Below are 230,686 nucleotides of genomic sequence, written 5' to 3'. Positions count from 1 at the left end.
AGGGTAGAAATCAGGATGGGTTTCAGGCATGGCAAGATAACCGAAACGCAGAACGGACTGTTTGGCATCGGGCACATCGTAGAAATAGACTGTGGAAGATTCGGGTGCATCAGGAAGATCGAATTCGGGAATCTCGACAGCTTTATTATCCCAGTTCTCTTCAATGCTGGAAAGAGAAGCAACTACATCATTTTCGCTTATTGCACCAACGACATGCATATCAGCAACTGATGGGGAGAAGTAGGCATTATAGTACTCTTTCAGATCATCAAGTGTGATATTCTCAACGGTGTTGGTGGTTCCAATGGAGTTGTAGGAAAGTATATGTTCTTCACCGTAAAGCAGCTTGTTGAAGGTATTTGAAGCAATGCTGTTTGGGTTGGCACTTTGCTGTGCGATCTGACTTAGGGTACTCTGTTTGGCCAACTCAAATTCTCGTGCATCCCAGCGGGGTTGCAGCATGATCTCTTCCACCAGTGTAATGGTTTCATTATAATTTCTAGCCAGAGAGTTACCGCGGATAGTCAAAGATTGTTGGCCGGCATATACATTGATACTGGCACCTAACAGGTCGATGGCTTCTTCCAGTTCTTCCGGTGTTTTGTTAGCCGTACCCTTGGTCATCAGGGTTGCCATGAGATTAGAAACGCCCACTTTTTCCGGATCTTCAAGCATTAATCCTCCGTCTAAAGTGATCTCAAATTCAACAAGAGGCAACTCATTTGTTTCAATTCCATAGATATTCAATCCGTTGGCAAGTTCAGTTTCCCAAACTTCAGGAATAGCCGGGGTCGGGGTCTCACCGAAAGGGGGTTCAACAGAACGGTCAAAGCTAGAGGGAGTACGTTCGTAATCTGTTTCTTCAGGAATTTCAAACTCCTCACCCCGACCCGCAGCCACAATCTGCTCCTCTTCAACTTCTGCCTGAACAGAGTTGTCTAAAATAAGATCGGTTTGTCCCTGAGGCACAAAACTTGTGGCAACAAAGGGTTTATACATTATGTACTGCTCGTATACTCTCATTACATCTTCCTTGGTCACAGCAAGGGTTTTCTGAATGTCTTCGTTGATGTAGCCAGGATCATCCGCAAAGATATTGTACTGCGCCAGTTGAAATGCTTTTCCGAGAACGCTTGAGAGTCCGTTATAAAAATTTGTCTCTATGCCGGCCTTGATGCGATTCAGGTCATCGTCAGAAAAACCTTCTTCTTCAAATCGAGTGAAGGCATCATATACAGCAGATTCAACTTCATTGAGATCGGTGCCAGGATAAGCTCGGGTTATCAGCGATATTTCTCCGGCTATTTCTGAATTACCATTTCGCATAAACACATTTGAGGTGAGTTCTTCTTCCTCTACCAATACCTGATAAAGCGGAGCTTTTTTTCCGTCAGAAAGAAGCTGAGTGAGGATATCAAGGGCATAGGCATCTTCATGATACAGATCCACTCCAGGCCACACCATCCTTAGCTCGGGCAGGCGGGCAAAATTATCCTCGTAATACAGTTTTTTAGTTTCATCCAGGGAAGCAGGACGGTCGGCAAGTGGTTCAATTTCCTCACCGCGAGGGATCTCATCAAAATATTTTTGAACCCATTCTTTAGCTTGCTCAGAATCAAAATCACCGGCAATGACCAGTGTAGCATTGTTTGGCACATACCAGCGATTATAGAAATCCTTTACATCCTGAAGAGTAGCATTTTGCAGATCCTCCAGGGAGCCGATCACCTGCCAGCTGTAGGGGTGATCTTCAGAGTATAGATTTTTACCGATCACATAACTGGCATGCCCGTAAGGCTGATTGTCAACACCCTGACGTTTTTCATTCTTTACGACCTGCTTCTCCTTGGCCAGCACATCTTCAGTAACCGTGTTGATAAAATAACCGAGCTTATCGGCTTCAGCCCATATCATTTTCTCCAGGGCATCCTTCGGAACCGTTTGGAAGTAATTGGTACGATCACGGCTCGTAGAACCGTTGGCTCCTGAACCCCCAATGCGTGAACTCATTTCATCAAGTCCGCCTTTCCCGAGGTTTTCTGACTCAAGAAATAACAGGTGCTCAAATAAATGGGCAAAACCGGTTCTTCCCTCAATTTCTCGGGCAGAACCTACATGGAAAGTCAAAGCCACAGCGGTAACGGGATCAGAATTATCTTTATGGAAAATAACCTCGAGTCCATTATCTAGCGTGAATTTCTCATAATCGACTGAGAACTCAGTTTGTTCTTGCTGAGAGCAGGAAGTGCTTACAAAAGCTAGGAGGAGAATAGAAGAAAGGATTGAGAAAATGCGTGATTTCATACGAGATTGATTAAGGATCATTTTTGCCAAATATAACAGCACAGGCTGTACGTGTTTGTAAATGTTTTGTTGTATTCCCAATCCGAATATTTCAGCATAAAATTAAATGGTAGCTGCCTGTTTTAAAGATCAGGATGAACAAAAATCTTTAAACTCCTCTCAATTTAACCCGTGTATTTAAAATTTCCTGCCAATATTTGGTTTTAGGGGTCATCAGGTTAGAAATGATACTACCTGATCCATTGAAAGTACATTAGACTTATTATATTTTTAGTCTTAACTAAAAAATAAGTTATAATTAAATACTTTTCTATTACTATAAGCTTACTACTTTATTTCAATAGCAGCCTGCAAGCGCAAAAAAATGCTAGAGTCTCCGGTTATATTACTTCGAACGGTGACCCTATGGCAGGGATAAGTATTGGATTTGTTGATATCGGCAAAGGCACAAGCTCAGATAGTTCAGGTTATTATTTGATTGAGGGTATTACACCCGGTAAATATGAGTTGCAAGCCTCGGGAATTAGTCATAAGTCATTTAAAAAACAGATACAGTTAGAAGCAGGGCAAGCTCTTGAACTTAATATTGAATTGAGGGAAAGACTGGTCGAGATGGATCAAGTGGTGGTAACGGGTACAATGAGGGAGACGTTTGTCAGTGACTCACCGGTGAAAGTAAACGTGGTTTCGAATCGATATTTGCGTAAGAACCCTGGTAATAATCTCATGGAATCGGTCAGTTACATTAATGGCCTATTCAATCAGGTAGATTGTGGCGTATGCAGTACCAGTAACATTCGAATAAATGGGATGAATGGCGCTTATACAGCAGTTCTTATAGATGGAATGCCGATCATGGGATCACTTGCTTCAGTATATGGGTTGAATGGGATCAATACGAGTGTCATAGAAAGTGTGGAGATTATAAAAGGCCCTAATTCAACCCTGTATGGTTCAGAAGCAATGGGAGGAGTTATCAATATTCGCACCAAAGATCCTGAAACAACGTCCAAGTTAAATCTGGAAGCGTATACTACCAGTCACCGGGAAAATAACATAGACCTTGCCTACTCACCGGATACAGAAGGATTTTCAACATTATTCAGTGGGAATGGCTTCTACTTCGATAAATTCCTTGATCAGAATGGAGATAACTTTGCAGATGCCACCAAAAGAGATCGTATCTCCTTATTTAATAAATGGAGTTTTGACAGGCCAAATGGAAGAAAAATGAATGTGGCCTGGAAGTACAACTACGAAAACAGAGTAGGAGGTACTTCTGAATTTAATGAATCTTTGAAAGGAAGCGACAGTATTTACGGGGAGGCGATCGAGACCAACAGATTTGAATTGCTCGGCACTTATGAACTTCCGGTAAATGAAGTTGTTAGGGTAGACTACTCTTACAGTTATCATGATCAGGACAGTTACTATGGCGATTATCGTTATGAAGCCAATCAGCAGTTTTACTTTGCGAACCTGATTTGGGATAAACAGTTTCGTTATGATCAAAATGTGTTGTTAGGGGCTGCTTTAAGATTTGATAAGCTTGACCAAACCTTTAATGAACAGCGGTTAGAAAATGGGTCAGTTGATGAGCGATTCATACCGGGATTATTCGCACAGTATGAACAGATCTTTAGCCCAACTTTCACAGGCCTTCTTGGAGCACGGGTCGACCATTTTGAAGATCATGGGTTAATCTATTCCCCACGCATCAATCTTAAGCTATCGCCAACTGATCATACAACTCTCCGATTTAATGCGGGAACGGGATTCAGAGTTGTTAACCTTTTTACTGAAGAGCATGAAGCTTTGTCAGGGTCCAGAGAGGTTATTGTGACTGAAGATCTGGAACCGGAAAGATCTTATAATATGGCGGTAAACCTGAATCAGATAGTGGATATCGGAGTTTCAGTACTGAATATGGATGTTGATGCATTCTATACTTATTTCACAAATCAAATCATACCAACTTATGAAGTTGAAAATGAGATCAGATACGGCAATTTAGATAGATACTCTGTGAGTCGTGGAGTTTCTTTGAGTATAGCACATAATTTTCCAGGTCCTTTGATGTATTCTGCAGGGATAACATTTCAGGATGTATTCAAGAACAGTACCGGAATACGGAGAGATCTTCCTTTTGCCCCTAACTTCAATAGTGTATTCACGCTGTCATACGGGTGGGATTCAATTGAAACCTACATCGATTATACCGGGAGAGTGGTTGGCAGAATGAACCTCCCGAAATATCCTAATGCACCCTCTGTATCTGAGGTTTACACAGAGCAGAATATAAAGATAAGCAAGAAGTTCAGGCAAGGTTTTGATATTTATGGAGCTGTAAAAAACATGTTTAATTATACTCAGGAAGATCCATTAATCGCTCCAGAAAGGCCTTTTAGTGATGATTTTGCAACCGATCACGTGTATGGGCCACTTCAGGGGCGGCGATTTCTTTTAGGAGTCAGATACCGAATCAATTAAGAGAGGATCAGCATAGATGTTCACATTCAGAACAGGTATTATATTATTAATAACACTGCTGTTGGTAGAGCTAAATGATGTTACCGCTCAGGGGCTCTCTAATGAACTTCAGTGGTATTCCATGGAAATGGCACAGGAAAAAGCTAAATCAGAACAAAAAGATATCCTGATCTTTGCGGTTGCAGAATGGTGCGTTTATTGTAAAAAAATGGATCGGAATGTATTTAAAGAACAGGAAATAATTGAAGCGATAAATAAGTATTTCTATCCGGTCAGGATCAATATCGAATCTGATAAAGCTATTAGATTCAATGGCGATATAATAACGGAGGCACAGTTTGCTGAGTCGTATAACCTTGAAGTACCGCCAAAAACCCTATTTCTGACACCTGGTGGTAACGAAATGTTCAGCTACAAAGGATTCATATCAAAAGAAGGGTACAGTCACGTATTAAAGCTGTGGTCTCAAAGTAGACCTAGCTGATCAACGCTCGAATTGCCCTGCCGGAAAAGCTTACTACACATTATTCCCCGGGCACCAATCGCATGGTTTGTATTTCAGCTTCATCAAAAAGAGCCGTTGAATCCTGATACAGCCACCGGTATTCTCCATTCAGCCACCTGTCAGTTTGGTCGCCGAAGTGTTTGGAAAGCGGATTGCCGGACTGACCGGTTGGCAACACACTTTTGCTTCTGCTCACATCGGAAAGGTCAGATATTCGACGAATAGAAGGTCCCAGAACCATTTCAAATGGTTGATCCCAGTGATACTGACCATTATTAACGCTCATACCATGACTTTCAACCTCGTAAGGTCCCTTGCTCAATACATTATTTACGATCAGCTTCAGGGCCGTTGATGCGCCAGGTGCATCAGCAGCCTGAGCAAACAGGGGCGGTTCAAAAGTGATGGTATGAAGTTGCTCCCAGCGCCACTCGTACGGCTCACTTCCTAGGGAATCACTGAGGAAAAGAACAGCGTCCTGCATACTTTTGACTACGATATCCTCCTTGGTTTCTACCTCACCCGTATTGATATTATCAAACAGGGAGCTTTCCGTTTCGATAAGAGAGGTCATAGTTCGAACCGGGATCGTTTCGTGATGGATAAAATTCTCGTAAGCTTCATTCCCGAAATCATCCTGGAGGGAATTTTTGGTGAAATTGAGAAAGAATACATCAAAAATTGAAGCAGCTGTGGAACTCATACTGTATTCAAAATTCCAGTTTTCCAGGTAGGAAATGGGAAGATCAAAATTGTAAGCCTCTTGATCACGAAGGATCTCAAGTATGAGAGGGGTGAGTTTGGCCGCAAAGTTTGAGTACGAATCATTCTGTAGCGACTCAAATTCTTTATATGTGAAACTATCATTATTCAGGAGTGTCTGCTCAATGCGCTCGATCCGGCTTGGCGGCTCCCAGAATGTGGCTATGTAAAATGGATAACTATCCGTTGTGAGCTTGTTGTTAGCGTTAGCGATCCACCCATCTTCAGGGTTGATGACCCGTGGCAATTGATCGAATGGAATAAATCCCTGCCAGTTTTGATCGGGATCCCAACCACGGCGGAGTGTTATGGGGTCACCGGAGCGGATCGGGAGTTTAGCCACCGAGTACATGGCAATATTGCCCTCTGTGTCACCATACATAAAGTTTAAACCCGGAACGCCAAACGTGGGTAGTGCATCCTTGAACTGCTGAAAATTTTCGGCCCAATTTATATTATACAGTGTTTTCATTTCGTTGGTAAGTTCAAAGCCTGTCCATCGCATGGAGATGATCTTATCTTCAGTAAGCTCCGGCACCGGATATATATCAGAAATAACAGGGCCGTGTTGTGTGTATCGGATCTCAAGAGAACGGTCATCCCCGTCTTTTACTTTGATGATCTCCCGAACACGCTCAAAGGACTCGAAAGCTATCTCCCCATTTGAAAGGGAATCAACCACGTAGCGACCCCGATCTTTAGGATCTTGCTGTTCCAGGTAGAAATCGGTGTCGTCACTCATAATACTGGTAAAGCTCCAGGCCATGTGATCGTTCTGACCGATGATAACAGCAGGAACTCCTGCCAGTGTTGCACCGGAAACATTACGTCCACTTAAATTAAGATGGACCTCATACCACTTTCCGGGCATATCCAGACCAAGGTGCGGATCTCCCGCCAGTAAAGGGTACCCGGATTCAGTCAGTGAGCCATCAACCACCCAGGCATTACTGCCGACGTGAGTTCCTTCCATTTCCAATAACCTTCTCTTGTACATTTCCTGTTTCAGTAAAGGCATAAGTGCAGAGGAATAACCCATTGATTCTGAATCATCCAGAGAGGTTGGTGCTTCATCCGGAAAACGTAGCTGAAGCTGATCGAACTGCCGGGCAGGCAGATTTTCTTTGAGGTATTGATAAGTGACTTCACTCCACCACCCCATATTCAATTCCCATCCCATAAGTCGACTTACGGCAAGGGAGCGAACGGGAGTCCATTCCAATGGATCAATTTCAGCCAATGAAAATTCCACCGGCAGTCTATTCGAATTATTGTCGATAAAGGCATTCACTCCGTTTGAATAAGCATTCAATACCCGTCTTTCATCCTGACCAAGAGTATCCACCAACTGTTGAGCAATTTTCCAGAACCCGAGCGTACGCTGATATTTATCAAGCTCGATCAGTTCCTCATCGTCTCCGAAAAACTCTGCAAAGCGACCTTCAGCCATGATCTGTGTGAGCGTCATCTGCCATAGTCTGTCCTGGGCATGAACATATCCAAGTGCGTAATACAGATCCTGCTCGTTGCCGGCGTAGATATGGGGCACTCCGAAGTCATCCCAATGGATATCCACCGATTCATTCAATCCATTCAGGGTGATGGTTTCCTCATAATCGGGCAGGGGTTTGTAGAAGGTCCAGTAAAAGGCAATTCCCGCAAAACCGATGATCAGTATCAAAAAGAAAAGCAGCAGTTTGAATATGGTATTCATAAGACATATTGATGAAAATTAAACACTACGGAAATTAAACATTCTGTATGGTTTATATATCAATTTTTTAGTGGGGTGGTTTGGGGTTTATGGTGAAGGATTTAAACCCTTTGCAGTTGTACCGGATAGGAGCGAATGCTCAGTGATGATGTATGGTTTGAATTATGACGCTTTCAGGTATACAAGCGAGGTCATTTATGTCCTTGCTAAAAATGAAATATTGGAATTTAGTTGCAGTTGTAGAAGGGATTAATCCCTTCACTTGTGTACTGGAAGAGCTGTTTAGTCGATGTTTATATTAGATCAACATGAAAAATATTCCAGTACGCAAGAAAGGTCATTTATGTCCTTGGGAATAAGAATAATGGCAAGTAGCATTAAGATGGAGTCTTCTCAAAATTAAAAATACATGTTTTTTCTTTGTGATGTTTTTCTTGGTTATAGATGTAATTCCGAACCGTTCTGATATCGTTAAGACTTACTGAGAAAACACCATATCCTTCCTGCCATTTAAAACCATCAGACCATTTGTATTTTTCATTAAGGTAATGAGATGACGCTCCTTTTATCCATTGTACCGATTCTGCAACAGTCTGTGTTGTATTAATTCGAAGTAAGACATGTAAATGATCTTTTACACCATTGACAGTATCTATGGCATATCCCTTTCTGTTGCCAATTGTTTTGATGAATTGACATACCTCATTTCTTATTTCCCAAGTCAAGTAAGGAACATTGTTTTTCGTTCTAAAAATGACGTGAACCCAAATTGAATTAAAAGTTTTTGGCATAGATCTAAAGCTTAAAGAGTTTCAGAGTAAGAGCGGTTAAATCCATATTCCTTACAATTTTATTTATGGGTATTGGATATGTTGATAAGGAAGGCGTGAAACCCAACCTTATGTACTTGATTGGATCAGTTTTTAGGTGAGTAAATATATTTGGAGCATTAAGATGTCAAGTACATCAGAGAGGTCATTAATGTCCTCTGATAAAAACGATGTATTGAATGATTCTCCCACAACCCGCATTAATAGAATAAACAATCACCAAAAAATTATATGGAAGTAAATTCACATCGTATTACAAGAGAGCAGATCGTACAGCAACTGGAAGGTGGACAAGCTTTCTTAAAAATTGAGGAGCTTCTGGAAGAGATCGACTATGAAGATCTTGGTAAACGTCCGGCAGATCTGCCTTATTCATTTTATGAGCAGTTTTTTCATATGCGTGTGGCTCAATTTGATATACTGGACTTCACCCGTAACACTTATTATGAACCTATGGAATGGCCGGAAGAATACTGGCCGGTGGAACCAGCCCCCGAGTCAGAAGAGGAGTGGGAGAAGTTAAAAAAGTCTTTTCTAAAAGAACGGGATGAAATGATGAATCTGATCCTGGATGAGTCGAACGCGTTGAATAAACCTTTGGATCATGGCGATGGCCAAACTTTATTGCGAGAAGCCTTACTGGTTCTTCAGCATAACGCATATCATACCGGACAGTTGGCCATTATTTATCGATTGCTTGGAAAATGAACTATGAGCCTAGAATCTAAGAGAAAGGCAGCTTAAACCACCATCCAGTTTTTTGAATTCGGTCATTTCCAGTTCAATAATGTCATAACCGGCTACTTTGATCTTCTGTTTTGTGACCGGATATCCTGCAGGAATAATTACCGTGCCATTGATCCATATACAATTGGCCGCATAGGCTTCTTCAGGTGGTACAACGATCTTATTGAACGATTGAAAATATTCGATCTCAATCATTTCAGGTATAATAACCAGCGTGTTATTCTCAAGATATGAGACGCCGGTCTTTAGGTGCAGGATATCACCAAGAGTAACCTGATGTACCGAAAACCCATGCTTATCCATGATATCCCGAAACTGCTTTATCCCTGCCTCATTGGTACGATCAGAAAGTCCGACATAGAATGTGTCATCAATCATCATGACGTCCCCACCCTCTAACGTACCTGTTTCTTTGATGGATTCGACGTGGTCAAAATGAGAATGTATCTTGTCTTCAATGATCGTGATCTCATCCCTTCTGGATTTTGCACCGGGCCGGGTTATTACACCACATTTTTCAGTACAGATGGCTACATCTTCAACGAATACAGAATCCGGAAATCTATTGTCGGCTTCCAGAACTGTTACGTCTAAACCAAGTTTCTTAAGAGCATCAACATATTGAGAATGTTGAAGAAGCGCTTTGTGATAGTCTGGTTTTCCGAGATCGGCTGTGGTAATTCCCGATACCAAATTTGGGCAAGGTTTACGTACGATAACATTTTTGAACATAGGGTGTCAGCTAATATTTATCGGAAAATGTAGGTACCTTATTCCTCTATTTTGAAAAGGTCTGATCATAATTATTAATTTAAATGGTAATGATATTTGATGCAAAAGTATAAGCTATCCATAGAATTTGACGGAACTGATTTTTCAGGGTGGCAGATCCAGCCAACAGACCGAACGGTGGAAGGTGTTCTTGAGCAGGTTTTCTCAAAAGTACTACAGCAGGATATAGATCTGATCGGACAGGGGAGAACTGATGCAGGTGTGCATGCGAGGGGGCAGATAGCTCATATGGACTTACCTGAGGGTACAGATATAGAAAGGGTCTTGCAGGGTGTTAATGGTTTAGTGGGTGATGAGGTACAGGTTATTGAATATGAAGAAGTACATGAATCCTTTCACGCCCGTTTTGATGCCATTTCCAGGGAATATGAATATACCATCACAACCAGGCCGATTCCTTTGATGCGACATCACAGCTGGGCATTACGACAGACTGTAGATCTAAAATTGTTGGAGGATTGCGCAGCATTGTTGAACGGGGAGTTCGACTTTGCAGGATTTTCAAAATTCAATGAGGATAACTATACCACATTGTGTAAAATTCAAAGATCCTTATTTGATACAGACGGTGATGTCATTCGATACCGGATCAGGGCAAACCGCTTTCTCAGAAATATGGTACGCCGATTGGTGGGAACAATGGTACGTGTCGCACAGGGGAAAATGTCGATCGAAGACTTCAAAAGAGTGCTTCAGGAACCCGATGCTGAGATTCCTACTTTTACAGCACCGGCACGTGGATTAGTGCTGGAAAAAGTTTTCTATAAAAAGTGAAGAAAAGTGTTGAAAGTAGGTGATGAATGTCTTTATATTTGTCGCCCCTTCAACAAGGGAATTCACTGATATTCCTCGGTAGCTCAGTGGCAGAGCAGTTGACTGTTAATCAATTGGTCGTAGGTTCGAATCCTACCCGGGGAGCCAGGCCCAAATGAAGTGCGAACTTTGATACCTTTATCAGAGTTCGCATTTTTTATTTCGTTCCATTCTGAAATAAGATAATGATCACAGACATAGTTGATTTTTATCTCTCCGCTACTACCCTTATCTGTTTTCTTGACCACTGTAGATTCTACGTTTCTGATCAAGGTCTTTATTATGTCCTTTTTTTCATTAGGATCCTTTTCCTGGAATATGAAATTGAACTCTTCAATGATCTGAATGTACTGTTCATCTTCCAGCTGAATAGAATTTTCCAGTGATCTAATTTCTTCTTCTTTTTCTGAAATAATGCCTTTAATCTCACTGATCTTGTCAAGCATCTTTGCTATACTCAAAGGTCTCCCAAAACCCTTCACTCTTCCAGCAATAATTGATAGTCTATACTTGATCTCATTTTAAGGTAGCCAAGCTAAGAGAGGTTAGTCTAAATCGAATTTTTTAGTATACAAACACAGAAAACGCTTCTTAAATGGGCAATAACTTATCTTCATTAAGAAAACACATATTAATAGTATGTTCATAATTGAAAAATACTACTAAGCATTAGCTTGTTGTTAACTACTAAAATATTCCGAGGCTAATATATGGATTGGTAATCTTGCTGAAAATCGTTGCAAAAATTAGGGACACATGGGTAGTAAAATCAAAAGTAATTACTTAAAAAAAGAACTCTACGAGTTAATTAAAACCGATGAGAGTATATTTGATTTTATTCAGGAAGGGCCATTAGACGGATTATGGTACCGGGATTTAGAGAGCCCAGAAAATATGTGGATGAATAACAGATTCTGGGAGGTATTAGGGTATGATCCGGAAGATATGCCACATAAGTCAGCAGCCTGGCAGGATATAATCCATGAGGATGATCTGGCTATTACTAATGAAAATTTCCGCAAACATAGTGAAAACCCTAAACATCTTTATAATCAGTTAGTCAGATATACACATAAAAATGGCTCAACGGTTTGGATTCGTTGTCGGGGCATGATAATTCGGGATGAAACCGGTAAACCCGTTAGATTGTTGGGAGCACACCATGATATTACAGAGACAAAAAATAAAGAATTAGGGGCAGAAAAAGCTAGTTTACGAGACAAATCCTATCATTTGGCGAATATTGGTCACTGGGAACTAGACTTGGTTCATGATGTACTATATTGGTCAACTGAGGTAAAAAACCTTCATGAGGTAGACCAGGATTATCAGCCTGATGTGGAAACAGCCATCGACTTTTATCCAGAAGGCAAATATCGAACGGCTATTCAGCAGGCGGTACATGAGGCTATAGAAAATGGTAAGGCATACGATCTTGAGCTAAAAATTACTACCGCCAAAGGAAATGAGAAATGGATACGTACGACAGGGGATGCCATTCAGGAAAGGGGAACATGCATTAAGCTATATGGAAGTACGCAAGATATAAGTAAGCGCAAACAGGCGGAAATGGCACTAGAGAAAAGTGAAGAGCAATTTAGAATTGCGCAGGAACTGTCTCCGGATGGATTTACGATACTTCATCCATTACGAAATGAGCAAAACGAAATCATTGATTTTGTCTGGGTTTATCAGAATCAGACTATTGCACGTATTAACGGTACCCAAGATCAGGATGTAATTGGTAAACGCTTACTTGACGTATTTCCAACTCATAAGGGAACAGAAATATTTGACTCGTATGTAGAAGTTTCTAGTACAGGGAAACCAAAAGTTTTACAGGATGTATATGCTGGGGAAGTATTGTCAGAACCAACCTGGCTCCGGCTTGTAATTACCTCGATGGGAGAGGAAATTGCTATTTTAGCGCAAGATGTGAGTGAGCGCAAACAGGCAGAGCAAGAATTACAATTTCAAAGCAAAATTACAGAAAATTTAGCTGAAGGTGTCTATTTAATTCGAAGCAGTGATGGAGCGATTGTCTATACAAATCCAACTTTTGACCACATGTTTGGTTATGACTCTGGAGAGCTTATTGGTAAACATGTGAGTATTCTTAATGCGCCAACAAATAAAAATCCAGAGGAAAAGGCCGAAGAAGTTATTCAAGCTCTGACGGAAAAAGGAACTTGGAGCGGTGAGATTCACAATATCAAAAAAAATGGAACCGAATTTTGGTGCATAGCTAATGTTTCGACATTCAAGCATATCGAATATGGTGAGGTATGGGTATCGGTGCATAACGACATTACCGAGCGAAAGAAAGCAGAAGAGGAATTAAAACGGATAACCCGAATTATGAGTAATTCTCAGGAAATTGCTCACCTTGGAAGTTTTGAATATATCGCAGCCACTCAATCTACTATCTGGTCAGATGAAGAATACCGCATTTATGGGCTCGACCCCAGCGAACCCTCTCCGGAATATGATGAAATGCTGGAAAAATATATTCATCCTGAAGATGCGAAGTTATTTGATGATACTTTTAAAGCGGCCATGCAAAACCGGGAAGTATATGAACTGGAACACCGTATAGTGCGACCAGAGGGTGACGTTAGATGGGTATATGACAAAGCGCATCCTTATTTTGATCAGGATGGCAATCTTTTGCGATATGTGGGAGCAACTCTAGATATTACTGAACAAAAAAAGATTGAACTGGCACTTCGGGAAAGTGAAGCGCGCTTTCGTCGGGCTGTAATAGGTGCGCCCTTTCCGATTATGATCCACGCCGAAGACGGCGAGGTGGTTACCGTTAATACGCCTTGGACTTGCCTGACCGGTTACGAACACAGCGATATTCCAACCATTGCCGACTGGACCCTTAAAGCCTATGGTACAAAAATGGAACCGGTGCGGTCCTACATCGACAGCTTGTATGCTCTGGATGAGTCCAAGGCGGAGGGTGAATTTAAAATCACCACCAGCTCTGGGAACTCGCGGATCTGGGATTTTAGCTCTGCCCCCATCGGAGAATTGCCAGACGGCCGCCGACTAGTGATCAGCATGGCCATGGATATCACCGAGCGCAAAAAAACAGAAGAAAAGCTTAAACTTTTTAACCGAGCCATTGAAGCCAGTTCTGTCTCGGTTGTTATTACAGATTCTGAGGGAAGCATTGATTACGTAAACCCATATTTTACAGAAATTACCGGATATTCATTTGAAGAAGTGTATGGGAGAAATCCGCGAATCTTAAAATCAGGAAAGCAGTCTGAAGCATTTTATGAAGACCTTTGGCATACAATAAAGTCAGGAAAGATATGGACCGGTGAATTCCAAAACGTTAAGAAAAATGGGGAGTTATATTGGGAGAAGGCGATCATCTCACCTATCCTGGACGAAGATACAGGCGAGATCACCCATTTTGTAGCTATCAAAGAAGACATAACGAAACTTTTGGAAAAAGAAGATGAGCTGAAGCAATCACTAAAAGAAAAAGAAATCATGCTGGCTGAAATTCATCATCGCGTTAAAAACAACCTGGCGGTTGTCTCAGCAATGCTGCAACTACAGTCTTTCGATGAGGAAAACCCTGAAGTCTTGGAAAGGCTCTCGGCCAGCACCTCCAGAATCAAAACCATAGCTAATATCCATGAGAGCCTGTATCAAAACGAAACTTTCTCCAGAATCGATATTTCAGAAAATATCCGGAAACTTACCCATAACATTGCGAGGGTTTTTAATATTGGGAAAAATATAAAAATAGATTTTTCATTAGAACAGGTTCAATTAAATATTAATCAGGCCGTCCCGTGTTCTTTAATTGTAAATGAAGTACTTATAAATGCATTTAGACACGCATTTACCAAAGAAAAAGGCGGTAACATTTCTGTTCATTTATCCGAGCAGGATAACCAGGTTCAACTAAAAATAAAGGATAACGGTATTGGCCTGCCCGATGATTTCGGGAAAAAGAGTCATTCTAGTGGAACGATGATCATTCAGGTGCTTACAGAACAACTAGATGGCGAACATCAGTATAAGCGTGTGGATACGGGCACTGAATTTACACTGACTTTTGGAAAAAAAGAGATAAAAGGCAGCTCAAGCACAATTTTAAAAGGCGAAATTGGAAACTAATATAGATTAGATAATTCCGAAAGTAATTGATTTAAAATCACTCTCTTCTGGATAACAGTTCAATCACGAATTTATATCTTCAGGGATCGGGATTTCAACTTTGATCTTAGTCCCTTCACCTGCTTCTGAGTCTATCCACATATCCCCGTTTAGCTCATTCACCACATAGTAAGCTTTTGTCAGACCAAAGCCACCACCCATGGTACGAACAGTCTCTTTTACATTGCTGCCGCGATATCCATAGTCAACCACTTTCTCCAGTTCATCTTTTAGGATTCCATATCCACTGTCTTCTACCACAAACCTGAAAATCCTATCTTTTTGTGAGATACCAACGGTAATTTCACCACCGGGAGAGGTGTATTTCCGGGCATTAGCAATGAGATCTCTGATCACATCCTTCAGGATCAGTGGCATGTAAATAATCTCCTCTCCCTCGCTATTGATGGCAAAATTTACCAGATAATCCTTCTCATCCTGTTCAGCAATATTGTAGATGATCTTATACCGACCTTTGCTATTCTTTTCCATAGCATAGAAGAACTCCTTGAAATCATCCACGAAATTCTTAACCCGAATCGGGATCCAGGTATTTGGATCCTCCCAACGCTGAATGATCTCTTTTAAACGAACCTCAAATACATCAAAGACATTTTTAAGGATCTTTGAGTATTCATCAACATGAGAATCATCATTTAAAACAGGTTGTTTTGTTTTGAGATCGTTAAGCGTTTCATTGATATGCTCCTCAAAGTTCCTGAGGGACTCTACATTAAAAACGGACTTATCCTTAGAATGACTGGCATCGGCAAATTCCAAAGCTCTATTAATGGGCGGATCAAGTAGCTCAGGATAACTAGTGTCCATTTGTATGAGCTGCAGCTGACTGCTGATCACGGAAATAATATTTACGACCGAGTGCATTTCAAGGCCCTCGATCTCCTCTTCAGTGGCTTGTATATCTTTAGTTATTTTCATTTGCTGGGTAGATTAAGAATGTGTCTTATGGTATCTGAATTACTGCTTAAACTCAAAGATTTTTATGCAATTGATCGTCTACAAAAAAAGCAGAACCATGGTACATTAGAGGGCAAAATGATAAGGGTCAATTCTGACAAACAAATTTATGGCTTTCCTCCGATTTACTCAATCAATGGAGAAGTAAAATCATCACTTATTATTGATTAAAGAGCATTGAAGCGCAACTTCAAAATAAACATTCTTTATCACCGTAGATTGTATGCTTTCGTCATATTGATTAAGCTCAGTACAGCTAAATTCTCTTTTAATTGGGTGGCAGCATTCTTACTATTGTACCTGTTAAAGCACTATTAAATAGTTTTCCTTCATTTATTGGTATAAGAACAGTGTTAATAAAACACTAATTCTTAATCCAAGACCAATGAACCTACAACCATTCTGCTTTCCCGTTGTGGAAAGAGCCGTTGCCGTCGACAACGCAAAATTTTTTCATATCGACATCGAAGACCAAGTTTCCCTGCATTTTGAATTTAATTCCGGAGAGGTCTTTGAGGCGGAAGCAGACCAAGTGGAATTTCTGGAAGAAAGCGTGGCAACGACTCAAATCACCTTCGACCCTGTATTCTGGTTTTCTGATGTTACATCGGAAATGCTAGACAATGCCAGTCGAGACGCAAACGGTGTTATTGTTATCAGTGAAACCTCAAACGCTGAAATATTCAGTAATGTAGCCGACAAGTTGGATGTCGCTACGCAAGCAACTTTTCAGTAAGTTCATATAAAATTCGACGCAAGGGCATTCGTAATATCACCCGGGTGCCTTTTTTATTAAGCCAAGCTGACCCATAGGTTTTAAAGCTATTACCGGTTGACACTACCTTTAACATCATTTTTTTACAATCTATGGGGTCCAATAAGATTCTGTTTTTTTACTTAAGCTGTTCATTCCTGACTTCTTTTTCATGCGCTTGTATTTTAAAATAAAAGGTTTATTGGGAAAACAATATTTACAGCATTGAAAAAAAACTGAAAAGATATGAGAACTCATTTGGAAGAGGCAGTTGATGCACGTTGTAACTTTTTTACAGATTCGTCAATAAGTGTTTGAGTCACTTTCAATTCTTCATCACTTTGTTCATTATTCTTTTGGATCTTAAACGCTTCTTTTAAAAGAGGCTGTGCCTTTTCATAGTTTTGCCTGCTCATTTCCATTTTTGCGTAACTTATAAGCATTTGTGTTACCTGAGGGTGATTTTCTCCCAGGCCTTCTTTAAAAAATGAAATTGAACTGGAATAGTACTCTGCGGCCTTATCCAGGTCCTCTAACCCCTTATATATACCTGTATAAGTTGCACTGAAAAGAGCTTTAAAAGTCATATTTGATGCATAATTGGTATTAATTATTTCAATAGCTTTATCAGCCTTCTTCTTAGCGTTTAGAAACTCTTCCATTTTTATCAAAACTTCAGCTTGTCCACGAATAGTGGTTGCATACCTCCAATGATCTGCTCCAAGAGTTTCTTTTAATATTGTGCCGGCTTCATCTGCATATCTTAATGCTTCTTCATAATTATTAAGATTTCTGTGGATTACAGAAAGAGACCAAAGCGGTGTGGCTGTTAAACTATGGGAGGGTCCCAGGGTGTTCTTTCTGATCTTGTAAGCCATTTCAGCATACTCGAGCGCTTCTTCATACTGATCTAAAGAGATATACAAACTACTGATATTGTTATATATGGTTCCTACTTCGGGGTTGTTTGGGCCATAGGCTTCCAGTCTGTACTCGAGAGCCTTTTTATATATCGACAGTGCTTCTGTTTGTCGTCCCAGATTTTTTAAAGCAATGGCTTTGTAATTATAAAAATCACTTTTTTCTATAATGGCCTCTCTATCATCACCGTAGGTTTCAGGATCTAAAAGACCAAGAACCTGTAAAGCTTCTTGGTATTTTTTTTGTTCAGTGTATAGGTTAACCAAATTGTATTTTAAGGTACGGTATTCATATGTATTAGTGAGATCATTAGCCTTATACAAAGAATCACCTATTTTGAATGCCTGATATGCTTCTTCAAAATCTCCGGATTGATATGCAACTTGTCCATAAATGGTAGGTACATCCACGGTACCGAGGTTATGATTATCCACAGAATCTATTACCAGGTTAAAAGCTTGGGTGCTGAGTTTTTTTGCTGATTCAATGTCAGATAGTTTTACCTGTACTTGAGCAATAACTCCAAGAATGGTTGCTCGATTAACCGGACTCATTTCCTGTTTACTTAAGTTTTCTATGCCTGCATTAATAACAGAGCTTACAGGAATGTCTTCACCAAGTGTATTTTCAGGATAATTACTCTTAAAGAGGCTGATCATAAATTCGGAAACTTGTTTAGCACGCTCTGCCTGTAATTCGGCCCGTTGAGCCTGTACCTGAGCCTGGTCTCGTTCTTGAGCAATCCGGAAGGTGTAGAAACTAGTAAGTCCAATGAGGAACAGGAGAATCCCTGCAGTGACGGCGATACCCTGTTTATGGCGCTTAAAAAACTTTTGACTCCGATAACGAAAAGAGTCTTCACGTGCAGTAACCGGATTGCCTTTCTGAAAATTCTTTAGGTCCTCAAGAAACTCATTGGCCATTCGATAGCGATGTTCAGACTCCTTACGGATGGCTTTTAAAGCTATGGCATCTAGATCCCCTTGTAGCTGTTTCTTAACCTTAGGATCAGAAACTTTGGTGCTGGGTTTACAGGCTTCCTGTTTTATGATGGCCTGTTCCATCTCGTGCCTTGAAAGCTCTTTAAAATCAAATGGATAATGACCGGAAGTAAGCTGGTAAAATATAATCCCAAGGGCATAAAGATCGGTAGCAGTGGTAATATTTTCTTGAAGAACTTGTTCTGGGGCTGCATAACGAGGGGTAAGAAGGTGAGCTCCTGTTTTTGTCAGCGAGTTGTCTTCCTCATCTTCAATTAATTTTGAAATTCCGAAATCGAGAATCTTAATATGACCTGATCTATCAACCAATATATTGCCGGGTTTCAGATCACGGTGAATGACCAGGTTTTCGTGAGCATGACGAAGGGCCTGAAGTACATCAATAAATAGATCCAGTCTTTTACCTAGGGTGCATTCATTTTTTTCACAATAATCATTGATGGGTATTCCATCTATATACTCCATAATGAGATATGGGTAACCATCACTTGTGGTCCCTGCATCATACATTCTAGCAATACCTGGATGATGGAGGCCGGCCAGGATCTTTTGCTCACGTTTAAATCGCTTGATATTATCCGAAGTTGCTTTTTCTGATCGAATGATCTTTATGGCAACGCTATGTTTTATATCACCGCTGGAATGTTTTGCCAGATAAACTGATCCCATTCCTCCTTCACCGATTTTTTCTTCGATTTGGTATGACCCTACTTTGGATCCGATCAGGGATTTTTCAGAAGAGAGCAGCTCTATATTATCAGCCAACTCATCGTACATATCGCGTTTATATTTTTCCAGATTTTCCAGCCAACCCTCTGAATTACTTATAGAGTCCAGCAATTGGGTAACTTCACCTTCAAGTTTTGGTTTACCCTTGCATTCTGTTTTAATGAACCTCAGCCGTTGTTCTTTAGGAAGATCTAAAGCTTGATCAACAATGGTTTCAATTTGCTTCCAATTTATTTCATTCATCCTGCTGACGATTAATGTAGTAATTAAGAATTACCTGTCTTATATATTTGTACATGGATAAATACCTGGAATTATGTCCTGTTATGCTTTACTTAAGATGTTGAGGATGAGTTAAATTTTTAATTTCAAATCATTCATATTGGTGGTCTTCGGAAAATGAAAAGAGTGGTTTAAAGCGGTTCGCAATTTCTTAAGTATGATACGTATACTCAAAGTAAAAGGATAAAAGACGCCTTGAATACTTCTGAAACTTTTAGATTATACGTAATGCTATAATATATAAATGCAGCATAAATGTAATGGAAATTTAAAAAGAAAGTCAGTGATCAATTATGAGTAAGATAGTATATGTGGATCTGGATGGAGTCATTGCTGACTTCCACAAAGCGTGGGATGAACATCCTCTTGCAAAAAATAAAGACTATAAAGGACGTCCGGATAAATTACCTGGCATTTACAAAGACCTTGAAACGATTGAAGACGGCGTTGAAGCCGTTAAGAAATTATTGGATGATGATAGATTTGAGATCTTTATACTTTCATCAGCACCCTGGGATAACCCAGAAGCCTGGACTCATAAGCGTTTATGGGTTGAAAGACATTTTGGTAAGCCGATCCGGAATAAGCTTATTCTAACCAAAAGGAAGGATCTGATGCTTGGTGAGTATCTTATCGATGATATGGGCTACAACGGGGCGGATGAATTTAAAGGAAAATGGATACAGTTTGGAAGCCATGAATTTCCAAACTGGAGATCTGTTTTAGACTTTCTGGAAATGGATCATTAGATATCATCAGTTAAATATAAAAACTAATTTTAAGCGTATGAGCCATTTTGAAGTGTAGCGGGAATACTGAGTATTTTGCAATTGGTCTCAGAATTGTAGTGTTGGATTGCATAATACATTGAGATCCATCGCGTTCGTTAGACACTTTCAATGGGTTTTTTTAAGTACTTTGGTTGACAATCTATTTGGAATTTTGTGGATCCTAAAAGGCCTAAAAGATGATAGGCTAAGATAAGATCTCGGTTGTATTCCATATCTTAGAATGAAACGAGCTGAAAGGTGGTTAAAATAGTGAGATTTAATTTATGAACAGCATTATTGGATAGAGATCATATGTATGATTTAAAACCATTTTTAGAATACGTAAAGGAAGTTAATCCCGGAGAAGAAAAATTCCATCAAGCAGTAAAAGAGGTCTTCGGAGATATTATTCCATATATAAAAGACAAGCCGGAATATGAGAACGCCGCTATTCTTGAACGCCTTTCGGAGCCGGATCGGATGATCAGATTTCGGGTGACCTGGCAGGATGATGATAAAAATATACATGTCAACAGGGCATGGAGAGTACAATTCAATAACAGTATTGGTCCGTACAAAGGAGGGTTGAGATTTCATCCAACCGTAAATGAAGATGTGCTAAAATTTTTGGGATTTGAACAGATCTTCAAAAATGCACTCACAAATTTGCCTATAGGTGGAGCAAAAGGCGGATCTGATTTTGATCCAAAAGGCAAAAGTGATGATGAGATATTCCGCTTCTGTAAAAACCTGATGATGGAACTGCATCGCTACATTGGTGATGATACCGATATACCTGCCGGTGATATCGGTGTGGGAAAACGTGAGATCAGCTATCTATTCGGGCAATACAAAAAATTAACGAACCGTTTTACAGGTACTATAACCGGAAAAGATATCGATTTCGGAGGGAGCCTTATTCGTACTGAAGCTACCGGGTATGGCTTGATTTATTTTGTAAGCAATATGCTGGAAGAAAAAAATGAAGTGCTCAAAGGAAAGAAGGTTTTAATATCAGGCAGTGGAAATGTGGCTATATATGCTTGTGAAAAAGCCATAGAATTGGGAGCTAAGGTGATCACGCTATCTGACTCAGATGGGATGATTTATGATAAAGAGGGAGTTGATGAAGAAAAACTGGCTTTTGTTAAAGAACTGAAAGAAGTAAGACGAGGCAGAATTCGGGAATATGCCGAAGAATTTGATTGTGAATACCGTGAAGGAGAAAACCCCTGGAGTGTGAAATGTGACATTGCCTTGCCCTGCGCTACAGAGAATGAGATATCAGACGAAGACGCTCAAAAGCTTCTAGATAATGGTGTTAAATTGGTGGCAGAGGGAGCGAATATGCCCTGTATGGATAAAGCAAGTCAGTTATTTAGAAAATCAGACATCCAATATGCCCCCGGTAAAGCTTCAAACGCGGGGGGAGTAGCAGTATCCGGACTAGAGATCGCCCAAAATAAGATACGCTTACAATGGACTGCAGAAAGAGTAGATGATAAGTTGCGTGAGATCATGAAAGATATCCATGACCAGTGTAAGAATTACGGAACCAATGGTGAAGATAGTATCGATTATGTTAAAGGAGCCAACATCGCAGGTTTTGAAAAAGTAGCTAATGCGATGCTGGCATTTGGTCCGATTTGATATAGCCCTATTTATTCCTTTTCGCCTTTCCACTCACCTTGAAAGGCAATTTCATCAATGTCTTTTCGCGTGCGTTCGGAAACTTCTGTCTTTTTGAGGTCACCTTCCAGATCGTCCGGATCACCTATATAGCCGACAGCCGCCATGGTCAGGGCTTTATAGCCGTCAGGAATATCAAATATTTCTCTCGCTTTTTCCTGATCGATGCCTGCCATCTGATGCACATATAGATCGTGGCGTGTGGCTTCGAAAGTTAGGTATGACATAGCAGCCCCGACGTCAAATTTTGCTACCCTGTTTGGGTTACCATTGTTACTGAATTTTTTCTTGGCAATGGTGAGTATAAGTACCGGCGCTTCTCCTGCCCAGTTTTGATTAAACTCACCCATTACACGATATAATCTGTCGAACTGTCCCGGTTCTTCTTTTCGGGCATAAATGAATCTCCATGGTTGTTCATTAAATGACGAAGGGGCCCATCTTGCAGCATCAAAAAGTTTTCGAATAAGTTCAGGTTTTACCTCACGGTCAGAGAAAGACCGGGGACTCCAGCGCTCTTGAATGATTTCATGTATATCATATTTAGTGTTAGCTTTCTTTTTCTCCTTAGTCGCCATAGTAATTTTATCTGTATTCTGTATTGATTGTAATTAGGTACTTAACAGGGTACTAGAACGCGTAATTCCATGTTCTGCTGTAATCCTAAGACTAAGATGGAATGAGTTAGGCCATAAAATGGAATTCGCATATAAAGTGGTACACTTATTGATGACTATCTTTACCCATCAACATATCAATAAAGGTTTTTCTAACCTCGGGGTTTGCATCACGGTAAGTTCCAAATTCCACATGCTGATTAGGCCGGGTCGTATCAACTGAAATGCCCCATAACGGTGAGAGGGTCGTAGGAAGCATGGAATACCGACCATCACCAATTACATTTTCATGATCGGGATGCATGATCAAATACCCGTCAGATAGGTCTGAAAACCTCTGAATGTCTTTGTATAAAGTAGTTCCTTTCAATGAAGAGAACTCAGATCGCCAGTTGAGAAGAGAATCTGATTCACCTTTATAGATCACAGGATCGGCAAAAGGATTCATATGGATGCCATAGGAATATATTCTCTGCTGGCTAACATAACGTGCACTCCAAAGCAGCTGATTGGCAATGGTTGGTTTAACTACCATTTGCTCTATATAATGACCATTTCGAATGGCAATTTGTTCTGCAGTATTTAAAGCTTTGCGGTGTTGACTAAATCCAAATAAAAGATATCCTGTGATCCAGATCATAGCCAGACCGGAATACAGTTTTTGTCGTTTATAAAATGCCAGTACTGTCAGTATTAACACGCCAGTCGAGAATAAAGGGTCAAAAACGGAGATGATATCCATTGCATATCTTTTATCAATGAACGGCCAGAGCAGATGGACACCATAACTGGTAAAATAATCCATAATTCCTGCTGTGGCATAGCCGGCCAGGCTAAAGAGATAGATTTCTTTAAATGTGAGATGCTTTCTTACGAACCACCAAAGTAATACAGTGACAATAAGTGCTCCAAACGGTATGATGACAAAAGAGTGAGTAAACTGCCGGTGTATTTCTAAATTGAGAAGTGGATCGGAAGCACTTGAAATAAAAACATCCGCATCTGCAAAAATGGCTGCAACAAAGCCTGTTAATGAAGCAACACGAAATTTACTGTGATCTGCAAAGGACTGTGAGAGGCTGGCGCCAACAAGGCCATGTGTGACTGGATCCATATATACTTTTGAACTAAATCAGTTACGCAGGTAAATCAACTGAATATCGAATCTTTCTTTAGACACTGATTTTTAAAGGACAGTGTAAGGTCCACCTTTCTTGGATATCAGAATATCTCCTTTCAATATTTCCTGTTTAAAAGTTAATCCAAACTCCTTTTCCCACAGTTTGGATACTTTCTTTTCACCCTTGCGGCACGAATCATCAAGAATAACGATGTATTCCTCATCCAGCCGGGATCTGAAATAAGAAAGGGCAGGATAGCGCGATAGATCACAGGACCTCTTTTTTGCGGGAGGCCCATCAATAAATAATAGGTCAATAGGGGCTTCACTTACCTGTTTATCTAAAACGGAAGTATCATACCATTCATATGATGTATCTTTACAGTGTTTGCAGTGTGCTAGAGGTGCATGTATCAGTTCAACCTGATCCTGAAGGTCATGTTTCTCCAAGTGATCTCTCATGATCGATATCCAGTGTTCATCGTGATCTATAGATTGAAACTTTATATCTCTGTTTGAGTTTTGAATCAAACTTGCGATATAAATGGTGGATATTCCACTACCGCATTCGACTATATGTTTTCTTTGATGAATGGTGATATCATTTAACATATAAAGCAGGGCAGTGGGGTGTATGGAGGCCCCGGTCCATGGTAAATATTCAGCATGAATATTTTTTAGTAATTCCAGACTGCGTATATCTTTGACCTCAAGAACCAGGTCTTTGAGGACAAACTTTTTTAAGGAATTCAGCATTTGTTAATTTTTAGGGTAATCCTACAGGATGTATTTCTATTTAAGTTTCAAAATGAAAGTTGCCATGGTATTTAAAGCATGAGGAAGACAAGAATCAATAATAAAGAGTGTGTTAGCTTAAATATTGCTCAGTAAGATCCAAGGTAAATGAGATTACGAAAACAAAAAAGTTTTATTATTTGGTTAGTGATCTAAAAAAATTTGGGCTACTCCAAAGTGATGTATTTCATGCCAGTAAGGTAAAATTGACCGATGCTGATAGGCCCGTATTCCTATATAAAATATGTAGAAAGTAGAATCACGATCACATATAAAAATTTTATACTGATAAAATAAATAACGGGAAGATCTTTCGAACTCTGAAATTAACTATACAGTAAAGCCTAAAGCAGAGGATAGCATCAACGATGAGTCAGTGGGTAGCTGTTTTATTTTAATATCTGTGATGGTACCGTGCTTCAGGCTCTTTTTTTATCTAACCATTGCAGATGCAAAAAAAAGGAATAACGATTACCAAAAGATTACTACCGGATTAAGAAAATAAAATTATTCAAATATTTGCCTGAAATAAATTAGTAATAAGGATCAAAAATTGGATCTAATGGCCCTCAATTAGTGCCTTATTTATAGCCTCATAAAATACCGTTCCCATGATCGAATACCCTTCCCCATTTAAATGTACTCCATCACCGGCTAAATGTTGACTTGCTTCTAAAGCAGCTTCCATATCCGCTAGAATAATTTTTTCACCCCGCGATCGGCGATTTTTAACGTAAATGCGCAGGGCAGCATTATAGTGTTGCACTAACACGGCCCGATCGCGTGTAGCCATATTTGATTTGCCTACGTTCTTGGAACTGACGGGGGGTATAGTAGCAGCAAGAATGTAAGTATTAGGATCAGAAGCTGAATATATCTTGTCGATCAGTTCATTCCATCGGTTAGCTATTTCTTGACCTGTCTCGTCGAAATACCAGGCTATATCGTTGGTTCCAACCATTAATGTTATAAATTTAGGTTGATGAGTCTGCATAAGTGATTCGGCTTTGTCCATTATACCCTGAATCTTTATTCCTCCAACACCTTCATGGTCAGGATCTGGAATTGAACTGCTCTGTTGTTGATTGCCAACATAATCTAAGGTATGCCCGTCACCCTCCAGCAGGTTCCACAACTTAACTCTTGAACGTGAATCATTCGTCATACTATCACCCAAGGGCATTATGACCAACGTCTCATCAGAAACCGAATCAGGTGATTTACTTGTGACCTGTTCACAACCTAAAAACAGTAACGAATGTAACGTCCAGATAATTAATATATAAGTCTGCATTCCAAAAAGATTTCAGTTAGTAATTTATTTTTAACGAAAAGAAAAAATGTACTCAAATAGGTTACATGATGTTTATCTAAAAATGAAACAAAATTCTTTATCAATTGTTCCTCGGTGGTGGAAGGGTAAATGAATATATTTATTAGTTTGGTATTGGATAGTGAATCTCGACATTTTATCCTGTTCTATATATTAAGATCGGGTTAATCAAACCTTTATATAAGCTTTGTATCTATTCAAATATTCTGTCTGAAATATGATAGTTTGGAACCGTATGAACTCAATTAAATTTCGTTATGTATGTCTGATCCGTTTTTTGCTCCAAAGGGTGTAGCTGTAATCGGTGCGTCACAAGATGCCCACAAACTGGGGCACGGTGTTCTCAGGAATCTTATTCAATATCGCTATAAAGGCGGGATCTATCCGGTGAACCCAAAGGCCTACGAGATTCTGGATATGACATGCTTTCCTTCGGTAAGTGAAGTGCCTGATCCGGTCGACCTGGCTATTATCGTAGTGCCGGCTAAGGTCGTTGCTGACGCGCTGAGAGAGTGCGGAGAGCGGGGGATCGGCCATGCAGTGATCGTAACCGGAGGATTCAGTGAGACAGGTCAAGAGGGTAAAGAACTTGAGGATGAGCTTCTTGATATTGCCGGATCCCATGGTATGAGTATCATCGGGCCAAACTGCATTGGGACCATAGATACACATACACCGGTGAATACCACATTTGTGGTTGGAATGCCTGAACCGGGAGAGATCGGTTTCATTTCTCACTCCGGAGCCATGGTAGCGGCGATCATTGACTGGGCCAGTGGAAGCGGGATCGGATTCTCAAGGATCGTGAGTCTCGGAAATCAGATCGACGTAAATGAGACAGACATGATGAGAACCATAGCCGCTGATCCAAACACAAAGGTAATTACAGGATATATTGAAGGAGTGGCTGACGGTATGAAATTCATGGAACAGGCCAAAATGACTGCCAAGGAAAAACCTTTTTTAATGCTGAAAGGTGGAAAGGGAAAAAGCGGGGCGAAAGCAGTGGCTTCTCATACCGGTGCTTTGGCGGGTAGCACCGAAGCTTTCCGAACGGCCTTTCGTCACAGTGGTATTCAGGAGGCAGAGACCATCGAGGAGATGTTTGAATGGGCCCGCGCTATGGCCTGGCAACCTCTACCGAAAGGAAAGAGGGTGGCTGTTCTGACGAATGCCGGCGGACCGGCCATATTAGCTGTGGACGCTCTTGAAAAATACGGCTTAGAGATTGCATCACTGTCTGACGATACGAAAGCATTTCTCAGGAAAAGACTCCCAAAAGCAGCCAGTATCAATAATCCGGTGGATGTTCTGGCCGGATCGGGTCCCGGTACCTATACACTGGCCCTGGAAGCTTTACTTTCTGATGATAACATAGATGCTGTTGTAGTTATTCAGGCCCCTCAGGATTGGTTTCTGCCGGTGAGCTTGGCCGAGGTAGTTGGTGAAGTGGCCGGATCGCATGATAAAACTGTGATAACATCTATCATGGGGAAAGCTTCTGTGGAAGATGCGCTTAAGATCCTGCAAAAACGGCGTATTCCAAACGTCGCATTTCCTGAACGTTCTGCTTCAGTACTGTCCGCTATGATAGAACGCCGGAACTGGTTGGCGAATGCCGAAAAACGAAGCAAAGCCCCTATAAATGTGGATAAGCAAGAAGCGGAAAAGCTGGTTGAGGATAGAAATTGGGAAAAATTGCTAAAACTTTATGGAATCGAATTTCCTAAGCAATTTATTTCCAAAACAGTGGATGAAGCGGTGGAATACTTTGGTCAGGTTGATGGGTCGGTAGCCATAAAACTGATCTCGGATGATATTTCACACAAATCTGACATCGGAGGGGTGGTATTGAACGTTAGCTCGGAAGATGAGGTCAGGTTAGCATGGGAAAAGATCGAATCGGCTGTGAGTAAACAGAAGGCGACTATGGATGGAGTGATCGTTCAGGAAATGATCATTGATGCGCCGGAGGTGATCGCAGGATTTGTCAGGGATGATCAATTTGGGCCGATGGTGTTATTCGGCTCCGGAGGTACAGATGTGGAACTGTACAAAGATGTGGACATGGCTATAGCTCCTTTGTCTGAAACGGCAGCACTTGACCTGATCAAGCGAACTCTGATCTATAAAAAGCTTAAGGGCTGGAGGCAGTACCCTGAAGGGGATATTCAAAGCGTAATAAAAGTGTTGGTTGCATTGGGACAGATCGCAGCAGATCATCCGAATATAAAAGAATTGGAGATAAACCCGCTGAATGTCTTGGCAAGATCTAAGGGGAGTAAGGCTCTGGATGTAAGAGGAAGCTTAACGGTTAGTAATGGAATGTAAATAAATGGAAGAAAGCCTGTCAGACTTTCCTCCATGTCTTTATGGACCTAGTATGTGTCTTACGACTCACTGGTTTTTTCGTTTAATGCGTTACCTTTAAAAGTGTAGAGTAGAGAAACGGCAATGATCAGTACCTGAAATTCCATTCCACGTCCACCGTTATCTCCCATGTTGATGGAGTTCCATCCAAACTGGGCGTGTACCATCGCAATAGCACCTATCATAACTGCTGTAAACATTAGGCCAGCAATTCGCGTTGCCCATTCGGGACCAAATCCACCCCACAGCAACAGTAGCGCACCACCGATCTCAACCAAACCAAGCATAAGTACCATGATCGTTGGCATTCCCATCATGGCAGCAACATCGGCGGCCATAGCTATTTTTGGAAAGCCATGGTAGATAAAGGTAGCAGCTAAGGAAAGTCTCGGTAGCCAATGGGCTATCCCGTTGAGTCTATTTAATTGATACATTGTTGTAATCAATTAAATAGATTAGTGATATACTATTCAAATGGAGTCAGTTTGAAATGTATTAGTAAATTTTGTGCCGTTTTAAAATCTAATGAATCCTTAGAGTTCATAGTTCCTGTCATTGTATACGCTTTTGTCTCAAATTAGGAAAAGAATCAATAAGCTAAGATGAATTAAAGTAATGCCTTAGCATGCATATCATCGTGATCTGATCATAGAAATGGAATTATTCTGAACTGCTTGATATTAATCTAGTAATAAGGTGTTCAGATAAGGCGTCAATTTGAAAAGAAACCAATACAGGTATTATGGATACTACATTGACTCACAAAGAACAAAATTCAGAAGTTTTAAAAAGTGATGTTTTTCGTTATACCAGAGAAGAACTCATGTCAAAATTCAAAAAGGTCAGGGCTTTCACAGAAACCATAACTGAACCACTTGAAATAGAAGATTATGTGGTTCAGGTAACTGAAAATGCCAGTCCGGCTAAATGGCATCTGGCTCACACCACTTGGTTTTTCGAAACATTTTTGCTGGAAAAGGAACTTGAGGATTATGACCCAATACATCCTCAGTATAGTTACCTTTTCAATTCATACTATCTGCAAACCGGAGTACCCCACTGTCGGGCTCGTCGTGGCAACATTTCAAGGCCTACTGTCAAACAGGTATTTGAGTACAGAAACAGTATTAACGATCATGTTGAAAAACTGATCAATAATGCCTCAGATGAACAGTATAAAAAATGGGGTCCCATCATTGAAATTGGAATACATCATGAACAGCAGCATCAGGAACTGTTAATGACGGATCTTAAGTATATGTTTTCTCAAAATCCGTTGAACGTAGCATATAAAACAGTAGAAAGACCCAAGGTCGAGTCAGTACCTAAGCTAAGTTGGAGCTCCTTTTCAGAAGGGGTATACCAAGTGGGGCATAAGGGTGAGAAATTCGGATACGATAATGAGTTTCCTAGACACAAGACCTACATCCATGATTTTGAATTGGCTAACCGCTTGGTAACCAATGCTGAATTTGTTGAATTCTTAGAATCCGGAGCCTATCAGGAGCCAAAATGGTGGTTGGATGAAGGTTATTCAACCGTCCGTGATGAAGGCTGGGAAGCACCGCTCTATTGGCAGAATAAGGACGGAGAGTGGTGGTATTTTACTTTAAGTGGAATGCAGAAAGTAGATATGAACGAACCGGTTACTCATGTGAGTTATTTTGAAGCCGATGCCTATGCTCGCTGGAAAGGATACAGACTGCCTACTGAACAAGAGTGGGAGATTGCAGCTGAAAAAATGCCGATCGAGGGAAACTTTGCTGATGCAGGCAATTTGCATCCTGTAGCTTTGCAAAGTGCGGAAACCGGACTCCAGCAAATGTTTGGTGATGTCTGGCAATGGACACAAAGTTCCTATGCACCTTATCCCGGATATAAACCTCTTCCGGGTGCCCTAGGGGAGTACAATGGAAAGTTCATGTGTAATCAATACGTGCTACGCGGCGGATCTTGCGCAACATCAAGATCACATTTTAGAAAGACCTACAGAAACTTTTTCCATGCGAACGAGCGCTGGCAGTTTACCGGTATCAGACTGGCAAAATAATTCAATTAAATCTTTACGATGAAAAATACAGCGGTAAAAGAAAAAGATAAGTCTGTCTGCCAAAGCATGCTGAGTGAGGTTTTAGAAGGATTAAGTAAACCTCAGAAATCACTACCCAGTAAATACTTTTACGATAAAAAAGGCTCTGAGCTATTTGAGCAGATCTGTCAATTGGAAGAGTATTATCCGACACGCACTGAACTTTCTATATTGGAACAGAATGTTGATGAAATAAGTGACAAGATCGGTAAGCATGTAAGGTTGATAGAACTCGGAAGTGGAAGCAGTTTAAAGACTAGACTTATTTTAGATAATATTGATAGCATAGATTCATATGTGCCGGTTGATATTTCGAAGGATTTTTTGGCTGATATAGTTCAAGATCTACAAGAAGAATATCCCGGTTTAAAGATCCAACCGGTTGCCGCGGATTATACCGAGCCTTTTGATATACCCGGAAGCGGTGATTCCGGAAAGCGCAGAATAGCTTATTATCCGGGTTCTACAATTGGCAATTTCACCAAAGATCGGGCGGAAGGTTTTATAGGACTGATCTCTAAATTAGTGGATAAGCAAGGTGGATTGTTAGTTGGTTTTGACTTGATCAAAGACCGTACTACTCTCATAAATGCATATGACGACTCCAAAGGAATTACAGCGGCATTCAATAAAAATATTTTAAAGAGAATTAACAGGGAACTTTCTGCTGATTTTGATGTCGATCTCTTTGAACACAAAGCTTTGTTCAACGATGCTAAGAGCAGAATTGAAATGCATCTCGTAAGTAAAAAAGACCAAAAGATAACAATTGCAGGGAGAGAGTTTGCTTTTGATGAAGGGGAGTCAATTCATACAGAAAATTCTCATAAATATTCTCTCGAGTCATTTAGAAATATGACGAAGCCTTATTTCGAGCACGTAACATCGTGGACAGATTCTGAAAACAAATTCTGTGTTCAGTTTCTTACAAATACATCAGTAAAGAGTTTAAGGTAAGAAAAAGCCTGAGCGTGGCGTCTAGTACCTGATTACACTAAAGATAAGATCTTAATGGTATTGGATAATGCGATCATGCTTAAGCTAAATTCATTAATGGGAATACGTTAAAATTCGGAACCGGACTGCTATCAGGGTTAATTGTAACCGTTATAGCTTTAAAAATCTCACCGCTCCAGGCGCAAATCTGCAGTTGTTCCGGTACCCCTTTGATCAGTAGTCAATCTCTTGGATATCGGAATTAGCTGAGGAGAAAGCACGACGCAAAACCTCTATATAAGGCTGTAAAGGGAAGTATTCGCGGAGTCTTAAATTCTTCTCTAAAGCTTTTGGAGTGATCAACGAAGTCAAAACGAAGGTAGAATTGCTTGATGACTAGGATGACCACCCGAGTTAACATTCTTTTATAGTAGACGGATATCAGGTGGTTATGTCTTGAAAACTTTTGTTCAATCAAAAAATATTAATCTCAAAGGAGCACGCATATGTCAAAAGACAATAAAGACTTTTCAGGTCTCAAAGCACTGTTTATAAATTGTACACTCAAACAATCACCCCAAAAAAGCCATACTCGCATATTGATCGATGTATCGATGGACATCATGAGAAAAGAGGGCGTGCAAGCAGAATGTATTCGTTTGGTTGATCATAATGTGGCGCATGGTGTTTATCCTGATATGACGGAGTATTGGGTAGATAAAGATGAATGGCCGGAGTTATGGAAAAAAGTGTATGAAACCGATATTCTGGTAGTCGGAACACCAATATGGCTTGGGGAAAAATCGTCAGTTGCCACTAAACTTATCGAAAGACTGTATGCAATGAGTGGACTTCAGAATGTAAAAGGTCAGTATATTTTTTACGGTAAAGCAGGCGGCTGTCTGATTACAGGTAATGAAGATGGGATCAAGCATTGTGCAATGGGAATATTATATGCATTACAGCATGTAGGATATAGTATCCCCCCTCAGGCAGATGCTGGCTGGATCGGGGAGGCCGGTCCGGGACCAAGTTATGGAGATGAGGGAGAAGATGGACCCGTTGGCTTTGATAATGAATTTACTCAGCGTAACACAACTTTCATGACCTATAATTTGCTCCATTTAGCACGTATGCTAAAAGATCAAAATGGATACCCCAAGCAGGGAAATTCGAGAGAAGCCTGGGATACAGGCACACGCTGGAATTTTGAAAATCCTGAATATCGCTAGATCGCGGAATTAGAATCCGAGTTATCCTGTCCTTATTTTGATAATTATTTGATTGGCTAAATACCCGAATAAGCTTGACAGTTATTTTGGAAATGTCATTCAGGAGGACAAATACTTAATCATAAAGTAGTTGATCAAGTGTCTTATTAGCTATGGCCCAATTCTTTGACTAGCGATACAAAAATTGAAAAGTAATCATGTTGAAAAAATTGTTACTAAAAATGAATAAAACCAAAGTTCAGAATGTGAAAAATTGGAATGTAATTCCAGGAAAAGAAACATTAAACTCACTTTTGGATAGATCTAAGATGCATCCTCAGGTGATTTATAAACACAGTAGCAGGTGCAGCGTCAGCTACCTCACAAAAGAGGAGTTGGAACACCATATGGACCTGCTTTCTAACAGAGCGAATATGCATTTTATTAATGTGATCGAGCAAAGAGAACTTTCTAACTATTTGGCAGAAAGACTTAACATCAGGCATGAATCACCTCAAGTACTTCTACTTAAAGACGGTCGAGTAACTTGGAATGCATCTCACTGGAACATTAAAGGGAAAGAGATCCTTTCAAATCTTGTGTGACCCTACGAAATGTATCGTTTTCGATCTCATGCCAATCCATGACCTGATGAGGATAAAGTATGACCACATCATCTATCTTGGATACCAAGGACCAGGCGCTTGCCATCAAGAAAGCCAGCTTAATACATGTGAATGAATTCAGGCTCACCTACAGATGGTATCCCATCCTGACCAGGACCACCGTCAATAATCTCTTTAGCTGGTATCAGGCAGTCGCTCCTATCGAATTGAGGGCGGTTTTTACTAAATTGGCTTTTATTTGAGTCTACGTTATTAAAGGATAAAATAATAAGAACACACAATGGAAGTATGAGTCAGTACAGTGTTGAAATTTTTATATGACACGTTCAAATATTTGGATATAATAGGTTTATAGCAAATTATGGACAGTGTGACGTTAATGTCATACAGTTTTTTCAGATAAGCCTATAATTCAATTTTGATTAGTTCATTTACCAAATTATAATAGAGGCGCCGATATAATTGATAATTAAATGGGTAGCTCAGGTCTTAATTCCTGAAAAGACATGAAATTTAATAAAGACGTACTTAAAAAATTAATTAGTAAAATTCCTCACACTCATGAAGGTGAGATAGGTTGTGATGATTGTTTTGAAGATTTACACACCTTTGCAGAAATGGAGCTTGAAGGAAAGTCTCCCGAAAAAGCCATGCCGTTGATCAGAGAACATCTGGACAATTGTGGAGAGTGCAGGCAAGAATATCAGGCACTGCTTGATGCCATGAAAGTTTTAAATTGATCTTTGATGAACAGCAGGAAAATTAAATTTAAGGGAAGTCAGGGAGATAAGCTGTCTGCCAGGATAGATGAACCGGATGATGGCATTAGTAAAGGCACTATATTATTTGCCCACTGCTTTACCTGCAGTAAAAATTTGAGAGCGGTAGGACACATTAGCAGCGCTCTAACTGAAGAAGGCATTGGAGTATTTCGGTTTGATTTTACCGGACTGGGAGAAAGTGAGGGTGATTTTTCTGACACTAACTTTTCGTCCAACATCGAAGATCTCGTCGCGGCTGCAGAGTATATGAAAGAAGAATGGGAGGCCCCAAGAATGCTTATGGGACACTCCTTGGGTGGAGCTGCCGTCTTACAAGCTGCTCACCTGATCGAATCTGTTGAGGCTGTAACTACAGTGGCTGCGCCATGTAATCCAAAGCATGTTACAAGACACCTTCTGGATGAAAGAGAGGAGATCGACAGAAAAGGAGAGGCCACAGTTGTTCTTGCCGGCAGGCCATTTACGATCAAGAAACAGTTTTTGGATGACCTGGAAGAACAGAATATGGATAACATCATCAAAAGCCTGGATAAACCACTTCTGATCTTTCACTCACCGATCGATAAAACGGTAGGCATTGACAATGCGGCTCATATCTATAAAATGGCCAAACATCCAAAAAGCTTTATCTCAATGGATGACGCAGACCATTTACTTAGTAATGAAGAAGATGCACTCTATGTAGGCTCTGTTACAGCTGCTTGGGTTCATCGATATTTTGAGTGATTTTGTAACCTGTTTTATTCCTATAGTAATTAAAATCTTTTCCTATTAAGTAAGACATTCAATTCAAAGCCACTCTGAATGATCAATGGGTTACTATTTTCATAGTGACCAAATTTGAAATGAAAGAAAATAACTGTGAGAGCACTAACCTTCTTTGTGGTAATTTGTTTGAATGTATTCACGTACGCATGCACTTCAGTTAACAGCGAATCAAATAACAATGGTGAAGCAGATCGTGTAGAATGCAAAGGTGGCAATTGGTTAGTTCCCTGTCAGCAAGTAGTGGACGGTGGGCCAGGAGTAGATGGGATCCCTTCAATTGACGATCCAAATTTTAGTGTGGTTCAAGATATTAATTTTCTTGAAGATTGGGGGTTGGTATTAGGTGTAAAAAAAGGCAATGAAGTTAAAGCCTATCCACATGTTATTTTGTATTACCATGAGATCGTAAATGATCATGTAATTGAGTTACCAATAGCTGTTACCTTTTGCCCACTTACAGGTTCTGGAATAGGTTGGTATAGAGAGATAAATGGGAAGGTGACAGAGTTTGGTGTGTCTGGATTAATACATAAAAACAACCTGATTCCGTACGATAGAGAAACTGGAAGCCGTTGGTCACAAATGCTTGGAAAAAGGTGAATGGAGCACTTATCGGAGATGATATCAAAAAAATTCAGGTCGTTGAAATAACCTGGGGGCCGTGGAAGCAAGCTTTCCTAAATTCTTTAGTATTGAATACAAATACAGGTTTTGAGAGAAACTATGAGAAATATTTATATGGAGAAGACTACTCAGACGATGACTCCAGAATTTTATTCCCAGTATATCACCCTGATGAAAGGCTTGATGCAAAAACATTAGTGCATGGAATACAGGTTGAACCAAATTCAAAAGTTTATCCAGTTGATGGATTTGATGCTGGTATTGAAGTGTTGAATGATGAGTTTGAGGGTGTAAAATTATTAGTGGCAGGAAGTTCACAAAATAAAGTGGCAGTATCCTATGATAGGACCCTGAGTGATGGGACAGTTTTGGAATTCGAAGGTTCACAAAAGGGTCTGCCGGTTATTGCTTCAGGTCAAGAGGGTAATGTATGGAATATTTGGGGTGAGGCAGTAGAAGGTCCCAGAAAAGGTGAAGAGTTATCCTCTACAGATGGCTACAATGCTTATTGGTTTGCTTGGGCAGATTTTTTCAATTTTCCTCAAATACATCGTTTTGAATGAAGGTATGTTTAAACCGATGCATATAAACTTATCCCTGATATATTTCACAGTAAATTAATAAAATTGCAAACGACATGGATATCACTATTTACAACATTGAGAATGCACCTGAAGACGCCAAGCCTTTGCTCAGCGCAGCTGAGGACAACTACGGGTTTATACCTAATCTGCTTGGTGAATTTGCTGAAGCGCCTTCTGTACTGGAAGGGTACCTCAAACTGAATGAGATCATAGGTAAATCAAGTTTCACACAACAGGAACAGCAGGCAGCGATTCTGGCAGTCAGTATTGAAAATGAATGCCATTACTGTTCAGCTGTTCATTCTACTATATTAAAAAATCAGCTGAATATGGATGAGAAAATCGTGAATGCCATTCGTGATCAGAAAACTTTACCGGATAATAAGTTAAACGCTTTAGTGGAATACACTCAAAAAGCCGTCGAAAAAAGAGGGCATGTCACAGATGTTGACATACAGAAATTCCTGGATGCCGGTTATACTGAAGAGAATGTACTTGAGGTAACCCTGATAATTACCTTAAAAACGATCAGTAACTATACAAACCATATTGCTGATACTCCGTTAGATGAGGCCTTTCAAGCTGAAAACATCGAATTTGCACCCGCTTAAAATAGATCTTTCAGTTGAAAGCGTCAGAAGGCCTGATTCATTTGGATCAGGCCTTTTTTATAGATTTAATTTTATGCCGGTTCCGTGACCGTCACCAGGTTGTATATGTATTTTGATTAATCACGGCATAATTAGATTCAATGTAAAATTGGTTAAGAGATGATCTACCCGTTTTATGGTAGATCGTCCTCTTTTTTCTTCATAGGCTGAAGCACCTTTTGCAGGACACCGATAATTTTGGCAAGCAACACTTTATAACTCATAGCATTTTTCTGAATTATAGCATCGGCGAGAGTTTCCAGCTCATTTTCCTCATGTTGAGTAATGTTTTTACCGGAATAGATGATAACCGGAATCGAGCGTAACTTATCATTACTCTTAATCTTTTTTAAAACCTCATGTCCATTGGCATCCGGTAAATACATATCCAGGACGATACAATCTATTATTTCCTTATTTAATATTTCAAAGGCATCGGTTGCAGTACCTACAGCAAATGTATTATCTATTTTAAAGCTTAAAAACTCACTTAGAGCCATATTGTGAGTTTCACTGTCATCAATTAAAAGGACTGTGCCATTTATTTTACTACTTGAAGCCATATTATCTATTGGTTTGATACGATCACCTAAAGCTGGATCGGTGGTAAGCTTGATCTTACCGGATCTTGCATTTTTGAGTATGGCTTCGCTACTGTCAGTGGGTAGAATAACCGTAAAGGTACTTCCTTTGCCAAGTTTACTTTCTACTTCAATCTTACCGCCAAGCAATTCAGTTATTTCCTTAGAAATAGATAATCCTAAACCGGTTCCGCTGTAAGTATGTTGGCTATCAAAAGCTTCAGCCTGTTCATATTCTTTAAATATAAGGTCAAGATTGTTACTGGCGATCCCTTTCCCTGTATCAATCACCTGGAAAGCTATCATATCCGTGCTGTTGTCATGTGGGCAGCTATCTTTTTTATTACAGCTCGGTTGGTATAATCTTAATTTCACAGAACCTTCGTTAGTGAACTTAAGAGCATTTGAAATAAGATTTTTTAATACTTGTTCTAAACGCAGCTTATCTGTTTTAAATGTAATTTCGTCTACCAGCTCATTGGTAAATGCAAAGTTAATTCCCTTTTCGCTGGCTACGGGCTGAAAGAGACATTCAAGTTCCTTACAAAATTCCTGAATTTCTAAATATTCAGGTCTAATACTCATTTTACCTGACTCTATTTTGGATAAATCGAGTACCTCATTGAGCAATGTAAGTAAACTCGTGGTTGAATTATATATGGTTTTAATATAGGTAAGTTGATTTTCATCAAGGTTATGAGGCCTGTTCTCGGACAATATTTCACTAAGTAAAAGAGTAGAGTTTAGTGTCGTTCTCATCTCATGACTCAAGTTAGCAAAAAATGTAGATTTGTATTTATTGCTAAGCTGTAGTTCCCTGGTTTTCTGTTTTTCTTTTTCGAGAAGTAAATTATTTCTTTTTTGCTGCCCTAAATCCTCAGAGATCCCAAGGATAAAAGATTTACCCTCGTGTTGAAGCATTTTTAAATTTACTTTAGCAGTATAGTAACTACAGTCGTCTCTTTGAATGTCAATTTGGAAGCTTATGGATTCTCTTTTTTTAACTAAGATTGTATTAACCATATCCGAACCAAAACTTCTTTGCTCATTAGTCAAGATATCTTCGAAACTTGAATTCAAAAGGTCTTCTTGGGAGTACTCCAGTGATTGAATAAACTTTTTATTCGCATACACAAATTTGAGTGTATCAGGTTCGATTAGGAAAATGTCATTAATACTATTCTCAATGACAGAGCGAAAAAGTCCGTTAGCAGAAGATAGAGTTTGTTTATTCTGAGCCATATAAATAATTATCTATCAATCAATTTAACATAAAAAATCAAGCCCTTAAAGTGTATCCATGATGTTTAGATGTGATTAAGGGAATTTGGTTAATTCTTTTATTTATATATACCTCTTCGAGCAGCTCTATTTCATATATATCGCAAATTGCTACGAAACATGAAATGTTAAGTTACATGAAGAGGGCAATTATAGTAATGAATGTTTATGCCAATGAAATGATTCAAATTATTTGTGCTTACCACCAGTAAAATTCGCCAGTATCAAAATGATAACGATCATGAATTATTTAATACTCCTAATGTTGATTTTATTTAACATAAAAAGTGCTCCGATTGGAATTGGACAGAGTTAACTAGAAGTATATTAGATAAATATCATGTTAGTATTTATATCATTGTTGTATTGTGCGAACGAAGAATCAATTTGAACTGTAAAATCATAATTTAAATTCTTAACCCTATGAAAGTCATTGCGATTATTAAAATGAGTAGGTTTCTTTTATTAAGAATTTTTAATATTAAATTAATTTTATTATTGTGCATACGAATTATTACAGTTAGGCGGTTGTTTAGTGGGGCAAAAATTAAAAATAACGTTGGCTTTAATTAGGTGGTTATGATAGAAAAGGCAGAGAACGAAATATGTTTTGTCAATAATATGTTGGTTATGAATAGTGGCGAAAAACATGATAGTATCGGAGAACTACGGCAAAAGTTCAGGCATCTACTATGCATGCAACAGCTTAGAAAAAGTATTGTCAAAGAAAATATGCATAACGCCATGTCCCCTATAAGTTCTATTTCGGGTTATTTAGAACTGATTAATATGGCGCTTAAAGAGGATGCTAATGTGCATCAGATTGAACAATATCGTAAAAGGATCGAAATTGGAATTACAGAAGTAAATGAAATCCTTCAGCAACTCAACAAATTGTATGAAGAAGTACAGCACGAAGAAACAGAAGAGGAAGCGTTAGAAGTTGACCTGAATTGGGCAGTAAGAGATGTATGTAATCAGCTTGATCCATCTTCACTGAAAATCAAATACGGACTGTCTCAAAAACCTCTTTATTTAAAGGTCGCTTTATATACTATGAAACTTATAATTTATAAGTTAATCTCCTACGCGATGAAATGTTCCAGTAGTAAGAGTTCAGTACGGGTTGAAACTTACGAACGCGAAGGTTTGGTGGATTTATTTATTTCGTTTAATGTTTCAAAACACAAGGCCGATGATATAAGAAAAGTACTGTCCTGTTCAAATGAGAAAGATGAGTACGAATACACTAAACAAAATCCTATGAATGAAGGATTACTTGCGAGTCGTAAATTGGTTGATCAAATAGGTGGTCGTTTAATATTTAACCATACAAATGACACAAGCGGAAAGCTCTCTCTTTCGTTGCCTACATATTGATCTGATCACATTATCCTATACACAGAAATCCAATAATAAGCCCTTCTTCTTTGTAGTACCGGATCGTAAATAGGTGTGTATTCTTTTCGACCTTAAAACATTCGTTTTTTCATTGACCAATTTCTCCATGACATCAAGACCAAATTTGTAGTTTGACCAATTACTGCCTGATATCCTATCGTTAGTTTCAGTATCGACATGCAAATCCAATAAATTCGATTCAGATAATCCAGTGTGGTATGATTCTGATGTTCTAAGATGAGACAGTAGATGTTTTTGGAAACTGATTCCAGAATCAGATATAGTTTCTTTATGATAGCTGAAAGTTTCCTTTCGAAATGAAAGGTAAGCGACTGAAGATTTGCTACTTATCTTATATTCTGTCTCAAGTCCAAAGAATGTTCTGTATAACCTTTCTACATCCATTGCATTTATTAAAGCTCCCCAAATTTCGTCTCCATAATAGTGAGCGAAAAAAATATAGCATATTAGAATAAGCTAATATATGTCTTTAAAGTGACGCCCGAATCGGTCCATACATGATAAACTTTGGTGTAATTGAAGTTTAACTGATAAAAGGCCTTAAGGATTTCCTATTTGAACCGATAATTATTGAGAGTGAAGAAGCAGTACCGGTTTTTACGGTCTGTTTGATTTTAAAACCTAATTACTAATATCAATTAGAGGTAGAGATACCATTACGAAGGTAAATCGGAGCAAAAAATGAGTAAAATAAAAGCACTTGTTGTAGATGATTCTAAGATCATGAGAAGTCAGGTGAAGAGGGCCTTAGACCAACTTATGTTGGCTGAATTTGAATATGAAGAGGCTATGGATGGTGAGGATGCCTTGGATAAATTTAACGACGATATCGACATCCTTTTTGTGGATTGGAATATGCCTAAGATGACGGGGGTTGAGTTTGCAAGGGCAATCAGGGATAAAGGTTATAGCGATATTCCAATTATTATGGTTACGGCTGAGAAGTCTATGGGCAAGGTTGATAAGGCTCTAAATGAAGGCGGTGCCAATGAGTATATAACCAAGCCATTTACAGCTGATAAAATGCACAAAGCCATCAGTAGCTACTTTGATGATGAGGGTAATATTATCGGTAATAATGAAGAAGAAGATGAGCAAAAAAGCTTCTTTAGCAGCATTCTAAACTCTTAAATTTATAGATCATGATTATAGAAAAACTAAAGAAAGCAGATCAAATACCTGAAGAAATTAGCGATATCGTTAAAGACTCTGTAATTAATACATTTTCGTCTATTTGTGGTGAGGCACCTCGATACGTAGAAATTAGTGATGATAATAAAGAACCTTTAAATGGCATCATCGGGAACATAGCGGTATTTAATCCTGATCTCACTTTTTCATTGATGATGGCCATTCCGAAAGAAACAGCTTTTAAAATATCAGAGTCCTTTCTTGGGGTTGAACTTCCCTTTGACAGTGATGATATGGGTGACTTGGTAGGTGAAATAGCTAATATTTTAGCTGGCGACGTGGCCGCTAATATTGAAAAGGTTGGTTTTAGGGGGCAGTCATCTTTACCTACGGCTACACGTGGAAGTGATCTGACATTATTTATGCCTAATAAACCACCCACAGTAAAAATGAAATTTTCCGGTAACTGCGGTGATTTTCTGCTGAACATGGCAATGAGCGAATCTAGATAATAACAGAATTATGTTTGATAAAAATCAAAAATTAGTCCAGGAATTAGAAGATATCATTCGGTTAATGGCTGATTTATGGCCAACTGATAGAGAAAATCTCCCTGAAGCAGGTGCCAAATTCGAGAAAGTGATCAAGGAATTTGATCAGAATTTTGGACAGCTTCAGAAATTGATTAACCTTTCCTGGGATGGTCTGAAGCACCTGTACGAAAAAGATGAATACTTTATGATGGTTAAGTCTGCGACAATGCAGGCGGTAAATACTATCAGAGAGTATATTCTACAGAATGGTGACATTAAAGTTGAAGAATTTGAAAAGGCCTACGAAGACCTTGAGAAGTCACTAAAAGGTGGATCAGAATCAGCTGATACAGTAATAAATGATGAAGAGCTTGGGAAGGTTTCACAGGATAAGAATCCGGAAAATGGAAAACCTGCAGAGAAATCTGTCGGTGAACCTGAGCATGAAAAGTTGCTTAGCGAATTAGCGGCTTTCATTATGACCTTATCGGAAGACTCCGCTACGGGAAAAAATAAAAACGACTTAAAAAAGGTGTTGCAGCATGTTAGAGGCCAAGTTTCTGAGGCTGTATGTGTGCCTTTGAATGATGCAATATCTATTTTAGAGAAAGCGATCGACGATAGTGACGTGAGCGGCTGGTTAGGAGAGATCTCCGAAAAGACGGAGACAGCCATTGAGATTCAGTCTAATATTGAATGGGATAATTCACCTGAATCTAATGAGCAGGATTTAGATTCTGTTGATAAAAAAGACAAAACTAATGACATAAAGAATGAAAAAGATTTTATAATTCCTGAAGATATTGAAATGGCAATGGTCGGGGAGTTTGTAACTGAATGTTCAGATCTTCTTCAAATGGCGGAAGGAGCTTTATTGGATCTGGAGGAATCACCCGGTGATGAAGAGCTCATTAATACTATATTTCGTTCATTTCATACCATAAAAGGCACTTCCGCTTTCATGGGACTTGATCCTATATCAGAATTTACACATTGGGTTGAGACATTCTTGAGTATGGTGCGGGAGGGAGAGTTAGAGTTTGACCAAGCTTGTGCTGATATTTCACTGGAATCCATTGATATTATTAATAAAATGTTGGCTGTTGTAGAACATGCTAAAGGTGGAGATCCACTGTCTAAACCACTTCGTTTCGATGGAATGATGCAAGCATTGTTAGAAGTAACGGAAGAATCGACCAGCCCGGAAGAAGCCTTTCATAAAGCTCAGGAAGCCTTTGATGAACTCACAGAACCTGATCTTATCGATCAGGAGGTGAATGAAAATGCAAATGGTATAGCTTCAAAAAGTGAGTCGACAGGTTCGGGAGATCTAAACGGAACCGCAGATAAGAACTCAAAAAAACCTGAAACTGAATCCTCAGTCAGGGTGAGTGTTAACCGACTTGACCGACTTATAGACATGGTTGGAGAGTTAGTCATCGCCCACTCTGTAGTTGCACAAGATAAGACCATACCAAAAGATTCTGAGCTGCAGAAAAAGGTAAATCATGCAACAAAGATCTTAAGGGAGCTGCAGGATACGAGTTTGTCTTTACGTATGGTTCCGATGAAAGCTACTTTCCATAAAATGAACCGGCTTGTGCGAGATCTCTCAAGGAAGGCTGGAAAGCAGGTTAAATTTACAATTCAGGGAGAAGATACCGAGATAGACCGTAACATGGTCGATGTAATCAATGAGCCGTTAATACATATGATTCGAAATGCATTGGATCATGGTATTGAAACTTCAGATGAACGCTCTAAAACAGGTAAAGACGAAACTGCCCATATTCAACTCTCAGCTTCACAGGAAGGTGGTAAAGTAGTAATCAAAATTGAAGATGATGGCAGGGGTATCGACAAGGATAAAATATTAAATAAAGCTGTCGAGAAAGGCTTGATCGATCCCGAAAATAAACTTTCAGAAGAAGAGATCTATAATCTGATTTTCTTGCCCGGTTTTTCTTCGGCGGAAAAAGTGACCGACCTTTCAGGTCGTGGTGTAGGTATGGATGTGGTACGCCGCTCCATAGAACAACTACAGGGAAAAATAGATGTAGCTTCAGAATTGGGCAGTGGTACAACGATTACGATTGAACTTCCTTTTACTCTTGCTATTACAGACGGAATGGTGGTACGTATCGGTAATCAAAGATTTATTATACCAACCTTAAATATTGATATGACCTTTCGTGCTGAGGACAATGATGTATTTACCGTGATGGGTAATTCTGAACAGGTTTCTTTCCGTGGAAAATCAGTGCCCGTGGTGAGGCTACACCGTTTATTTAGTATAAATGGTGCTGTAGAAAGTCTACTAGAAGGTACACTGATAGTTATAAAAAATAACAAGAAAAGGTATGCATTGCTGGTTGATGAAGTAGTCGGACAGCAACAATTGGTAGGTAAATCCATAAATATGATGGCAAAGATGGATCATATTTCGGGAGGAGCCATTATGGGAGACGGTCGTGTGGGCTTGATCCTAGATACCGTAGCATTAATGGATTAAAGGTTTGATCATGAGTTCACAAGTTTCTTTTAAGAAAACAGTTTCAGGATTGAAATTAACCAATCAGGAATTCCAAAAAGTCCGGGCGATGGTTCACAAATATTGTGGAATTGCGATCAATGAAGGTAAAGAAGCATTGGTGCAAAGCAGGCTAATGAAAAGAGTAAGGAAAACAGGAGTCAGAAGCTTTGGAGAATATTTTGCCTACCTGGAACAGGATAGCTCGGGAGCCGAATTTCTAGCACTGATTGATGTAATTACTACGAATAAAACCAGCTTCTTTCGCGAAAGTAAGCATTTTGAATTTATCGAGAATCAGGTACTACCTAAGATGGCTGGTCGTGATGTAAAATGGTGGTCTGCAGGCTGTTCTTCAGGAGAAGAACCTATAACAACTGCTATTACTCTATTGGAAGGAAAGAAGCAGAACCAATGGTCTTCTGTGAAAATACTAGCAACAGATATTTCACGCGATGTCATAAAAATTGCGAAGCAGGGTATTTATCCTGAAACAAGGATGGGAGATGTTCCCGATCTGATTAAGAAGAATTATTTCAATACCAACGGGAAGGGAGAATATCAGATTTCCAAAGAAATAAGAAATATGATCACTTATGGAAGGCTCAATCTGAGTACTGACTGGCCAATGAAGGGACCCTTTCATGTAATTATGTGCCGAAATGTGATGATCTATTTTAATCGCCAGTCACAAATTGAGATTGTAGAAAGATTCTACCGGCTTTTGGAGCCTGGAGGCTACTTGTTTCTTGGGCATTCGGAGGGTGTACCTAAAGAAGTAAATGGATTCAAAGGTCTAGCTCCTGCCGTTTATCAAAAGGTTGGATAATTAAATATGAGAAAAGTTGTAGGTGTAAGTGATATAAAGGTTTCCAATAAACAAGGTGAAATAATTATTACCCATGCTTTAGGAAGTTGTCTTGGCATTACAGCCTATGATAAAAATAGCAGTGTTGGCGGCATGGTACATGTAATGTTACCGCTTTCAAAAGCAGATCCTGAGAAATCAAGAATTAAACCCGCTATGTATGTTGATACCGGTTTTCAATGGTTACTTCAGGAAGTTTACGCCCTGGGAGCAAAGAAACAGAATCTAGAAATAATTGTAGCGGGCGGCGCCAGTATGAATAAGAAAAGTGGAGCAGATGATTATTTCAAAATTGGAAAGCGTAATTTCACAACCCTTAGAAAGCTGCTTTGGAAAAATGGTTTTATGATCTCTAAACAAGATGTTGGAGGACATATCTCACGAACTATGACTCTCGAAATTGGAACTGGGATTGTAACTATCAATAAAGAACCAATTAATGAACAATTTGCTACAAAAAATAATATGGCAAAGTTTCCTCTAGATTATTAAATGCAACAAACTAATGAAAGATTCTTTAGATATACTGATCGTAGATGACTGCAAAATAATGAGGCAAATGATTTGCCGAACAATCGAAATTTGTCCGTTTGAAACAGATAAGGTCATTGAAGCTGCAGATGGAAAAATTGGACTTTATTGGGCAAATAATCTGGAGTTCGACTTGATTATTGCAGATCTGAATATGCCGGTAATAAGAGGCTCAGAAATGATCGCAAAAATGAGAACAGATCCAAAATTTGATGAAACTATAATAATAATAGTATCAGCTGAAAGTAACGGCAGTCGAATAAATATCATTAAAAATATGACTGATGGCTTTGTTCACAAACCTTTTACTCCTGAAGAACTTCGTGACGAGATAGTAAAAGCTATTCAAAAGAGCCAACGAGAAGTCAACCAGTTAAAATTTAATCAGACGATTTTATAATTATAAATGAACATGTCAAAAAGATTGAGCGGTTCATCATAACGATTAAAATTCTACCAGAATAAGCACAAGCAAATAAGATATGAGCACTAGAGTCACAAAAACGATTAAGGATATTGCATATCAAACATTTGAAGTTACCTGTTATATGTTTCCTTTAGATGAATGGGAGATTGAAGAATCCGGAAATATCGAAAGACCGGATGGCACATTTCGGTCAATCGTTCAATTCGACGGCGCTGTTAAAGGCGGGATGGTGATCTCACCATCTGAGTCTCTTCTGGGTGCCATAGCGGCAAATATGCTTGGTGTTGAAGAAGCGTCAGATGACGAAAAAGAAGGGGCTCTTTGTGAAATTGCAAATATCATCTGTGGCAATACAGTACCCATTTTTGCGAACAATAATGAAATCTGCTATATCAGGCCTCCAAGAATGGCAAAAGGAGATGAAAATACAGATGAAATATTTGATGGAATGAAATGCGACAAAGCTGAAGTGTTACTAGATGAAGGGATTGCCGACATAACCCTTTTTCACAGTTGAGGTAAATTATGATCAAAGTTTTAATAGTAGATGATTCAGCCTTTATCCGGAAGTATCTTGCAGATGAACTTAATAAACAACCTGACATTGAAGTGGTTGGCACTGCAATGGATCCCTATGTAGCAAGAGAAAAGATATTAGATTTAAAACCGGACGTTCTCACCCTGGATCTTGAGATGCCTAGGATGGATGGCCTTTCATTTCTTTCAAAATTAATGAAACATCACCCTTTGCCTGTGGTTGTAGTGAGCTCATTAACGCCCAAGAATAGCCAAAACGCCCTAAATGCCTTACAATTGGGAGCTGTTGATGTGATATGTAAACCAGGGTCAGCATACTCCACACAAAATATCTCAAAAGATATTATTAAAGCGGTAAGAACTGCTTCGATGGCAAAACTGCAAAAGCAACAATCTGCTTCTCATAAAAAGAAAGGAAATGAAATAAATCAATCTCTTCAACAAAATAACTTAAGCTTGGTACACACTACCAATAAGGTTATAGCGATTGGCTCCTCTACCGGGGGGACCCGTGCACTTGAAATGATTTTACCTACATTGCCAGCTAATTTACCCGGAATAGTCATTGTACAACATATGCCTCCGGTATTTACCAAAAGTTTTGCAGACCGGTTAAACACAATTTCAAATATGAATATCAAGGAAGCTGAAGATGGTGATCTTGTTGAAACCGGTAAGGTTCTGATAGCTCCCGGTAATTTCCATATGTTAGTTGAAAAAAACGGGGCTAAATATTTTACGAGAATTAAATCCGGACCTCCTGTACACCATCAGCGTCCAAGTGTAGATGTTATGTTCAATTCTGTGGCAGAAGCAGTTGGGTTAAACGCAATGGGGGTGATTTTGACCGGAATGGGGGCAGATGGCGCGAAGGGGCTTTTACATATGAAAGAAAAAGGAGCATATACCATTTCACAAGATGAAAATACTTCTGTGGTATATGGAATGCCCAGGGAAGCAAATAAACTTGGTGCAGCAGTGGATATTTTGCCATTAGATCAGATAGCAGATCGTATAATAAGCTATATGAAAAAACAAATTCAACAACCAACTATATAAAGGACGAAAATATGTCTATAAATATACTCATTGTAGATGACAGTGCCATAATGCGCAGTATGATAAAGAAAACTATCTACAGAAGTAATGTAGAAGTAGGTGAAATATATGAAGCGGGTAATGGCAGAGAGGGTCTAGAAATGCTGGAAAAAAGCAAACCAGACCTCCTGTTTATTGATGTAAATATGCCTGTAATGGATGGCATGGAAATGCTGGAAATTATTCGAAATAAACCGGAAACCAGTGATTTACCCGTATTGATTGTATCAACAGAGAGTAACAAACAGCGCATATCAAGGATCAATGAACATAATGCAGGATTTGTACATAAACCTTTTACACCAGAGAAACTAAGGGAGAAAATATTATCGGTTTTAGGCGTTCTGGACTAATTCAATCAATCAAGAATAGTTACCAGGTTACAGCTACCTTATTGAAATTTGTATGGTCTAAAAGAAACAGAAATATTCTTTTGATCTATAGGCAAGGTGACACATTCACATATAATTTGTCTAATAATAGTTTGTGTATATAATTTTTGGGGTAAATAAATCTACTGAGTGGTTTTTAATGTAGTTTTACCAGCTTTTCTTTTGCAACTATCCCGGCATGGGGCAACTCTTGAATAAGAGTTAATATCCGCTGCAAACACTTGATAATAGTAAGGGTTAAAATTTAAGGACTTATGCAGAATAATCACTTCCTGCCTTACGAATATGTATAGCTCCTATTTGTTATTGCTAGCCTAGATCTGAAAGGTGCAATATTTAGGCATTTTTAGGCTAAATAGTAATGTTAGAAAGGTCTGGTATGTCCGGCGCAAATTCTTTTAGGATGCTACTCAGTCAGGCTTCAATACTTGTCTTGTTATTAAAGAAACTGGTCTATTCTAAATGCTAATACGTTTGTGGTACGTCAATTCGGTTATTCTATGCATCAGCTTGTACTGAAAGGTAATAGTGATAAGTAAATGGTTAAATGGATAAAACGATGACTCCATAGTCAAAAAGTATGAGTTTTTAACTTTGGCCGAATCTAATTGATCTAACACTCTAAACTCGTGTACGTAATAAACCCCAGCCAAAACGTGATGACTACCTGATCAGATTAAAATACTTATCAAGATAAAATTTAAGAATTTGATATAAGCACCGATAATTAAACCAGACTCGAACTTTAGTTTTAGCTGTTAATAATAAGGCAGTGTAAAATTTAGTGAAAGTTGCAGGTAACAGGTAAAGCTCCTGATAATGCTTAACTGTCGAGAATTTAGTACTGAGTTAAACAGCTTCAGCGTTCTCCAGTTTCAGAATGATATGGGTATTAGAAGTATGTATACACCCTATTTCAAAAATTTGATTTGCATTAAAGGCTGCTTTGTTTTCAGTAAGTGTAAGGTATACGAATTCAAAATTTGGACAATGAGTACGAAAAAAGATATCTGAAAAATAGTTTTATGGCAGTTTTAAATGCTAAGTAATTCGATATCCGGGTATTCAAGTTTGATCATCTAAACTCTAGCTAAACATTATTAATCATGAGACACAATAATAACGGTAATTTCAATAATGAAGATCGGTCCCGGAATGGGAAACGGACAATTGGGCAGCGCATAGTTATCTTGACAATGGTGACTTCTGCTATAACTCTGATATTAGGAGCAGTGGCTATTTTCTCACTCAATATAGTTAATAACAATACTGAAAAGCTGAGTAATGTACATCTAACCGAATGGAGTGTAGCTTCTGCTTTTGCAACAGAAGTAAGAAATGCAGGTTATGATCATCTCTCATATAGTATTTCCGGGGATAAAGAAGACATTGAATCCGCTCTATCTCGATTTGAAAATATTTACAATAACTACGGCAGGCTAGTTGACCTTGTAGATAAATATGAACTACCACTGGTGGAGGAGAAATTAGTAGGGTTAAATGAGGAGATTGATCTCTATGAAAGTTATCTGCGACAATATAGTGAAGTATCATCAGAGCTTAAAGCTAATCAAGATGACAGCCAAATAGGTGATCTAAGGCAGGTATTGGCAGAAACAAGAAAAAATGCAAGGGAAGAATACGAGTCACTATTATCTAAATCTGCAGAGGTCTATAAAGGAGCTGAGAAATCAGCCCGTGAGGTAGCCACAAATACAGAAGAAACAGCAAGCAGTTATATTTGGATTATAAGTATAGTATCCCTTATTGCTGTGATTATAGGAATTGTTGTTGGATTAATAGCAGGAAGAAACATTAGCAATATTCTTCAGGACATCATTGATAAACTTAAAGGTGGATCTGAGCAAGTAACAGCCTCATCCAACCAGTTATCGGGTTCCAGCCAGTCTCTTGCAGAAAGTTCCAGCGAACAGGCGGCAAGTTTACAAGAAACATCGTCTTCATTAGAGGAAATGTCTTCACAAATTAAATCTACCGCTGAAAATTCATCTCAAGCGGAGCATGCAATGAAAGAATCTAAACCGTTGGTGGAAAATGGGGTGAAAGCTATGTCTCGAATGAGTGAGGCAATGGATGAAATTAAAAATTCTTCCCAAGAAACGTCTAAAATCATTAAAACGATCGATGATATTGCATTCCAGACCAACTTGTTAGCGTTGAATGCAGCAGTTGAAGCTGCCCGTGCCGGAGAAGCTGGTAAAGGCTTTGCTGTTGTTGCCGAAGAAGTTCGGAACCTGGCCCAAAGAAGTGCAGAAGCTGCTAAAAATACGTCTGAATTAATACAGAGATCGCAAGAAAGTTCAGATCGTGGTTCAAATGTAGCAGAGGAGGTTTCTGAAAACCTTCAAAAGATAGAGAAAAGTATTGGTAGTGTAAGCACCCTGGTTGTTGAAATATCTGCTGCTTCAAAAGAACAAGCAGATGGTATCCAACAAATGAACTCAGTCATGTCTGAGATGGATAATGTAGTACAAGGTAATGCATCTGCATCTGAGGAATCGGCCAGTGCGGCAGAAGAGCTTTCTTCACAGGCTAAGGAATTGGATGGTATTGTAACTGAACTAATGGGCCTGGTGGGCAGTAAGAATTCATCATACCAAGGATCAGAGAAAGATTCTACGCTAATTGATCGCTTTAAAAAGGTCGATTTAAATATACCAGGATTTGGAAAAGAAAAAGCTGACAGTATTTCATCATATAACGGTAATGAAAATGGAAATGGTCACGTCGGCAACGGTGCCAATGGGCATGCTAACGGTCATAGTGCAAATGGTCATGGAAGTAAAAACGGTTCCTCGAAAAAAGAAGAGGTTCATGAACTCATACCTTTTGATGATGATGATAACTTAAATGGATTTTAGTAGGTGGTAAAATGAATGCTGCTAAAAGTATAACAGCATTCATTTTTATTTCATCTTTAAGAATTCTTTAAAAGAACTCAGCAAATAAATCACTAAAAATTAAAGTTATGAAAACGATAAAGACTATACTTTCATTAATAATTGTGCTTCCTGGCCTTCTAGTTCTTTCGTTGTTTGAAGCACAGGCTCAAGACACTGATTTGTATAAAGATCAAAATGCAGATCAATATGAGAATAAATTTAGCTATAACGTTCTGTCAGAACTCCATTACAACAATGTAGTTTACGATAAAAATGGCTCTACAGAAGTTGGTAAGTTTGATTTGCATGAACTTCACTTTAAAGCAGGTTACAAGGTAAATAAATACCTCAAGTTTAAAACTGCACTAGAAATTGAACATGCATTTGATAGCTACTACAATGGAGGTGATGTATTTTTCAAGCAAGCTTATTTTGATTATCACAAATCAGATAGAGTTGGTTTAAAAGTAGGGCTTGTAAATTTGCCGGTAACCGGTTCTAAATCAAAGATTTATTCAGGTGTAGAAATAGCGCCTGTTGAAAAGTACTTATCCTATGCATGGAGGGAATTGGGTGTAGTTGCATATGGCGATCTGACTTCTAAACTAAGTTACCAAACAAGTTTAACTACTGGTTTGGAAGCCACGGAAATATCAAGTAAGTCTGGTATTTATTCTGCCCGAAATAATAGCCTGTTATCATCTATAAATAACCTTGCTGCAGCAGCTCAGGTAAAATATAAATTGAATTACAATTTTACATTAGGTACTTCAGCGTTGTTTTCGGGCCTGCAAAGCAATCAAGAATTTGGAGGAAGTCTTGAAGGCGCTGCCTACACATTAATGGAAGGTTTCGCTGCTTATAAATCAGGTGCAATAACTTCAAGGCTGGTTGGTGTTTACAGTACAATACAGGAGTCAGATAAAATTAATCAAATTTTGGGCAAGCATATAGGATCCAGTCAATACGGAAGTTTGATAGAAGTCACTTATAATTTTTTATATGATCCAAATACAGGCAGTAAAACCAAGCATTTTATAGTATACAGTCGGGTTGAAGCTTATAATACACAACTTACAACTATAGGTTTTGAAGCCGACCCGAAATATGAACGTTTCGAATATACACTCGGGGTACTTTATAAGCCATTTAAGCAAATTGAGTTTAAAACAGATTATCAATGGCTGAACTCATCAGGTAAAAAAAACCTGGGGCAATTAAATCTTGCTGTAGCGTATAGTTTTTAGACATTAAAAGCTTGGTTAAAGCAAGAGGGATAACTTCATATATTCATCCCAATTTTTTATATAGAATATATAATTAACAATAGCATAAGCTTATAATGGGCGCCTCCTATAACCGCTAATTAAAAAAAGATAAATCAAGACTCTAGGTTGTATAAAATTCTTGTTTTAGCAATTCTCAGTCATTTTGATTCTTCCAGTTCGATCAGAGATTAGTATAAGCAGCTCTCCCTAAGTCTAAATTTTGAATTATACCGACTATATTCAATAAAATGAAAGCCAACGATTGAAGTATGAGTATCAGGGTGTTTGTATAGCCTCATGGATTAGTAACTGCGTGCAACCGCTTACAATATTGGTACACCTGCTGAATTAGTCCCTTATCTTCTCAAAACGTTACAGAAAAGGACATAAATCCTAATTCTAAGCATCAAAGGGCAACGTAATTATTTGTTCCGGGCTAAGATGAGGAATCATGTGTTGTAAGCTGCGAATCTTTCCTAATCCAAATACAGCTATGAGTAAGCTGGTAAATCTGAAAACCGGATCATCGATATTCTTCCTGAGTTTTTTGGATATGAAATCGAGGAATTGGTAGTCAAAATTAAGGATAGATAAAATCAGAATTTGGTTTATATGTATCTGTATTAACTACAGGAAAAATAAAGGAGCATCATCTCTTTGTATCTGGAGAGTTACATCAGGTATTGAATTTTAACTTTACAAATGATCTACTGACTAAATAATGTTTAAGAAAACTCATTAAGGTCCGATAATAATAGCACCGAACTATACAGTTCAGCTAATCCGGGTTCAAGATTCGGATCAGTATAATTCCTTAATTAAATTAGATTTAAATAAAAACATTATGGAAGAGGCAGTTGTAAAAGAAAAAGAAGCAGAGTTAAATGAAGTCAGTATCAAAGGAGGTAAATTTCTAAGCTTTTTTCTTGGAGGGGAAGAGTATGCTATTGAAATCCTTAAAGTGCAGGAAATAATTGGTCTTATACCCATAACACCTGTGCCAAAGATGCCTTCGTATATCCGTGGAGTATTAAATCTTAGAGGTAAGATTGTACCCGTAATGAATCTGAGATTACGCTTTGGTTTAGAGCCTATAGAAGACACAGACGAGACCTGTGTAGTGGTAGTACAGGATGAAAAATATCTCATGGGTGTTTTGGTAGATAAAGTTTCCGAAGTATCTGAAATTAAAAACAGTCAAATCGAAGATGTTCCTTCATTTGGTATCGAAGCGAATTCAGAATACCTGGCAGGTATTGGAAAAGTGAAAGAATCTGTAAAGATGATTTTAGATGTGCATAAAGTAGTATTTGACGTAGCTAAGGAAGTTGATTCTCTAAAACAAAAAGAGGAGAATTATAAAGCTTAACAAATGGCATCAGTGCAAGTTAAGATAACCATGATCTTTCGACCTAGGTCCTGCTATGGGGAAATCAATTTTAGCTTGTACACAGATTGAAAAAAGCATTAGCTGTAATGTATTAGTATTCTATACTTATTTAAGTGCCGTATCCGCAACGGGTAAAAACCTAGGGAAGATTACCTTAATCAATATTAAATCAATTTAAGTAAATATAACCGGTGTGCAAGCACGAGCAATGAGTACACACCACAAAAGCTTACTTAATCAAGTAATAATACAATGAGCAGAATTCCAACGGATTTTGAAATTATGGAGGAATTATATGAGCGTTATTACGACTCATTTCGGAAATATGCAAAAGAAGAGCCGGACAGGATTGCGAGAAGCCGGGTGCCTATAAACGTTCAAGAAATTGCCAGTGCCTGTGGAGTTGAAGAAGATATGATTTTTGGACGCATATTTTATCATTTCAATAAAAAATACAGCTACAAAGATGAAAAAGGCAGGGTCACTACTTTTTTTGTAACGGATAAGTTTGAAGGATTGAGTGTAAATTTTCCATTGGTTGCTTCTGTTTTAGCTGACCTTAAACACGAAAAAAAACAGAATGATACTTTATTTATTATCTCATCGTGTGCCTTGGCATGTTCAATATTCGCACTTATTGTGGCCATTTTGTTTTAATGGAAATTATTTTGATCTAAAAATTGAGCCGTAATGAAGATTAATATTTTGATAGTCGAAGATAATGCTGCTATGAGAGTCATACTTAGAAGTACAGTTTTATCTCCGGAAACTGATTTTGAAGTAGGTGAAATTTTTGAAGCTGAAAATGGTAAAGAGGGAATAAAAGTCCTTGAAAACGAAAAAGTAGATATCATGTTGGTAGACATCTATATGCCGGTAATGGATGGAATGGAAATGCTGGACTATACTTATGATCATCCCGATTTTAAAAATATACCCGCAATAGTAGTATCAACAGATAATAATGAAGATCGAGTGGATGCTATTATGCGAAAAGGGATGGGCTTTGTTCATAAGCCATTGACTCATCTTTTACTTAATAAACAGATAAGAAAATTAATAAATGATAACTGACAAAGGGAACTCAGTGATTAAGGGGCAATAAAAATAATTTAAGTTATCTAATTATTATCCGATAACAGCTATAACTGACTTTTTCAAGAATATTCAGGAAAGGTTTGAAATTCAATAGCTACATGGAGAACGCAGACATTCTTATTAAAGGGCAGCCAGGATTTTATAATAGCAAAGGCCTGACATGATTAAAATTGTAGATGAGATTATAAACAAGGAAGGGCCTTTGCGTGCTGATAAGAGTAGGCGGAGCCAGAAGTACAGCTTTTTTATACTCGCGGTTGGCTTCTTGGTTACCTTAGCAGTGTTTCTAGCAGCCTATAACTCACTTTATAATGTTATTGGGCATAGACATCATTTTGAAAAAGAAAGATTATCGGGGAGATATGTAGCAGTAAGTTCGAAAACTGATAATAATAGCTTTGAATTCTATTCCACTAAAGATGAAAAAATCTATCAGCGTATAAAAAATAGTTTTGGTGCAACGGATGAGAGCAGCAAAATACGCTTGAAATCAAATAGCCTAAACAAAATTCAAGAGTTGGGTTCTTTATGGCATGATATATATATCTCATGCAATTCGACGGAAGAAGTTATTGGTACTCATTCTGAGATTAACAGTGATCTGTATTTGGATAAGAGTAGTTACTATAAAATTCTCCAAAATTATAACATAGAAGGGAGTTGATATCATGGAAAACTTATTTCCCAGAGAAAAGCCTGAAAACATTCGGGGTTTGAAGAAATTGAAAGAAAATATGGTTAAAAGAGAATCCCGGCTACGGAAACTTGGGAATTCTAAACCAACTGCAGCAAAAAATTCAAAATCACTTAATAATCCAGCAGAATGGAATGACTTTCATGAAACATCAATACCAATAAACGTAACAAATTCATTATTTGAAGGTGCGTGGCAATGCAAACGTGATGATGAGACAGAATGTTTAAACAGCAAAAAGTTATCTAAGTTATTGGAACTTAGCCCTGCTATGGTAATAATTACAGATCGTTGGGGGGAATTTGAGTACGCAAACCCAACTTTTTTGACTACAGTTGGTTACACCCTTAGCGAGGTAGAAGGACGCGGGCCGGGTTTTTTAAGTTCGGATATTGCTTCAAGTGATAAATTTTATGAACTACAGGAAGCTATTGCAAAAGGTAATCCCTGGAAAGGTGAGCTGATCAAAAGAAAAAAAAATGGGGAGATGTTTATATTTTCAGCTACGCTCTCACCCATAGAAAATAGCACAGGTTTTATATCCAATTATATTATAGTTGGTCAGGATGTGACTCCTTTTAGGGAAACTCAGGACAAGCTTAAAAAAGCTTTAGAAGAAAAAAATGTATTGTTATCGGAATTACATCATAGAGTTAAAAACAATCTTGCAGTGGTTTCCGGTATGATGCAATTACAAGCCTTTAATGAAACAGATGAGGAGGTTCAGGATAAACTTTTTTCAAGTGCCGGTCGCATTAAGGCCATGTCATCGATGCATGAACTTTTATATGAGTCAGAAAGTCTAAATAGAATACGTTTTGATAAAGTAGTTGAAAAAGTTGTGCACTATGTTTCAGGTGTGTATAAAAAGAAAATCAACATTTCTTTAAAATGGAATTTAGAGTTTATCGAATTGAATATAAACCAAGCTCATCCATGTACCCTTATTATGTTTGAAGTAGTATCAAATGCGTACAAACATGCGTTTGAAAATTATGAAAGTGGAGAGATTGATATAAAAGTGTATTCTAGAGGTGAAAATATTTGTTTTTCAGTGAAAGATAATGGGATAGGAATGGCCAAGGAATACCATGAGTTGGGAAAACAGAATAGTACAACAGGTTATCAGTTACTCAGTTCATTATTAAAACAAATAGAGGGTGACTTTAAATATGAGTCTGATAAGACCGGGACAAGTTTCTTTGTTACGTTCAAAAAAGAAGATAAAAAAGGTATTTCGAATGCTAATCTTCCGCATTAATTAAATGGGAATTTAAGTGTGAATTTAACACAGTTATCTTCTTCATTAAATAAAATGATACTGCCAATTTGAAAGGCATACATTAGAGCGGATGTTAATCCAATACCAAGATTAGTTGCCCGTGTTGTTACAAACGGATTAAAAATATGTGTGTTTATAGATTTAGTATTTGAAGACACCTCATTTATAACGCTGATGCTGCCATTGTTAATTGACGAATATGATATTTGGACCTGGTTATCGGTGGAATGCACTAAAGCATTTTGAAAAAGGTGGGCCATGATCTTTGTCAATACTTCACCATTGGTTTCTAAAGGCCCTGCATGTTTAATACTCTCATCTATCTTGAATCTTTTTCTATCCTTATCATTAAAGCTCAAGAGAACCTTATGAATTAAGGCGTTTATCGAAATTGATGAAAAATCGGAATCATCGTACTCAGGAGATATATTATACAGCATTTCCAATTCATCCATTATATCGTAAATATTGTTCATCCCTTTATGAATGGAATCAAATCTGTGCTGGAAACTTTCCACTTTAACTTCGTCTTCCAGCATCTGAATATATCCATTTACCCCGGTTAAAGGAGAACGGAGCCTGTGCAGCATTACTGAGATAAGGTTTTTCCAGTTAAAAATAACCTCTTTATTAGGTATTCCTTCAATATCAAGTAGTTCTAAAATCTGAAAAGAGGCTTTTGGAAGGTCAAACTTTTGTTTTTTAGTCTTATACCAAATTCCATTTAGCTGTGTGATCTGATGACCGGGTGAATCTTCATAGAAACGTAGCTTATCATTAACCAAGACTCTGGAATTATTTGTTAGATTCAGCTCATTGGAAGCAACGTCATTTGAAAATAGAATGTACTCAGAGGAGGAATCAAGCAAAAATACAGGGTTAGGAAGGCCTTTTATGTAATTTTTTAAAGCTGTCATAGACTGATATTATGCAATTCCATTAAATATAAGATAATAATAAATAACGGCACTTTATATTTAACCGGAGAACTTTAGGTTAGAACTTTTCTCTATTATCAACAGAATACTCTTCTTCTTAAATCAAAAGTATAGATATCCCTTAGAGAGGAAAAATTTACCGCCAAACGGATATTTATACACTTGCTTCCTGATAGATGTTCCCAGTTTATTTAATCTGAGAGCAAATAAATTGCAAAAATTGCCGATGGCATAGCAATTGCATTTAGCCCGTCACACACACTGAAATTGAATCTTAGATTAGAATGAAATTAATTGACAGTAACCACAGTCAGATGTTAGGGAAGGCAATGGATGCATATGCTCTACGTCAGAAAATGACTGCTTCCAATATTGCTAACGCAGACACCCCTGGTTATAAGCGTCATGAAGTGCAGTTTGAGCAGGAATTACAAAAAGCTCAAAAAGAACAAGGCGTGGACGGGATGAAGAACGTAAACGCTTCCATTCTTGAGACCAGCAATAATGTGCTGCTTGAAGATGAAATGATTGAAATGGCTGATACTCAAATTAGAGTACAAGTAGTAACTCGGTCTCTTCGCCATCATTTCAGCATGCTTAAAAATGGTATAACCGGTGTTAACCGATAATCAATAATTATAAGATTATGCTTCCAGATAGGATTTCATCAACTTTTCAGACAGCATCACAAGGTTTGGCCGTACAGCGTGAGCGACTTGCTGTCGCTTCTCGAAATATCGCTAATGCACAGACCACGGCACCGCAAGGTTCCAATAACGTTTATCGGCCACAATCGGTTAGAACTCAAGGACCAGTCCAACAAAATTTTACTCAGGTATTAGGAGAAACACTTGGTGTGGTTAAAAAAACTAATTCTCGGCATATAGAGCCATACCAAGGTCCACTTAATAATTTTAACGGCCAGAAGATGCAAGGGTTGGGTCCTCAGTTCAATGTTGAAGAAAAGGAAAGCTTCAGGTTTGAATTTGATCCGGACCATCCGGATGCCGATGAGAACGGAATGGTTCGATATCCTGATATTGATCTTATAAGGGAAATGGCGACAATGGTTAGTGCCAACAGGTTGTATGAAGCCAATCTGAGCAGCATTGAAGCTGAAAAAGAAATTATTAAACGATCTATGGAAATTTAAAATGAACAGTATTCAATCTCTGCAAAACCAGCAAATCACTCAGCTTTTAAAACCAAGCGCTCTGCGAAAAGCAGCTGAAGCTCCGGAACTTCCGAAATTAACCAAAGACGAATCTTCACTTATCGAAGAAAAGTTTACAGGACGGTCTGCCTTGGAAATTTATTCTATGGATGGGAACCTGAGTCAACAGCAGGTTATGCGTGGAACGAACATCGATACGAGAATTTAAATGAAGGTTTAAATAATAAGCTACTATGACAGATCCGATACAATTACAAGGAATACAGCTTCCCAAAAGCACTGAGCTAAGCCCTCGGCATTTTGAAATTGAATCCCCAGATAACGGTGATTCCTTTGCAGATATGCTTACAAAGGCAGTTAATGGTGTAGATGAATCTATGAAAACAGCCGAGCAAAACATGCAGGATTATGTTGCGGGTAAAACGGATAACGTTCACGATGTGATGATTTCAATGCAGCGGTCTCAGCTCAGTTTTCAGCTGATGGTTGAGGTTAGAAATAAGGGCATTGAAGCATATCAAGAACTAAGCAGAATGCAAATATAAGGCGGTCTGATTAATGAATAAATATACAGAAGCATTTCAAAATTTTTTTGGGCCTTTAAGTAACGCACAACGCGTCATGTTTGTGGGATTGATGGTTATTATCATTGCCGTTGTCGGCTCAATATTTTATTGGTCTCAAAAAACAGACTATTCTTTATTGTTTGGAGGGTTACAACCAGAAGCCGCCCAGGAGATAGTCGCAGAACTTAACAACCAGGGTATAAGCTATGAGTTAAGAGAAGGTGGCACCCTTTATGTGCCGGACGATAAAGTTTATGAGTTGCGAATGCAGCTTGCCACTTTAGGCGGTAGTGCAGCAACTGATGTAAAGGGATACGAACTGTTTGATTCCAACTCGCTTGGGATGACTGATTTTATGCAACAGGTGAATAAAAAGAGAGCTCTTGAGGGAGAGCTTGCTCGATCGATCAATAGTTTGCAGCAGGTTGAATTTTCAAGAATTCATTTGGTATTGCCGGAAAGATCTCCCTTTGAACAAGCTTCTGTAGAGGCATCTGCCTCGGTGATCTTAAACCTGCAAAAAGGAAACAAATTAAAAGAAGAACAAATTGATGGAATCACAGCACTTATAGCTGGAAGTGTGGAATCACTGGAAGCTGCCAATGTTACGGTATTAGATCAAGCCGGAAACAGATTAACAGATGAAATTGATTACGAAGGTGAATTTGGTTTCGGATCATCCCAAATGCAGCTCCGTCAAAAAACGGAAGCATACCTTACCGACCGTGGCCAAACAATGTTAGATCGGGTTCTTGGAGCAGGTAACAGTATTCTAAGAGTTTCTGTACAGCATAATTTCGACCGACTTCTGAGAGAATCTGATCTTATAGAGCCTGATAGCCGTACAATAATATCAGAAGAAAGGCGAGAGCAGACCGATGCGAATGAAGCATCTGAACCACAGCCTATTGATGCCAGGTTGCCTCCTGAACAACGTGGAAACCCGGTGGTTGTATCAAGCAATGAGGCGACTTCAAGTTCGGAAACAAGAAATTATGAAGTAAATCGGACCCGTGAAGTTTTCGAAAAAACTCAGGGTGAACTTGTAAATGTGACGGCATCCGTATTGCTTAACTATAAAAAAGAAATGGGAGAAGGGCCTGAAGGAGAACAAATAGCGACTTACGAGCCTTACCCAGAAGAGGCAGTAGAGGAATTTCGGGAAGTAGTGATGCTAGCCTTGGGAATGAAAGAAGAACGCGGAGATCAACTTAGCATAAAACAGATAGAATTTTTTGATAAGGAGTTAATAGGCGTCGATGAATACTATAATAATCAACCCATGTTTAACAATAATATTTTAAGATGGTCACTGATAGGACTCACTTTTATTGCTGTAATACTTCTACTGAACAACATTCGCAAGAAAATGGGAGATGGTGACTTGAATGTGATGAGTGAGTTTAAAGCGGATGATCAGTTAGAAAGGGCTGTACAGAAAGATGTCTTGGAAGGAAATAAAGAAGAGGGGGCACTGCGAGAAGGTGAGAATGCACAGACTGCATTATCTGATCAGCAAAAACAAAAACAATTACCTCAAAAGAATTACAGTAAAGAAGAAATCGTGAATTTTGTAGAGTTAAAACCTGCCGAGGCTGCTCAGGTAGTTCGTGCTATGTTAACCTCAGACTAATAATATCGTAAAATGGCTGTAGCAACTAAGAAAAAGAAAAAAATTGAAAGCATCGAAGACCTGAGTGGAGTTCAAAAGGCAGCGGTACTTGTTATGAGTGTTGGAATGCAATCGGCTTCTGCCATGATGAAAACCATGAGTGATACTGAGCTTGAAAAAATCACCATGGAAATAGCAAAACTACAGGATGTCCCGTCCGCAATTGTTGACGAAATACTCAGTGAATTTTATCAGCTGATGGAAGTTAAACAACACATGGTTAAAGGCGGTCTTGATTATGCTAAAGAACTTCTATCTCATTTAGGAGATGGAGAGGAAGCTGAAAATATCATGAAAAAACTTAAAGCCCAGTCAGGCAGCAGCGTTTTTGATGAGTTTCAGGAAACTAAGATCTCACAGATTGCTAATTTCATCTCAAATGAGCATCCGCAGGTTGCAGCTTTAATATTTTCTCAGCTTGATATCGAAAAATCAGCTGAGATATTAGGCCTTCTTGACCAAGATATGCAAACAGAGATCATATTTCGACTTGCATCCATGGACAAAATATCTGCAGAAGTGATCGAAGAAATTGAAGAGGTTATTAAAGAACACATGGGCGGAATGGATACAATTGGCGATCGTGTCAAAAGCGGTACCAACATTGTAGCACAAATCCTTAACGGAGCCGAAATCACTGTTGAACGACATGTGCTTGATCAGATTAAGAAAAAGGATGAACAAATGGCCAGCGATATTAAAGAACAAATGTTCTTATTCGAAGATATTCTGCATTTCGATGATCGCACCGTTCAGCTTATTATCAACGAGATGGAGAAAACTGATCTGGTTATGGGACTCAAGGGAGTGGCAACAGAGCTTTCCGACAAATTCCTCAGTAACATGTCGAACCGTGCTGCAGATATGCTGCGTGAAGATATGGATGCTTTGGGACCTGTACCTCTTAAGGATGTGAAAGAAGCACAGCAGCATATTATTAAGAAGATCAAAGAGTTGGAAGAAGACGGGCAGATTACTACGCGTAAAATGGATGAAGAGGAGATCGTAGAATAATATGAAAAGTCAAAATGTTCTAAATACCAATCAAGTAAAATGGTATGAAAATGGGGTCACTCGATTAAATTACCAGATGATCTTTAATGAGCCCGCTGAGTCGGATGGCGAACTTAATAACCTTGATCATGAGGAACTTGAATATCGTCTTAATAAAAGGGATGAGTTTTGGAAACAGAAACTTAAAAAGGAAAAAGAAACAGCCTTCACAGAAGGTTTTGAAAAGGGTAAAATAGAAGGTCTTGAAATTGCTCGTAACGAAATCGATGGTAAACTCGATGTTATTCAGGCAGCTATTAAAAAAGGGCATGAAGAATGGAAACGAAGAACGGAAATGATAGAGCCGGGTGTACTGGACCTGGCTTTTGATATATCGGAAGCTATTTTAGGTATCCCGGTCAGGGATCAGAAAGTAAGGTCAAATATGACCGAAAAGTTGACGCCTATATTTCAAAAGCTGGATCAGAGTTCAAAGCCTATTATAAGAGTTTCAGAGTACGATTTTGAACATGTGAAGGAACTCAAAGAGGAATATGCATCTAAGCTAACCATGTTCCTAGAAACGGATGAAAAATGTAATCCTGGTGAATTTGAACTTGATACTAATGATGAGACCATCGTGCATAAATTCCAGGAAATGCTTATGGAATTTAAGAAAAACCTAAGCCTGCCCACATGGAATTAGCGGAAACTTACGCATTAAAAGAATATGTGCAGGAAATAAAAGTAAAGCTTGCAACTGAAGTAGAATCCATCAAACACTATGGAAAAGTATCGTCTGTAGTTGGGACGATTGTTGAATGTTCCGGTTTACAGGGTAGCGTTGGTGAGTTGTTTGGGATTCACACTACCACAAATACGATCGTACAAGCAGAAGTGGTCGGATTAAAAGACGGCCAAACCCTGTTAATGCCCTTTGATCGTGTGATGGGGATGAGAGCCGGGTGTCTGGTTGAAAAACTAGGACAATCTTTGAATGTAGCTGTTGGGTCCAAATTACTGGGCCGTGTCGTTGATACTAATGGTGAGCCAATCGATGGTAAGGGGCATCTGCAAACCACACATCAGCAGCCTGTACATAATAGCCCTCCTTCACCTTTAGACAGAAAGCCCATAAATGAAATTATGTATACAGGTATACGATCTTTAGATGCCTTGAATACAGTGGGTATTGGGCAAAGGGTCGGCCTTTTTGCAGGGTCAGGTGTAGGTAAAAGTGTATTGTTGGGAATGATCGCCAAACATTCGTCTGCAGATGTAAATGTTATTGGACTTATAGGTGAGCGAGGACGTGAAGTTCAGGAGTTTGTTCATGACACATTAGGAGAGGAAGGGCTGGCTCGTTCAGTTGTAGTTACGGCAACCTCAGATACTGCTGCTATGAGCCGGGTAAAAGGAGCATTCACTGCAACAGCTATTGCGGAATTTTTCCGCGACCAAGGAAAAAATGTCCTCTTGATGATGGATTCGGTGACCCGGGTTGCCATGGCACAAAGAGAAATTGGATTGGCATCAGGTGAGCCTCCCACTACAAAGGGATATACTCCGAGTGTGTTTACTATACTCCCAAAACTTCTTGAGCGACCTGGTAAAACAGAAAAAGGAAGCATTACCGGTTTGTACACTGTTTTGGTTGATAATGACGATATGAATGAGCCTATTGCTGATGCTGTTCGATCTATTTTAGACGGCCATATTGTACTTTCACGCCGTTTAGCCCATAAAAATCACTATCCGGCGATCGATGTACTCGAAAGTATTTCGCGGGTAATGCCTAAAATTGTAAACGATGAGCAACGAGCCATAGCTATGAAAGCAAGAGAAATTTTGGCCACTTACAGAGAGGCTGAAGATCTCATCAATATTGGAGCATATGTGAAAGGTTCAAATCCAAAAATTGATGAAGCTATAAAAAAGTATTCGGCTTTGGAATCATTTTTGATACAAGACATAAACGAAAGTGATTTCAGTGACAACCTTTGGGCCACACTGAAGAAGATCATCAATTAACAATGAAACTTTTATGAAGTTTAAATTTTCTCTTGATCCGGTATTAAAAGTGAGAAATCACAAAAAGAAAGCTCAGAAGCAAAAGCTTGCTGAAGAAATGGCGAATAAGCGCGAGATCCTGGAATTACGCAAACAAATTCAAATTAAGTTGAAAGGTTTTTTAGAGAATACTGAGCAAACTGAAATTCAAAATGTACATATGGTTCGGCAACGGGGGTCACACATTCAGCAAGTACACCAGAAAATGAAAAAACTAAGTAAGGAGCTGTGCGAAGCAGAGAAGAATGTTTCTAAAGCCAGACACGATCTTGCAGAAGCTCATAAAAACCTACACATCATTGAGAAAGTGAAAGAATTTGAGAAAAGCATTTTTAATGACAACGTGGCGAAGCAGGAACAGAAGTTCATGGATGAAATAGCCACTCAATCATTCAGCAGGTAATATCAATGAGCAAATCAGCCATACTTAAGATTGCTGGCATAGTACTTATTCCATTCATACTGATGTTAGTGGGCGCTTTCTTCCTGTACCCACAACTTAATGAAGAAAAATTCAACGAGATCGTGACCAATTTTGAAGAGCAACAGGAAGAGCAATTTAAAAATGACCTTCAAAAAGAAAGAAATACTAATGCGGTCAACCAAAAGGTCATAAGTAAAGAATCTTTGAGCGACTCTATGGAAGTTTATGTGACGACAGAGGTTGATTCTGTAAATATTGAAGAACTTCCAGATTCTATTCAAAACATAACCTCTAAAACAGAATCTGAGATTCACCGCTTTGAGCAAAGTGAGATCAGATTGCATGGTATTATTGATTCTTTATATGCAGTTATAGAGGAACTTGAGGCTCAAATAGAGTTGCTTAGCAATCCGGTGGAAGAAAAAACAGAACTTGACCCAAAAGAGTTTTCAGAGCGTGTAAAAAGCTTATTGAATCTGGAAGAAGATGAATTAAGGCCAATCCTTGAAAAGATGACTAAAGATCAAATTGTACGCCTATACGACGGTGGTGGTACGATCCAAAGGCAGAAGATATTACGCTCCCTGGGTGCTGATGAAGCAGCGGAATTAATGACGGAGATAATGCGATGATAAAAGAAGTATTTAACTCGATAGCGGCCTCTTCAAGTTCCGGTAAATCAACGTCTTTAGAGCAAGAGAATGGTGGTAAGGAAAAAAAATACGAAACGGGTTTCTTTGGTAAAATGCTCATGGCTCTTCAAAATGAAGCAGAAAGAAATACCCAATCCGGCGAAACAGAATCAGGTAATACTGAAAAAGAAAATGGACAGCAAACATCTCTTCTGATGAGTGAAAGCAAGAGCGGTGAGGAAACCGCTAAGTTGATCTCAAATGAGAAAAACCGGAAAAGCGAAATAAAGATTGAAGATCAAAAGGTTGTTAAAGGATTAGAGGAAACGGACATAGAGTCAACGGAACAAGAGGAGAAGCAGGAGGAAATCTTAGTTAGTGAGCCTTCAGATGAGTCTGATATGGAAGACCGGAAAACTTCAGTAGACGGTGAAAAAATCAAAAATGAAATGCCCCCTGAAGAAGGATCCGGTTTATCTCTGACTCCAAAGTCTAAAGCTTTTGATTCAGATAATAAATATATATCAAAATCGGACATTAGCTTGGAAGAGAAAACAGAAAGGTCAGAAGCAGTTAATGAAAATGTAGAGTTTGTGGATGGCAATGACGCATCAATTACAAAAGGTATAGAACATTCACATGATCAACTACCAACGAATGAAGGAGAAAAGGTAGAAATTAATGATAATAAAAGAGTTAATGGAAGTTCGGATAACTTTTTACCTACTGAAGAATCTTCTGAACAAAGTCCAAATGGAGTTTTAAAAGAAAGCAGCATTCATGATCACTTTGATCGCAGGTTCGAAAATGAAAGTGAAAAAACTCTTCATACGAAGCCGGATCAAGTTGTAAATAATCAAATTTCATCTGCTTTTAGCACAGAAACCCCAAACGTTAAAGCGGAAGGTGAGCTTGTAGCCAGTATCAATAATATTGACAAAGAAACTCAGCATGAGCTACAAACCGAGGCTCGAAGAAAGTTTTTTGAACTCGATAGTTCGGTAATAACAAAGCAAGTGGGCTTAGAGAACACGATATCGGATAATAACACGAAAATACGATCACCGCATAATTTCACAGCTCGTAGAGATTCACAGATCGAAATAGTAAATGGGGATCATTCTATAAAAGATGACCTGAAAGAAAAACCACAATTGCAGGTTGAGCTTGTCAATTCTCAAAAAAATAATGAAGAAAGAACAAAACGATACGACCTGTTCAACCTAAATTCGGGTGGTAAAAGAATATCAGAAGACCGGTTAACGCCACTCAACAGTGGGACAGGGACAGGTTCAAATCAAAATGGCAAGAGCTTCATTACTCAACCAAACTGGATTCAATTTCAGGCCAATAACCAGCAAGAAACAGAGATTAAAGACTTTCAGGGTGGTTTTATCAACGAACATATTCTAGAATCAACTGAAGGCATTGAAAACGAAACGAGTGAACAGGTCAAACTGAACATGAATAAGTTGGCAGACATGCCGATCAACAATATTACGTTAAAGAGGAGTGTGTTGCCAGGCTTAACAGGAGCGCTTCAAAGGGCAACCTCCTCCGGTAAAGAAATTCCTAAAAGTTGGCAAAAGCACAGTTTTGTTCTCGATGATGGAAATAAGATCGAACTCTCAACACGTAATATTGATGGAGTGATACAGGTTAAAATTGCTTCCAGTAGTATTGAGTTGAACAAATTGATGCAGGAGTATGGCCAAGAGATTAAAGATCATTTGGAGCAGGAGTGTGAACTTGAGATAGATCTTCATTTTAACGAAGGTGGGAATGAAACCGCTTCAGAATTTTCAGATAATTCCCCGTCTTCAGGAAATAGAGAAGGGATTAACACTTCATTAGTAAATGGCTCAAATAAGATATTAAACAAAAAAGCGGAAGAACATCTTCAGCAAGCAGTCCGCAAGTTTGGTTATAACCAAATGGAATGGACGATCTAACTAAGTGATATGAGATCATGGATATAAATAGTATCAATGCAAACACCGCATCGGCCTTTCAAAAGCAAAACACTTCGGGTAAAACCGAAATGGGGCAGAAACAATTTATGCAGCTTTTGGTAGCACAGATGAGAAATCAGGATCCGATAAATCCAATGGATGGTGCTGAATTTGCATCACAACTGGCACAGTTTAACTCAGTTGAGCAATTGATAGATGTGAATAGCGGTTTAGAAATCTTACAGAACAGTCAAGACATGATGAGTGCGAGTCTAACTAACTCAATGGCAGCCACTCTTACCGGAAAACAGGTTAGAGCTTTAAGCGAACAGGTGAACCTGAGTGCTGAAGGTAATAGCGAGATTAAATATAAGCTTAAATCTTCGGCTGAAGAAGTGGAAATTGTTATACGCAACGCTAGTGGTGCTGAAGTACGACGTGAAACTTTGAATGGAGTATCATCGGGAGATAACAATTGGACCTGGGACGGAAAAAACAACTCAGGTGAACGCCTTGGTGAAGGAAATTACCAGATAGAAGTAGTAGCCAAAAATGGCGATGAAGACGTAAATGCCCTTGTATACATGGAGGGAGTTGCTAATAAAGTACGCTTCAGTGGAAATGGAGTGTTTTTATCAATTAACGGTATTGAGGTACCGATCGGTGACGTAGAAGAAGTCGGTACCGGTATTTTTTAATCAATAATTTTAATAACAGATACGGCATTGCTCAAAGCATGTCAGCAGTATAAAACTGCAAACCAAAACAGGAGTTAATTATGTCACTAATAAAATCCCTTAATTCAGGCGTAAGTGGTTTGAGAGCTTTTCAAACCAAAATGGACGTCATTGGAAACAATATTGCAAATGTTGAAACAGCAGGGTTTAAATCATCCAGAGTTTCATTTTCCGAAATGATGAGTGAGAGACTTGGTCGTGCCGGAGGTGGTGATTCTGCCCCTCAGCTCAGTAATCAGGTCGGTTTGGGAGTTCGAGTAGCATCTATTGATCGTGATTTCAGCCAAGGTGCTATGCAAAGTACAGGTAGAGCAACTGATCTGGCCATTGAAGGTGAAGGATACTTTATGGTTTCTGATAACGGCGAACAACTTATGACTAGAGCTGGAAACTTCGTATTTAATAAAGACGGATATTTAGTAGATCAGGGTGGACGGTCTGTACAAGGCTATATCGCTGACCGAAACGGAAATGTTTTAGGCGGTGGTGCAGCGGAGGATATACGAATTGACTTTGAAAATGTGCTCCCTCCCAAAAAGACGGAAAATGTAACTCTTGCTGGTAACCTGAATGCAAGTACAAGTACAGCTAAAGTACTTCAGTCACAAAGCGGATTTACTATCAACGGAAGTCCTGCACCTGACAATACCGATATTAACGACCTGAGCCAGACACTTACAGATTTGGTTGCCGGAGACACTATCGATTTTGATGTGGTTCTGAATGACGGTACTACTGCTACTTACAGCTTCACATATGGAGCCGGAAATGATGGTACGACCCTTGATGATATGGTAAATGCATTCAATACACAGATGCCAAATGCTGAGGGTAAAATGGCCTTAGTGGACGGTATTTTGATGCTCCGATCAGCCCAATTGGGTGAAAGTGAACTCGATATAACAAACATGTCGGTTACAGGAACCGGTGATATTAACCTACCTGGTTTACAAACTGTTCAGGAAGGTGAAACTAATGCACAGACAATGAGTACTACCGTCTACGACGAATTGGGTAATGCTCATTCTCTTTTGCTGGAGTTTACTCAGACAAATCCAAATGAGTGGCAGTATTCAGCACGCTTCTTGGATGGTGAAGAGATCACTTCCGGTGCTTCTGGAATCGTTACATTTGATGAACTTGGACAGCTTTCATCAGATGACCTTCTTAATCTATCGTTTGAACCAGGTGGGGGAGCTAATACTACCAACTTCTCAGTTGAACTTGGAAATTCCCAGAGCGGTACAAGATTTACACAGTATGCCGGAAGCAATTCTGCGAAAGTGATTAGCCAAGATGGATATACTCAAGGTCAATTGATTGATGTAACCATTAACGGAGCCGGACAAATTGAAGGAGTATACGATAACGGTAATGCTATGGTACTTGCACAAATGGCACTTGGAAAAGTTCAGAACCAAAATGGTCTTGAAATGATCGGAGGCGGATTATTCAGAGCCACATCAGCTGCCGGAGAAATGTTTATTGATACTGCTAATAACTTTTCCGGAACTGCTATTAATTCCGGGTCTTTAGAAGGGTCAAATGTAGATCTTGCTAAGGAATTCACAGATATGATCACAGCCCAACGTGCGTATCAGTCCAGTGCAAGAGTAATTAGTACTTCTGACGAAATGCTAACCGAAGCAGTAAATCTTAAACGTTAATTTTCTGAATTAAAGCTTATGAAAATTTCGTAAGCTGACAAAAGGACAACATAAACCCCACAATGTAGACTTATAACTCTGCTTGTGGGGTTTTTATCTAAATATAATTACTGTACGACCCACCTTAAGACCTTATTATTTTTTTGAAAATTCATAGCTTAATTATTTAAGATATCATTGTATATACCGATAATCATTCTATGTTAGATCGTTCAAGTAGCATAGGATTTATTTTAGGTTTCGCATTGATAATCGGAGCAATTGTTACTCAGGGTAGTTTGTCTACCTTTATGAGTTTTTCATCTGTTTTGATTGTAGTGGGAGGGGTAATCGCAGCAACGGCTATTAACTATAGTTTTGCAAAGATCAAGATCAGTTTTGATACCACCCTGAGTCTAATGAAGCTAAGTTCAATTGATCTTCGTACAGACATGGAGTTGCTCTCCATGTTTGCACGCCGCGTTCGAAGGAATGGAATATTAGTGCTGGATGGAGATCTGAAGCATTTAAAAGATGAATACTTGAAAAATGGATTGCAACTTGCCGTGGATGGCTTCAAAGAAGAAACTTTAGAAAGTATTCTGAAAGATGAAATTCAGAGCAGGGAAAAACAAGTGGAGCTCTCCATCATGCTTTTAAATTCAATGGCAAACTATGCACCGGCGTTTGGGATGATAGGAACCGTGGTGGGAATGGTTTTGATGCTTCAAAATATTTCTGATCCGGAGTCTTTGGGGGCAGGTTTGTCTGTAGCACTTATTACAACTTTATATGGGTCTATTTTAGCTAATATGTTTTTTGGCCCCCTGGCGGGTAAACTTGAATATCTGAGTGAATTAGACCGAAACAGAAAAGAATTATTTAGGATTGGAATTATATCAATAGTAGAGGGTGTAAATCCCAGAATAATGGAAAAGAAGATGCTTATATACGTAGACCCGAAAAGTCGGGCCGAATATTTAAAGCATCATGAAGAGTTGAGTATTCTCAAGAAAAGAGATGAAAAATTCTACAAACTTTGGATCGAACAACAGGATAAAGAATGGGAAAATCTAAAGGAAGTTCTGGCAACTGGCTGATGACTTACGGCGATCTAATGACGCTGTTATTAGTTTTTTTTGTTCTGCTTTATACTCTTACACCAAGTATTAATGACGGTGTGTTCAAAGATTTTATATCCTATTTTCAAAAGAGTTCCGGTTTTTTTGATGCACAAAATTTGAAATCCCAAGATTTTGAAATACCGGCAGATTCCCTGAATGTTGAAGATCTGTTGGAAAAGCGAGTTGAATATTGGCAGGCTTTTGCAGATTTATTGGAAGAGTTTGAGTTTTCATCAGAGGTTGATATTGAGGTCAGTTCAAGCGGGGTCAAGATCACATTAAGCGACTCACTGACCTTTGAAAGTGGTTCTTCAGAACTACTTCCAAATGCAAAGACTGTTCTTCTCGAGGTAGCCGATAGGATTGATGCAAAGGTTATCGAAATTGAAGTACAAGGCCATACTGATGATGTGCCTATTCGTGAAAATTCGATCCATGAAACCAACTGGCACCTAGGCGCTGCAAGATCCGTTTCGGTAGTGCAGTATTTGCAGGAGAAATCAGAAATAAAACCTGGAAATTTTAAAGCAAGCAGTTTAGGTGAGTACAATCCGATTGCAGACAATAACACAGAATCAGGTCGAAGGAAAAACCGTAGAGTAGAAATTTATCTACGTGATGAGCTTCTTATGAATTCACGTAATACAGAGCTTTGGTTCTGAAACAACAAATTATTCAAGCAGGAGAACTATTATGGCAACAAAAAAATCAAAGACTAAGAAAAAAGACAGAGCGTCAAAATTTCTCTCAATAGGAAAATATTTCCTTGTCCTTTTGTTTTTTTTGGCACAAGGGTACCTTGCTTACGCCATTGTGGATAAATATTATCCGGGAGTTTATGAAACCATGAATTCAAAAAGTCCAAAAGATTTTGGTACCTACGAGGTTGGCGAATTGGTTGTTAATCCGGCAAACACAAACGGTAAAAGATATCTTCTTGTGGAAATAAGTGTTGAATTGGACGATAAAGAGCATATTTCTAAGTTGGATAACAATAAAATGAAGTTAAAACAGGAAGTCATTGAAACTCTTTCTAAGCGAACCATACCGGAGCTGGTAAAAGTAGAAGACCGTGATTCCTTAAGATATGAACTTATCGATGTAATTAATTCTGTGATCGAGGTTCGTTCGGTACGCAATTTGTATTTCACTAAGTATGTAATGCAATGATAGTAAACGAACAATGGATACCTTTTTATGGAATTGAAAGCACAAAAGCGTGCACAAGGAAAAGTTAAGTATGTAGAATCGTACGATTTCAGACAGCCCAAGTTGTTCAGTAAGGAGATTATGAGAACCTTGCGAACCATACATGATGTGTTTTCCAGAAACCTGAGCCGAATATTCAGTTCTTCGCTTCGGTATAAGGTAGATATTAGCCTCAGTAAGATAATGCAGCTTTCCTCTCCGGATTTTGTACAAAATATTGAAAGCCCAAGTACCATCTACCTGCTTTCCGTTGACGAACTCGGAGGGGAGATCATTATCGTTCTGCCCCCGGAATTTTGCATCCATCTTATTGAACGCCAAAGTGGCGGGCAGGGACGTGCCATTCAAGAGCGCCGAACGCTTACCGTTATTGAAGAAAAAATCGTTAACCGGATTATAAGGAATATTAATAAGGAAATTATATCAGCGTGGGAACCATATATGGACTTTTCGATTGACTCTACTACTTATGAGAGTAAGCCGGAAAACCTTCATCTTGCTTCAGTTGATCCCACCATCATTGTAAAATTTAAGGTTGATCTAGGGGAAGAAGAACTTGAAGTGGGAGTTTCATATTCATATAGCCTACTTAAAAAAGCTATGAGTGATACTATCCTTAAGAAAGGGATGAAATCTAAACAGGAAGAGCTTACAGGTGATGAGATGGAGGGCTATAAACGCACGTTGCACCATGCAAAAGTTCGTATTCAACCGCTTTTGGGTACTGCCCGGCTCACTCTAAATGAAATTATAAATCTAAAAGAGGGAGACACTATTCCCTTAAAACAAAAATCTGATAAGCCATTGGCAGTCCGCATTAATGGAACAACCAAGCTTAAGGCTTATCCCGGCATCATACAGGGAAGAAGAGCTGTCAAAGTATTCGAATTGCTTGAAGAAATAAATGAAACAGAACTGGTATAGCTATGAACAATTATCAAGAACAACTACAAAATTATTTACCGGGAATTCAGGAATTTTTGACTTCCATTTTCCTCGAAGAAACCAAGATCAATATCACTTCATTTAATGAACTTGAAGCTGAATCTGCTCCTGAAACATTACAAGAAAACGATATCATTCTTTATGCCAGGGATGAAGGTCTTGAAATGGATGTGTTTGGTATTCTCGATGATGAATGGTTCGGTTTGCTTTCAAGCGTGATGCTTGGTGTTGAAGAAAAGAAATTCAATGAGGTCACCAAAGATCTGCTTAAGAAATTTTCGGATGAACTTTCCGAGACGCTTAAGAAAAAACTAGCTGAAGAAGATATTGAAACCGGTTTTGGTGAAGTGGAAGTATATCAGTTGAGTGACCTTGAAGATTTGTTTAAACACACCACATATTACCACGGAAGTTTGGAGGTTGAAGGACTAGCTGACGATAAAGTACGTGCAGCGATCTTAATTGGTGACCCGGAAGCGCCGATTTTGAAGGAAGAACCTGTGCAGTCCGTAGATGAAACGGAAAAGAAGCAACAAGTAACCGAAGAGATTCTTGACGATAATAATCTAAAGGAAACGGCTTTTGACCAACAGGCACAGGAAGAAAGAAATGGAGAGCCAGAGGAAGTAATTTCGGGTAAGTACATTGAATTTGAAGATTTTGATGAAACTACTCCTCCTCTTGAAAACGAGGATGGTAACAGTATGGACCTGTTAAAAGATGTGGAAATGGATGTTTCAGTTGAACTTGGGAGGATTGAGCTTCCGCTGGGAAAAGTACTTCAGCTTGCCAAAGGTTCCGTTATTGAACTCGAAAAATTAGCCGGAGAACCGGTCGATATCCTGGTGAACGGACAACGCATAGCTCATGGAGAAGTGGTTGTAATTGATGAACATTTTGGTGTTCGTATTTCAAACCTTATTACTACTCGTCAGCGTATAGCGAGCCTATCCTGATGGATTTTCAAAAAGCATTTTCACAATCGGGTAAAAAGCCGCAAAGTATACTGAAGATCGTACTGGGTATTTCACTGGCATTGCTGGTCATATGGCTGTTTCTGGTGTCAAAGATGGACACCGGAACTGTCGCCCAAAGCAGTGATCCTGAAGTTCAGGAACGTACTTTAGGGTTACAAGAATCTCTTAAAAAGACTTCAGTTAGTAAGGTTCAGGAATCTAAAAGAGAAGAGCCAGACATGTTTCAAAATGCTTTTATCACTTTTCTCTTTATGGTTAGTGTTTTAGTGGCTGTGTGGTATTGGTCTAAAAAGAAAGGTGCAGTTACTCAAAAAGAAATTAAAAGCAGGGACATTGACTCTCATTCACTTTCACAAAATGCACAATTAAAGTTTATCGAAATAAATGAGGAAGTGTGGATTGTAGGGGTAGCAGAAACAGGAGTAAATCTTTTGCATCGTTATTCAAAAGAGGAGTGGAAGGAAGGTGAGACTGAAAATACAGCCCATGAAGCAGATGAATGCAAAACCACTAAAAGTAAAACAGGAAAGGAAAATTTCAAAACTTTTCTGAAGCTCGCCAACAACTAAATGATCTCAACAATAAGGAAATATATGTTTCGCCTATTGATCGTGGTGACCATGATTATCGTAACAACAGCGGGCTCAGCGACGGAAGCATCACCGTTGAAGTCAAGATTCGCTTTTCAGGCAGGAATCAATTCGACAATAATGCTTCAGCAAGCTATTCCGCAAATAGGACTGTCTATCGGAAATGATGATACCAGTGACGAAGATTTCAGTTTGGCTATACAGGCATTGATTCTGATCACCATACTGTCGTTTGGGGCCGCATTTGTTACGATGATGACCAGCTTTACGCGCATAATCGTAGTTTTCTTTTTTCTGAGAATGGGATTGGGTACACAGCAATCGCCACCTAACCAGGTTTTGATAGGATTGGCACTCTTTCTCACGATTTTTATCATGAAACCCACCTTCGATCAAATGAACGAAGAGGCCATTCAACCTTATATAAATGAGGAAATGACGCAAGTTGAGGCATTAGCTACAGCTGCAGTTCCTTTGAAAGAATTTATGGTGAATCAGACGCGGGAAAAAGACCTTCTTTATTTTATGGACATGGCCGGAGTTAGTACAGTAGATAGTATTGAAGGTCTACCACTATATGTTGCCGTGCCATCCTACGTTCTCAGCGAGCTTCGGATTGCATTTCAGATCGGCTTTATGATCTATTTGCCCTTCATGGTAATTGACCTTGTTGTGGCTTCCATTTTACTCTCGATGGGTATTATGTTTTTGCCTCCTGTGATGGTCTCATTGCCTTTTAAAATTTTAGTTTTTGTTTTAACAGACGGCTGGTATTTATTGGTGCAGTCGTTGGTAGAAAGTTTTAAATAAATATTTTTTATGAATATAGAGTCAGCATTGTATTGGTTACAAGAGATGTTAGTCGCTGTCGCAGTTTTATGTGCACCCGCAATGATCGGAGCATTGGTTGTTGGTCTGACTGTAGCTATTTTTCAGGCGGCGACCTCTATTCAGGAAATGACTTTGAGCTACGTCCCCAAAATGGCTGTTGTGGTAATCGTACTGTTCTTTATGTTTGGTTTTATGCTCCAGTTCAGTGTTGATTTTATGCAGCGGATTTTCGATTTCATTCCACAAATAGCTCAATGAGAACTCATGAGCTAATGTTAAGCTCTGAAAAATACTGTTATGGAATCTTTGTCAATTGATTTGATATTATCGGCCTTTTTAGTATTTGTCAGAGTTAGTGCTTTGGTCATGACAGCTCCCTTCTTTAGTACATCCGCATTTCCGGCTCAGATTAAGATCTATTTTTCCATTGTTACTTCTGTGATGTTGTTCTCGGTTATACCTTCGGATAGTGTGTTCTTATCGGCAGAATCCGGAGTTATATTCATTGTATCAGCCATTATTTTAGAGGCTTTGGTTGGAATTGCTTTGGGATTGATAGGGCAGCTGGTTTTTGCAGGATTGGAAATGGCAGGAATGCTTATCAGTTTGAATTCGGCACTCAGCTTCGCAAATATGGTTGATACGATGACCCAGAAGCAAAGTGCTATCATTAGTAACCTTTTCACTCTTGTAGCTGTTCTGGTATTTCTTTCCATAGATGGGGATAAAGTATATATCAGTGCACTAGTTAAGAGTTTTGATCTTATTCCAATTAATGAGGCTGAAATTCATCTAGCCGGTCCCTATATGCTTGAAATCGCAACCTATTTGTTTGTGATTGGGGTACAGATTACCACTCCATTTATTATTGTGATTTTTCTACTAGATGTTTCGATAGCTATCTTTGCCCGTATAATGCCACAGGCTAACATGATGTTCATTGCATTCCCAATAAAAGTAGGGGTAGGATTAAGTCTTCTATTACTATCGGTACCTTATTTGCCGACAGCTTTTGAGATGATGTTCCTTCAATTATACGATTTTCTGGCTGAAATCATAGGTATAATAGCACCAGGAATTAATTGATTATTCTTGACCTCACATTATCAATAAATAACTTATAAAGTATATGTTATCAAATAATGTCAGCTACTGCCATTATTATCTATCACTTTACTTACAGAAGTATTCATGAAGTGATTAATAGTAAAATTTTAATGCAATATGATGTGCATTGGTTATGCAGGTCAATGTGGGATTGGTTAAACATGATCCAAATCTCACGATTTGTATCGTTTCGTTATAGGACAACTTCTGTTTAAATCTTGCACATTTATTTAGCAGATTTACGAACAAAAGGTGAGAACTTACCCATTGATGGGAATAAATTTAAACTGTAAGGTCAATATTATTACCAATTTCAGGTTCATTGGAAGATTTTGCCTGTCGGTTAGGAGTCGGAGGTTGGTGTATTTTAAGATCGGTAATGGCTTCAGGATTTAACGAAATCTTGTCATCGATCTCAAAAGGTGGATGCTTGTCTTCAGAATCGTTCTTTTTCTTTTTTGAACGTTCTTCAGCATCTTTTTTTCGTTTGAGGAGATGCGGAATTTTTTTTAATCGTGATATTTTGGGTATGAGTGTCATTAGAAATATCATTCTTTACTGCTACAACCTATTATCGGTAACAGTAACCAAATGTTAAATACATATTTACTTAATGATCGGCTAAGAAAAGAAAACCTATAATAAGACAGTTAACCCAGTTAGGGAAAAGTGACTATTTAATGCGGAACTGAAAATTATCTTGTCTGATAACAGAAACTGCTTTTATGAAATTTAATACAGCTTTACTCTAAGTATACATTATATTTTCTTCACTAAGCTCTGCATTTAATTTGATGAGAATTTTTCCAATGATTTGAGAAATTCGCGCTTCTGTAAGTTCCATTAACAAGGCAATCTCACTCATGGTCATATCTTCATAGTAATATAGCATAAGTATCAATCGCTCTCTTTCCTTTAATGTACCTATCTTTTCTTGTAAAGCTTTGGTTCGTTCCTTTTTTTCAAGGTTCTGATCAGGGGTTTCGCTGTCAGGATTTTCATGAAAATCGTAGTGTGAATTGGAATTATCATCATAAGCGGGGCTATCAAGTGACAAGGCACTTCGCTGCTGGACATTGGATAGTAGCTTATGATAATCTTGAATGTCCATATTCAGTTCTTCAGCGATCTCCTCATCAGAAGGCTCACGGCCAAGTATTTGACTTTTTTGATCAATAACCCTCTGAACCTCACCATAACTTTTACGTTGTTTTCGCGGAAGTTGATCTATACTGCGCAGATAATCAACAATATTCCCTCTCACCCGGTAATAGGCAAAAGTGTTGAATTGAATGTTACGTTCGCAATCATAAGAATCCATAGCTTGAAGCAAACCGTAGATACCAGCACTTTCCAGGTCCTCCAACTGTGTTAAAGGTTGATCGGGCCTGCTTATTTTTCCAATGATACTACGAATAAGCGGCATAGATTTACTGATAATTGAATTTCTCAGTCCGGGTGCCGGATCTTTACAGTAGAGTTCGACAAGTTCTTGTAAGCTTTTATTTCCCATGATTAACTATCCCCCTGATCATTTGACGAACCGCTCCCGGTCCCTGACATAGTCATTTTATCAGAGTTATTATCCTTCACTACATTCAACAAGAAAATAGTAATGTAGATGACTGAGAACAGACTCATAAAGGCTACTATACTTCGATACATAGCTACATCTACTTCTGCTCCGGAGAGCATAAGAAGTAAAAACAAGATTAGTGATATGACTGTTATTAATCGTATTAACATTTTATCTCCTTATTTTAGTGAACCGGCCTCAATGTTGCTAATTTTCGGTTTGCCGAATAAGCGATCACTTGTTGCGTTATAAATTTAATTTCTTTTAGTTCTTCATCCACATTCAGGCTCTGGTTCAAAGGCTGTTGCTTCATGATTGATTTTTTTATGGAATTACTAGTCGGTATAAAACCCCAATAGGGTATTTTCTTTTTTAGAAAATAATTTAGGATGGTATTAAACCGCATGAATGTCTTTTCTGCACTTTCTTCATTTTCAGCAAAATTTACGATTCCGGAGAATTGATACTCAGGATCAATATTGTAAATATATTTACAGAGGCGATACACATCAGATATAGCAGCAGGTTCATCTACGATTACCAGAATTCCAATATCGGCCGTGTCCAATGCCCATAATGACATTTCACCGGCACCGGCCGGGGTATCAATAATGATGTAATCATGAGTTTTCTTTAAAAATTGAGTGATCTGATCTAAGGCATCCATCATTACTTCTGAACTTATGTTAGCCTGACTTGGATCAGATGCTCCGGTAATCAGCGTAATACCTTCTACTTTTTGGGGAAGTTGTTCGAGCCCACATTTTCCGTTTATCCAATCAGAAACAGTATGCTTAGCATGGCAATTTAAGAACGTAGCGCAATTCGAAAGTCCAAGGTCTGCATCAATGATTGCAGTTGAATGGCCCAATTCTTTGAATTGAAGCGCAATATTTATGCTGCTCATGCTTTTTCCCACGCCACCTTTTCCGCTTATCACGGTAGCTACAAAAGATTGATCTATATTTTGAAGTGTATCCATGCCTTTTTTAATTATCCTGTAAAATTCGTTGTGCAAACCAGCGCGGATCAAATTCTCCGAGGCTGTTAGGTGATTCCTCACCCCCTCTGCTTATATATCGTGCCGTGCATCCCATTTCTTGTAGAAACGGGATTATCGGTCCCCATTCAGAAACTTCATCGAGGTGCGTAATTGCTATATGATCCGGTTGCAGGGGATGATGATTAGCGGATGAGTTACGGAAATAGAATTTATTTAAAGAAGCGTTTACCACGTAATGGATCTCAAGCGGTGTAAGCGGAGTCAGCATCTGGCGTATTTTCCAAAAATCGCGGAAAGAATTTTCCCGTTCAATATTGATGGATGGAGTGTCGATCAGAACATGGTCAAATTCACTCCAAATATCCAGGTGATCGTTTACATCTTTTCCTTTACTGATCTCGAAATAGGGCAGATCATGGTCTACACAAAATGGCTTCAGAATGGTGTAGTAAGGAGTTGTATTATTTTGTTTTGGATGTATGCTTAGTATCGCTACTTTCTTCTTCTCCATCAGCTCTGGATGCTGACTCAATTTCATTATGAGGCTGGTTTTACCCGATCCGGATGGCCCTATGAAAAGCATATATTTTTGAGGGCCATCCAGTTTAGCTTCACCCAATGCGTTTCTAATGATAGCTGCGAGTTTAACCATAAATTGCTCCGGTTGATCATAAGGGTCAATTCCTTTTTCAATGATCTTACTGAACCAGCCGCCAATTACAGTGGTATTGATCCCGGTATGGACTAACTGTTGGAAAGCGGGGTGAGAGGCATAATCCAGGTTGGCTGACATGAGGGCAGAATCAAGTAAAGCCTCCAATTTATCAAAACGTTTATGCAGGGCGTTGATTTCACGCTGTTCATTTCTATTTGGTGATATCACCAGCGGTCGCTTTTGCTTTTCACGGGAGCTTTCCGTTTGTTTGAAATGGGTAATAAAGCCTTTGGTGTGGGCCAATTTTTTATTGGATCGATCCCTATTTACATGTTCTTCTTTTTCTAAGCTCGGTGACTTTGATTTACTATTTTCCTTAAATACTTTTCTAACTGCAGCACGGCCATAAGCTGATATTTCAGTATCATGTCTTTTAGTGCTGTTTTTACCTTGAATGTTTTGTTTCTGTTCACCATTGAATGTGAATGCGTCATTGCTGAGGGTGTCGTCCGTGTCATTCAGTTTCGAATTATCAAGTTGACGGGCATATTGTCTAAGTGAGGAAAGTTTATCTTTTTTAAAGTCAACGGATGTATGCTTTCTCTCCGTGGAAGCAGATTGTTCAAATTTTACGCCTGGGTCCTTTTCCGAAACGTTAGTTGCAGCTTTTTTCGCTTCAGATTCTGCCTGAGATTTGGCCGGAAATTGCTCTTTATTTTTATTCTTTTCATCTGAAAAGATAGTAATGCTGGCTTTATCCAATCCATCTTCCTTATTAGATTCTAAGACCAATAAATCGTTACCATACATCTGTTGCGCACTTTTTTTAGCTGCTTCAATAGTTTTACCAAAAACGTTCTTAAGTATCATACGGTTGCAAATTCTTCAGTTCCATGGACAGATTGCTCTGTTGTTTCGTTTCCTATAGGTTCAAATTCTTCAGCATCTAATTTTAATCTGCCGAAGGTTTTGAACTGTACGTCCTGACTGATATCGTTATACGATAGCACATTGATATCTGGCAAGATTGGTGCCAAAAATTCAAAAAGCGTAAATCTCAATACTGGTGAAGTCAGTAGAATCGGTTCATATCCCTGGCGTATCATCTTATCAAATGTAACAGATGAATTTTTATATAAGGTTTCTACGGTATCAGGCGTTAAACCCAAAGTGTTGGAGTTAAGCATCCCTTGTTGTGCCTGAGAGATCAGATGCGATTCAAGGTTCGAGTCCATCATTACCACTACAACCATGTTATCAGTGGTAAATTGATGTGTTATGGTCTCTGAAAGTGCATTTCTGCAATACTCATTAAGTACATCAGTATTATTGGTTTGGCCACAATGATCTGCAAGCGTTTCAAGGATGGTATTGAGGTCTTTGATAGGAATCCGTTCACGCAGCAATCGCTTTAATACTTTTTGTATCTCACCTACTTTCATGCCCTCAGGTATTAACTCTTCTACCAGTGCCGGCGACTGTTCTTTTATGTTGTCGATCAATTTTTTCACCATTTGTCTGTCCACTAATTTGAATGCATTTTTTTTCAATACTTCCATCAAATGAGTGGTAATGACTGCTCCTGATTCGATCACCGAAAGGCCATATTTTTCCGCTTGAGACTTATTTTTTCCGCTCACCCAAATAGCGTCCATTCCAAAAGTTGGATCTTTTGTTTCAATTCCTTGTATATCGGGTTTAAAATCTTCGGGAAGAAGTGTAAGATGATAACCCGGCAATATTTCACCTTCACCCTGCATAATGCCCCTCATCTTGATAGTATAATGGTTGGCATCAAGCTGAACATTATCACGTATTCGGATCGATGGAATAATGATCCCAAGTTCTGATGCAAGTTGCTTCCGCAGGGAGGTCATTCTGTCCAAGAGATCTCCACCCTGATTAGCTTCCACCATAGGGATTAGACTATAGCCAATCTCAAGTTCAAGGGTATCAACTAAAAGGTAATTTTCAACAGGGTCTTCCGGCTTTCCGGAAAGGAGTTTGTTCTCTTTATCCTCAGCTTCCTGTCGTTCTTCTTCTTCTTTAGTAAGATTAGTGTAAGCCATGAATAAGAAAAAGCCACTGATCATTGAGAAAGGAAGCAGTGGAAGCCCGGGCATTAATCCTAGCATAAACACAAAGATGGCACTGATCACCATTGTTTTGGGATTGCCCAATAATTGTCCTGTCAATTCCTTACTTAGGTTTCCTTCACTTGCTGCGCGTGATACAATGATACCTGCTGCAGTGGAGATCAATAAAGCCGGTATTTGAGAGACCAAGCCATCACCTATGGTCATTAAGGTATATTTAGTGGCAGCTTCCCCGATAGGCATATCCAATTGAACCGTACCAATAATTAAGCCGCCGATTATATTTATAAAAGTTATGAGAAGTCCGGCAATAACATCACCGCGAACAAATTTACTGGCACCATCCATGGCTCCATAAAAGTCGGCTTCCCGGGATATATCTTCACGTTTCTTTTTTGCTTCCTCATCTGTAAGCAGGCCGGCGCTAAGATCGGCATCAATCGACATTTGCTTGCCGGGCATGGCATCCAAGGTAAATCTGGCAGCAACCTCTGCAATACGTGTTGACCCTTTCGTAATAACTACAAAGTTGATGATTACTAAAACAGAGAAGATGATGATCCCAATAATGAAATTACCCTGAACAATAAATCCACCGAATGATTCAATGATGGAACCGGCATATCCCTCACTTAAAATCAATCGGGTAGTTCCCACATTTAATGACAGTCTGAAAAGTGTAAGAATGAGAAGCATTCCCGGAAAGACGGCAAATTGCAAGGGTTTCAGTGCATAGAAGGCGACGAGCAGTACAACTAAAGACAGGGAAATGTTCAATGCCAGGAAAAAATCCATCAATTCTGTTGGAAACGGTATAATCATGATCAAGAGGATCATGATTATGCTAGAGGAAATAAGTACGTCCGTTTGGAAAAATGTTCCTTTTAATGTTTTGGTATTTAAGCCGCCAAATATCATTAGATCTATACTTTGTGTTTATTCTTAAGTTTGTAAACATACGCCAGGATCTCTGCTACAGCCTTGTAGAGGTCACCTGGAATGAAACTGTCTTCCTCTGCTGTGGCAAAAAGAGCACGGGCTACTGGTTTATTCTCTACAATTGGTATGCCATATTCTTTAGCGAGCTCTTTTATCCGGAGTGCGCGGAGCCGTTGTCCTTTAACTACGACTAAAGGAGCATCGTTACTTTTTGGATCATAACGTAAGGCTACTGCATAGTGAGTAGGGTTGGTGACTACTACGTCTGAACTGAGAACAGCATGGTCTAGCCTTTTTTTATTACGAAGCTCCATCCCAAACTTTTTACGCCATCCTTTTACCTTCGGGTCTCCTTCCATTTGCTTGAATTCATCCTTCACCTCTTGTTTACTCATCTTCAGGTCTTTATGATGCTGATACCGTTGATAAATGGCATCAGCAATTGAGAGGACTAACAGGGCAGCAAGGATTCGGGTAATGAACATTAAGACAAAGGTCCCCATTTCGCCGAGGTTATAGTCAAGAGGTGATATCATGAAAGTCATAAAAGTGTCCACTTCATTTTTCACACTATAGTATCCTATGAGCCCAACTATGAACAGCTTGGCAAAGCCTTTGATTAGCTCTACAGCTCCCTTGGCCGAGAATATTTTCTTTATGCCATTCATTGGGCTCATCTTGCTTGCCTTCGGTGCCATTGCTTTTGCAGAAAAGGCACCTTTGGTCTGAGCTAAATTCACCAACAATGTGACAACTAATAATACAGACAAGGTAGGACCCATTATACCGATCATCGCCCATAACGCTTCTGAAAGGTGACTCATAGCTTCATTTTCGTTTGAAAAGCCACTTCCTGCATTTATGAAAAAGGTTTCAAACAAATGAGCAAACTGTGCGGATATTGAGCTTCCTAACGCCACAAACATTATAACGGATGTAGTCAACACAGCAACTGATGAGACTTCGGTACTAATGCTGACGTTCCCTTCCTTGCGGGCATCTTCCAGCTTTTTCGCCGTGGGTTCTTCCGTTTTTTCCTGATCTGAATTTTTATCTGACATGAGACATCCAGTTCAAAAACGGTACCATTTAATAATAGGGTGATAGAGGGGTGTTTTAAGATATTGATAAACAGAGATGCGGATATTTTGTCCTCCGGGCAGGAAAAGATTTCCATGAAATGAATAAGTGGAGGTAAAGAAGGCAGTTGAATGTTTTAGCTACTGCATGGTCTTAATCAAATGATCACAAAAATCGGTCAAAAGTAGCTTTAATACAGTATAATAGAGTTTTTTAACTGTGGAAAGTTACTAAAGCTCACTTGAATTGCTATTCTTCACTTTCCTGATATGAATAAAAAATTCACAGTGGCACAATAATTGAACTGTATGGGAATGTGAATTGGATATATAAGCGGTTATCGGTTCACAATAGAACATCTTAACCATGAAATTTTGAACGGTATATAAATGATCGATCGGATATACGCACATATGCAGGCCATGCAGGTTTTACAAAAATCGCAGGATATTACTGCTGATAACCTTGCAAATATTAACACTCCTGGTTTTAAAGGGAATAAAGTATTCTACCGTATGTTCAAAGAGAATGTGGATGGTAAAGAGGTAACGAAAAGCGTGCCGATGCAACAGATCAATTTGAACCAGGGTTTATTGGAGCCTACAGGTAACGAGTTTGATCTGGGTATCAATGGAGAAGGATTTTTTACTGTGGAACAAGATGGACAAATGTTCTTAACCAGAGACGGACGTTTTCACATGGATCAGGATGGTTTTCTGGTTAACACTCAGGGAGCAAAAGTATTAGGAGAATCTGGCGACATCCAGCTATCAGAGTACTTTACGAATCAAGGCACATCAGGTGTAGCTCCTAAATTAGAAATCGCTAAAGACGGTACCATTAGCATTAATGAAACTGATGTGAATAAAATTCAGATGGTGAATGTGGAAGATCCTGCTCAACTGCAACGCAAGGGGAGTGCTTATTTCTCGGTTACAGATCAGGAAGCATTGACAAATTCGAATGTGGGAACCCTGATGCAAGGCTATTACGAAAAAGGAAATGTAGAACCACTAACTGAGATGGTTGATATGATGAGAAACATGCAGATGTTTGAATCTCAGCAAAAAGCTATGCGAACTTCTGATGATCTGTTGTCGAGAGTTAGCACGCAATTAGGAAAATTTTAAATATTAACATGGATAACCCAAACAAATATGTTTAGAGCATTAAGTACAGCCGCACTCGGAATGAGTGCTCAGCAAAGATCGGTAGATAACGTAGCTAATAATTTGGCCAACGTTGGTACGACCGGATTCAAACGAAGCACGATAGCTTTTCAGGATCTTTTCTATGAAAATATAGCATCCTCGAAACGAGGCGGCGCAATAAATGGAACAAATGGCAAAGGTCCTTCACTGCAGATTGGGCATGGATCCAGAGCTGTTGCCACCATACGAAATTTTATGCAAGGTGCGGTTGCTGAAACCGGAAATCCATTGGATGTAGCCGTAAGCGGTACTGGTTTTTTTCAGGTTGAACTTCCTGACGGATCTGTTGGCTACACACGGGACGGTAATTTCAGTATGGATTCTACGGGAATGCTGGTCAATAATTCAGGCCTGCCTCTGGCTAGTCAGATCGAGATACCGACGGATGCTGTCGCAATAGAAGTTGCGCAAGATGGAACAGTGACTGCAATGATGGCCGGAGATAACACACAGATTGAACTTGGGCAAATCGAATTAGCCAAATTTGCAAATCCGGGTGGACTTGATGCTATGGGGGATAACTTATTTGCTGAAACTGAAGCGTCAGGACTGCCATTTTTCGGCAATCCGGGTGATGAAGGTTTTGGCGTGGTTCGTCAGGGCTATTTGGAGCAATCAAATGTAGACATTGTTACTGAAATGGTTCGGCTGATTGAAGCCCAGCGTGCATATGAAACAAACTCCAAGATGGTTCAGACGGCTGAAGATATGATGTCAGTAACAAATTCCATCAAACGATAAACAGCCAGCTTCATGACTATTAAACTTCTCATACTCATTATCTCTGCTTTTTTCTTACATCCTGCTGAATCTATATCGGATGCAGAGCAAGTGATTTTAGACAAAGCAGAACAAGCGATCTATAAGCAGTTTAAAAATGAAAATATACGTTTTGAACTATTTGTAAGATGGATTCCCGGAAGTTTAAGAAGTTTGGATGGATCATATATTGAGACTGTAAAACTGGTTGGAGCACTTCAAAAGTACACTAGTTTCAAAGTTACATTTACGGAATATGGGAGCAAAAAAAATAAGGAAGTGCAACTTTTAATTCAGGCTGAACAAAAAGTACCGGTACTTCTTGAGAGAAAAAATCGTGGTGAAACCATTGAAGAAACTGATGTACAATGGCGTTGGATGAATATTGATTTGACTCGGGACAATCCTGTCCATGATCTGAAAAATATACAAGGAAAAACGCTTCGCAGGTCACTTACAGCCGGTCAGTTCATTGATGAGGAAGATATTGGAGCATCATTTCTGGTAAAAGCAGGGGATGAAATTGAAATGGTCTATCACCAACATGGTCTTCAAATTTTATTGAATTGTGAATCCAGACAGGATGGTGCTGAAAAAGAAAAAATTCAAATCTATTGTAAAGAAACACGTAAAAAATATCAGGTTCAAATTACAAGCTCAGGAGAAGTTCTATGGCTCAAGACGCAATAAAAAATTACTTAGTTGGCATATTCTTAATAAGCGGCTTGTTATGGCCACAAATCGCTTCTGCTCAAAAATCTCTTTACCGCGATGTGAAAGCAAATACGGTGGGGGATGTAATAACTGTGATCCTTCTCGAAAGTACAAATGGTAGCTCCACGTCTGATGCGAGGCTTTCTTCGAGTGCAAGTGGATCAGCAGGAGGATCCATGTCAGGTAATTTCATGCCCTTTAAACCCACATTTGGTGCTGATGCAACGGTTAATTATGGTTCTGATCAGAAGAACCTATCCAATCAAAGGCAGCTTCTTGAGGGTTTTATCAGTGTTCAGATAAAAGAGGTTACACCAAATGGAGATCTAATTGTGGAAGGCAACAGGCTCACCGAAGTGAATGGCGAAGTGCATGAAATGATGTTGAATGGCATAGTACGTCAAAATGATGTTAACAGTGATAATGAGGTGCTTTCGTACAGGATCGCTAATGCTAATATCAGTTACCAGAAAAAGGGTGGCATCAACCCCAAAACAAAGAACCGAGGAATTCTTAAAAAAGCCGCTATTGGAGTCGTTTCCCTGGGATTAAGTGCTGTTGTGATCTTAAAACAATTGGGTAATTAAAATATGAAAATCATGAAAAACATTTATAACCAAATGCCCCAGTTCATAAGTACTATTATCCTGGGGACGCTTTTATCTGTATTTATCTCCCTGACAGGTCACGCACAAACAAGGTTATCTGATTTAGTTGAATTGGAAAATATGCAACGTAAAGAATTGATCGGATATGGTCTTGTAACTGGGTTGGATCGAACCGGAGATCGTTCAATGGGAAATAGAGGTGCTGCTTTTACTGTACAATCTGTAGCGAATATGCTGGAGAATTTTGGAATTACGGTTGATTCGGAAAGACTCCGGACTCGTAATGTGGCTGCTGTTATGGTTACCGCATCTATTACTCCATATCATGCACCGGGTAGTGAAATCGATGTAACGGTATCATCACTTGGCGATGCACGTAGCTTACAGGGTGGGGTATTGTTACAGACCCCGCTCATAGACCCAGATAACCAAGAAGTGTTTGTTAAAGCTCAAGGCCCGTTGGTGGTAGGAGGAATTACAGCAGAATTGCCAGGGGCAAGGGTAAGCCAAAATCAAACTCTGACAGCTACTATACCAGGTGGCGGAATAGTAGAGCAGAATGAAGAAGTAGATCTGAACACTGAGGTACCGCTTGGGCTGGTATTGAGAGACCCAAATTTTTCTAATGCGAGAAATATTGTTGAAGTCATTAATGAGGCTTTTGATGAAGAACTAGCCTCTATACATCATTCTGGCTTGGTTCGTGTTGCATGGCCGGAAGCTTTTCGCGAGAGAGGCACCATGAATGTATTCACAAGCATTATTCTAGATCAGAAAATTGAAGTGGAAACACCGGCGCGTGTAGTCATAAATGAGCGAACCGGTACTATTGTAGCAGGTGGCGAAGTTATTATAGACGAAGCTATGATCTCGCATGGAAATATTCAGTTGCGTACTCAGGTGAATCCATACATTAGTCAACCACCGGCATTCAGTCAGGGAGAAACAACCATTTTGAACGTACCGGAAGCCGAATTGAGGGAGGACCTTGCTCAAACATTTACCTTAGAGCCAGAGACGACCGTTCAGCAATTGGCGGCCTCCTTGAATTCCTTAGGGCTGAGTCCTCGTGATATTATTTCCATTTTTCAAGCATTGGATCGTTCTGGTACACTCAGAGCAAAATTAATTGTGATGTAAACATTACCTAAAAAAGAAATCAGTCTTATGAAAGTAGATCCATTTATACCTATGACCATGAAGCAGAACGCAGAACAAAGATCGGATGATCTTAAAAAGGAGCAGGCCGCAAACGATTTTGAAGAAATATTTGCAAAGCATCTTGTGAAAGAAATGACTAAAGATTCATTCAAAATGTCCGATAACAGTGGAGTAATGGGTAATGCAAACAACTTATATCGTGAACATATAACGGATGCACTCGCAAATGAACTGGCAAGTCAGCGTAAGCTTGGAATGGCAGACCTTGTCTCTAAATACTGGGGACAAAGCACCGGTTTAAAAGGAAATTCATAATCTATAATCTCATTTATAATGAAAAACGATAAAGTTACTAATATATCATTGCAACGCCTTTCAGATACTGTAGAGTTATTGGATAACAGCTCTAAACAACTTATGAGTGTTATGGAAGATCAGATCAACGCTATTATCACATCAGATACTCAAAAAATTGAATCCTTAATCGATGCTCATACTGCGCTTTCGTGGCATTACAAGGAAAATGAAAAAGAATTCATGAAGGATTTGACAGAGTTACTGAACAAATATTCTAATGAAGGCAAAGACACAAACAACATCAGGCTTTTGAAGCTAAAAAACGTTTTTCCTGAATGGGGAGAAGAGATAGACTATTGGCATTCAACGCTATCCGACAACACCAGAGAGCTGCAGCAAAAACACAATCAGGTAATCCAACTCCTGGAATTTGCCATGAAACAAAATGCTAAGATGATGCATGCTATATATAGCCAGCATAATGAGAAAAATTCCAGATATGTTGCAAATGGCATGCGCTCCGATATCATTACCGGTGTTGCTGTAAATCAGGAGATCTGATATGCGTTCATTATTAGAGATTTCAAAAAGTGGGTTAAAAAGTGCAGAAAGATCACTTTCTGTTACCTCGAATAATATTATTAATGCAAACACGCCCGGTTACACCCGTCAGCGCCTTGAAAAGTCGCCTAATGGTATGCAAATGTCAGGCTCTCACATCGGATTGGGAGTTGAGATCACCGGACTTACACGTATGCGCAATCAAATGAATGATGTGCTGATGAATCAAAAACAGCAGGATATGTCGTTTATGCAAGGGCAGGCTAGAGTTTTTGAACAGCTTGAAGCTGTGGTTGCAACCGATTCAGGAAATGACTTAGACCTTAGCATAAGTAAGTTTCTGGATAGTTTTTCAGAGCTTTCATCGAATCCTCAGGACATGAGTCTGAGAAATAGCTTAATAAGTAATGCTCAGGAATTGACTGGTAAATTTCAGGACATTGACCGGAATATTGAGCGAATCAGTGAGTTGAGCAGAGATTCAGGGATGAAATCGGTAGAGAAGTTAAATAGTATACTCAGCGAAATTCATTCCTTAAATAAAGCTATTGAACAAGGCGAGGCTGCAGGTAAATCAGATAACGCAAGTCTGGACATGCGAGTGGCTAGAATGGAAGACCTTTCTAATTTAATTGATTTCGATAGTCAGGTCACTGAAACCGGAGCGGTCGAGATCAGAGTTAGTGGAGTCACAATACTTGATTCTGATAAAGCTCATACTGTAACTACAGAGATCGACGACATTCGTAAAGAGTTTACGCTAAGAATAGAGAGCGGGAAAACTATTGACGTAACCGGCGGACGGCTCGGTGCAGAGGTTGAGATGTATTCCAAGCAGATCTCTGAGATGAATAGTAAGCTCGATCTACTAGCTTCAACCCTTGTCGAAAAAGTAAATGAGATCCACAGAAACGGTTATGGTTTGAATGATGATACTTCAAGAAACTTTTTTGATCCGGCAGGTACGACAGCCTCAGAAATTCAGTTAAACTCCGCTATGAAAATGGACCCTAGAAATATAGCTGCTTCATCTGTTGATGCTGAAGCAGGCAATGGGATCATCGCAGCTGACATTGCAGAGTTAAGAAATGAACTAGTGGTTGGAGGGCGTAAAATGATCGATTTCTCCATTGAGCTTATTAGCACTCCGGGAACTAAACTGCAGAACTTAAATTCACAGATCGAAGCGCGTGATTCTGAACTGAATATGCTTAAAACACAGCAAGAAAGGGAGGCTGGTGTGAATATTGATGAAGAGTTGAGCTTAATGATACAGTACCAGAATGCGTATCAGGGAGCAGCTAAAGTAATGTCCGCTGCTCAAAATATGTATGATACATTAATTGGAATAGTGAGGTAAAAGATGAGAGTTACGCAAAAGCTATTATTTGGAAATTTTATGCGGGATGTGAATAAAAATCGCAGCGAAGCAGGACAGATACAGTCTGATCTGTCGAGTGGTAGAAGTGTCAGAGTTCCATCGCAAGATCCAGTTTCATTTCAGCGTGCACGAATCACCCAAGAAAACATTCGTAAGGAACAGCAATTCCAAGACAACATCGATAATGGATTACGGCAAGGGCGCTTAGCTCAAGACAAGTTAGGTAAAATGATAGATGGCCTTATCGAAATTAAAGAATTAACGGTGAGAGGATCTTCTGATTCCTATGGCGCCAAAGATCGCGAAAGCATGGCCGATCAGATTCAGGGTTTAAAAGTCACTTTAGCAAATTCATTGAATCTAAGCTATGGAGACCGATATTTGTTTGCTGGAACAAACAGTGATCAACAGCCATTCGAGGTGGATGATGTAACAGGTAATGTGACAAACAACAGTAATGCTACAGGTCCAATTATTAAAGCAGGTGACGGTGTAAATATCGAGTTCAGTGTAACAGGTTCTGAATTAGCCAATACTGCGTCTGGAGATCTTTTTGTAGTCTTGAATGATCTTGAACAGGCATTCAGGAATAATGACCAGGCTACCATAAATAATTATTTGGGTTCAATGGATAATGTAATTGAGCATGTTACAGACCTAACATCAAAGCTTGGTAACAATATTAATAGAATGGAATATATGTTTGAGCAATATGAAAGCTCGAAGATTACTCAGAATGCTGATGTAAGTAAGCTGGTCGACACAGATTTTGCAGAGGCCTTTTCAGAAATGCAGCGAAATCAAGTAGCTTATGAATCAGCAATGGCTGTTCACTCTACTATGTTTAATAACACTCTTCTCGATTATCTTTGATAACAAAATCATTTCACTATTTATAAGTTAGCTATATGAATTCCATGAAAAACGGGCAACAATTAAAAAAGAATTTGAAGTATGTAAGCTGGGCTGAAATCGTAGTTCATTTCACAGACATGAAATATGTAAATATTAAAAAACTGACTCGATTAAGTGCAGTATTTAATAGAGTACACGTTTTGGCACCGGAATCCGGACCTTTGCTGAATACAACGGATATAAGTTGGCATATTTATAATAAAGATATAACCCGTACAACACTTTGGAATAGCTATTTAAAAAAAGTTGAGAGTGAATGGGTCCTTTTCATTGAAAACGATGAGCAAGTTATATTTATGGATTTCCCGGAGGAGAAAGATATTTCTTTTACGAGATGGGCACCTGTTTTAATTACAGTAAAAGCCGAGGAAAAACGAAAACAGTTTTATCAGATGCGTTTTGTTCATAATAGCGGCAAAGCGGTATTTCAAGGCCAAGATTTTCCCGATTGTACAGCATTTATAACGGGTAATTCTATAGAGATTTCAAATATGCCGATTCAAATAGAGCGCGAATCGGATTTTATCAATCAAGTAGATCCTCTTAAAGAACTTTCAGTTTCAGATTATGCACCTTCAGTGTATTTAATAGAGGGAGAGCGTTGTGTTAAGAAGGGTAAATATACTCAGGCAGCGTCACAGTATCGGCAACTTTTAAAAAAAGAACATCTCTTGCCATTTGACAGGTTGGCGGGTGTAAATGGACTTGCAAGCTGTTATACGGAACAATATAAGTGGGAGAAGGCATTGCTAGTTACAAAACAGTCGATGGAAACGGAATCTTTGCAGAATATACCTTACCTGATCGAATTCAGAATCTATCAGCTTCAACGAAAATGGGAAAAAGCATTTTTTGCTTTGAATCGATATCATGAATTGTCTCAGCTGTACTCTAAAGCAAGCTTTGATGTAGCATTGAGTGAAGAAGAAACTCTTGTAAATCTGGCAGACCTATCTATGAAATTAGGTAAAAGAGATAAATCGAAGGAGTATCTAAAAGAAATATTTAAGATAAAGAATGGTAACGTGGAGACTTCGTTTCTGAGGAAGCTCTTACTTCTTTGTCTTGAACTTAAGGATAAAGAAAGAGCAATTTATTTCTTTAATAAAGTATTTGAAGGTTCATACCCGAATAAGCTCAACGAGGAGCAAAAGATAGAATTCAATGATTACATGAACTTATTCATGAAAAATGAATGGTATGAATTCGTTCACAATATTTATAATAGACTATTGCAATCATATCCAAACGAGGATGAGTATAAACGCAGACTGATTGTTGTTTCTATAAAAACTAATCGCATTGAAAAAGCAAGAAAATTAGCAGCTAAGGTAGCCTAAAAGTAATAATTAATGTCTCCGGTAAATTGGCTACTTTATGTACCTTTAAGTTTGTTACGAATTGTACGGTCAGTGATACCTAAAAGTTTGGCCGCTTCTTTCTGATTTCCGTTGGTGTGATTAAGTGCCTTTTTGATCAGTTTCAATTCCATTTCCTCCAGGGACATAAGAGGTACATCCGCATTATTTAAAACTTCTTCACTTAGGTTATTATCAACATTGGAAAACATGGCATTATCAATATGCTCTGTAGTAATTTTATCGCTATTCTGTGCCAGAATAACACCCCGATGTATTTTATTGTTTAATTCTCTGACATTTCCCCGCCACTCTTTTGACATTAGGTGGTTTAAAACCTCTTCAGTCAGCTCTTTTTTCTCCATATCATATTTTTTAGTGTATTTATCCACAAAATAATTGGCAAGAAGTGGAACGTCTCCTTTTCTATGACGGAGGGGAGGAATCTCTATGGGAAATACATTCAGCCGGTAGTATAGATCTTCCCTAAATTGTTTATCTGCAATAGACTCTGCTATATTCCTGTTAGAAGTAGCTAAAATGCGGACGTCTGCATGAACCGGTTTTTGGCTTCCAACTCGATAAAATTCGTTTTCCTGAAGGACCCGAAGTAGTTTTGCCTGAACTGTAATATCGATCTCAGTAATTTCATCCAGTAAAAGAGTGCCTTTTTGAGCAGCATCAAAAGCGCCTTCGCGGTCTGATGTAGCCCCGGTAAAAGCTCCTTTTATGTGCCCAAATAAAGTGCTTTCAACCAATTCTGAAGGCAAATTTGCACAGTTTATTTTGATATAAGGACCTTCAGACCTGTTACTGTGTTTGTGGATCTGGTGAGCAAAAACTTCTTTTCCTGTTCCACTTTCACCCTGAATTAATACGGGGGCAACGTTCTTTGCAATTTGAGGCAAAATACGCAAGAGTTTCTTGATCTGTGGATCGTTACCAATAAACTCGAGTTCGGAAGTTTCAGATTGATCTACCGGGCTTATTTTTTCTTTTTGTGAAGTTTTATTTGGAGCTTTTTCAACTTTAAATTCGCGTCTTTCACCCGGAGAACTTAAATTCACATCCTCATCAAAATATCGATTAACTCTGTATAGTATATCTCTGGCTTTGAAAGGCTTAGTCACGTAATCAAATGCTCCCTTATGAAGTGCCCGTACAGCATGATTGATATTTCCAAATCCGGTTATCATTATAACACCGGTGTCCGGGTATTTGGATTTTACTTCTTTAAGAAGTTCATCTCCGGTCATTTCATTCATCTTTACGTCTGTGATAACCAATTCGACTCTATTATCTTCGAGAAACTTTAGAGCTTCCATTGGATTGCCGAAAGCAGAGACTTCAAAATTATTTGTGGTTAGAACTTCTTCTAAAAATTCAAGGAGCAGTTCATCATCATCAACAATTACAACCGGTTTTTTCATAGATAACATGTGGGAGTAGATTGAAAAGGGAATAGTTCAGCGAAACAACTATCCAGGCGGAACTAAAGTTACATCATAAACAAAAAATCATAAACAAAAAAAGAGAGTTGAAAAACTCTCTTTTAAGTTAATTAAAGAAACACTCATAAAGTAAAATAAGAGTGACTTATTTGTCAATTAGGTTTTCTGCTATTTTACCCCAAACTTCAGGATCATTCAGCATTTTGCCAATCTCAGTATTGTTGGCTGCTTCATCCGACACGCCCTTGGCTTGTTCATAGGCCTGGAGTTTGACCTTCATTTCCTTCACTTTGTCAAAAGAAGACTCATTCAGTTTCTCCATTTCTACTTTGGCAAACAACTCTTCGCTTTTCTGGGCGCCATTGTTACTTAGTGATACTTTATCAGATAAATCTTTGGAAGATTTTTCAACCTTAGAGGTGCTTGAAGCCTCACTCGCTGCTTCCGATTTTGTACCGTTAACCTGATTACTTAAGTTTGATGTTAGTTTATTAATTTCCATGGTCTTATCCCTTTGATTTTCTGATCTCAATAATATGAAATATTAGGGTTTTGTGAAACATTATACTGATCTTCAGCTTTTCTTTTTCTTTTGGCATTAGCCAGTTTTTTCTCTTGAAATTCGAGCATGTCTTTCGCTTTATCTTGAATACTTTGATTCAGTTCGTTGAACACATTAAAATGGGACTTAATCGAAGTCATCTCACCTTTTTGTAGAGATGAAGCTGTATATTTATCTTTATACTGTCCAAGCATTTTAACAAACTTTTCTCGTTGCTTTAACTCTTTGATAATGGTATCAAAGGACGGTTCATTGCTATCCAGTTCAATTAAGATATTGGAGCTGCTATCATTAATTTGAGTGATCAATTTTTCAACGGATTTCATTTGGGGATCCATCAGCTATCTAAATATATATTTTATAATGCATGTTATTAATATGTAAGTCCATTATCGACCATCCTCTATAAAACTTAAATTGGAATATTTTAATATTAGCTATATTAATCAGAAACCTATTGAGTTTCTAAAACTCATTACCTGTGCAAATTGTTCTTCACCCTGAGTAATAATCTGCTGCAATTTATTAAATTGTTCACGTTGGCGTTCTTCATAATCTTGAAGATATCGCTCTTCAGATGTAATTCGTCGGTCTAAACGGTCGATTTTTTGCTCAACACCATTTTCGAGTGAACTTATAATTCCGTTTGATTTCGTATAAGTTTCTGCTTGGCTTTTCATTTGACCGATTACTGAACCCTCAGCAGTGAATAATTGCTCAACTTCATCTGGCCGGTTTTGAAGCATTTCTTCTAACAGAGAAGAGTTTTCAACATACATTTCTCCATTATTTTTAAAACCAATACCAATTTCAGAAAGTCTTTGTAATTCTCCTTCTGCGGCTCCCTCAAAACCTAATATTGCTGTTTGCCGTAAATTATATGTTAGGTTACGAACAGACCTCATACTCTGGAGTGCTCCACGGCGGTTATTTTCAGAGTCTATAAAGGTACGATCACGTATAGTTTTATTTACATTGTTGAAACCTGAGATCAAGTTATTGATGTTAGCTTTTGCTTTGCTAATATTTCTTGACAGTGAAATAGTTTCTTCTACGCCGGTTGCCTTTTTCAGTTCTATGGTTAGACCACCTATTGCGTCATCTACAGTATTTTGAGATCGTATAAAATCAACGCCATCCAGCCTGAATTTAGCATCTAATTCAATTTGAGGGGTAAGGTGAGTAGTATTATTGGTAATTTCTGCAATTGTACCGGTTGCATTTTGAAACTGAATCCTATTACCATAACCGGTATCCAAACTTTTCACCGATAACTGGAAATTATTATCACTTACATTAAAAACGGTTGCCTGGGCTTCCTCTCCGAAAATATTATTAATTGCGATGGCAAATGAACTTAGTATTTCCTCATTTGTTTTATCCACCAATATACCGGTTCCGTCATCTTTTTGTGTTTCAACAGTGATGGTTTCTGTTTTCGAACCAATGGTAATATCAACTGATCCATTTCCGAAATTGGAAAGGTTTTTTTCTGTACCTAAATAAGTATCAGATAGAGCAATATCATTTTTTGCAATCCTTTCTATGCTAATTTTATGATCTGCGGTCTTTTTAATTCCATCGACATTGGATATTTCAACAGTATCTTTATTAGAAGAAAAAGTAGAAAGAGGCTGAAAGGAATTATTTGTTGGATTTTCGAGCTCTTTAATATTATTAATAAACTTTGATATTGAGGAACTGACTTCACCCAAAGCACTTTTAATTTCATTCTGAGTACTTCTTTGAGCTTCAAACTTAAGTTTAGTTTGACTCTCAAGTTGAACTAACTGAGTAACAAACCTTTCGTAAGGATTTTGTTGTCTGAAAAGATTTTGAATTGAACTCATAGCTATTTAGTTGGTTATTTATTGTGCGATATTTATCACTTTTGAGTGTTAAGCTATTTGTTTGCAATATCATCCCATGTATCTCTAAGCGGTTCTAATATCTCCCTAACCTCTTCAAACTTACCTTCTCTTGAAAGATTTTGACAATAGTGATAAAGGGAAAAAAGTTGATCAGCCGGTTCGTGATCAAAATTTAAACCAGAAATCATAGTCGAAATAATACTCCGAAGTTTTTCACCATCTTTACGATATGTCGATTGGATAGCCAGATCGTACATTTTAACTACCAATTGAAGCGGTGAAGAATCTTTTACAGCTTGTTGTTGATAAACTAATTGTGGATCACGCATTTGAGTATTTCGCTTTAAGTTAATGTCACGTATTGGTTATCGGACGATTTCAATGATAATTAAGTGTATTTATCAAATTTTTCACGAGAGTCTATTTGTGTAAGACAATTATTATACCAAAAAGGGGAGATGAACCTTAAGCCTTTCATTCTTCGGTTATAATCCTTTCTCAATATACTAAGCAGCTATTCAAACTATCAGATGTGCTAATGAGAGCGGAAAATTTAGTATTCAAAAGGAAATATTTGCCACTTATATAGAAGATAGGCTAGCACTTCTAAGAGAAAGATATGTATCTCTGCACTGTAAAGACAGATGATGTCCAAGATGAAACTAATGGTACTAATTTTGCACTTCATTGATTTGAACTTAATTTTTCAAATTAACAAGGTGCAGTTTTGAATGTTGAACTTTATAAGGCAAAGCAGATTTTAAACCAAAATAATGGAAACACGGAATCGGCTCTTAAAATCCTTGCAGGATTAATAGAGAAAAATGGACAGACTGATGAAGTATTGCAGTTGATGATCCGGGGATTTATCGCAAAGAGTGACCTCCAATCTGCGAGCAATGTTATCAGTGCACTTCGAAACCGCGGGTTAAACGATGCCGAATTGGACTATTATGAAGCTGTTTGTTATTCAGAAAAAGGCGAGCAGGCTAATGCTGAACACTACGCAACATCATGCCTGAAGAAAGATGGTTCACATACAGATGCGTGGATTTTATTGGCAGAAATTTATAAAGAAAGGGGAAAGTTTAATGAGGCTTTGCAATTTTACGGAAAGGCAAATCATCATGCACCCTCAAACAGTGAAATTCCGTTAAAGATTGGAGAAATTTACTTTCAACAAGGCTTTCTAGATAAATCTGTTGAAATGTTCAATATCGCTATTCGATTGAATAGCAAATGTATAGAGGCTTACCGTAAAAAAGCTGAAGCGTTAATGGAATTGGTAAAATATGAGGAAGCTAAAGAAACTCTTTATAAGGCTTTAGATATTTCGCCGACAAATATTGCTTTACATAATTTAATCGGATCGGTTTATGTGAAAATAGGGAGGTTCGGTAAAGCTCTGAATTACTTTGAAACTCAACTGGAAAAATTTCCAAATGAGCATAGCTTTTTCGCAAATATTGCAAATCACCTAGTATCTGTAGGGCAATATGAACGAGCAGAAGAGTATTATCGTAAAGTGCTGAGTTTTAAACCGGATGAAAAACTTGTGCATTCTAATATGTTGATGAGCATGCACTACAATCCCACAAAGTCAAAGGAAGAGATCTATCGTGAACATTTAGAGTGGGATACGCTTCATTCTTTAAAAGAGTCTATTAATAGGCCAGTCCCCTTAAATATGAGCGAAGAGAAAAAGCTGCGCATCGGTTTTATTTCAGCTGGATTTTTTACCCATCCGGTGGGATGGATGATTACTGATGGTTTAAAACATTTGAATAAAGATGATTTTGAACTCTTTTTTTATTATTGCACTAAAAGGGTCGATTTTATCACAAATCAGCTATTTGAAATAAGCGATGACTGGAAGTTTGTCGGAGAACAATCGGATTCGGATATTGCTCAAACTATCAGAAATGATGAAATTGATATCCTTGTAGAACTTTCAGGTCACTCTGGTGGTGGAAAGTTAACTGTTGTTAGTCATAAACCGGCACCGATAACAGTGAAGTGGGTAGGTGGACTTTTTAATACCACAGGCCTTGCTGATATGGACTTTTTAATTACAGACTCCATTGAAAGTCCTGGAGGAGAGGAAGAGTACTATACCGAAAAACTGATTCGCATGCCTGATGACTATATTAGCTACTTGCCACCTGACTACGCACCGGAGGTCAGCGAACTCCCACTAAAAAATAACGGGTATATTACCTTTGGATGTTTCAATAACCCCAAAAAGATCAATGAAGTTATACTTGGTAAATGGTGTCAGATTTTAAAAGAAATACCAAAGAGTAAGCTATTTTTGAAAGGACAACAGTATGACGCTGATAAAGTAAGGGAAAGAGTTTTAAATGTTTTTAAAGAAAACGATATAGCCGTCAACAGAATACTTTTTGAGTCGGTATCCCCACATAACCAACTTCTTGAGAAGTACAACGATGTAGATATTGCTCTTGACCCTTGGCCTTACTCAGGTGGTCTAACCACCTGTGAAGCCCTGTGGATGGGGGTACCTGTGATTACTAAGCCCGGACCAACCTTTGCAGGGAGGCACTCCGCAACACACGTAAATAACGCAGGATATCCACAATGGGTTTCTGAAAGCTGGGAGGAGTATGTGGAAACAGCTGTTTCTCTGGCATCAGATTTAAACAGATTGGCTGAAATACGTTCGGAACTTAGAGAAGTGGTAGCGTCCTCTCCGGTATGTAACGGAAAGCGGTTTGCTGAAAATCTTTCGAAAGCTTTTCGAGAGATCTGGAGGCAGCGTGTCCGATCTTTTGAGGAAGGCAGTCCTAGCGAAGATTGGTGCGACCATATCGATATCAAAACCCTTTCGTAGAAATTAATATTAATTGAAAAAAATATGGAAGCAATCATAGATATTAATATGGAACAGGTAAAAAATGGAAAGAAAGTGGATAAAATTTCCATTGAGTGTTTCGATGGGATTACTATTTGCACTCCTCCTGATATAGAAATGCTGACACCATACGTACTATTGGAACAAAATGAATGGTATGAAAACGAACTGGATTTTATACGCGACTATCTTAAACCGGGAATGAATTTCGTAGATATTGGTACCGGATTTGGCGTCTATGCCCTACCTGCCGCTAATCTGACTGGAAAGGAGGGGAAAGTATATTCTTTTGAGCCAGGAAACGTGGCGAAAAAGTACCTGGAGATGAGTAAGCTGGAAAACGACCTAGAAAATCTGGAGATCATCGGAAAAGCTGTTTGGGAAAAGGCGGGTAAACAAAAATGGAAAATCGCAGAAACGCCTGAATTTAATAAACTGGATGAAACCGGCGAGGAAGAGGTGCAAACTATTACCCTAGATGGTTGGTGGATGTTTGAAGGAGAACCGAAAATCGACATCCTTAAAATAGATGTAAACGGAGCGGAAGCCGAAGTTTTGAAGGGTGCATTAGATCTTTTGGAAAGTGAATCACCGGTGCTGTTGATTTCTATTGCTGAGAAGAACGTAGATTTCTTTGCTGATGCATTGAAGGATCACGGATACACTCTATATGAGTACATTCCGGGACCCGGTATTTTAGTTGATTATAACATTGAAGTAGGTGCCGGTCCCTATAGGCAAAACCTGGTCGGTATTCCTGAAAGCAAGATCGAAGATTTTAGGAAGGCTGGCTGGATGCATGATGAATCAGTGAAACCCAAAGAAGTTAAAAAAGATCTGTGGAAGACAGAGTTGAGCAAGCTTCCATGGACTCAGGTTCTCATGAAGCAGTGGGAAAATCATGGTGAATCAGAAGGCATCATGAGCTACCTGCAGGCATTGAACTATTTGATTAGTGCCGAACAAATTGATATCACCGATTCCGAGCTTCATCAGCCAAGAAGCAAAAAAGCTGTTCTATTGTTGAAGACAGCTCAGATTCTAATACAGTTGTATAATCAGGGAGCAAACAGTACCTCTGTAACATTTACACTCGTTCGAACATTGAATGCATTGGGCAAACGTGGTCAGGCTGTGGAGGTCATGCAAAAGCTGATCGAAACCACCAAATTTGGTCAGGAAAACATGGATGTGGATCTACCCTTCATGTTGCCTATCCAGGACCAAGACAACAACCCCATCAAAACCGACCTGCCCAAATGGCTCATGGTAAAAACCGTAGAAGCCTGGATCCTGCTGAAGGATATGAGCACGTATTTGAGTGGCAAGCAGGAAAGGAAATTGTTGGAGGTTTTGGAGGGGAATCCGGAGTTAATTACCCGCCTTAAAGATTTTTTAAAACTGAAAGAAGAAAGATTTTCAAAAGCTGAGTTTAATAACGGTGTCATAAACGGCATAATAAAAGCCAAGAAGAGTTGCCCTAAGGTCATTCATATATGCTTTAACCACATATATGCCCAAAGCTTGTCAGATTTGATAGAGCATGTAAACTTAAATTCGGATCAGCAGCATATGATTTATATCGAAACACACAGGGCGATTCCTAATTACTCGGTAGAGATTAACAATAATCCGGCTGCAACCTTATTCAACTTCCAGAAAAATATTGAATGTATTGCCCAGGAATGCCTAAAAGAGCATATAGATATGGTGATGTTTCATGGCATTTTCTTTGACTGGCAAAAAAAACTAATCAATACGATCGGAGATAAGAAGCATATAGGATGGTTTATGTGGGGCGGTGATTTATACAATCCAATTAAAGCAAATGAAACAGTTGCGTTTCCTGATCACTACATAAATAGTATCCACTCCGCTTTTCAAGGTGATAAGGATTTATACAAGCTGCATTATCAAGAAAAACCTGAGTTTGATTTCGTTTATCCTATCCCTGGGTTATACGGAAAAGTTGAGGTTACTGATAATAACCCAGGTGGTAAAAAGAGAATCATCGTTGGAAATTCCGGTGATGAATCGAATGAGCATATCAGTATACTCAAGCAACTGGCGGCTAAAGAAGATTTAGTGGATTATGAAATAGTACTTCCGGTAGCTTATAATTTTTCAAAAGCCTATAAGCAGAAGTTAGTAGAGACCATAAAATTCTTGAAATTTGAGAATTCTGTAGAGTTTCATACAGAATTTATAGCTCCATCTGAATATCTGAACTTTTTAGCTGGAGCTGACATGATCATTACAGCTCACAACAGGCAGCAATCGATGGGAAATTTGATCATGTCACTTTATCTCAATAAACCATCCTTCTTAAGAAGGATGGTTAAGATAAATGGTGATGTGAAAGAAAACCCAGGATGGGGATTTCTGTTAAAAAATGACCTTCAGCCTTTGGATTACCAAAGCTTCGATTCTTACAAAAGCCTCTCTGATATCCCCAAACCATCAACTGATGAATTGGAAGATTATCAAAAAACATTTCTGCAAAAATTTGGGTTAAAAAACAGCGCTGAACTCTTGAAAACCTCATGCAGTCAAATTGTTAAAAACTAAAAGTTCTACCTCGGAACAGGAGTGAAATATGTTTAAACATCCCCAAAAAAAGATACCAGTAACAAAGCCATTTTTTCCTCCTATTGAGGAATATCAAAATTATTTGAATGGAATTTGGGAAAGAGAATACATTACAAATAATGGACCTTTGGTCCAGGAATTGGAAGTAAGGTTGAATAAAAGGCTGGGCACTCAGAATCTTGTATTTGTTTCGAATGGAACTATAGCTCTTCAAATTGCAATTAAGGCTCTTGACATAAAGGGTGAGATTATTACGACACCTTTTTCGTATGTGGCTACCACAAGCAGTATTGTTTGGGAAGGATGTAAGCCCGTTTTTGTAGATATTGATGAAAAAACACTAAACATCAACCCAGATTTGATTGAAGAGGGCATTACTGAGAACACCAAAGCTATATTGGCTACGCATGTATTTGGTAACCCTTGTGATATTGAAGCCATAAAAAAGATCGCAGACAAGCATGATTTGAAGGTTATTTATGACGCTTCACATTGTTTTGGTGTAACCTACAGAGGACAATCCATATTTAATTATGGGGATATTTCAACTACTAGTTTTCATGCCACAAAGCTATACCATACCGTAGAAGGCGGAGGTATTTTTACCAACAATGAACAGTTGAAAGAAAGGGTGCAGTACATGCGAAATTTTGGACATGATGGCCCCGGTAAATATAATGGTATAGGGATAAACGGAAAAAATTCAGAGGTACATGCTGCAATGGGCTTATGTAATTTGAATTATGTTGAGCGAATATTGAAAAGTCGAAAACAACAGTCTCTCATATATGACAAACTATTTAAAAATAATAACCATATCAGAAAACAGGTTATTTTTAAGAATACGAAATATAACTATGCGTACTATCCCGTTATTTTTGAGAATGAGGGTCTATTAATTGAAACAGTTGTTAATTTAGAAACGAAAGGAATAAGCCCCCGCCGATATTTTTATCCTACTCTAACGGAATTATCATATGTGATCGGAGACTGTCCTGTATCGGCAAGGATATCAAAGAAGGTTTTATGTTTACCCTTATTTGATGACTTAAAATATGAACAGCAAGTTATTATCACCGAACTTTTAAACAAAAGGTACCATAATGCTAGTGGCTGGAGCTGGTAGGCATGCCAAAGATCTGTTATCTGTATTACAAGAACTGAATGAAGATTTGTTCTTTTTTGATGACGTTAGCAAAGAAAGTACAACACTTTTTTTAGATAGCTATCCAGTAATAAGATCATTGAAAGAAGTTGAATTATATTTCAAAGAAGATAATAGGTTTTTATTGGGAATAGGTGGGACAAGTCAACGTAAAAAAATTAACGAGAAGCTACGTTCTGTTGGAGGAAAAGAACACAACATTATTTCTACGCATGCAATTGTTTCACAGGATGATGTTTTTTTAGGCTCCAGTTTAAATGTGATGCCATTTGTATTCATCTCAAATTCTGTAAGTATTGGAGATGGCACTTTACTTAATACACGCTCTTCGGTGCATCATGATGTGAATGTAGGAGCCTATTGTGATATTTCACCTGGCGCAACCCTATTAGGAGGAGTGAATGTGGGTAATTTTACCCACATTGGAGCCAACGCTACCATTTTACCTAATATAAAGATTGGAGATAATTGTGTGGTTGGGGCTGGTGCTGTAGTTACCAAAGACATTTCAGATAATGCAACAATTAAAGGTGTCCCAGCTAAATAAATAGTGATTTCGTAATTAAATAAAAATACTGATAGCATGAAAAACGAAAGTATCCAACAGAGCAAGCGTATAAGTAAAGACCAAATAAAACAAGTGGCCGATAAGGTAGTTCAGCATTTGGCTCAGCAGCGTCAACTGCGGGAAAACCAGATCCCAAAAGTGTCATTACAGCCCGAGCATATTGAGAATTGTGAATTACTTTTAAACCGACATCAGCTACTTGGTAAAATGAAGAAAAACAGTATTGTGGCTGAAATTGGGGTGGATGAAGGTAAATTCAGTCAGCTGATTCATAAAAAAGTGAAACCACAAAAATTCCATCTTATTGATATGTGGGGTTCCGACCGGTTTCATGATGGCAAGTTTGAAGCCGTAAAAGACTATTTTGCAGAAGAGATAAAAGAGGAGACTGTACGGATTCATAAAATCATGTCAACAAAAGCGGCCCATGAGTTTAAAGAGGAATACTTTGATTGGATCTATATTGATACTGACCATTCTTATGAAACAACCAGAGATGAACTTCAACTCTTTGCCCCTAAAGTGAAACCAGGAGGCATTATGGCCGGGCACGATTATCGCTTAGGGAATTGGGTTTCAATGTACCGATATGGTGTGATCGAAGCCGTGCATGAGTTTTGTGTTAACTATAATTGGGAACTTGTTTATTTAACGGTCGAGCCTACGGAAAGTCAAAGTTTTGCTATAAGAAAAATTCAAGAAGAATAATTAACAGGGCGAAAAAAGTACAATTTTATTAGCCCGCCCGAAGGGCATGTTTTAAACGTGATTCGATTTGACCATTAATTTGTCTTTTTAAATCCATGTCTTCGAAAGAGGGTATGGATTTTTTTATGTCTGAATTGATGTGGTGATGGGTCATATAGTGATGGAGATGGCTGGATATGTACCAATCCTTCCGTACTAACTACGTTGAAATCGAGAACTGAGATAAATTAAAAAGGTAAAACTACTAAATCACTCTTCACGCAATCTTTAATAAATCTTGGAAATAAAATTTAAGGTCGTCTTTTTGCCCCCGATAACTGAGGTAACCAAACACAAAAAGCATTAAGCAAGAAACCACAACAAAATTAAAGGTGATCAGATATGTCAAGTTTTGGTGATTTAAACAGAGTGAACACAAATATTCAGTCGCTGGATGCCCAGTTGTCACTGAATAAGATTAACAAGAGTATGGCTGAGAACCAGCTGCGCATGTCAACCGGCCTGCGAATCAACCGGGCTGAAGACGATGCAGCGGGTTTTTCTATTGCCACGAAACTAAACAGTCGGGTAGCCGGTTTGGGACAGGCATTGCAAAATGTTGGTGACGCCAAGTCTGTACTCGATATTGCCGAGTCAAGTTTTGATACGGTTATGGATAATTTGGTGGAGATGAAAGCACTGTCAACCCAGGCAGCGAACGACACGCTGGGAGATACAGAGCGAGGATACATCTCTGAGCAGATTGCGCAACTTGGAAATGAAATTAATGAGGTTTCTAACCAGACCGTATTTCAAGGGACTGAGTTGCTAGCCGGTAATAACGGAACACATGAGGGCGATCTTACTCTTACCTTTCAGGTAGGTGAGCGTGCAGAAGACACCATTGATGCGAATCTTTCGGCTGTTAATGTGAACCAGCTGTTTACCGGGTCAACAGCAGCTTACGATGCCGGAACTGCAACAATTGATGCTTCTGCCGGAATAACTGCTACAGATAACATAACCGGAGTTACGATCACTGTTGACGGAGTTGCAAGCAGTACAACATTTGCTGGTGTTACCGATTCATCTGCAGCAAGTTTGCAAACAGTAGTTGATGAAATCAATGGTTTAGGAGTCGAAGGTGTAACGGCTGAACTGGACGGCACCGATATTATTGTTTCAAATGCCGACACTGTAGATGATGCTGTAGTGACTTTCCAAAGTGGAGGTACTGCCCTTGGAGGAGCAACAGGATATACAGCAGCTGCAGGTACGGCTAAAGAAACAGGTCAAGGCTCTATGGATCTGTCCAATTGGGGAGCCTCTGAATTCCGTAATTTCATGGCGGATGTAGATTCTGCTATTGAGGCGATGACTGACCGCGTGAATTCCGTGGGTATTGCGCAGTCCTCACTGAGTACGCGAGAGGTGACAGTTTCTCAGGCAATCAGCGCAAACAGTTCTGCAGCAAGTAGAATTATGGATGCTGATTTTGCCAAAGAGCAAAGTGAGTCAATAAGGCTGCAAATTCTGCAGCAGACTGCAACCTCAGCTTTATCTCAGGCAAACATGGGGCCACAGTCTGTACTAGGATTCCTTGGATAATCCCCCCCCCTGATAAATAGGTAATGAGACAGAGTATTGTTACCGGTGTTAAGTTTAGGATCCATGTCTTCGAAAGAAAGCATGGATCTTTTTGTTTTGGAAAGAGCTTAAGGTATAAAGTGATAGAGTATGCTTATTGTATTTTCTGTCTTCGTCTGGCCACTTTATAAAATTAACAGTGAGCCGGCGCCCGAAGTGGGCTGAATGATATACTCGGCAGAATATAACTTAAGATGTTTATTAAAAAGTTATTAGAAGAAATAAAAATGGTTCAAGTTTACTCAATTACACTATAAATGATCATTTCTCAGCGTGCTTTAAAGATCTTATTGGAGCTGTTCCTGTGAATTTATGTGGATTTGATATACTCCATGTGAAATTATCATTACAAGCGCTTTTAAAGAGCAATGTGCGAAGTTGGTTACTGCGATTCCGAAGCCTCAATAGGGTAACATAATTTTTTAGACGCTCAGAGTGGTAGCTAGAGCTATTTCTATAAAGAATTCACGTTAATTAGACAATAAACTTCTTTCTATTAATAAATCTTGGAAATAAAATTTAAGGTCGTCTTTTTGCCCCCGATAACTGAGGTAACCAAACACAAAAAGCATTAAGCAAGAAACCACAACAAAATTAAAGGTGATCAGATATGTCAAGTTTTGGTGATTTAAACAGAGTGAACACAAATATTCAGTCGCTGGATGCCCAGTTGTCACTGAATAAGATTAACAAGAGTATGGCTGAGAACCAGCTGCGCATGTCAACCGGCCTGCGAATCAACCGGGCTGAAGACGATGCAGCGGGTTTTTCTATTGCCACGAAACTAAACAGTCGGGTAGCCGGTTTGGGACAGGCATTGCAAAATGTTGGTGACGCCAAGTCTGTACTCGATATTGCCGAGTCAAGTTTTGATACGGTTATGGATAATTTGGTGGAGATGAAAGCACTGTCAACCCAGGCAGCGAACGACACGCTGGGAGATACAGAGCGAGGATACATCTCTGAGCAGATTGCGCAACTTGGAAATGAAATTAATGAGGTTTCTAACCAGACCGTATTTCAAGGGACTGAGTTGCTAGCCGGTAATAACGGAACACATGAGGGCGATCTTACTCTTACCTTTCAGGTAGGTGAGCGTGCAGAAGACACCATTGATGCGAATCTTTCGGCTGTTAATGTGAACCAGCTGTTTACCGGGTCAACAGCAGCTTACGATGCCGGAACTGCAACAATTGATGCTTCTGCCGGAATAACTGCTACAGATAACATAACCGGAGTTACGATCACTGTTGACGGAGTTGCAAGCAGTACAACATTTGCTGGTGTTACCGATTCATCTGCAGCAAGTTTGCAAACAGTAGTTGATGAAATCAATGGTTTAGGAGTCGAAGGTGTAACGGCTGAACTGGACGGCACCGATATTATTGTTTCAAATGCCGACACTGTAGATGATGCTGTAGTGACTTTCCAAAGTGGAGGTACTGCCCTTGGAGGAGCAACAGGATATACAGCAGCTGCAGGTACGGCTAAAGAAACAGGTCAAGGCTCTATGGATCTGTCCAATTGGGGAGCCTCTGAATTCCGTAATTTCATGGCGGATGTAGATTCTGCTATTGAGGCGATGACTGACCGCGTGAATTCCGTGGGTATTGCGCAGTCCTCACTGAGTACGCGAGAGGTGACAGTTTCTCAGGCAATCAGCGCAAACAGTTCTGCAGCAAGTAGAATTATGGATGCTGATTTTGCCAAAGAGCAAAGTGAGTCAATAAGGCTGCAAATTCTGCAGCAGACTGCAACCTCAGCTTTATCTCAGGCAAACATGGGGCCACAGTCTGTACTAGGATTCCTTGGATAATCCCCCCCCCTGATAAATAGGTAATGAGACAGAGTATTGTTACCGGTGTTAAGTTTAGGATCCATGTCTTCGAAAGAAGGCATGGATCTTTTTTGTTTGTTGCAATGATGAATTCAATGGATAAAATATTTTTAGCTATGTATATGGCATCTAACATAAATAAAAATAACAGTCTCATTGATCTAGAGCTATATAGCAAGCGGAGACATACTTATGTCATATTTTGAGACGCCGTTACAGTGCCAGAAGCAGGTGATATGTGTAAAACAAATGAACGCCTTAAGAAAATATTCACTGAAGGTATAAGAATCTAGGATATACCACAGATTGAAAAATCTTGAAATGAACTTGATTTGTTTATGAGCAATCAGTTTTCCAACACAAATGTTACTTTTGCATTTACTCGATATTTCTTGACATAATTATTCTCAACAAGTGCCTGAATATTTTCACAGTTAATACTTTTGATATTTTTTACGGTTTTTGAGGCTTGCGATGCTGCATTTTCCATGGCCTTTTCAATGGTTTCTCCCTCAGCGATCACTTCAATTACTTTAGCTAATGACATGGTGGTTAATTTAAGTTTTAAATTAAGGGCAGAAGTGTTTTATCTGCTTTTTATAACTTTAATGAAAAGGTTTTGACTATTAAGTCCGTCTTTTCCCCATTTTGTTGTAGTCATAAACCTTGCCCTTATCATAGTACACCATACCATCGTTGATAAGGCTGCCAGTATTAATTACCCAAGAGATCTAAGTACACTTATTTCAGGTAATGGCTCTTTTGCTTTCCCTCAGACTATAGTTTGTTTTGAGCGTTGGGTGCCCCATGATCAATGCTGAGATATGGAATTAAAAATTATTTGAACTTTTTTGAGCCCTTCCTCAAATGTTTCTCGTAAGTATAGGTGAGTGCAACTATCAACTTTAGAGAAACCGTATCAAAGTGCAGGGGAAATTAACGTTATTTTTAGGGGTTTTAATGAGCTTCGGGGCAGTTATGTCAGCCTTCGCCCAGACCGACCCAATAATTGAGGATTCAGATATTCGTCCGTTTACCGCATCAGGTAGTATTGGTATTAAGGCCAATGGCTACACCGCCAGCGGTATTGCTAATAGAAGGGCACCGGCTTCACTTCAAACCAATGCTAATCTCAATTTCTCATTATTTGGACTGAGTTCCGGGTTGAACCTTCTGTACTCTACTGATCAAACCGGCCTCAGGCAAAATATGAATAACATTAGTTTCAATGCCTCGTGGGATTGGGTCACCGTTCAAGCCGGAAGCGTAAGCCCAAGTTTTTCGGATTATGGTCTCAGCGGCACAACTATTCGGGGAGGATATGTCACAGCTACACCGGGAAACTGGCTGTTTGAAATTTCAGGAGGTCAAGCTCGCAGAAAAGTTGAATTTCAGGCTCAGGATGGTTTCAGGGATCCTGCTTATGAACGCTGGACCGCCGCCGGTAAATTTGGTTACGATGCTGAGAATAACTCTCATTTTTACCTGAGCTCGCACTACTCTATAGATAAGGTCAGCGATCTTAATAGTGGAAATAATGCTCTTGAAGTGGCTCCACAGGAAAACTTGACTCTGACACCTGATGCCCAAGTTTCATTTTTTGATGGCATTTTTAATGTATCAAGTCAGGTTACGGTATCAGCTTATACGCGCGATCTGAACAGCGCTGCATTACCGATCGGTTCTGCCGGTATTCCATCTTTTGTGAATAATATATTTAAACCAAGGATCAGCTCTCGTATCAACTATGCGGGTAAAGCAGGCGCAGAATTAAATCTGAATAATTTTGGATTGCAGGTAGGTTACGAGAGGATCCAACCCGGCTTCAGATCACTTGGAATAGGCAGGATGCGAGACGATCAGGAAGAGATCATGATCGCCCCTACGGCTCGTTTGCTGGATAATCGCCTTTCATTGCAGGGTTCATTGACTTTGGGACGCGATAATTTACTAGGTACACGTCTTCAAACTCGCAGGAATACAGCCGTGGGAACCAACGCCCAGTATCAACTGACAGATATGATAATGCTTAGTGCAAATTATAACCTGATGGTCAATGATTTTTCTTCAAGTGCGGCGGTTGATTCCCTTCAGCAGGCGGGGCTTGGGCAGATGCAAGTTTCACACACCTTCATGCTTCAGCCTAATTTTACGGTACAGCAAGGTGATCTGATGCATAATTTTGGAGTGTCCGGTTCCTACTTTAAAATGGATAATGAGTTCAAAGGCGCTGCAAATACCAATCAAAATAATTTCACCTCTGACACCTACTCAAGCTCTCTCAATTACAGCCTGACCTTTCCATCAGGTTTCTCAGTAAATGCCATGGGAAACTACCTGGTCTATAACTCGGCCCGAACCGACAATACCACTCTTGGCGCCAATGCGGGAGCGACCTATTCATTCTTTGAAAATAGCCTCACCATGAACCTGAATTTGGGTTTCAATCAAAATACAAATGAACTGGACAGAAGTAGTCAAAATCTGGCAAACACGATATTCAAAACTCAACAGCTGATGGTCAATTTATCCTCAAATTACAGAGTCTATGAAAAGGGGACACTTTCACTGAGTCTGAGAAGCCGCACCAATAATGCTTTAGAAGGAGCAGGTACAAAATACACTGAACTGGAAGGGACCATCAATTTTCAACACCGGTTTTAATACAAAGATCTTATAAATCGATATATGTTAAAAAAATCATTTCACATTACGAGGTTTTTAAATACAACAGCAGGATTCTTGTTGTTGCTTTGCGTATTTATAACAGGAGCGGAATCAGCCCAGGCTCAAGGTGTTGCAAATATCAATGTCACAGGAATTCCAAGCGTAATAAATACTCCGTTCACTGATCAGTTCGAAGAAAACTTCAGAAACGGTCGGTATCAGGTTATTTTCACCTATAACAACACCAACACGCAACCGGTAGATTTTCGCTTTGAATTTAGCCTATCGAAAGACGGAAGGGAAGTGCTTGAGGTGACTTCTGAGCCTCAAACATTCAGTCCCGGTGCTTACGTATTTACCTCAGTTTTTGATGAACTTCTTTTCAGGCAAACCTTTGATGATGTTTTGGATCAGCTTACGAATGAACAAAGGCAACAGGTCATCCAGGGAGGGTCGATACCTGAAGGAAATTATATTCTGAACATTCGGGCTATTCCTGAAGATAATGCAAGCATGATCTCATCGATGCCGTCAGTAAATCCATTTTCGGTCATCTATCCACAAGCCCCGATCTTGGTCAATCCGTCTGATCAGGCTAATCTGACTCTTGAAACACCTGTTTTTAACTGGACACCCGTTCCTGTTGCGGGATATCCGATCGACTACAATTTTCTCTTGGTAGAGGTATTAGGAAATCAAACTCCGTTGCAGGCTATAAACAGTAACAGGGCCCACGCTGAGGCCAGATTGACCGGACAAAATACATTAGTATACACACCTGAATATCTGCCTTTGGAACCCGGACAGGATTATGCATGGAGGGTTACCGCAAGATCTGTGAATGATGATCTTCCGATCAGAAACGATGGGGAAAGTAACATTCGAACGTTTACCTACAAATCAGGAGTTGGTTCTGGAACTATTGCGGATCTGAGTGAACTTAAGGAATTACCACTTATTCCGGGTTTTGCACGCCTCACTGATTTAGACCGCATGGATGTGAGTGAAGGAACCAACTATTACGAACTGAATGGTCGTGCCACCCTACTGATGGATTTTGTTGCATCAGGACAGAAAAAATTAACGGTTGCTGTGAATAACCTGCGTCTGCAAAAGGGTTCACTTGAAGCTCCCATACTGATGGGAGGATCTCTGAGGGGCAGTGGAGAGGATCTTACAGGTATTCTGAGCACAGCCTCTGAGATGGTAAGTTTGAACGATGTAATATGGAGATTTGGAGAGGGTGTATCAAGCGGAGTAGAGCTTAGGAGCCCGGACGGACAAAGTTTCAAAGCCCAGGGTCGCTTGATCCTGGAGCCACAGGGTGCGAGAGGTACCGTGAAAGCAACCGGATCGCCGTTATTTAGGTATGGAGATAACCTAGTTGAGGCAGAAGTTACTTCTATTGAGGCTTCATTTCCTGAGGGAACCGTTTATGGGAAAGGATCAGTTAAAGTACTCGGTAAAGAGACCGGTTGTGATGAGACCCGTTTTGCATTCCTGGAGGGTAACTTAATGACCACTTTTAGATGCAGTTCACCTGTACAAATTTCGCTTGTTAAGGAAAGTAACCGAATGAATATGGTGATAGAGCGTATGTTGGGAGATTTGAGCATAGATCCCAACTCAGGCGATCTGGACTATAGTATCAATTTGATGGCTTCTGTTGGTCTTGAAACCGATCAGGGGCAAGCTTGTGGGGCCAGTGCGGGTATTTCTCTGAGTTCTGAGGAAGGGCTTCAGATCAATGATCTTTCACAGGATCAAAGCTGCAGGTTCATTAAACCAAAAATAGACCTGGGTTTCTTTACACTGGAGCTTCACCAAAGTAAGCTTAATGAACTGGCTTATGATTCTCAAACGGGAGATTGGGATTTTGAGATTCTTCTCGGAGCGAAATTTGAAATCCCTTCCTTTGGTGAATGGGGTTCTTATGATGTGCGCGACATACTGATCGATCAGGAAGGAGCTCACTTTGATGAAATTGATTTTTCCGAGGAATTGGCAGGATTGCCTGACTTTGATATCAACAATTATAATGTAAAACTTGAAACTCTTCAGCTGGCTGAATTCCTTTTCCCCATTTTTCAATGGAATCAGACCGGACCAGGACCCTGGGATCTAAGTTTTTCAGGTAATGTAGGTGTACCCAATAGATCTAATTATCCCAAGTGTATCAGAGGTCAGCAGCTTTCACTAAGAGCAGGAAAAGTAAGTGGAGATGAAGTTTCAGCTACCATAGTACCGCAGGATTTTCAGGGGTGCAGCTTTGAATTCGGTTCAGGTTATGCATTCAACATTGATAACATGGCCGGAAAGTTCGGCGTACAATTTACAGAAACAGGGGAAGAGCCAATAGGCCGCCTTGATTTTTCAGGAAACCTGACTCTGGGGCAACCCTTTGCCTGTAATGCAGACCCAACGATTGAAATTGGAGATAGCCGTTTGTCAATTACTACCGGACTGGAGGGTGAAATAGAAAATATAATACCTACCTGTGACATTTTAGTAGGGCCATTTACCGCTAACGTCACTTCGTCGCGACTGGTTTTTGACCATGACCCGGGAACCGGACAAAGGGCATCTCTGTTGGCCTCTGCCGATCTTGACCTGAGTGAAGGGCAAACCGCTTCCGGGTCCTTTGATCTGAACCTGATAACGGGACGATTTAATACTCTGGATTTTCTGATAGACCAGCCATTTGACTGGAATATACCGTCTGAGAATCCCGTACTTACATTTAGGTTGAACAGGGCTGAACTGACCGAAGAAGGCTTTAGTGTGGATGGTCGTCAGCAATTTAACCTTCCCTCAGACCAAATTATGGGAACGACTTTTGACAGTCTGCTGATAGATATTGAAACCTTGCAGATCAAACGAGGCCGTATTTTGTTTGATAACGCCTTTGCTTTTACGGCCGGCATCGACCAAAGTGACCAAAGCCTGAATTTTCAGGCCGTTGAACTGGATTCTGAATTATTACAAGACCCCGGTTTATTCATGGGAATGTCAGGACAAATTCAGATAGATTCACAGGGTATTCATACCGAAGGTCAGGCTGACGCTTCACTGAAATTCAACGGAGAAGAATACGATCTGGCTCAGGTTGACTATTCAGATGGCTTCCGATTCAGCATCTTTCCGTTTGAGGTAGGCAATGGTCAAGCTGATATCATGTATGATAATAACCGTATAGCATGGCTGGATGAAGATGGTTTCCATCCGGCACCGGGCTTTTTTGCTGATCTTTTGATACCTGAACACCTGCCACTACCAACCATGGATATTGCTTATCTGACGCTGAAGGATGAAGGAGAATTACTGGTAGATGTAACCGAAAATTCGGATGGCAATTATTCAATGTCAACCTTGCCGGGAAAAACTTTGACATTAACGGCTCCGTTTTTCAATCCACAAGGGAGTCCTTCACTTACAAACGTAACACTTAACAACGTTGTGATCTCCGGGGACCCAACCAATCCTGAGATCCTTGAAGGGAGTATCGAGGTAACAGTCCCACAGAATGACCCAATGTGGCAGTTAAAGGATCGTCAGGTTCCGATCACACTTAAAAAACTATATTTCGGATCCCGACCTGTAAATGGTTCACCCCTGACGGCTTTACACTTGTTGGGTGATCTTCATTTATTTGAAAACGACTTGCCGGATCAGCAACAGGAATTTGGCTTATTTATTCAAAGTAACGGCATGGTACAGGCCGATCTGAATATCACAGGAATGGACGCACAGGTACCGCTTTTGCCGGAAGATAAAGCTCTTTTGAAAGTAGAAGGTATCAATGGGACGTTCTCTTTGGCAAAAGGAGCAACATCGCCAAATTTTGATCTTACAATAGACAGTGGTTTTGACCTTAATACTGATAATGGGATATCTACCGGAGCTGAATTTGACCTGAGGCTGACGCCGGGTACCATGGAATTGCGTGATCTTGTAACCGAAGACTTTAACGGATTGCCTGAGTTTGATTTTGGAGTATTTGGGTTGAAATTGAATGCTATAGACGGAATACCGAAGTTTAATTACACTGCTGGGCAGGGATTTGATTTTGCCTTTGCCATCGATGCAGACATCCGGATTCAACCCGCCGGGCCGGAGGAGATCATCTTTCCTTTACAGGGTTTTGAAATACGCGATAATGGTATTCAGATCCCCGTTCAGGATATCAATTCCTCAAGTTTTGCCGGACTTGATCTACCGGAGTTCAATATCGCAGGATTTCAGTTCAAACCTCTTTCTCTTGAAACGACGTCTCCATTTACTTTCAACTGGGGCCAGGGCGTAGAGTTCGATCCGGATGTTAACATGAGTTTTGAAGTGAATCTACCTGACTTTGAAGGCACGGGACTCAATCCTCCTGACGGATTAACTTTTAACGACGTAGGTATAATGGATGGATTTCTGACAGGGTCTGTTGAGCCCTTTCAACCAATTGGTGGAGCTGAAATTGACATCACTCCCGGTAATCCGGATTCACCAACACTTATGATCAGTGAGATCTTTGGTTCTCTTGAAATGGGGCAAGGCCCGAACGGAAGTTTTCAGGCGGTTAATATCAATTTGGATGGAGAATTAGGTAATCTTCCGGCTTTTAAAGTAGATGATCCGAATGCCTGTGTCGAGAACGGCACTTTTACACTGAATCTTGTAGAAAGTAAATATTTTGAAGGTACGGTTAGCAGCATACAACCCTGTGGTTATCTTGAATTAGGACCGGCTCAGATCGCTGTCACCAATGCTGATCTTAATTTTAGTGTTTCTGCCGATGAGCAAATGGCAGAACTGGATGGTGGGGTAAGTATCACCCTTCCGGCATCTGATCAGGGAACACCGGTAACGGCAAACGGAAATTTGGTACTGGATCTCATTGAAGGAGATATCAAAGACGGTTCCGTGACTATTAATCAACAATTTGGTTTAGACCTGCCGCACGGACCAAACGATCCATTGTTTACCTTTGGGATCAATCAGGCTGTGTTGAATAAAGATGGTCTATTGGTAAATGGCGGGGGAAATCTCTCTGCTGATGGTGTTCAATCTACTGTACAGTTCAACGATCTTTTAATAGGTTTTAACCCGTTCGGGGTACAATCCGGAAATGCCTCCATAGCCACTAACTTTGCTATGGAGGTTGGGGTACAACCATTATCTCTTAAACTGAAAGATCCTGCGACGGCTATGCCGGCAGATAATGCCATTGATATGAGCCTGAATGGGGATATGATGCTCACGAGTGATGGCCTCGTACTTTCCGGTTCTTCAACGGCAAGCATTCGGTATCAGGGAGATGAGTACGCTGCATTGGAGGTAGAATATGAAAATGGATTTGCCCTGAATGTGGGCGGGTTTGCAGTAAATGAGGGTCGTGCCCTGTTCTATCAGGTAGAAAATGGTGTTAGATCTCAGGATCCACTGGCTATTTTAAATCAATCCGGTTTTGATCTGGGAGGCATGATAACGGCTTTTCTGCCATCCCGAATTCCATTGCCTTCTGAGGATATAGCCTATGTAGACATCAAAGATTCTAATGATAGTCTGCTCGTCGATGTTACCTCTAACGGACAAACGGGAGGATACACAATAAGCACGAATGGGTCATCACTTCCAATGGTGATTGCAGCTCTTGATGATCAAAGCGGAAGTCCCGTCGAGGTAAATGTAGGCTTTAGCTTAACAACAGATGGCTCATATAACGTAACCGGTGGTTCATTAGATTTGCAAAGTGCATACTCGCTGGAATCAAGTTTAGATATTCCGGTAAGCTTGACTGAGTTTAATATTGGTGATCAAGGCAACGGCATAGAATTAAAGGCAGGTTTGAAGGCGGATCTGCCGGGTCCGTTGAGCGAACATTCAGCCATTGCGAATGCTGTGATCAATCAAAATGGAATTTCACAGGGAACGATATCAGTGGGTACTCACCTGACAGCATATCAGGATGGTATCACACCACTTTATGCCTACGATCATTCAGGTAATATTCAGGGAAGTCAAGAAACAGACATTTTTGAAGCTGAACTTTGGGGTATCGAAGCGGAATTTGGAGGTACAAACAGCATTGCGGTTTCAGGTATTCTGAACAGCAGTTTGATCCTTGAAGTGAGTGGAGGAAGCGATCCGATATTCTACACCGCATCATGGTCAGATACCGGTTGGGACTTCAGTATCGATCCGGGTTCAATTGGTGATCTTTCAGTCGGAGATGCAACGCTTGCCCTCAATCAGCAAGATGGAATTGACGTTGTAACCGATGCCAGTTCTTTTCACCTGGTATTGAACGGACAGATCTCCATGGCAGATGTTATTGGAGAACCACTTGATGTAACCATACAGGATCTTGAGGTTGGCGTGAATAATTATAATTCCAGTCCCAGCCTTCACTTTGCTTTGGCCGGTGCGTCCGGCTCTTTGGCTGATCAAACCTTCAGTTTATTTGAGGGGGCTTTTAATGGGCTGATAAAAAATCCCACCATCACCTTAAACGGAAGAAGCATAGCAGTCAGTTCTGATTCAGGTAATGTTAACTTTTTAGATCGGGATATTAATTATCAAGGCCTGATGATCGACACACAAGGTGGCTTTAGCTTCTCAAGTTTTGAAGCTCAAGATATTGAATTGATTCCGGAATATGTGCTTATAAACTCACTTGCCTTGACCGATAATCAGGGCTTGAGACTGGATAGTGAACTTGCCGTTACTATACCCGCTCCTGTCGACCAAACGTCGTCTTCTACCATCAGCATCTACAGGGATGATCAAAATGTGGTTCAGGTTGATGCTACAGCACCGGCTTTTGATCTGGAACAGCAATATGCCCTTGGTGATTTCGGTCATTTCAAACTGAATGCTATTCAGGCTGATATTGATCCCTATGATTGGGAAAGTTCAGGAATTTATGCCAATGGTGACCTCTACAAATCGGGAGAAACATCACCCATTATAAGTTTTGGGGAAGCAGGGCAGATCACACAGAATCCTGGAATTGGACTCTCAGCCGAATCACCTTACGTGCAATTCAATGCTACAGGCAATGTCGGTTTTAATTATGATTTCAGTGTATTCAGTGTAGCCGTCAATTTTGATGAAATTTCTACTACTCAAGATGGTTTTGAAATTGAACTGAGTGGCGACTTGGGAATGAGTATTCCGGCAATGACGGTTTCCAGTTCTATCCGTTACGAAAATTTTATCATTGATCAAACGGGAGTCAAGGATACCGGTAATATTGATGGAACCGGTACACTTGAGATGGATGGAATAGCCTCCATCGAGATCGGTCAGTTCATTTATGAGGAATACGAGAACGGTACAGATGTTGAGATCGCGGATGCTTCTGAGAAAGAACCGGGAGATCTGGATGGAGACCAAAACGGAGTTCCAACCCGCACTGAAACTGGTGTAACTGAATTACTCTGCTTTGGACCATGTCCCGTAGATACAGGTGAAACTGATGCATCGCTAAGTGCCCTTAGTATCACCATTGATGCAGGAACGGATGCAGGAAGTGGTGGGATTTCCGGAGGAGTTCAGACTATATTCTTTATGAAGAAAGCTTCCGGTGAATTTGAATTGATGATAGACGGATTAAATGCATCCATGATGGATAATTTTTCGATCATGGCGAATATGCATTACATGAATTCTGATGATGGATTTCTTCTCAGAGCAGCAGCCAGTGGCATATTCAGTTTTGGTACCGCTGAGGTAAAGGCGGCAGTGGCCGGAAAATTTGCCAATCTGAATGGAGAAACAAGTTATGGCTTGTTTGTGGCCGCACAAAGTGATGTTGGCATACCTATCATACCGGGTGTGGTTGATCTGACCGGTGCCGGGGGTGGATTTTTCTGGAAACCTGACCAAAATGACCTTGATATGGTAAGAAGTGCTGTATCGGGTATGGGACATACAATTATAGGTGAGGAAAACTTTGCAGAGGCAGATTCACTTACATTTGCGGCACAATTATATGCAAGTTTCGGCCTTGCCGGTACAGGTACTGAATATGTGATCGAGGGTAGTACCTTTCTTGAGTTGACCAGTAATAGTTTCTACATGGATGCCAGTGGTGTTGTGCTAGGCATGGATGGTAGTTCAAATGCACCGGCACAGACCCTGCTCGAAGGAGGTATGTCATTGCATGTTCAAAGAGAGCCAATGTTTATTAATGGATCTATTATTGTTGATGCCGATGTAGGTGATGAACCGGCCATAGTCACAGCTGATGGTACTATTGAGTATTTTGCCACTAAAAATAACGGTAAAACAGTATGGGGAATAATTGGGAATGCCGATTATTCAATATATGCCGGCACTATGACCGGAGACGGTGAGTTCCTTGCTTCCAATTCGGGTGTGTTGCTTGAAGTAAGTGTAGGTTTTGGTGTGGATATTCCGATCCTCAAGGTTAACAGCAATGTTACCGGTTCAGTTTGGATGATAGATGATCCCGATTTCAGTATGCCGTTTGGTGCCTATGTGTTGTTTAATGCTGAGGCTTGTCTTGGATTTTGTATCACGGCAGAGGCAAAAGCAGCATTTGTCACAAAACGTTCCGGTGGTTTTGAACTATACGGAGCTGTTAAGGGATGTGTAGATCTACTTGTCAAAGAAGGTTGTCTGGCAGCCTGGGTATCAGTAACTGAGAGTAAGCTTGATGGTGGATTTGGTAAAGGTGACCATAACGACCTTGTTGCTCAGGCCAGAGAGCAAAGGGATCAATTCAGGGCCAAAATACAATCTATGTTAAGCAGTATTGACGCAGCAAAGGAAGCACTCGATCAGCCACCCGTATTTAGCGGGCCAGCCTATTCTTCTGAAGATGTATACAGGGCGGGAGCAAATATGTATGCGTTGGATAATACTGAAAGGAGTGATATTGCATCGATCATAGAGAACGAGGTCGAACAAAACAAGTACTACAGTCAAGCTGGTACATTGCCTACATCTTTACAGAATATTCTTACAGACCTTTTGGTGAAACCAAAGTATTACAGGCTATATGATATTTTTACCTCTCGTAGTAATGCCAGACAGGATCTAGAGGTAGCGGTTGATGAGGCACTGGTTATTTCTGATGCCGTTTCTGAAAAACTGAGCACAAGTGTAGAAAGCGCGATGGAATTCAACAGTGATGCCGAAACTGCATTTGATAATATGCTGTCAAGTATGAATAATTCCCCGGTGTCAAATGTCGTAAAACCAGCAATCTCTACTAATACTACTCAGTCCGTTTCTTTTAATGTAGATGAAGATCTCGCTGAAAGTCAGTCATCAAATACTGAATCACTTAAACAAGAAGTGGAACTGTTAGATGAACAGTTTAGGCAGAGCATAGCACAAGTGGAGGAAAACCTGACCGATATGCAAAGTATGTTGGCTGCTGAATTATCAGGCACCATAAACACTAACATTTCCCAGGAAGGCTCTTCCTTAGCCGATCTAAACCAGCAAATATCTGGAAGCGGCAGCAATAGTAATTCCGGCACTTCTTTGTCTTTTACTCCAAGCGTAAATGCATTAGCAGAGGCATATACTAATGTTTACGAAAATTTAGAAAGATACTTTGCCTTGGAGGCCAACTGGAATTGGATGGAATGGGAATGGGCTTACAATCTGAGGGGAGATTTTATAAGCAATAATAGTAGTATCCAAAATGGTATAAGCACCTTAAACAACAGGTATAATTCTGCGTTGTCAGGGAGAAACTCAAGTCCAAATGAATATAAAAATGAGGTTTATAAAGTAGCTCAACGTAATCAGGCTATTTTGAGATTCAGTGATTCGAATTTTGATCCTAATTTTTCGGATCCATCATCAAGTAGTGCACCGACTAATGTTAATACCTTATATAACGAGCTAATCACTCCAAACTGTAGCGCCGGTGGATTAGATTGTGTACGTGATTCTGTCTCAAATATGAATGAAGATTTCTGGTATAACATGCATGTTCTCGGTTTACAGGAACACGCCGATAAATCAGCTCAGGTTGTCACTGATGAAGTAGTGCCAAGAATGTCATCTGTTCAGGATTCCCTCAAAGAAGGTCACGTAGGGCTGACTGATATGTTGGACTCCTTTTATACTGATAAAGCAGAACTCACTGCTATACTTTATAATATGATTGATAATTACATTAACTGGAAAGAAGATGTGAGTCAGTCAACGGGTGTGGAAGCACTTTCCTCAACAGATTCTACAGACTACAGATCAAGGCTTACAGAGTTGTCAAATGATTTGAGACCGCCGCAAATTGCTGACATTCAGGCTGTTCCTTCAAGGCAATCAGTCAGTGGTGGGTCTATTGAATTTAACACTTTCTTCAATAACACAGAGATATCCTGGTCAGCTACACATCCTGGAGGAGTGATCGAAAACAGTATCAATATTATACAAAGTAATATTACCAGCAATCAGGATGTGTTAAACACGTCTGTTTCTGTTGGAAATGATGATTATTTGTCTTTAGGTACTAATACATCAATAAATATATATCCCTTTAAAACTGCCATGGGTACAGCTTCTTCAACCAGTGAAACCAAGCTTATAAATCTCGGCCTAAGAGTGAGAGGGAATGCAGGAAACACTGCTACAAGAAGGTCTCTTTTTTATGTTGATGTTGGCCCTGATGGGTTGGCATTTAATGACACAGGAGGTTTATTTGGTGGTGACGGAGATACATCGATCCTAAATGAGGACACATCTGCACCCGAGAAACCGGTCATTAGGTTGGGTGATTTTTATAAATGGACATCAAATAGCGGTAAATTTGGCCGTTATAGTATCAATACGACTTCCAAAACCTATTGGACGAGTGAACCGGAAACCATCACATTGAAAATACAAGCCTATGATCCGGAATCGGATATTTCAACGTATGAATATGCAATTGGTACGGCTCAGGGTGATACCAATGTGGTTGGGTGGACAGAACTTCAGGGATCGCGTGATTTTCTTGCAAACATTCCAACTTCTCAAATAACAGGGCAGACTCAATTACTCAATATGGTCGAGGGTACATCCTATTATTTGAGTGTGAGAGTTACCAATGGTGAAGGTATGCTAAGTGATGTTACGGAAAGTTCTAATCCAATAAAGTATGATTCAAGTCAGCCTTCAACACCAGGCGTTGCTTACATAGCGGCACCTTTAGGCATGACATTTTCGACTTTAGGGTACTCCACACCGGTTGACCCAGTCGTCGAATCTGCTCCTGATCTTAACGTTACTGAAGCAGATAAATATGCTTGGGAGGATGCAATTACCCCTGAGATCTCTGCTTCATGGACGAGCTCTTCTGATTCAGAATCAGGATTGGATAGGTATGAATACCTGGTTACAACATCTGAAAATGTAGCGGATGATAAGTTTATCGAATCTGAAGTATCAGTTACAGAGGACCTGAATATGACCTATACAGGTGAGGAAGAAAACTCTATCCTCGAAGACTTCGACACTGAAGTGTACGTACATGTCAGAGCAGTGGACAAAGCGGGTAATGTAAGTGATATTTATACCGTAGGCCCCAAAAAACCACGTGATCCTACTTCCCCGAAAACAGGAAGGCTCCAGGCAAAAGTGAATCCAAATGATGTTAAACTGTACTTCACAGAACTTCCTTATGACCCCGAGACAGACCTTAATGGTATCCAGTATTCCCTAGGAACCTCACCGGGAGCAACAGATCTGAGACCTTGGCCAACAGAGAGTCAGGTCGATTTTACGTGGAGTCACCAGAAAAATTATAACCTATCACAGACAAGCACGTCTTCAGGTTCAAATGGCTATTTTGTTCAGTATTCATATTTTGGGAATACTACAGATCGGTATTTAACAATACCAAGGTCAGAACTTCCTGAGGGAGTAGATATTTATATCAACTACAGATCGGTGAATGGAAATGGGAAAGTTTCCGGTACAAGAGCGACCGGTCCCTTAGCTCTCGACGAAAGCATTCCTGTGATGCCAACTTTAGATGTAACTTATAAGGCAGCTGATGACAGACTTCATATTGAATTGGATGATATTGAGGATCCTGAAACAGGTATTGCATCCGTTAGATATGCCGTTTACAGGGATAAGAACCCACTGCCAATTAAAGGATGGTCAAATATGCAGTCTATTTATGGAGTTAGAGACGGCAGTTTTGATCTTTCAAAATATGTTTACTTTTCAGATGGGCAGGTTCCTGATTACACAGATCTTGAAGTGAGGATCAAAATTACAAACGGGGCCGGTATGCAACGTACCATAACACGGCCTTTGACTATGTCTGATTCTCATGAGATCAAGAACTTCCAGGCTCCAAAAAACTCTTATCAAACAATCGGATTTTAAATCAAATATTCAGAAAATTTTCAGATGGTTTTGTACATATTCAGGTTAAAATATTTATTGATGGTGCTATGCATGGCTGTTTTATCAAGTTCTGTAACAGCTCAATCAGCACCTGATCGTGAGATCATTGGTATTGCAAAAGATGATGGTCGGGCCTATATCTATCATGCTCAGCAAATACCTCTTTCTCATGGTTATAATATTTATAGGAGTGAAAATGGTAATAACTGGACTCAGCTTAATGATGAAGTTTTTTATCCGGCCAGTGATGGATACGATCTGGAATATCGCCTGCAAGAACAGTTTGAACTGGCTCAACAACTTACGGGCCGTGAAGAACCACAGGCCGTTTTTCTCAATCTGAGGAGAAACAGCAATGTTGGATTGATTGCAAATTTTGCATCGCCCGCTATTGCCTTAGAGATGGGGCGACTTTATATAGATGAAGAGGCTCCAATTGGAGAAGATGTCTATTATCGATTTGAGATCGTGGATGATCTGGAAAGACCGACCGGTGAGAATATTCAAGGAGAAGTAGATCTGGAGGTAATCGATCCGCCGGCGCCATCCGGGTTAGAGGTGGCTAACAGAGGCAGAACCGTGGATCTCAGCTGGGAATATGTTCCAAATTCCGTGAGAAGCTCAAGATATATCATCCGTTTTCAGATCTTCTATCGGCCTTCCGGTTCTGAAGACTGGATTCCTTTAAACTCTGAATTTCTGGCCAGAACTACTGAAACAACTGAATTTAATTATTCAGGTGAAGTTCCAAGACTTGATGAGCAGTATGAATTTGTGGTGCAAGCGGTTGATTTTACGGGTGCCCTGTCAGATGAAAGTAACATTACGGCATTAAACGTAATGGAAAACATACCACCTGACATCGTTAGAAATGTCCAGGTAAATGATATTGGAAACTATACAGGCCGCATCACCTGGAATGTGTCAACAGAACTGGATCTGGAGGGGTACCATGTGTATCGCGCCAGAGATGATCAGGAAGAATACAGCAGAATAACATCAGAGTTGTTGTCACCACTTCAAACTGTTTATGAAGATTCTGTCACAGAACCGGGGCATCAGTATCGATACAAGATTACGGCCTTGGATACAATGGGTAATGAAAGTGAATTAAGTAATGCAGCTCATGTTTTTATAGCTGATGAACGTGTACCGAATCCGGTAACGTCCATCGAAGCAACTTTGATCGATAACGAAGTTGCAAGGATAAGCTGGGAAAATGGAGAGGTGCCCGGTGGCCTGCGCTCCTATCAGATCCTGAGAAGAGAAAAAGGCTCCGGGTCAGGTGGTTTATGGAGCATGCTTAACAGTTCAGCGTATAAGAATACGTTTTATGAAGATACCGGAATTGGTGGAATCCGTTTTGTTGAAGGCACCACCATTGAATATGGTGTCGCCATTGTGAGTGAAAATGGTAGTATAAGTGATACGGTGATAACAGCGGTAAAAATTCCGGATATCACGCCGCCTGATGCCCCTGATCTTTTGGAAGCAAAAATGCAGGATGCTCGCAGGGTGGGAATAACGTGGAATGCTTCTAGTTCATCTGATGTCACCCATTACAGACTTTATAAACGAGAGACTGAGTCCGGAGGCCAATCTGATTCACTGGTAGCTGAGGTCAGAAAAGGAGAGCGTTATTTTAGAGAAGAGAATGTGTCGCTGTATAAAACCTATATCTATTCACTGTCGGCCATTGATTCTGTTGGCAACGAAAGTGAACCAATGGTAACAGATACACTTAGCACACAAGCCACTCACGCTCCTGAAAGAGTGCGCAATGTGCAGGCTGTGAAAATGAATGATGGTGTTGTTTTGGCCTGGGAAGAGGGTGATGTGAAAAAACTAAGTGGTTATGTGATATACAGATCAGAGATAGCGACCGGAGTTTATGATAAGGTAGCAGAAGTTGAAGTGCCTGCTACACGCTGGACTGATGCAGCCGGAGAGAGCGGAGTCTGGTATAAGATCCATGGTGTTGATAAGAGCGGAAGAGAATCCAGAACTTCAAAAGCCACTCAGGCCGTTGAAAGAAATTGATGTTTCAATTTTATTTGGGAATCTTTGAGTTCAATATTTTCAGATCTAGGATACATTGTATGTGGAATTCCCATTTTTTGTTAAAGTTCATTTTAGTGATGCTGCTTTGCTATCCATTTACAAATTCAGCAGTATCGGCGCAGTCTTATGAATTAGCGGATGGTATTGCATTCTATCAGGGTGGTAAATTTGAAAAGGCAATACCTCAGCTTCAGAAGGTGATCGAAAAGAACCCTGTTCTAATTGAAGCATATTATTACCTGGCAGCCAGCCATATGGGTTTAGAGCAATATGAGAAAGTACTTGCAACAGCCGATTTGGCATTGAATATCGCACCTGAAAATGTTCAGATGCTGGTGGTTAAGGCAGAGGCTCTTTACCATCTCGATTATCCTAAAGCCATTCCGATCTATAAGAAGATCTCAGAGCTTGTTGCCTCACAGGGAAGTAATTCAAGAAGTGTTATAAAAAAAGAGCAGGCGGACGCCTATCTCGGCCATCTTTATAAACGAAAAGCCAATGATGCGTTTTTAAGCGGGAACATGTCTGAAGCAATTAATGACTATAAGCATGCAAGGGATCTCACGCCGGATAGTCTCTCCGTTCATAATAACCTTGCCTATACCCTGATACAGGCAGAAAAATGGAAGGAAGCTATTGAAGCCTTGGATAAAGGTTTACAGCGATTTCCTACAAGCGAACAACTTTTGTTCCTGAAAGGTCAAGCTTACCGTGGAGCAGATGATCGGGACGAAATGGTTCAAACTTTCAAAATTTTATATGAATTGTATCCTGATAATGTGAACTATGGATTGATCTATGGCCAGGCCCTTATGGCTTCAAATCAGGCACGAAAGGCTAATGAGCATATGAACCGGCTAATTGAAAAATATCCGGATAATGTGCAGATATATGAAGCTCTTAAATCGATGAGTGAGCAGCGTTTTGATATGGCAGCTAAAATGAACGTACTAAAGCTCCAGCGAAACGCGTTCCCTGAAAACCGAATGGTCGCACTTGAATTGGCTGACACTCACATTTTATTGAAGGAATACGACAAAGCACGTACCATACTTGATTCTATTGAAACAGCAGACCCAAGTCCTGATATAGCATTAAGATCTGCCCGAACAACTTTGTACGGAGAGATCGATGAAGAGGCACTTGAAACCTATCGCCAGGTGCTATCGAACTGGCCGGAGTCTTACGATGTATTAAAAGAATCTGCTTTGGTTTTTAGAAATGCAGGGCAGGAAAATGAAGCACTAGATCTATTTATAAAAGCGTTTCAGATCCAAGAAGATCCGAAGGTAGCTGTTCACATCATTGAACTTACCGATCAGAGTAATAAGAGTGCTATTCGGCAATACACACATTATTTACAGAGCACACCCTATTATGCATTAGGGGATTATTTTGAATTAAAGTTTCTAGATCAGAATCTAAACAGATCAGAAAACCTTGAGCAGTTCATCTCATCCATTGTAGGAATGCTTGACATTTTTTCTGAATCACAAGCAGTATTGACCTCACAAACGGAACGTGTGTTGGATGGCGACGCTTCACCTAAACCTGTTATGTTACAGGAAAGGCGGTTCACTGAAAAAATAAACCGTTATGTTAATGCCTGGTATGATCTGCTAAAGAATACATTTGATCCGGATAGACAGATCAACATTATGGAAAGTGCACTGGAAGAATACCCTTCGAGTTCACGCTTACATTTTTTTAAGGGCGAATCAGCATTTAAGGCCGGGAAAATGTCACTGGCTAAAAGCTCATTGGAGGAATCCATACGGTATGGAGCGAAAGATGAGCAGGTTTACCTTCGTCTCGGGGATATTTATAGGAAACAGGATGATCCCGAAAACGCGATTCTTTTCTATGAAAGATCACTTTCTATTGACGAAAAAAATAATGATGCTTACCGTAAACTGATTGCTGTAAGTGAGCAAAGCGGAAAACTTCATGAACTTTGTGAGCGTTGGCTATTACGATATGAAAACAATAATGATAACAACATTCTCAAAGAACATTTGATCTCAGCACTCCACAAAGCCGATCGGTTTGAAGATGCCCAAAGGATTATTTCTCAATAATTAACTTAGTGTTAGAACGTATTCGGGAAATTTCAAATCTTTTGAGCTGTTTTATTTTTTGATTACGTAAGTATTGAATGAGGGGCAAATCGGTTCCGGATAACAATTATTCAAATATTTACATGAAGAAATTAACCGTTTATTTTTTCGCGATAGCAGCGTTGCTTTTACTGTTCAAGGCAGGCTGCAGTGATATTAACAGGACAGGCGTACAAGATCAGGTGGAAGGGATCAAATCTGTTGTGCCGGCTCAAGGTCCGTATGGCGCGAGAGTTTTGATCGGTGGTAAAGGCTTTACAAATGATCCGGAAGTGCTTTTTAATGGCGTTCAGGCTGAAATTGAATCTGCCAATGATTCAACGATCTTAACCAGAGTTCCTTTAGAGGCTAATACAGGACCGGTTGAAGTGATTGCCGGACAAGATATTTTATCGGGGCCGACTTTTACTATAGATTCGACCAGAAGCCTATTCCTCATTATTGATGAAATACGTCCTTCAACCGGCAGATACCGTGATACCATGTACATTGCCGGCTCAGGATTCGATCCTGTTCCGGAAGAGAACGAAGTGTATCTAAATGAAATTAGATCAGCGGTTCTGGAGTCTTCTGATTCACTGTTGGTGACCACCGTACCTTATGCATCAGCATCAGGTTTGATAATGGTTGTAGCCAATCAGGATACCGCCATAGGGCCAAGATTTGAATTGCTGAGACACCAGATAACTGATATAGACCCCACATCGGGAAGAGTAGGAACACAGGTCAGAATTAACGGTTTAGACTTTAGTGATCAAATATCTGAGAACAGTGTCTTTTTTAATGGAGTGCAGGCAGAGATACTTGAATCATCTACAAGTCAGATTTTGACATCGGTTCCTCTTGAGGCCACATCAGGTCCGGTTTCTGTGGCAGTAAGACGCGATACGGTGGAAGGACCAACATTCAGCGTGCAAGAATTGCAAATATTAGAAGTAGCACCTTTAAGTGGTGAAGTGGGAACCGACGTGCTGATATCCGGAAATGGGTTCAGTCCGAATATTGAAGAAAATACGATTCAGTTTAACGGAGTTGAAGCTCCCGTGTTGAGCGCTTCCGAAACGGAACTTCAAACACAGGTTCCGGAAGGCGCTACAAATGGTATTATCACTGTAATTGTGAACGGAGTCACAGTTACAGGCCCGGAATTCATTGTCGAAATAGGAGCACCTGTAGCTGTCATAGAATCGTTTTGCCTGGGTCTAGATTGTGGATTTACAGGTACCTCATCCAGTGATCCCGATGGTGAGATCGTAAGTTATGACTGGAATTTTGGAGATGGATTTACGGCTAAAGGTGATACTGTTAGCCACACGTATGAAGCTGAGGGTAGCTATGATGTTGAATTAGTAGTTACTGACGATAGTGGAAAGACCGATACTACAGTACAACCAATCGATGTTGTCTTGCCACAGATAACAGCTATCGATCCTATCAGTGGTCCGATAGGTACTGAGGTGACTATTACGGGAACAGGTTTTAGTGATATAGCAGGCGGTAACGCAGTTGGTTTTACCAGTGGAGAAACTATTGTAGCAGGAGAGATCGTATCTGAAAGTACAACTCAGTTGGTTGCTGTGGTACCAACAGACGCAACAACAGGGCCTGTGTATGTAGCGGTTGGTGAAAATTATATTACTGAGGGGCCTGTATTTACGGTAGAACAAACTTCTGAGCCTAAAACACTTGAAGTTGTGGTATCAACAGACGGGCCCGCCGGTGACGGTTATACATTGTCGGTGACCGGGCAGGATGCCAGATTTGTAGAACCGAACAGTTCAACCCTGTACACCGGTATTCTGGAAAACGAAGTTAGTGTGGAATTAACCGGTTTGGGAAATAATTGTACCGTGGATGGTGAAAATCCAAGACTTGTTAATCTGAATAATCCAGACAATGCCGGTTTCACAGCATTCAATGTAACCTGTACAGGTCCGGCACCAACCATCGAAAATATTACGCCTGTTTCCGGAACTACAGGTACTCAGGTAACGATCACCGGAAGTAATTTCAGTGCAACTGCTTCTGAGAATATCGTTACTTTTAACGGTGCACGGGCGGAGCTGAATAGTGCTTCAGCGACAGAGTTAGTGGCTTTTGTACCATTTGATGCTACAACCGGTCCGGTAGAAGTTACGGTCAACGGACAAACGGCAACCGGCCCGACTTTTACCGTTATAACCACCGGGAGATTGGAAGTCAATATTTCAACAACAGGTACAAGTATTGACCCCGATGGATACGGATTAATTTTAGATGGAGGAGCAGCTTCAGCAGTAAATGTAAATGATTTTGTAGCCTATGATGATCTGTCAGAGGGAAGTCATTCTATTGAACTCACAGACATTGCCTCAAACTGTTTTATTACCCAGGATCGCACGAACCCTTATGATGTTAGCGTTACGGCCGGCGATACTACTGTCACCAATATCGATGTTCAATGTGATGCACTTGCTCCTGATATCACAGGTATTAGTCCAACCTCCGGAACTACAGGTACTCAGGTAACGATTACCGGAAGTAATTTCAGTGCAACTGCTTCTGAGAATGATGTTCAATTTAACGGAGTTCGAGCTGAGCTGAATAGTGCTTCATCGACCCAGTTAGTGGCTTTTGTTCCGGCGTCAGCAACAACAGGTCCGGTTACAGTAACTGTAAATGGACAGACGGCTACAGGTCCAACTTTTACAGTGATTACAACTGGTACTGTTGAAGTTTCAATCAGTACTACAGGCGTTGATTTGGATCCTGATGGTTATAATTTGTACTTGGACAAAGGAGATGCCGTGCCTGTAGGCATTAATGACTTATACACCTATTCATCAGTTCCGGAGGGCAGTCACACATTAGAGCTCACTGACATCGCAGCAAATTGTACTATCTCTAACGGAACTCCAAATCCGAATACTTTCGAGGTAATTGCGGGGCAGACCTCACAAATTAATTATGCACTTTCTTGTGAAGAGATAATAATACCTGAAAAGATATTATTCCGTGATGATGAAGTGTATATGATGGATCCTGATGGGGCCAACGTAGTACCGTTAACTAAGACAGGAGATTTTTTAAGGGTTAAAAGTCCGGTGCTGTCAAATGATGGTTCCAGAATTGTATATATGGAGCTGGGTGATATTCCAAATATTGTGATCATGAATTCAGATGGGTCAAATGCTAAAAAATTCCAAATTGAAACCTTTAGTTCACCAAGATATCCAGCTTGGTCTCCTGATGACCAACAGATCGTATTTGTTGGAACTATTAACGGTAGCAGTGAAATATTTGTAATGAATTCAGATGGGACAAATCTGACTCAGATCACGAAAACAGAAAATATCAATGAGGACTATGTCCATTGGTCTCCAGTCAGTAATGAAATATTAATATCATATAGGGAACAAACCGGTACCTATACATATGAGTATGGACTGATCTTAATGAATGGGGATGGAAGCAACCGAAGAGAAATAACACAAACACCAGGCATATATTCATATGGAAGAATTTCCCCTAATGGAAAAGAGATCATATATACAGATAGACCCGGAGATTGTTTTCAAATATTCAGGATGAATATTGACGGTAGTAACATCCGGGCTTTGACCTCTCAGAATGAACTAAATTGTGAAGTAATAAATGGTTTGGATTGGTCGCCTGACGGGTCCCAAATTGTGTTACAGAGTAGGCCATCATCTACTACAGACTCTGAAATAAGTATAATGCCATCAGATGGAAGTGCTTCACCAAAAATTATATCAAATACCCCAAGTCACCCAGCTTCTTTGTCTGAACCAACGTGGGGAATATTTAAGAAGTAAGAAACTGTGACTTCGGGTTTAAAGCCATTGTCTGAGAAACCCAGCTTAGACAGTGGCTTTTTTATTAATAATAAATTTTTGCGTGGCAGGTGGACTGGCTATGATCGAATCTTAAAAATTGAACAGTCAGTTGAATATTTTGAATTTGGTAACTGTGAAACCTTCAATGTAAAAGGTCACTTACAGCTAATATCTATAGAGAAATAGAAAGGGAAAGGATATCTATGATCTGAGTTTGTGTGATCAGGAAAACCAACACTGATATTGCAATCACAGTGTATAAAGCTGCAGTGATGAAAAAGTAGATGATCTTTTCAGGACCTAAGTTTCTTGCAGTATTGTATGAGGTAAGGTAAAAGTTGATGAATCCGATCAGTAGATAAAATGTAGCAAGAATGATCACCAGTGCTGTACTGAAATCGGTCAAGTAAAATGAGATCAGTAAGGTTAATGTTATATAATCAGTATAAAGTAATCCTGCATATAGGTTAATGGTTTGACTTACATGATCCAGATTTTTGGCAGGCAGATAAAGCCATAAAATACTGACTGCCTGAAAAATCAATATCACGGCAATTGAAATTAGTGAGATTGAAATGTACCCGTTTCCAAAATAATCAAGCCAGGGAAGATGATAAATCAGTGCTTCTAGTCCGGCTTCACTCACTAACAAGGTGGTTGTGAGATAAGCGACAACTCCTCCTGCAAGGGCATGAACAACCATCATCATAATGCTTTGGGTAGCATACCTTTCCCGATAGTGAAGAATGTCATCCACGTAAAAACGATGGGCAAAATAATATCTGAGGACCATTGGACGGGCGTTGGGTATGAACTTAAATTGAACAGCCAGAATGATCCAAAATACCAACAGGGCAAAAACCAGCCAGTTAGGCTCAGGAGTTGGTGAGTTTTGATCAGGAAGGGGTAACGACCAGATCCCATCTTGCCTATATAACTTCAATGAGTTCTGAAATTCGGGAAATGCGTTGGCTGCATAGGTCACCCATTCAGAGTGCATAAAGACGATCATTTCATCATTATTATCAACGTAAGTTCGAAACTTTTGATCAAATTCTTTTAGGTCACGACTCTGATATTCATTATCTCCCAAAAGGATTCCGAAAGGAAGATCAAGAGCATCAAGTGTAAACCATTTTTTATTTAAATAGTGGTAAAGTGTTTTGTCAGTTTGCGATGTAAAGCGTTCAGATATGGAGGTGATAGCAGATGTGAATTCGGTATTCTTAAAGTGACTTTGGGAAATGACTCCCAATGCGGCTACACGGGAGTAATCCCGGTACCTGCGAATCAGTTCTGAAACGTTTTCCTGAAAAGAATCTTGTTTAGAAAGCAAGGTTCCGAGTGTGTAGTATCGTTGATCAGATCTGATAAGTATAGAGAAGCGTTTTGTTTCCAGCTCAGAAAGCAGGTTCGTTGATACAGGATGATTGAGCTCCAGATGCGTAATACCCATGTCATTGAATAGCTCAAGTTGTTGAGCAATAGTACGGTTATCATCCGGTACATCCCATATTACACCAAGTGTTGGTTGGGCGTGTCCAAAGTTATTAAAACTGCACAACCAGAACAGGAGACCAAAAACAAACAGATATGTTCTTTTCAGTCTCACTTAGACTACAACTTCAGCTCCATAATATTCGCTGAGTGTTGTCTTGCGGATCGGTCTTGCTATCAAGGTAGCAGAAGTTGTATCTGTGACCTCAACTTCCACATAGTCACCGGGTGCAAAGTCTTTACGGTCGAACACCACCATTTTATTGGTGTCAGTTCGCCCGCTGAGCTGCTCATCCGATTTCTTACTTGTGCTTTCAACTAGAACAAGATGCCTGTGGCCGATTTCTTCTTTGTTGCGGAGTTCCTGAATATTACGCTGTTGAGTGATGATCTCTGAAAGACGACGTTTTTTGACATCCTCAGGCACGTTGTCTTCAAACTTACGGGCAGCTAAGGTGCGTTCACGTTCTGAGTAAGCAAACATATAAGCCAGGTCGTATTCCACTTCTGCCATCAGAGATAGCGTTTGTTGATGCTCTTCTTCAGTTTCATCACAGAAGCCGGCAATAATATCAGTTGACAAAGATACTCCTGGAATGATCTCTTTCATTTTCTCGATCAGTTCCAGATAACCTTCTCTGGTATAAGGACGGCGCATTCTTTCCAACATACTGTCACTTCCTGCCTGAGCTGGAATATGAATGTAGTTGCATAAATTTGGACGCTCAGCGATCAGGTAAAGCAGATCGTCGGGGAAATCTTTAGGGTGAGGAGAGGAGAAACGAAATCTTATCTCAGGATCTACCTTACTTGCTTCATCCATAAGCTTTGTAAAGGTATTTTCACCATCCAAATAAGAGTTTACGTTTTGTCCAAGTAGAGTGACTTCTTTGTACCCATCCTGTGAAAGTTGCCTGATTTCCCGAATGATCGACTCAAGAGGACGGCTTCGTTCACGTCCACGCGTAAACGGAACCACACAAAAAGCACACATATTATCACATCCTCGCATAATGGAAACAAAAGCATTCACTCCATTACCGGTTGTGCGGACAGGAGCAATATCGGCATAGGTTTCTTCCAGGGAAAGAAGCACATTTACAGCTTTTCTGCCATCATCAACCTCTTTAAGCAGTCTGGGAATATCACGATAGGCATCAGGGCCAACTACAATATCAACAAGATGTTCCTGATCTATGATCCTGTCTTTGATGCGCTCAGCCATGCAGCCTAAGACACCAACAGTCAGTTCTCCGTTCTCTTTCTTAATAGAGCGAAGTTCCTTGAGTCGGTTCCAGACCTTAGTTTCTGCATTTTCGCGGATCGAGCAGGTATTGACCAACACAACGTCTGCACTCTCAGCCTCGTGAACGGGTTTCATCCCATCTTCCAAAAGAATGGAATTCACGATCTCGGAGTCAGCAAAGTTCATCTGGCAACCGTAGGTTTCGATATAAAAAGTCTTTTGTGACACAGTATAAATAGGTTTTGAATTAGGTAGGCTGATTATTCCTCTTCAGGTGAATTAGGCCAAATATCAGGATGATCTCTCCAAGATGAAAGGAGATCCAGGTCATCTCCGTCAATAGTTCCTTTCTCCACTGCTACGTTAACCAATGTTTTATAGTCAGTGAGGGAATAGAGAGGTACACCGACTTCTTCAAAGCGATCAGTCGCTCTATCAAAATCATATGTAAAAATTGATAGCACGGCATCAACATTGGCGCCGACAAACTTAAGAGCTTCTACCACAGAGATGGCAGAACCACCGGTAGATACGAGATCTTCAATTACAACAGTATGCTCGCCTTTCTTTACACCACCTTCTATTTGATTTCCCATTCCGTGGGCTTTAGCTTTGGCACGTACATAGGCCATTGGTTTATTCAGATTGGCTGCTACCCAGGCAGCATGGGGTATACCTGCCGTAGCGGTACCTGTAATTACATCAATTTTTGAAAACTTTTCATTAATGATGCGGGTGAATTCATTTTCAATTTTATTTCTTATCTCGGGATAACGAAGTGTTAACCGGTTATCACAATAGATAGGTGAATTCCACCCTGAAGACCATGTAAATGGATCATTCGGTTGTAAAACAACAGCGTTTATATCTAACAAATGAGTCGCTAGCTCACGTGCAAATGAGGTATCAAGTATCATCTTAAATTAAATTCTTTTATATGATTGCCGTAACGATGAGTGAGATCATTAAACTATCCCGAATATTTTCGGCCACATGAAAATAAGGGTTTTTAAAGAGATAAGCGCATATAATCCTGCAAGTATATCATCAGCTAAAATTCCTATGCCGCCTTTATATTTTTGGATCTGATTAATGCCTAAAGGCTTTAGGATGTCAAAGAACCGGAATAGTAGAAAACCTGCCAAAAGTACGATCAGGTCTGTTTTGAGCACGCCTGTCATGCTAATTGATAAAAATACAAGGCTTTGCCCGGCCCACTCGTCCATAACAAGCATCCCGGGGTCCTCGCCAAATGCTTGCTCAAAATAGGATGAAACCCACAATGAAATGAGGCTGCATATCAGCGCAAATAATATGATGAAATAAAAATTTTGTGCTTGCAGAATTGGGTAAATAAAAATCAATGAAGCCAGACTTCCGAAAGTTCCGGGTGCTTTTGGTAGATATCCCGAATAGAACCCGGTTCCCAGTAAGATCTTCAGCTTATTCAAAATGAGTTTATCTGCTAAAGAGTTTTCGGTTCACCCAAAGATATTCGACGCCTGAGTAAGCAGTAATGGCGGTCACAAAAAGCATAGCGTAGTAAAGTGCTCCGGAATTAAAGAATTGTGAGGCTTGATCTGCGAAATCAATGTCTGCTTGTTTGAATACACCCAACAGTAAAACAGCATATAAAAAGATCATCTGAACCATGGTTTTCGCTTTGGCCATAAAGCGGGTTTGCATGGTGATATCCTGCCGTTTAGCATATAAACGAAGTGCTGTAACCAAAATATCACGCACAAGAATAACAGAAATGGCCCACCAGGGGAATTGGGTTGCATCCAGAAAGGGAAGGCAGAGAAAGCCTGCAAAGGTGAGAAATTTGTCTGCCAGTGGATCTATGAAGACTCCAAAATCACTTTCAATTTCATAATAACGGGCGATCTTGCCATCGGCAAAATCAGTAACAGCGGCAACGGCAAAAACGGCAACACTTAGTGAGCGCCATATCAATTCGTCCTGTATGTACATAAACAGGAAGATGGGTGCCAGGATCATCCGCAGGGTACTCAGTATGTTGGGTAAATTTTTCATGGAATAGCTACTCATTTAATAACCAAACTTACTAAGTAATTCAATTCATTACAGGAATGATTTTGAGCCTTTTACAGGCATCAATTGCTAATGTTAAAAATATAAGTAATAACTTATTTAACTGTGGAAATTGGGCAGTGTATTACAGAATTTATACGCCATGAATGCACAGATTGTCTCGGTCGGAAATGAAATACTTATTGGTGATACTGTAAATACAAATGCCTCGTGGCTTGGGGATTTCCTTAACCGTGCCGGATTCGAAGTAACTTATATCCATACCATCACAGATAACCTTGATCAGATCAAAAGCACTCTTTCTTTCGCACTTGAACATTCTGATCTCGTTATTTCTACCGGGGGTCTTGGCCCGACACACGATGACATGACCAAAAGGGCTGTATCAGAGCTATTTGATGTGAGGCTTACATTACATGAACCGACCCTTGATTACATAAAAAAGATATTTAAAGAGCGCAATATTCCCTTTTCAAACTCTAATCATGCTCAGGCTGAAGTTCCTGAAAACTGTGAGGTCCTGTTCAATAAAGCCGGAACGGCCCCTGGGATGTGGTTCTACGAACATGAAACAGCTTTAGCTGTATTGCCCGGTGTGCCATATGAGATGAAGTATCTTATGGAGAAAAAAGTACACGAAAAGATCAAGGAGGTGTTCAGTGAATCTGAATATCTGCTATCACGATATTTGAAAACGGCAGGGATCGGAGAAAGTACCCTGAGTGATGAGGTGCTTGGCGACTTGAGTGATTATTTCAATAATGGAGTTAGTATGGCTTTACTGCCGGCTGCGGGTGGCGTTACTTTACGCCTTAATGCAAAAGGTGCCACAGAGGAAGAGGCTCACGATCATTTGTTAAGTATCACTGAAGTAATATATGATAAAGCAGGTAAGTTTATTTATGGGGAAGGTAAGGAGTACGAGCTAAGCGAGGCCGTTGGTAAGTTGCTTTTGAAATCTGACTTACATTTAGCCACAGCAGAAAGTTGCACAGGGGGACTGGTTTCAAATAGTATCACGGACAAATCGGGAAGCAGTGCGTATTTTAAAGGGGGTATTGTTTCCTACGCTAACTCAGTTAAAATTGATCAGCTGGGTGTGATCGATAAAGATCTTGACGAATACGGAGCTGTCAGTAAACAGATAGCTCTGCAAATGGCAATAGGTGCTGCAGAAAGATTAAATGCTGATATCGGTATTTCTACAACAGGCATTGCCGGGCCTACCGGAGGGACATCGGAGAAGCCTGTGGGGACGGTTTGGATGGGATATTATCAAAAGAACGGACCTCATTTTGCAGTTAAAGCCATGTTTACAGAAGATCGGCTGATAAATAAAGAAAGAACAAAAATGGTAGTGCTGGAGATCGCCCGGCGCCAACTTAAAGGAATAGATGAAATGCCATATGACCTAAAAAAACATTTTCCTTGAGTCGTCTTTTAGCCATACATATCATATTTCTTTTTTTCAATGGCCAGGCAATAGCACAGGTCATTGATTCCCTACAAGTTGCAGAACCGGTAGACTCTATTTCTGTTCCCCGCGATACAACCCTTATTCAGGATACGGTTCAAACCTTCAAGCAACCCGAAGAAATAGATCCGATCTTTCCATGGAAAGAAGAATTTTCTGATCAGGCGAAGTTGATCACAACAGACAGTTTGCTGAGGTGGCAGATATGGCCAAACTGGGGTGACCATCAGGCATACAGGTCCGACGTGATCTCTTTCCGGCAGGGAACTATCGGTCGGGTTGATGCCTATCATATAAACGGTTACCAACCCTATGAGCAGAAGATCCTCCTGGATGGCCTGGTAATCAACGATCCTATTACGGGATTGCCAAATTACAATTTGATTCCCCATAGAAAAATTGACAAAGCCGTGGAATATTATGGAGGTTCATATCGATCTGAAATCAGGATCAGGGATTTTTATCTTCTGAAGCCACGCAGCTACCTGATATATGATGAAGCGGGTGGTGCTTATCGTAATCTGGAATTCCTGGTATCACGTAATTTTACTCAGAGCACGAATCTCGAATTATCTTACTGGGACAGAAGGGGAGGCGATTACTATCCGAACAGTAACGTACAGGGAAACCAGATCACAGGTAGGTTATATCATCACCTGAATAGTAAGTTTTTGCTAAGAGCTTTGTACTTACGAAATCAGTACAACAAGGATGAGCCATTTGGATATATTATCGGTAATCCGTCAGAGTTTCCTTTCGATGAATTCAGGTCACAGCCGAGGAACAGCAGTGCAAAATCAGAAATAAATCGATGGGATCTTATTACCGGCATTTATCATCGTAAAGATACGTCGTCCACAGAAAATGCCGGACTGGAAATCTCTTACAGTAAGAATAACAAAGAACTGTTTTTCGTGATCGACACTCTTTCACAGAATATCCGGAGTTTTAGCCCCAGGGCATTTAAAAAGATGGATCTTGGGAGCTTACACCTGAGAGTAGAAGGCAGGGCAGCTTTCCAAATTGCCGATGACAATACCTCTTTATCTGTCTCTGACTGGTCAATTTATAATGGCGAGATAACTGCCGACTTTGGTTTGTCAAATAAATTAAACTTGTTTGGCAGGGCCGGGACAAGTTTTGATTCAAACGATAATTCAGGTTATGAAACCGTAGTTGGTGTGAACCTGAATCCGGTGACCTGGATAAAGCTTAAGGTGAGTGGTAATAGTTTTAGTAACATTCCATCTGTGCAGTCACAATTCTGGGAAGGAAGCGGCTATTCCGGTAACCCTGATCTTGAAAATGAAACCGGCTATTCCGGAACAGGCGATCTGAAGATGAGCGTTAATTCTAAACTTGAATTTGGCTTGAAGGGACGCTACAAGGTTTCGCAGAATTCAGTGTGGATATCATCGGACAGCAGCTTTACCAACAGTCCCGATTACGATCAAATGACAGGTACATTCTATGGGGATTTTGAGAATCACTTGTTTGAATTTAGCAGTTCGGCAACGCTTCAACAGTTCAATTATATGGAAGCCGACCCTTTAAATTCACCGATCAACGAACATGATCAGATACTTTGGGTTAGGAATTCAGCGTTTGTGAAAGGCTATGTTTTTGATAGGGCAGCTTATTTAAAAATGGGGTTTAAAACACTTCTTTCACCGTTTGCGTATGGATCCAGGACCTATAACACGGAGCTTGGGATCTGGCAGGGAAATAGTATTGAACAGGATATACCGCCATTCTTTAGAATGGATGCGGAACTTTCTGCGAGGGTTCGAGGAATCATGGTTGTAATGAGGTGGGAAAATGCCCTTGACGGATTTGGTCAGGCAGGGTACTTTGAGGCGGCCGGTTTTCCGATGCCACCTCGACGTTTATTAGTAGGAATTAGAGCACAATTCAGAAATTAATATGAGTATAAAATACATTGTTAGGGAAGGTATTTCCGGTATCAAACGTACAAAACTGGCAGCCAGTACGTCAATATTTTCGCTGTTTGTGGCTGTCCTGTTACTGGGTGTGCTTACCCGTATTGGGTTTAACGTTTATAGCCAGGCCATGTCGATCAAAGAATTGGTTGAAGTGGAAGTGTTTTTACTGGATGTGGATGACAGAACGATGGATCAGATCCGGCAGCAGATAACACAGGAGGAATTGGTTCTCGAAACTACTTATATCTCTAAGGACAGTGCATCTGCTATTATGAGGGAAGAATTTGGAGCCGGAGTAGAGGAACTGGCAGAACTGAATTTCTTGCCTGCCTCATACCGACTCAGTGTAAATACCGATGCCGGTGCCGAAAGCATTGAAACTATGGTTTCAAGGCTGCAGAATATTCGGGGAGTTGACGAGGTTGAATATAATGCAGCCTTACTTCGTGTCATGGAATCAAACCTGAACACCTTCACACTGGTTGGGGGCGGGATCGGTATACTCATCTTATTAGCAGCACTGGTGCTTGTTTACAACACCATACGACTAACTATCTATGCAAAACGTGATCTTATCAGAGCAATGAAGCTGGTTGGAGCCACTCATAAATTCATTCGCAGTCCTTTCATTGTAGAGGGAATTCTGCAGGGTGTCATAGCTGGGTTATTGGCAGTACTGAGTGTGTTCTTTATTTTTGAACTGGCTATCCCATACTATCTGACGGATCTGGGTGTTTTAGAATGGCCTTTCGGCCGCTGGTATTTTTTAGCGGGAGCTATGTTGCTGCTGTCCATGCTGATGGGGTGGTGGGGAAGCCGTTGGGCAGCGAGAAGGTTTATCAAAGAAACTTATATTTCTGAATAGGTTCTGCTGATTTTTTATTAATATCTCAAAAATTCTAAGATAGAATATGCAAGCTGAAGAAACTCTACAAGATAAGGTTGACGAACAATCTTCACCGGATCAGAATAAATATGGGACTATTTCCGGAGTATTTGTTCCAACTTTACTGACCATTTTAGGGGTTATTTTATTCCTTCGTGAAGGTTGGGTGATCGGAAATGCTGGTCTTTTGGGTGGATGGCTGATCATCTCTCTGGCATTTGCCATAGTGATCTTTACCGGTTTATCGATGTCGTGCATAACCACAAACATCAGGATAAAAGCCGGTGGAGCCTATTCCATTATTTCGCAATCACTGGGTTTGGAAGTTGGAGGAAGTGTTGGTATCCCGTTGTATCTGTCGCAATCTTTTGCCATCACAATGTATATTTTCGGTTTCAGGGAAGGCTGGTTATACATATTTCCGGAACATATGGCCATTGTCGTTGACCTGGCAGTGTTTGCTACACTATTTATTATAGCCTTTTTAAGTGCCAAACTTGCCTTTAAAGTACAATATCTGATCCTGGCTGTGATCGTTGCTGCATTGGTTTCCGTGGGATTGAGTGTATTTGATGGAGCACTTGTTCATGAAGTTCAGTGGTGGGGAGATTACCCGGGAGCCCCTGAATATGGTTTTCAGGGAGCCTCTTTTTGGATCGTATTTGCGGTGTTATTTCCGGCTGCAACCGGTATAATGGCCGGCGCGAATATGAGTGGGGAGTTAAAAGATCCTAAAAAAAGTATTCCAAAAGGCACGTTATCCGCAATTGCTATTAGCTACGTGATTTACTTGGCTATGGGCTATTGGCTCGCAAGGGTTGCTTCGGTTGATGAGCTGGTAACTAATTACAACGTAATGATAGACTATGCCTATTGGTCGCCCGCCGTTTTAGGAGGATTACTTGGTGCCACTTTCTCATCAGCTTTGGCTTCTATTGTAGGAGCTCCGCGTATCCTGCAAGCTTTGGGAGAACATAGGATCTTCCCAAGTGGTGACAGATTTGCAAAACTTTCGAAAAATGGAGAGCCGCGAAATGCGATCATGCTCACTGGTATCATTGTATTGGCTACGATCATGGTACGTGATCTTAATACCATAGCTCCGTTAATAACCATGTTTTTCCTCATTACATATATGATGATCAATCTGGTGGTTTTCATTGAGCAGCAAATGGATATGATTAGTTTCCGGCCGACATTTCAAATCCCGCGTTTTGTACCTGCTTTGGGTACGTTGGGTTGTGTCTTTACCATGTTTGTGATCAATTCCACATTTGGTATCATTTCAATGGGGTTTGTTATTGCAACCTACTTATATCTTTCAAATCGGCAGCTCAAAGTGCCTTATGGAGATATGAGAAGTGGACTATTTGTATCACTTGCTGAATGGGCAGCCAAAAAGGTATCCATGCTACCTGAGAACAATGAAAGAGCTTGGAAACCGAATTTATTGGTACCTGTCAAAAGCGCAAGGGAACTCAGAGGAAGTTTCAGTCTGATCCGGAATCTCGTCTATCCTAAAGGGTCGTTGAAAATTGTTGGGATCCAGGGTAAAAGAGATGTAAACACATTTTGGGATGACCTGATGGACGTGTCAATGTCATTCAGTACAGAAAATGTATACACCCGGTGGACAATCATTGAATCACAGAATTATACGGAAGCTGTGCTGAATTCCATGCAAACACTGCAGGGTACGTTCTTTAAGCCCAATATTTTATTTCTCCGGCTGCCTTATGAAAATGTGAATGATGATGAGATCAGGTCGATCATTGAAGAAGCAAAGATCCATCAAACCGGGGTTCAGTTATATGCTGAGGATAATATTGCTCAACTTGGAAGAAGTGCCTCAATCAACGTTTGGTTAAGAGAAAAATCACCTGACTGGGACCTCGAAATGAATCTTGGAAACGTAGATCTGGCTTTACTTACAGCCTATAAGTTAAAGGTAAATTGGGGAGCTAAGATGAGAATAATAACAGTTGTTGAAGAGCATGAAGTTGAAAAAGCTTATAAATACTTAGAAAATCTGATTGAGTTAGCCCGGCTTTCCGGTGTTACAGCACATGTCGAGATCGGAAGTTTTGAGGAACAGCTAAGAACGTCTCCGCAGGCTGATCTTGATATCATGGGGTTACCCGATTCATTTGATCTTGATACCTTGCGCAGTTACGTGGAACTGACAAAATCAGCATGTCTGTTTGTATCAGATTCAGGCAAAGAGAATGTTCTCGCCTGATTTGAGCATCAGTCTTTAACAGACGCAAGTTTGTTGTTATTGGCTTTTTTGCGGGCCTCACAGGCTTCTGTATCAGTGCAGGTCCCAAAGAAGTGGAGGGAGTGTCCGTCAATATCCATGTCGTGTATCTCAGATAACATGCGCTGGATCTCGCCAATTCTGGGATCACAGAACTCAAGTACGTGTCCGCATTCCCTGCAAATTATATGATCGTGCTGTTGGTAGGCGTAGGCACGCTCATAATAATATTGACTCTTCCCAAACTGCTGTCGCTGAACCAATCCACACTCCACAAGAAGGTCAAGTGTATTATAGACCGTTGCTCTCGAAACTCTGGTTCCTCCTTCTTTCATCCTGAAGAAAATATCGTCGGCATCAAAATGCCCGTCTGCCGTATATATCTCTTCCAGAACCATAAAGCGCTCAGGGGTCTGGCGCTGGTTTCTTTCTTTTAAATAGGAACGAAATATCTCCTTTACAAGATTTACTGTATCTTCGTGTGCTGGATGTGCCATAAAACTCTTTTGATTCGCCTAAATATACAACTTGTAAACATGCATATGAAACTCAGGCTTTTCATTTTAAGAGTATTATATTTCAGCGGAGTTAAAGCCGGAATAAACTAGTTAAATATGCCTACTGTAGTCCCTTTTGAAACACTGACAGAATTATTTTTAAACCTCTCTCACAAATACAGTGGGACGGACAAAAAGCCTTTTTACTATAAGCCAACTCCTGATCAGCCGTATGTGCCGATACACTGGGATCAGGTAACTGACGATGTATACTCTATAGCCACCTACCTGATAGAAAGAGGGATCGAAAAGGGGGACAGGGTTGGTATACTCAGTGAGAATAGATATGAATGGGTGGCCGTTGATCTTGCCATTCAGCTTGTAGGAGCCATTAACGTTTCTCTTTATACTACGCTCCCTTCTCATCAGTGTGAATTTATATTGAAAGATTCGGGTGCCAAGATTTTTTTTGTTTCCACTGGACTTCAGTTAAAAAAAGCTGTAGAGGTTTTTGAGAATTGTAAAGAATTGGAGCAGGTTGTAGCCTTTGATGAACCTACACTCAAGCACCTAATGGAACATGATTTTGTACAAATGTATGATGACATGCTTATTGAAGGTGGCAAGCATATAGAAAAGCATAAAAAGGCTATTAAAGAACGGAGTAAAATGGTTAAGCCGTCTGACGTGGCTACCTTGATCTATACATCGGGTACCACCGGTCAACCCAAAGGTGCTATGCTGACCCATAATAACATTGTGTCAAATGTTAAAGCGGCTACCCAGCATATTTACTGGGATGATAAGGATCGGTTACTTTCCTTTCTCCCGCTTTGTCATTCTTTTGAAAGAACAGCAGGATACTATGCCACACTATCAAGTGGTGTAGAGATCTATTATGCTGAAAGTGTTGATACGGTTTCCCGTAACATGCCGGAGGTACAACCCACTATCATGATCAGTGTGCCACGGTTGTTTGAAAAAATGTACAACCTCATTGTTAAGAGTGTTGAAGAAGGAAGCGATACTAAGAAAAAAATATTCGAGTGGGCCGTTGAAACCGGTCAGAAGTATGCGGAAGGTCAACGCGGGCTGGTTACCCTTCAGAAGAAAATAGCGGATAAACTCGTATTTGATAAATTGAAGGAACGTACCGGTGGCCATGTAAGATTATTCGTATCAGGTGGAGCGGCTTTACCACCTGAGATCGATACCTTCTTTCAGTGTGCAGGCATGAATATCTTGCAGGGATATGGACTTACGGAGACCTCACCGGTAATGGCAGCCAACCAACCCGGAAAAGAAAAGATCGGGGCCGTAGGTACCATCATACCTGGTGTCACAGTTGGAATTCAAAGCCTGGAAAACGGTGAAATGCTTGCAACCATCAGTGGGGAAGATTATCCAATTGACCTTAGCTCAGAAGAAGGAGAGATTCTATGCAAAGGTCCTAACGTTATGAAGGGCTATTGGAACAATAAGCAAGCTACCAAGGAGATGATAGACGATGATGACTGGCTGCATACCGGGGACGTTGGTAAATTTGAGGACGGGTTTCTGAAGATCACAGATCGTATCAAGCATATGATCGTTAATGCCGGTGGTAAAAATATTTATCCAGGCCCGATAGAAGACCTCTTCAAGACCAGTAAATGGATCGATCAGATCGTTGTGGTTGGTGAAGCACAGAATTACATGGCTGCGATTATTGTCCCTGATTTTGAAGCGCTCAGTAAGTGGGCAAAAGAGCAGGGCTTGTCATTCAAAGACAATGAAGATCTTATTGAACTGGACGAGGTAAAAGATATATACAAGAAGGAGTTAAGGGCCTTTTCGAAGGAACTGGCCTCTCACGAAAAGGTCAGAGATTTCAGGCTCGTGGCTAATGAGTTTACTGTAGAGACCGGAGAGATAACTCCAACACTAAAAGTGAAACGACGTGTAATTGCAGAAAAATACGGACACTTGATCGAGGATATTTTCAAAGATGATGATTGATTATGGAAAGTCACATATATCTGTCGATAATTTGGAAAATCATATAAAATAAAAAAGGCCTCATTTGAGGCCTTTTTCTATATCAATAAAATTTTGAAACTATTCATCGTTATCATTTCCGGTTAGGTTACCAATAGTAGCAGATGCTTTTGAGTTTCCGTTGGCTAATTCCTCCAGTTTGGCTACAGCATCCCATAGGGTCATCGCTTTTTTCAGCGTATTATCAAATACGTCGTTTACAATAGGGTAAAAGTATTCCATTCCCCAAACCTGCCGTGCTAATTCGGCTTTCATCCTGCCTTCAAGTAACCAAGAGATATCTTCAAAGTGACCTTTTGGTACAAATAATGTGTCGTTTCTGAAATCTGGTGTCTCTACAGTATCAGAGATAAACATGCCTCTTTCAATAAGAAGAGATCTCAGGCCTTCTACATGAGATTCCTTCCATTCAAAGTTTTCTCTGAATGTCTCAAAATCAGATTCCCATTCTGCTCTGAAAGCTTCGCCGTTATCATCAAGATAATTACGTACGTAATCAAACGATGCCTGATTGCGAATGGCAAAGTTAAAAATATAAGCTGAGGTAGAAGTATCTGCAGGTACAATGTAATCGGGAACAATACCCCCACCGCCATAAACAGTTCTGCCACCATCTGTTTCGTATTTAAGAGAGTCGGGTATGTGATTAATGAATTCAGATGCATCATCCATAGCATTATCTCTTCTATAGATCTCATATGCATATTCCTCACCACCTTCAACAAAAGGCTTCTGGATCATTCGGCCGGATGGCGTATAGTATCGTGAGATTGTCACACGAACGCTGCTTTTATCAACCAACTCATACTGTTGCTGTACCAAACCTTTACCGAAAGTTCGTTTTCCTACGATCAGTCCGCGGTCATGGTCTTGTATAGCTCCACTCACGATCTCACTGGCAGAAGCAGCTCCTTCGTCAACCAGAACAATGACGGGTTTGTCAATATAAGAACCGTCTTTCCTGGAAAAATACTCACCGTTAAAGCGTTTGTGCTTACTTTTGGTGGATACCAGTTCGGTTCCGCGCGGAAAAAATTCTTCTGCAATGGCTATAGCCTGGCTCAGATAACCACCGGGATTGCCCCTAAGATCAAGAACGAGGCGATCCATACCTTCAGCTCTTAGCTCTTTGGTAGCCTGCATGAATTCATCATGCGTAGTGGCCGCAAAACGATTGATCTTGATGTAGCCGGTATGGCTATCAAGCATGTATGAGGCATCAACGGTGTAGAGCGGAATATCATCACGTGTTATGGTAAAATTGATCGGTTCTCTGACATTTGGACGTTTGATAGTTACGTCAACTTTTGTGCCTTTTTCACCACGTAATCTTCGCAGTACCATTTCGTTCGTGAATCCAACGGATGAAGAATCTTCGATCTCGATTATACGGTCACCGGAGCGAATTCCAAGCTGCTCACTGGGACCTCCGGATATTGCTGTGATCACTGTAATAGTGTCCTGAATGATCTGAAACTGAACACCGATTCCCTGAAATTTTCCGGCAAATTCAGCCTGAATCTGTTCATTATCTTCAGCTTCAATATAAACGGAATGGGGATCCAGTGTTGAAAACATACCTCTGATGGCAGCTTCTGTGAGCTTACCCATGTTTTCATCGTCACTGTTATTAGCTACATAAAGATAGGCCCGCTCAAAATTTCTGAAGGAATCTCTTATTGATGCAATTTCCACACCATCGAAAGTGGTATCTGCAGGAGAGGAAGTGATCTCCAAAGTACTGTCCGTAATGGCTTTGACCATGTATTTGATACTGGTCTTATACATTTCATTGAGGTCAGGTTCCTTGAAATAATTGGTAATGATACTTCTCTGGGCCTGATGGTACTTGGTCAGGTTTTCGGTATCGTTATTATCTGACTGAATTACCGGATCTATCCCCGTGAAACGGAGAGTAGCAAGCAGCAACAGAATTAGAATGTTTGGAAATAATATCTTTTTTAAATGCATGTAGATCATATTACGTCTTTACTTATACTTATAGATCAGAACCAATTCTGGCACAGACAGTTCCGTTCAGAACGAGTGTACTAAATAATTAAGTATACCACAATTGTGAGGGTATGGTTATTTATTAACACTTAATATACTGTTAAAGTATGTAGTGGCTCAGATCTTTGTCTTTTACAATATCGGTCAGTTGCTTGTCCACGTAAGCCTTATCGATGGTGATCTTTCCGGAATTAATGTCATCAGGAACGGCAAACAACAATTCGTCAAACAATGAGGACATGATCGTGTGCAGCCGCCTTGCACCGATGTTCTCAACAGAAGAATTCACCTCTGCAGCAATGCGGGCAATTTCTCTGATGGCATCTTCTTTAAATTCTATTTCCACACCCTCAGTTTTTAGCATGGCAATATACTGTTTGGTAAGGGCATTCTTCGGCTTGGATAAAATATCAACGAAGTCATCTTCGGTCAGTGAGCTTAGTTCCACGCGGATAGGAAATCTACCCTGAAGTTCGGGGATGAGATCAGATGGCTTGGAAACATGAAAAGCCCCGGATCCAATAAACAATATGTGATCAGTCTTCACGATCCCGTGTTTAGTGTTAACCGCACTTCCTTCAACAACAGGGAGGAGGTCGCGCTGCACACCCTGACGGCTTACGTCAGGTCCGCCTTTTCCGCCGCCGCTTGATGATTCAGCGATCTTATCGATCTCGTCAATAAAGACGATGCCTTGTTTTTGAACTCTTTCCAGGGCCTCTTGTACGGCTGTTTCATGATCGATGAGCTTTTCGGCTTCTTCTTCAGTTAGAAGCTCACGTGCTTCACTGATCGGAAGTTTTCTTTTCGACTTGTTATTTCCCTTTCCAAGATTACCCAACATATCCTGCAAATTGATGCCCATCTCTTCCATTCCTTGCGGACCAAATACCTGCATCATTGGGCTTTTGCTGGATTTGACTTCAATTTCTATCTCTCGGTTTTCCAATTCACCGTCTTTCAGCTTTTCCCTGAACCGTTCACGGGTTCGCTCATTTAATTCTGAATCAGTGGCATTTTTCGGATCAAAATCTTCTTTGCCGGATGATGAACTGTTAAAGCCAACACCACTCTTTTTAACAGGAGGGATAAGGATATCGAGTATTCTTTCTTCTGCTTTCTGAGCTGCTTTCTCTTTAACGCGATCCTGCATTTCTTTCTTCACCATACTAATGGCAACGTCGGTCAGATCACGGATCATAGATTCCACATCTCGTCCAACATATCCAACCTCAGTGAATTTTGAGGCCTCAACTTTCATGAAAGGAGCATGAGCCAACTTTGCAAGCCTTCTGGCGATCTCTGTTTTTCCGACTCCGGTTGGGCCGATCAGTAAAATATTATTTGGTATGATCTCCTCTCGGATCTCCTCTTCGGCATTCAGCCTTCTCCATCGGTTACGAAGTGCAATTGAAACCGATCTCTTCGCAGACTGCTGACCTACAATATATTTATTCAGTTCAGATACTATCTGCTGAGGTGTTAAATTCTTTTCTTCAATAGTTAACATACTAGTCTTCAATTTCTAAAATGGTAATATTATGATTCGTGTAGATATCAATATCAGCTGCGAAATTGAGAGATTCTTCAACGATCTGTTTTGATGACAAATTCGGCGCATGTTTTACCATGGCGCGTGCAGCTGAAAGGGCATAGGAGCCACCGCTTCCAATAGTGGCTATTTCATCATCAGGTTCAATAACATCGCCCTGTCCTGATATTACCAATGACTTCTCATTATTCATGACTATGAGGAGAGCCTGAAGTTTTTGGAGAAATTTGTCCTTTCTCCATTCCTTGGCAAGTTCAACAGCGGCTCTTTCCATACTGCCGTTATATTCATTCAGCTTTTCCTCATATTTCTCAAAAAGCGTGAAGGCATCGGCTGTGGAGCCTGCGAATCCTGCCAGTATTTTACCATTATATAATTTCCGCACCTTTTTGACGGTGCTTTTCATGACGGTCTTATCCATTGTAGCCTGACCATCACTCCCTATTGCAGCCTTTCCATTGTGGATCACTCCCACAACAGTTGTTGCATGTAGTTCAGATAAATTCATAAATAATATTTTGATGAAAGAGTTTAACAGTTAATCACAAAAACCAAGCCAAGGTCTATTTTGAAGACTTATAGTACTTGGAATTGCTTCTTCCGTTCGATTTGTCATTACGACCTGACGAACTGTTTTCTTTCTTGGATATATCCAGATTATTCTTGTCTCCCTTACCGCTTTCAAGCTCAACAAGCTCTCCTTCACGATTTAGGACTTCTTCTATAGACTCATCTCTCATTACAATATCAGTGATGTCTATGTCGGAACCAACAAGAGTTGCTCTAAACTCATTCATTGAAACCGATTCGTCTCCGATCAGGGAGATCTTAATACGGAATCTTGCCATCCATTTCCATCGTGTACTAACTATGCCTCTGGTAAGTACTGAACGCAGGTAAGGGTTTACGTAGATGTCAACAGCACGATAGCTGGTGTTATGCTTGAATTTGCTTAACCATGTTTCAAGGTCTGTAAGGATGGTGTCTTCTGTAACCACATTTCCGGAACCGCCACAAACAGGGCATACTTTTGATACGGAATTTACAACGCTGGGCCTGATGCGCTGTCTTGTGATCTGAACCAAACCAAAATCACTCATGCCGAGAACGTTGGTCTTCGCTGGATCTTTAACAAATTCCTTCTTGAGTTCATCGTATATCTTCTTACGGTTTTTATCGTCCCGAAGGTCAATGAAGTCAACTACGATGATACCACCAATATCACGCAACCTTAGCTGCTTGGCGATCTCCCTGGCAGCTTCCAGATTGGTTTTAAGGGAATTGTCTTCCTGTCGCTTTTTGGCTGCATAAGGGCCGGAGTTCACATCCACCACATACATGGCTTCTGTTTGTTCAAATATCAGATACCCACCCGATTTCATTCTTACCCTCGGACTGAAAATAGAGTTCACATCATGGGCGATCTTCATATAATCGAAAATATGCTCCTTGCCTTTATAAAGCTGAACATTGGGCACCATTTGCGGTGCGATCTGACTTACGTAGCCTTTGATCTGTCTGTAGAGCTCGGGGTCGTCGATCAGCACGCGATCATAGTTCTTGGCAAAGAGATCGCGAATGAGACTTTCTGTCATGTTCAGATCACGATAAAGCAGGGCAGGGGGCTTGGCGTCCTCGAGCTTATCAAGTATCTGTTCCCATTTTTGAAGTACATTTCTAAGGTCATCTTCCAGAGATTTCTTATCCTGACCTTTAGCAACGGTACGAACGATCACTCCAAAACCATCAGGAACCATGTTATTCAGAATTCCTTTCAGGCGGCGACGTTCTTTATAATGACCGATTTTTTTAGAAACAGCGATATAATCACCCATAGGTATCAGAACGAGGAAACGACCTGCAATGGTGATGTCAGTTGAAATCCGTGGTCCTTTTGAGCCGATCGGTTCCTTTACGATCTGCACTAGCAGCTTTTGTCCGGTGCGAAGCATTTTACCGGCCATGATCTGTTTCTCAATATTGGAAAGATTGTCTTTGTTAGCTACATCTTTCTTAACGTTGTTGGGAATGGCATCAGGACCATTTAGTTTGGTGATATATTCATCCAGGTGATCACCGGCATCAGAAAAGTGAAGGAAAGCATCTTTAGGGGTGCCCATATCAATGAAAGCGGCTCTGATACCGCTTAGCACTTTATGAACCCTTGCTACATATATGTTACCAACAGTACGCTGGTTTTCTTCTGTTTCTATGAATAACTGCGCTAATTCGTTGTTTTCCAAAAGCGCAATACGGGTCTGATTGCCCGAAGAGTGAATTATAATTTGATTCTTCATTAAAATTCTTCCTTTCCCAAAAGCCACTGCTTCCCTTGCAAACGAACCATCTGATTAATTTACGATGCAAATCGATTAGGGTCTCGTTAGTGAGAGCACGGTTTGAAGCAATCGGTCGAGCGGCTGCTTTGGGTATAATATCTGTTAAAATTGTTTTTTGGGTTGATTCCATTTCGGAATCAGAAAAGAGTAGCTGCGTAAGATTTGTAAATAATGATCCGCAGAAAAAGAGAAAATCAATGAGGGCATCTTCAATACGAGTAGACAGTGATGCCGTCATAAATTGTTTTTGGTATGTATTCTGTGCGTTATGCAATCGAAAATTGTTTATAAAAGCTTTTCTATGGTGATTTTCTCTTTAATTAATATACATGGGAAAAGCCATTAATGTAAACGCATCTGTAAATAAAAAATAAAGTTTTACCCGCCTTAAAAGGTAATCGTTCATTTAAACAGATTGAGAGGTGGAGAACACATTATAGTATGGACAGTTGGAGCCGTCTAACTGATCAGATTGCTTTACTCTTCGTCTACGCGTTCTATGGTAGCACCAACGGTTCGTAATTTTGTCTCTAGAGATTCATATCCCCGGTCAAGATGGTAGATGCGTAAAACTTCGGTCGTATTTTCAGCCACCAGTGCAGCTAAAACCAAACTTACGCTTGCTCTCAGGTCCGTACTCATAACGGAAGCACCCGTTAATGGTGTTTTGCCTGAAATGTGAACCGTATTTTTTTCTACATCCAGATCAGCACCCAGGCGTGTGAGTTCAGGTACATAACTGAAGCGATCAAAATAAACGGTATCAGTAACCTTAGATTCGCCGTCAGCCTGAGTCATCATCGTGGCCCATTGTGCCTGAAGGTCGGTAGGGAAGCCCGGGTAGATCTGAGTTTTGATGGAAACCGGTTTTAGTGATTTTGGAGCTATTACTTCAATGGTGGTTCCATCAATTTCAACCACAGCTCCTGTTTCTCTGAGTTTTTTGGTGAAGCTTCCAAGCTGTTCAGGGTTACAGCCGGTCAGGGTGAGTTCCGTTCCCGGTGCCATAGCACCAAGTATCATAAATGTACCCAATTCAATACGATCAGGATCGTTGGAGGCCTCAATGCCTGTGAGCTGATCGACGGCACGAATGGTTAGGGTATCTGTTCCAATGCCGTCAATTTTGGCACCCATCTTAACGAGGTGGTCGCAAAGCTGAACCACATCAGGTTCTTTAGCGGCATTTTCAATGGTAAATTCTTTGGCTTTTAAAACAGAGGCCAATAATAAATTAACAGTAGCACCGACTGAGCTCGGCTCCAGCCTGAAGGTTCCACCCTCCACTTTGTCAGGCGCTTTTGCTATTACATACCCTTTTTCCAGAGAGATATCAATGCCCATGGCTTCCATACCTTTCAGGTGGAGGTCGACGGGACGGGGTCCCCAGGCACAACCGCCGGGAAGGGAAACTTTAGCATATCCGTACTTGCCGACCAAGGCACCGAGCATGTAAAAAGACGCACGCATTTTGCGAACAAGGTCGTAGGGAGCTTCAAGGTAATTTACATTCTCGGGATCTATGATCAGGGTGTTCTCATCTTCCTCAAATGTGACCTGAGCCCCAACTACACGGATCACGTTGTTGAAGGTGTAAATGTCTTTTAGCCGTGGGATATTCTTTAATGTAGATGCTGAACTGCCCAACAGGGAGGCAGCCATCAAAGGAAGGGCAGCATTTTTTGAGCCGCTGATGGGTATGGTACCTTTGAGAGGGGATCCGCCCTTTATAACAAATTTATCCAATGGTTTCTATCTCCAGTATGGGTGAATTTTTTTCCAGTGACTGCCCAACATCAGCAGAGATGGACGAGATGGTTCCGCTCATAGGAGCTTTTAGCTCGTTCTCCATTTTCATGGCTTCAAGAATAACCAATGGCTGATCTTTCTCGACCTCATCACCTTCTTTTACCATGATCTCGAGGATCTTGCCGGGCATCGGAGCATTCAATATACCTTCAGCAGCGGCGGCACCGGTTTTAAATCCTAAACGGTCGAGTAGCAGCTCTTGCTCATCTTTAACAGAAATGATGTGCCAGACACCGTTCATGGAAAATTCAATATTTGAACCTTCCTTACTGATATTATCGATCTTGTAGGTTTTTGTTCCGGTTCTGAGAAAGTAACGGCCGTTTACGCGTTCAAATGTGTAAGCACCGTCTAATTCTCCGGATTTAAAAGTTCCCTCTTTGGGAGATAATTCAATATCCAGTTCCTTTTCTCCGATTGTCGCCTGAAATTTCATGATTGTCTTTTCATTAGGTTAATGCCAGAATTAGTGATCCTGTAAGTTGAATCTTTGACGTTATCAGAATCGAAAGAGTTGGTAGTATTAGCATTCGGATTTTCCGGATCTACAGTTTCAATGAGGCGTGAATTCATAAGATTGATCAAGTCGTCTCTGATCTCACCGTATGCTAACTGCGTTTCTTCCTGAATGACCTCGAATGGCTCAGGATATAAAAGCCGGTCCAGTATTTTTTTCTCTGATGGTGATAATTTTCGCATAGGTCAGGAAGATAGAACCACTCACAAATTATCACAAATATTATGACGGTTTATTTACAGTGATCAGCAGTATTTCAAATTAAAGCCAAATAGAAAAAGCTTTCATCGAAAATAGTTCAGCTGATTGTTATCTTGGTTCATGTTCAAAGTTAAAAATACAATTCTATCAGACGATATTGCCACAGCCAAATTTACCTGCGATCTCCCGCGATGTAAGGGCGCTTGCTGTGTAGTTGGTGATGCAGGGGCTCCCGTCTCTAAATCTGAGATCCCGGTTTTACATAAAGCATATCGTGAGTTAAAAGATGAGCTGCTGCCTGAGTCGGTGGAAGTGGCTGAACGAGACGGAGTCGTCATCGGTTCAGAAAAGGCAGGTTACGAGATCTCAACAGTGAGATCAGAGGAATGTATATTTGTAAAATATGATGACAATGATGTAGCATACTGTGCGATCCAAAAAGCCTATTTCGAAGGGCGGTTCAATTGGGAAAAACCTTTGAGTTGCCATTTGTTTCCGGTTCGGCTCAAACATATTGCGGGTTTTGATTATGCAAATTTTGAGTATGTTCTCAAACTATGTTCCGCTGCCTGTGAAAAAGGTGAAAAAGAAAATACCTACTTGGCAGAATTTTTAGAAAAACCTTTGGTTCGAAGGTATGGTAAGGAATGGTATGACGAATTCATTGAATCCTGTAAATCAATAAGAGAATAAGCAGTGCTTAGCAACAAGCAAAATATTGGCCAAAAGCAGCAACAAAGTCTGCAGCAAAAATTGTCGCCACAGCAGTTGCAGTATATCAAATTGCTGCAGCTTCCCACCATTGCTTTGGAGCAAAGGATCAAAGAAGAGATGGAGGAAAACCCTGTCCTGGAGGAAGCAGATCCCATGGAATCGGAGACCTTAAGTCTGGAAGAGCAGGATTCGCCGGATGAAGATCGTGAGGAAGCCCTCGAAAGTCTGGATGACCATGAGGTTGACTGGGATGAATTCGACAAGAATACGGAATATGACGGTGAAAATTTCAGCACTTCTTATAATCCGGATATTGAAGAATGGAAAGAGCTCCCAAATCCATATCATGCCTCACTGCTTGAGGAACTGGAAGATCAGGTGGCTTTGCTGGATCTGACGGATGAAGAGGAGTTAATTGCGGATCAGATCCTCGGTTCGCTGGATGAAGATGGCTATTTCAGAAGAGAACCTGAAGCTGTAGTAGACAATATCGCCTTCAACCACGGTATACTTTTGAGTGAGGAAAAAGTGGAATCGGTCCGTAAAAGGATACAACAGCTTGAGCCCACCGGGATCGCCTCTCGCGATCTTCAGGATTGCCTTCTGGTGCAATTGAAGGCTTCAGAAAAAAAGCTGCCGGCCAGAGATCTTGCCATTGCGATCGTGCGCGATGCATGGAAACATTTCGAAAAGAAGCATTACAATAAGCTTCTTCAGAAATTCAATATCGACCGGGAACTGCTGCAGGAGGCGGTCGAAACGATCAGACATATGGACCCAAGACCAGGGGCAGTGTCTACAGGTATGGAACAGTCTCAGAATTACATCGAGCCTGATTTTGAAGTGTATTGGAAAGGCAAAACCAGCGGGGAGACTGAAAGGGGCGAATTTGTAATCACTCTAAATCAGCGAAATGCTCCTTCCTTGAGAATTTCACCGGAATACAAAGATATGTGGGAGAACATCAAAGCTAAAAAGAAAAAGAACACGGATGCTGAAACCCGCACCTTTATGAAGCGGAAGATCGATTCTGCCCAGTGGTTCATTGAATCTATCAAGCAGCGGCAGAATACGCTCATGAATATTATGAAGACCATTGTGGCCCTTCAGGAAGATTTCTTTAAGTATGGAGAGGGACTAAAGCCAATGATCCTCAAGGATGTAGCTGAACGGATCGGCATGGATATTTCTACAGTATCGAGAGTGGTGAACGGGAAATACGTGCAGACTCATTTTGGAGTGTATGAACTCAAGTACTTTTTCAATGAGGGACTTGAGACTGATAGCGGGGAAGAAGTCTCAAACCGTGAAGTAAAAAATTTGCTAGAGGATATCATTGACAATGAAAACAAACGCAGCCCCTATAGTGATCAAAAGCTTACCGATATGCTTAATGAAAAAGGGTATAAAGTAGCAAGGCGGACCGTTAGCAAATACCGCGAGCAGCTTAATCTACCTGTGGCTCGTATGAGAAAGCAGGTCATTTAAGGGTTCGGATCTTTTCTAATTCTTCTTTTCGATCATCAGGATGACCGGGTCTTCTGAAGCGCCTGAGCTTATAACGCGTTCCTTCAAGTCATTAATGAGCGTCCAGCCTTCCATCAATTCGGTGGTTACTACATAAGTCTCCTTATTCTCATCGATCAAGACTTTGGTATTCAGGGAAAGAGTGTTTTCTACCCTATCGCCATAGCCAAAGGCCTGCTCCTGCGTTGTAAACTCATCAAGTAAAAGCAGGAACTCGAAGCTCAGATCGGTTACTTTTACAGGCGGTGCATATCTGCGGATGCTTGCATTGGAGTAGTTTTCGAGATCACCTTTGAGGTCTCTGAGTCTCTCAGCTGCTTGTCTCTCTGATCTAAAAGGACCGATACCAACTTTCACACCAAATCTATCGCCGGGGATCTCAGTTGCTGTGATTCCACTAACATCTTTTAGGTCCCTGAGGTATCTCTTAGCATTTTCTTCAGTCGCAAATTCCGCAATTTGGATATAATAGGTGGTTGTTTCCGGGTTAAGGTCAAGGTTCGCATAGCACTGACTGATAACAGCCGCCTCGAAATCGTAGGAAGTGTTCAGCTCTTTGGTGGCTGATGTGACCCGACCCAGACTTTGATACTGTATCTCACGAAGCCCGTAAAGCTGGTAAGGTGTGTTGTAAATGGTAAAAGTCAGGTGATCATCTTCCAGTTTGCGGGAAAGATCTTCAGCCTGATTTTCTTTTGAATAGGAAGCAAACTGTATACCATAGATACATCGTCCCGGAGTCAGCGATTCGATGTTATCTGTTGATCTGAAAGCTGCAGGAATGGCATCAATTACAGGTTGAACTGCTGTGTCAGGATCGCCTGTGAAGGTCTGTACTGAATCAGGTCTGCCTGTCTGCTGTACCGGTGGCTGAGCAGCGGTTACTCCTTCACCACCGGTCATATTTTGACCCGGATCAGTGGAGTCAGCGAACTGTTCTGTATCCGGTTGCCCTTCCGTTATCGTTGAATCCACAGGTAATGTCAGGACTGAATCACCGTCTGCAAGTTCCGGATTTGTGACTATAGGAGGCTGGATCCCTTCCTTAATTGCCGCGTGCGGCTCAACGACTAGAGAATCCTCTTTTGGAACACTATCTATAACTTCATATTCAGCACCTTCTTCTATAGCCGCAATGGAGCTATCGGCCGGCATGTCCGTCAGCTCATCAATATCAGTGGTGGTTGAATCTGTGATCTGAATAGCATCATCTGTTAAATCAGTTATAGGATCTGAAACAACGGTCTCTTGTAGTGAATCAGTTTGTGCGGAATCAGTATCCGTATCTGCGACACCTGTTACCGGCAGGCCGGGCGGGGCGATGACAGGGGGTAAGTCTGTGTCAAGGTCAACACCATCCTGCTCAGCTGCTTTCTGTTGAGTACCATTCTGATCACCGGCCTGTTCCTGTACTTCGCTGTCCTGTCCTTCCTGTGTTACAGAATCAGTTACAACTCCAGAAATCCGGCCGTCATTCACAACGATCATGCCTAAAGTATCCGGCATAATAATACTTACAGGCTCCTCAATGGTTTCTGTAGTATCAATTTCAGCTTGGGTCGTGGTTTCCGTTGCATCTGCAATTTGCTGAAGGTCTTCTCGCGTTTTTCCGGATGGAATGAGCTCGAAAGCCAGTCCTTCTACAAAATCACCATCAGTCGATCTTTCAACTTCAAAATTGATCTGCTCAGGTTCAGAATAGACGCCCAGGATCTCAAGCTGTGCGGAATCGACCTGCAGGGTATAGTTTCCGGGTGGAACCTCGTAATCGTAAAAGCTGCCATCACTGAAGGTTCTGAGCTCTTTGCTGTAAGAACCATCCTGATCAGTCATCATTAATTTTAAACCCGCCACACCGGTAGTATTTCCACTCTCGAGTATGCGCTGAACCCTGCCTTCAACCACACCGGACATATAAAATGGGACTTCCACTTTTTTGAACCGATTTGGATCCGTTATCAACCCGAATTTTTCAAACTCGGGAACCAGCATTGGGTTCTGGATCAGAGATTTATTCAGCTCCATGTTGTAGAAATAATAGGGCTGCATTTGTGTGTAGTAGATCACTCCGTTCTTAACGGTACTGGTTGCTCCTGAACGCTGAATCCGCAGAGCGTTACCGGCAATAGGGTCATCTTCATCCCCAAAAATTCCGTCTGCATTGTTATCAACAAAGAGCTTGACGGCTGTTCCTGAGCGACCAACCTGATCGCGGCTGGTGAATATGAAGTTGTCATAATTGGTATCGTAACCCATGGACCCACGGACATTCTGTGTAAGGTTCCCAGACCCACGAATGTTACTGTAAGTTGTGCTGGTTCTGACTTTATCAAAATCGACCACAAGGTTGAATCGTAGGCTGTTATACTCTCCCGCGAAATTTCGGCCATAGGAAAGCTGCAACCGGCCCTGTTCAAATACATTTTGGGATAACAACACCTCAGCTGATTCCATCTGATTTAGACTCGGCTGATATCTGAACTGTCCTCTTAAAAAGACACCTCTGAGATAGGCCGGTAGATTTCTGTTTCTGGAAACATTGTAAGTCGCGGAGGTCTCCAAAAATGCCGTATTGGTAGGATTGAACGGATCAAAACTTCCGGAAAACCGGTCACTGTAGCCAACCCGTAAATTCAGTTTTCTGATCCTTGAATTAAGGTCCAGTCGAAAATTGGAGGAACTGGTTGAAGCTCTGTACCTCGAAAATATGGAGGTCCTGATATTAAATGGGACTCCCCAGAAGTTGAATGGATAGAAGGCACTCGCTACCAAACGCTGCTCATCATTTGATGGGTTATAGATGCTGAATCCTTCATTGTAACTTGTATAGTCCAGGGTAAAGCTCGCTGAGTTCGGATAGATCACGTTGAGCAAGCCGCGATAGTAAGCCTCACTGGCAGCTTCCAGGGTCAATATGTAGTTGCTCTTTATGCGGGATGATAGGGAGGCCGTAAACGTGGGTAACGACTCGTGATAACCCTCATAGTACTCAACCCCGGCTTTTGCTGTCAGCCATTCTGATATACCATAGGCCCCGGTTCCCTGAGCAGTAAAGTCCTGAGTAATTTGACCAAATATGGGATTGTCCAGCCGACCGGCATTTACAGTATAGTTAAAGACACCGCTTGGCTGAAAGGTAAAGGGCACCTGCAGGCGCTCCGATCGCTCAATGATCTGTCCGGTTGGACCGTAGATCTTGAGATCAAGCTGAGAGGATCCGTAACTGACCGGCGTCAGAAAGCGGTAATTTCCCAGTTCATCGGCCTGCTGAAAATCGATCAGGGCATTGTTCAGATAGAGTTCTACCTCTGATTGGGGGATAGTGGTACCCTGAACCTCAAATTCGTCAAAGAGGCGTCTGGGTTCTATGGGTTCATTGGTGAGCCTAATTCCTGTGTAGGCATTTCGCGCAAAACCGTCTGTGGTGGTTTGACCAATTGTAAGCTTGCTGAGCCAAGGCTGATCACGGTACATATAACGCCATCTCAGGTTGTCTGTGGCAAAGTTGGTGAAATTCTCTGAATAGCTTCCGAAAATAGCTCCCTGAAGGTCTCCACCATACACCTGAAGCCCAAGGTTGGTATTAAAATTGTAGACGTTCCGGTTAGAATTTACATTGGCTGAAAGATTATAGTCCACAAAGCCACCGTCAAGGAAAGGGCGTTCCCGATCATATCTCAATGGGTACTGTTCCTGTTCGAGTCTATTTTGATCTGCGATCTGGCGCCGTTGCCGCCTGATGGCCTGCTGTATGGCCGGCAGCTCGCGCTGGGTTTCCAGGTTCAGGCTCAGGTTATTGAAGTCGATAGTGAAATCAAGTCCAAAAGCCTCATAAAAAAGATCGGCACGCAGGTAGGAGTCGATCTCCCTCAGGATGTAATCTTCTGCGGTTATCTCAATCCGTTCATCCCCAAAACGGATCTCACCGGACTGAAAGTTGATGCGGTAGGGGATCTGTTCAATGCCAAAACGGCCGTCAATGATGAGGCCGTTTACAGTATGATCAATATTAAAAAGGGAAAAAAGTTCGGAAACCGGTAAATAGAATTCATCATTCTTATAGTAAGAGATGATGACGGAATTAATGACTCCACGGTGACGGAAATCGAGATAGACCTCGATCTCTTCAGCATTATTGCTCTGAGCAGAAAGTGGGGCGGTCATTGAACCGGCGCCCAAAACAATAAAGAATATGCTTAATGTTACCGTTAGCCAACGTTTGGTCACCTTATGGGATTGTTACAGTGGTAGTTTCTGTGACGGGATTCATTTGAACGATATCACGTGATGAGACATCGTTTCGTTGTGCCTCAAAATTGACTCTGAGCGTGTATTCTCCGGCAGGTACACCTTCGATGTTCAGTTCCTGTCGGTGTGTACCATCAAAATAAAGGCTGGTTGAGATAAAGCCTGACTGAACTACATTGTCATTACTATCCACAAGTGATACAGAGATAGTGCCTAAAAATGGTGCATTTCCGGTTCGGTTGTAATCCGTAAGCACGGCTAAAATGTTATCATCCGAAGTTTTTGTTCTGATCTCTTCAATTTCAATACCGGTACTTACAGATCCATTCTTGTAAAACAGGCCGGTTACCTGATTGATCACGATACCTACCTGGGCCGTCACGGACTGATCGTTCGAAAGTTCGATCGGGGGACTTTGTGGGGTAGAGGAGGTCTTGATCCTGGACCAATATACACCATCTCCGAGCGTGTTTGGAGGGGTAATTCTCAATCTCACGATCTGCCGCTGATTCGGACTCAAAACAAAGTTGCGTGGAAAAGCCCGGATGTTTTCCGTTATGGAATGATCCTCAGCTAAAACTGAATCTCCTTCCACGGTGGTTCGGTTGCCGCTTTCATCGGTTTGGGAGTAACCGAAAAAGAAGTCAATGGAGACCTCCTGCGGGGTATTTGAGTTGTTGATAACCATATAAGTTCCGAACTTAGACTGGCTATCAATAAATAGGTTGGTTGGAGCAATCGTTACCTGTGCAATTGAATGCAGCGGAAGCAATAGAACAATTGCGAGTAATAAGTTACGTATGGCTGTCATCTGAGATGATTTGATTCACATTTGTCCAAATTTAGTAAAAAACGAACCAACCTATTAATTATTTGTCGAAAAGGGTAGAGCTAAAAAAAAAGCCATGGAGTTTAACTCCATGGCATGGTTACTAAAATTTGTCTACTTAGTTGTAGTCAACTGTAATTTGTAGTGCAACACCTGATCCATTCGCTGTACTGTAAGATCCAGTAGGAGTTCCAGAAGTTAATGTTATTTCACCACCTACAGTAATATCGCTAACTGTATCGGAATCAATCAATGTACTGGTACCTGCATTTGCAATTAATTGATTTGCGGGAGTGTCATTGTTAACTAAGTAGATAACAGGTTTTACAGCTATAGATTGTGTATTATCTGCTGAATTTGTCATGGTAACGCCAGTATTGTATGAGACTAATATTCTTGCACCTGCGCTACCAGAAATTGTACCTACAGCTGTCGAAGCTCCAGTTCCTGGATTTTGATCAGCTCCACCGTTGTGAGAACTGTTAGCTGAAATAATTGTTGTATAATCTCCTTGGCTTAGCTCTCCAAAAACTAAGGATTCCCCACCAAAATCAATATTTAGAGCAGATAATACATCTGCTGTTGCATCAACTGTTGCATTAGCTGGTCCTTGAGCAAATGATGCTGTACTAAACACAGCTAGAAGAGCGAAAAGTGTAAGAGTGTTTTTAAAAACTTTCATGTCCGTGAGATTGAGTTTGTTTGTTTATTAATTTCTGATCCAAAATTATCGAAGATCCTGTTACTGTCCAATTAGATAGTCTTAATTAAAGCCGTTTAACGTTAATACTTCAAAGTAGGTAGATGATAATATCTGGGAAGAATGTAACCACTGAGTATCACATTAAACTTTAGAGTTCTTTAATGTTTCTACCGAATATTACTATAGATCAGTCATAATCCAGGTTCAATACAATATCACCGGTGTAGATGCCATTCGGAATGTTGCCGATCACAATGGAACCGTACACGTAGATGTACATCTGCTTCCAAACGTCATTTTCTAATTCAATTGAGGTGTTTTGTGTAATGGAAACAAGGCCTTTATTAAGGGGGAGAGGTCTGCTGTTCTGAGGATTATCCGTACCTGAGTTGTTATAGGCCATGCCTAACTCCAGAGGAATATCTGCTTCAACCCCGGGTTCGTTATTTTCCAGGGCGTCCGGATATTGCAGTTCTATGTAGATATTCTGTGTGTGATAGGCTCTTACACTGAAGATTCCCATATTGGCATCACCTAACTGTATCCTTGTCCGGCCGGAGTTGGTGATCTGTGTTCCAAAGTCCAGTGGCTGAATAATAGAGGCCCGGAGTTCCGGTTCAACTGTTAAACGGAGGTTGATAAACTGAGCAAAAGCGGTAGATGTGGCAAAAGTGGTGAGCAGGATTGCGAGCAATATGTAAGCTAAGTGCCTAATCATAGGTCACAGTCACTGTAATTTGTCCGCTGTAAGATCCGGCATTCTGGTTACCTACGTTAATAGAGCCATATAAATACAGATAGGCTGTTTCGTTAAATAAAGCAGGGTTGTAGCCTTCGTAAACGGGAGTTGGGGGAGGGCCCGGAGGCCGGTTACCTCTTGAAAGTATTGGAAACTGCGCGACAGCAATGTTAGAAGTTACTTGCATTAGTACGGCCTGATTGGTGTTGTTATTACCGCGATTGGCATAGGCGGCTTGCAGGTTGAAGGGAATACAGTTGCTGTTGGTGCCGTTACAGCTTACGTCACTATCCAGGTACAAATAATTGTCCGCAGTAATATCCACGATCACATCCAGATACTTAACGCCTTCGATCATTAATACCTTGGCATCCAGAAGGTCAATGGTCTTCAAACCTTCATTCTGAATGACCATGCCGAAGGCCAGATCTTCGGCCGGAATGAGTTCCGTGATAGAAACCGTGTATTTGCTGCTGAATTGCCCAAAATCAATTTCCTGAGCTTTAAGAAGGGTGGAGGAGGATAATAGGATCACGCAGAGAACCAATAAGGACCTTAAAGTCCTAAAAGTATGTGTAAAAAAAAGGCTATGTGATCCCTGTTTTTTCATATATAGTCGATCTCAATAGTAAAGTCACCTTCGTAATTTCCGGGTGCCGCGTTGCTAAGATCGATCCGGCCACCTACCCAAATAAAAAACTGACCCTCACTGTTAAAACGCAGATTCCTGTTATCAAGATCCAGCAATTCTGAGGTTGCCTGATCATCTTCTGAGTTGCCGGAAATTTCATAATTGAAGGTCAGGGATCCATTACCATTGATCTGTGTGAGAATACGCTCCGGCAGGTAGTTCAATCTGAATTCAGCCTCAGGAGTTCCATTGGCGATCATATAACCGGCATTAAGGCTGTTGATAGGATTGATATATATCTGTCCATTCTCGGGCTGGACATCTCCAAACTGAATGGTATTAACAGTGACCAGTTCAATAGAAGAGGTGCCAATAACCGTTGCGGAAACATTAACGGTAGTGGAATTGCTTTCGTTATCCTGCGCCTTGACAAAATTATTCCCTAAAACTAAAAAAAGTGCTATTAAAAGCGTTCTCTTCATAAAAATGATCACAGAAGGTCTTACATGTTTATACCAATTGAATATCGGCTTTATGATCATGTTTTACTAGTTAGTTTATTTTAATTCCCTCTAATAAAGGTTAAGTAGTTGGGTTTAAAACAAAAAAAATCTTTTTTTACCTCAGCCGTCCGGCAAAGATAAAAGAAGATATAGGATACCTTAAATAAGAACGACTAAGGTCTTATTCGTACGTACTAAGTCTTTTGTACCGGTTTTGCTTTAGTGCCGTGGCTGATGCAGCCTGAGCATATTTTTCGCCAACACAGTCATATCTAATATCGAATGTACCATTAAGGTCAATATCTATCTGATCATACTGGTCGTAGGTTTCCTTAGCTTTTCCAACTAATACAGATCCGTTTATTGCTGCAGTCCCATTCCCTGTCATACTATATGCATTTTCAAATATCACTAATCCGTTAAAGGTAAATTTACCGGTTAATTTTACATTTCCGTCTGAATCTATGACGAATGTAGAATCTGAAGAAATTGAACCTTGGTTTCTTACAACCATAATTCCAAATCCTTCAGCATTTGAAGCAAATTTTACATCGTCCTCAACAAAAAATACACCAGGTGAATCAGCAGAGCCATAGTTATCGTAGTCTCCCACATTTTCAGATGTAATATTTTGAACTCCATTCATGTTTGCAAGGCGGGCTACTAATTCATCAACAGGTTCATATGAAAGTTCACTGTCTATCTGAATATTTTCAGCACTACCAGCAAACGTATCATCGTCTTTTTTTCCGAGATCAACAACATTTTTAGATTCCTCATCCGTAACAACGACTGCAGGTTTATCAGTACAGTTACCACTACCACTGTTTTCAGTCCCGCTAATTTGAGTAGCAGAGCTCTTTACATTAAATTTGAAGTCACCATTTGGGACTGCAAACTGCATAGCACCCTTAAACTCGGGAACGAAATGCATGGCTTCCTTTACATAACTTGTGATAATGTTTATGCTTCTCTGTTTGCCAGTCATAGGATCGTCGTACGAAGCGGTAGTGTTTATTACAACTGTTTCCTCTTCCAGCTCAGCAAAGGTTGTTGTACTGGTGTTTGGTATAATAGTTAAACCGACATTAACCGGTGTACCATCAATTTCAGTTGGTAGTTTAGAATTAATGAATGCTTCACTTTCATTACCATACTCGTTGATCACTTCCATGGTAACCTGTGCCGCTGTGAAGGCTTTGTTACGCATTTCTACATCATAAGCATTTACTGCAGCATTTTTTGCTATAGAAGATCTTTTACCCTGAACCCCCAGCTGCAAAATACCTACTGCAATAATGGCTCCGGCGGCTATAATTAACATTGCGCGTCCCATAATTTATCTCCTAATCTTGTCTGAGGTTAACCGGAGAGAAGCGTTTCTCCCAGGTCGTTGTAACATATCTTTCGGGGTCTGATGCCCGATAGTTTAGTGTGTAATCGTTTTGCATTTCAAATTCTATTTCGATCTGAACAATATCATCTAAAGCTGATCCGGTAATCGGCGTTGACATTGGTGCGGTAGATGTTGTATCAACGTTACCATATTCATCATAATATCGTATTTCAAAGTTTGTGATACCGATTGTAATTTCAGTTACATCACTTCCAACTGTTCTGTAAAGGGTATTTACGTGTGGATTCTGGGCATGATCCGGAGTTTTATCCGGGTCATACTTCCAGGTTACCATTTCGTAAGTTCCATCGTTGCTAAGGTCACTGTAGTAAGAAATCTCATGTTTGTCAGCTTTAACAAATACAGAACCGTGATCACTTATTATAGTACCAACTTTATCATATTGTTCATATCCGATCTTGGGTATATCGTGAATGATCATATCCTGAACGGACTGTGAGTGAGTCTTTTTGATCAGGGTTGTGGTTACCTCCTGATTACTGAATCCCACGTTATAATTGATCGTGAAGATCATGATCATTAAAAAGCCCGCTATGACGTAACTTATAATTAATCCAAAGTTCATATCTAATCCGCGTAGTAGCTTCTGATAAAGCTGAAGTTATAGTTTGTGTTATCAGAACCCGGGTTTTTATTCAGAAATTCTGACTGTACGTTTACCGTAATTCTTTTTAAAGTAGTTTCGGAATTTGTTATTGTAAATGTAGTGTAAGTATTGTCATGGCTAATATAATCTACAGTTACATTAATAATGTAATCAACGCCATTAAAGGTAACAGTTTCACTATGTTCATTATAGTCATCAAAATCGTTGTAGGTAGTTCGGTCGTTTTGAGTTTCACCAGAATCTATACCCAAGTTTGAATCATTTGTGAACCCTTCAGGAATAGTAACAGGAACAACACTATTTTCACTTGTTGGATCATCTGTAGTTTCCTGATCAAAAGCTAATGCTCTTGCCTCTTCAATTATATTTTGAGCATATGAAATCACTTGCCCCTCAAGCTGCCCTTCGATCATGGATACGTTATTTACCTGTATCACACGGTTGGCGTTCAGCGCCATGGTGGCAACGATGACCATCGCAAATATCACATATAGTACTTCCGAATATCCTGACATGGCTTATGTGTTTAATTTTTGTTCACTATTTAAAATATTAAAAAATCTTAACATTAGATAGCTTTCTTTATAACAAGAGCTATCGCTCCCTTATTTGTTACGATTTAATATGACGACAGTCTGATTCAATACAAATTAGATTTTTTTATCTAAACCGTATCTGAAAGGATATTGATTACTTAACGAGCGTCATCTTTTTGGTGAGTACACCGCCTTCAGTAGATAAGCGATAGATATAAATTCCACTGGCGAGGCTGCCGGCGTTCCAATTCACTTCATGAAACCCGGCCTGATAGTTCTGATCGATCAATTGGGTAACTTTTCTGCCGAGAATATCATATACATCCAGCTGAACCGGTCCTTCGATAGGAACGGCAAAGCGAATCGTGGTGGTAGGATTAAAAGGGTTGGGATAGTTGTTGTACAACTCAAACTGATCCGGGAGTCCATCTGCGTCTTCGCCCGGTGAAAGTATCAGGGTAAACCGAGAGTTCAGGTCAGCCTTGGCCTTAGATCCAGAAGTGGAATGTGTTAAACTGAAATTCTGTACTGTATTCATTTTAGCTTTACCGGCCTGCTGAGTGAGATCGAAGGTGTAAGTCTCTTGATCTCTAAGATCTACCTGCTGATCCGTTTTTTTATCCTTTAATGTGATAGACCATCCCTGTGGCAGTTCCTCTAAATTATGAAGCTTGATAGTGAATGATCCATTAAGCGGGATCCCATTTTCAAAACCTCCTACATGTAACGGAATTTGGATATCAGAACCGAAATCTCGAGCCAGGTTATTGATGGCGAGTTGGGTACCGTCATCCAAAGTGGTGAAGAACTCCAGATAGGTATTTGTTTCGAAAGGAAGCAACCGTATGGCATCTCTGTCATCCTTTTGCGTTCTGCCACCCGGCGACAGGGTAATGTGTGTCGGTTTGGAATATTCACCGGATGAAAGTTCCAGTGCAATGACCTCTGGTTCCTTATTATTCTTGCTGAGAAAAGTACCTCCGGTAGTGCGGGCACTTTGATCGACCGACAGTACCGGGTTGTTCGCGTTCGCTTTAACCCAGAATGCCTGAAACGGCCGAATAATGCCATTTCCTAATTTGGTTCCATCCAGATTACCGCCGCCTATACCGTTCCAGTAGAAGTAGTCGTTGGTCACAGGATCCCAGACATAAAGTACGTTATCGATATTGGTTTTTGTCCACCCGGGGTTATCCCAGTCAAGGCTCGAGGCAAATGGGTTTCCGACCAGATTCCACCCGTCAGAATTTTCGTTGTAGGCTATGTCTGAGAAGTTAAAAGTCCCGGTTGCGGCCGGATACTCTGTTCCCTCGATATCCAGGGATAGTGGGAGAGGGGTGTTATAGCGTGGGTCACCGGCAATATCGCCAAAGAAATAAACAAAGTAACCGCGGCCGGCTACCGGTGTTTCGGTAATATTTCCCGGAGCTCTCCAGCGCTGATTATCAGTGGTACCAAGTTCACTGTCAGCCACTTCAAAAGTGGTGTTGTACCAAAGCACATTGGGTTGCAGGGAATCTGCCGGATCATTACCAAGGCTGGAACCGGTAAAGCCTTGGGTTACGGTTTTGTCTAAAAAATCGTCAAAGTTACTCTGCAATGGGGCAGAGATCATTCTCCAGCCACGGGAAGCATTAATATTTCTAAGCATCCTCAGTGTACCATTCACATAATTGATATTGGGAGCAATGAGGCTGTTACCTGAAGTCAGTATCAGCGGTCCGTTTTGCAGGGTCAGGTCACCGGAAATAAGGATGTCATCAAAAGTTTGAACGCCTTCAGTATTGTTAATGATCGCATTTTGCATCTCTGTGAAATTGGAGATCTGCTGCTGTTGAAGGTTGGGGTAGTCAACAAAGTTCTCAGCCAGCCTGATACCAAAAATGACGGTTCCATCACTGGCATCAATATTTTCCAGGCTTGCATTACCACGCAGAACAAACGTATTATCATTGAGCAGCAGGGTTCCCTGACCGGTTATTTGTTGCGTGACATCAAGGGTTATGCCGGCACCTGACTGCAGTTCGAAAGTATTACTACTAACGATATTCAAAGTATTTACGTCAAGCAGATCGGCTCCGGTGCTAAAAGTGACGTCATTTTCAATATTAAGATTTTGTGCCAGGAAGTTTGGCGTTGTAATGGATTGTGGGCTGTCTCCGTTTAACGTGATAGTGGCACCTTCATTACGGGCAAGAAAACTGCTGACGGTAATATCGCCGCCTACGGAGACATTTGTTTGAGCACCGGCCGTAAAAGTGCCCGACCCAGTAAAGCCACCCTGTGTTGAAATGTTTGTGTTATCTAAAATGTCCAAGATACCGTCTACGATAAGAGCTCCGCTTAAAGTAATGGCATTACCACCATAAAGCGTGAATGTGGCACCTGATTGGATTTCAAAGCTACCTATATTGGGATTTATATCTAACACAGGAGGATCTACATCTCCAGGAATAATAACATAGTCTCCTTCCCCTGGAACCCTTTGAGGACTCCAGTTTTCAGGATTAATCCAGTTTGTCTTATTCTCTGGTGGCCCAGTGGCACCGGCCGTCCATAAGATAGGATTCACGATATCCACTGTTGCTGTTTGATTTATCAGAGTGGCAGGGCTGTCTCCAAAGCTTCCTGTTATTTCAACCAATTCAACGGTATTTGTAGCTGTAAGGGTCGCTATATAATTCTGTTGTGTTACGTTCCAGACTGGAGCAGATTGGCTGGCATTAGCATTGCCGTCTGGTGATGGTCCTCCATTCTCTTCCACTTGAGTCAGGTCAAGTGATACAGGTATTTGTTCCAAAACCTTATTGTTGAAGACATCCCTGAGAACAATTGAAATTACAGATTCACTGGTTCCAAGATTTTGCAATACACTCGGATTTGCGACCACCACAGATGTTGTGGGATCGGGAGCAGCCGCTTTAACAACAAACTCCTCACTGGTTGTCTGCACATTAAATATATCATTAGCAGTGATCGTCAAGGTGGCTGTTAAATTACTTTGCGTCAATGTTATGTCATGAGCTGACAATTGGCCATTTAAAAAAGAAGCACTAATACCGCCTGTAATATTGGAATTCGAGCTAATTGTCACATTGCCATCAAAATCGGTAACAAGGTTTCCATAGGCATCAATAGCCTGAACATCGATCGGGAAGGGAACACCGGCTGTTTGTGTATCAGGACCTGTACCTGAAGATGGCAGATCAATGATGAAACCGGCAACTTCGCCCTGGGTAAAATCAACCGTGGCATTATCAGGCACTGAAACTGAGTTTACTTCTGCTGTTATCGTTGCTGTTTCAGAAGCATTTTGAGAGGATGTAAGTAATGCAGTATAAGTTCCGTCGCCTTGGTCAACAGCATTAAAAGTGGTCGTATTCCCGGTAAAGCTTCCAAAGTCGGTAAATACCTCAACCGTTTCACCACCTGAAAGCAGGTTATTGAAATATTCATCCCGTAACTGAACAGTGATCTCAGAAGTGCTGCTGCCATTGGCAAGGATCTCTGTCGGGTTAGCTGTGATTAGTGTTGTCAGTGGATCAAGTGTTCCCGGTAGTACATTGAACTCATTACTCTGACCGGATCTGTTAAGTGCTTCATTCTCAACGCTTATGGTTGATAAACCGGCAGTTGTAAGAGTAATTGTAGTGTTAAGAATACCATTTTCAAATGGAAGTGAAGACAAACCCGAAACAGGGTTCCCATTAACAGTGATCTGCGAATTCGATGTAATACGCACAGTATCAGTAAAATCAGTATAGACCTCATTGAGTCCATTTATAGCCTCGATCCTGATATCAAAAGGTTGTCCGGCTGTTTGTTCAGATATTGGGGTGTCAGTACCTGATTCCACAATAAATTTAGCCAGCGAATTTAGGCTGATGATCTCAAAAGTATCGCTAACCTGAGAGTATGTGCCACCTGCATTTTGTACGGTAAGAGTGGCATTACCGAGCGTTGCTGTACTGCCAATAATAAGGTTATCAAAAACTCCTTTACCATTAGCATCCGTTGTGTCTGAAGTTGTGCTGCTGCCATCGAGTGCTACACTTGCACTCAGATCAATGATTACTCCCTGTGTGTCTGCAATATTGCCAAAGGTATCAACAAGCTGAACTTCAACGGGAGGAGTGATAGTCTGATTTTGAGCTGTATTGGCAGGCTGAACCAGATAGGTTAATCCTGCCGGTATATTATGATCTACTTCAATAGCAGATGTGGTAAGTGAATTTAAACCGGAACTGATAACTGAAAGATCGATGGTGTTTGCAATGTCTGCTGACAGGTCATTAAATGTTATAACCCCATTGACAGCCGTTCGCGTAAGAGTACCTGATAATGTTCCATTTCCATTGTTTATAGAAACCGTTGCCTCAGTTGAGTTATCCGTGGTTACCAGATTGCCAAAAATATCCTCAACGTGGATAACCAGGTTGTTTGTAAAAACTTCTCCGGCAATGGCATTGGCAGGAGGCTGAGAATCTATGACGATCTGATCAGCATCTCTCGGCAACACGGTAATGGTTCCTGATGGAACAGAGGTCGCTCCGGACAGTGACGCCCGGATATCGGTACTGCCTGTCAGTTGAGAGGAAAAAACAGCGCTTCTGAGGTTAACAGCCGGATCCAGGGCTGTGGAAGGTATATTGCCAGTTACATTCGTGAGTGACCAGTCATTTGCAGTGGCTAAAGCAACATTCTCTACAAAATTACCCCCGATGTCACGACCAATCGAATAAACAGTCAGAGAGTTACCTGCCAGTATATCCTGAGCCGGAACTACCTGCCCGGTACCATCAGCTGCTGTTTCAACTGAAACTTCGTTAATTGAACCCGCAACTTTACTTAAATTGCCATAATTGGCGTCTGGTCCGGTAGTCCCGGTATTTGAGATAGTACCTGCATCCGGCACCGCCGTTGTTGCAGGCCGGATTTGTAAGCCTAAGATCTCTATGCGGCCCGGGCCTTGTCCGTTTCCCTTGGCTTCACTGGCTCTGTCGATAGTAAATAAAGCTTCTTGTGTATTACTGAAACCTGAGAAACTTGCTTCCAGTTGAGTATTTGCTGCACCGGTAGGTGTTATTGTTAAAGTAATTTCAGCCCCGGTCAAAGCGGTATTCCATTCATAACCTATAGGCAATGTCAGAACAATAGTACTATTCTCAGCAAGTTGACCAACAGCCGTTTCCCGTATGGTTGGACCATCAATTGTTACGTATTGCCCACTCGTGATCAGATCTATAGATAGATCTGTACCACCAGAAGCACGGATCACATCCTGTGCTTTAGTTAAGCCGCTTGCTGACAAGATCAGCAGAATAACCGTAAATGATAATTTTATTGTTTTGCTCATATGCATAATTTCTGCATATAAATATAATCAGTATTCCAACTCTGAACAGGTAAATTAATCAATTCTAACTGCCTGAAGATCATTTACATATTTGAATAACTGTATGCAAATAATGATTTCAAATTCATCAGCAGAAAGTTTAGTTTTAAGTATTGATAAACGGCACTCATAGACTCTGAAAAGCAATGAAAGGCATTATTTTGGCAGGCGGCACGGGTTCAAGATTGTATCCACTTACAAAGGTGACCAATAAGCACTTGTTGCCGGTTGGCGATAAGCCTATGATCTATCATCCCATCGAAAAGTTGATCGAGGTCGGTATCGATGAGATTCTGATCGTAACGGGTACAGAACATATGGGCGCGGTTGTAAACCTTTTGGGATCCGGTAAGGATTTTGATTGCAGGTTCACCTATAAAGTGCAGGATGAGGCAGGAGGCATTGCGCAGGCTTTAGGTCTGGCCGAAAATTTTGCGGGTAATGAACCCGTATTGGTAATATTGGGTGATAATATTTTTGAGACTTCACTTAAAGAAGCGGTGAAAGACTATCCCGGCAAAGGGGCCCAGATACTGATACAGGATGTCCCGGATCCAAAGCGATACGGTGTGGCTGAGATAGACGGTGATAAGGTTATCTCTATTGAGGAAAAACCGGAGGAACCGAAATCGAGTTATGCTGTGACCGGGATCTATTTTTATGATCCAAGCGTATTTGAGTGTATCAAAACACTGAAGCCTTCGGGTCGGGGAGAGTTAGAGATCACGGATGTGAACAACTACTACATCCAAAAAAGTGAGATGAAGAGTTCGGTTTTAAAGGGTTGGTGGACCGATGCCGGTACACCGGAATCCTATCAAATTGCAAACGAGCTAATACGGAGCTGAATATGCGAATTATGATCACCGGTGGAAACGGTCAGCTAGGCAGTGAATGGGTATATTTTTTGAACAAGCAAGGGGTAGAGTTCATTGCTCTTCCTTCTTCTGATCTTGATATCACGGATCATATGGATGTAAGACGGGTTCTAAATAATTTAAAGCCTGATCTGATCATCAATTGTGCAGCATATACAAAAGTAGATCAGGCTGAGGATGAGCAAGAAAAGGCGTTTGCTGTCAATGCTGACGGATTAAAAAATCTGGCTGACTATTGCGTTGAGCATCAAATTAAACTGGTCCACTTTTCCACTGATTACGTTTTTGAAGGAAGCCTTACGGACAAAAAAAACTTACCGGAAGGATACCCGGAAGATCATCCGCCAGAGCCGATCAATACCTATGGTGAGAGTAAACTGGCGGGGGAGGTTAGTATTCGGAATTCCGGTTGTGATCATTTGATCATTCGCGTTTCATGGCTATGTGGCCGATTTGGTAATAATTTTGTGAAGTCCATGATCCGGTTAGGAAAAGAACGGGACGAACTGGAGGTTGTAAACGATCAGTTTGGGAGTCCAACGTTTGCGGATAATGTAGTGGAGAATACATGGCATTTGATCGATCAGAATATGTCAGGTGTTTATCATATTACTTCAACAGGAATGATAACCTGGTACGATCTGGCTCAAGCCATTTTTAAAAAGACGGGAGAACAGGTTGACGTGAAACCGATCCCAAGTTCAGAGTTCCCAACAAAAGCAAAACGTCCCACTTTTTCATTACTCAGTACTAAAAAGATCGCAGCTATCCCGGGTATAACCTTAACAAACTGGCAGGAAGGGTTACATAATCTGCTGGCAAATATTGACACATGAAAATAACTGATACCAGAATTCCTGATGTAAAGATCATCGAACCCAATGTGTTTGAAGATGACCGCGGTTATTTTTTTGAAGCTTACCGGAAATCCATTCTGCAAGATGCCGGCATTGACGAGCATTTTGTGCAGGATAATGTATCCAAGTCGTATAATAACACGATCCGTGGTTTGCATTATCAGATCGAAAATCCACAGGCTAAACTGGTTCAGTGCCTGAGCGGAACCATTCTGGATGTGGCTGTTGATATCCGAAAAGCTTCGAAGTCGTTTGGTAATTATGTAGCCATTAAACTTTCGGATGTGAGCAAGAGAATGTTGTTTATCCCAAAAGGATTTGCGCACGGGTTTTCGGTGCTATCCGATCAAGCCATCGTAGCTTACAAGTGCTCGGATTACTACAACAAGGAAGGAGAGAGAGGCATCCGTTGGGATGATCCGACTATCAGAATCAACTGGGATGTTGACCGGCCTATTCTTTCTGACAAGGATCGGAAATTACCATTACTTTCATCAGTTAAAGAAGAGGATCTGTTTTAAATATGAGGATAATTGTTACAGGAGGAGCCGGATTTATTGGGTCAAATTTGATCTTGAGGTTATTTGAAAAATATCCTGATTGGGAAATATACAATTTGGATAAACTTACCTACGCCTCTGATCCGTCATATTTAAGGTCGTTGAAAGATTCAGGGCGCTACCATTTTAGGAAAGTAGATCTGGTACACCGTAACGAAGTACATGATATTGTAAAAACATTCCGGCCACAGGGTGTTTTTCATCTTGCGGCAGAATCACACGTAGATAATTCAATTAAAGGTCCTGAACCATTTATTCAGTCAAACGTAGTGGGCACCTTCAACATCCTGGAGGAATGCAGGCAGCTTTGGAAAGAGGATGAAGTGAGCTGGAAGAACAATCGCTTTTTGCATGTGTCTACAGATGAAGTATATGGCGAGCTGGAAGATGATGGATATTTTACTGAAGAGACTCCCTACGCACCGAATTCTCCATATTCGGCTTCCAAGGCAAGCAGTGATTTCATTGTGCGGTCATATTTTCAAACCTACGGAATGAATGTAGTAACCACCAATTGTTCCAACAACTATGGTCCTCATCAGCATGATGAAAAACTGATCCCGGTTGTGATCCGAAATGCCATCAATCATAACAAAATACCTGTATATGGGAAAGGGGGAAATATACGTGACTGGCTATTTGTGCATGATCATAATGATGCCCTGGATGTCACCTTTCATAAAGGAAGAGCCGGTGAAACCTACAATATCGGTGGTAATAATGAATGGAAGAATATCGACCTTGTTCGTACAATTTGTAATATTCTCAACGAAAAAGTGGGTGAAGGTCCTGAGGGCGACTACAAGAACCTGATAACTTTTGTAACAGACAGACTTGGTCACGATTTCAGATATGCTATTGATGCCTCAAAGATAAAGAACGAATTGGGCTGGGAACCGTCTCAGGACTTTAAAGGAATGCTTCGCAAAACAATTTTGTGGTACGTAGACAAGTACAATTCTAAGTGAATTAATGTTAAATGCTAAATGTAATCTTGACCATTTAGCATTTAACATTCAAAATTTAACATTAACAAAAGAGAATAAATCGAGATTATGGCTGAGAAAAAATATTGGTTAATGAAATCGGAACCGGAAGATTACAGCATAGACGATCTGGAAAAAGATGGGGAAACTCCATGGACCGGAGTTAGGAATTACGGAGCACGTAATTTTATGCGCGATGATATGAAGGTAGGTGATGGGGTTTTGTTTTATCACTCAAATATCTCTAAACCTGTGATTGTCGGGGCGATGGAAGTCAGCAGCGAGCCGTATCCCGATCCTCTACAATTTGATCCCAGTTCAAAATATTTTGATGAAAAAAGTACTGAGAGCGATCCGCGCTGGCAACTGGTAGATGTAAAATTCGTGCAAAAATTCGACGACCCGGTTACTCGAGATGCCATGAAAGAAGAGACAGCTCTCGATGATATGGAATTATTCCGCCTTGGACGTTACTCAATTACCCCCGTGACCGAGAGTGAGTGGAAAAAAATCCATGATATGGCAGGTGCTGATCCCAAATAGTGAATATGACAAAGGCTGAGATCATTTTTTGATCTCAGCACTACTGTCATCTCTAAAACGTTCTGTTCCCCTCTCTTCCTCCAATTCTCTGAATTCTTTTATGGTAATGCCATAGCCTATCAAAAAGAGTACGGTTGTAAATATACCAGCAAAAAATATGATTGAATCATCCATTAGATCCTCCGTAGATATTTTTGATATATAAGCCGAAACCAAGTAGGGAAGGCACCCATAATCCTACAAATAATCCGGTTTCCTTGTCCACTGTGAACCAGAGGTAAATTGAGAGTATCATCGATATAAGGGCAGAGCCCAAAATAAAATAATCAGATGTTTTCATAATTTAGATTTGTTTAGTTTTGATTATAGAATGTAATGGACTGAAGAATCATTCCCCTGAGTCCGATAATGAAGGAACAGGCAAATAATTGCTGAAAATAGCTAATCATGTCTTAGAATAAGCTCTTTGTAAAGGATGGAACTTTCATTTGTTTTTGAAAGTTATGTGTTCAACTATTCAACCTTAATTAACGGAGACGCTATGTTGGAGCAACCAACTTTAACCTTTGGTGAGTACACCTTGGTGTATAACATGCTTTCTTTTGCAATAGCAGCTATGATATTTTCAGGGCTGTTTTTTGTTTTAGCAAGAGACAGAGTAGCACCTAAGTACAGAATATCTTTAATAGTTTCGACTCTTGTAGTCGGAATTGCAGCTTATCACTATTTACGAATCTTTAATTCCTGGGAAGCTGCTTATATGATAAGTGATGCAGGAAATTATATAGCATCAGGTAAACCCTTTAATGATGCATACAGATATATAGACTGGCTCTTGACAGTACCCCTACTGGTAGTAGAACTGGTATTGGTAATTGGTTTGGCTAAACATAAACAGAGCAGCATGCTGACGAAACTTGTCATTGCTGCATTTTTAATGATCTTGTTGGGATATCCCGGCGAAATATTAATGGATGACTCAATGTTTTCAATGAGAGGACTTTGGGGCTTATTAAGTACAATTCCATTTATATACATTGTATATGTACTGTGGGTAGAACTGGGATCAGCGATGTCAGAACAGACCGGTAAAGTTCAGGTTCTGTTCAGGAATATCAGGCTGCTGTTACTAGCCACATGGGGTTTTTACCCTATTGTTTACATGGCACCATTTTTTGGCTGGACCGGTGCAGAATCTGAAATCGCTATTCAGGTGGGTTATTCTATTGCCGACGTACTGGCCAAAGCAGGTTACGGCCTAATGATCTATGCTATTGCCAGAGCCAAATCGGAAGCTGAAGGATATGAAGTCGGACAAAGCACTGTCAGTGCCTGATCCGATCTATTCATAAAGAGAGCAATAAAACCTCGCTGTATTACAGCGGGGTTTTTTTATGCAATTTAATTTTTTCAGTATTTACGGTACATCATTTCTACTATAAATATGTGAGGTAGGGTGAGCACACTGATGAGTATAAATAAAAGAGCTATAAGTAGCTTTTCGTTACCAAAGGCCTGGGTAATGAAATAAAGGATTGCCAAACCTATATAAGACATAACACTGAGCAATAATGTTTTTTTATAGAACCATGCCATAGTAACATCAAGGTTTCTTTTTCTTAGGTACTTCAGCATTGTTTTGGCATGATTGAAAGAATGCCAAACACCAAAATAGACAGCAAATGCAAAGAACGGATCTGCCAAAGCAAATAGAGCAGGAACAACGATAGCATCAGCATGATAGACTAATGGAAGTTTTTCTTCAGCTACAAAAACAGCTGCAAATAAATAAGCAACAGGATATACTAAAGAAAATGATAAGGGTACTACATAGTAATTGTTCACGAAAGAGATCAACTCTAATGAATCATAACCGGTTATGACATTAATAACTTCAGATATATAAATCGGTTCGCTTCCATAAACTATCAGTCCCACAATAGTAAGGCCTCTGGAGTATTGCAGGATCTTTTTTGCAGTAGGGTTTATGTTCAATCGTTCAGCATCTGCCTGACCGAAATGATAGAGAGTGATAGCTAAGAAGATCAAAAAGCTGAGCAGTGGCAACCATATCCATAACAAAGCATATATTGCCATTATTAGCGTATAATAACCGTAAAACCATATCTTTTTTTCTTTTTCTGACTTGTCAGGAAAAGAATGGTAGGATATTATATGGTCCAGGGCACCATGTGGCATTCCGATTATGAGAATGACAATACCCAGAAACCAGAATCTTACAGATTCAATGAATTCAGGAAATAATAGATTTATTATAAGGGCAATAACCCCAAAAGTGACTTGATGAAAAATGTGTTTAGAATGTGTTTTTCCCAAAGTGTAGGTTTGATTATGGTATTCCCTCGAAAAACTTTAACTGTATAAATTCAGTTCCTTTGAATAAATGATTTCAGTCCAAAAAATATTTAAGTCATACGATCAAAAAGTGCTGAATGGGGTTTCACTGGAAATACCCCACGGAACAACATGGTCGTTAATTGGTCCCAGTGGCTGCGGTAAGTCTACTTTATTACGCATCATTATGGGGTTGATTGAACCCGACTCAGGTGATGTACTTATTGGAGATGAAAAGCTTACTTCCGGAAATAAGTTGGAAATGCGCAGAAAAATGGGCTACGTGATCCAAAGTGGAGGCCTTTTTCCTCACCTTACAGTTGGAGAAAACATAACATTGGTTACAAAGTATTTGGGATGGGATACTGCCAAGACAGAACAAAGAATTGAGGAGCTGGTAAACCTGACGAAGATCGATAGTGAACTTTTACAAAGAAAACCTGAACGAATATCAGGAGGACAAGCCCAAAGAATTAGTTTAATGCGGGCTCTGATGCTGGATCCGAATATCATACTCATGGATGAGCCTCTTGGGTCTATCGATCCATTGGTAAGGTATGAACTACAAAATGACCTTAAGTCGATTTTCAAAGAATTGAATAAAACTGTGTTGGTGGTAACGCATGATTTGGGAGAAGCTGCATTTTTAGGAGATTCTATCGCTTTGATGCATTTCGGTGAGATCATACAGCAGGGAAACATCAAGGATATTGTGAATAACCCTGTGAATGATTTTGTGAAACGGTTTGTGACTGCACAACGAAGTCCATTGGAGGAATTGGGTTGATAATAGTTAATAATGCCTCAGAGGAGGCCGTTAGAACTCTCGTATTCTCTAAATATAAAGCTTGTGGTGCTATCTTTAGTAAGTCTCCAAAGCCTATTCGTCATCTCAAACGGAGAGAGGGGGCTAAAGGATCTGTATTTGGATTCTACGTTGTTTTATTAGTGCTCTTTTTTCTTTTAGGGCCAATCAACATTTACGGACAGGATAAAAAGTCAGTCACTATTGGATCTAAGCTGTTCACGGAATCCGTTATACTTGGTGAAATTTCCACACAATTAATCCGGGCAGAAGGAATTCCGGCTAGTTACTACGATCAGCTGGGCGGGACCCGTATTCTGTGGAATTCCTTAGTTCAGGGCGAAATTGACGCCTATCCCGATTACACCGGCACCATAATACAGGAAATCTTACAAGATACATCCATTTCCACCTTCACTGAACTGGAAAGTCATATTGCTGAATTTGGAATAAAAGCTACCCTGCCTCTGGGTTTCAATAACACATATGCCTTGGGAATGCGAAGGTCTCAAGCCGAAAAACTGGGTATTAAAAACATTTCTGATCTAAGAGATCACTCCGAACTATCACATGGTTACAGCAACGAATTTATCAAACGTACCGACGGTTGGAAGGGCATTCGAAGCACCTATAATCTTAATCCGAATTCCGTGACCGGACTCGATCACGATCTGGCTTATCGTGGATTGGAGTCGGGCAGTATTGATGTAATTGACTTGTATTCTACAGATGCTGAAATCGAATACTACGAGCTTAAAGTGTTGGAAGACGACCGCAATTTCTTTCCGGAGTATCAGGCCATTTTTCTTTACAGAGCCGATCTGGAAGAGCGCTCATCCGGAGCGGTACGAGTTTTGAACCGGCTTGCCGGGAAAATATCGGAAGATCAAATGGTATCTATGAATGCGGAAGTGAAGCTGGATGGCAAGGACAGTCAGATCGTGGCTTCAAACTTCATTCAGGATAATTTTGGTGTTGAAACTGAGGTAACAACCAATAGACTGTGGCAACGGCTTTGGAAGAATACACTTGGGCATCTGTATCTCGTGGGTATCTCTCTGGTTTTAGCAATAATAATTGCCATTCCTACCGGCATACTGGCTGTTAAAGTGTCTTCAATTGAGCAAACTGTACTGGGTGTTGTGGGCATTCTTCAAACTATACCGTCGCTGGCATTGCTCGTTTTTATGATCCCTCTCTTTGGGATTGGTGCTTTACCGGCGATGGCTGCTTTATTTCTATACAGTTTGTTACCTATAGTCAGAAATACGCATTCTGGTATTAAAAGCATCCCTCAAACCACCATGGAGTCGGCTCGTGCATTGGGGCTTCCCAATTCTGTTATACTCAAAAAAATTGAACTGCCGTTGGCTATTCCTACTATACTGGCAGGCATTAAAACCTCAGCAGTAATAAATGTGGGAACCGCAACTTTAGGAGCATTAATTGGTGCAGGCGGATACGGGCAACCCATCCTGACTGGTATCAGGTTAGATAGTATTTCCCTGATATTGGAAGGGGCCATTCCTGCAGCACTTCTAGCACTGCTGGTGCAGGGTTTCTTTGATCTCGTTGAAAGAAAGCTTACCTAGATCAAAGGTAAGCATAACTTTCTTTGGTGCTTTCACCTTTATCAATTTTGTCATATAAAGAGTAGATATAGAGGATGATCACACCAAATGCTACTCCGGAAATGAGTAATAGGACATTGGCCAATCCTTCTGTAGAAAAGGAAATGCGAATTAATACTGTTGTAACAACAAACCCGGTGTTTCTGATGAGTAAACTGTATCGATCGGTATACCGAAAGGAAGCTATTAGGATCAAAACATCCACGATGATCAGTGCTACAAAAAATTCGTTATAGAAAATGTTGTTAAAATCACGAATCGAAGTAATAAGACCTAAATTAAGCTGATTCAATTCAAACAGCCAATTAGTAAAACTGTAGACAGAAAGAAAGAGGAAGACCGGGATGAGAAAAATACAGAGTAATTTTTTGTACAAAATAAAGCCTTCTATATTTGGGGTGACGGTATGACTTTTGCGATTTACCAATAAGTATCGAAACAGAAAGATCAGAAAGAATAGAATCAAAAATCCTGTGATATCATAGATCAGAGTTAAATTCTGAGCACTGAAAAGTTCTATATTTTGAAAATCCAGATAAGAAATATCTTTGAAGATTCTGCGAATAAGGATCAGTGAAACAATTTCATACTGTTTTGCTATGGAAACAGAAAATGATCGGGGCAGATAGTAAATTAAAAGGTAGACTTCATAAAACAGAATAAAAGAAAATGGCGTGTATAAAGCTGAAATAGGATTTGATAGGAACCCCTGAATTTCAGCATGAACCGATATAAGTCCGCTCATATGCAAAAATACTGCTGCTAAGTGGATAAGGAAACCAATAGTTGCCACATAAAGAGTAACGTTTTCAATTTTCTCTTTAATGCTTTCATTAAAGAACTTTTTAAAAAGTAAGGGCACAAATTTTTCTGAGATCATACTATAATAACTGCAAAACCTTTAAAAACCGTTCAAATAGTAAATGTTAAAGAAAACGAAGAACTTAACGGCTTTTTTAGGATCCATTCTGCTGGTATATATTGGAGTATGTGGATATTTCTATTTCATTCAGGAAACCATTATTTTCAGTCCAAGGGTCTTGGAATCAGATGCTCATTATGACTATAGCTTTGAGTACAAAGAACGTTGGTTTGAACCGGAAGAGAATGTAAGGATACATGCGATACATGCCTTTACGGATGCAGATACAGTTAAAGGTTTGGTTATATATCTGCATGGCAATCGGGGTTCTAATCGGACCAGTGGCGACAGATACAGGCTTTTTCTTGACTCCGGTTATGACGTGATCTACCCTGATTACCGGAGCTACGGCAAAAGCTGCGGAAGTCTTGAAAATGAAAGTGATCTAGTTAGTGATAGCCATTTTGTATTCAGGGAAGCGTCAAAAGAATATGGACAAGAAAAAATCACTCTTGTTGGATACTCATTGGGCTCTGGCGTAGCAGCCCAGGTAGCTACATTATCTGATCCCAAAAGGCTCGTACTTTGGACGCCATTCTACAGTTTGATAGATGTAAAAAATACGGAGTTTCCTTTCCTTCCAGATAAGATCCTGAAGTATCCGTTAAGGACTGATATAGCACTTAAAAAAGTTGAAGAACCTGTTCATATCTTGTATGCTGAAGATGATGAATTATTGTCGGTTGATAGGTCAATAAAACTCACTGATTATTTGAAAGAGGGAGACACTTATCAGGTTATAAAAGGACAAGGGCATGGAGGGTTCTACCGAAACAGAGAGGTCCAAATACAAATGAAGAAAATCTTATCAGAAAACACAAAATGATCATGGAATACAGAAATAGTAAGCGCTTTGATAAAAAGATCAGTAGAATTGGCTTTGGTGCCTGGCAACTCGGGAATGATCAGGATTTTTCCGGAATGTCTGAAAAAGAAGGCATAGAACTTGTTAAAAAAGCGGTAGATGAGGGTATTACATTCTTTGATACGGCTCCAAACTACGCCGGGGGAAAGAGTGAAAAGATCCTGGGAAAGGCTTTGAAAGGTCTTGATTCAGATATATTCATAAATACAAAAACCGGTCATCATCGTAATGGGAATATAGATTTTTCAATTGACAGCATTACACAATCCATTTATAGGAGCATTGATGCACTAAACCGGGATAAACTGGATTCAGTTATACTTCACAACCCGGTTCAGGAAGTTTTGAAGGGTGAGACGGAACATTATTCCCGTCTGATATCACTGAAACAGGAGGGAGTGATCGGTGGTTACGGAGTTAGCATAGATACTCCTGATGAACTGAGATGGGTTCTGGATAGCAGTGATGTGGATGTGATCGAGATCATGTTTAATATCTTTCACCAATCACCTAAAGTCTGGTTTGATGAAGTTGAAAACAGGGAAATCCTTTTGATCGTAAAAATACCATTTGATTCAGGATGGTTGACAGGAAAATATGATAGAAACACTAAATTTGAAGGAATCAGGGCGCGCTGGACTCCGGAAGATATTCAGTTAAGAGCCGAGCTTGTTGATGAGATTAAAGATATTGTTGGGCAGGATGATCTTGTTCCTGTAGCTCTATCATTTATTTTATCCTATAAAGCCGTTACAACGGTTATACCGGGAATCAGAAACAATAAGCAGCTTCAGTCAAATCTCGACGCAATGAACTACCGTTTGAGTGATGACATGAAGAAACGACTGGAGGATTACTATCAGTCCAGATTATCCGATCTTCAAATACCCTGGTAGAAGGCATTTTGAGTTATTAGTAACATTTTAATGCTTAAGGTGTCACGATTTGTCACTCATCATAGGTATATTTGCGTGTTCAAATTACATACATAGGCAGATCTAAATAAAACTATTTTAGGAATTACATGGATTACTTATTGGCTGTGGCAGGAATCATCATAGGGGGCATTGCCGGATTTGCGATCGCTCACTTTAAATCAAGGTCTGAGTCTTCAAGGTTGGAGGAGCGGAATCAGAATTTAAAGGAACAACTGGAAGAGACTGAGGCAGAGTATCGTCAATTGCAGCAAAAGAGTGAGTTTGAGCTGAGTTCAGAAAGAGATCGGGCAAATGAATTGGATCGTAAATTAGCCTCACGTGAAGCTGATTATAAGAACCTGCAGGAAAGGCTCACCGAGCAAAAGGAAGAGCTTGCTCAAATGCAGGAACAATTAACTACCCAATTTGAAAACCTGGCAAATAAAATCCTGGAGGAGAAGTCTGAGAAATTTACTAAACAAAACAAAGAGCAGATCGATCAGCTACTGAATCCACTGGGTGAAAAACTGGAGGCCTTTAAGAAGAAAGTAGAGGAGACCCATAAAGATGAAGTCGAAGCACGCGGCTCACTCAAGCAGGAATTGAAACACCTGATGGAGCTTAATAAAACCATGAGTGAGGATGCTAAAAATTTAACCAAAGCCCTGAAAGGAGATAATAAAGCCGTCGGTGATTGGGGAGAGGTGATCTTGGAAAGAATTCTGGAGCGATCAGGTCTTACTAAAGGGCGTGAATACGAGACGCAAAAGGGTTTTTCCAAAGAAGATGGGATGGGGCATAATAAACCTGATGTAGTAGTGTATCTGCCGGATGAAAAATATATGGTGATAGACTCAAAAGTTTCATTGAAAGGCTACGAGAAATTTAGTTCATCAGATGATGAAATTGAACAACAACAGTTTCTTAAAGAGCATGTCAATTCAATACGTGCTCATGTGAAAGGACTTAGTGGGAAGAACTATGAGCAGATCCACGGATCAAAAAGCCCTGATTTTGTGCTGTTGTTTATACCGATAGAACCGGCATTCAGTTCTGCCTTACAATATGACTCAAATCTTTACTATGAAGCCTTCGATCAAAACATTGTTATTGTAAGTCCCTCTACCTTATTGGCTACTTTGGCCACTATTGACAGCGTTTGGAAACAGGAATATCAGAATAAAAATGCCATGGAGATTGCCAAACGCGGTGGGGCGTTGTACGACAAATTTGTTCTGTTCGTGGAAAGCATGGAAGACATCGGGCAGCGTATTCGTCAAACACAGGATAGCTATGATGAAGCTATGGGACGACTGTCAACAGGTGCAGGGAATTTAGTTCGTCAGGCTGAAATGATTAGAAAACTAGGTGCAAAAACTTCAAAACAGCTTCCTAATAGCATGACTGATGAATTTAGTGATGAGCTACTGGAGGAAAGATCAGAGTCTGAGTAAAGTACGCAAATTCCTTTGTAAGGAGAATTTCCAAATACAATACTCTGAATAGTTTATGATCACACATTCAAACTATTTAATACTTTGGCTAAAGAGAAGATTACTCCCGGAAGAGGGATAGAATATGATCTATGATCATTTTAAAAGAGACGTGCGTTGCTTGAAAAGCCCTCGTAAGGGCGTATAGCATACGCTTTATGTTTTTAAGATTTCATTCTGTTAAAGAAAAAAATCTCACAAATCAGTATCTCTCCCTGAAAATTGATACAATGGAATTATGGAATCGCAAGAACAAGAAAAATCCAGCTTCTGGAAAAAATACGCCAAAATAACCGTTGGGATCATACTCGGATGTTTGATTGGGTTTTGCTTGCTGATCCTTTTATTACGATGGGTCAACCCACCGTTCACTGCTTTTACCTTGCAAGAGGAATGGAATGAGTTTGAACAGGAAAGGTACAGTTTGAGGGAAAGCTGGATTTCTGCCGATGAAATTCCGGATCATTTAAAATTGGCGGTTATTGCTTCAGAGGATCAGCGCTTCTATTCTCACTGGGGACTTGATCTGACTGCAATCGATAAGGCACTTGAAGAGAAAGAGAAACGAGGGCGTATCCGCGGAGCAAGTACCATCACACAGCAGGTTGCCAAGAATTTGTTTTTATCACCTGCCCAAAATTATTTAAGAAAAGGAATTGAAGCTGGGATTGCCGTTTTGATTGAACTGCTTTGGACTAAAGGCCGTATCCTTGAAGTGTATGTTAACATTGCTGAATTTGGTCCGGGGATATACGGCATAAATAAGGCTTCAGAATATTATTACGGGAAACCGGCCTCCGGACTCGATCCAACTGAGTCTGCCCGGATGGCTACGGTACTTCCAAATCCAAAAATTATTGAGCCAGAACCGCCTTCTGAATATGTACTTGGCAGGAGCCAATGGATCCTTCAAAATATGGAACAGCTAAGTGGCTTACACTATCTCCCTGAGGCTGATACCTCTGATACTCTTCCATACATTGAAAAAAGGCCGGACTCATTAGTACTTTCAGGCTCATTAAATATCAGTGTTTTTGGTCTGGATACTCTCCTGCCCTCCCCTAAAATGGATACAGTATCAATAGAAATTGAAAAGGATAGTTTAAAAGATTAGTATTCAAACATATTCCAGGGCTTCCCTGATGGTTTTGGCGCTTTAAATGTCATCAATTCCTTAGTAGTCGGGTGTTCCAGTTCCAGTTTGACTGCCCTTAAGGCAATATCCTTACCTTTAGCTTCCTGCTGATCTCCATATTTATGATCTCCCCACAGAGGATGTCCCTCTTTGGCAAACTGCACCCTGATCTGATGCGGTCGTCCCGTAATAAGATCCACTTCTATCACGCTATAGTTATCATTTGTCTTTATAGTAATGAATTTTAAACGAGACTCTTTCGCTTCAGCTTTTGGTGAAGTGTAAGCCTTTACCGTGTTTGAGCGGTTATCTTTTTCCAGAAAGTGAACTAATTCTCCATAGACCGGTGCCTGACCTTCCACCAACGCCCAGTAAGTCTTGTTGATAGTCCTTTTTCGAATTTGATAAGAGAGTCGTGAGGCTGATTTGGAAGTTTTAGCCAGTACCATCACTCCACTGACCGGTCGATCCAACCGATGCACCAATCCCAGGTACACATTTCCCGGCTTATTGTACCTTTCTTTGATGTACTGCTTGCAAAGGTTCAAAACATCAGAATTACCGGTATGATCTTCCTGTGAAAGCAAACCTGCCGGCTTATCGATCACCAATAAGTGATTATCTTCAAAAATAATGGGGATGTTGGGAGAGGTCTGTGTTGTTTCCATAGATCTGAAATTAGGGAATCTATGAACTAAAAATGGATGATTTTTCAGCAGGGAACCGTCTGACCATTGAACTAAGCTCTGAAAGCAGTAATTCCAGGAAGTTGATCCGATGAATAAATTCGGGCATTTGTTTATAAACTCACCGCCATCATTCTCAATGTTCGAAGGGAGTGTCGTTTTAACCTTATTTTCAGATTCAGGTGGTAACTGCTAAAGTGTAATCAAAAAATAGGATCAGAGTTTTTGACAAACATTCCGACTTGAGTTCCTGGTTGAGTCAAAGGCTTTATCTCAAAACGTTGCAAGCATGAGCTTCAAAATTACACGGTGTAACGAGAAATGAGGTTAATAACGATAAGTAAAACGATTCGGTCTATCGAAATTATTTTAATAACGCATGAATTTACTGCTTCGCGTTATACTGTGTTCAAAATTCTCTTATCTTTGTGCCATGAGCAACGAAGGACAAGTCAATATCTCTGAAAAAGTAGCCAATTTACCTACTTCGCCGGGTGTTTACATTTACAAAGATGCCAATGATTCTGTGCTGTATGTGGGTAAAGCCAAGCGGCTGCGAAATCGCGTTCGGTCGTATTTTCAGGAATCCCGGCCGGTAGATGGTCGTATAAAAACTATGGTTTCCAAGATCGATGATCTGGACGTTTTTGTAACCGATTCAGAGGCGGAAGCTCTCATTCTGGAGAATAATCTCATCAAACAGTATCAACCGCGGTATAACATAATGTATCGGGATGACAAGTCGTATCCTTACATTTGTATTACTAACGAGACCAAACCGCGGGTGTATCCAACGCGAACGGTGGTAAAGGATGGCAGTAAATATTTTGGTCCATATGATAATGTAGGGGCAATGAAGCGGATGCTGGAGACTATCCGAAAAGCTTTTGGCCTATGTACTTGTGCTGTTTCACAAAAGAATATCGATAAAACAAAAAGTGTCCCAAATTGGCACTCCTGCTTTGATGATTACCTCGAAAACTGTTCCGGTGATTGGGATGATGAGGTCTACCAGGCAACTATAAAAAAAGTGGAGCGGATGCTGAACGGGCAGACCGATCAGTTAATCCGTGAATTGAAGGAAGAAATGCAGATCGCCTCTGATGCATTAGCCTTTGAAGAAGCGGCTCAACTGCGCGACAGTCTTGAGGCTGTTCAACACTATAGTCAAAAGATGAAGATGGTGGTTTCCAAGAAAGTGGATCGGGATGTATTTGCGATCCGAAAAGACGAGGAAATTGGCGAAGCGTGTGGCGTGCTATTCAAAGTACGTGAAGGAAAGATGATCGGAAAATTCCATCGATTCCTGAAAAATATTGAGGGATTGGAAATGGGAGAGATGCTGCAGTCTTTTGTTGAAGACTACTATACCGGTCAATATATGGCCGCCATTCCGGATGAAGTATACCTGAGCCATGAGTTACCGGAAACAGAGCCCTTAGAGCAATATTTGCAGCAGGAGCGAGGAAAGATCGTTCCCGTACATGTGCCACAGATCGGGGAAAAGAAGCAGCTCATAAAAATGGCTCAATCAAATGCCAAACTTCATTTGAATGAACGCGCACTTGAAAAAGCTAAAGCCGAACGCGATCGTATACCGCATGCAATAAAAGAACTCAAAGAACATCTTAAACTAGATCGTCTACCGCGGAGAATCGAGTGTTTTGATAATTCAAACCTGCAGGGTAGCGATCCGGTAGCTTCCATGGTCTGCTTTGTAGATGCCAAACCCCGAAAAAGTGAGTATAAACGGTTCAATATAAAAACCGTTGAAGGGCCAGATGATTTTGCCTCAATGAAAGAGGTGCTTTCCCGACGTTATTCACGCGTGATGAAAGATGGTTTGCAAATTCCGGATCTTATCATTGTGGATGGTGGAAAAGGTCAGCTAAGTTCCGCTGTAGAGGCCCTAAAAGAAATCGGTTTTTATGGTGAATGTGAGATTATTGGGCTTGCAAAACGTCTTGAGGAAGTGTTTTTACCGGGAATGAAGAACCCGATCATGATCCCAAAGAAATCATCCTCCCTGAAATTATTACAGCATGCACGTGATGAGGCTCATCGCTTTGCTATCACTTTTCACAGACAAAAAAGAGCTAAACGTACAGTAAAAACAGAGTTGCTTAATGTTGAGGGTGTAGGAGAAAAAACAGCTCAGAAACTACTGACCGAGTTAGGTTCGGTTAAAGAGATCCGCAAAAAAAGTCTTCCTGAAATACAATTGGTAGTTGGTGAAAAAATTGGTAAAAAAGTATACAATTATCTTCAGGATTAAACGTATTTGCCTCGTTGGTGATTAACTCGCATTAACATGTTATTTGAATGCTGTACTGCATGTGTTAGAATGGACCTAGACGAAAATATGATAACTCAAATTTAACGTCTACACGTTCTGATAAAACATATTGAAACATTTAACCATTAATATTGTTTGATATGTTGAGAGCAAAATCCCAAATTAAGGGTGACTATTATGAAATTAATTAAAAGACACGTAGAAAAACCGGATTACAAAGGTCTTAAAGACCGCGAACTTGTAAAATATTTCAGAAAGAATGGAGACGAATCTGCATTCAACGAGCTCATGAACCGTCACCAGCAAAAAATTTATTCATATATCTACAGCATGGTGATGAATCCTGAAATTGCCAATGATCTGTTTCAGACTACTTTTACCAAGGTTATCACCAAGATGGATGATACCTACAATGAACAGGGTAAATGGATCGCCTGGGTTATGAGAATTGCTCATAATGCAACTATTGATTATTTAAGAAAACAAAAGCGATTTATTGACGTTAGTGGATGGAGTGATGAGGACTCTTCAACGGATTATTTCGATCGTATGGAAGATGAAAGCATTGTGGATGCAGACGAACAGCTGGTGGATGATGAAACCCGCTCAAGTTTGATGAAACATATTGCCAAACTTCCTGAAGAGCAGCGTTCAGTAGTTCTTTTGAGACATTATTATGAAATGCCTTTTAAAGAGATCGCTGAACTTACTGATGTATCCATCAACACGGCTTTAGGTCGTATGAGATACGCACTCATAAATCTGAGAAAACATTTCGAGGAAGAAAGAGAAAAAGAAAAACATGCACAACACGGATGATCATAAGGCTATTCGGTATCTGATGAAGGAAATGGACCCTTCTGAGGAGCTGGAATTTGAAAAACAAATGCGGGAAGATGAAGATCTATTGATCGAAGTTGAAAGCCTGAGAGCTACTAAAAAAAAGCTTTCGGCACTTCCTGATCTGAATCCCCCCAAAGAAATAACCAATAACATAGCCCAAAAAGCAGAAGAAGCAGCAAAACAAAATGCAGGGTATAGCTATAAAAGCATCTTTGTTAGAGCTGCTGTAGCTGCAGCTCTATTGGCTTCATTGACGGGCGGTTATTTATATTATAGTTCGATTCCCGTTGAAACCGCGTCAACAAATATAGCAAATAGTCAAACAGTTGAGCCTTGGGTAGACCGTAACGACATTCTTAGATATGCGGGCGAAGAGCCAAATACTTCTGAAACAGCTGTTCATCCCGATCTGCTTAAAAGTTACGAAAAACTTCAGCTTGTGAGTGAACCGATGGGTAATACCAGCTCTTCTAACAGGGTCTTGCTTACAGGTTCTTCTAATTAAATAATTGTCGTCCAATGCCTTAAGTAATTAATGTGGAAAACTCTTCCCTTAAATGTGAATAAGTATTTTTGTATGGCAGTAGACCTCGCTTTATATTGGTATTTATCATAAAACTATTACAAGCTTAAAGCAGGATTTAATGGGAAAAGTAATATCAATTGCCAATCAGAAAGGTGGAGTAGGAAAAACAACTACGGCAATTAACCTGGCTGCCAGTTTAGCAGCTATTGAACATTCAACGCTTGTTATAGATATCGATCCGCAAAGTAATACAACTAGTGGGTTGGGCATCGATACAAAAACGGTGACTAATTCTATATATGAGGTTATGATCGGTAGCACAGAAATTGATGAGACGATCAGGCAAACAGAATTGGATTTTCTTGACCTGGTGCCAGCACACATCAATCTTGTAGGTGCGGAGATCGAGATGATAGATCGTGACCAGCGAGAGAATATTCTGAAAAGAGCCATCGAAAGTGCCCGTGAAAAGTATGATTTTGTGATCATTGACTGTCCACCATCTTTAGGACTTCTTACCATCAATGCACTTACTGCTTCAGATTCTATCGTTATTCCTGTTCAATGTGAATATTTTGCACTGGAAGGCTTAGGGCAGCTTTTAAATACAATCAAAATCGTACGGCAGCATTTGAATCCTGAGCTGGATATCGAAGGCGTACTTTTAACTATGTATGATACTCGCACAAGATTATCAAATCAGGTTGCTGATGAGGTTAAAAGATATTTTGACGATAGGGTTTTTAAATCTGTAATAGCAAGAAACGTTAGACTGGCAGAAGCTCCTAGTTTCGGTAAACCGGCATTGCTCTATGATTCAACCAGTGTTGGTGCTAAAAATTATCTTGCTCTGGCTCGGGAGATCATCAAAAATAATAAGAAGCTATTCAAGAACAGCCCGGTTCTCACTGATTAATATTTAATAACTATGGCAACAAAAAAAGTTTTAGGGCGTGGTTTAGGTGCTTTTTTCCCTGAATACCGTGACGAAGATAACGTTGGTGCAGGTGAACAGGCTCAAAAAGGCGAAGGTGTAGAAAAAAGTTTTGTTAAACCGGAAGACAGAGTAAACATTGTGCTGTTTGTACCGGTAGACCACATTAGAAAAAACCCGCATCAGCCCCGTAAAGAGTTTGATGAGGAAAGACTTGAAGAGCTGGCTGATTCCATACGCGAACACGGTCTCATTCAGCCCATAACAGTCAGATATATAGGTGAGAAAAGGTTTGAACTGATCAGTGGTGAGCGGCGACTCAGAGCTGCTAAGCTAGGTGGACTTAAGGAAATTCCAGCCTTTATAAGAGAAGCTGATGACGAGCAGAGTATGGCGTTTGCTCTCATAGAGAATATTCAGCGGGAAGAACTTAATCCGCTTGAAGTTGCCCTGGGATATAAAAGGCTGCTTGAGGAATTTGATTACACACAGGCACAAGTGGCAAAACGGGTAGGTAAAAACAGGACTACAGTCACTAATATGTTACGCTTGTTGAATCTGCCTGATTTTATTCAATCAGCTCTTAAGGCAAATAAGATATCCATGGGGCATGCTCGTTCATTGATCACGATAGAGGATGAGGGCATTCAAAAGAAAATCCTTGATAAAGTAGTAGAAGAGGGCATCTCGGTGCGCCAGATCGAAGATGAAGTCCGAAAAGTAAGCTCTCCCACAAAAAGCAACAGCGGTAAAAAGAAAACAGTGGAGGATACTTCTACAGACCCATTTTATAAAGATATTTCCGCCAGGTTACGCCGTACATTCAGTACAAAAGTAAATGTGAAACCAAAAAAAGAAGGTGGTGAGATCAGGATTGAGTATTATTCAGATGATGACCTTGAACGCATATTGTCAATCCTTGATACGGTCGATTAGTATTCTCGTACTTTTGATAGCATTGTTCCCTTTGAAGAGTTTAAGTCAACCTGTCAAGGAAAATAATCATAACCGACAATTCCGTGCATTCCAGCCGGATAACTTGATTTTAGATTCCTCAAGTGTAGAATTTCCGGACCCTAAAAAGGTTTTAAAGCAGTCACTTATGATCCCCGGTTGGGGACAGGTTACGAATAAGCAGATCTGGAAGGTGCCAATAGTCTATGGGCTTTTGGGTGGGCTTACATATTACAGTATTCAGCTCCACAGTGATTATAAGGATTACAGGGCTGCATACTATAATTTAAATCCTAACACCCCTGATGACCTGAGATTTGGGCCAACACCAGGTTACATTCCCCAGAACTCAAGCCTTGAAGCATTACGGCAAAACAGAAATTTTTATCGGAATCGGCGTGACCTTGTTTACGTTTTTATTGGGCTTTCATATGCATTGAATGCCATCGATGCTTATGTTTTTGCTCACCTGAGGTCCTTTGATGTGAGTGATGACCTCTCACTTCGTACGAATATTGAACCGGTACTAATTGCACAAAATACATTCAGATCAGTACCTACTGTATTATTTACTATAAATTTTTAGAAATATATGACCAAAGAAGAAAGAGAATTTCAAAATCAGCATCATTCCAAAAGCATTGATCGGGATATCTGGAGTGTGTTTAAGATCATGGGTGAATTTGTGGAGGGTTATGACAAGCTCTTTCAGATCGGACCGTGCATCTCAATTTTTGGTTCAGCAAGAACAACTCCAGAAAATGAGTACTATCAACTTGCAGTTGAAACTGCGGATAAGATCACTAAAAAAGGCTTCGGAGTAATCACCGGTGGTGGTCCCGGTATTATGGAGGCAGCTAATAAAGGTGCTGAGCTTGCCAAGGGTAAGTCAGTAGGTTTGGGGATAAGCCTTCCATTTGAGCAGGGTATCAATCAGCATGTGGATCCGGATTTCATGATCAATTTCAATTATTTCTTTGTTCGTAAGGTGATGTTTGTAAAGTACGCGCAGGGATTTGTGGTATTTCCCGGTGGATTCGGAACATTGGATGAGCTATTTGAAAGTCTTACACTGATCCAAACCCGAAAAATTGATCAGATCCCGATCATTTTATTTGGAAGTTCCTACTGGGAGGGATTGGTTGACTGGATAAATAAAACAATGAAAGGATGGGGCACGATATCAGATAAAGATACGGACCTATTTCACGTTACTGATTCAACTGATGAAGTAGTAGATATAATTTGTGACTTTTACAGCCAGAAAGAACCAATGCCAAACTTTTAATTCAAAAAGGGAACATTCTCCTCTCATTTTTGATAAAAAATACTAAAACATTAAAAAAGCAGTTATTAATTTAATATCAGTGTCATTTTTTATTAAATTCGGCGCTGCAACTAACGATAAAACTCAATATAGATATGAAGGTTTTTAAAATAAGTTTACTTGCGTTGGTCTTAGGGCTAACAGCAACTTCTATTCATGCTCAAGACAGAACGCAAGCAGTTCAGCTGTATAATGCAGGCCTTGAAGAAGCACAATCTAATAATTACGACGCTGCGATCTCTTCATTTGAACAGGTCGTTACGATGGCTAACCAGTTGGGACCTGAAGGTGAGGACCTTAAGCAAAATGCAGAGAGCCAAATTCCAAAGATGTATTTTGCTAAAGCGCGTACTTCTTATCAGCAATTTCAACAAAGCAAGGAGATTGCTGATCTCGAAAAAGCGATCAACGATTTTAGAGAGGTTATCAGCGTAAGTGAGGAGTATGGTGATACCCGGTATGCTCCAAGTGCCCAGGGTGCTATTCCTCAATTATATTATAGCAAGTCTGTAATTCTTTACAGTCAGAATGAGATAGCAGCTGCAGATGAAGCCGTAGACCGAGCCCTGAACCTGAATTCTAATTACGCTGCCGCTTACTACCAAAAAGCCAAGATCTTTAAGAAAATTAATGATACCAACAAAGACGGTATTATCGATCAGAATATTGATGACATGCTGGAATGGTATGACAGAGCTATTCAGGTAGGAGATGCAACCAACAAAATAAATATTTCCAATAAAGCGAGGGATGCTGCTCACGATGAACTTCTTGCAGTAGGATCTAAAGCAATTACCAATGGAGAGGTCGATACTGCTATTGAAACACTGAACAAGGCGCTTGACTACAATAGTGATTCAGCAGATGTACATTACCGTTTGGCTGAAGCTTATAATAAGAAAAACAATGCTCAGCAAGCTATTGATCACGCCAACCGTGCACTTGAATACGAAAATGGTGGTAGAACTGATAAAGCTAAGATCTATTTTGAATTAGGCTTTGCTTACCAAACTCTTGGTGATAAGTCGAATGCTTGTGATGCGTTTTCAAATGCACTTTACGGGTCATTTAGAGCTCCGGCTGAGCATAAGATGGAATTCGAGCTGAAATGTGATTCAACGGCAGAATAATAGTTTGTTACATATAAGTGATATGAAAGCCGCGTTCTTCACGAGCGCGGCTTTTTTTATGCAATAAATCTAAGAATCCTTTTTATCCAAAATCCTTAATTGGTATCTTTAAGACCTTTCTCAATCCAACACCTTTAAAATAAATAAAAGCTTTTTATGCCTGCATCTAAACTTGATCAATTATGCGTTAATACAATCAGAACTTTGTCTATTGATGGGGTTGAAAAAGCTAACTCTGGTCATCCGGGTATGCCAATGGGGATGGCTGATGTAGCTTATGTACTGTGGACAAAATTTTTAAAGCATAATCCCAAAAATCCGGAATGGCTAGACAGAGATCGGTTTATTCTATCTGCCGGTCACGGTTCAATGCTGATCTATAGTTTATTGCATTTAACAGGATACAACCTGAGTTTAGAAGAGATCAAGAACTTCAGACAAATGGGAAGTAAAACTCCTGGTCACCCCGAATATGGAATGACACCCGGTATTGAAACTACGACCGGACCTTTGGGGCAGGGTTTTGGAACAGGTATTGGGATGGCAATGGCTGAACATTTTCTTGCCGCAAAGTTTAATAAAGAAGATCAGTGTATTATTGATCATTATACGTATGCTATTGTTAGTGATGGTGATTTAATGGAGGGTATCTCCCATGAATCAGCATCTATGGCAGGCCATATGGGATTGGGTAAGCTAATTTACCTCTATGACTCAAACAGGATATCAATTGAAGGATCAACTGATATTACGTTTACAGAAGATGTATCCAAACGTTTTCAAGCTTATAAATGGCATGTGATCGAAATTGACGGACATGATCATGATAAGATCGTAGCTGCTATTGAGGAAGCACAATCTGTGACAGATAAACCGTCTTTGATAGTATGTAAGACTCATATAGGTTTTGGAAGTCCAAACAAGCAAGACAGTGAATCATCCCACGGTTCACCACTTGGTGAAGAGGAGGTAAGACTAACGAAGCAAGCGTATGGTTGGGAGAGTGAGGAGCAGTTCTATATTCCTTCGGAAGCCTTAGATAAATTCCGCGAAGCAATTGAAAAGGGCCAAAAAGCTGAGGATGAATGGAATACTGTTTTAGAATCGTACGAAAAAGATCATTCTCAGGAATTTCAAGAATTCAAAACATGGATGCGCAGAAAGATCTCAGATAAATTAACTGAATCGCTTCCGGTCTTTAAAGCAGATAAAAAGGGTATAGCAAGCCGTGCAGCTTCCGGGAAAGTAATAAATGCTATTAAAGATGTTATTCCAAACTTATTTGGGGGTTCAGCAGATCTTGGTGGAAGTACAAAAACTGATATTGAAGGCTACGGATCATTTATCGAGGATTCGCCCACAGGAAGGACTGTGCATTTTGGTGTCAGAGAACACGGCATGGGTGCTGCTGTAAATGGAATAACCCTTCATGGCGGATTGATACCTTACGGTGCTACTTTCTTTGTATTTACCGATTACATGCGACCGGCGATCAGACTGGCTGCGCTTATGAAAATTCCATCCATTTTTGTGTTAACACATGATAGTATCGGATTGGGTGAAGACGGACCAACTCACCAACCCGTTGAGCATCTGTCTAGTTTGAGAGCTATGCCAAATGTCACAATTCTACGACCGGGTGATGCTAATGAAACATCTCATGCATGGAAAGTTGCTTTGGAAAATGAAAACGGTCCGACACTGCTTGTCCTAACACGTCAGAATCTGCCTACGCAGGAACGAACGTCTTCAAACCCAGCTGATCTGGTAAATAAGGGAGCCTATATCTTCTCAGATTCTGATAGTGAAACGCCTGAAGCCATCATTATAGGAACCGGTTCAGAGCTTCAGTATGCCATTGAAGCGAAGGAAACACTTATTGATAAGGGAGTAGATGTCCGTGTGGTAAGTATGCCAAGCTGGGAGTTATTTGAGAATCAGGATACATCATACAAAGAAAGCGTACTTCCAAAATCAGTCACGAATAAAGTATCTATTGAAGCAGGAGCAACTTTTGGCTGGGAACGATATGTAGGCCCAAAAGGTAAATCGATAGGTTTAGATTCCTTTGGTGAATCAGCTCCTTATGAAGAGCTTTACGAGCATTTTGGTATTACAACTGAAGCTGTTGTAGAAGCCGTTTTAGAGAATAAATAAGCAAATTTATTTTCTCATTGGGCGGTGTATACATGTAAATGTAATATCGTCCAATGGATCTTCATCTCCAATGAATGTTTCGAGTGAAGATTGGACCTTGCTAATGATCGTTTTTGCATGGAGCGAACCGTAGATCTCTATAAGAGATTCTATGCGATCTTCTCCATACTCTTCACCATGTATGTTCCGGGCTTCATTCAAACCATCCGTGTAGAAGAAAACAGAATCACCGGGTTTAAAATGAAATCTTTTGACTTCCATATTTTGATCTAAAAGCTTTGTTGAGGTCATCCCTAATGCAAAACCGTTTGATTTAAGCTTATAGATCACATCACGATCTTTGTTATAGTAAACAGGAATATTATGGCCGGCTCTTATATACTCAAAAAACTCTTCATCATTTGGGAAAAAGGCTACACAACCTGTGACAAAGGTCTTATCCCGGCTGTTACTTTTTATATAGTTGTTTAACTGAAGAAATAATTCTTTGGGTGTGGGTTTCTCTTTTTCAATGATCATACTAACCAAAGCCTGTAATCTAACCATGTAAAGAGCTGCGCTAAGGCCTTTTCCGGAAACGTCTGCAATGATGACGTAAGTGCCACCATCAGTCTCGATTACGTCTAGGTAATCTCCGCCTACTTCTTTGGCTGTGTGAGCAAATGAGTACACCTCAAGGTTTTTCTTGTTCAGAGAGGTGCCCGGGAGAAGGCTTAACTGAATTTCACGGGCCAGGTCAATTTCTTTTTGAACATCCGATTTTTCCAGCAGTTCAATAAGAAGCAACATGAACATGGAAAGAAATCCAAAAGGAAGAAGGAGGTCGCCTATAAAGAAGTAAGGTAAGAGACCAAAAAAGCTAAGAGCATAGTGGGCTATAAAACTGACCGAACCCAATCCGAAAATCAAACGCCTGGTGGGATTGAGGCGTTGCGTGAGGTCTGAGAATAAGCGAAGAAACTTGACGTGCCCCGGAAGTTGCTGCCCCTGTTGGCGTTCAATATCTTCAACTGCTTCCTTATAAACCAGTTTCAATCGTTCGGTATCTGCACTTAATTCTTTTGAAAACCGTTTCCGGCTCATACCGGATACATATTCCTTGTAGAATTTTTTGGTTCCGTATCCGGACTGTGCTTCGTTCTTTAAACCCAATGTTATCTGCTTATTTGCTTAGATTCTTTTACTTCTTCGTAATAATACACAAAAAGTTGAGTATTAATTACCAAGATTTATTCAAGTTCATAGGGTCTGATCTAAACAGCCTAACGATCCTCTCTTCTGATCAATTCAATGGTTGTAGAATCTGTGGGAACATTTCCCGGATCAACATTATCGTAAACAACCCAGGCATCTTTAAAGTATCTTTTTACGATATTTGAAAACTGAATGGCTTTATCCCTCTCGTGGAAATCACCAACGTGGACCCTATAGTAAGGTGTTTTAAAAAAGACATAAGTTTTTGGTTGGTAGCCTGCAATGGTAGTATCTGCCCAAGCCCTGAAATTACCGGCAGTTGTATCTGCCCCAACTACATCTTCACCGGAAAAGATCTGTATGCGGTAACCTTCGTAAATATTTTTCTCAACTTCGCGCTGAATCTTGGTTTGGTTAAAAACCTCAGGGATCTCGTTTTTTTTATTGGAATATGAGTCTGCGAGTGTGGTTCTCAATGTTTCCAATCTCAGCATCTCGAATTCTTCACTGGAGGAATAATTGCGTTCAATTTCATCCATTGCTTCTTCGACAGTCTGTTCAGTTGTTGAACATCCATATACTATCAGAACTAAAAGGGGAAATATTATGAGAGATCTTTTCATGTAATTCATTAAAATCCTATGGGGTGCCAGGTTGTTTTGACTTCCTGAAAATCAGTGACGAAGTACGGAGATTGCGCTTCCTTATTGTACCAATCCTTAACGTGGCGTTTAACGACTCTTTTAACATTAAGAGAAGCGTTCTCATCTATAAGTTGTTTCATTTCTTGCGGAAGTTCATCGGTGTAACATATAGCATTTACATCCATGTGAGAACTAAAATGTTCCGCTAATTCTTCACGGGATCCTGTAAGGATGTTAACCACGCCACCCGGTACGTCTGATGAATTCAGGACCTCTGCAAAACTGATAGCAGGCAGTGGGAATTCCTCAGAGGCCAGGAATACACCGGTGTTACCCCCAGCAATGATCGGAGCAATTACGGATACTAAACCATAGAGAGGACTCTTTTCAGGAGCAAAGGCGGCAACCACTCCGGTAGGTTCAAGCATGCTGAAGTTGAAGTGTGAGCTTGCTACAGGGTTGATCGATCCGAATACCTGTTGGTATTTATCGGTCCAGCCTGCATAATAAATAAGCCGGTCGATGGATGCATTTATATCGGCTTCTGCTTCGGCTGTCTTAAAACCTATAGGGCCAAGTTCCTTCATGAATTGATCTCGGCGGTCTTCCAGCATCTCTGCAATACGATAGAGTATTTGTCCCCGATTATAGGCATTTCTGCCACTCCATCCGGAAAATGCAGATCGGGCTATTTTTACAGCATCACGGAAATCCTTACGCGAACCCTGGCAGGCATTTGCTAACAGATTTCCATCCGTATCCAAAGCTTTATAGGTCCTGCCTGATTCACTGCGGGGGAAGTTTCCACCGATGTACATTTTATATGTTTTCTTTACGTCTATTCTATCTTCAGCCATGATCAATATTTGTTAATGGTGTATTGGTTAATCGGTTATTGGTAAATTTTTAAAGAGTATAGTCGCCAATAATTATTAACCATTAACTAATTTCTTGGTTTAACTTTTGATGTATGCTGCCAATCCATGCATGCCGCCTTCACGTCCCACGCCGCTTTCTTTATAACCGCCAAAGGGAGAGGTAGGATCAAATTTGTTGTAGGTATTCGCCCAAATAACACCTGAACGCATTTTACTGCCAACTTTGAAGATCTTGGAACCTTTATCTGTCCAGACGCCACTTGCGAGACCATAAGGGGTATTGTTGGCTTTATCAATACCCTCATCAGCCGTTCTGAATGTTTGAACTGTAAGTACCGGCCCAAATATTTCTTCCTGCACGACCCTGTTAGACTGGGATACGTTGGTAAATAGGGTTGGTCTTATGAAATAGCCGTTTTCAGGGATATTACATTCACACTGATATAGATCTGCACCTTCTTCCTCACCCAGTTCAAGATATTTATTAATAGTCTCAAATTGTTCTTTGGAATTAATGGCTCCTACATCGGTATTTTTGTCAAGTGGGTCGCCAACGATAAGTGTTTCCAGGCGATCCTTTAGTTTTTGAATGACCTGATCTGCGATACCTTCCTGTACCAACAGACGGGAACCGGCACAACAAACGTGGCCCTGATTGAAATAAATTGCATTAATAATGCCTTCAACAGCTTGATCGACCGGTGCATCTTCAAAAATGAGCATAGCACCTTTCCCGCCTAATTCAAGAGTGTACTTTTTATCGGTGCCGGCCAGTGAGCTTTGAATGAGTTTACCGACTTTGGTAGAGCCTGTGAATGCAATTTTATCCACATCTTTATGATTCACGATCTCAGCTCCGGTTTGTCCGGCCCCGGTTACAATATTGACAACTCCATCCGGCAAAGCACAATCCTTGATCAACTCGGCAAATTTTAGGGCCGTAAGAGAAGTTGTTTCTGCAGGTTTCAAAACAACGGTATTACCTGCTGCCAGGGCGGGGGCTATCTTCCAAGCCAGCATAAGCATGGGGAAGTTCCAGGGTATGATCTGACCGCAAACTCCGAGTGGCTCCGGTGTTTTACCGGGAAAGGCGTATTCAAGCTTATCGGCCCAGCCGGCATAATAAAAGAAATATGCGGCAACTAAAGGTATATCTACATCACGGGATTCGCGGATAGGTTTACCACCATCCATACTTTCAAGTACAGCAAATTCACGAGCTCTTTCCTGAATCATTCTTGCAATACGATAGATGTACTTGCCACGTTCTTTAGCCGATATACGAGACCATTCACCCTCAAAGGCCTTTCGAGCAGCTTTAACAGCTTTATCAACATCCTTTTGGGTAGCCTCAGCAAATTCAGTGATCACTTCTTCAGTGGCAGGATTAGTACTTTTAAAGTAACGGCCTTTAGATGGCTTAACAAAATTGCCGCCTATGAAAAGGTTGTACTGTTCTTTGATCTCGGCAAAGCCTGAATCCTGGGGTGCAGGATCATATTCCCAAACTGAGGCAAAATCCAGTTTTGAGTTTGGGGATGTTGGCTTGTATGGAACTTCTTTGGCTTCAGTGTTTGGCATGGCAATAGGATTCTAAAATTGAAAATCTTTTTAAAAGAGCTTAATCGTTGCTGAAGTAATTCAGAGACTGATAATGACCGGTCTCCTGTTTCAGGATCTGCATAAGGATGTCGTTGGTGAGTGAGCTAGCCCCAAACCGAAAATAATTCTTATCAAGCCAGGCCGCTCCGAGGGTCTCCTTTACTAATACCAGATACTGGATCGATTGTTTCGCAGTTCTGATGCCACCGGCCGGTTTCATTCCGATCATTTTATCGGTTTTATAATAGAAATCCCTGATAGCTTCCAGCATGACCAATGTAACAGGTTGAGTGGCGGCAGGACTAACTTTTCCAGTTGACGTTTTTATAAAATCAGCTCCGGCATGCATGGCCAGATCACTGGCTTTGCGAACGTTCTCTAAAGTTTGGAGTTCACCGGTTTCAAGTATCACTTTTAAATGGGCGTTACCACAAGCGTCCTTAACGGCAGCGATCTCATCAAATACCAAATTGAATTCTCCGTTCAAAAATGCACCGCGGCTGATGACCATATCGATCTCATCGGCTCCTTCACTCACCGCAAAACGTGTATCGTCTAGCCTGATTGATAGAGGAAATTGTCCACTTGGGAATGAAGTAGCCACGCTTGCTACTTTGATATCAGTATCTTTTAGCTCCTTTTTGGCAACACCAACCAATCGTGGATATACACAAACAGCAGCCACCGTTGGCAGATCAGGGATGGCAGGGTAAGGTTGTTTCGCTTTTTTACACAACTGACGCACTTTGCCCGGAGAGTCACTTCCCTCTAATGTGGTATGGTCGATCATACTCAGGGCAAGTTTGAGGGCCAGTACCTTTGAGTCTTTTTTGATACTGCGTGAGTTTAATCGGGCAACACGTTCTTTTACTCCGATCTCGTCAATAGGTATTGTCTGATTAAAATCAGGATACGTCATGGTGAAGTTTGGTTTCAGAATTAGTTCATATTTGAAGGTAAGAAAATAAAAACAAAAGCTGAGTCATTTGCTCCATTTACCGATGGATTTATTTTTGCTGGAATTGTAGTAACCATGGTTTTTTAGTTAATTAAAAAACTGGGTACACCTTAGGTTATTTAATCATACAATCACTTATTTGATACTAATTATATACCGGAGGATACAAATGGAAGGTTTAACAATAAACTGGTTAGCTGTCATAGCGGCTACACTTGTAGGTTTTGCAGTAGGTTTTATTTGGTACGGGCCTTTATTCGGAAAGAAATGGATGGAAGCTACAGGGCTGACTGAAAGTAAAATACAAAATGGTAATATAGTCAAGGTGTTTGGATTTACCCTTGTTTTTCAGTTCATAATGGCCTACTGCCTTGCGATGTTTTTTGGAAACCAAGTAAATTTACAAGAAGGAGCTTTTTATGGGTTTTTGGCAGGATTCGGTTGGGTGGCAATGGCTATAGGGGTAAATGGCCTCTACGAGCAAAAATCCTGGAACTATATCTTTATAAATGGTGGATTTTGGATCGTAGTTTATACCCTGATGGGATTGATACTCGGAGCTTGGAAATAGAACTTAATCAGAACTTTTTTATTATTTAAGATGAGCTTTGAGGATCATTTTGTCTTCTTCACCGGCAGATGTATTGTTTAAATCTGAATTTGCCTGCTGAATGGATTCCTGCTGTTCAGCATAAGTAGGGGGAGAAGTCTGAGGCATATGGGGTGTAACCAATAGAATAAAAGTAAGCACAAACGCACCGAAAGATAATACGATAAGATCATTCGGGTTTTTATCAAAATGCGCTTTGATGGCTGTACTTACCTTTTGCATGAATATAAAGGGTAAATTTTTCATATCAGGGATTTGATTGAATACAAAACTAAGTTAATAAACTCTAATATTAAAAAAAATTAATATTTACGGTATAACCTAATTTGTTTCTTATTAAGAGGGAGCAAAACCTGATTTGTTCCACAAATAATTGTAAAAAGATTTCAATTTGAACTTACTGCTCAGATAATAGATGTGAAGTGTGAAACTTTAGTGAAGAAAAATTAGATGCACATAAAGAAAGGGTTAACTAGGGTAAAAACAGGTTATGCTCTTTTCAAATCTTCTGGGACATCTTTTTCACGGAATATTTCACCCGCTTCAGCAAACCGATCAGCGAGACCGACCATTATAAGCCTGTCGCCGGGTTTGAGAGTAAATTCTCCGGCCGGGTTCCCGAAATGATTTTCTCCACGATGAACCGTTAGTACCGTAATCTGATACCGGTTCCGCAGCATCAATTCGCCCAGAGATTTACCCGCCGCGTAAGATCCCTCCCGTACAATAACGGCGCGGGTATGAAGACCTTCATCATCTAGTCCTTGAAGAACCATGAGGTGAGCCTCCTGAATACTGCCCCTCATGATCTGATAATCTTCTTTTCTAAGATCTCGGATGTGCTGTTCTATCTCCTCGTCAGATATCATGTAGGATTTCAATACATTTGAGTAGAGGCGAACGGTAGTTTCCATTTCTGCCGGAACTACCTGATGAGCACCTGCCTGCTTCAAAGGTTCAACTTCAGACATATAACGGGTCCTTGCGATGACCTGAATAGTAGGGTTAAGGTAGTTCGCCAGTTTTATGATACGTGGAGTCACCCTCGGGTCATTGATAACAACCACACAAAGTTTGGCCTTATATATAACTGCATGCTCAAGAATAGGTGTTCTGGATGCATCTCCGTAAATAGCATTTATGCCTTGTTCCCTCATTTCGTTGACTGATTCAGGATTCATCTCGATGACTACAAAGGGAATACCGGATTCAATTAAAACGTTAGCCAAATTTCTTCCTGCTGGCCCATATCCGATCAAAATTACGTGGTCCTCAAGATCGGTAGATTGAAGTTCCTCAGCTGACTCCTCTAGCTTTTCTCCGAACTTTTTAAGAGGAGTTTTTGAAAGTAATTCCCCAACATTTGGACTTAACTTCAGCATCAGGGGCGTTAAAAGCATCAGTAAAACGGAAACGGCAATAAAAGTCTGTGATCCAACTTCCCCAAAACCACCAGGCGTCAACCCGGCTACACGACCCGCACGTTCGAGCACAAAGGAGAATTCACCGATCTGTGCAAGCACCAATCCTGTTGCTGCAGCAACTCTTATAGGGTAGCCTAAAACAAGAATACTTGCTGAACTTATTAAAAATTTAAGAGCTAAAATGCCAAATGCAATACTAAGTAAAAGCAGTGGGTTATCGATAACAAACTGAAGATCAAGGAGCATACCTACTGAAACGAAGAATACCGCATTGAAAATGGTTTTAAGGGGAAGGATCTCACTGAGGGCATGTTCACTGTAGTGACTTTCACTTACCACAAGACCGGCAAGGAATGCGCCGAGTGCCAAACTCACTTCTGCCAGATTTGTAAGTGCGGCTGTACCAAAGCAGATGGCCATCACTGTGAGTAGAAAAAGCTCTTGTCTGCGGGTTTGTGCAACTTTTTCGAGGATCCATGGGACGATCTTACGGGCAGAAAATACTACCACAGCGATCAAGGCTATAGCCTTGCCTAAGACCCAGAAAACATCAGCTATTGAATCGCTTTGTCCTGAAAGTATAGGAACTAAAAGTACCATGGCAATAATAGCAAGATCCTGAAAGATCAGGACAGCCAGTGAAAGCCGGCCGACAGGAGTATCTGTTTTGCTCTGTTCGCTTAATAATCCAAGAATAATGGCCGTAGAGCTCAAGGCTACCAAGCATCCTGTATAAATAGCGATCTTATAATCAACCTGAAACAGTAGTAAGATGCCAACCACAGAAGCAATGGTAATTATAACCTGAAGTCCTCCTCCAACTAAAATGGCATTTCGAATTCGGGCTAATTTTTCGAGACTGAATTCAATTCCAATGGTGAATAGCAGTAAGATAATACCTATTTCAGCAAGCATATCAACAAGTTCTATATCCTGAACAAGTGCAAGGGCATTAGGGCCGATGATAACACCGGCAATCAGGAACCCAGCAATGGGCACCAATTTGATCTTATAACAAATGTATGCGATCAACACGCTGACGAGAAACAGCGCCACGATCTCGTTAAGAAACGGAAGGGTTACCGCAAATAGCATTTAGATGTAGTTTGTGGTTGATTTTCTTTTGGATGAAGATATCGAATAGTGTTTGTTTTAAGAAGAGAAATGTGCAGCTGTCAGCCGTCAGTCTTCAGCTTTCAGTTTTAGCCCTAGCGGATGCTTGAACTAGAACTGTAAACTAGAATAATTGCACTAACCCTAAATCTGAAAGCTGTTTACTGACGGTTATATGCTACTTCTTATACGAATCAAACCAGCCTATAATGTACCCGACCTTGCGGATCAGGTTGCTTGGTTTGCCGGCAATGCCATGCCCGGAGCCCTGAATACGAACCATTACGGCATCGATGTCCTGTATTTTTAGTGCTGCATAGTACTGCTCGGTTTCACTCATCGGAGTTCGGTAATCCTGTTCTCCGGTCAATAGCATAGTAGGGGTGGTTACATTTCCTACCAATGAAATAGGAGACCGTTCCAGGTACTGCTCCGGATCTTCCCATGGGCGTTTTGAGAACCAGTATTTGCTATAAAAAGCGGCACCGTCTGCCGTAAGGGCAAAACTGTACCAGTTGATAACCGGTTTGGCAACTACTGCAGCTGCAAATCGATCCGTCATACCGATCGACCATGCTGTGAGTACTCCGCCACCGCTGCCACCCGTGATGAATAAATTGTCTTCATCGATATAACCCTGATCGATAACGTAGTCGGTTGCATCCATCAGATCGTTGTAATCCTCACTTGGGTAGTTAAGGTTGATATATGAAGCGAATTCTTTACCATAGCTGGTACTTCCGCGTGGGTTCGTATAAACTATTACGTAACCGCGGCTTGCCATAAGCTGTAACTCCGGCGTGAACTGAGGTCCATAGCTTGAGTAGGGGCCACCGTGAATCTCAAGGATCATTGGATACTTTTTATCAGGATCAAAATCTGGAGGGGTGATGATCCAGCCCTGCACTTTGAAATCATCCACGGAAGAATCCACCCAGAATTCCTCAACTTCGCCCATCTTGTTTGCTTTTAAAAACTGTTCGTTCAAGCTGGTAAGAGTTTGAGGGGCCATTCGGTTTGGGAAATGAGCCACACCCAGTTCGGCCGGTTTTGTGGATGAACCTACTGAATAGGTGATTCTGCCATTACTTGCCACGGAATAGGACCCGCCACTGTACGGCCTGCCAATGGTTGCACCGCTAAGGCTTTCTACAACAGTTGAATAATCTCCATTCAATTTGATGTTTCCAACTTTACTGTCGCCTTCCTCAGTATATCCGAAAAAGACAGACCGGCTATCGGAAGCCCAGTTGATGGATGAAATATCTTGTTCTACATTATCAGAGATCTTTCTGATGTCAGAGCCATCACGGTTCATGATATACAGATCGGTAAGCTGATAGCCGACAAATTCATCCTTGAAACCTGTGTATGCTATCAGTTTGCCATCAGGAGAGATCTTAGGGTTATTATGGGGGCCTCTTTTATCCGTGATCTGTGTCATTTCACCGGTTTCAACATTCATTTCGTAGATCTGCTCATTGTTTGGATCCAACTCTGCGTTTCCAGTTCGATCGGTAGTAAAGAGGATATGTTCTCCATCCGGAGCCCAGGATGCTGAACCATAGTTATAGTCACCGCTGGTTAATTGTCGGGGAGAACCGCCTTCTGCTGAGATCACAAAAATGTGATTATAACCCTTCTCTACATAACCGCCACCGTCTCTTCTGTAAACTACGTCATCAATTACCTGTGCCGGCTGTTCCCATTCTGCACCTTCCGGAGGTGAAGGTAATTGTGCTATTTTTTGGGATGATTGAGCAGGTACAAACTTAGAAAAGAGTAACATACTTCCATCGGGAGACCATTTTAGATTACCGGGACTTTCAGTCAGATTTGTAAGAGAAGCTGAAACTCCCGAATCCATCCACCGCACAAAGATCTGATTGGATCCTTCCTCACTTGATGTATAAGCGATCCTGTCGCCACTTGGAGACCAGGCTACATTTCCATAACCGGATTTTCCGGAAGTCAAAGGTCTGTGATCCTGTCCGTTAAACCCTATAGTCCATAGGTTCACTATTCTGCGGTCCGTCATAACATCAAACTGATGTCTTTGATATACAATAGTGTTTCCATCAGGCGAGATCTCTGGATTTGCGACCATTTGGAGGTCGAATATATCCATATAGTCAAAGTAAGAGTCATCAACCTGTGCGTGCGTGAAGCTGAATCCGGTAAATAATATAACTGCAAATGTCAGAAGGAAGTATCGTTTTATAATCATGATGAGCAATTAAATTTCAATTTCTGGTATTATAACTTCAATTACGCAGTTCTGAAAGAATTCGGAACCGATCTTATTTAAAATTTTGTGAAAAGAAGATACAGTTTTCACAAGTACGTTTCGTCAGATGCCCCTTTAACCGGCCCAACGATCTCTTTCGTGACCCAACCGCCATAAAAATTACCGGGTTGAGGCTCAACGTGTTCACCATTCAGGTAACAAAAGAGTTTGGATGGATAAAATGAAAAGTAACTTTTGATATTATTATACTCTTTATTGGGCTGAGGATAGCACCAGGCTGCTTGTTCCGCTATTTTATCATCCACAACAACATTCCAGAATGTAGCCTCACCTTTCCATTCACAGCGGGTCAAACCCTGTGACTTTTTCAGGTAATCACTGTTTATATCGCCTTTTGGAACGTAAATGCTGGGAGGATGACCTGTTTCTTTGAGTTTCAGGGCACTAGTACTTCTGGCAATGATCTTGTTTTCGAATATAACCAGTACTTCCCGGGATTCTTTATCAACTGCCGGAGGTCTCGGGTAATCCCAAACGGATTCCTGTCCGTCCTTAGGTTCTTCTGCAAATTCCGGACGTTTTTGCCCATAATACTTCCAACCTGACCTGCTGGGATCTTCCCCATTAATCTTTGTACTCATTTACCCTTAATAAATTTAATGTTCATTTATTACCCATTACTAAACTGACCGTAATGTTACAATAAAAATATTACTCTATTGTAAATTTTCTAAATAGCAGTCTGATCCCCGTAAAATCACTTTAGTTGAGAAGGTATATAGAAAAATTCAGTATCGAAGCAAAGCTTACCCAAAGAAGGTAAGGGACCAAAAGCCATGCTGCCAGCGGTTTAAGGTCTTTGAAGCGGATCATAGTCAAAATGATCACTCCCAAAAGAAGAAGGATCTCTATAAAGGCGAGCAGAGGACTTTGAAAGCCAAAGAACAGATAGGACCAGATGCCATTGAGCATGAGTTGGATACCAAATACAGATAGTGCGTGTTTCACATCCCTGCGTTTCAAACCCAATTGCCAGATCATGGCTGCAGAAATTCCCATTAAAACGTAAAGAGTGGTCCAAACGGGGCCGAATAACCAATTGGGAGGATTGAAAGGTGGTTTATTGAGGGAAGCATACCATCCGGGAATGGCATCCAGTGTAACCGTACTTGCTGCTATACCAACGATATTACATAAAACGATGGCGATAACGATCTTTAGCCAATAGGGAAAACGGTCTGTATCCATAAAAAATCAGGGTAAAGTGAATGAATACAGAAAGGTACGTATTTAGTAGGAAAGCAGTAGCAGAAAGATCACAGACAGAAACAATAATGAAACTTTTATTCTCTGTTTGATCTCACTATTCGAGTGCTCCTGTTCAAGATAATCTTCTATAATTTGATCGCTTATCATAACAACGGTCTTTTTGGTTTATTACAAGAGACCTGATCAGTGAAAATGTTACAAATTTGTAATCTTGGATCTTGATGATTTTTGGGTTTTTGGGGTCAAAAAGACATTCTAATCATTAAGTAAGTCTTAATGATTGTAAGTTTTTTAAATTTTTTTTGTAAGGAATTCTTCTGAACTAACTCTTACATTGCAAACAAATAACAAAAAAACAGGATACGACATGAGTTCACTTAACAAAGCAATGATAATAGGGAATCTGGGTCAGGACCCGGAAGTACGTTACACACAATCGAACACAGCTGTGGCTACACTGAATATTGCCACGAGCGAGAGATACAAGGACAGTAACGGAGAATATCAGGAGAATACCGAATGGCACCGCGTAGTTGCGTGGGGCAGAACAGCCGAAATTTGTCAGCAGTATCTGACTAAAGGTTCAAAAGTATATATAGAGGGCCCGATCCAAACCCGCCAGTGGGAGGACAAGGATGGGCAGAAACGTTACACAACTGAGATTAAGGCTCTGCGTATGGTTATGCTAGACAGCAGAGGTGAAGGCGGTGGTGGCCAACAGACTGCTAATCGTCCGCAAAATCAAAATCAAGGTGGCGGTAAGCCAATGAACAGTAACGTTGAACTTGACAGCAATTTCGACGATATGGATGATGATCTTCCGTTCTAAAGCATCATTTCAATAAAAGTTTAAAAACGGTATGAGGTTTTCTTCATGCCGTTTTTTATTTATAGCTACCGTATGCATAAAGTTTTATATTTTATCATTCATCATTTTCTAGAATGCTAATTAACAAAGCCTTTTAATTGGATTTACAAGAAGACTCCTTTAGTTTGGTTCAGGATTCCGTGCTCACATTTCCCGTTGATGTGGCCATTCAGGGTATGGACCCGGTAGTACTTGGTATACAATTAGTTTTTTTATTTCTCGGGCTTGCCTTGTCAGCCATTTTTTCCGGATCTGAGGTAGCTTTGTTCTCTTTGGCCAATCGTATGGAAGAATTGGATGTGAGTGGCTCGTCGAAAGCTGACCAACGCATATTCAGGATGCTCGATAAGCCAAGGCGACTGCTCGCCACTATTCTAATTGGTAATACATTTGCCAATATCGTGGCCTCTGTTCTCGCTGCCGTAATTACCGGAGATATTGTTGAAGCCTTTGGATTATCGGAAGTTGGGGTATATACCGTTGAAGTTCTGGTGCTCACCTTTATGATCCTCATTTTGAGTGAGATCACTCCAAAGATCATTGCCATCAATAATCCACTGAAGGTATCACGAACGAACAGTGCATTCATCTACACTATTTTTATTTTACTGAAACCTTTTGCCAAGCTGATCGCTGACAGTACCATTAGCCTGGAACGCTACCTGCCAAAACCCGCCAGTAAAATGACCTCTGAGGACATCAGAACCATGGCAGAGGTAAGTGAGCAGGAGGGATCTATTCATGAAGACGAACGGGAGATCATTGAAAATGTGATCGGCTTCGGGGATATCATGGTACGGGAGATCATGACCTCGCGGGTAAATATTGTATCCGTTACTCTCAATGAGACCTTAAAGGAAGTACTGTCTAAGATCAGGGAAAACGGCCTGTCCAGAATGCCGCTAATCGACAACGATCTTGATAACATACAGGGAGTGCTTTATGCAAAGGATGTGCTTCCTTATCTGAATTCAGAAGAGGAAGAGCCCATCCTGAACTGGAAGACCGTTTCACGAAAAGCACTCTTCATACCGGCAACCAAGAAACTGGATGACCTACTCCGGGATTTTCAGCAGGAAAAAACGCACATTGCCATAGTGGTTGATGAGTATGGAGGAACCGAAGGTATCGTAACCATGGACGATATCCTTGAGGAAATCGTCGGCGATATCACGGATGATTCCGGAGAAGAAGAAAAACTCTTTACGCGCTTCAAAAGTGGGATCTATATCTTTGATGCCAAGATCGATCTGGATGACATGGAAGAGATCCTGAATTGCGACATCACGACTGATGATGATGAATATGAAACTCTGGGAGGATTGATCTATCACCTCACTGAAAGCCTGCCGATGGTAGGGGAGCGCATGAAATTTAAGAATATGGAGCTCACGGTTCACTCCGTTAAAAATAACCGGATCAAAAAAGTTAGAGTTAAGTTAGAGAACCCGGAAGAAGTAAATACACCCGCTGAATAATTATATGTCCGACACAACTGAGGTAAAAGAGCATTTCGATCTCACTGAATATAATACGATGGGGATAAGTGCCAAAAGCAGGTACTTCGCTTCCGTTACTTCAGCAAATGAACTAAGACAGCTGCTTCTGAAACCGGATTATAAACTGGTTCCTAAACTGGTGCTGGGCGGTGGCAGTAATATCCTCTTTGCCAATGATTTTGAAGGCTTGGTAATTCATTTGGATATAAAGGGCAGGGAAATGATCGAGAAGACAGATGATCATATTCTATGGAAGCTGGGGAGCGGTGAGGACTGGCATGAATCGGTGATTCGGGCGATCGACAAAGGCTGGGGTGGTATTGAAAATTTATCACTGATTCCCGGCTCGGTTGGTGCTGCTCCCATTCAGAATATCGGAGCCTATGGTGTGGAGCTGGAACAGGTGTTCCACTCCCTTGAGGCTCTGGACCTTGACACCGGTGTCCTTAAAACGTTTAAACATGCTGATTGTAAGTTTGGTTACAGGGACAGCATTTTTAAGAATGAGTTGAAGGGTAAATATGTGATCACCTCTGTGACTCTGAATCTTAAAAAAGATCATGAACTGAACACAGAGTACCGGGCTCTTTCTGAAAAGCTTGAGGAAAAAGGTATCACTGAACCAACGATTAAAGATATCAGTGACCTTGTTATCGAGATCCGGCGAAGTAAGCTGCCCGATCCGGCGGAGTTAGGAAATACAGGCAGCTTCTTTAAGAATCCCGTGATCACTGAAACTGAGTTTAAGCGTCTTAAAAAAGATCATCCTGAGGTTCCAAATTATCCGGATAAAGATGGAATAAAGATTCCTGCCGCCTGGCTGATCGATCAGTGTGGCTGGAAAGGGGAACGATTCGGAGACGCAGGAGTACACAAAATGCAGGCCCTTGTTTTGGTCAATTACGGAAATGCCACCGGAGCGGATATCATAGGACTGGCAGAAAAGATACGTGCATCGGTTCATGAGAAATTCAGTGTGGCACTCACACCTGAAGTAAATATTGTGTAATAGGTTACCAAAAGACTATTTTATAAGGTCTGTGAAATGAGAATTTAACCGACCAAAATTCAAATACGGGATATCATGAATATCAGAAAAAAGATTTTGACACTTATTGTAATCGGATCTGTAGGATTCGGAGGATGTGTTACTCTGGGACAAAATCCTGTTTCGGGAAATAAAAGGGTCTATGGTTACAGCTGGGAAGAAGAGGTACAGATCGGTAAACAAGCTGATTCTGAGATCATTTCCCAATACGGCCTGTACGATGACGAAGAGCTTAGTAATTACGTATCTGAGATCGGGCAGGAGCTTGTTGAAGTCAGTCATCTCAGAAGGGAGGATACCCCTGAGAAGTTCAAAAACACTGAATTCACGTTCAGAGTGCTGAACAGTCCTGTTGTGAATGCTTTTGCCTTACCGGGCGGTTATAATTATGTAACTCGTGGTTTACTCAGTCATTTAAATAATGAAGCACAACTGGCCATGGTTTTAGGTCACGAGATCGGTCACGTTGCTGCCAGGCATGCTTCCCAGAGAGCCGCTACCCAGCAGTTTGGACAGTTGGCTATAATTGGAGGCGCAATTTTAGGCGAATCGCTGGGTTATGACGGCGCCAATATTTTACAAATGAGCAGCCAAACCGCACAACTGTTATTCCTCAAATATAGTCGCGATGCTGAAAGAGAATCAGATGAACTTGGGGTTGAGTATTCGGCAATGAAAAATTATATGGCGGCAGAAGGAGCTGAATTTTTCACATCACTTGAAAGAATTTCCGAAAGTCAGGGAGGTGGAATTCCAACGCTTTTGTCAAGTCACCCCGATCCAGGTGAACGTGAAACTACTATCCCAAGATTAGCCCGGGAATGGGAAAGTAAAGGGTACGAACAAACCATTCTTGATAAGGAGGAATTCATGCAGATGCTCGAAGGCATTGTGTTTGGTGAGAATCCCCGGGAAGGCTTTGAGCGGGATGGCATGTTCTATCACCCTGATCTTGAATTTCAGTTCCCTGTTCCTGCCGATTTTCAACTGATCAATCAGACCACGGCCGTAGTCATGGTGAATGAGGCTCAGGATGCTATCATACAGTTCACCATTGACAGTCAGAATGAGACTCCGGAATCATCCGTAAGAACATTTTTGGGGCAGGAAGGTATTACCATCATTGAGCAACAAGGGTTTTCAACGAATTCCCTGAGTGGATATCAGGGAATCGCCACGGCTCAGGCTCAGGATGGAACAGAACTTAAACTTAAAGTGACAGCTGTGGGTTATGATGGAAATATATACCGGTTCCTGAGTTACACCACGAGTGCACAGTTTGATACTTACAGATCTGCCTTTGTTTCAGTCGAGAATGGATTTGATCAGCTATATGATCAGCAGATCCTTGGAATACAGCCGGTTAAGCTTACGTTGGTTACGGCTTCAAGAACGGCTCCATTCAGTTCATTTTTGCCTGATCCACTTCCTATGGACATTCAGCCACTTGATATTGCCATTATCAACCAAGTGGAACTGGATCAAACCATACAAGCCGGAACTATGCTTAAGATCCCGGTTCAGTAAAAGGGTTTAAGAACCACAAATCCGGGCTTAATCTGTTCATTTAAAATCCTATCTTTGGGCGAACTTTTAATCATCCAAAGTAAGATTACATGATCTCCCGTTATTCCCGCAAAGAAATGTCCGATCTGTGGACCGATGAAGCACAATTTCAAGCCTGGCTGGACGTAGAACTCGCCGCCTGCTGGGCCTGGGCCAAGCTCGGCAAGATCCCCATGGAGGATGTGGACAAACTCTACGAAAATGCGGGCTTTGATGTAGGACGGATCAAGGAGATCGAAGCCAAGACCCGCCATGATGTGGTTGCCTTTACAAGAGCCGTTTCCGAAACACTGGGCGATGAAAAGAAATGGGTGCACTACGGACTCACCTCTACCGATGTGGTGGATACCGCCTGGGGCGTGCGGCTCAAGAAAGCCAATGCCATCCTGCTCGAAGGACTTGAACGTATTGTGGATGTGCTTGCTGAAAAAGCCAATGCCCATAAGTACACGATCATGATGGGGCGCACCCACGGTATTCACGCTGAGCCAACAACTTTTGGATTGAAATGTGCTCTTTGGTATGCGGAGATGAACCGTAACCTGGAACGATTCAAACAAGCCGCAGCTGATGTGGAGTTCGGTAAACTGTCCGGATCGGTAGGCACCTTTGCCAACATCCCGCCGGAAGTGGAAGAATATACCTGCGAGAAATTAGGACTGAGTCCGGCGCCCATATCCACTCAAACCCTGCAGCGCGACCGTCACGCTTATTACCTCTCCACGCTGGCGCTGATCGGCTCCACCATGGAAAAGATGGCCGTGGAAGTACGCCACCTGCAGCGCAGTGAACTGAGGGAAGCCGAGGAAGCCTTCCGTAAAGGGCAGAAGGGATCCTCATCCATGCCGCATAAACGTAATCCCGTCAGTTCGGAAAACATCTCCGGTTGTGCCCGGGTGTTACGAGGGTATATGGTCACCGCCTATGAGAACATTCCGCTTTGGCATGAACGCGATATCTCACATTCCTCAGCCGAACGGATCATCCTGCCCGATGCCACCACTTTATTGGATTATATGCTGAACCGCTTTGCCGGGGTGATCGAAAATCTCGTGGTGTTTGAGGACAATATGGAAGCCAACATCTGGAAGACCCAGGGACTGGTCTTCTCCCAGCGCCTTCTCCATAAGCTCATTGACAAAGGCATGCCTCGCGAGCAGGCTTATGATACGGTACAGCCGCTGGCCATGAAGTCATGGGAAGAACAAACCCTCTTCAAACCCATCGTGGAAGCTGATGAAACTGTTACCGAAGCCTTGACACAGGAAGAGATCGATGAAGCCTTTGACCTCGACCACCACACCCGGAATGTGGATGTGATCTTTAAGAGAGTTGGGCTGGGGTAGTTTTGAGTTTTGAGTGATGAGTTTTGAGTTATCCTCGTTCCGAAGGCCCACCTTACACTCGTTCCGCCGCTTTGCTGCGGAACGTATAGTTGAGGCTCAGCCTGCAGCTTTGTCTCTTAAAACTCATTCCCACGTCCCCGTTGGGAATGTTACACCGGACCTCCCTTACATCTTTTCAGTCTTGAGCGTAGCGGAGACTGGAAAATATCAGCTCTGGAAGTCTCTGACTTCCAATACAGGCAACTTATTCAACTTAAATCAAAAATTGATTGCCACCCTCGACCACCACATCCGCAATGTGGATGTGATCTTCAAGCGTGTTGGGTTGGAATAGGTTAGTGATTAGTGATTAGTGTTTAGTTATTCTAAACAGTCTCGGTCTGACGGCTTAAAGTCCGTCTGACCGATCGTTAAATTCGAGTAATAAAGCCTTAGCCATCCATCAGACAGGTAATCCGTCAGATGGATTCCCCTTGCATCTTTTCAGTCTTTAGCGAAGCGGTGACTGAAAAGTTCATGCTAAGGAAGTCTTCGACTTCCATAACTGCTACTCTGTTTATATAGGCTAAATTCAGGTTTGAGGCAGAGCCTCGGAAGGGCATTCCGGAGCGGAGCACCGGAACGAGAACTTTTGACGGTATGATTAATCATTCATTATCATGTAAAAACCGCAATAATGAATGAAATATAATACAGTTATTTATTAGAACATTGTGTATATTTTGAATGGTAATTCATTCATTAATACAAATAAAGGTTGCTATGAGTGATAATTCATACACAGATTGGTACTCTATGAGTGATCAGGCGGTGATCAAACAGCTGGGGAAGTTTGTGAAGCATCACCGGCTGGAGCAGAATAAAACCCAGCAGAAATTGGCCAAAGAAGCGGGTATAAGTCGTTCTACCCTGAGCTTGCTGGAGCGGGGAGAGACGGTGACTCTTGGAACTTTTATTCAGATTTTAAGAGTGTTGGGGTTATTGGAACATCTGAATGCTTTTCAGGTCGAAGAAGTCATTAGTCCCATTGAACTGGCCAAAAAAGACCAACAAAAACGAAAGAGGGCTTCCGGAAGCAAACGATCGGAAACCCGGGAAAGTGACTGGTAATGATCACAACAGCTTTTGTAAATATTTGGGGGCGAACCGTAGGAGCGGTCGCCTGGGATCAGAGTCGTGGTCTGACCTCATTTGAATACGATCCTTCATTCAAAAATTCAGGGATCGATCTTGCTCCGCTTACCATGCCCGTTGATGCAGGGAGAAACATTTTCACCTTCCCCAACCTCAGAAAAAAAGAGAATCCAGATCTGGATGCGTTCAAAGGATTGCCCGGATTGCTGGCCGACTCCCTGCCCGACAACTACGGAAATCAGCTCATCAATGTGTGGCTGGCGCAGCAGGGGCGACCTCAGGACAGTATGAATCCCGTTGAGAAATTATGCTTCATCGGAAAGCGGGGGATGGGAGCGCTGGAATTCGAACCTGCCCAGCTACAGGGAAATAAGCAGACGTTCAACATTGAAGTGGAAAGCCTCGTGCAGCTGGCAAGCGAGATGCTGTCTAAGAAGGAAGATTTCTCCACCCAACTCGATAAGGAAGAGGGGCAAGGTATCCGGCAAATTTTAAGGATCGGTACCTCAGCGGGTGGGGCTCGTCCTAAGGCAGTAATTACTTACAATGAAAAAACAAGGGAGGTAAGATCGGGTCAAACCAAAGCCCCCGAAGGCTTTGATCACTGGCTCATAAAGCTGGATGGAGTCAGTGATGTGCAACTGGGTAAAACACAGGGCTACGGCCGGGTTGAAATGGCTTACTACCTGATGGGCAAAGATTGCGGAATCGAGATGATGCCATCCAGATTGCTGGAAGAAAACGGCCGGGCACACTTTATGACTAAACGATTTGACCGGGAAGGAGCTGAAACCAAGCATCACATTCAGACCTTATGCGCCATCAAGCATTTCGATTTCAATGACGTGCTTAGCTTTAGCTACGAACAGCTTTTCCAAACCATGAGGGAACTACGGCTGACCTATCCTGAAGCCGAGCAGATGTTCCGGCGTATGGTCTTTAACGTAGCAGCCCGCAACTGTGATGATCACACCAAGAACTTTTCCTTCCGACTGAAAGAAGGCGGAAAATGGGAACTTGCTCCGGCCTACGACCTTTGCCATGCCTACCGCCCGGGAAGTGAGTGGGTCAGTCAGCATTCCCTGAGCATAAACGGAAAGCGAAAAGAGATCACAAGAGAAGACCTGCTCACAGTAGCAAAATCCATGAACATCAAGAAAGCAGGGGTTATTATTGATCAGGTAAACGAGGTGGTTATGAACTGGGATCAATATGCAAACGAGGCGGGTGTGGATTCCAACCTCAGAGAAGTAATTGAGGAAACGTTGGTGAGATTGGACTAAATTACAAAACCCCTCGTTCCGCCGCTCCGCTGCGGAACGCCCCATTGAGGCTCCGCCTCAAACTCCAAACACCAAGTATGAGTAGAATAATCTAAAAATAATCTGTAAGGAATTGCTCCCAACCGGCTCTTACTATCTAAAAGCCAAAAATCATGGGACGAAGCCGATACAAATTTCACGAAGATCACTATCCATACTTCATCACAAGCTCAGTAGTGGGAGGGTTACCGATATTCATGGATCCACTCATAACAAAGATGGTTCTGGATGCTTTGAACTATTTGCAAAATGAAAGTAAAGTGACTCTTTATGGCTATGTGATCATGCCGAATCATATTCACCTAATAGTTGAGGACAAAGAGTTATCCAGGAAGCTAAGAGCCTTCAAATCCTTTACGGGCAGAGTGATCATAGATTATTTGATAGAGAAGAACAGAACTGAATTGGTGGCAGATTTCAAGTCTAAAAAGCTGAAGAATCATCGGGATAGCGAACACCAGGTTTGGCAGGAAGGACTTCATCCGAAACAAATATTCACGCATAAAATTCTGCAACAGAAGATGGAATATATTCACTTCAATCCTGTGAAGACAGGTTTTGTAGAGAACCCGGTTCATTGGAAGTATTCCTCTGCGATTGATTATAAGGGTGGGGAAGGAATTATCCCCGTGACTCTATTTCAGGGTTAATTTCCCCTTGTGCACACAACAATCTCGTCTGCCTCGTTCCGCCGCTCCGCTGCGGAATGTAAGATTGATGCTCCGCATCAATCTATGAATAAGGGATTTTAGGTTGACTAGTGTTTTTAAATTGAGTCGCTGAATGTAAATGAATTCGGTAGAATGAGGCAGAGCCTCGATAGGGCATTCCGGAGCGGAGCACCGGAATGAGGGCAAAATTGATCCCAGTACAGTGATGAAAAGTGAATTCGTAAAACACTGCTATTCAATAAGTTACGAACTTATAAAATAAAATTAATTTACAAAGTGTAACATATCATGGCCTTGTTTCTCTTTGTTATAGTGGAAAATACCACAAGCGGTGAAACGCTAATTGAGGACTGTTAGCCCTCAACCATTGGAAGGACAAAATAATGCAGTTTGCTGTAGTAGACTGCACTGTATTTATAAACATAAATTATTGAGTCTATGAAGATACCAATGGAACGGGCTATTGATATTGCTCGGGATAATTTAGAAGAATTAGGAACAGTAACAGAGTGGGCAGATAAGATGGGGTATTCATCTGCCAAGTACTTTTCAAGAGTTTTTAGAAACCATTATAAAGTCAGACCGAAGCAAGCTCTTATCAATTTAAAAGTTGCCAGGTTTAAGTGGTTAATCAAAGAAGATCCCAACATAAGTTGCTTTGAATTGGCACTTGAGATAGGGTTAAGGGACGAAAAAGCCTTAAATAAATTTATAGTTCGTCATACCGGTAAAGCACCAAGAAAGTGTAAAAACGGGGAGTAAAATTTACGAGTAAAAATAGGGAATAGAAGTACTTGTCTGTTATATCATATGATTTTAGAATAAGAGTGGAACTTAAAATTAATTCATGGTCAAGATGAAAATGTCAGTTATTAAGTATTTTCGATGGATCCTGGGAGGGGTTTTAGTTATTGCCGGTATTTTAAAAATATATTCACCGGATAATCTTATAGAAGTAATTCTATTTTTCGATCTACTAAGTGAAAATAACGCCACCGTTTTCGTTTACCTATCTTCAGCAATAGAAATTGTGCTTGGGTTGAATCTAATCGCACGTTATAAACCACGGATGACTGCTACACTAGTAGGTACCTTATGTTCAATATTTTTATTGATCAGTATAGTGGGGTATTTAAATAACTGGGAGTTGGTTTGTGGGTGCCTCGGTGAATTTACTTATGGAAATTTCGATGGGGTTATGGTATTAAGAAATACATTATTGTTCGGGATGGCCACAACTATTATAGGTGCAGTTTTTAAATCTAAAGAAACTCCAATCGGGGTAAAATAAAACATAAAATAAAATGGGTAATATCATGAAGATTAAAAATTACACAAGTCAAATTATAGCAATGTTAACTTTAGTTTTCTTAGTCAGTGGATTTCAATTAAAATCTACAGATTCAGAAACACGTTCACTTGAGAATATAGTAGGCATCGAAGAAGCATATGCGGGTCCCTGTGGCGATGCCGGATGTGATGGCAGTCCCGGATATTGTGGCACAACTACAGTTGTTAAAGTTTTGGGTTGGCGAATTACAAAAGATTGTGTAGGAAGTGAAGAAGGTGATTTTCCAAGCTTAAGTAAATAAATATTAATCGAGTGCTCAATCTGATTGAGCACTCAAACACTATAAGCATATGAAAAATATAATTTTTGTAATTGCTCTTTTTCTGCCTGTATTATCAATGGGACAAGAAACTTCAGAAACTGTACTTACAAATTCTTCACAAGTAAAATTTGAAGACATTAGTAACTGGAAAACATTAAAGTTTACACTGGAAGATTCGACCTATTTGGACAGTCACAGTATTTTCTATCCACACGCTATGACAGTTAATAAGCAATTAGATATTGCAATGATGGCTTGGGGAAGTAGGCAGGTCTATTATTTTCAGAGTGGAAAATTAAACAATATCATAAAAATTAATACAAATAGGGGAAGAGGGCCAGGAGAATATGAATCACCATTTGATATGTATTTAGGAGAAAATAATATGCTATGGGTTGCAGATATCGATCTTCGTAAAATTGATATCTGGGACTTAAAAAGTAAAAAGCTGAAGTATACATATAGCCTAAATAATAGGTTTATCAAACCTGATCAAATAGCGAGTTGTAGCCTAAATAACTCGAGTGATCTGGTTTTATATGTACTTTCAACACAATATGGTAATGGATATAATAATAAGGAAGGGATTCTTCACCAATATGACTTTCAAAATGATGAGTTAATTTTATCAAATACATTTCAGGAAATTTCAAATGATGATGAAAGATATCCTTACGTACTTACAGGAGATATAATCTGTGATGATGAAGGTGATTTAATTTATTCTGGAGATTTTACAGGGACTTTGAGGAAATATGATAGAGCCGGTAATATAGAATTTTTTAGAACCGCATCTGACGTACTAATTGAAGAACCATTGTTTATTAATTTAAACAAAGGAATGACAAGATTTAATCCTAGTGCTCCACGTATAAATGGTGAAATATTTCTAAATGACTCTGATTTACTATTTGTAAGTAGATCAAGAAATAGGGATAGGGATATATATGGAGTAGATGTTTACTCAGTTCACACAGGTAATTATATGTTTACATTTGATATACCATTTCCTGCTAAAGAAATTTATATCCAAAACGATAAACTAATATCAATAGAGTTTAACCCTAAAGAAGGGCATGATTTGAAAATTTATAATATTGAAGGATTACCGTAATGTAACTAGTAATTATAACTATCGACATAGATGAAAAAGTTATTCATATACGGTTTAGTGATAATATTAATTACAATTTCTATTCGTTTTAGTTTTTCAATTTATAAGGTTCAAAGTAGTTCTATGTCTCAAACAATTAAGCAAGGTGATTATGTAGTAGTGTTTAATTACGATTTAGGGAGAAGCATTCGTCAAAATGATATTGTTGCTTTTACTAAAATATTTAATACCAAACCCATCGTTTTTATTAAAAGAGCTGTTGGTCAACCTGGTGATACATTATTCGCTAACAAACACTCCATGATTATTAATCAGGTTGAAATTCCTCACGATACGGTATATGATTTACTTCAAGTCAGTTTAAAAGATTCAACAAAAGAAGAAGTTTATTTTGATTACCTGCTCGAAAATACAAAAGCAATTAATGCTACATTCATGTTTGCTTCTCAGAATGAAGATTATTTGGTTGTTCCATCTGAATATTATTTTCTTGTTGGTGATAATTACAATAGAAGTATGGATAGCCGGTTCTGGGGTTTCATCCATAAAGATCAAATAATTGGAAAAGTTATTGCAATAATTTGATTATTGAATATAATTGATAGTGTGTAAAGCTCACATAAACATTTATTCTATAATTGAAATTCTCGTTTTTTCGATCAGGTAAGCAATACATTTTAGAAGTTTTACGTCTAGATACTGATTGAATAGTGTTTTTAAAGTTCGCAATGAAATTACTAGGCTTGTTCGAAACGAAAAAGCATAAATTAATATTCTGCAAATTCTAATTGGGGCATTTAGGGATGAAACACCAAAAAAAATATAACACAGGAAATAACGGGGACTCAAATGAAGTACAATTTAATCCTACCATTACTATTAGTCGTAACCACCAACATCGCATTTGGGCAGAGTGAAACAGATATTCAATCTGAAAATTCGAATGTCGAGCGGGTCTTCAAAACAGATGTACTTAATGAAATAGGAACGGTCTATTTATCTGAAGTAGAACTTTTCCGTCCTACCTTATACGCATTCGATACTGACCTGAATAAACTTTTTGTTTATGACTATGGACATAGAAATCTATATTCAGTTTTCTTAGAGCCTTTAGAAGAATCATTAAAAGTATTAGAGCTTAATGAAGTGGGAAATGGGGTAGGCTCAGGTCCTAAAGAATTTCGAAATCCCACTGATATCTGTATAACAGGTGACAAAGTTATAGTTATAGATTCGGACCTGGCCAGAGTGACCATTTGGGATGTGGACAGCGAGACATTATTGAGTTCATTCAGGCCTAGAAAATTTGTTCCGTTTCGGATAGCCTGTAATGAAGAAAAGATCGTGCTTTATAATGCTAATCCTGGTAAGGATAGTGATTTCGTTGTGTATGACAACGAGGGAAAGTTGATCTCATTTTTGAAAGACGAAGAGGACAGTGAGAAAGGTCCTGGAATGAGGATGGAAAGCGGTTATTTGAGTATGAACGATTCCATAGTTGTGTTTACCAGAACAGATGTCGAACTCATGAAAGCATACGATCATGAACAGATGGAGTTAGCCGGCAAGGAATTGTATGTAAGCACCAATTTTACCGAATCAAAAACGGATATAACCCGGGGGAAGGAACAAGTGGTCTATAAACGGTCGGATGAGTTTCTGTACAGATCGAGAGGCGTTGGTGTTTATAATGATTATGTCATTATGCTGTACTCAGGCCGAACGGATGCCTATAGTAAAACACTTGATTTCTACAAGATAGATGATCTTTCGTATGCCTTTTCTGTGCAATTGGAGCATTTTACAAATACCCTACGAATCAATGGGGACATGGCAGTATTAAGGACATATGATACTGACAGAAAAGAGAATATGTTGACGTTTTATAAGCTGACTGAGTTTTAAACGCAAAGAGTGAATCTCATGAAGGTATTCCTGATTCTAGTCCCGCCGCTCTGCTGTAGAATGTAAGATGGAGGCTCCTCCAGCTATTGATGGTGGAGTTGCTTGAATATGATAGTACTGAAATTATTAGAGTTGTCGGATTGGAACACAATCAGTAGTATGAGGCAGAGCCACGGTAAGGCATTCCGGAGCGGAGCACCGGGACGAGCACTAATGTAAATTGGGTGGGTAAACCTGTTTTTATTATAAAATTACTTTCAAGTATGTATTTCCAGGTAAATATTTTAGTAGGTCTAATTCTGTTAGTATCTAATTTCAATGTATCAGCCCAAAATGAAAGGGTATACCATGAAGTAGAACCTGAGTTGATCATGAATTTAGGGGATCAGGGAATTTTTCAGCCTGCTTTACTGGCTGTTGATAACAATGGACTCGTTGCAATTTATGATTATGGTGTTCACAACCTTTTTCTTATCAATACCTCTGATAATTCAGTAAAAAAAATTGGAGAAGGATCAGGTGGAGGCCCGAAAGAATTCAGTAATCCCACCGATCTTTCCTACGACAAGTACAACGAACACTTTTGGTTGACAGATCCTCAACAGGCCCGTATCAGTGTTTGGAATTCAAGTGGTGATCTAGTTAGGAGTATATCATTCAACAATGCATCATCTGTTCCCGTAAAGGCGGTACCGGTTTCCGAGTCAACCTATGTTTGGCAGCCCAAGAATTATAAAGAAGGTGTTTCTGAGCTTGCGATATCCGATCATCAGGCATCAGTAAAAGAACGGCTGGGAAGGATCAGTATCAAACCAATGCATGCCCGATTTTTGAAAGAAGGCAGTATTACTGCAGACAGTACAGGCATTTATTATGCCGGTTATAAATCGGGTTTCATCAAAAAATTCTCAGCAAATAGCGGTGTCGTGTCAACCATAAATAGTATAGAGGATATACCGAAACCTGAAGTCATTAACAGGGAATTGGATATTGAGGGAATGAAAGATGTGAGAGTAACTAAGCTTAATGACGATTCAGTAATTGCCACTTTGGATGTAGACGTATATGAGGAAAAGCTATACGTTTTATTTTCGGGAAGTACATCCGGTATATCCAAAACCATTGATGTATATGATACTCAAAACGGTGAGTATTTATATAGCTACCGAGTACAAGATCTGATAATAAGAAAGTTTAATATTATAAACGGTAGGGTGATAGCTTTGTCAAAGTATGATGATAGAGATCAACTAATAGAATTTCCCCTAGTGTCTTCAAACTAAGAAAACCACACACTACTAAATCCATAGTTTCCATATCCCAATTTAATTCACTATTCTCTGCTAAGTAACTTAAAATTCACTATTTGCTGCTTAAAAAACCTATAGCGTCTGTAATTTTGGTTCTGGCGGTACTCATTTTCGGGGGTATTGCATTGGAACGGCTCTCCATAGAGCTGATGCCGGATATTGACCGGCCTACGCTATTGGTGCGTACCGACTATTCCGGGGCGCCCGCTTCCGAAGTGGAGTTCCGCATTACCGAGCAGCTAGAGGGCATGCTATCCGGAGTTCGTGGCGTGCAGCAACTTGAATCCCTTTCGCGGCAGGGGCAAAGCCTTATCTTCCTCACCTTCGAATGGGGCTTCGATATGGATATCGCCTTCCTGAACGTGCGGGAACGGTTGGATCAGGCGCGGTATATGCTGCCTGATCAGGCTGAGCGACCGCAACTGGTGTATTCTTCGGCTTCGGATGAGCCCATCGCTACCATTGCGCTTCAGCTGGCCAATGTCTCCAATCAGGAATTTTCGAACCGCCTTTCCCTGAAGCGCTGGGCTGATCAGGTTTTTACGCGTCGACTTGAACAGCAGGAGGGAATCGCCCAGGCCTTATTAGTAGGGGAAGTGCAGCCCGAAGTACAGATCCGGTTCAACCCGCGCTTTATTGACCGTTATGGATTGTCGCTTTCTCAGATACAACAATCCGTGCAGGACGCGAATTTGTTTTCGTCTACCGGTGAGCTTCGGGACGGCTGGTACCGCTACGCCCTGAAGATCGAAAGCCGGATCGAGTCGATGGAAGATCTGCGTAAAATCCCCATTATTTCCCTGGCAAGCGGACGGGTGCTGCTGCTGGAGGAATTGGCGGAGGTCCGCATGGCCGAGGCTGACCCCACGTCTTTTGCCTTGCTTGATGGGGAAGAGGTACTGAACGTACTCGTCAAAAAGGAATATGGTTCCAACACCGTAGAGGTCTTTGAAACGCTGGAAAATGTATTGACTGAGATCCGCGATCAAAACCCGGATATCCTTATCGAGGTTATACAGGAAGATGCGAGCTATATCGAGAACTCTATTTCCAATTTACTGCAAACTTTACTGATCGGTGGATTGCTGGCTTTTCTGGTTCTGTTCCTGTTTCTGGATGATGCGCGGAGTCCGTTTACCATCGGGATCTCTATCCCCGTCAGTATTTTCCTCACCTTCGTGGTGATGTTCCTGTTCGACATTCAGCTCAACATCATTTCACTCAGCGGTCTCACCCTCGGGATCGGACTGTTGCTGGATAATGCCATTGTGGTGCTGGAGAATATCAGTCGCTATAGGCAAAAAGGTCTGGGCAGATTTGAGGCTGCCCGGGAAGGAACCAAGGAGATCAGTCTTGCGGTAACGGCGTCTACCTTTACCACTATTTCAGTGTTCCTGCCGCTTATTTTTCTAGGCGGATTTGAAGGAGCTTTCTTCCGGGACCTGGCCGCTACGCTGTCCTTCAGTTTGATCGCCTCATTGTTGGTTGCACTGTTCATACTTCCGGTCTTTGTGGCACAGATCAGCAAGCAATCGAAATCCAAGGGCGTCCTCAGCAAAGTCTCCAAAGGACTTGATAATGTGGTTATGGCTTACGAGCGAAATCTGGGTCGGGTCATTCAAAAACCTTTGCCCATCATACTTGTGGCCGTAGTTTTGTTAGCCGGTGCTGCGTTTGCCTTTATGACCATAGAAAAAGCCGTACTTCCGCCTGATGAGCCATCTAAAGTGGAGTACCTGGTATCCATGCCCGGAAACACGGCTTTGCGTTCTGCTAAGCAGGCCTCTGCGGATGTGACCAACATATTGATGGAGCGAACCGGACAGTCCAACATTCTATCCCTTGGAGGCTACACCGATAATACGAATCTAAGCTCCATCACCAATGAGGGACTTAACAAATTTACCATATCCGTTCCCGTTTCGGGTTTTGAGGAAGCGAGGAAAGTGGAGCGGACCATGGAAGGCATCGCCCGGACCTACGCTAACTGGACCTTTCAAAAAATATCGGATAATGCCACGGGTGTGGTATCAGTTGGACAGGACGCCCCGGTGCAGTTTAGTGTGGTTGGCACCGATCGTGCTTTCAGTAACCGCGTGGCCGGTGCTTTTTCAGATTTCATGAGTCAACAGTACGGGGAAACGAACCTGGAGCTCAAATACCCACAGCGGATACAAGCCTATCAGATCCGGTTCAGGTCAGAGCAGATGCTGGCCTTTGAGCTTACCGAGGCAGAGGTGATCCGTTACCTGGAATCGCTGACCCGCGGGGCCTTCATAACCGACTGGAACCGTCAGGATGAGCAGATATCTATCCGTTTGATAGGAGAGCGGGGGCGATCACTGGATCCCACTGAGATCACCCTTGATATCAGGAATAAGATCATACCGTTAACCGATGTGGCAGAGATCTCCCGGATCGATGAAGCCGAACAGCTGGAGCGTATCCGTCAGGCTCCGATACTGACCTTTAATTCTGATCTGACCTTTATGGACTGGTGGTGGGATGGAGGAGAGATTCAACAGCTGGTCAATCAATTTATGCAGGAATCGGGGCATGAGATACAGGTGCGCGGTTCAGCCCTGCAGGTCATAAGCCTGCTGAAAGAGTTAGGTTGGTTGCTGATGATAAGTGTGTTGTTGATCTACCTCATCCTTGCCATACAATATGAGAATCTGAAATATCCGTTTATCATCATTCTGGCTATACCGTTTGCGTGGATCGGTTCCTTTTTTGCCATGTACATCGGGGGTGTCAGTTTGAATGCGCTGTCATTCATGGGCATCCTGATCCTGACCGGTATTGCCGTAAACGATTCCATCCTGAAGGTTGATTTCATGCGCCGCTATTTTGAGGAAACGGGGAACCTGGAGGAAGCCATCAAAGAGGCGGGTATCAATCGGTTCCGGCCGGTGGTCATGACGAGTATGACGACGATCCTGGCATTGATCCCAATGCTCATACCCTTTGGCGACGGATATATATTCAGGCAGTCACTGGCGATAGCACTGATGGGAGGGATGATCACCAGTACCTTTTTGACCTTGTATTTAATCCCATTGGTGTTTAAATGGACGAATGGGAGTAATGTTAAATGATAAATTTGAAATTTTAAATGGAATATTGAATGATTTCAATTATGAAATGTTTAACCGCAGTTTGAGTAAAGTATACACTGAGTATGCAAGATCTTAAATCTCTGCGAGCATAGCGAAACCTTTGCGCACTTTGCGGTAAATCCACAATGTTTTTATTAGAAAACGAATTATGAAACGATCAAAAAATACCACATTGCTTTACTGTTTACTGATCATTGTAACGCTGTTCACTGCATGTAAGAGTGAGCGGGAGACGCCGGAGGCTCCGGATATGGATAGTGTTGAGATCCGTCCCGAGGTGGTATTTGATGTGGTGAATGATGAACCATTGAATTTCTATATCGAGAGTCGAGGGGTGGTGGAACCGCTGCGGCAGACCAAGATCGTACCAAGGATAAGTGGGTATGTGGAGTCGCATATCATTGAAGAGGGTCGGCAGGTTAACAAGGGAGAGGTTTTATTGCAATTTGTGGATGATGAATGGGAATATGAGGCCGAGCAAGCCCGGCAGGCCTATCTGAAGGCAGAAAATCAATATGAGATCGATAAGCGACTTCGGGAAGGTTACACCGGCGAAAGTAATGACGAAATGATCCGAATCAACAGTGGACTGGCAGATGCAGAAGTGGCGTATAACCGGGCTAAACTGAACCTGAGTTACACGACTGTCAAAGCTCCGTTTTCCGGGCGGCTTTCTCTTCAAAATGTAGTGACCAATCAAACTTTTATATCAGTGGGTTCCTATGTTTCAGCCGGTACGGAGCTGGCCTCACTGATAGATGCCTCCACAGTGCGGGTACGCTTTGACGTGCTGGAATCGGAGATCAATAATCTGGATGAAGGCATGAAGGTTGAACTATTTGGTCCGGGTGGCACCGGATATGAGGGTGAGATCATCGCCATCTCCCCGGAGGTGAATGCAGACACCAAAACCGGGCAGGTACTGGTGGAAGTGGATAACAGCGAATTCGGCCTGAAAACAGGTATGACAGTAGACGGTCGGGTGTTTGTTCGCAGTCAGGAAAGTAAGGTACGTATGCCACGTGAGGCCCTGCTGGAGCGTGATGGAAGAACCCTTGTGTTCCGTTTACTGAATAATGAAGAGGTTGAATGGATATATGTGACCCCAGAGGCAATGAACTCCGACTGGGTATTGATAGATCACCCCGAAATTGAACCCGGCGATACACTGGCCGTAGATCAGCACTTTAGCATCAGTCATCAGCAGAAAGTGGTGCCGTTGTTGGTGAATTAAAAATTCAAAATTTAAAATGAAAAATTGGTGCTATGAGCATTTTAAATTTTCATTTATCAGCCTTTATATGAGATAATAATGTTCAGACAAACTAACAGATTTAACCATGATTTTCCCCTCCTGGGAGGGGATTAAGGGCTGGGTAAATGTCGCCAAGGAGAAAAATCATTCCATACCGAAAAGAATTAGTTCCAATAGCTAAAAAGCTTCGAAAAAACTCAACTCCAGGAGAAATTGAACTTTGGAAAGGTCTTAAGAATAAACAGATACTGGGCTATGATTTTGATCGCCAAAAACCCATTCATAAATACATTGTAGACTTTTATTGTAAAGATTTGAAACTAGCTATCGAAATAGATGGCCGGTCTCATGATTTTAAAATTGGATATGATCAAGTAAGACAACAGGAATTAGAAAATCTGGGTATTTCATTTCTGCGGTTTTCTGAATCAGATGCAAAACAGTATACACAAAGCGTGTTAACTGAAATTGAACGGTGGATCTTAAAAAACTACGGAAGACCCACCCCTTGATCCCCTCCCAAGAGGGGAAACTCCTAATTAAATGGGATAGCCTTAAGTGCACTAAATTTTACTCTTAATTCACTTGAAAGAACTCTTAAATCGAAAATATCTCGTATCCTTCTTCTACATCATCGTGTGTGTGATAGGGGTGGCGGTATGGCGTGTATTGCCGGTTGAGAGCACTCCTGAACTTAATTTACCTTCCGTAACGGTCAGTTATAACTGGGGTAGTACCTCTCCTGAGATCATGGAGATGGAGATCACCCGAAAGGTGGAAAGAGAAGCGAATCGCCTGCGGGACGTGACCGATATACGTTCCATCACACAGGAGGGGCGGTCCTCTGTGACCATCACCTTTCGAAAGGATTCACCGGTTGATTACCGTGTGCTGGAGCTGAGGGAATATTTGTTTACGCTGGATGAAAACCTGCCTGAAAGTGTTTCTCTGCCAAGTATCACCCGTCAGGTTCCCGATGAGCTTGAAGATCAGCAGACTTTCATTGTTTATACGCTGAATGGGGATATGGCACCGCGACAGCTGCTGGAGTACACGCGAACCAATATCCGCCCAAAATTACTCTCCATTCAGGGGCTTGCCGAAGTTGCCATCCGGGGTGTGCAGGATCCGGCCCTGGTTATCGAATTTAATGTGGATGAGGTAGAAAAGTACAACCTGTCACCGCGGCAGATCTTATTGCAGGTCCGTGAGCAGCTGAGCTGGCGGTCTGCCGGATTTCTGGAAGAGGGCATTTCTCGCTACAGCCTGATCATCCCGCCAAAATTCAAAACCATAGCCGATATAGCTGGACTTAAGGTTGAACTTCCCGGATCCAGAAAACAACTGGTACTGGACGACCTTGCAGAAATATCCGTTCAGGATTACCCGGCAAAATCCATCAAGCGAATAAACGGTGATCCGGCCCTGACCATAGAATTTGTGAAGGAATCGGGAGCGGATGCTTTTACACTGGCTGAAAAGGTACTTCAGGCCATGGAAGATATTGAAGCCCAGCTCCCGGAAAGTTTATCCCTCATGCTCACCGTTGATTCCACTGAGGAATTGCGTCAGCAGTTTGATGACCTTCAACTGCAGGCCATAGTAAGTGGGATATTGGTGTTCTTTGTGGTGATCCTGTTCATTCGTAAGCTCAGGGCCCCTCTTGTGATAATGGGCAGCGTGGCCTTTTCCGTATTGCTGAGCCTGATCGTGCTATACTTGTTGGGATATAGCCTGAATATCATTACGCTGGCGGGAATTACGGTGGCGTTGGGTATGCTGATCGATAATGCCGTGGTAGTGTTCGAACATCTGAATCCAGGGCTTCCATCCGGTCGATCAGACCGTATTGAGCATATACTAAATGAGATCGGTAATTCGGTGGTGCCGGTAATGGGAAGTACCTTTACGACAGTAGGGATCTTTATTCCGCTGCTGTTTGCCCTTGATGAACTTCGAATTTTCCTGGTGCCGTTGGCCGTAGCTCTAACGGTTACACTGGTTTGTTCAGTTTTAATCGCCTTTACATGGATTCCCTATTCACTGGTTTGGCTCACCCCAAGAATTACTGAGAAAAAGAGATCCGGTCGGGTTTCAGGCTGGCTGAACCGATTGGTAATGAAAAGCTTCTTATTGAAGTCAAAACTGAGGTGGGTTCTGCCGGTAGTCCTGATCGGTGTGATCGGCCTGCCGTTGTTTGCTATAGAGGAACCGGAATGGGATGCTGAGGAGGGAACCTGGTGGCCGGAATTCACTCAGGTCTATTTTGATAACCGGGATTCTATAGACGGATGGATCGGCGGGTTGACTAAACGATTTTCGGACGAAACGTATTTTGGAAGTCCATGGAGAAGGGGAAATGAGCAGAGCATCAACGTGTACATTCGCTCACCACTGGGAACGCCGCTTTCTGAGATCGACAAGATCGTTAAGAATTATGAAACGATCGTTGAGCCGTATGCACACGCTTTTAAGTATTACGAAGCCAATTTGTCCGAGTATTTTGGGGCTCGAATACGGTTTGTGGTAGATCCTGAGTATCTGTATGAAACGGAACCTTATACCTTTTTTGGTGAGGCGAGTTATCTTGGGGCACGAACCGGGAATTTTGCCACTTCTGTTTCCGGGTTGAATCTTCAGGGCATAAGCACGGGTTTTGGAGGAGGCTCATCCAATCATTCCATCCGGTTGGAAGGCTATTCCTATGACGAATTGCTAAATCTTGCCAAGGATCTTGAGCGGAGACTCAAAACCAGTCGCCGCGTACGCGAGGTGGATATCAACTCAAGCTATTTTTCTCGCCGGGATGATTTTCAGCAGTACATTTTACGGCTTGATGAAGAACGGATACTGGCCAACGATCTTAACCGAAGGGAGGTTATTTCAACTTTAATGCTGGATCTGAATCCTGAGAATACCGTGGGGAAGGTCGAGTTTGGGGGACAGGAAATGTACCTGATCGGGCGCAGTGAGCGGGATAGAGCGTTTGAGGAAGACATGATGAACCGGACGCGAAAGTTTGGGAATGTGAACTTCAATATCAGCCGGATCGGGGAGATCGTTCAGG

At 40.6% G+C, this 230,686-nt stretch carries 190 protein-coding genes, 1 tRNA gene and 1 pseudogene (2 of these 192 cut by a window edge); 129 read left to right on the top strand and 63 right to left on the bottom strand.

Features of this window, described 5'->3' with window-relative positions:
• Nucleotides 1-2,304, bottom strand: partial view of a M16 family metallopeptidase gene (locus ACKGJO_RS06390; RefSeq protein WP_411322579.1) — the 5' portion only. Its footprint begins 528 nt before the window's first position; 2,304 of the gene's 2,832 nt are visible here — the first part of the coding sequence; it begins with the start codon at nt 2,302-2,304; its stop codon lies off the left edge, out of view.
• Nucleotides 2,305-2,598: 294 nt separating this feature from the next.
• Between ACKGJO_RS06390 and ACKGJO_RS06385 the strand changes: the two genes are divergently transcribed.
• Nucleotides 2,599-4,794 carry a TonB-dependent receptor gene (locus ACKGJO_RS06385; RefSeq protein ID WP_411323281.1) on the top strand — a complete coding sequence of 732 codons (2,196 nt, stop codon included), beginning with the start codon at nt 2,599-2,601 and terminating at the stop codon, nt 4,792-4,794.
• A gap of 16 nt (nt 4,795-4,810) precedes the next feature.
• The gene (locus ACKGJO_RS06380; protein ID WP_411322578.1) at nt 4,811-5,278 is read left to right on the top strand and encodes a thioredoxin family protein; all 468 of its coding nucleotides are present in this window, start codon (nt 4,811-4,813) and stop codon (nt 5,276-5,278) included.
• Between the two features lie 40 nt (nt 5,279-5,318).
• Here the strand turns inward: ACKGJO_RS06380 and ACKGJO_RS06375 are convergent, their stop codons facing one another.
• Nucleotides 5,319-7,775, bottom strand: a complete 2,457-nt coding sequence (locus ACKGJO_RS06375) for a penicillin acylase family protein (protein WP_411322577.1) — start codon at nt 7,773-7,775, stop codon at nt 5,319-5,321.
• Nucleotides 7,776-8,152: 377 nt separating this feature from the next.
• The gene (tnpA, locus tag ACKGJO_RS06370) at nt 8,153-8,566 is read right to left on the bottom strand and encodes an IS200/IS605 family transposase (RefSeq protein WP_411322576.1); all 414 of its coding nucleotides are present in this window, start codon (nt 8,564-8,566) and stop codon (nt 8,153-8,155) included.
• Nucleotides 8,567-8,836: 270 nt separating this feature from the next.
• On the opposite strand from tnpA, the gene ACKGJO_RS06365 reads away from it, so the two are divergent.
• The gene (locus ACKGJO_RS06365) at nt 8,837-9,313 is read left to right on the top strand and encodes a DinB family protein (RefSeq protein WP_411322575.1); all 477 of its coding nucleotides are present in this window, start codon (nt 8,837-8,839) and stop codon (nt 9,311-9,313) included.
• Nucleotides 9,314-9,322: 9 nt separating this feature from the next.
• Here ACKGJO_RS06365 and ACKGJO_RS06360 read toward each other — a convergent pair whose 3' ends face one another.
• Nucleotides 9,323-10,084 carry a dimethylarginine dimethylaminohydrolase family protein gene (locus ACKGJO_RS06360; protein WP_411322574.1) on the bottom strand — a complete coding sequence of 254 codons (762 nt, stop codon included), beginning with the start codon at nt 10,082-10,084 and terminating at the stop codon, nt 9,323-9,325.
• Between the two features lie 99 nt (nt 10,085-10,183).
• Between ACKGJO_RS06360 and truA the strand changes: the two genes are divergently transcribed.
• The 3 genes from truA to ACKGJO_RS06345 all read left to right on the top strand — a co-directional run bounded on the left by truA (nt 10,184) and on the right by ACKGJO_RS06345 (nt 15,100).
• Nucleotides 10,184-10,918 carry a tRNA pseudouridine(38-40) synthase TruA gene (truA, locus tag ACKGJO_RS06355; RefSeq protein ID WP_411322573.1) on the top strand — a complete coding sequence of 245 codons (735 nt, stop codon included), beginning with the start codon at nt 10,184-10,186 and terminating at the stop codon, nt 10,916-10,918.
• Nucleotides 10,919-10,990: 72 nt separating this feature from the next.
• Nucleotides 10,991-11,065, top strand: a tRNA-Asn gene (locus tag ACKGJO_RS06350).
• 648 nt (nt 11,066-11,713) lie between these two features.
• Entirely contained in the window at nt 11,714-15,100 is a 3,387-nt protein-coding gene (locus tag ACKGJO_RS06345) for a PAS domain-containing sensor histidine kinase (RefSeq protein ID WP_411322572.1), read from the top strand.
• Between the two features lie 63 nt (nt 15,101-15,163).
• Here ACKGJO_RS06345 and ACKGJO_RS06340 read toward each other — a convergent pair whose 3' ends face one another.
• Entirely contained in the window at nt 15,164-16,078 is a 915-nt protein-coding gene (locus ACKGJO_RS06340) for a sensor histidine kinase (protein WP_411322571.1), read from the bottom strand.
• A gap of 424 nt (nt 16,079-16,502) precedes the next feature.
• Here ACKGJO_RS06340 and ACKGJO_RS06335 point away from each other — a divergent pair, with 424 nt between their 5' ends.
• Complete coding sequence (locus ACKGJO_RS06335; RefSeq protein WP_411322570.1) at nt 16,503-16,853, top strand: hypothetical protein; 351 nt, start codon at nt 16,503-16,505, stop codon at nt 16,851-16,853.
• A 272-nt stretch (nt 16,854-17,125) separates the two neighbouring features.
• Here ACKGJO_RS06335 and ACKGJO_RS06330 read toward each other — a convergent pair whose 3' ends face one another.
• Entirely contained in the window at nt 17,126-19,765 is a 2,640-nt protein-coding gene (locus tag ACKGJO_RS06330; protein WP_411322569.1) for a protein kinase domain-containing protein, read from the bottom strand.
• A 332-nt stretch (nt 19,766-20,097) separates the two neighbouring features.
• On the opposite strand from ACKGJO_RS06330, the gene ACKGJO_RS06325 reads away from it, so the two are divergent.
• Both ACKGJO_RS06325 and gdhA read left to right on the top strand, forming a co-directional pair.
• Nucleotides 20,098-20,553 carry a 5' nucleotidase, NT5C type gene (locus ACKGJO_RS06325; protein WP_411322568.1) on the top strand — a complete coding sequence of 152 codons (456 nt, stop codon included), beginning with the start codon at nt 20,098-20,100 and terminating at the stop codon, nt 20,551-20,553.
• A 333-nt stretch (nt 20,554-20,886) separates the two neighbouring features.
• Nucleotides 20,887-22,224, top strand: a complete 1,338-nt coding sequence (gene gdhA / locus ACKGJO_RS06320; RefSeq protein ID WP_411322567.1) for an NADP-specific glutamate dehydrogenase — start codon at nt 20,887-20,889, stop codon at nt 22,222-22,224.
• An 11-nt stretch (nt 22,225-22,235) separates the two neighbouring features.
• Here gdhA and ACKGJO_RS06315 read toward each other — a convergent pair whose 3' ends face one another.
• From ACKGJO_RS06315 to ACKGJO_RS06300, 4 genes are all read right to left on the bottom strand, one after another.
• Complete coding sequence (locus ACKGJO_RS06315; protein WP_411322566.1) at nt 22,236-22,841, bottom strand: nitroreductase family protein; 606 nt, start codon at nt 22,839-22,841, stop codon at nt 22,236-22,238.
• 145 nt (nt 22,842-22,986) lie between these two features.
• Nucleotides 22,987-23,994, bottom strand: coding sequence for a metal-dependent hydrolase (locus ACKGJO_RS06310; protein WP_411322565.1), 1,008 nt, complete (start codon nt 23,992-23,994; stop codon nt 22,987-22,989).
• 72 nt (nt 23,995-24,066) lie between these two features.
• Nucleotides 24,067-24,756 (bottom strand): O-methyltransferase, encoded by a 690-nt coding sequence (locus ACKGJO_RS06305; protein ID WP_411322564.1) that lies wholly within the window; start codon nt 24,754-24,756, stop codon nt 24,067-24,069.
• A gap of 598 nt (nt 24,757-25,354) precedes the next feature.
• Complete coding sequence (locus ACKGJO_RS06300; protein WP_411322563.1) at nt 25,355-26,089, bottom strand: GDSL-type esterase/lipase family protein; 735 nt, start codon at nt 26,087-26,089, stop codon at nt 25,355-25,357.
• 300 nt (nt 26,090-26,389) lie between these two features.
• On the opposite strand from ACKGJO_RS06300, the gene ACKGJO_RS06295 reads away from it, so the two are divergent.
• The gene (locus ACKGJO_RS06295; RefSeq protein ID WP_411322562.1) at nt 26,390-28,459 is read left to right on the top strand and encodes an acetate--CoA ligase family protein; all 2,070 of its coding nucleotides are present in this window, start codon (nt 26,390-26,392) and stop codon (nt 28,457-28,459) included.
• Nucleotides 28,460-28,518: 59 nt separating this feature from the next.
• Here the strand turns inward: ACKGJO_RS06295 and ACKGJO_RS06290 are convergent, their stop codons facing one another.
• The gene (locus ACKGJO_RS06290; protein WP_411322561.1) at nt 28,519-28,932 is read right to left on the bottom strand and encodes a DoxX family protein; all 414 of its coding nucleotides are present in this window, start codon (nt 28,930-28,932) and stop codon (nt 28,519-28,521) included.
• Between the two features lie 308 nt (nt 28,933-29,240).
• On the opposite strand from ACKGJO_RS06290, the gene egtB reads away from it, so the two are divergent.
• From egtB to ACKGJO_RS06245, 9 genes and pseudogenes are all read left to right on the top strand, one after another.
• A complete protein-coding gene (gene egtB, locus ACKGJO_RS06285; protein ID WP_411322560.1) occupies nt 29,241-30,548 on the top strand; it encodes an ergothioneine biosynthesis protein EgtB in 1,308 nt (435 codons plus the stop codon).
• An 18-nt stretch (nt 30,549-30,566) separates the two neighbouring features.
• Nucleotides 30,567-31,544: an L-histidine N(alpha)-methyltransferase gene (egtD, locus tag ACKGJO_RS06280; RefSeq protein ID WP_411322559.1), complete on the top strand. Its 978-nt coding sequence runs from the start codon at nt 30,567-30,569 to the stop codon at nt 31,542-31,544.
• Between the two features lie 485 nt (nt 31,545-32,029).
• On the top strand, nt 32,030-32,755 hold the full coding sequence (locus ACKGJO_RS06275; RefSeq protein ID WP_411322558.1) for a flavodoxin family protein: 726 nt from the start codon (nt 32,030-32,032) through the stop codon (nt 32,753-32,755).
• A 221-nt stretch (nt 32,756-32,976) separates the two neighbouring features.
• Nucleotides 32,977-33,339 (top strand): bacillithiol system redox-active protein YtxJ, encoded by a 363-nt coding sequence (gene ytxJ, locus ACKGJO_RS06270; protein WP_411322557.1) that lies wholly within the window; start codon nt 32,977-32,979, stop codon nt 33,337-33,339.
• 59 nt (nt 33,340-33,398) lie between these two features.
• Nucleotides 33,399-33,602: a hypothetical protein gene (locus ACKGJO_RS06265; protein ID WP_411322556.1), complete on the top strand. Its 204-nt coding sequence runs from the start codon at nt 33,399-33,401 to the stop codon at nt 33,600-33,602.
• Between the two features lie 264 nt (nt 33,603-33,866).
• The gene (locus tag ACKGJO_RS06260; RefSeq protein WP_411322555.1) at nt 33,867-34,100 is read left to right on the top strand and encodes an anti-sigma factor family protein; all 234 of its coding nucleotides are present in this window, start codon (nt 33,867-33,869) and stop codon (nt 34,098-34,100) included.
• 6 nt (nt 34,101-34,106) lie between these two features.
• Nucleotides 34,107-34,868: an alpha/beta hydrolase family protein gene (locus ACKGJO_RS06255; protein ID WP_411322554.1), complete on the top strand. Its 762-nt coding sequence runs from the start codon at nt 34,107-34,109 to the stop codon at nt 34,866-34,868.
• Nucleotides 34,869-35,003: 135 nt separating this feature from the next.
• Nucleotides 35,004-36,097 (top strand): annotated as a pseudogene (locus ACKGJO_RS06250) (DUF3179 domain-containing protein).
• Nucleotides 36,098-36,171: 74 nt separating this feature from the next.
• Nucleotides 36,172-36,729: a carboxymuconolactone decarboxylase family protein gene (locus ACKGJO_RS06245; RefSeq protein WP_411322553.1), complete on the top strand. Its 558-nt coding sequence runs from the start codon at nt 36,172-36,174 to the stop codon at nt 36,727-36,729.
• A gap of 173 nt (nt 36,730-36,902) precedes the next feature.
• Here ACKGJO_RS06245 and ACKGJO_RS06240 read toward each other — a convergent pair whose 3' ends face one another.
• The gene (locus ACKGJO_RS06240) at nt 36,903-38,591 is read right to left on the bottom strand and encodes an ATP-binding protein (RefSeq protein WP_411322552.1); all 1,689 of its coding nucleotides are present in this window, start codon (nt 38,589-38,591) and stop codon (nt 36,903-36,905) included.
• Between the two features lie 618 nt (nt 38,592-39,209).
• Between ACKGJO_RS06240 and ACKGJO_RS06235 the strand changes: the two genes are divergently transcribed.
• The 17 genes from ACKGJO_RS06235 to ACKGJO_RS06155 all read left to right on the top strand — a co-directional run bounded on the left by ACKGJO_RS06235 (nt 39,210) and on the right by ACKGJO_RS06155 (nt 56,713).
• On the top strand, nt 39,210-40,010 hold the full coding sequence (locus ACKGJO_RS06235; protein ID WP_411322551.1) for an ATP-binding protein: 801 nt from the start codon (nt 39,210-39,212) through the stop codon (nt 40,008-40,010).
• Nucleotides 40,011-40,733: 723 nt separating this feature from the next.
• Complete coding sequence (locus ACKGJO_RS06230; protein ID WP_411322550.1) at nt 40,734-41,183, top strand: response regulator; 450 nt, start codon at nt 40,734-40,736, stop codon at nt 41,181-41,183.
• 11 nt (nt 41,184-41,194) lie between these two features.
• Nucleotides 41,195-41,695 (top strand): chemotaxis protein CheX, encoded by a 501-nt coding sequence (locus ACKGJO_RS06225; RefSeq protein ID WP_411322549.1) that lies wholly within the window; start codon nt 41,195-41,197, stop codon nt 41,693-41,695.
• 10 nt (nt 41,696-41,705) lie between these two features.
• Complete coding sequence (locus ACKGJO_RS06220; protein WP_411322548.1) at nt 41,706-44,228, top strand: chemotaxis protein CheA; 2,523 nt, start codon at nt 41,706-41,708, stop codon at nt 44,226-44,228.
• 10 nt (nt 44,229-44,238) lie between these two features.
• Nucleotides 44,239-45,075: a CheR family methyltransferase gene (locus ACKGJO_RS06215; RefSeq protein WP_411322547.1), complete on the top strand. Its 837-nt coding sequence runs from the start codon at nt 44,239-44,241 to the stop codon at nt 45,073-45,075.
• A 6-nt stretch (nt 45,076-45,081) separates the two neighbouring features.
• A complete protein-coding gene (locus ACKGJO_RS06210; RefSeq protein WP_411322546.1) occupies nt 45,082-45,606 on the top strand; it encodes a chemotaxis protein CheD in 525 nt (174 codons plus the stop codon).
• A gap of 13 nt (nt 45,607-45,619) precedes the next feature.
• Nucleotides 45,620-46,045 (top strand): response regulator, encoded by a 426-nt coding sequence (locus ACKGJO_RS06205; protein WP_411322545.1) that lies wholly within the window; start codon nt 45,620-45,622, stop codon nt 46,043-46,045.
• Nucleotides 46,046-46,127: 82 nt separating this feature from the next.
• Complete coding sequence (locus ACKGJO_RS06200) at nt 46,128-46,589, top strand: chemotaxis protein CheX (RefSeq protein ID WP_411322544.1); 462 nt, start codon at nt 46,128-46,130, stop codon at nt 46,587-46,589.
• 8 nt (nt 46,590-46,597) lie between these two features.
• Nucleotides 46,598-47,668, top strand: coding sequence for a protein-glutamate methylesterase/protein-glutamine glutaminase (locus ACKGJO_RS06195; protein WP_411322543.1), 1,071 nt, complete (start codon nt 46,598-46,600; stop codon nt 47,666-47,668).
• Nucleotides 47,669-47,679: 11 nt separating this feature from the next.
• Complete coding sequence (locus tag ACKGJO_RS06190; protein ID WP_411322542.1) at nt 47,680-48,060, top strand: response regulator; 381 nt, start codon at nt 47,680-47,682, stop codon at nt 48,058-48,060.
• A gap of 1,145 nt (nt 48,061-49,205) precedes the next feature.
• A complete protein-coding gene (locus ACKGJO_RS06185; protein ID WP_411322541.1) occupies nt 49,206-50,981 on the top strand; it encodes a HAMP domain-containing methyl-accepting chemotaxis protein in 1,776 nt (591 codons plus the stop codon).
• A 107-nt stretch (nt 50,982-51,088) separates the two neighbouring features.
• Nucleotides 51,089-52,249, top strand: coding sequence for a hypothetical protein (locus ACKGJO_RS06180; RefSeq protein ID WP_411322540.1), 1,161 nt, complete (start codon nt 51,089-51,091; stop codon nt 52,247-52,249).
• Between the two features lie 865 nt (nt 52,250-53,114).
• A complete protein-coding gene (locus ACKGJO_RS06175) occupies nt 53,115-53,639 on the top strand; it encodes a chemotaxis protein CheW (protein ID WP_411322539.1) in 525 nt (174 codons plus the stop codon).
• Nucleotides 53,640-53,912: 273 nt separating this feature from the next.
• Nucleotides 53,913-54,317 carry a hypothetical protein gene (locus tag ACKGJO_RS06170; protein ID WP_411322538.1) on the top strand — a complete coding sequence of 135 codons (405 nt, stop codon included), beginning with the start codon at nt 53,913-53,915 and terminating at the stop codon, nt 54,315-54,317.
• A gap of 33 nt (nt 54,318-54,350) precedes the next feature.
• Nucleotides 54,351-54,734 (top strand): response regulator, encoded by a 384-nt coding sequence (locus ACKGJO_RS06165; RefSeq protein WP_411322537.1) that lies wholly within the window; start codon nt 54,351-54,353, stop codon nt 54,732-54,734.
• 184 nt (nt 54,735-54,918) lie between these two features.
• A complete protein-coding gene (locus ACKGJO_RS06160; RefSeq protein ID WP_411322536.1) occupies nt 54,919-55,422 on the top strand; it encodes a hypothetical protein in 504 nt (167 codons plus the stop codon).
• Nucleotides 55,423-55,426: 4 nt separating this feature from the next.
• The gene (locus ACKGJO_RS06155) at nt 55,427-56,713 is read left to right on the top strand and encodes a sensor histidine kinase (protein WP_411322535.1); all 1,287 of its coding nucleotides are present in this window, start codon (nt 55,427-55,429) and stop codon (nt 56,711-56,713) included.
• Here ACKGJO_RS06155 and ACKGJO_RS06150 read toward each other — a convergent pair.
• Complete coding sequence (locus ACKGJO_RS06150) at nt 56,710-57,651, bottom strand: sensor histidine kinase (RefSeq protein WP_411322534.1); 942 nt, start codon at nt 57,649-57,651, stop codon at nt 56,710-56,712. The two genes, ACKGJO_RS06155 and ACKGJO_RS06150, sit on opposite strands and share 4 nt — an antisense overlap.
• 305 nt (nt 57,652-57,956) lie before the next feature.
• Here ACKGJO_RS06150 and flgB point away from each other — a divergent pair, with 305 nt between their 5' ends.
• The 22 genes from flgB (at nt 57,957) to fliR (ending at nt 76,300) form a co-directional block, all read left to right on the top strand.
• Nucleotides 57,957-58,301 (top strand): flagellar basal body rod protein FlgB, encoded by a 345-nt coding sequence (gene flgB / locus ACKGJO_RS06145; RefSeq protein WP_411322533.1) that lies wholly within the window; start codon nt 57,957-57,959, stop codon nt 58,299-58,301.
• Nucleotides 58,302-58,318: 17 nt separating this feature from the next.
• Nucleotides 58,319-58,825 carry a flagellar basal body rod protein FlgC gene (locus ACKGJO_RS06140; protein WP_411322532.1) on the top strand — a complete coding sequence of 169 codons (507 nt, stop codon included), beginning with the start codon at nt 58,319-58,321 and terminating at the stop codon, nt 58,823-58,825.
• Between the two features lies 1 nt (nt 58,826).
• Nucleotides 58,827-59,054 carry a hypothetical protein gene (locus tag ACKGJO_RS06135; protein ID WP_411322531.1) on the top strand — a complete coding sequence of 76 codons (228 nt, stop codon included), beginning with the start codon at nt 58,827-58,829 and terminating at the stop codon, nt 59,052-59,054.
• Between the two features lie 25 nt (nt 59,055-59,079).
• Entirely contained in the window at nt 59,080-59,391 is a 312-nt protein-coding gene (gene fliE / locus ACKGJO_RS06130) for a flagellar hook-basal body complex protein FliE (RefSeq protein ID WP_411322530.1), read from the top strand.
• A gap of 13 nt (nt 59,392-59,404) precedes the next feature.
• A complete protein-coding gene (fliF, locus tag ACKGJO_RS06125) occupies nt 59,405-61,045 on the top strand; it encodes a flagellar basal-body MS-ring/collar protein FliF (RefSeq protein ID WP_411322529.1) in 1,641 nt (546 codons plus the stop codon).
• A 12-nt stretch (nt 61,046-61,057) separates the two neighbouring features.
• Nucleotides 61,058-62,098 carry a flagellar motor switch protein FliG gene (gene fliG, locus ACKGJO_RS06120; RefSeq protein WP_411322528.1) on the top strand — a complete coding sequence of 347 codons (1,041 nt, stop codon included), beginning with the start codon at nt 61,058-61,060 and terminating at the stop codon, nt 62,096-62,098.
• A 1-nt stretch (nt 62,099) separates the two neighbouring features.
• The gene (locus ACKGJO_RS06115) at nt 62,100-62,783 is read left to right on the top strand and encodes a FliH/SctL family protein (RefSeq protein ID WP_411322527.1); all 684 of its coding nucleotides are present in this window, start codon (nt 62,100-62,102) and stop codon (nt 62,781-62,783) included.
• Nucleotides 62,774-64,108: a FliI/YscN family ATPase gene (locus tag ACKGJO_RS06110; protein WP_411322526.1), complete on the top strand. Its 1,335-nt coding sequence runs from the start codon at nt 62,774-62,776 to the stop codon at nt 64,106-64,108. The genes ACKGJO_RS06115 and ACKGJO_RS06110 overlap by 10 nt, the downstream gene beginning before the upstream one ends.
• 13 nt (nt 64,109-64,121) lie before the next feature.
• Nucleotides 64,122-64,550, top strand: a complete 429-nt coding sequence (fliJ, locus tag ACKGJO_RS06105) for a flagellar export protein FliJ (RefSeq protein WP_411322525.1) — start codon at nt 64,122-64,124, stop codon at nt 64,548-64,550.
• Nucleotides 64,551-64,555: 5 nt separating this feature from the next.
• Entirely contained in the window at nt 64,556-65,203 is a 648-nt protein-coding gene (locus ACKGJO_RS06100) for a hypothetical protein (protein ID WP_411322524.1), read from the top strand.
• The gene (locus ACKGJO_RS06095) at nt 65,200-67,155 is read left to right on the top strand and encodes a hypothetical protein (protein WP_411322523.1); all 1,956 of its coding nucleotides are present in this window, start codon (nt 65,200-65,202) and stop codon (nt 67,153-67,155) included. The genes ACKGJO_RS06100 and ACKGJO_RS06095 overlap by 4 nt, the downstream gene beginning before the upstream one ends.
• Before the next feature lie 17 nt (nt 67,156-67,172).
• Nucleotides 67,173-67,853 carry a flagellar hook assembly protein FlgD gene (locus ACKGJO_RS06090; protein ID WP_411322522.1) on the top strand — a complete coding sequence of 227 codons (681 nt, stop codon included), beginning with the start codon at nt 67,173-67,175 and terminating at the stop codon, nt 67,851-67,853.
• An 80-nt stretch (nt 67,854-67,933) separates the two neighbouring features.
• Complete coding sequence (locus tag ACKGJO_RS06085; RefSeq protein ID WP_411322521.1) at nt 67,934-69,559, top strand: flagellar hook protein FlgE; 1,626 nt, start codon at nt 67,934-67,936, stop codon at nt 69,557-69,559.
• Between the two features lie 200 nt (nt 69,560-69,759).
• Complete coding sequence (locus tag ACKGJO_RS06080) at nt 69,760-70,638, top strand: motility protein A (protein ID WP_411322520.1); 879 nt, start codon at nt 69,760-69,762, stop codon at nt 70,636-70,638.
• Nucleotides 70,602-71,324, top strand: a complete 723-nt coding sequence (locus ACKGJO_RS06075) for an OmpA/MotB family protein (protein WP_411322519.1) — start codon at nt 70,602-70,604, stop codon at nt 71,322-71,324. Before ACKGJO_RS06080 ends, ACKGJO_RS06075 begins: the two co-directional genes overlap by 37 nt.
• 31 nt (nt 71,325-71,355) lie before the next feature.
• Nucleotides 71,356-71,832, top strand: a complete 477-nt coding sequence (locus tag ACKGJO_RS06070; RefSeq protein WP_411322518.1) for a flagellar basal body-associated FliL family protein — start codon at nt 71,356-71,358, stop codon at nt 71,830-71,832.
• Nucleotides 71,833-71,859: 27 nt separating this feature from the next.
• Complete coding sequence (locus ACKGJO_RS06065; RefSeq protein ID WP_411322517.1) at nt 71,860-72,795, top strand: flagellar motor switch protein FliM; 936 nt, start codon at nt 71,860-71,862, stop codon at nt 72,793-72,795.
• A gap of 2 nt (nt 72,796-72,797) precedes the next feature.
• Nucleotides 72,798-73,772 (top strand): flagellar motor switch protein FliN, encoded by a 975-nt coding sequence (gene fliN / locus ACKGJO_RS06060; RefSeq protein ID WP_411322516.1) that lies wholly within the window; start codon nt 72,798-72,800, stop codon nt 73,770-73,772.
• Nucleotides 73,772-74,362, top strand: a complete 591-nt coding sequence (locus tag ACKGJO_RS06055) for a flagellar biosynthetic protein FliO (RefSeq protein WP_411322515.1) — start codon at nt 73,772-73,774, stop codon at nt 74,360-74,362. Before fliN ends, ACKGJO_RS06055 begins: the two co-directional genes overlap by 1 nt.
• 24 nt (nt 74,363-74,386) lie before the next feature.
• Nucleotides 74,387-75,193 (top strand): flagellar type III secretion system pore protein FliP, encoded by an 807-nt coding sequence (gene fliP, locus ACKGJO_RS06050; protein ID WP_411322514.1) that lies wholly within the window; start codon nt 74,387-74,389, stop codon nt 75,191-75,193.
• Between the two features lie 9 nt (nt 75,194-75,202).
• Nucleotides 75,203-75,472 (top strand): flagellar biosynthetic protein FliQ, encoded by a 270-nt coding sequence (locus ACKGJO_RS06045; RefSeq protein WP_411322513.1) that lies wholly within the window; start codon nt 75,203-75,205, stop codon nt 75,470-75,472.
• A 39-nt stretch (nt 75,473-75,511) separates the two neighbouring features.
• Nucleotides 75,512-76,300: a flagellar biosynthetic protein FliR gene (fliR, locus tag ACKGJO_RS06040; RefSeq protein WP_411322512.1), complete on the top strand. Its 789-nt coding sequence runs from the start codon at nt 75,512-75,514 to the stop codon at nt 76,298-76,300.
• Between the two features lie 303 nt (nt 76,301-76,603).
• On the opposite strand, the gene ACKGJO_RS06035 is transcribed toward fliR, so the two are convergent.
• The 7 genes from ACKGJO_RS06035 to flhB all read right to left on the bottom strand — a co-directional run bounded on the left by ACKGJO_RS06035 (nt 76,604) and on the right by flhB (nt 83,651).
• Nucleotides 76,604-76,861: a hypothetical protein gene (locus ACKGJO_RS06035; protein ID WP_411322511.1), complete on the bottom strand. Its 258-nt coding sequence runs from the start codon at nt 76,859-76,861 to the stop codon at nt 76,604-76,606.
• Between the two features lie 208 nt (nt 76,862-77,069).
• Nucleotides 77,070-77,834 carry a sigma-70 family RNA polymerase sigma factor gene (locus ACKGJO_RS06030; protein ID WP_411322510.1) on the bottom strand — a complete coding sequence of 255 codons (765 nt, stop codon included), beginning with the start codon at nt 77,832-77,834 and terminating at the stop codon, nt 77,070-77,072.
• Nucleotides 77,835-77,836: 2 nt separating this feature from the next.
• Nucleotides 77,837-78,067 carry a hypothetical protein gene (locus ACKGJO_RS06025; RefSeq protein ID WP_411322509.1) on the bottom strand — a complete coding sequence of 77 codons (231 nt, stop codon included), beginning with the start codon at nt 78,065-78,067 and terminating at the stop codon, nt 77,837-77,839.
• 14 nt (nt 78,068-78,081) lie between these two features.
• A complete protein-coding gene (locus ACKGJO_RS06020) occupies nt 78,082-78,879 on the bottom strand; it encodes a P-loop NTPase (protein WP_411322508.1) in 798 nt (265 codons plus the stop codon).
• Nucleotides 78,880-78,886: 7 nt separating this feature from the next.
• Entirely contained in the window at nt 78,887-80,425 is a 1,539-nt protein-coding gene (locus ACKGJO_RS06015) for a hypothetical protein (protein ID WP_411322507.1), read from the bottom strand.
• Complete coding sequence (flhA, locus tag ACKGJO_RS06010) at nt 80,422-82,569, bottom strand: flagellar biosynthesis protein FlhA (RefSeq protein WP_411322506.1); 2,148 nt, start codon at nt 82,567-82,569, stop codon at nt 80,422-80,424. The genes ACKGJO_RS06015 and flhA overlap by 4 nt, the downstream gene beginning before the upstream one ends.
• A 5-nt stretch (nt 82,570-82,574) precedes the next feature.
• Nucleotides 82,575-83,651 (bottom strand): flagellar biosynthesis protein FlhB, encoded by a 1,077-nt coding sequence (gene flhB / locus ACKGJO_RS06005; RefSeq protein ID WP_411322505.1) that lies wholly within the window; start codon nt 83,649-83,651, stop codon nt 82,575-82,577.
• 408 nt (nt 83,652-84,059) lie between these two features.
• Between flhB and ACKGJO_RS06000 the strand changes: the two genes are divergently transcribed.
• Genes ACKGJO_RS06000 through ACKGJO_RS05955 form a run of 10 tightly spaced genes read left to right on the top strand, consistent with a single transcriptional unit; the run spans nt 84,060 to nt 92,617 of the window.
• Nucleotides 84,060-84,800, top strand: a complete 741-nt coding sequence (locus ACKGJO_RS06000) for a flagellar hook-basal body protein (protein WP_411322504.1) — start codon at nt 84,060-84,062, stop codon at nt 84,798-84,800.
• Nucleotides 84,801-84,827: 27 nt separating this feature from the next.
• Complete coding sequence (gene flgG / locus ACKGJO_RS05995; RefSeq protein WP_411322503.1) at nt 84,828-85,622, top strand: flagellar basal-body rod protein FlgG; 795 nt, start codon at nt 84,828-84,830, stop codon at nt 85,620-85,622.
• Between the two features lie 12 nt (nt 85,623-85,634).
• Nucleotides 85,635-86,330 carry a flagellar basal body P-ring formation chaperone FlgA gene (flgA, locus tag ACKGJO_RS05990; protein WP_411322502.1) on the top strand — a complete coding sequence of 232 codons (696 nt, stop codon included), beginning with the start codon at nt 85,635-85,637 and terminating at the stop codon, nt 86,328-86,330.
• Nucleotides 86,312-86,941, top strand: a complete 630-nt coding sequence (locus ACKGJO_RS05985; protein ID WP_411322501.1) for a flagellar basal body L-ring protein FlgH — start codon at nt 86,312-86,314, stop codon at nt 86,939-86,941. Before flgA ends, ACKGJO_RS05985 begins: the two co-directional genes overlap by 19 nt.
• Before the next feature lie 12 nt (nt 86,942-86,953).
• Entirely contained in the window at nt 86,954-88,102 is a 1,149-nt protein-coding gene (locus ACKGJO_RS05980) for a flagellar basal body P-ring protein FlgI (protein ID WP_411322500.1), read from the top strand.
• 27 nt (nt 88,103-88,129) lie between these two features.
• Nucleotides 88,130-88,438 (top strand): hypothetical protein, encoded by a 309-nt coding sequence (locus ACKGJO_RS05975; protein WP_411322499.1) that lies wholly within the window; start codon nt 88,130-88,132, stop codon nt 88,436-88,438.
• A gap of 18 nt (nt 88,439-88,456) precedes the next feature.
• Entirely contained in the window at nt 88,457-88,981 is a 525-nt protein-coding gene (gene flgN, locus ACKGJO_RS05970; RefSeq protein WP_411322498.1) for a flagellar export chaperone FlgN, read from the top strand.
• 1 nt (nt 88,982) lies between these two features.
• Nucleotides 88,983-90,341, top strand: a complete 1,359-nt coding sequence (flgK, locus tag ACKGJO_RS05965) for a flagellar hook-associated protein FlgK (RefSeq protein ID WP_411322497.1) — start codon at nt 88,983-88,985, stop codon at nt 90,339-90,341.
• 3 nt (nt 90,342-90,344) lie between these two features.
• Nucleotides 90,345-91,235: a flagellin N-terminal helical domain-containing protein gene (locus ACKGJO_RS05960; RefSeq protein ID WP_411322496.1), complete on the top strand. Its 891-nt coding sequence runs from the start codon at nt 90,345-90,347 to the stop codon at nt 91,233-91,235.
• 44 nt (nt 91,236-91,279) lie between these two features.
• The gene (locus tag ACKGJO_RS05955) at nt 91,280-92,617 is read left to right on the top strand and encodes a tetratricopeptide repeat protein (protein ID WP_411322494.1); all 1,338 of its coding nucleotides are present in this window, start codon (nt 91,280-91,282) and stop codon (nt 92,615-92,617) included.
• 35 nt (nt 92,618-92,652) lie between these two features.
• On the opposite strand, the gene ACKGJO_RS05950 is transcribed toward ACKGJO_RS05955, so the two are convergent.
• The 5 genes from ACKGJO_RS05950 to ACKGJO_RS05930 form a co-directional block, all read right to left on the bottom strand.
• A complete protein-coding gene (locus ACKGJO_RS05950) occupies nt 92,653-94,065 on the bottom strand; it encodes a sigma-54-dependent transcriptional regulator (RefSeq protein ID WP_411322493.1) in 1,413 nt (470 codons plus the stop codon).
• A 166-nt stretch (nt 94,066-94,231) separates the two neighbouring features.
• Nucleotides 94,232-94,588, bottom strand: a complete 357-nt coding sequence (locus ACKGJO_RS05945; protein WP_411322492.1) for a hypothetical protein — start codon at nt 94,586-94,588, stop codon at nt 94,232-94,234.
• Between the two features lie 26 nt (nt 94,589-94,614).
• A complete protein-coding gene (locus tag ACKGJO_RS05940; protein WP_411322491.1) occupies nt 94,615-94,974 on the bottom strand; it encodes a hypothetical protein in 360 nt (119 codons plus the stop codon).
• A gap of 120 nt (nt 94,975-95,094) precedes the next feature.
• A complete protein-coding gene (gene fliD, locus ACKGJO_RS05935; protein ID WP_411322489.1) occupies nt 95,095-96,498 on the bottom strand; it encodes a flagellar filament capping protein FliD in 1,404 nt (467 codons plus the stop codon).
• Nucleotides 96,499-96,551: 53 nt separating this feature from the next.
• Complete coding sequence (locus ACKGJO_RS05930) at nt 96,552-96,848, bottom strand: flagellar export chaperone FliS (RefSeq protein WP_411322488.1); 297 nt, start codon at nt 96,846-96,848, stop codon at nt 96,552-96,554.
• Between the two features lie 398 nt (nt 96,849-97,246).
• Here ACKGJO_RS05930 and ACKGJO_RS05925 point away from each other — a divergent pair, with 398 nt between their 5' ends.
• The 7 genes from ACKGJO_RS05925 to ACKGJO_RS05895 all read left to right on the top strand — a co-directional run bounded on the left by ACKGJO_RS05925 (nt 97,247) and on the right by ACKGJO_RS05895 (nt 107,863).
• Nucleotides 97,247-99,370, top strand: coding sequence for an O-linked N-acetylglucosamine transferase, SPINDLY family protein (locus ACKGJO_RS05925; RefSeq protein ID WP_411322487.1), 2,124 nt, complete (start codon nt 97,247-97,249; stop codon nt 99,368-99,370).
• 24 nt (nt 99,371-99,394) lie between these two features.
• Nucleotides 99,395-101,959 (top strand): FkbM family methyltransferase, encoded by a 2,565-nt coding sequence (locus tag ACKGJO_RS05920; protein ID WP_411322486.1) that lies wholly within the window; start codon nt 99,395-99,397, stop codon nt 101,957-101,959.
• A 28-nt stretch (nt 101,960-101,987) separates the two neighbouring features.
• Complete coding sequence (locus ACKGJO_RS05915; RefSeq protein WP_411322485.1) at nt 101,988-103,106, top strand: DegT/DnrJ/EryC1/StrS family aminotransferase; 1,119 nt, start codon at nt 101,988-101,990, stop codon at nt 103,104-103,106.
• Nucleotides 103,084-103,692: an acetyltransferase gene (locus ACKGJO_RS05910; protein ID WP_411322484.1), complete on the top strand. Its 609-nt coding sequence runs from the start codon at nt 103,084-103,086 to the stop codon at nt 103,690-103,692. The genes ACKGJO_RS05915 and ACKGJO_RS05910 overlap by 23 nt, the downstream gene beginning before the upstream one ends.
• A gap of 36 nt (nt 103,693-103,728) precedes the next feature.
• Nucleotides 103,729-104,421, top strand: a complete 693-nt coding sequence (locus ACKGJO_RS05905) for a class I SAM-dependent methyltransferase (RefSeq protein WP_411322483.1) — start codon at nt 103,729-103,731, stop codon at nt 104,419-104,421.
• Between the two features lie 381 nt (nt 104,422-104,802).
• Nucleotides 104,803-106,008 carry a flagellin N-terminal helical domain-containing protein gene (locus tag ACKGJO_RS05900; protein WP_411322482.1) on the top strand — a complete coding sequence of 402 codons (1,206 nt, stop codon included), beginning with the start codon at nt 104,803-104,805 and terminating at the stop codon, nt 106,006-106,008.
• A gap of 649 nt (nt 106,009-106,657) precedes the next feature.
• Nucleotides 106,658-107,863 (top strand): flagellin N-terminal helical domain-containing protein, encoded by a 1,206-nt coding sequence (locus ACKGJO_RS05895; protein ID WP_411322482.1) that lies wholly within the window; start codon nt 106,658-106,660, stop codon nt 107,861-107,863.
• 367 nt (nt 107,864-108,230) lie between these two features.
• Here the strand turns inward: ACKGJO_RS05895 and ACKGJO_RS05890 are convergent, their stop codons facing one another.
• The gene (locus ACKGJO_RS05890) at nt 108,231-108,431 is read right to left on the bottom strand and encodes a dodecin family protein (RefSeq protein WP_411322481.1); all 201 of its coding nucleotides are present in this window, start codon (nt 108,429-108,431) and stop codon (nt 108,231-108,233) included.
• 431 nt (nt 108,432-108,862) lie between these two features.
• Here ACKGJO_RS05890 and ACKGJO_RS05885 point away from each other — a divergent pair, with 431 nt between their 5' ends.
• From ACKGJO_RS05885 to ACKGJO_RS05865, 5 genes are all read left to right on the top strand, one after another.
• Complete coding sequence (locus tag ACKGJO_RS05885) at nt 108,863-110,548, top strand: TonB-dependent receptor (RefSeq protein WP_411322480.1); 1,686 nt, start codon at nt 108,863-108,865, stop codon at nt 110,546-110,548.
• Between the two features lie 24 nt (nt 110,549-110,572).
• The gene (locus tag ACKGJO_RS05880; protein WP_411322479.1) at nt 110,573-122,902 is read left to right on the top strand and encodes a hypothetical protein; all 12,330 of its coding nucleotides are present in this window, start codon (nt 110,573-110,575) and stop codon (nt 122,900-122,902) included.
• A gap of 72 nt (nt 122,903-122,974) precedes the next feature.
• Complete coding sequence (locus ACKGJO_RS05875; protein WP_411322478.1) at nt 122,975-124,963, top strand: hypothetical protein; 1,989 nt, start codon at nt 122,975-122,977, stop codon at nt 124,961-124,963.
• Between the two features lie 77 nt (nt 124,964-125,040).
• Nucleotides 125,041-127,062 (top strand): tetratricopeptide repeat protein, encoded by a 2,022-nt coding sequence (locus ACKGJO_RS05870; RefSeq protein ID WP_411322477.1) that lies wholly within the window; start codon nt 125,041-125,043, stop codon nt 127,060-127,062.
• Between the two features lie 122 nt (nt 127,063-127,184).
• Nucleotides 127,185-130,916 carry an IPT/TIG domain-containing protein gene (locus ACKGJO_RS05865; protein ID WP_411322476.1) on the top strand — a complete coding sequence of 1,244 codons (3,732 nt, stop codon included), beginning with the start codon at nt 127,185-127,187 and terminating at the stop codon, nt 130,914-130,916.
• 193 nt (nt 130,917-131,109) lie between these two features.
• Here the strand turns inward: ACKGJO_RS05865 and ACKGJO_RS05860 are convergent, their stop codons facing one another.
• From ACKGJO_RS05860 to ACKGJO_RS05840, 5 genes are read right to left on the bottom strand one after another with little or no spacing between them, the layout of a single operon-like run.
• Nucleotides 131,110-132,549: a hypothetical protein gene (locus tag ACKGJO_RS05860; protein ID WP_411322474.1), complete on the bottom strand. Its 1,440-nt coding sequence runs from the start codon at nt 132,547-132,549 to the stop codon at nt 131,110-131,112.
• Nucleotides 132,550-133,908, bottom strand: coding sequence for a tRNA (N6-isopentenyl adenosine(37)-C2)-methylthiotransferase MiaB (gene miaB / locus ACKGJO_RS05855; protein ID WP_411322472.1), 1,359 nt, complete (start codon nt 133,906-133,908; stop codon nt 132,550-132,552). It lies immediately after the preceding gene.
• Between the two features lie 32 nt (nt 133,909-133,940).
• A complete protein-coding gene (gene pyrE / locus ACKGJO_RS05850; RefSeq protein WP_411322471.1) occupies nt 133,941-134,597 on the bottom strand; it encodes an orotate phosphoribosyltransferase in 657 nt (218 codons plus the stop codon).
• A 48-nt stretch (nt 134,598-134,645) separates the two neighbouring features.
• The gene (locus ACKGJO_RS05845) at nt 134,646-135,131 is read right to left on the bottom strand and encodes a phosphatidylglycerophosphatase A family protein (protein WP_411322470.1); all 486 of its coding nucleotides are present in this window, start codon (nt 135,129-135,131) and stop codon (nt 134,646-134,648) included.
• A gap of 7 nt (nt 135,132-135,138) precedes the next feature.
• Nucleotides 135,139-135,717 (bottom strand): CDP-alcohol phosphatidyltransferase family protein, encoded by a 579-nt coding sequence (locus tag ACKGJO_RS05840; protein ID WP_411322469.1) that lies wholly within the window; start codon nt 135,715-135,717, stop codon nt 135,139-135,141.
• A 160-nt stretch (nt 135,718-135,877) separates the two neighbouring features.
• Here ACKGJO_RS05840 and ACKGJO_RS05835 point away from each other — a divergent pair, with 160 nt between their 5' ends.
• Genes ACKGJO_RS05835 through ACKGJO_RS05820 form a run of 4 tightly spaced genes read left to right on the top strand, consistent with a single transcriptional unit; the run spans nt 135,878 to nt 142,277 of the window.
• A complete protein-coding gene (locus ACKGJO_RS05835; RefSeq protein WP_411322468.1) occupies nt 135,878-137,167 on the top strand; it encodes a competence/damage-inducible protein A in 1,290 nt (429 codons plus the stop codon).
• A complete protein-coding gene (locus ACKGJO_RS05830) occupies nt 137,164-139,131 on the top strand; it encodes a putative porin (protein ID WP_411322467.1) in 1,968 nt (655 codons plus the stop codon). Before ACKGJO_RS05835 ends, ACKGJO_RS05830 begins: the two co-directional genes overlap by 4 nt.
• Before the next feature lies 1 nt (nt 139,132).
• Nucleotides 139,133-140,017: a cell division protein FtsX gene (locus tag ACKGJO_RS05825; RefSeq protein ID WP_411322466.1), complete on the top strand. Its 885-nt coding sequence runs from the start codon at nt 139,133-139,135 to the stop codon at nt 140,015-140,017.
• A 46-nt stretch (nt 140,018-140,063) separates the two neighbouring features.
• Nucleotides 140,064-142,277, top strand: coding sequence for an amino acid permease (locus tag ACKGJO_RS05820; protein WP_411322465.1), 2,214 nt, complete (start codon nt 140,064-140,066; stop codon nt 142,275-142,277).
• Nucleotides 142,278-142,285: 8 nt separating this feature from the next.
• Here ACKGJO_RS05820 and ACKGJO_RS05815 read toward each other — a convergent pair whose 3' ends face one another.
• Entirely contained in the window at nt 142,286-142,792 is a 507-nt protein-coding gene (locus tag ACKGJO_RS05815) for a Fur family transcriptional regulator (RefSeq protein WP_411322464.1), read from the bottom strand.
• Between the two features lie 117 nt (nt 142,793-142,909).
• Between ACKGJO_RS05815 and ACKGJO_RS05810 the strand changes: the two genes are divergently transcribed.
• Nucleotides 142,910-144,790 (top strand): AMP-dependent synthetase/ligase, encoded by a 1,881-nt coding sequence (locus ACKGJO_RS05810; RefSeq protein ID WP_411322463.1) that lies wholly within the window; start codon nt 142,910-142,912, stop codon nt 144,788-144,790.
• A gap of 99 nt (nt 144,791-144,889) precedes the next feature.
• On the opposite strand, the gene ACKGJO_RS05805 is transcribed toward ACKGJO_RS05810, so the two are convergent.
• From ACKGJO_RS05805 to ACKGJO_RS05775, 7 genes are all read right to left on the bottom strand, one after another.
• Nucleotides 144,890-146,800 carry a S41 family peptidase gene (locus ACKGJO_RS05805; RefSeq protein ID WP_411322461.1) on the bottom strand — a complete coding sequence of 637 codons (1,911 nt, stop codon included), beginning with the start codon at nt 146,798-146,800 and terminating at the stop codon, nt 144,890-144,892.
• Nucleotides 146,801-146,942: 142 nt separating this feature from the next.
• Complete coding sequence (gene hslU / locus ACKGJO_RS05800; RefSeq protein ID WP_411322460.1) at nt 146,943-148,352, bottom strand: ATP-dependent protease ATPase subunit HslU; 1,410 nt, start codon at nt 148,350-148,352, stop codon at nt 146,943-146,945.
• A gap of 1 nt (nt 148,353) precedes the next feature.
• Entirely contained in the window at nt 148,354-148,902 is a 549-nt protein-coding gene (hslV, locus tag ACKGJO_RS05795) for an ATP-dependent protease subunit HslV (protein ID WP_411322459.1), read from the bottom strand.
• Between the two features lie 55 nt (nt 148,903-148,957).
• Nucleotides 148,958-150,691, bottom strand: a complete 1,734-nt coding sequence (locus ACKGJO_RS05790; RefSeq protein WP_411322458.1) for an Rne/Rng family ribonuclease — start codon at nt 150,689-150,691, stop codon at nt 148,958-148,960.
• A gap of 519 nt (nt 150,692-151,210) precedes the next feature.
• The gene (gene murA / locus ACKGJO_RS05785) at nt 151,211-152,479 is read right to left on the bottom strand and encodes a UDP-N-acetylglucosamine 1-carboxyvinyltransferase (protein WP_411322457.1); all 1,269 of its coding nucleotides are present in this window, start codon (nt 152,477-152,479) and stop codon (nt 151,211-151,213) included.
• Nucleotides 152,472-152,978 (bottom strand): acyl-CoA carboxylase biotin carboxyl carrier protein subunit, encoded by a 507-nt coding sequence (locus ACKGJO_RS05780; protein WP_411322456.1) that lies wholly within the window; start codon nt 152,976-152,978, stop codon nt 152,472-152,474. The genes murA and ACKGJO_RS05780 overlap by 8 nt, the downstream gene beginning before the upstream one ends.
• Complete coding sequence (locus ACKGJO_RS05775) at nt 152,975-153,241, bottom strand: hypothetical protein (protein ID WP_411322455.1); 267 nt, start codon at nt 153,239-153,241, stop codon at nt 152,975-152,977. The genes ACKGJO_RS05780 and ACKGJO_RS05775 overlap by 4 nt, the downstream gene beginning before the upstream one ends.
• 139 nt (nt 153,242-153,380) lie before the next feature.
• On the opposite strand from ACKGJO_RS05775, the gene ACKGJO_RS05770 reads away from it, so the two are divergent.
• Nucleotides 153,381-153,953, top strand: a complete 573-nt coding sequence (locus ACKGJO_RS05770) for a DUF3109 family protein (protein ID WP_411322454.1) — start codon at nt 153,381-153,383, stop codon at nt 153,951-153,953.
• Nucleotides 153,954-153,956: 3 nt separating this feature from the next.
• The gene (rpoN, locus tag ACKGJO_RS05765; protein ID WP_411322453.1) at nt 153,957-155,462 is read left to right on the top strand and encodes an RNA polymerase factor sigma-54; all 1,506 of its coding nucleotides are present in this window, start codon (nt 153,957-153,959) and stop codon (nt 155,460-155,462) included.
• A 15-nt stretch (nt 155,463-155,477) separates the two neighbouring features.
• Here rpoN and ACKGJO_RS05760 read toward each other — a convergent pair whose 3' ends face one another.
• From ACKGJO_RS05760 to ACKGJO_RS05715, 10 genes are all read right to left on the bottom strand, one after another.
• Nucleotides 155,478-159,665 (bottom strand): SPOR domain-containing protein, encoded by a 4,188-nt coding sequence (locus ACKGJO_RS05760; protein ID WP_411322452.1) that lies wholly within the window; start codon nt 159,663-159,665, stop codon nt 155,478-155,480.
• Between the two features lie 64 nt (nt 159,666-159,729).
• Entirely contained in the window at nt 159,730-160,560 is an 831-nt protein-coding gene (locus tag ACKGJO_RS05755; protein ID WP_411322451.1) for a fimbrial biogenesis chaperone, read from the bottom strand.
• Between the two features lie 136 nt (nt 160,561-160,696).
• On the bottom strand, nt 160,697-161,260 hold the full coding sequence (locus ACKGJO_RS05750) for a hypothetical protein (RefSeq protein ID WP_411322450.1): 564 nt from the start codon (nt 161,258-161,260) through the stop codon (nt 160,697-160,699).
• A gap of 208 nt (nt 161,261-161,468) precedes the next feature.
• Complete coding sequence (locus ACKGJO_RS05745) at nt 161,469-161,999, bottom strand: hypothetical protein (protein ID WP_411322449.1); 531 nt, start codon at nt 161,997-161,999, stop codon at nt 161,469-161,471.
• Nucleotides 161,992-162,555 (bottom strand): hypothetical protein, encoded by a 564-nt coding sequence (locus ACKGJO_RS05740; protein WP_411322448.1) that lies wholly within the window; start codon nt 162,553-162,555, stop codon nt 161,992-161,994. The genes ACKGJO_RS05745 and ACKGJO_RS05740 overlap by 8 nt, the downstream gene beginning before the upstream one ends.
• A gap of 71 nt (nt 162,556-162,626) precedes the next feature.
• Nucleotides 162,627-163,193 (bottom strand): DUF4402 domain-containing protein, encoded by a 567-nt coding sequence (locus ACKGJO_RS05735; RefSeq protein WP_411322447.1) that lies wholly within the window; start codon nt 163,191-163,193, stop codon nt 162,627-162,629.
• Nucleotides 163,194-163,335: 142 nt separating this feature from the next.
• Nucleotides 163,336-164,490: a hypothetical protein gene (locus ACKGJO_RS05730; RefSeq protein WP_411322446.1), complete on the bottom strand. Its 1,155-nt coding sequence runs from the start codon at nt 164,488-164,490 to the stop codon at nt 163,336-163,338.
• 10 nt (nt 164,491-164,500) lie between these two features.
• A complete protein-coding gene (locus tag ACKGJO_RS05725) occupies nt 164,501-165,136 on the bottom strand; it encodes a hypothetical protein (protein WP_411322445.1) in 636 nt (211 codons plus the stop codon).
• A gap of 2 nt (nt 165,137-165,138) precedes the next feature.
• Nucleotides 165,139-165,693, bottom strand: coding sequence for a hypothetical protein (locus tag ACKGJO_RS05720; RefSeq protein ID WP_411322444.1), 555 nt, complete (start codon nt 165,691-165,693; stop codon nt 165,139-165,141).
• Nucleotides 165,694-165,868: 175 nt separating this feature from the next.
• On the bottom strand, nt 165,869-171,070 hold the full coding sequence (locus ACKGJO_RS05715; protein WP_411322443.1) for an invasin domain 3-containing protein: 5,202 nt from the start codon (nt 171,068-171,070) through the stop codon (nt 165,869-165,871).
• A 185-nt stretch (nt 171,071-171,255) separates the two neighbouring features.
• Here ACKGJO_RS05715 and ACKGJO_RS05710 point away from each other — a divergent pair, with 185 nt between their 5' ends.
• From ACKGJO_RS05710 to ACKGJO_RS05690, 5 genes are all read left to right on the top strand, one after another.
• Complete coding sequence (locus ACKGJO_RS05710) at nt 171,256-171,957, top strand: sugar phosphate nucleotidyltransferase (protein ID WP_411322442.1); 702 nt, start codon at nt 171,256-171,258, stop codon at nt 171,955-171,957.
• A 2-nt stretch (nt 171,958-171,959) separates the two neighbouring features.
• Nucleotides 171,960-172,823 carry a dTDP-4-dehydrorhamnose reductase gene (rfbD, locus tag ACKGJO_RS05705; RefSeq protein ID WP_411322441.1) on the top strand — a complete coding sequence of 288 codons (864 nt, stop codon included), beginning with the start codon at nt 171,960-171,962 and terminating at the stop codon, nt 172,821-172,823.
• Nucleotides 172,820-173,365: a dTDP-4-dehydrorhamnose 3,5-epimerase gene (gene rfbC / locus ACKGJO_RS05700; RefSeq protein ID WP_411322440.1), complete on the top strand. Its 546-nt coding sequence runs from the start codon at nt 172,820-172,822 to the stop codon at nt 173,363-173,365. Before rfbD ends, rfbC begins: the two co-directional genes overlap by 4 nt.
• A 2-nt stretch (nt 173,366-173,367) precedes the next feature.
• Complete coding sequence (gene rfbB / locus ACKGJO_RS05695) at nt 173,368-174,372, top strand: dTDP-glucose 4,6-dehydratase (protein WP_411322439.1); 1,005 nt, start codon at nt 173,368-173,370, stop codon at nt 174,370-174,372.
• 84 nt (nt 174,373-174,456) lie between these two features.
• On the top strand, nt 174,457-174,933 hold the full coding sequence (locus ACKGJO_RS05690) for an EVE domain-containing protein (RefSeq protein ID WP_411323280.1): 477 nt from the start codon (nt 174,457-174,459) through the stop codon (nt 174,931-174,933).
• 21 nt (nt 174,934-174,954) lie between these two features.
• On the opposite strand, the gene ACKGJO_RS05685 is transcribed toward ACKGJO_RS05690, so the two are convergent.
• Nucleotides 174,955-175,107: a hypothetical protein gene (locus tag ACKGJO_RS05685; protein WP_411322438.1), complete on the bottom strand. Its 153-nt coding sequence runs from the start codon at nt 175,105-175,107 to the stop codon at nt 174,955-174,957.
• Nucleotides 175,108-175,408: 301 nt separating this feature from the next.
• Here ACKGJO_RS05685 and ACKGJO_RS05680 point away from each other — a divergent pair, with 301 nt between their 5' ends.
• On the top strand, nt 175,409-176,269 hold the full coding sequence (locus ACKGJO_RS05680) for a bacteriorhodopsin-like (RefSeq protein ID WP_411322437.1): 861 nt from the start codon (nt 175,409-175,411) through the stop codon (nt 176,267-176,269).
• 74 nt (nt 176,270-176,343) lie between these two features.
• Here ACKGJO_RS05680 and ACKGJO_RS05675 read toward each other — a convergent pair whose 3' ends face one another.
• A complete protein-coding gene (locus tag ACKGJO_RS05675; RefSeq protein ID WP_411322436.1) occupies nt 176,344-177,270 on the bottom strand; it encodes a Brp/Blh family beta-carotene 15,15'-dioxygenase in 927 nt (308 codons plus the stop codon).
• Between the two features lie 67 nt (nt 177,271-177,337).
• On the opposite strand from ACKGJO_RS05675, the gene ACKGJO_RS05670 reads away from it, so the two are divergent.
• Nucleotides 177,338-178,075 carry an ATP-binding cassette domain-containing protein gene (locus ACKGJO_RS05670; RefSeq protein WP_411322435.1) on the top strand — a complete coding sequence of 246 codons (738 nt, stop codon included), beginning with the start codon at nt 177,338-177,340 and terminating at the stop codon, nt 178,073-178,075.
• Between the two features lie 161 nt (nt 178,076-178,236).
• Complete coding sequence (locus ACKGJO_RS05665; RefSeq protein ID WP_411323279.1) at nt 178,237-179,685, top strand: ABC transporter permease/substrate-binding protein; 1,449 nt, start codon at nt 178,237-178,239, stop codon at nt 179,683-179,685.
• Nucleotide 179,686: 1 nt separating this feature from the next.
• Here the strand turns inward: ACKGJO_RS05665 and ACKGJO_RS05660 are convergent, their stop codons facing one another.
• Nucleotides 179,687-180,604, bottom strand: coding sequence for a hypothetical protein (locus ACKGJO_RS05660; protein WP_411322434.1), 918 nt, complete (start codon nt 180,602-180,604; stop codon nt 179,687-179,689).
• A gap of 43 nt (nt 180,605-180,647) precedes the next feature.
• On the opposite strand from ACKGJO_RS05660, the gene ACKGJO_RS05655 reads away from it, so the two are divergent.
• From ACKGJO_RS05655 to mtgA, 4 genes are all read left to right on the top strand, one after another.
• Complete coding sequence (locus tag ACKGJO_RS05655) at nt 180,648-181,472, top strand: alpha/beta hydrolase (protein WP_411322433.1); 825 nt, start codon at nt 180,648-180,650, stop codon at nt 181,470-181,472.
• Between the two features lie 2 nt (nt 181,473-181,474).
• The gene (locus tag ACKGJO_RS05650) at nt 181,475-182,407 is read left to right on the top strand and encodes an aldo/keto reductase (RefSeq protein WP_411322432.1); all 933 of its coding nucleotides are present in this window, start codon (nt 181,475-181,477) and stop codon (nt 182,405-182,407) included.
• A 128-nt stretch (nt 182,408-182,535) separates the two neighbouring features.
• Nucleotides 182,536-183,882: a DNA recombination protein RmuC gene (locus ACKGJO_RS05645; protein WP_411322431.1), complete on the top strand. Its 1,347-nt coding sequence runs from the start codon at nt 182,536-182,538 to the stop codon at nt 183,880-183,882.
• Nucleotides 183,883-184,159: 277 nt separating this feature from the next.
• A complete protein-coding gene (gene mtgA, locus ACKGJO_RS05640; protein WP_411322430.1) occupies nt 184,160-185,035 on the top strand; it encodes a monofunctional biosynthetic peptidoglycan transglycosylase in 876 nt (291 codons plus the stop codon).
• Here mtgA and ACKGJO_RS05635 read toward each other — a convergent pair.
• Nucleotides 185,032-185,724, bottom strand: coding sequence for an RluA family pseudouridine synthase (locus tag ACKGJO_RS05635; RefSeq protein WP_411322429.1), 693 nt, complete (start codon nt 185,722-185,724; stop codon nt 185,032-185,034). The two genes, mtgA and ACKGJO_RS05635, sit on opposite strands and share 4 nt — an antisense overlap.
• A gap of 451 nt (nt 185,725-186,175) precedes the next feature.
• On the opposite strand from ACKGJO_RS05635, the gene uvrC reads away from it, so the two are divergent.
• The 9 genes from uvrC to tkt all read left to right on the top strand — a co-directional run bounded on the left by uvrC (nt 186,176) and on the right by tkt (nt 195,909).
• Nucleotides 186,176-188,017: an excinuclease ABC subunit UvrC gene (gene uvrC / locus ACKGJO_RS05630; RefSeq protein ID WP_411322428.1), complete on the top strand. Its 1,842-nt coding sequence runs from the start codon at nt 186,176-186,178 to the stop codon at nt 188,015-188,017.
• A gap of 198 nt (nt 188,018-188,215) precedes the next feature.
• Nucleotides 188,216-188,857 (top strand): RNA polymerase sigma factor, encoded by a 642-nt coding sequence (locus ACKGJO_RS05625; RefSeq protein WP_411322427.1) that lies wholly within the window; start codon nt 188,216-188,218, stop codon nt 188,855-188,857.
• Nucleotides 188,841-189,386, top strand: coding sequence for an anti-sigma factor (locus ACKGJO_RS05620; protein ID WP_411322426.1), 546 nt, complete (start codon nt 188,841-188,843; stop codon nt 189,384-189,386). The genes ACKGJO_RS05625 and ACKGJO_RS05620 overlap by 17 nt, the downstream gene beginning before the upstream one ends.
• Before the next feature lie 139 nt (nt 189,387-189,525).
• On the top strand, nt 189,526-190,323 hold the full coding sequence (locus tag ACKGJO_RS05615; protein WP_411322425.1) for a ParA family protein: 798 nt from the start codon (nt 189,526-189,528) through the stop codon (nt 190,321-190,323).
• A gap of 12 nt (nt 190,324-190,335) precedes the next feature.
• Nucleotides 190,336-191,277: a ParB/RepB/Spo0J family partition protein gene (locus ACKGJO_RS05610; RefSeq protein ID WP_411322424.1), complete on the top strand. Its 942-nt coding sequence runs from the start codon at nt 190,336-190,338 to the stop codon at nt 191,275-191,277.
• 31 nt (nt 191,278-191,308) lie between these two features.
• Entirely contained in the window at nt 191,309-191,881 is a 573-nt protein-coding gene (locus ACKGJO_RS05605; RefSeq protein WP_411322423.1) for a DUF5683 domain-containing protein, read from the top strand.
• A 6-nt stretch (nt 191,882-191,887) separates the two neighbouring features.
• Nucleotides 191,888-192,583, top strand: coding sequence for an LOG family protein (locus ACKGJO_RS05600; RefSeq protein ID WP_411322422.1), 696 nt, complete (start codon nt 191,888-191,890; stop codon nt 192,581-192,583).
• Between the two features lie 134 nt (nt 192,584-192,717).
• Nucleotides 192,718-193,752, top strand: a complete 1,035-nt coding sequence (locus tag ACKGJO_RS05595) for a tetratricopeptide repeat protein (protein ID WP_411322421.1) — start codon at nt 192,718-192,720, stop codon at nt 193,750-193,752.
• A gap of 156 nt (nt 193,753-193,908) precedes the next feature.
• Nucleotides 193,909-195,909, top strand: a complete 2,001-nt coding sequence (tkt, locus tag ACKGJO_RS05590) for a transketolase (protein WP_411322420.1) — start codon at nt 193,909-193,911, stop codon at nt 195,907-195,909.
• A 6-nt stretch (nt 195,910-195,915) separates the two neighbouring features.
• Here tkt and ACKGJO_RS05585 read toward each other — a convergent pair whose 3' ends face one another.
• The 5 genes from ACKGJO_RS05585 to deoC all read right to left on the bottom strand — a co-directional run bounded on the left by ACKGJO_RS05585 (nt 195,916) and on the right by deoC (nt 201,146).
• Nucleotides 195,916-197,061 (bottom strand): PP2C family protein-serine/threonine phosphatase, encoded by a 1,146-nt coding sequence (locus ACKGJO_RS05585; RefSeq protein WP_411322419.1) that lies wholly within the window; start codon nt 197,059-197,061, stop codon nt 195,916-195,918.
• A gap of 110 nt (nt 197,062-197,171) precedes the next feature.
• On the bottom strand, nt 197,172-197,726 hold the full coding sequence (locus tag ACKGJO_RS05580) for an SPOR domain-containing protein (RefSeq protein WP_411322418.1): 555 nt from the start codon (nt 197,724-197,726) through the stop codon (nt 197,172-197,174).
• A gap of 8 nt (nt 197,727-197,734) precedes the next feature.
• The gene (locus ACKGJO_RS05575) at nt 197,735-198,604 is read right to left on the bottom strand and encodes an aldehyde dehydrogenase family protein (RefSeq protein ID WP_411322417.1); all 870 of its coding nucleotides are present in this window, start codon (nt 198,602-198,604) and stop codon (nt 197,735-197,737) included.
• A 99-nt stretch (nt 198,605-198,703) separates the two neighbouring features.
• Nucleotides 198,704-200,206, bottom strand: coding sequence for an aldehyde dehydrogenase family protein (locus tag ACKGJO_RS05570; RefSeq protein ID WP_411322416.1), 1,503 nt, complete (start codon nt 200,204-200,206; stop codon nt 198,704-198,706).
• Nucleotides 200,207-200,246: 40 nt separating this feature from the next.
• Complete coding sequence (gene deoC / locus ACKGJO_RS05565; RefSeq protein WP_411322415.1) at nt 200,247-201,146, bottom strand: deoxyribose-phosphate aldolase; 900 nt, start codon at nt 201,144-201,146, stop codon at nt 200,247-200,249.
• 208 nt (nt 201,147-201,354) lie between these two features.
• Here deoC and ACKGJO_RS05560 point away from each other — a divergent pair, with 208 nt between their 5' ends.
• A complete protein-coding gene (locus tag ACKGJO_RS05560; protein ID WP_411322414.1) occupies nt 201,355-201,756 on the top strand; it encodes a DUF1761 domain-containing protein in 402 nt (133 codons plus the stop codon).
• Between the two features lie 21 nt (nt 201,757-201,777).
• Here ACKGJO_RS05560 and ACKGJO_RS05555 read toward each other — a convergent pair whose 3' ends face one another.
• The 5 genes from ACKGJO_RS05555 to ACKGJO_RS05535 all read right to left on the bottom strand — a co-directional run bounded on the left by ACKGJO_RS05555 (nt 201,778) and on the right by ACKGJO_RS05535 (nt 207,828).
• Nucleotides 201,778-202,041, bottom strand: coding sequence for a hypothetical protein (locus ACKGJO_RS05555; protein ID WP_411322413.1), 264 nt, complete (start codon nt 202,039-202,041; stop codon nt 201,778-201,780).
• 242 nt (nt 202,042-202,283) lie between these two features.
• Entirely contained in the window at nt 202,284-204,314 is a 2,031-nt protein-coding gene (locus tag ACKGJO_RS05550) for a cation:proton antiporter domain-containing protein (RefSeq protein ID WP_411322412.1), read from the bottom strand.
• Nucleotides 204,315-204,510: 196 nt separating this feature from the next.
• A complete protein-coding gene (locus tag ACKGJO_RS05545) occupies nt 204,511-206,559 on the bottom strand; it encodes a S9 family peptidase (protein ID WP_411322411.1) in 2,049 nt (682 codons plus the stop codon).
• A 107-nt stretch (nt 206,560-206,666) separates the two neighbouring features.
• Nucleotides 206,667-207,221 (bottom strand): DUF427 domain-containing protein, encoded by a 555-nt coding sequence (locus tag ACKGJO_RS05540; RefSeq protein WP_411322410.1) that lies wholly within the window; start codon nt 207,219-207,221, stop codon nt 206,667-206,669.
• A gap of 121 nt (nt 207,222-207,342) precedes the next feature.
• The gene (locus tag ACKGJO_RS05535) at nt 207,343-207,828 is read right to left on the bottom strand and encodes a TspO/MBR family protein (protein WP_411322409.1); all 486 of its coding nucleotides are present in this window, start codon (nt 207,826-207,828) and stop codon (nt 207,343-207,345) included.
• 388 nt (nt 207,829-208,216) lie between these two features.
• Between ACKGJO_RS05535 and ACKGJO_RS05530 the strand changes: the two genes are divergently transcribed.
• The 20 genes from ACKGJO_RS05530 to ACKGJO_RS05435 all read left to right on the top strand — a co-directional run.
• Complete coding sequence (locus ACKGJO_RS05530) at nt 208,217-208,678, top strand: single-stranded DNA-binding protein (RefSeq protein ID WP_411322408.1); 462 nt, start codon at nt 208,217-208,219, stop codon at nt 208,676-208,678.
• Between the two features lie 137 nt (nt 208,679-208,815).
• Nucleotides 208,816-210,195, top strand: a complete 1,380-nt coding sequence (locus tag ACKGJO_RS05525; RefSeq protein WP_411322407.1) for a hemolysin family protein — start codon at nt 208,816-208,818, stop codon at nt 210,193-210,195.
• 4 nt (nt 210,196-210,199) lie between these two features.
• Nucleotides 210,200-211,225 (top strand): UDP-N-acetylmuramate dehydrogenase, encoded by a 1,026-nt coding sequence (gene murB / locus ACKGJO_RS05520; RefSeq protein WP_411322406.1) that lies wholly within the window; start codon nt 210,200-210,202, stop codon nt 211,223-211,225.
• Nucleotides 211,226-211,300: 75 nt separating this feature from the next.
• Nucleotides 211,301-212,791: a M48 family metalloprotease gene (locus tag ACKGJO_RS05515; RefSeq protein WP_411322405.1), complete on the top strand. Its 1,491-nt coding sequence runs from the start codon at nt 211,301-211,303 to the stop codon at nt 212,789-212,791.
• 89 nt (nt 212,792-212,880) lie between these two features.
• Nucleotides 212,881-214,176 carry an adenylosuccinate lyase gene (purB, locus tag ACKGJO_RS05510; protein WP_411322404.1) on the top strand — a complete coding sequence of 432 codons (1,296 nt, stop codon included), beginning with the start codon at nt 212,881-212,883 and terminating at the stop codon, nt 214,174-214,176.
• 109 nt (nt 214,177-214,285) lie between these two features.
• Entirely contained in the window at nt 214,286-214,510 is a 225-nt protein-coding gene (locus ACKGJO_RS05505) for a hypothetical protein (RefSeq protein WP_411322403.1), read from the top strand.
• Between the two features lie 428 nt (nt 214,511-214,938).
• Entirely contained in the window at nt 214,939-215,286 is a 348-nt protein-coding gene (locus ACKGJO_RS05500; protein ID WP_411322402.1) for a helix-turn-helix domain-containing protein, read from the top strand.
• Nucleotides 215,286-216,593, top strand: coding sequence for a type II toxin-antitoxin system HipA family toxin (locus ACKGJO_RS05495; RefSeq protein ID WP_411322401.1), 1,308 nt, complete (start codon nt 215,286-215,288; stop codon nt 216,591-216,593). Before ACKGJO_RS05500 ends, ACKGJO_RS05495 begins: the two co-directional genes overlap by 1 nt.
• Before the next feature lie 152 nt (nt 216,594-216,745).
• Nucleotides 216,746-217,282 carry an REP-associated tyrosine transposase gene (locus tag ACKGJO_RS05490; RefSeq protein WP_411322400.1) on the top strand — a complete coding sequence of 179 codons (537 nt, stop codon included), beginning with the start codon at nt 216,746-216,748 and terminating at the stop codon, nt 217,280-217,282.
• A 471-nt stretch (nt 217,283-217,753) separates the two neighbouring features.
• Nucleotides 217,754-218,065: a helix-turn-helix domain-containing protein gene (locus ACKGJO_RS05485; protein ID WP_411322399.1), complete on the top strand. Its 312-nt coding sequence runs from the start codon at nt 217,754-217,756 to the stop codon at nt 218,063-218,065.
• A 100-nt stretch (nt 218,066-218,165) separates the two neighbouring features.
• Nucleotides 218,166-218,594, top strand: a complete 429-nt coding sequence (locus tag ACKGJO_RS05480) for a MauE/DoxX family redox-associated membrane protein (RefSeq protein WP_411322398.1) — start codon at nt 218,166-218,168, stop codon at nt 218,592-218,594.
• Between the two features lie 25 nt (nt 218,595-218,619).
• On the top strand, nt 218,620-218,895 hold the full coding sequence (locus ACKGJO_RS05475; RefSeq protein ID WP_411322397.1) for a hypothetical protein: 276 nt from the start codon (nt 218,620-218,622) through the stop codon (nt 218,893-218,895).
• Nucleotides 218,896-218,944: 49 nt separating this feature from the next.
• Nucleotides 218,945-220,030 carry an NHL repeat-containing protein gene (locus tag ACKGJO_RS05470; RefSeq protein WP_411322396.1) on the top strand — a complete coding sequence of 362 codons (1,086 nt, stop codon included), beginning with the start codon at nt 218,945-218,947 and terminating at the stop codon, nt 220,028-220,030.
• Between the two features lie 30 nt (nt 220,031-220,060).
• Nucleotides 220,061-220,615, top strand: coding sequence for a signal peptidase I (gene lepB / locus ACKGJO_RS05465; RefSeq protein ID WP_411322395.1), 555 nt, complete (start codon nt 220,061-220,063; stop codon nt 220,613-220,615).
• Between the two features lie 264 nt (nt 220,616-220,879).
• Nucleotides 220,880-221,935 (top strand): NHL repeat-containing protein, encoded by a 1,056-nt coding sequence (locus ACKGJO_RS05460; RefSeq protein WP_411322394.1) that lies wholly within the window; start codon nt 220,880-220,882, stop codon nt 221,933-221,935.
• Nucleotides 221,936-222,198: 263 nt separating this feature from the next.
• Entirely contained in the window at nt 222,199-223,218 is a 1,020-nt protein-coding gene (locus ACKGJO_RS05455) for a 6-bladed beta-propeller (protein WP_411322393.1), read from the top strand.
• Between the two features lie 83 nt (nt 223,219-223,301).
• Complete coding sequence (locus tag ACKGJO_RS05450; RefSeq protein WP_411322392.1) at nt 223,302-226,343, top strand: efflux RND transporter permease subunit; 3,042 nt, start codon at nt 223,302-223,304, stop codon at nt 226,341-226,343.
• A 169-nt stretch (nt 226,344-226,512) separates the two neighbouring features.
• Entirely contained in the window at nt 226,513-227,598 is a 1,086-nt protein-coding gene (locus ACKGJO_RS05445; protein WP_411322391.1) for an efflux RND transporter periplasmic adaptor subunit, read from the top strand.
• A 146-nt stretch (nt 227,599-227,744) separates the two neighbouring features.
• On the top strand, nt 227,745-228,131 hold the full coding sequence (locus ACKGJO_RS05440; RefSeq protein WP_411322390.1) for an endonuclease domain-containing protein: 387 nt from the start codon (nt 227,745-227,747) through the stop codon (nt 228,129-228,131).
• Between the two features lie 73 nt (nt 228,132-228,204).
• On the top strand, nt 228,205-230,686 hold the 5' portion of the coding sequence (locus ACKGJO_RS05435) for an efflux RND transporter permease subunit (RefSeq protein WP_411322389.1). Its footprint extends 671 nt past the window's final position; only the first 2,482 of its 3,153 coding nucleotides appear in the window; the start codon lies at nt 228,205-228,207; the stop codon falls past the right edge of the window.

The organism is Gracilimonas qinghaiensis, assembly GCF_046602855.1.
Lineage (GTDB): Bacteria > Bacteroidota > Rhodothermia > Balneolales > Balneolaceae > Gracilimonas.
Note: the sequence above shows the minus strand (reverse complement) of the source record. Positions and strands in the feature narration are given on the sequence as shown.

What these genes read in the sequence shown, in the direction of transcription:
- ACKGJO_RS06380 (WP_411322578.1), top strand. Translation starts at nt 4,811, where the DNA reads ATGTTCACATTCAGAACAGGTATTATATTATTAATAACACTGCTGTTG.
- ACKGJO_RS06375 (WP_411322577.1), bottom strand. Translation starts at nt 7,775, where the DNA reads ATGAATACCATATTCAAACTGCTGCTTTTCTTTTTGATACTGATCATC.
- tnpA (WP_411322576.1), bottom strand. Translation starts at nt 8,566, where the DNA reads ATGCCAAAAACTTTTAATTCAATTTGGGTTCACGTCATTTTTAGAACG.
- ACKGJO_RS06365 (WP_411322575.1), top strand. Translation starts at nt 8,837, where the DNA reads ATGGAAGTAAATTCACATCGTATTACAAGAGAGCAGATCGTACAGCAA.
- ACKGJO_RS06360 (WP_411322574.1), bottom strand. Translation starts at nt 10,084, where the DNA reads ATGTTCAAAAATGTTATCGTACGTAAACCTTGCCCAAATTTGGTATCG.
- truA (WP_411322573.1), top strand. Translation starts at nt 10,184, where the DNA reads ATGCAAAAGTATAAGCTATCCATAGAATTTGACGGAACTGATTTTTCA.
- ACKGJO_RS06345 (WP_411322572.1), top strand. Translation starts at nt 11,714, where the DNA reads ATGGGTAGTAAAATCAAAAGTAATTACTTAAAAAAAGAACTCTACGAG.
- ACKGJO_RS06340 (WP_411322571.1), bottom strand. Translation starts at nt 16,078, where the DNA reads ATGAAAATAACTAAAGATATACAAGCCACTGAAGAGGAGATCGAGGGC.
- ACKGJO_RS06335 (WP_411322570.1), top strand. Translation starts at nt 16,503, where the DNA reads ATGAACCTACAACCATTCTGCTTTCCCGTTGTGGAAAGAGCCGTTGCC.
- ACKGJO_RS06330 (WP_411322569.1), bottom strand. Translation starts at nt 19,765, where the DNA reads ATGAATGAAATAAATTGGAAGCAAATTGAAACCATTGTTGATCAAGCT.
- ACKGJO_RS06325 (WP_411322568.1), top strand. Translation starts at nt 20,098, where the DNA reads ATGAGTAAGATAGTATATGTGGATCTGGATGGAGTCATTGCTGACTTC.
- gdhA (WP_411322567.1), top strand. Translation starts at nt 20,887, where the DNA reads ATGTATGATTTAAAACCATTTTTAGAATACGTAAAGGAAGTTAATCCC.
- ACKGJO_RS06315 (WP_411322566.1), bottom strand. Translation starts at nt 22,841, where the DNA reads ATGGCGACTAAGGAGAAAAAGAAAGCTAACACTAAATATGATATACAT.
- ACKGJO_RS06310 (WP_411322565.1), bottom strand. Translation starts at nt 23,994, where the DNA reads ATGGATCCAGTCACACATGGCCTTGTTGGCGCCAGCCTCTCACAGTCC.
- ACKGJO_RS06305 (WP_411322564.1), bottom strand. Translation starts at nt 24,756, where the DNA reads ATGCTGAATTCCTTAAAAAAGTTTGTCCTCAAAGACCTGGTTCTTGAG.
- ACKGJO_RS06300 (WP_411322563.1), bottom strand. Translation starts at nt 26,089, where the DNA reads ATGCAGACTTATATATTAATTATCTGGACGTTACATTCGTTACTGTTT.
- ACKGJO_RS06295 (WP_411322562.1), top strand. Translation starts at nt 26,390, where the DNA reads ATGTCTGATCCGTTTTTTGCTCCAAAGGGTGTAGCTGTAATCGGTGCG.
- ACKGJO_RS06290 (WP_411322561.1), bottom strand. Translation starts at nt 28,932, where the DNA reads ATGTATCAATTAAATAGACTCAACGGGATAGCCCATTGGCTACCGAGA.
- egtB (WP_411322560.1), top strand. Translation starts at nt 29,241, where the DNA reads ATGGATACTACATTGACTCACAAAGAACAAAATTCAGAAGTTTTAAAA.
- egtD (WP_411322559.1), top strand. Translation starts at nt 30,567, where the DNA reads ATGAAAAATACAGCGGTAAAAGAAAAAGATAAGTCTGTCTGCCAAAGC.
- ACKGJO_RS06275 (WP_411322558.1), top strand. Translation starts at nt 32,030, where the DNA reads ATGTCAAAAGACAATAAAGACTTTTCAGGTCTCAAAGCACTGTTTATA.
- ytxJ (WP_411322557.1), top strand. Translation starts at nt 32,977, where the DNA reads ATGAATAAAACCAAAGTTCAGAATGTGAAAAATTGGAATGTAATTCCA.
- ACKGJO_RS06265 (WP_411322556.1), top strand. Translation starts at nt 33,399, where the DNA reads ATGACCACATCATCTATCTTGGATACCAAGGACCAGGCGCTTGCCATC.
- ACKGJO_RS06260 (WP_411322555.1), top strand. Translation starts at nt 33,867, where the DNA reads ATGAAATTTAATAAAGACGTACTTAAAAAATTAATTAGTAAAATTCCT.
- ACKGJO_RS06255 (WP_411322554.1), top strand. Translation starts at nt 34,107, where the DNA reads ATGAACAGCAGGAAAATTAAATTTAAGGGAAGTCAGGGAGATAAGCTG.
- ACKGJO_RS06245 (WP_411322553.1), top strand. Translation starts at nt 36,172, where the DNA reads ATGGATATCACTATTTACAACATTGAGAATGCACCTGAAGACGCCAAG.
- ACKGJO_RS06240 (WP_411322552.1), bottom strand. Translation starts at nt 38,591, where the DNA reads ATGGCTCAGAATAAACAAACTCTATCTTCTGCTAACGGACTTTTTCGC.
- ACKGJO_RS06235 (WP_411322551.1), top strand. Translation starts at nt 39,210, where the DNA reads ATGATAGAAAAGGCAGAGAACGAAATATGTTTTGTCAATAATATGTTG.
- ACKGJO_RS06230 (WP_411322550.1), top strand. Translation starts at nt 40,734, where the DNA reads ATGAGTAAAATAAAAGCACTTGTTGTAGATGATTCTAAGATCATGAGA.
- ACKGJO_RS06225 (WP_411322549.1), top strand. Translation starts at nt 41,195, where the DNA reads ATGATTATAGAAAAACTAAAGAAAGCAGATCAAATACCTGAAGAAATT.
- ACKGJO_RS06220 (WP_411322548.1), top strand. Translation starts at nt 41,706, where the DNA reads ATGTTTGATAAAAATCAAAAATTAGTCCAGGAATTAGAAGATATCATT.
- ACKGJO_RS06215 (WP_411322547.1), top strand. Translation starts at nt 44,239, where the DNA reads ATGAGTTCACAAGTTTCTTTTAAGAAAACAGTTTCAGGATTGAAATTA.
- ACKGJO_RS06210 (WP_411322546.1), top strand. Translation starts at nt 45,082, where the DNA reads ATGAGAAAAGTTGTAGGTGTAAGTGATATAAAGGTTTCCAATAAACAA.
- ACKGJO_RS06205 (WP_411322545.1), top strand. Translation starts at nt 45,620, where the DNA reads ATGAAAGATTCTTTAGATATACTGATCGTAGATGACTGCAAAATAATG.
- ACKGJO_RS06200 (WP_411322544.1), top strand. Translation starts at nt 46,128, where the DNA reads ATGAGCACTAGAGTCACAAAAACGATTAAGGATATTGCATATCAAACA.
- ACKGJO_RS06195 (WP_411322543.1), top strand. Translation starts at nt 46,598, where the DNA reads ATGATCAAAGTTTTAATAGTAGATGATTCAGCCTTTATCCGGAAGTAT.
- ACKGJO_RS06190 (WP_411322542.1), top strand. Translation starts at nt 47,680, where the DNA reads ATGTCTATAAATATACTCATTGTAGATGACAGTGCCATAATGCGCAGT.
- ACKGJO_RS06185 (WP_411322541.1), top strand. Translation starts at nt 49,206, where the DNA reads ATGAGACACAATAATAACGGTAATTTCAATAATGAAGATCGGTCCCGG.
- ACKGJO_RS06180 (WP_411322540.1), top strand. Translation starts at nt 51,089, where the DNA reads ATGAAAACGATAAAGACTATACTTTCATTAATAATTGTGCTTCCTGGC.
- ACKGJO_RS06175 (WP_411322539.1), top strand. Translation starts at nt 53,115, where the DNA reads ATGGAAGAGGCAGTTGTAAAAGAAAAAGAAGCAGAGTTAAATGAAGTC.
- ACKGJO_RS06170 (WP_411322538.1), top strand. Translation starts at nt 53,913, where the DNA reads ATGAGCAGAATTCCAACGGATTTTGAAATTATGGAGGAATTATATGAG.
- ACKGJO_RS06165 (WP_411322537.1), top strand. Translation starts at nt 54,351, where the DNA reads ATGAAGATTAATATTTTGATAGTCGAAGATAATGCTGCTATGAGAGTC.
- ACKGJO_RS06160 (WP_411322536.1), top strand. Translation starts at nt 54,919, where the DNA reads ATGATTAAAATTGTAGATGAGATTATAAACAAGGAAGGGCCTTTGCGT.
- ACKGJO_RS06155 (WP_411322535.1), top strand. Translation starts at nt 55,427, where the DNA reads ATGGAAAACTTATTTCCCAGAGAAAAGCCTGAAAACATTCGGGGTTTG.
- ACKGJO_RS06150 (WP_411322534.1), bottom strand. Translation starts at nt 57,651, where the DNA reads ATGACAGCTTTAAAAAATTACATAAAAGGCCTTCCTAACCCTGTATTT.
- flgB (WP_411322533.1), top strand. Translation starts at nt 57,957, where the DNA reads ATGAAATTAATTGACAGTAACCACAGTCAGATGTTAGGGAAGGCAATG.
- ACKGJO_RS06140 (WP_411322532.1), top strand. Translation starts at nt 58,319, where the DNA reads ATGCTTCCAGATAGGATTTCATCAACTTTTCAGACAGCATCACAAGGT.
- ACKGJO_RS06135 (WP_411322531.1), top strand. Translation starts at nt 58,827, where the DNA reads ATGAACAGTATTCAATCTCTGCAAAACCAGCAAATCACTCAGCTTTTA.
- fliE (WP_411322530.1), top strand. Translation starts at nt 59,080, where the DNA reads ATGACAGATCCGATACAATTACAAGGAATACAGCTTCCCAAAAGCACT.
- fliF (WP_411322529.1), top strand. Translation starts at nt 59,405, where the DNA reads ATGAATAAATATACAGAAGCATTTCAAAATTTTTTTGGGCCTTTAAGT.
- fliG (WP_411322528.1), top strand. Translation starts at nt 61,058, where the DNA reads ATGGCTGTAGCAACTAAGAAAAAGAAAAAAATTGAAAGCATCGAAGAC.
- ACKGJO_RS06115 (WP_411322527.1), top strand. Translation starts at nt 62,100, where the DNA reads ATGAAAAGTCAAAATGTTCTAAATACCAATCAAGTAAAATGGTATGAA.
- ACKGJO_RS06110 (WP_411322526.1), top strand. Translation starts at nt 62,774, where the DNA reads ATGGAATTAGCGGAAACTTACGCATTAAAAGAATATGTGCAGGAAATA.
- fliJ (WP_411322525.1), top strand. Translation starts at nt 64,122, where the DNA reads ATGAAGTTTAAATTTTCTCTTGATCCGGTATTAAAAGTGAGAAATCAC.
- ACKGJO_RS06100 (WP_411322524.1), top strand. Translation starts at nt 64,556, where the DNA reads ATGAGCAAATCAGCCATACTTAAGATTGCTGGCATAGTACTTATTCCA.
- ACKGJO_RS06095 (WP_411322523.1), top strand. Translation starts at nt 65,200, where the DNA reads ATGATAAAAGAAGTATTTAACTCGATAGCGGCCTCTTCAAGTTCCGGT.
- ACKGJO_RS06090 (WP_411322522.1), top strand. Translation starts at nt 67,173, where the DNA reads ATGGATATAAATAGTATCAATGCAAACACCGCATCGGCCTTTCAAAAG.
- ACKGJO_RS06085 (WP_411322521.1), top strand. Translation starts at nt 67,934, where the DNA reads ATGTCACTAATAAAATCCCTTAATTCAGGCGTAAGTGGTTTGAGAGCT.
- ACKGJO_RS06080 (WP_411322520.1), top strand. Translation starts at nt 69,760, where the DNA reads ATGTTAGATCGTTCAAGTAGCATAGGATTTATTTTAGGTTTCGCATTG.
- ACKGJO_RS06075 (WP_411322519.1), top strand. Translation starts at nt 70,602, where the DNA reads ATGGGAAAATCTAAAGGAAGTTCTGGCAACTGGCTGATGACTTACGGC.
- ACKGJO_RS06070 (WP_411322518.1), top strand. Translation starts at nt 71,356, where the DNA reads ATGGCAACAAAAAAATCAAAGACTAAGAAAAAAGACAGAGCGTCAAAA.
- ACKGJO_RS06065 (WP_411322517.1), top strand. Translation starts at nt 71,860, where the DNA reads ATGGAATTGAAAGCACAAAAGCGTGCACAAGGAAAAGTTAAGTATGTA.
- fliN (WP_411322516.1), top strand. Translation starts at nt 72,798, where the DNA reads ATGAACAATTATCAAGAACAACTACAAAATTATTTACCGGGAATTCAG.
- ACKGJO_RS06055 (WP_411322515.1), top strand. Translation starts at nt 73,772, where the DNA reads ATGGATTTTCAAAAAGCATTTTCACAATCGGGTAAAAAGCCGCAAAGT.
- fliP (WP_411322514.1), top strand. Translation starts at nt 74,387, where the DNA reads ATGTTTCGCCTATTGATCGTGGTGACCATGATTATCGTAACAACAGCG.
- ACKGJO_RS06045 (WP_411322513.1), top strand. Translation starts at nt 75,203, where the DNA reads ATGAATATAGAGTCAGCATTGTATTGGTTACAAGAGATGTTAGTCGCT.
- fliR (WP_411322512.1), top strand. Translation starts at nt 75,512, where the DNA reads ATGGAATCTTTGTCAATTGATTTGATATTATCGGCCTTTTTAGTATTT.
- ACKGJO_RS06035 (WP_411322511.1), bottom strand. Translation starts at nt 76,861, where the DNA reads ATGACACTCATACCCAAAATATCACGATTAAAAAAAATTCCGCATCTC.
- ACKGJO_RS06030 (WP_411322510.1), bottom strand. Translation starts at nt 77,834, where the DNA reads ATGGGAAATAAAAGCTTACAAGAACTTGTCGAACTCTACTGTAAAGAT.
- ACKGJO_RS06025 (WP_411322509.1), bottom strand. Translation starts at nt 78,067, where the DNA reads ATGTTAATACGATTAATAACAGTCATATCACTAATCTTGTTTTTACTT.
- ACKGJO_RS06020 (WP_411322508.1), bottom strand. Translation starts at nt 78,879, where the DNA reads ATGGATACACTTCAAAATATAGATCAATCTTTTGTAGCTACCGTGATA.
- ACKGJO_RS06015 (WP_411322507.1), bottom strand. Translation starts at nt 80,425, where the DNA reads ATGATACTTAAGAACGTTTTTGGTAAAACTATTGAAGCAGCTAAAAAA.
- flhA (WP_411322506.1), bottom strand. Translation starts at nt 82,569, where the DNA reads ATGATATTTGGCGGCTTAAATACCAAAACATTAAAAGGAACATTTTTC.
- flhB (WP_411322505.1), bottom strand. Translation starts at nt 83,651, where the DNA reads ATGTCAGATAAAAATTCAGATCAGGAAAAAACGGAAGAACCCACGGCG.
- ACKGJO_RS06000 (WP_411322504.1), top strand. Translation starts at nt 84,060, where the DNA reads ATGATCGATCGGATATACGCACATATGCAGGCCATGCAGGTTTTACAA.
- flgG (WP_411322503.1), top strand. Translation starts at nt 84,828, where the DNA reads ATGTTTAGAGCATTAAGTACAGCCGCACTCGGAATGAGTGCTCAGCAA.
- flgA (WP_411322502.1), top strand. Translation starts at nt 85,635, where the DNA reads ATGACTATTAAACTTCTCATACTCATTATCTCTGCTTTTTTCTTACAT.
- ACKGJO_RS05985 (WP_411322501.1), top strand. Translation starts at nt 86,312, where the DNA reads ATGGCTCAAGACGCAATAAAAAATTACTTAGTTGGCATATTCTTAATA.
- ACKGJO_RS05980 (WP_411322500.1), top strand. Translation starts at nt 86,954, where the DNA reads ATGAAAAACATTTATAACCAAATGCCCCAGTTCATAAGTACTATTATC.
- ACKGJO_RS05975 (WP_411322499.1), top strand. Translation starts at nt 88,130, where the DNA reads ATGAAAGTAGATCCATTTATACCTATGACCATGAAGCAGAACGCAGAA.
- flgN (WP_411322498.1), top strand. Translation starts at nt 88,457, where the DNA reads ATGAAAAACGATAAAGTTACTAATATATCATTGCAACGCCTTTCAGAT.
- flgK (WP_411322497.1), top strand. Translation starts at nt 88,983, where the DNA reads ATGCGTTCATTATTAGAGATTTCAAAAAGTGGGTTAAAAAGTGCAGAA.
- ACKGJO_RS05960 (WP_411322496.1), top strand. Translation starts at nt 90,345, where the DNA reads ATGAGAGTTACGCAAAAGCTATTATTTGGAAATTTTATGCGGGATGTG.
- ACKGJO_RS05955 (WP_411322494.1), top strand. Translation starts at nt 91,280, where the DNA reads ATGAAAAACGGGCAACAATTAAAAAAGAATTTGAAGTATGTAAGCTGG.
- ACKGJO_RS05950 (WP_411322493.1), bottom strand. Translation starts at nt 94,065, where the DNA reads ATGAAAAAACCGGTTGTAATTGTTGATGATGATGAACTGCTCCTTGAA.
- ACKGJO_RS05945 (WP_411322492.1), bottom strand. Translation starts at nt 94,588, where the DNA reads ATGGAAATTAATAAACTAACATCAAACTTAAGTAATCAGGTTAACGGT.
- ACKGJO_RS05940 (WP_411322491.1), bottom strand. Translation starts at nt 94,974, where the DNA reads ATGAAATCCGTTGAAAAATTGATCACTCAAATTAATGATAGCAGCTCC.
- fliD (WP_411322489.1), bottom strand. Translation starts at nt 96,498, where the DNA reads ATGAGTTCAATTCAAAATCTTTTCAGACAACAAAATCCTTACGAAAGG.
- ACKGJO_RS05930 (WP_411322488.1), bottom strand. Translation starts at nt 96,848, where the DNA reads ATGCGTGATCCACAATTAGTTTATCAACAACAAGCTGTAAAAGATTCT.
- ACKGJO_RS05920 (WP_411322486.1), top strand. Translation starts at nt 99,395, where the DNA reads ATGGAAGCAATCATAGATATTAATATGGAACAGGTAAAAAATGGAAAG.
- ACKGJO_RS05915 (WP_411322485.1), top strand. Translation starts at nt 101,988, where the DNA reads ATGTTTAAACATCCCCAAAAAAAGATACCAGTAACAAAGCCATTTTTT.
- ACKGJO_RS05910 (WP_411322484.1), top strand. Translation starts at nt 103,084, where the DNA reads ATGCTAGTGGCTGGAGCTGGTAGGCATGCCAAAGATCTGTTATCTGTA.
- ACKGJO_RS05905 (WP_411322483.1), top strand. Translation starts at nt 103,729, where the DNA reads ATGAAAAACGAAAGTATCCAACAGAGCAAGCGTATAAGTAAAGACCAA.
- ACKGJO_RS05900 (WP_411322482.1), top strand. Translation starts at nt 104,803, where the DNA reads ATGTCAAGTTTTGGTGATTTAAACAGAGTGAACACAAATATTCAGTCG.
- ACKGJO_RS05895 (WP_411322482.1), top strand. Translation starts at nt 106,658, where the DNA reads ATGTCAAGTTTTGGTGATTTAAACAGAGTGAACACAAATATTCAGTCG.
- ACKGJO_RS05890 (WP_411322481.1), bottom strand. Translation starts at nt 108,431, where the DNA reads ATGTCATTAGCTAAAGTAATTGAAGTGATCGCTGAGGGAGAAACCATT.
- ACKGJO_RS05885 (WP_411322480.1), top strand. Translation starts at nt 108,863, where the DNA reads ATGTCAGCCTTCGCCCAGACCGACCCAATAATTGAGGATTCAGATATT.
- ACKGJO_RS05880 (WP_411322479.1), top strand. Translation starts at nt 110,573, where the DNA reads ATGTTAAAAAAATCATTTCACATTACGAGGTTTTTAAATACAACAGCA.
- ACKGJO_RS05875 (WP_411322478.1), top strand. Translation starts at nt 122,975, where the DNA reads ATGGCTGTTTTATCAAGTTCTGTAACAGCTCAATCAGCACCTGATCGT.
- ACKGJO_RS05865 (WP_411322476.1), top strand. Translation starts at nt 127,185, where the DNA reads ATGAAGAAATTAACCGTTTATTTTTTCGCGATAGCAGCGTTGCTTTTA.
- pyrE (WP_411322471.1), bottom strand. Translation starts at nt 134,597, where the DNA reads ATGATACTTGATACCTCATTTGCACGTGAGCTAGCGACTCATTTGTTA.
- ACKGJO_RS05840 (WP_411322469.1), bottom strand. Translation starts at nt 135,717, where the DNA reads ATGAAAAATTTACCCAACATACTGAGTACCCTGCGGATGATCCTGGCA.
- ACKGJO_RS05835 (WP_411322468.1), top strand. Translation starts at nt 135,878, where the DNA reads ATGAATGCACAGATTGTCTCGGTCGGAAATGAAATACTTATTGGTGAT.
- ACKGJO_RS05825 (WP_411322466.1), top strand. Translation starts at nt 139,133, where the DNA reads ATGAGTATAAAATACATTGTTAGGGAAGGTATTTCCGGTATCAAACGT.
- ACKGJO_RS05820 (WP_411322465.1), top strand. Translation starts at nt 140,064, where the DNA reads ATGCAAGCTGAAGAAACTCTACAAGATAAGGTTGACGAACAATCTTCA.
- ACKGJO_RS05815 (WP_411322464.1), bottom strand. Translation starts at nt 142,792, where the DNA reads ATGGCACATCCAGCACACGAAGATACAGTAAATCTTGTAAAGGAGATA.
- ACKGJO_RS05810 (WP_411322463.1), top strand. Translation starts at nt 142,910, where the DNA reads ATGCCTACTGTAGTCCCTTTTGAAACACTGACAGAATTATTTTTAAAC.
- ACKGJO_RS05805 (WP_411322461.1), bottom strand. Translation starts at nt 146,800, where the DNA reads ATGCATTTAAAAAAGATATTATTTCCAAACATTCTAATTCTGTTGCTG.
- hslU (WP_411322460.1), bottom strand. Translation starts at nt 148,352, where the DNA reads ATGTTAACTATTGAAGAAAAGAATTTAACACCTCAGCAGATAGTATCT.
- hslV (WP_411322459.1), bottom strand. Translation starts at nt 148,902, where the DNA reads ATGAATTTATCTGAACTACATGCAACAACTGTTGTGGGAGTGATCCAC.
- ACKGJO_RS05790 (WP_411322458.1), bottom strand. Translation starts at nt 150,691, where the DNA reads ATGAAGAATCAAATTATAATTCACTCTTCGGGCAATCAGACCCGTATT.
- ACKGJO_RS05780 (WP_411322456.1), bottom strand. Translation starts at nt 152,978, where the DNA reads ATGAAATTTCAGGCGACAATCGGAGAAAAGGAACTGGATATTGAATTA.
- ACKGJO_RS05775 (WP_411322455.1), bottom strand. Translation starts at nt 153,241, where the DNA reads ATGCGAAAATTATCACCATCAGAGAAAAAAATACTGGACCGGCTTTTA.
- ACKGJO_RS05770 (WP_411322454.1), top strand. Translation starts at nt 153,381, where the DNA reads ATGTTCAAAGTTAAAAATACAATTCTATCAGACGATATTGCCACAGCC.
- ACKGJO_RS05760 (WP_411322452.1), bottom strand. Translation starts at nt 159,665, where the DNA reads ATGACCGCCCCACTTTCTGCTCAGAGCAATAATGCTGAAGAGATCGAG.
- ACKGJO_RS05755 (WP_411322451.1), bottom strand. Translation starts at nt 160,560, where the DNA reads ATGACAGCCATACGTAACTTATTACTCGCAATTGTTCTATTGCTTCCG.
- ACKGJO_RS05750 (WP_411322450.1), bottom strand. Translation starts at nt 161,260, where the DNA reads ATGAAAGTTTTTAAAAACACTCTTACACTTTTCGCTCTTCTAGCTGTG.
- ACKGJO_RS05745 (WP_411322449.1), bottom strand. Translation starts at nt 161,999, where the DNA reads ATGATTAGGCACTTAGCTTACATATTGCTCGCAATCCTGCTCACCACT.
- ACKGJO_RS05735 (WP_411322447.1), bottom strand. Translation starts at nt 163,193, where the DNA reads ATGATCATAAAGCCGATATTCAATTGGTATAAACATGTAAGACCTTCT.
- ACKGJO_RS05730 (WP_411322446.1), bottom strand. Translation starts at nt 164,490, where the DNA reads ATGGGACGCGCAATGTTAATTATAGCCGCCGGAGCCATTATTGCAGTA.
- ACKGJO_RS05725 (WP_411322445.1), bottom strand. Translation starts at nt 165,136, where the DNA reads ATGAACTTTGGATTAATTATAAGTTACGTCATAGCGGGCTTTTTAATG.
- ACKGJO_RS05720 (WP_411322444.1), bottom strand. Translation starts at nt 165,693, where the DNA reads ATGTCAGGATATTCGGAAGTACTATATGTGATATTTGCGATGGTCATC.
- ACKGJO_RS05715 (WP_411322443.1), bottom strand. Translation starts at nt 171,070, where the DNA reads ATGAGCAAAACAATAAAATTATCATTTACGGTTATTCTGCTGATCTTG.
- ACKGJO_RS05710 (WP_411322442.1), top strand. Translation starts at nt 171,256, where the DNA reads ATGAAAGGCATTATTTTGGCAGGCGGCACGGGTTCAAGATTGTATCCA.
- rfbD (WP_411322441.1), top strand. Translation starts at nt 171,960, where the DNA reads ATGCGAATTATGATCACCGGTGGAAACGGTCAGCTAGGCAGTGAATGG.
- rfbC (WP_411322440.1), top strand. Translation starts at nt 172,820, where the DNA reads ATGAAAATAACTGATACCAGAATTCCTGATGTAAAGATCATCGAACCC.
- rfbB (WP_411322439.1), top strand. Translation starts at nt 173,368, where the DNA reads ATGAGGATAATTGTTACAGGAGGAGCCGGATTTATTGGGTCAAATTTG.
- ACKGJO_RS05685 (WP_411322438.1), bottom strand. Translation starts at nt 175,107, where the DNA reads ATGGATGATTCAATCATATTTTTTGCTGGTATATTTACAACCGTACTC.
- ACKGJO_RS05680 (WP_411322437.1), top strand. Translation starts at nt 175,409, where the DNA reads ATGGAACTTTCATTTGTTTTTGAAAGTTATGTGTTCAACTATTCAACC.
- ACKGJO_RS05670 (WP_411322435.1), top strand. Translation starts at nt 177,338, where the DNA reads ATGATTTCAGTCCAAAAAATATTTAAGTCATACGATCAAAAAGTGCTG.
- ACKGJO_RS05660 (WP_411322434.1), bottom strand. Translation starts at nt 180,604, where the DNA reads ATGATCTCAGAAAAATTTGTGCCCTTACTTTTTAAAAAGTTCTTTAAT.
- ACKGJO_RS05655 (WP_411322433.1), top strand. Translation starts at nt 180,648, where the DNA reads ATGTTAAAGAAAACGAAGAACTTAACGGCTTTTTTAGGATCCATTCTG.
- ACKGJO_RS05650 (WP_411322432.1), top strand. Translation starts at nt 181,475, where the DNA reads ATGGAATACAGAAATAGTAAGCGCTTTGATAAAAAGATCAGTAGAATT.
- ACKGJO_RS05645 (WP_411322431.1), top strand. Translation starts at nt 182,536, where the DNA reads ATGGATTACTTATTGGCTGTGGCAGGAATCATCATAGGGGGCATTGCC.
- mtgA (WP_411322430.1), top strand. Translation starts at nt 184,160, where the DNA reads ATGGAATCGCAAGAACAAGAAAAATCCAGCTTCTGGAAAAAATACGCC.
- ACKGJO_RS05635 (WP_411322429.1), bottom strand. Translation starts at nt 185,724, where the DNA reads ATGGAAACAACACAGACCTCTCCCAACATCCCCATTATTTTTGAAGAT.
- uvrC (WP_411322428.1), top strand. Translation starts at nt 186,176, where the DNA reads ATGAGCAACGAAGGACAAGTCAATATCTCTGAAAAAGTAGCCAATTTA.
- ACKGJO_RS05625 (WP_411322427.1), top strand. Translation starts at nt 188,216, where the DNA reads ATGAAATTAATTAAAAGACACGTAGAAAAACCGGATTACAAAGGTCTT.
- ACKGJO_RS05620 (WP_411322426.1), top strand. Translation starts at nt 188,841, where the DNA reads ATGCACAACACGGATGATCATAAGGCTATTCGGTATCTGATGAAGGAA.
- ACKGJO_RS05615 (WP_411322425.1), top strand. Translation starts at nt 189,526, where the DNA reads ATGGGAAAAGTAATATCAATTGCCAATCAGAAAGGTGGAGTAGGAAAA.
- ACKGJO_RS05610 (WP_411322424.1), top strand. Translation starts at nt 190,336, where the DNA reads ATGGCAACAAAAAAAGTTTTAGGGCGTGGTTTAGGTGCTTTTTTCCCT.
- ACKGJO_RS05600 (WP_411322422.1), top strand. Translation starts at nt 191,888, where the DNA reads ATGACCAAAGAAGAAAGAGAATTTCAAAATCAGCATCATTCCAAAAGC.
- ACKGJO_RS05595 (WP_411322421.1), top strand. Translation starts at nt 192,718, where the DNA reads ATGAAGGTTTTTAAAATAAGTTTACTTGCGTTGGTCTTAGGGCTAACA.
- tkt (WP_411322420.1), top strand. Translation starts at nt 193,909, where the DNA reads ATGCCTGCATCTAAACTTGATCAATTATGCGTTAATACAATCAGAACT.
- ACKGJO_RS05580 (WP_411322418.1), bottom strand. Translation starts at nt 197,726, where the DNA reads ATGAAAAGATCTCTCATAATATTTCCCCTTTTAGTTCTGATAGTATAT.
- ACKGJO_RS05575 (WP_411322417.1), bottom strand. Translation starts at nt 198,604, where the DNA reads ATGGCTGAAGATAGAATAGACGTAAAGAAAACATATAAAATGTACATC.
- ACKGJO_RS05570 (WP_411322416.1), bottom strand. Translation starts at nt 200,206, where the DNA reads ATGCCAAACACTGAAGCCAAAGAAGTTCCATACAAGCCAACATCCCCA.
- deoC (WP_411322415.1), bottom strand. Translation starts at nt 201,146, where the DNA reads ATGACGTATCCTGATTTTAATCAGACAATACCTATTGACGAGATCGGA.
- ACKGJO_RS05560 (WP_411322414.1), top strand. Translation starts at nt 201,355, where the DNA reads ATGGAAGGTTTAACAATAAACTGGTTAGCTGTCATAGCGGCTACACTT.
- ACKGJO_RS05555 (WP_411322413.1), bottom strand. Translation starts at nt 202,041, where the DNA reads ATGAAAAATTTACCCTTTATATTCATGCAAAAGGTAAGTACAGCCATC.
- ACKGJO_RS05550 (WP_411322412.1), bottom strand. Translation starts at nt 204,314, where the DNA reads ATGCTATTTGCGGTAACCCTTCCGTTTCTTAACGAGATCGTGGCGCTG.
- ACKGJO_RS05545 (WP_411322411.1), bottom strand. Translation starts at nt 206,559, where the DNA reads ATGATTATAAAACGATACTTCCTTCTGACATTTGCAGTTATATTATTT.
- ACKGJO_RS05540 (WP_411322410.1), bottom strand. Translation starts at nt 207,221, where the DNA reads ATGAGTACAAAGATTAATGGGGAAGATCCCAGCAGGTCAGGTTGGAAG.
- ACKGJO_RS05535 (WP_411322409.1), bottom strand. Translation starts at nt 207,828, where the DNA reads ATGGATACAGACCGTTTTCCCTATTGGCTAAAGATCGTTATCGCCATC.
- ACKGJO_RS05530 (WP_411322408.1), top strand. Translation starts at nt 208,217, where the DNA reads ATGAGTTCACTTAACAAAGCAATGATAATAGGGAATCTGGGTCAGGAC.
- murB (WP_411322406.1), top strand. Translation starts at nt 210,200, where the DNA reads ATGTCCGACACAACTGAGGTAAAAGAGCATTTCGATCTCACTGAATAT.
- ACKGJO_RS05515 (WP_411322405.1), top strand. Translation starts at nt 211,301, where the DNA reads ATGAATATCAGAAAAAAGATTTTGACACTTATTGTAATCGGATCTGTA.
- purB (WP_411322404.1), top strand. Translation starts at nt 212,881, where the DNA reads ATGATCTCCCGTTATTCCCGCAAAGAAATGTCCGATCTGTGGACCGAT.
- ACKGJO_RS05500 (WP_411322402.1), top strand. Translation starts at nt 214,939, where the DNA reads ATGAGTGATAATTCATACACAGATTGGTACTCTATGAGTGATCAGGCG.
- ACKGJO_RS05495 (WP_411322401.1), top strand. Translation starts at nt 215,286, where the DNA reads ATGATCACAACAGCTTTTGTAAATATTTGGGGGCGAACCGTAGGAGCG.
- ACKGJO_RS05490 (WP_411322400.1), top strand. Translation starts at nt 216,746, where the DNA reads ATGGGACGAAGCCGATACAAATTTCACGAAGATCACTATCCATACTTC.
- ACKGJO_RS05485 (WP_411322399.1), top strand. Translation starts at nt 217,754, where the DNA reads ATGGAACGGGCTATTGATATTGCTCGGGATAATTTAGAAGAATTAGGA.
- ACKGJO_RS05480 (WP_411322398.1), top strand. Translation starts at nt 218,166, where the DNA reads ATGTCAGTTATTAAGTATTTTCGATGGATCCTGGGAGGGGTTTTAGTT.
- ACKGJO_RS05475 (WP_411322397.1), top strand. Translation starts at nt 218,620, where the DNA reads ATGAAGATTAAAAATTACACAAGTCAAATTATAGCAATGTTAACTTTA.
- ACKGJO_RS05470 (WP_411322396.1), top strand. Translation starts at nt 218,945, where the DNA reads ATGAAAAATATAATTTTTGTAATTGCTCTTTTTCTGCCTGTATTATCA.
- lepB (WP_411322395.1), top strand. Translation starts at nt 220,061, where the DNA reads ATGAAAAAGTTATTCATATACGGTTTAGTGATAATATTAATTACAATT.
- ACKGJO_RS05460 (WP_411322394.1), top strand. Translation starts at nt 220,880, where the DNA reads ATGAAGTACAATTTAATCCTACCATTACTATTAGTCGTAACCACCAAC.
- ACKGJO_RS05455 (WP_411322393.1), top strand. Translation starts at nt 222,199, where the DNA reads ATGTATTTCCAGGTAAATATTTTAGTAGGTCTAATTCTGTTAGTATCT.
- ACKGJO_RS05445 (WP_411322391.1), top strand. Translation starts at nt 226,513, where the DNA reads ATGAAACGATCAAAAAATACCACATTGCTTTACTGTTTACTGATCATT.
- ACKGJO_RS05440 (WP_411322390.1), top strand. Translation starts at nt 227,745, where the DNA reads ATGTCGCCAAGGAGAAAAATCATTCCATACCGAAAAGAATTAGTTCCA.